The 230686-nt window shown below is 72.4% G+C and carries 190 protein-coding genes, 6 tRNA genes and 2 pseudogenes (2 of these 198 cut by a window edge); 116 read left to right on the top strand and 82 right to left on the bottom strand.

Annotated elements, in window-relative coordinates; genetic code table 11:
* Window positions 1–114 carry the final stretch of a disulfide bond formation protein B gene (locus IE248_RS19515; RefSeq protein WP_229895409.1) on the top strand. The gene continues 585 nt to the left of window position 1, outside the view, so 114 of the gene's 699 nt are visible here — the last part of the coding sequence; its start codon lies off the left edge, out of view; it ends in the stop codon at window positions 112–114.
* Window positions 115–185: 71 nt separating this feature from the next.
* Here the strand turns inward: IE248_RS19515 and IE248_RS19520 are convergent, their stop codons facing one another.
* The 4 genes from IE248_RS19520 to IE248_RS19535 are packed head-to-tail and all read right to left on the bottom strand — an operon-like array spanning window position 186 to window position 4708.
* On the bottom strand, window positions 186–1538 hold the full coding sequence (locus IE248_RS19520) for a GH1 family beta-glucosidase (protein ID WP_190031269.1): 1353 nt from the start codon (window positions 1536–1538) through the stop codon (window positions 186–188).
* Entirely contained in the window at window positions 1535–2359 is an 825-nt protein-coding gene (locus IE248_RS19525; RefSeq protein WP_037793331.1) for a carbohydrate ABC transporter permease, read from the bottom strand. The genes IE248_RS19520 and IE248_RS19525 overlap by 4 nt, the downstream gene beginning before the upstream one ends.
* Entirely contained in the window at window positions 2356–3339 is a 984-nt protein-coding gene (locus IE248_RS19530; RefSeq protein ID WP_008741569.1) for a carbohydrate ABC transporter permease, read from the bottom strand. The genes IE248_RS19525 and IE248_RS19530 overlap by 4 nt, the downstream gene beginning before the upstream one ends.
* Before the next feature lie 16 nt (window positions 3340–3355).
* Entirely contained in the window at window positions 3356–4708 is a 1353-nt protein-coding gene (locus IE248_RS19535; RefSeq protein ID WP_008741570.1) for an ABC transporter substrate-binding protein, read from the bottom strand.
* A 103-nt stretch (window positions 4709–4811) separates the two neighbouring features.
* On the opposite strand from IE248_RS19535, the gene IE248_RS19540 reads away from it, so the two are divergent.
* Window positions 4812–5837 (top strand): LacI family DNA-binding transcriptional regulator, encoded by a 1026-nt coding sequence (locus tag IE248_RS19540; protein ID WP_190031270.1) that lies wholly within the window; start codon window positions 4812–4814, stop codon window positions 5835–5837.
* 102 nt (window positions 5838–5939) lie between these two features.
* Here the strand turns inward: IE248_RS19540 and IE248_RS19545 are convergent.
* The 4 genes from IE248_RS19545 to IE248_RS19560 all read right to left on the bottom strand — a co-directional run bounded on the left by IE248_RS19545 (window position 5940) and on the right by IE248_RS19560 (window position 8864).
* Window positions 5940–6012, bottom strand: a tRNA-His gene (locus IE248_RS19545).
* Window positions 6013–6119: 107 nt separating this feature from the next.
* Window positions 6120–6722, bottom strand: coding sequence for an oligoribonuclease (orn, locus tag IE248_RS19550; protein WP_073799370.1), 603 nt, complete (start codon window positions 6720–6722; stop codon window positions 6120–6122).
* A 140-nt stretch (window positions 6723–6862) separates the two neighbouring features.
* Entirely contained in the window at window positions 6863–8032 is a 1170-nt protein-coding gene (locus tag IE248_RS19555) for a helix-turn-helix domain-containing protein (protein ID WP_008741574.1), read from the bottom strand.
* Between the two features lie 376 nt (window positions 8033–8408).
* On the bottom strand, window positions 8409–8864 hold the full coding sequence (locus IE248_RS19560; RefSeq protein WP_190031271.1) for a hypothetical protein: 456 nt from the start codon (window positions 8862–8864) through the stop codon (window positions 8409–8411).
* Between the two features lie 355 nt (window positions 8865–9219).
* Here IE248_RS19560 and IE248_RS19565 point away from each other — a divergent pair, with 355 nt between their 5' ends.
* Window positions 9220–9750 (top strand): universal stress protein, encoded by a 531-nt coding sequence (locus IE248_RS19565; protein WP_008741576.1) that lies wholly within the window; start codon window positions 9220–9222, stop codon window positions 9748–9750.
* A 99-nt stretch (window positions 9751–9849) separates the two neighbouring features.
* Window positions 9850–10419 (top strand): acetate uptake transporter, encoded by a 570-nt coding sequence (locus tag IE248_RS19570; protein ID WP_100582581.1) that lies wholly within the window; start codon window positions 9850–9852, stop codon window positions 10417–10419.
* A gap of 79 nt (window positions 10420–10498) precedes the next feature.
* Here the strand turns inward: IE248_RS19570 and glmS are convergent, their stop codons facing one another.
* From glmS to IE248_RS19585, 3 genes are all read right to left on the bottom strand, one after another.
* Complete coding sequence (glmS, locus tag IE248_RS19575) at window positions 10499–12316, bottom strand: glutamine--fructose-6-phosphate transaminase (isomerizing) (RefSeq protein ID WP_073799372.1); 1818 nt, start codon at window positions 12314–12316, stop codon at window positions 10499–10501.
* A gap of 99 nt (window positions 12317–12415) precedes the next feature.
* A complete protein-coding gene (locus IE248_RS19580) occupies window positions 12416–12691 on the bottom strand; it encodes a hypothetical protein (RefSeq protein ID WP_008741579.1) in 276 nt (91 codons plus the stop codon).
* Window positions 12692–12798: 107 nt separating this feature from the next.
* Window positions 12799–13683, bottom strand: coding sequence for a DUF4429 domain-containing protein (locus IE248_RS19585; RefSeq protein ID WP_037797611.1), 885 nt, complete (start codon window positions 13681–13683; stop codon window positions 12799–12801).
* 52 nt (window positions 13684–13735) lie between these two features.
* Between IE248_RS19585 and IE248_RS19590 the strand changes: the two genes are divergently transcribed.
* Window positions 13736–15328 carry a beta-N-acetylhexosaminidase gene (locus IE248_RS19590; RefSeq protein WP_190031272.1) on the top strand — a complete coding sequence of 531 codons (1593 nt, stop codon included), beginning with the start codon at window positions 13736–13738 and terminating at the stop codon, window positions 15326–15328.
* A 66-nt stretch (window positions 15329–15394) separates the two neighbouring features.
* On the opposite strand, the gene IE248_RS19595 is transcribed toward IE248_RS19590, so the two are convergent.
* The 10 genes from IE248_RS19595 to IE248_RS19640 form a co-directional block, all read right to left on the bottom strand.
* Window positions 15395–17176, bottom strand: a complete 1782-nt coding sequence (locus IE248_RS19595; RefSeq protein WP_190031273.1) for an IucA/IucC family protein — start codon at window positions 17174–17176, stop codon at window positions 15395–15397.
* On the bottom strand, window positions 17173–17757 hold the full coding sequence (locus IE248_RS19600; protein WP_100582577.1) for a GNAT family N-acetyltransferase: 585 nt from the start codon (window positions 17755–17757) through the stop codon (window positions 17173–17175). The genes IE248_RS19595 and IE248_RS19600 overlap by 4 nt, the downstream gene beginning before the upstream one ends.
* Window positions 17754–19055 (bottom strand): lysine N(6)-hydroxylase/L-ornithine N(5)-oxygenase family protein, encoded by a 1302-nt coding sequence (locus IE248_RS19605; protein ID WP_100582576.1) that lies wholly within the window; start codon window positions 19053–19055, stop codon window positions 17754–17756. The genes IE248_RS19600 and IE248_RS19605 overlap by 4 nt, the downstream gene beginning before the upstream one ends.
* Window positions 19039–20538: a pyridoxal phosphate-dependent decarboxylase family protein gene (locus tag IE248_RS19610; protein WP_190031274.1), complete on the bottom strand. Its 1500-nt coding sequence runs from the start codon at window positions 20536–20538 to the stop codon at window positions 19039–19041. The genes IE248_RS19605 and IE248_RS19610 overlap by 17 nt, the downstream gene beginning before the upstream one ends.
* Before the next feature lie 182 nt (window positions 20539–20720).
* Window positions 20721–21629, bottom strand: a complete 909-nt coding sequence (locus IE248_RS19615; RefSeq protein WP_100582575.1) for a siderophore-interacting protein — start codon at window positions 21627–21629, stop codon at window positions 20721–20723.
* 50 nt (window positions 21630–21679) lie between these two features.
* Window positions 21680–22729, bottom strand: a complete 1050-nt coding sequence (locus IE248_RS19620; RefSeq protein ID WP_073773580.1) for an ABC transporter substrate-binding protein — start codon at window positions 22727–22729, stop codon at window positions 21680–21682.
* A gap of 141 nt (window positions 22730–22870) precedes the next feature.
* A complete protein-coding gene (locus IE248_RS19625; protein ID WP_008741588.1) occupies window positions 22871–24031 on the bottom strand; it encodes an acyl-CoA dehydrogenase family protein in 1161 nt (386 codons plus the stop codon).
* Window positions 24032–24038: 7 nt separating this feature from the next.
* The gene (locus IE248_RS19630; protein ID WP_073799380.1) at window positions 24039–24959 is read right to left on the bottom strand and encodes a hydroxymethylglutaryl-CoA lyase; all 921 of its coding nucleotides are present in this window, start codon (window positions 24957–24959) and stop codon (window positions 24039–24041) included.
* Window positions 24960–24970: 11 nt separating this feature from the next.
* The gene (locus tag IE248_RS19635) at window positions 24971–27001 is read right to left on the bottom strand and encodes an acetyl-CoA carboxylase biotin carboxylase subunit (RefSeq protein ID WP_190031275.1); all 2031 of its coding nucleotides are present in this window, start codon (window positions 26999–27001) and stop codon (window positions 24971–24973) included.
* Between the two features lie 16 nt (window positions 27002–27017).
* Window positions 27018–28634 (bottom strand): carboxyl transferase domain-containing protein, encoded by a 1617-nt coding sequence (locus IE248_RS19640; RefSeq protein ID WP_008741591.1) that lies wholly within the window; start codon window positions 28632–28634, stop codon window positions 27018–27020.
* A gap of 99 nt (window positions 28635–28733) precedes the next feature.
* Between IE248_RS19640 and IE248_RS19645 the strand changes: the two genes are divergently transcribed.
* Window positions 28734–29312, top strand: a complete 579-nt coding sequence (locus IE248_RS19645; RefSeq protein ID WP_008741592.1) for an SACE_7040 family transcriptional regulator — start codon at window positions 28734–28736, stop codon at window positions 29310–29312.
* Window positions 29313–29368: 56 nt separating this feature from the next.
* The gene (locus IE248_RS19650) at window positions 29369–30175 is read left to right on the top strand and encodes a phosphatase (protein WP_100582573.1); all 807 of its coding nucleotides are present in this window, start codon (window positions 29369–29371) and stop codon (window positions 30173–30175) included.
* 43 nt (window positions 30176–30218) lie between these two features.
* Here the strand turns inward: IE248_RS19650 and IE248_RS19655 are convergent, their stop codons facing one another.
* A complete protein-coding gene (locus IE248_RS19655) occupies window positions 30219–31097 on the bottom strand; it encodes an SDR family NAD(P)-dependent oxidoreductase (protein WP_229895410.1) in 879 nt (292 codons plus the stop codon).
* Between the two features lie 43 nt (window positions 31098–31140).
* Between IE248_RS19655 and IE248_RS19660 the strand changes: the two genes are divergently transcribed.
* Both IE248_RS19660 and IE248_RS19665 read left to right on the top strand, forming a co-directional pair.
* Window positions 31141–31602, top strand: coding sequence for a MarR family winged helix-turn-helix transcriptional regulator (locus IE248_RS19660; protein ID WP_008741595.1), 462 nt, complete (start codon window positions 31141–31143; stop codon window positions 31600–31602).
* A 61-nt stretch (window positions 31603–31663) separates the two neighbouring features.
* Window positions 31664–32536, top strand: a complete 873-nt coding sequence (locus IE248_RS19665) for a DUF4253 domain-containing protein (protein WP_190031276.1) — start codon at window positions 31664–31666, stop codon at window positions 32534–32536.
* Window positions 32537–32563: 27 nt separating this feature from the next.
* On the opposite strand, the gene IE248_RS19670 is transcribed toward IE248_RS19665, so the two are convergent.
* The 3 genes from IE248_RS19670 to IE248_RS19680 all read right to left on the bottom strand — a co-directional run bounded on the left by IE248_RS19670 (window position 32564) and on the right by IE248_RS19680 (window position 36264).
* Window positions 32564–33442 (bottom strand): acyl-CoA thioesterase, encoded by an 879-nt coding sequence (locus tag IE248_RS19670; RefSeq protein ID WP_008741597.1) that lies wholly within the window; start codon window positions 33440–33442, stop codon window positions 32564–32566.
* Between the two features lie 50 nt (window positions 33443–33492).
* Window positions 33493–34650 (bottom strand): acyl-CoA dehydrogenase family protein, encoded by a 1158-nt coding sequence (locus tag IE248_RS19675; RefSeq protein ID WP_008741598.1) that lies wholly within the window; start codon window positions 34648–34650, stop codon window positions 33493–33495.
* 108 nt (window positions 34651–34758) lie between these two features.
* Window positions 34759–36264, bottom strand: a complete 1506-nt coding sequence (locus tag IE248_RS19680; protein WP_190031277.1) for a PucR family transcriptional regulator — start codon at window positions 36262–36264, stop codon at window positions 34759–34761.
* Between the two features lie 123 nt (window positions 36265–36387).
* Here IE248_RS19680 and speB point away from each other — a divergent pair, with 123 nt between their 5' ends.
* The 5 genes from speB to IE248_RS19705 all read left to right on the top strand — a co-directional run bounded on the left by speB (window position 36388) and on the right by IE248_RS19705 (window position 45135).
* Complete coding sequence (gene speB / locus IE248_RS19685) at window positions 36388–37356, top strand: agmatinase (RefSeq protein ID WP_008741599.1); 969 nt, start codon at window positions 36388–36390, stop codon at window positions 37354–37356.
* A gap of 5 nt (window positions 37357–37361) precedes the next feature.
* On the top strand, window positions 37362–39002 hold the full coding sequence (locus tag IE248_RS19690; protein ID WP_190031278.1) for a thiamine pyrophosphate-binding protein: 1641 nt from the start codon (window positions 37362–37364) through the stop codon (window positions 39000–39002).
* Between the two features lie 164 nt (window positions 39003–39166).
* On the top strand, window positions 39167–43003 hold the full coding sequence (locus tag IE248_RS19695; protein WP_190031279.1) for an ABC transporter ATP-binding protein: 3837 nt from the start codon (window positions 39167–39169) through the stop codon (window positions 43001–43003).
* A gap of 149 nt (window positions 43004–43152) precedes the next feature.
* Window positions 43153–43554 carry a hypothetical protein gene (locus tag IE248_RS19700; protein ID WP_008741603.1) on the top strand — a complete coding sequence of 134 codons (402 nt, stop codon included), beginning with the start codon at window positions 43153–43155 and terminating at the stop codon, window positions 43552–43554.
* A 147-nt stretch (window positions 43555–43701) separates the two neighbouring features.
* Window positions 43702–45135 (top strand): serine protease, encoded by a 1434-nt coding sequence (locus IE248_RS19705; protein WP_073799389.1) that lies wholly within the window; start codon window positions 43702–43704, stop codon window positions 45133–45135.
* A gap of 37 nt (window positions 45136–45172) precedes the next feature.
* On the opposite strand, the gene IE248_RS19710 is transcribed toward IE248_RS19705, so the two are convergent.
* The gene (locus IE248_RS19710; RefSeq protein ID WP_190031280.1) at window positions 45173–47014 is read right to left on the bottom strand and encodes a glycoside hydrolase family 3 protein; all 1842 of its coding nucleotides are present in this window, start codon (window positions 47012–47014) and stop codon (window positions 45173–45175) included.
* A gap of 10 nt (window positions 47015–47024) precedes the next feature.
* The gene (locus tag IE248_RS19715; RefSeq protein WP_190031281.1) at window positions 47025–47990 is read right to left on the bottom strand and encodes a LysR family transcriptional regulator; all 966 of its coding nucleotides are present in this window, start codon (window positions 47988–47990) and stop codon (window positions 47025–47027) included.
* A 112-nt stretch (window positions 47991–48102) separates the two neighbouring features.
* Here IE248_RS19715 and IE248_RS19720 point away from each other — a divergent pair, with 112 nt between their 5' ends.
* Window positions 48103–49026, top strand: a complete 924-nt coding sequence (locus IE248_RS19720) for an EamA family transporter (protein WP_008741608.1) — start codon at window positions 48103–48105, stop codon at window positions 49024–49026.
* Here IE248_RS19720 and IE248_RS19725 read toward each other — a convergent pair.
* Together IE248_RS19725 and IE248_RS19730 are read right to left on the bottom strand one after the other, a co-directional pair.
* Window positions 48977–49474, bottom strand: a pseudogene (locus tag IE248_RS19725) (GNAT family N-acetyltransferase); the annotation flags it as partial. The gene IE248_RS19720 and the pseudogene IE248_RS19725 sit on opposite strands and share 50 nt — an antisense overlap.
* 226 nt (window positions 49475–49700) lie before the next feature.
* Window positions 49701–50240: a DUF937 domain-containing protein gene (locus tag IE248_RS19730; RefSeq protein ID WP_073799391.1), complete on the bottom strand. Its 540-nt coding sequence runs from the start codon at window positions 50238–50240 to the stop codon at window positions 49701–49703.
* A gap of 280 nt (window positions 50241–50520) precedes the next feature.
* On the opposite strand from IE248_RS19730, the gene recD2 reads away from it, so the two are divergent.
* Window positions 50521–52767 (top strand): SF1B family DNA helicase RecD2, encoded by a 2247-nt coding sequence (recD2, locus tag IE248_RS19735; RefSeq protein WP_073799392.1) that lies wholly within the window; start codon window positions 50521–50523, stop codon window positions 52765–52767.
* Window positions 52768–52934: 167 nt separating this feature from the next.
* Complete coding sequence (locus tag IE248_RS19740) at window positions 52935–54224, top strand: citrate synthase (protein WP_008741613.1); 1290 nt, start codon at window positions 52935–52937, stop codon at window positions 54222–54224.
* A 460-nt stretch (window positions 54225–54684) separates the two neighbouring features.
* Here IE248_RS19740 and IE248_RS19745 read toward each other — a convergent pair whose 3' ends face one another.
* The 3 genes from IE248_RS19745 to IE248_RS19755 all read right to left on the bottom strand — a co-directional run bounded on the left by IE248_RS19745 (window position 54685) and on the right by IE248_RS19755 (window position 58311).
* Window positions 54685–57033 carry a heavy metal translocating P-type ATPase gene (locus tag IE248_RS19745; RefSeq protein WP_190031282.1) on the bottom strand — a complete coding sequence of 783 codons (2349 nt, stop codon included), beginning with the start codon at window positions 57031–57033 and terminating at the stop codon, window positions 54685–54687.
* Between the two features lie 152 nt (window positions 57034–57185).
* Window positions 57186–57491 (bottom strand): heavy-metal-associated domain-containing protein, encoded by a 306-nt coding sequence (locus IE248_RS19750; protein WP_190031283.1) that lies wholly within the window; start codon window positions 57489–57491, stop codon window positions 57186–57188.
* A 145-nt stretch (window positions 57492–57636) separates the two neighbouring features.
* Window positions 57637–58311, bottom strand: a complete 675-nt coding sequence (locus tag IE248_RS19755; protein WP_079196419.1) for a TetR/AcrR family transcriptional regulator — start codon at window positions 58309–58311, stop codon at window positions 57637–57639.
* Window positions 58312–58442: 131 nt separating this feature from the next.
* On the opposite strand from IE248_RS19755, the gene IE248_RS19760 reads away from it, so the two are divergent.
* Window positions 58443–60731 carry an MMPL family transporter gene (locus IE248_RS19760; protein WP_190031284.1) on the top strand — a complete coding sequence of 763 codons (2289 nt, stop codon included), beginning with the start codon at window positions 58443–58445 and terminating at the stop codon, window positions 60729–60731.
* 89 nt (window positions 60732–60820) lie between these two features.
* On the opposite strand, the gene IE248_RS19765 is transcribed toward IE248_RS19760, so the two are convergent.
* The 3 genes from IE248_RS19765 to IE248_RS19775 all read right to left on the bottom strand — a co-directional run bounded on the left by IE248_RS19765 (window position 60821) and on the right by IE248_RS19775 (window position 63184).
* On the bottom strand, window positions 60821–61021 hold the full coding sequence (locus tag IE248_RS19765) for a helix-turn-helix transcriptional regulator (protein ID WP_037793337.1): 201 nt from the start codon (window positions 61019–61021) through the stop codon (window positions 60821–60823).
* Window positions 61022–61230: 209 nt separating this feature from the next.
* Window positions 61231–62244 carry a Gfo/Idh/MocA family protein gene (locus IE248_RS19770; protein WP_008741619.1) on the bottom strand — a complete coding sequence of 338 codons (1014 nt, stop codon included), beginning with the start codon at window positions 62242–62244 and terminating at the stop codon, window positions 61231–61233.
* Between the two features lie 25 nt (window positions 62245–62269).
* A complete protein-coding gene (locus IE248_RS19775; RefSeq protein WP_008741620.1) occupies window positions 62270–63184 on the bottom strand; it encodes a sugar phosphate isomerase/epimerase family protein in 915 nt (304 codons plus the stop codon).
* Window positions 63185–63264: 80 nt separating this feature from the next.
* Here IE248_RS19775 and iolC point away from each other — a divergent pair, with 80 nt between their 5' ends.
* Genes iolC through IE248_RS19795 form a run of 4 tightly spaced genes read left to right on the top strand, consistent with a single transcriptional unit; the run spans window position 63265 to window position 68385 of the window.
* Entirely contained in the window at window positions 63265–64182 is a 918-nt protein-coding gene (gene iolC / locus IE248_RS19780; RefSeq protein WP_047961016.1) for a 5-dehydro-2-deoxygluconokinase, read from the top strand.
* Window positions 64183–64196: 14 nt separating this feature from the next.
* Complete coding sequence (iolB, locus tag IE248_RS19785) at window positions 64197–65009, top strand: 5-deoxy-glucuronate isomerase (protein WP_229895430.1); 813 nt, start codon at window positions 64197–64199, stop codon at window positions 65007–65009.
* Complete coding sequence (gene iolD, locus IE248_RS19790; protein ID WP_190031286.1) at window positions 65006–66874, top strand: 3D-(3,5/4)-trihydroxycyclohexane-1,2-dione acylhydrolase (decyclizing); 1869 nt, start codon at window positions 65006–65008, stop codon at window positions 66872–66874. The genes iolB and iolD overlap by 4 nt, the downstream gene beginning before the upstream one ends.
* Before the next feature lie 11 nt (window positions 66875–66885).
* A complete protein-coding gene (locus tag IE248_RS19795) occupies window positions 66886–68385 on the top strand; it encodes a CoA-acylating methylmalonate-semialdehyde dehydrogenase (RefSeq protein WP_190031287.1) in 1500 nt (499 codons plus the stop codon).
* Between the two features lie 114 nt (window positions 68386–68499).
* Here IE248_RS19795 and IE248_RS19800 read toward each other — a convergent pair whose 3' ends face one another.
* The 5 genes from IE248_RS19800 to IE248_RS19820 form a co-directional block, all read right to left on the bottom strand.
* Window positions 68500–69528: a WxL protein peptidoglycan domain-containing protein gene (locus IE248_RS19800; RefSeq protein WP_190031288.1), complete on the bottom strand. Its 1029-nt coding sequence runs from the start codon at window positions 69526–69528 to the stop codon at window positions 68500–68502.
* 99 nt (window positions 69529–69627) lie between these two features.
* Entirely contained in the window at window positions 69628–70920 is a 1293-nt protein-coding gene (locus IE248_RS19805; RefSeq protein ID WP_073773559.1) for a hypothetical protein, read from the bottom strand.
* A 196-nt stretch (window positions 70921–71116) separates the two neighbouring features.
* Complete coding sequence (locus IE248_RS19810; protein ID WP_229895411.1) at window positions 71117–72295, bottom strand: S8 family peptidase; 1179 nt, start codon at window positions 72293–72295, stop codon at window positions 71117–71119.
* Between the two features lie 78 nt (window positions 72296–72373).
* Window positions 72374–72817, bottom strand: coding sequence for a GNAT family N-acetyltransferase (locus IE248_RS19815; RefSeq protein WP_008741628.1), 444 nt, complete (start codon window positions 72815–72817; stop codon window positions 72374–72376).
* 136 nt (window positions 72818–72953) lie between these two features.
* Window positions 72954–73658, bottom strand: coding sequence for a 4'-phosphopantetheinyl transferase family protein (locus IE248_RS19820; protein WP_229895412.1), 705 nt, complete (start codon window positions 73656–73658; stop codon window positions 72954–72956).
* Window positions 73659–73746: 88 nt separating this feature from the next.
* On the opposite strand from IE248_RS19820, the gene IE248_RS19825 reads away from it, so the two are divergent.
* Entirely contained in the window at window positions 73747–74523 is a 777-nt protein-coding gene (locus tag IE248_RS19825) for an alpha/beta fold hydrolase (RefSeq protein WP_190031290.1), read from the top strand.
* Here the strand turns inward: IE248_RS19825 and IE248_RS19830 are convergent.
* Window positions 74520–75041, bottom strand: coding sequence for a hypothetical protein (locus IE248_RS19830; protein WP_037793342.1), 522 nt, complete (start codon window positions 75039–75041; stop codon window positions 74520–74522). The genes IE248_RS19825 and IE248_RS19830 overlap by 4 nt on opposite strands.
* A 332-nt stretch (window positions 75042–75373) precedes the next feature.
* On the opposite strand from IE248_RS19830, the gene IE248_RS19835 reads away from it, so the two are divergent.
* Entirely contained in the window at window positions 75374–75907 is a 534-nt protein-coding gene (locus IE248_RS19835) for a phospholipase (RefSeq protein ID WP_268254088.1), read from the top strand.
* Between the two features lie 129 nt (window positions 75908–76036).
* Here IE248_RS19835 and IE248_RS19840 read toward each other — a convergent pair.
* Window positions 76037–76109, bottom strand: a tRNA-Arg gene (locus tag IE248_RS19840).
* Window positions 76110–76441: 332 nt separating this feature from the next.
* On the opposite strand from IE248_RS19840, the gene IE248_RS19845 reads away from it, so the two are divergent.
* From IE248_RS19845 to IE248_RS19885, 9 genes are all read left to right on the top strand, one after another.
* A complete protein-coding gene (locus tag IE248_RS19845) occupies window positions 76442–78049 on the top strand; it encodes a dynamin family protein (protein ID WP_037797605.1) in 1608 nt (535 codons plus the stop codon).
* 4 nt (window positions 78050–78053) lie between these two features.
* On the top strand, window positions 78054–79886 hold the full coding sequence (locus IE248_RS19850; RefSeq protein WP_047960578.1) for a GTPase: 1833 nt from the start codon (window positions 78054–78056) through the stop codon (window positions 79884–79886).
* A 100-nt stretch (window positions 79887–79986) separates the two neighbouring features.
* A complete protein-coding gene (locus IE248_RS19855) occupies window positions 79987–80394 on the top strand; it encodes a single-stranded DNA-binding protein (protein WP_037797603.1) in 408 nt (135 codons plus the stop codon).
* Between the two features lie 170 nt (window positions 80395–80564).
* Window positions 80565–81839, top strand: a complete 1275-nt coding sequence (locus IE248_RS19860) for a thioester domain-containing protein (RefSeq protein ID WP_229895413.1) — start codon at window positions 80565–80567, stop codon at window positions 81837–81839.
* A 141-nt stretch (window positions 81840–81980) separates the two neighbouring features.
* On the top strand, window positions 81981–83462 hold the full coding sequence (locus IE248_RS19865) for a bifunctional phosphatase PAP2/diacylglycerol kinase family protein (RefSeq protein ID WP_037797601.1): 1482 nt from the start codon (window positions 81981–81983) through the stop codon (window positions 83460–83462).
* Window positions 83463–83579: 117 nt separating this feature from the next.
* The gene (locus IE248_RS19870) at window positions 83580–83726 is read left to right on the top strand and encodes a hypothetical protein (RefSeq protein WP_159032078.1); all 147 of its coding nucleotides are present in this window, start codon (window positions 83580–83582) and stop codon (window positions 83724–83726) included.
* Window positions 83727–83879: 153 nt separating this feature from the next.
* Window positions 83880–85544, top strand: coding sequence for an energy-dependent translational throttle protein EttA (gene ettA / locus IE248_RS19875; RefSeq protein WP_073773550.1), 1665 nt, complete (start codon window positions 83880–83882; stop codon window positions 85542–85544).
* An 18-nt stretch (window positions 85545–85562) separates the two neighbouring features.
* Window positions 85563–86033: an acyl-CoA thioesterase gene (locus IE248_RS19880; RefSeq protein ID WP_073799405.1), complete on the top strand. Its 471-nt coding sequence runs from the start codon at window positions 85563–85565 to the stop codon at window positions 86031–86033.
* Window positions 86030–86752 (top strand): DUF8010 domain-containing protein, encoded by a 723-nt coding sequence (locus tag IE248_RS19885; protein WP_190031291.1) that lies wholly within the window; start codon window positions 86030–86032, stop codon window positions 86750–86752. Before IE248_RS19880 ends, IE248_RS19885 begins: the two co-directional genes overlap by 4 nt.
* Window positions 86753–86825: 73 nt before the next feature.
* Here IE248_RS19885 and IE248_RS19890 read toward each other — a convergent pair whose 3' ends face one another.
* The gene (locus IE248_RS19890; protein ID WP_008741640.1) at window positions 86826–87230 is read right to left on the bottom strand and encodes a globin; all 405 of its coding nucleotides are present in this window, start codon (window positions 87228–87230) and stop codon (window positions 86826–86828) included.
* Between the two features lie 104 nt (window positions 87231–87334).
* Here IE248_RS19890 and IE248_RS19895 point away from each other — a divergent pair, with 104 nt between their 5' ends.
* Entirely contained in the window at window positions 87335–88312 is a 978-nt protein-coding gene (locus IE248_RS19895) for a methyltransferase domain-containing protein (protein ID WP_008741641.1), read from the top strand.
* Here the strand turns inward: IE248_RS19895 and IE248_RS19900 are convergent.
* From IE248_RS19900 to IE248_RS19965, 14 genes are all read right to left on the bottom strand, one after another.
* Window positions 88309–89490 carry an FHA domain-containing protein gene (locus tag IE248_RS19900; RefSeq protein WP_190031292.1) on the bottom strand — a complete coding sequence of 394 codons (1182 nt, stop codon included), beginning with the start codon at window positions 89488–89490 and terminating at the stop codon, window positions 88309–88311. The two genes, IE248_RS19895 and IE248_RS19900, sit on opposite strands and share 4 nt — an antisense overlap.
* Window positions 89491–89537: 47 nt before the next feature.
* A complete protein-coding gene (locus IE248_RS19905) occupies window positions 89538–90866 on the bottom strand; it encodes a vWA domain-containing protein (RefSeq protein ID WP_190031293.1) in 1329 nt (442 codons plus the stop codon).
* A gap of 35 nt (window positions 90867–90901) precedes the next feature.
* On the bottom strand, window positions 90902–92551 hold the full coding sequence (locus IE248_RS19910; protein WP_229895414.1) for a protein phosphatase 2C domain-containing protein: 1650 nt from the start codon (window positions 92549–92551) through the stop codon (window positions 90902–90904).
* 372 nt (window positions 92552–92923) lie between these two features.
* On the bottom strand, window positions 92924–95638 hold the full coding sequence (locus tag IE248_RS19915; RefSeq protein ID WP_190031294.1) for a tetratricopeptide repeat protein: 2715 nt from the start codon (window positions 95636–95638) through the stop codon (window positions 92924–92926).
* Window positions 95635–96894, bottom strand: coding sequence for a coiled-coil domain-containing protein (locus IE248_RS19920; RefSeq protein WP_037795460.1), 1260 nt, complete (start codon window positions 96892–96894; stop codon window positions 95635–95637). Before IE248_RS19920 ends, IE248_RS19915 begins: the two co-directional genes overlap by 4 nt.
* 56 nt (window positions 96895–96950) lie before the next feature.
* Window positions 96951–98003 carry a glutamate ABC transporter substrate-binding protein gene (locus tag IE248_RS19925; RefSeq protein WP_373301556.1) on the bottom strand — a complete coding sequence of 351 codons (1053 nt, stop codon included), beginning with the start codon at window positions 98001–98003 and terminating at the stop codon, window positions 96951–96953.
* A 5-nt stretch (window positions 98004–98008) separates the two neighbouring features.
* On the bottom strand, window positions 98009–99406 hold the full coding sequence (locus IE248_RS19930; RefSeq protein WP_373301557.1) for a GlnX family signal transduction membrane protein: 1398 nt from the start codon (window positions 99404–99406) through the stop codon (window positions 98009–98011).
* 179 nt (window positions 99407–99585) lie between these two features.
* Window positions 99586–100599, bottom strand: a complete 1014-nt coding sequence (locus IE248_RS19935) for an N-acetylglucosamine kinase (RefSeq protein WP_037795457.1) — start codon at window positions 100597–100599, stop codon at window positions 99586–99588.
* A complete protein-coding gene (locus IE248_RS19940; protein WP_008743949.1) occupies window positions 100590–101855 on the bottom strand; it encodes a 6-phospho-beta-glucosidase in 1266 nt (421 codons plus the stop codon). Before IE248_RS19940 ends, IE248_RS19935 begins: the two co-directional genes overlap by 10 nt.
* A 5-nt stretch (window positions 101856–101860) precedes the next feature.
* Window positions 101861–102730, bottom strand: coding sequence for a carbohydrate ABC transporter permease (locus IE248_RS19945; RefSeq protein WP_229895415.1), 870 nt, complete (start codon window positions 102728–102730; stop codon window positions 101861–101863).
* A 1-nt stretch (window position 102731) separates the two neighbouring features.
* Window positions 102732–103676, bottom strand: coding sequence for a carbohydrate ABC transporter permease (locus tag IE248_RS19950; protein ID WP_190031295.1), 945 nt, complete (start codon window positions 103674–103676; stop codon window positions 102732–102734).
* 5 nt (window positions 103677–103681) lie between these two features.
* Window positions 103682–105016 carry an ABC transporter substrate-binding protein gene (locus IE248_RS19955; protein WP_190031296.1) on the bottom strand — a complete coding sequence of 445 codons (1335 nt, stop codon included), beginning with the start codon at window positions 105014–105016 and terminating at the stop codon, window positions 103682–103684.
* Window positions 105017–105106: 90 nt separating this feature from the next.
* A complete protein-coding gene (locus tag IE248_RS19960) occupies window positions 105107–106336 on the bottom strand; it encodes an ROK family transcriptional regulator (RefSeq protein WP_190031297.1) in 1230 nt (409 codons plus the stop codon).
* Between the two features lie 139 nt (window positions 106337–106475).
* Complete coding sequence (locus IE248_RS19965) at window positions 106476–107549, bottom strand: mechanosensitive ion channel family protein (RefSeq protein WP_047960577.1); 1074 nt, start codon at window positions 107547–107549, stop codon at window positions 106476–106478.
* A gap of 272 nt (window positions 107550–107821) precedes the next feature.
* On the opposite strand from IE248_RS19965, the gene IE248_RS19970 reads away from it, so the two are divergent.
* Entirely contained in the window at window positions 107822–108358 is a 537-nt protein-coding gene (locus IE248_RS19970) for an HNH endonuclease (protein ID WP_008743943.1), read from the top strand.
* A 66-nt stretch (window positions 108359–108424) separates the two neighbouring features.
* Here IE248_RS19970 and IE248_RS19975 read toward each other — a convergent pair whose 3' ends face one another.
* Entirely contained in the window at window positions 108425–111475 is a 3051-nt protein-coding gene (locus IE248_RS19975; protein WP_073799417.1) for a glycoside hydrolase family 84 protein, read from the bottom strand.
* A 199-nt stretch (window positions 111476–111674) separates the two neighbouring features.
* Here IE248_RS19975 and IE248_RS19980 point away from each other — a divergent pair, with 199 nt between their 5' ends.
* The 3 genes from IE248_RS19980 (at window position 111675) to IE248_RS19990 (ending at window position 114239) form a co-directional block, all read left to right on the top strand.
* Window positions 111675–111911, top strand: a complete 237-nt coding sequence (locus IE248_RS19980; protein ID WP_073799418.1) for a hypothetical protein — start codon at window positions 111675–111677, stop codon at window positions 111909–111911.
* A gap of 67 nt (window positions 111912–111978) precedes the next feature.
* Window positions 111979–113979, top strand: coding sequence for a 4-alpha-glucanotransferase (locus IE248_RS19985; protein ID WP_073799419.1), 2001 nt, complete (start codon window positions 111979–111981; stop codon window positions 113977–113979).
* A 20-nt stretch (window positions 113980–113999) separates the two neighbouring features.
* Entirely contained in the window at window positions 114000–114239 is a 240-nt protein-coding gene (locus IE248_RS19990; protein ID WP_008739044.1) for a hypothetical protein, read from the top strand.
* A gap of 114 nt (window positions 114240–114353) precedes the next feature.
* On the opposite strand, the gene IE248_RS19995 is transcribed toward IE248_RS19990, so the two are convergent.
* Window positions 114354–114851: a MarR family winged helix-turn-helix transcriptional regulator gene (locus IE248_RS19995; RefSeq protein ID WP_073799420.1), complete on the bottom strand. Its 498-nt coding sequence runs from the start codon at window positions 114849–114851 to the stop codon at window positions 114354–114356.
* 105 nt (window positions 114852–114956) lie between these two features.
* On the opposite strand from IE248_RS19995, the gene IE248_RS20000 reads away from it, so the two are divergent.
* From IE248_RS20000 to IE248_RS20015, 4 genes are all read left to right on the top strand, one after another.
* Complete coding sequence (locus tag IE248_RS20000; RefSeq protein WP_190031298.1) at window positions 114957–116276, top strand: MFS transporter; 1320 nt, start codon at window positions 114957–114959, stop codon at window positions 116274–116276.
* A gap of 61 nt (window positions 116277–116337) precedes the next feature.
* Window positions 116338–117288, top strand: a complete 951-nt coding sequence (locus tag IE248_RS20005; RefSeq protein ID WP_190031299.1) for an EamA family transporter — start codon at window positions 116338–116340, stop codon at window positions 117286–117288.
* Between the two features lie 54 nt (window positions 117289–117342).
* The gene (locus tag IE248_RS20010; protein WP_373301558.1) at window positions 117343–118290 is read left to right on the top strand and encodes a DMT family transporter; all 948 of its coding nucleotides are present in this window, start codon (window positions 117343–117345) and stop codon (window positions 118288–118290) included.
* Between the two features lie 10 nt (window positions 118291–118300).
* Window positions 118301–119215, top strand: coding sequence for a LysR family transcriptional regulator (locus tag IE248_RS20015; protein ID WP_190031301.1), 915 nt, complete (start codon window positions 118301–118303; stop codon window positions 119213–119215).
* Window positions 119216–119337: 122 nt separating this feature from the next.
* On the opposite strand, the gene pepN (IE248_RS20020) is transcribed toward IE248_RS20015, so the two are convergent.
* Window positions 119338–121929: an aminopeptidase N gene (pepN, locus tag IE248_RS20020; protein ID WP_190031302.1), complete on the bottom strand. Its 2592-nt coding sequence runs from the start codon at window positions 121927–121929 to the stop codon at window positions 119338–119340.
* A gap of 152 nt (window positions 121930–122081) precedes the next feature.
* On the opposite strand from pepN (IE248_RS20020), the gene IE248_RS20025 reads away from it, so the two are divergent.
* Complete coding sequence (locus IE248_RS20025; RefSeq protein ID WP_037791674.1) at window positions 122082–122591, top strand: DUF1203 domain-containing protein; 510 nt, start codon at window positions 122082–122084, stop codon at window positions 122589–122591.
* Between the two features lie 69 nt (window positions 122592–122660).
* Here IE248_RS20025 and IE248_RS20030 read toward each other — a convergent pair whose 3' ends face one another.
* Window positions 122661–123689: an aspartate-semialdehyde dehydrogenase gene (locus tag IE248_RS20030; protein WP_008739034.1), complete on the bottom strand. Its 1029-nt coding sequence runs from the start codon at window positions 123687–123689 to the stop codon at window positions 122661–122663.
* A gap of 263 nt (window positions 123690–123952) precedes the next feature.
* Between IE248_RS20030 and IE248_RS20035 the strand changes: the two genes are divergently transcribed.
* Window positions 123953–125443 (top strand): M28 family metallopeptidase, encoded by a 1491-nt coding sequence (locus IE248_RS20035; protein WP_190031303.1) that lies wholly within the window; start codon window positions 123953–123955, stop codon window positions 125441–125443.
* A gap of 120 nt (window positions 125444–125563) precedes the next feature.
* On the opposite strand, the gene IE248_RS20040 is transcribed toward IE248_RS20035, so the two are convergent.
* Together IE248_RS20040 and IE248_RS20045 are read right to left on the bottom strand one after the other, a co-directional pair.
* Complete coding sequence (locus IE248_RS20040; protein ID WP_008739032.1) at window positions 125564–128887, bottom strand: S8 family serine peptidase; 3324 nt, start codon at window positions 128885–128887, stop codon at window positions 125564–125566.
* Between the two features lie 274 nt (window positions 128888–129161).
* Window positions 129162–129728 carry a CGNR zinc finger domain-containing protein gene (locus tag IE248_RS20045; protein ID WP_190031304.1) on the bottom strand — a complete coding sequence of 189 codons (567 nt, stop codon included), beginning with the start codon at window positions 129726–129728 and terminating at the stop codon, window positions 129162–129164.
* Window positions 129729–129862: 134 nt separating this feature from the next.
* Between IE248_RS20045 and IE248_RS20050 the strand changes: the two genes are divergently transcribed.
* Entirely contained in the window at window positions 129863–130768 is a 906-nt protein-coding gene (locus IE248_RS20050; protein WP_100582522.1) for a pyridoxamine 5'-phosphate oxidase family protein, read from the top strand.
* On the opposite strand, the gene IE248_RS20055 is transcribed toward IE248_RS20050, so the two are convergent.
* A complete protein-coding gene (locus IE248_RS20055; RefSeq protein WP_008739029.1) occupies window positions 130744–131706 on the bottom strand; it encodes a hypothetical protein in 963 nt (320 codons plus the stop codon). The two genes, IE248_RS20050 and IE248_RS20055, sit on opposite strands and share 25 nt — an antisense overlap.
* Window positions 131707–131881: 175 nt before the next feature.
* Window positions 131882–134467 (bottom strand): aminopeptidase N, encoded by a 2586-nt coding sequence (pepN, locus tag IE248_RS20060; RefSeq protein WP_100582520.1) that lies wholly within the window; start codon window positions 134465–134467, stop codon window positions 131882–131884.
* Window positions 134468–134594: 127 nt separating this feature from the next.
* Here pepN (IE248_RS20060) and IE248_RS20065 point away from each other — a divergent pair, with 127 nt between their 5' ends.
* Window positions 134595–135242, top strand: a complete 648-nt coding sequence (locus IE248_RS20065; protein WP_037791670.1) for a mycothiol-dependent nitroreductase Rv2466c family protein — start codon at window positions 134595–134597, stop codon at window positions 135240–135242.
* Between the two features lie 122 nt (window positions 135243–135364).
* Here IE248_RS20065 and IE248_RS20070 read toward each other — a convergent pair whose 3' ends face one another.
* The 3 genes from IE248_RS20070 to IE248_RS20080 all read right to left on the bottom strand — a co-directional run bounded on the left by IE248_RS20070 (window position 135365) and on the right by IE248_RS20080 (window position 139176).
* Complete coding sequence (locus tag IE248_RS20070) at window positions 135365–136021, bottom strand: superoxide dismutase (protein ID WP_008739026.1); 657 nt, start codon at window positions 136019–136021, stop codon at window positions 135365–135367.
* Between the two features lie 170 nt (window positions 136022–136191).
* Window positions 136192–137625: an amino acid permease gene (locus IE248_RS20075; RefSeq protein ID WP_190031305.1), complete on the bottom strand. Its 1434-nt coding sequence runs from the start codon at window positions 137623–137625 to the stop codon at window positions 136192–136194.
* A gap of 153 nt (window positions 137626–137778) precedes the next feature.
* Window positions 137779–139176: an amino acid permease gene (locus tag IE248_RS20080; RefSeq protein WP_008739024.1), complete on the bottom strand. Its 1398-nt coding sequence runs from the start codon at window positions 139174–139176 to the stop codon at window positions 137779–137781.
* A 298-nt stretch (window positions 139177–139474) separates the two neighbouring features.
* Between IE248_RS20080 and IE248_RS20085 the strand changes: the two genes are divergently transcribed.
* On the top strand, window positions 139475–140056 hold the full coding sequence (locus tag IE248_RS20085; RefSeq protein WP_008739023.1) for a biotin transporter BioY: 582 nt from the start codon (window positions 139475–139477) through the stop codon (window positions 140054–140056).
* Window positions 140057–140132: 76 nt separating this feature from the next.
* On the opposite strand, the gene IE248_RS20090 is transcribed toward IE248_RS20085, so the two are convergent.
* Window positions 140133–141587 carry an amino acid permease gene (locus IE248_RS20090; RefSeq protein ID WP_073799433.1) on the bottom strand — a complete coding sequence of 485 codons (1455 nt, stop codon included), beginning with the start codon at window positions 141585–141587 and terminating at the stop codon, window positions 140133–140135.
* 245 nt (window positions 141588–141832) lie between these two features.
* Between IE248_RS20090 and IE248_RS20095 the strand changes: the two genes are divergently transcribed.
* Window positions 141833–142318 carry a ribose-5-phosphate isomerase gene (locus tag IE248_RS20095; RefSeq protein ID WP_008739020.1) on the top strand — a complete coding sequence of 162 codons (486 nt, stop codon included), beginning with the start codon at window positions 141833–141835 and terminating at the stop codon, window positions 142316–142318.
* Between the two features lie 78 nt (window positions 142319–142396).
* Window positions 142397–143203 (top strand): Fpg/Nei family DNA glycosylase, encoded by an 807-nt coding sequence (locus IE248_RS20100; RefSeq protein ID WP_190031306.1) that lies wholly within the window; start codon window positions 142397–142399, stop codon window positions 143201–143203.
* A gap of 31 nt (window positions 143204–143234) precedes the next feature.
* Here IE248_RS20100 and IE248_RS20105 read toward each other — a convergent pair whose 3' ends face one another.
* On the bottom strand, window positions 143235–144470 hold the full coding sequence (locus IE248_RS20105) for a GNAT family N-acetyltransferase (protein ID WP_190031307.1): 1236 nt from the start codon (window positions 144468–144470) through the stop codon (window positions 143235–143237).
* 117 nt (window positions 144471–144587) lie between these two features.
* Here IE248_RS20105 and IE248_RS20110 point away from each other — a divergent pair, with 117 nt between their 5' ends.
* On the top strand, window positions 144588–145730 hold the full coding sequence (locus tag IE248_RS20110) for a PP2C family protein-serine/threonine phosphatase (RefSeq protein ID WP_008739017.1): 1143 nt from the start codon (window positions 144588–144590) through the stop codon (window positions 145728–145730).
* A 41-nt stretch (window positions 145731–145771) separates the two neighbouring features.
* On the opposite strand, the gene IE248_RS20115 is transcribed toward IE248_RS20110, so the two are convergent.
* Window positions 145772–146374: an AAA family ATPase gene (locus IE248_RS20115; protein WP_190031308.1), complete on the bottom strand. Its 603-nt coding sequence runs from the start codon at window positions 146372–146374 to the stop codon at window positions 145772–145774.
* Entirely contained in the window at window positions 146371–147018 is a 648-nt protein-coding gene (locus IE248_RS20120) for a DUF4232 domain-containing protein (protein ID WP_190031309.1), read from the bottom strand. Before IE248_RS20120 ends, IE248_RS20115 begins: the two co-directional genes overlap by 4 nt.
* Window positions 147019–147108: 90 nt before the next feature.
* Between IE248_RS20120 and IE248_RS20125 the strand changes: the two genes are divergently transcribed.
* The 3 genes from IE248_RS20125 (at window position 147109) to IE248_RS20135 (ending at window position 149336) form a co-directional block, all read left to right on the top strand.
* On the top strand, window positions 147109–148512 hold the full coding sequence (locus IE248_RS20125) for a pyridoxal phosphate-dependent decarboxylase family protein (protein ID WP_190031310.1): 1404 nt from the start codon (window positions 147109–147111) through the stop codon (window positions 148510–148512).
* On the top strand, window positions 148509–148964 hold the full coding sequence (locus IE248_RS20130; RefSeq protein WP_100582513.1) for an HD domain-containing protein: 456 nt from the start codon (window positions 148509–148511) through the stop codon (window positions 148962–148964). Before IE248_RS20125 ends, IE248_RS20130 begins: the two co-directional genes overlap by 4 nt.
* 177 nt (window positions 148965–149141) lie before the next feature.
* Window positions 149142–149336: a hypothetical protein gene (locus IE248_RS20135; RefSeq protein WP_008739008.1), complete on the top strand. Its 195-nt coding sequence runs from the start codon at window positions 149142–149144 to the stop codon at window positions 149334–149336.
* 194 nt (window positions 149337–149530) lie between these two features.
* On the opposite strand, the gene IE248_RS20140 is transcribed toward IE248_RS20135, so the two are convergent.
* Window positions 149531–149601: transfer RNA gene (locus tag IE248_RS20140), tRNA-Gly, on the bottom strand.
* A 203-nt stretch (window positions 149602–149804) separates the two neighbouring features.
* Between IE248_RS20140 and IE248_RS20145 the strand changes: the two genes are divergently transcribed.
* From IE248_RS20145 to IE248_RS20170, 6 genes are all read left to right on the top strand, one after another.
* Window positions 149805–149881, top strand: a tRNA-Pro gene (locus IE248_RS20145).
* 164 nt (window positions 149882–150045) lie between these two features.
* Window positions 150046–151395 carry a trigger factor gene (tig, locus tag IE248_RS20150; RefSeq protein WP_190031311.1) on the top strand — a complete coding sequence of 450 codons (1350 nt, stop codon included), beginning with the start codon at window positions 150046–150048 and terminating at the stop codon, window positions 151393–151395.
* A 276-nt stretch (window positions 151396–151671) separates the two neighbouring features.
* The gene (locus IE248_RS20155; protein WP_030026957.1) at window positions 151672–152289 is read left to right on the top strand and encodes an ATP-dependent Clp protease proteolytic subunit; all 618 of its coding nucleotides are present in this window, start codon (window positions 151672–151674) and stop codon (window positions 152287–152289) included.
* Between the two features lie 55 nt (window positions 152290–152344).
* A complete protein-coding gene (locus IE248_RS20160; protein ID WP_008739000.1) occupies window positions 152345–153019 on the top strand; it encodes an ATP-dependent Clp protease proteolytic subunit in 675 nt (224 codons plus the stop codon).
* Window positions 153020–153173: 154 nt separating this feature from the next.
* Entirely contained in the window at window positions 153174–154460 is a 1287-nt protein-coding gene (gene clpX, locus IE248_RS20165) for an ATP-dependent Clp protease ATP-binding subunit ClpX (RefSeq protein ID WP_008738998.1), read from the top strand.
* Between the two features lie 162 nt (window positions 154461–154622).
* Window positions 154623–154898 (top strand): hypothetical protein, encoded by a 276-nt coding sequence (locus IE248_RS20170; protein ID WP_190031312.1) that lies wholly within the window; start codon window positions 154623–154625, stop codon window positions 154896–154898.
* 58 nt (window positions 154899–154956) lie between these two features.
* On the opposite strand, the gene IE248_RS20175 is transcribed toward IE248_RS20170, so the two are convergent.
* Window positions 154957–155904, bottom strand: coding sequence for a hypothetical protein (locus tag IE248_RS20175; RefSeq protein WP_190031313.1), 948 nt, complete (start codon window positions 155902–155904; stop codon window positions 154957–154959).
* Between the two features lie 128 nt (window positions 155905–156032).
* On the opposite strand from IE248_RS20175, the gene IE248_RS20180 reads away from it, so the two are divergent.
* Together IE248_RS20180 and IE248_RS20185 are read left to right on the top strand one after the other, a co-directional pair.
* Window positions 156033–158654, top strand: coding sequence for a valine--tRNA ligase (locus IE248_RS20180; protein ID WP_100582508.1), 2622 nt, complete (start codon window positions 156033–156035; stop codon window positions 158652–158654).
* A 168-nt stretch (window positions 158655–158822) separates the two neighbouring features.
* Window positions 158823–159983, top strand: a complete 1161-nt coding sequence (locus IE248_RS20185; protein WP_190031314.1) for a sensor histidine kinase — start codon at window positions 158823–158825, stop codon at window positions 159981–159983.
* Here IE248_RS20185 and IE248_RS20190 read toward each other — a convergent pair.
* Window positions 159980–161044 (bottom strand): rod shape-determining protein, encoded by a 1065-nt coding sequence (locus tag IE248_RS20190; protein WP_073799445.1) that lies wholly within the window; start codon window positions 161042–161044, stop codon window positions 159980–159982. The genes IE248_RS20185 and IE248_RS20190 overlap by 4 nt on opposite strands.
* A gap of 117 nt (window positions 161045–161161) precedes the next feature.
* On the opposite strand from IE248_RS20190, the gene folC reads away from it, so the two are divergent.
* The 17 genes from folC (at window position 161162) to galE (ending at window position 184425) form a co-directional block, all read left to right on the top strand.
* The gene (gene folC, locus IE248_RS20195) at window positions 161162–162691 is read left to right on the top strand and encodes a bifunctional tetrahydrofolate synthase/dihydrofolate synthase (RefSeq protein WP_073773506.1); all 1530 of its coding nucleotides are present in this window, start codon (window positions 161162–161164) and stop codon (window positions 162689–162691) included.
* 3 nt (window positions 162692–162694) lie between these two features.
* Complete coding sequence (locus tag IE248_RS20200) at window positions 162695–163060, top strand: DUF4233 domain-containing protein (RefSeq protein ID WP_190031315.1); 366 nt, start codon at window positions 162695–162697, stop codon at window positions 163058–163060.
* Window positions 163061–163169: 109 nt separating this feature from the next.
* Window positions 163170–163583: a nucleoside-diphosphate kinase gene (gene ndk / locus IE248_RS20205; protein ID WP_190031316.1), complete on the top strand. Its 414-nt coding sequence runs from the start codon at window positions 163170–163172 to the stop codon at window positions 163581–163583.
* Between the two features lie 293 nt (window positions 163584–163876).
* Window positions 163877–164896 carry a rod shape-determining protein gene (locus IE248_RS20210; protein ID WP_008738981.1) on the top strand — a complete coding sequence of 340 codons (1020 nt, stop codon included), beginning with the start codon at window positions 163877–163879 and terminating at the stop codon, window positions 164894–164896.
* Window positions 164897–165070: 174 nt separating this feature from the next.
* Window positions 165071–166012 (top strand): rod shape-determining protein MreC, encoded by a 942-nt coding sequence (gene mreC, locus IE248_RS20215; protein WP_037791652.1) that lies wholly within the window; start codon window positions 165071–165073, stop codon window positions 166010–166012.
* A gap of 12 nt (window positions 166013–166024) precedes the next feature.
* Window positions 166025–166756 (top strand): rod shape-determining protein MreD, encoded by a 732-nt coding sequence (mreD, locus tag IE248_RS20220; protein ID WP_008738977.1) that lies wholly within the window; start codon window positions 166025–166027, stop codon window positions 166754–166756.
* 13 nt (window positions 166757–166769) lie between these two features.
* Window positions 166770–168947: a penicillin-binding protein 2 gene (gene mrdA, locus IE248_RS20225; protein ID WP_008738975.1), complete on the top strand. Its 2178-nt coding sequence runs from the start codon at window positions 166770–166772 to the stop codon at window positions 168945–168947.
* Window positions 168948–168954: 7 nt separating this feature from the next.
* A complete protein-coding gene (gene rodA / locus IE248_RS20230) occupies window positions 168955–170154 on the top strand; it encodes a rod shape-determining protein RodA (RefSeq protein ID WP_008738974.1) in 1200 nt (399 codons plus the stop codon).
* Between the two features lie 81 nt (window positions 170155–170235).
* Window positions 170236–171765 (top strand): CYTH and CHAD domain-containing protein, encoded by a 1530-nt coding sequence (locus IE248_RS20235; protein WP_190031317.1) that lies wholly within the window; start codon window positions 170236–170238, stop codon window positions 171763–171765.
* 80 nt (window positions 171766–171845) lie between these two features.
* The gene (locus IE248_RS20240; protein WP_190031318.1) at window positions 171846–173771 is read left to right on the top strand and encodes a TIGR03960 family B12-binding radical SAM protein; all 1926 of its coding nucleotides are present in this window, start codon (window positions 171846–171848) and stop codon (window positions 173769–173771) included.
* 368 nt (window positions 173772–174139) lie between these two features.
* Window positions 174140–174919, top strand: coding sequence for a TIGR03936 family radical SAM-associated protein (locus IE248_RS20245; RefSeq protein ID WP_008738967.1), 780 nt, complete (start codon window positions 174140–174142; stop codon window positions 174917–174919).
* A gap of 235 nt (window positions 174920–175154) precedes the next feature.
* Window positions 175155–179156 (top strand): Rne/Rng family ribonuclease, encoded by a 4002-nt coding sequence (locus IE248_RS20250; protein WP_190031319.1) that lies wholly within the window; start codon window positions 175155–175157, stop codon window positions 179154–179156.
* 252 nt (window positions 179157–179408) lie between these two features.
* Window positions 179409–179729, top strand: a complete 321-nt coding sequence (gene rplU, locus IE248_RS20255) for a 50S ribosomal protein L21 (RefSeq protein WP_008738952.1) — start codon at window positions 179409–179411, stop codon at window positions 179727–179729.
* A 13-nt stretch (window positions 179730–179742) separates the two neighbouring features.
* On the top strand, window positions 179743–179997 hold the full coding sequence (rpmA, locus tag IE248_RS20260; protein WP_008738950.1) for a 50S ribosomal protein L27: 255 nt from the start codon (window positions 179743–179745) through the stop codon (window positions 179995–179997).
* Between the two features lie 169 nt (window positions 179998–180166).
* Window positions 180167–181612 carry a GTPase ObgE gene (gene obgE / locus IE248_RS20265; RefSeq protein ID WP_008738949.1) on the top strand — a complete coding sequence of 482 codons (1446 nt, stop codon included), beginning with the start codon at window positions 180167–180169 and terminating at the stop codon, window positions 181610–181612.
* 67 nt (window positions 181613–181679) lie between these two features.
* Window positions 181680–183311 (top strand): glycosyltransferase family 2 protein, encoded by a 1632-nt coding sequence (locus IE248_RS20270; protein WP_229895417.1) that lies wholly within the window; start codon window positions 181680–181682, stop codon window positions 183309–183311.
* Window positions 183312–183423: 112 nt separating this feature from the next.
* Complete coding sequence (gene galE / locus IE248_RS20275) at window positions 183424–184425, top strand: UDP-glucose 4-epimerase GalE (RefSeq protein WP_190031321.1); 1002 nt, start codon at window positions 183424–183426, stop codon at window positions 184423–184425.
* Window positions 184426–184525: 100 nt separating this feature from the next.
* Here galE and IE248_RS20280 read toward each other — a convergent pair whose 3' ends face one another.
* Both IE248_RS20280 and IE248_RS20285 read right to left on the bottom strand, forming a co-directional pair.
* Complete coding sequence (locus IE248_RS20280; RefSeq protein WP_008738924.1) at window positions 184526–185701, bottom strand: glycosyltransferase; 1176 nt, start codon at window positions 185699–185701, stop codon at window positions 184526–184528.
* Window positions 185698–188568, bottom strand: coding sequence for a bifunctional glycosyltransferase/CDP-glycerol:glycerophosphate glycerophosphotransferase (locus IE248_RS20285; RefSeq protein ID WP_008738922.1), 2871 nt, complete (start codon window positions 188566–188568; stop codon window positions 185698–185700). The genes IE248_RS20280 and IE248_RS20285 overlap by 4 nt, the downstream gene beginning before the upstream one ends.
* A gap of 158 nt (window positions 188569–188726) precedes the next feature.
* Here IE248_RS20285 and IE248_RS20290 point away from each other — a divergent pair, with 158 nt between their 5' ends.
* The 7 genes from IE248_RS20290 (at window position 188727) to IE248_RS20320 (ending at window position 195171) form a co-directional block, all read left to right on the top strand.
* The gene (locus IE248_RS20290; protein ID WP_073799452.1) at window positions 188727–189737 is read left to right on the top strand and encodes a glycosyltransferase family 2 protein; all 1011 of its coding nucleotides are present in this window, start codon (window positions 188727–188729) and stop codon (window positions 189735–189737) included.
* Complete coding sequence (locus IE248_RS20295; protein WP_073799453.1) at window positions 189734–190186, top strand: GtrA family protein; 453 nt, start codon at window positions 189734–189736, stop codon at window positions 190184–190186. Before IE248_RS20290 ends, IE248_RS20295 begins: the two co-directional genes overlap by 4 nt.
* A gap of 80 nt (window positions 190187–190266) precedes the next feature.
* Window positions 190267–191394, top strand: a complete 1128-nt coding sequence (gene proB, locus IE248_RS20300) for a glutamate 5-kinase (RefSeq protein WP_008738919.1) — start codon at window positions 190267–190269, stop codon at window positions 191392–191394.
* 42 nt (window positions 191395–191436) lie between these two features.
* Window positions 191437–191889: a DUF8830 family protein gene (locus IE248_RS20305; RefSeq protein WP_008738918.1), complete on the top strand. Its 453-nt coding sequence runs from the start codon at window positions 191437–191439 to the stop codon at window positions 191887–191889.
* 170 nt (window positions 191890–192059) lie between these two features.
* Window positions 192060–193337 carry a glutamate-5-semialdehyde dehydrogenase gene (locus tag IE248_RS20310; RefSeq protein WP_008738917.1) on the top strand — a complete coding sequence of 426 codons (1278 nt, stop codon included), beginning with the start codon at window positions 192060–192062 and terminating at the stop codon, window positions 193335–193337.
* 76 nt (window positions 193338–193413) lie between these two features.
* On the top strand, window positions 193414–193956 hold the full coding sequence (locus IE248_RS20315; RefSeq protein ID WP_073799456.1) for an SCO2584 family spore wall biosynthesis protein: 543 nt from the start codon (window positions 193414–193416) through the stop codon (window positions 193954–193956).
* 69 nt (window positions 193957–194025) lie between these two features.
* The gene (locus IE248_RS20320; protein WP_190031322.1) at window positions 194026–195171 is read left to right on the top strand and encodes an SCO2583 family membrane protein; all 1146 of its coding nucleotides are present in this window, start codon (window positions 194026–194028) and stop codon (window positions 195169–195171) included.
* Here the strand turns inward: IE248_RS20320 and IE248_RS20325 are convergent.
* Window positions 195155–196237 (bottom strand): M48 family metallopeptidase, encoded by a 1083-nt coding sequence (locus IE248_RS20325; RefSeq protein WP_008738914.1) that lies wholly within the window; start codon window positions 196235–196237, stop codon window positions 195155–195157. The two genes, IE248_RS20320 and IE248_RS20325, sit on opposite strands and share 17 nt — an antisense overlap.
* A 140-nt stretch (window positions 196238–196377) precedes the next feature.
* Between IE248_RS20325 and IE248_RS20330 the strand changes: the two genes are divergently transcribed.
* From IE248_RS20330 to IE248_RS20395, 14 genes and pseudogenes are all read left to right on the top strand, one after another.
* Window positions 196378–196545: a hypothetical protein gene (locus IE248_RS20330; RefSeq protein ID WP_008738913.1), complete on the top strand. Its 168-nt coding sequence runs from the start codon at window positions 196378–196380 to the stop codon at window positions 196543–196545.
* Between the two features lie 65 nt (window positions 196546–196610).
* Window positions 196611–197228, top strand: coding sequence for a nicotinate-nucleotide adenylyltransferase (gene nadD, locus IE248_RS20335; protein ID WP_008738912.1), 618 nt, complete (start codon window positions 196611–196613; stop codon window positions 197226–197228).
* A 24-nt stretch (window positions 197229–197252) separates the two neighbouring features.
* Window positions 197253–198935 carry an LCP family protein gene (locus tag IE248_RS20340; protein WP_190031323.1) on the top strand — a complete coding sequence of 561 codons (1683 nt, stop codon included), beginning with the start codon at window positions 197253–197255 and terminating at the stop codon, window positions 198933–198935.
* A gap of 108 nt (window positions 198936–199043) precedes the next feature.
* Window positions 199044–199490 (top strand): ribosome silencing factor, encoded by a 447-nt coding sequence (gene rsfS, locus IE248_RS20345; RefSeq protein WP_008738910.1) that lies wholly within the window; start codon window positions 199044–199046, stop codon window positions 199488–199490.
* Window positions 199487–200170 carry a histidine phosphatase family protein gene (locus tag IE248_RS20350; protein WP_008738909.1) on the top strand — a complete coding sequence of 228 codons (684 nt, stop codon included), beginning with the start codon at window positions 199487–199489 and terminating at the stop codon, window positions 200168–200170. The genes rsfS and IE248_RS20350 overlap by 4 nt, the downstream gene beginning before the upstream one ends.
* Before the next feature lie 133 nt (window positions 200171–200303).
* Window positions 200304–200376 (top strand) — tRNA-Ala (locus IE248_RS20355).
* Between the two features lie 143 nt (window positions 200377–200519).
* Entirely contained in the window at window positions 200520–200753 is a 234-nt protein-coding gene (locus IE248_RS20360) for a hypothetical protein (RefSeq protein ID WP_008738908.1), read from the top strand.
* Between the two features lie 131 nt (window positions 200754–200884).
* Window positions 200885–200957 (top strand) — tRNA-Ala (locus tag IE248_RS20365).
* 301 nt (window positions 200958–201258) lie between these two features.
* Complete coding sequence (leuS, locus tag IE248_RS20370) at window positions 201259–204141, top strand: leucine--tRNA ligase (protein WP_190031324.1); 2883 nt, start codon at window positions 201259–201261, stop codon at window positions 204139–204141.
* Window positions 204142–204264: 123 nt separating this feature from the next.
* Complete coding sequence (locus tag IE248_RS20375) at window positions 204265–204993, top strand: hypothetical protein (protein WP_008738906.1); 729 nt, start codon at window positions 204265–204267, stop codon at window positions 204991–204993.
* 176 nt (window positions 204994–205169) lie between these two features.
* Window positions 205170–206015 (top strand): DegV family protein, encoded by an 846-nt coding sequence (locus IE248_RS20380; RefSeq protein WP_190031325.1) that lies wholly within the window; start codon window positions 205170–205172, stop codon window positions 206013–206015.
* 98 nt (window positions 206016–206113) lie between these two features.
* The gene (locus tag IE248_RS20385) at window positions 206114–207070 is read left to right on the top strand and encodes a ComEA family DNA-binding protein (RefSeq protein WP_190031326.1); all 957 of its coding nucleotides are present in this window, start codon (window positions 206114–206116) and stop codon (window positions 207068–207070) included.
* Window positions 207067–209460, top strand: a pseudogene (locus IE248_RS20390) (ComEC/Rec2 family competence protein); the annotation flags it as partial. The gene IE248_RS20385 and the pseudogene IE248_RS20390, both read left to right, overlap by 4 nt.
* A 136-nt stretch (window positions 209461–209596) precedes the next feature.
* The gene (locus IE248_RS20395) at window positions 209597–210478 is read left to right on the top strand and encodes a YceI family protein (protein WP_073799461.1); all 882 of its coding nucleotides are present in this window, start codon (window positions 209597–209599) and stop codon (window positions 210476–210478) included.
* A 17-nt stretch (window positions 210479–210495) separates the two neighbouring features.
* Here IE248_RS20395 and IE248_RS20400 read toward each other — a convergent pair whose 3' ends face one another.
* Window positions 210496–210738 carry a hypothetical protein gene (locus IE248_RS20400; RefSeq protein WP_073773427.1) on the bottom strand — a complete coding sequence of 81 codons (243 nt, stop codon included), beginning with the start codon at window positions 210736–210738 and terminating at the stop codon, window positions 210496–210498.
* A gap of 76 nt (window positions 210739–210814) precedes the next feature.
* Between IE248_RS20400 and holA the strand changes: the two genes are divergently transcribed.
* Window positions 210815–211807: a DNA polymerase III subunit delta gene (gene holA, locus IE248_RS20405; RefSeq protein WP_190031327.1), complete on the top strand. Its 993-nt coding sequence runs from the start codon at window positions 210815–210817 to the stop codon at window positions 211805–211807.
* Between the two features lie 445 nt (window positions 211808–212252).
* Here the strand turns inward: holA and rpsT are convergent, their stop codons facing one another.
* The gene (gene rpsT, locus IE248_RS20410; RefSeq protein WP_008738895.1) at window positions 212253–212519 is read right to left on the bottom strand and encodes a 30S ribosomal protein S20; all 267 of its coding nucleotides are present in this window, start codon (window positions 212517–212519) and stop codon (window positions 212253–212255) included.
* 246 nt (window positions 212520–212765) lie between these two features.
* Between rpsT and lepA the strand changes: the two genes are divergently transcribed.
* The 3 genes from lepA (at window position 212766) to hemW (ending at window position 217988) form a co-directional block, all read left to right on the top strand.
* A complete protein-coding gene (gene lepA / locus IE248_RS20415) occupies window positions 212766–214631 on the top strand; it encodes a translation elongation factor 4 (RefSeq protein WP_073799463.1) in 1866 nt (621 codons plus the stop codon).
* 202 nt (window positions 214632–214833) lie between these two features.
* Window positions 214834–216723 carry an AMP-dependent synthetase/ligase gene (locus tag IE248_RS20420; RefSeq protein WP_008738893.1) on the top strand — a complete coding sequence of 630 codons (1890 nt, stop codon included), beginning with the start codon at window positions 214834–214836 and terminating at the stop codon, window positions 216721–216723.
* 32 nt (window positions 216724–216755) lie between these two features.
* The gene (hemW, locus tag IE248_RS20425; RefSeq protein ID WP_073799464.1) at window positions 216756–217988 is read left to right on the top strand and encodes a radical SAM family heme chaperone HemW; all 1233 of its coding nucleotides are present in this window, start codon (window positions 216756–216758) and stop codon (window positions 217986–217988) included.
* Between the two features lie 37 nt (window positions 217989–218025).
* Here the strand turns inward: hemW and IE248_RS20430 are convergent, their stop codons facing one another.
* Both IE248_RS20430 and IE248_RS20435 read right to left on the bottom strand, forming a co-directional pair.
* Entirely contained in the window at window positions 218026–218823 is a 798-nt protein-coding gene (locus IE248_RS20430; RefSeq protein WP_073799465.1) for a DUF3097 domain-containing protein, read from the bottom strand.
* Between the two features lie 28 nt (window positions 218824–218851).
* A complete protein-coding gene (locus IE248_RS20435; RefSeq protein WP_190031328.1) occupies window positions 218852–219577 on the bottom strand; it encodes an MBL fold metallo-hydrolase in 726 nt (241 codons plus the stop codon).
* 167 nt (window positions 219578–219744) lie between these two features.
* Between IE248_RS20435 and hrcA the strand changes: the two genes are divergently transcribed.
* From hrcA to IE248_RS20500, 13 genes are all read left to right on the top strand, one after another.
* Window positions 219745–220761, top strand: a complete 1017-nt coding sequence (hrcA, locus tag IE248_RS20440) for a heat-inducible transcriptional repressor HrcA (RefSeq protein ID WP_008738889.1) — start codon at window positions 219745–219747, stop codon at window positions 220759–220761.
* A complete protein-coding gene (gene dnaJ, locus IE248_RS20445; protein WP_008738888.1) occupies window positions 220762–221901 on the top strand; it encodes a molecular chaperone DnaJ in 1140 nt (379 codons plus the stop codon).
* 167 nt (window positions 221902–222068) lie between these two features.
* A complete protein-coding gene (locus tag IE248_RS20450; RefSeq protein ID WP_190031329.1) occupies window positions 222069–223160 on the top strand; it encodes a nitronate monooxygenase in 1092 nt (363 codons plus the stop codon).
* Window positions 223157–223900, top strand: coding sequence for a 16S rRNA (uracil(1498)-N(3))-methyltransferase (locus IE248_RS20455; protein WP_073799467.1), 744 nt, complete (start codon window positions 223157–223159; stop codon window positions 223898–223900). The genes IE248_RS20450 and IE248_RS20455 overlap by 4 nt, the downstream gene beginning before the upstream one ends.
* A gap of 86 nt (window positions 223901–223986) precedes the next feature.
* Window positions 223987–224346, top strand: a complete 360-nt coding sequence (locus IE248_RS20460) for a histidine triad nucleotide-binding protein (RefSeq protein WP_073799468.1) — start codon at window positions 223987–223989, stop codon at window positions 224344–224346.
* Window positions 224347–224349: 3 nt separating this feature from the next.
* Window positions 224350–225255 (top strand): ribonuclease Z, encoded by a 906-nt coding sequence (locus IE248_RS20465; protein WP_190031330.1) that lies wholly within the window; start codon window positions 224350–224352, stop codon window positions 225253–225255.
* A 142-nt stretch (window positions 225256–225397) separates the two neighbouring features.
* Window positions 225398–226492 carry a carbohydrate kinase family protein gene (locus IE248_RS20470; RefSeq protein ID WP_037791626.1) on the top strand — a complete coding sequence of 365 codons (1095 nt, stop codon included), beginning with the start codon at window positions 225398–225400 and terminating at the stop codon, window positions 226490–226492.
* A gap of 141 nt (window positions 226493–226633) precedes the next feature.
* The gene (locus IE248_RS20475) at window positions 226634–227707 is read left to right on the top strand and encodes a PhoH family protein (RefSeq protein WP_073799470.1); all 1074 of its coding nucleotides are present in this window, start codon (window positions 226634–226636) and stop codon (window positions 227705–227707) included.
* A 13-nt stretch (window positions 227708–227720) separates the two neighbouring features.
* Complete coding sequence (ybeY, locus tag IE248_RS20480; RefSeq protein ID WP_008738873.1) at window positions 227721–228218, top strand: rRNA maturation RNase YbeY; 498 nt, start codon at window positions 227721–227723, stop codon at window positions 228216–228218.
* The gene (locus tag IE248_RS20485) at window positions 228215–229525 is read left to right on the top strand and encodes a hemolysin family protein (protein WP_008738871.1); all 1311 of its coding nucleotides are present in this window, start codon (window positions 228215–228217) and stop codon (window positions 229523–229525) included. The genes ybeY and IE248_RS20485 overlap by 4 nt, the downstream gene beginning before the upstream one ends.
* Window positions 229522–229875 carry an MmcQ/YjbR family DNA-binding protein gene (locus IE248_RS20490; RefSeq protein WP_073773414.1) on the top strand — a complete coding sequence of 118 codons (354 nt, stop codon included), beginning with the start codon at window positions 229522–229524 and terminating at the stop codon, window positions 229873–229875. The genes IE248_RS20485 and IE248_RS20490 overlap by 4 nt, the downstream gene beginning before the upstream one ends.
* A gap of 56 nt (window positions 229876–229931) precedes the next feature.
* A complete protein-coding gene (locus tag IE248_RS20495) occupies window positions 229932–230288 on the top strand; it encodes a cytidine deaminase-like protein (RefSeq protein ID WP_037791620.1) in 357 nt (118 codons plus the stop codon).
* Between the two features lie 83 nt (window positions 230289–230371).
* Window positions 230372–230686: the beginning of a maleylpyruvate isomerase N-terminal domain-containing protein gene (locus IE248_RS20500; protein ID WP_190031331.1), read on the top strand. 342 nt of this gene lie beyond the right edge of the window; only the first 315 of its 657 coding nucleotides appear in the window; it begins with the start codon at window positions 230372–230374; the stop codon falls past the right edge of the window.

Here is a 230686-nt window from a genome sequence, read left to right on the forward strand (position 1 = left end):
TTCCACTGGTTCCTGCCGGACGACCCGGGGCGCTACGAGTTCTTCCACGACCTCGGCGTCCTCGACCGGCCGGCGGCCTCCGGGGCGCCGACGCCCGGACCGGGGCGGAGCTGAGCTGAGCTGAGCCCCCGCGCCGGCCTCCGGGGCGAGCGGCCCCCCGCCCGGGGCGCGGCGCGGCCGGCGGCTCACATGGTGCCGCTCCGGGCCAGGGCCGCGTACCAGTGGGCGCTGGAGCGCGGGGTGCGGGCCTGGGTCTCGTAGTCGACGTGGATGATCCCGAAGCGCTTGCTGTAGCCGTAGGACCACTCGAAGTTGTCCATCAGCGACCAGAGGAAGTAGCCCTCGACCGGGGCGCCGTCGCCCATCGCCCGGTGGACCGCCGCCAGATGGGCCTCCAGGTAGCGGATGCGCAGCGGATCGTGCAGGTCCGGGCCGTACGCCGCCCCGTTCTCGGTGACGAGCAGCGGCAGCCCCGGCGCCTCGCGGGTGAAGCGCATCAGCAGGTCGTACAGCCCGGTCGGATCGATCGACCAGTTCATGTCGGTCCGTTCGCCCGGCGGCTGGTGGAAGGCGACGGATTCCGCGCCCGGCCAGGGCGAACGGCCGCCGGAGCCGTGGCCGTCGGCCCGGGGGCCGTCCGGGGACGCCGAGACGACCGCCGGGGCGTAGTAGTTCACCCCGAGGAACCCGAGCGGCCGGTGGATCAGCGCCGTGTCACCGGGCCGTACGAAGGACCAGTCGGTCAGCGCGGCGGTGTCCGCCAGCAGGTCCTCGGGGTACGCCCCGTGCAGCAGCGGCCCGGTGAAGATCCGGTTCGCCAGCGCGTCGATCCGGCGCCGCGCGTCCAGGTCGGCCGCCCGGCCCGTCAGCGCCCGTACCGCGCTCGGGTTGAGGGCGATCCCGGCCCGCGCCGAGGAGGGCAGCACCGAGGCGGCCAGGCCGTGCGCCAGGTTGAGGTGGTGCGCGGCGCGCAGGGAGTCGGCCGGGGAGGTCCGGCCCGGGGCGTGCACCCCGGAGGCGTAGCCGAGGAAGGCGCTGCACCAGGGCTCGTTGAGGGTGGTCCAGAGCGAGACCCGGTCGGCGAGCTTCCCGGCGACCGTCTCCGCGTACGCGGCGAAGGCGTACGCCGTCTCCCGCTCCGGCCAGCCGCCCCCCGCGCCCGAGCCGCCGGCCGGCCCGGTCTCCAGTTCCTGCGGGAGGTCCCAGTGGTAGAGGGTGACGCAGGGCTGGATCCCGTACGAGAGCAGCTCGTCCACGAGCGCGTCGTAGAAGCCGATCCCGCCGGCCAGCACCCTCGGCCAGGAGACCGAGAAGCGGTACGCGCCCAGCCCCAGCTCCGCCATCATCCGGACGTCCTGGCGCCACAGCCGGTGGTGGTCGGCGGCCACGTCACCGGTGTCCCCGCCGTGCACCTTGCCCGGCGTACGGCAGAAGGTGTCCCAGATGCAGGGCCCGCGGCCGGCCGCCGCGCCCTCGATCTGGAAGGCCGCCGTGGCCGTGCCCCAGAGGAACCCCTCCGGGAATGTCCTGTCCGTCATCCCTTGACCGCCCCCTGCATGATGCCGCCCACGATCTGGCGGCCGAAGAGAAGGAACACCAGCAGCAGCGGGAGCGTGCCCAGCAGCGCGCCCGCCATGATCACCGACTGGTCGGGGACGTAGCCCCGGCCCAGCCCCGTCAGGGCCACCTGCACCGTCGGGCTGCCGTTCTGGGTCAGCGCGACGATCGGCCAGAAGAAGTCGTTCCAGGCCATGACGAACGTCAGCATCCCGAGCACCGCCATCGCGGGCCGGGCCACCGGGAAGACGACGTGCCACACGATCCGCAGCGAACTCGCCCCGTCCGTCCGCGCCGCCTCCACCAGCTCCGCCGGCAGGGCCTGCGCCAGGTACTGCCGCATGAAGAACACCCCGAAGGCCGAGACCAGCGTCGGCAGGACCACCGCCTGGAGCCGGTCCGTCCACGACAGTTCGGCGATCAGCATGTACAGCGGGACCACGCTCAGCTGCGGGGGGATCAGCATCGTCCCCACCACCAGCGCCAGCAGCACCCGGCTGCCCCGGAACCGCAGCCGGGCGAACGCGAACCCGGCCAGCGTCGAGAACACCACCGTGCCGGCCGCGACGGTGCCCGCCACGATCACGGTGTTCAGCAGGGCCGTGCCCATGTTCGCGTCGGTCCAGGCGACCGACAGGTTGCGCCCCAGGTTCCCGCCGAACCAGAACGGCGGCGGCGTCCGGGCGAGCCGCGTGCTGTTCCGCGACGCCGCGATCGCCGTCCACACCAGCGGGAAGAGCGACCCGAGGGTGAACACCCCGAGGACCGCGTACGTCAGCCTCCCCGCGCGCAGCGCCCTCATCGCGCCTCCCCCCGCCCCCGCAGCAGCCGGGCGGCGCCCGCGATCAGCAGCAGGATCAGGAACATCGCCCAGGCGATCGCCGAGGCCCGCCCCAGGTGCAGGTTCACCCAGCCCTGCTCGTACAGGTACAGCCCGAGCGTCTGGAACTGGTGGTCGGAGCCGCCCGTCGCGGCCGCCCCGCCGTTGAACAGCAGCGGCTCGCCGAACAGCTGGGTCGCCCCGATCGTCGAGACCACACAGGTGAAGAAGATCGTCGGCCGGAGCGAGGGCACCGTCACGTGGAGGAACTGCCGCCACCGCGAGGCCCCGTCCAGCTCCGCGGACTCGTACAGCTCCGCGGGCACGGCCTGCATGGCCGCCAGGTAGATCAGCGCGTTGTAGCCGGTCCACCGCCACACCACGATCGTCGACACCGCCACCTGCGAGGCCAGCGGGCCGTTCTGCCAGTCCACCGGCCCGAACCCGAGCCCGGACAGCGCCCAGTTGACCATCCCGTAGTCCCGGCCGAAGAGCAGGACGAAGACGAGCGTGGCCGCCGCCACCGAGGTCGCGTACGGGGTGAGCACCGCGACCCGGAAGAAGGCGGAGCCCCGCAGCCGGTAGTTCAGCAGGTGCGCCAGCCCCAGCGCGATCAGCAGCTGCGGCACCGTGGACAGCAGCCCGATGGTGACGGTGTTCCGCAGTGCGTTCCAGAAGAACTCGTCGTCCCACAGCCGGGTGAAGTTCTTCAGCCCCACCCACGTCATCGAATCCGGATCGGTCAGCTCCACCTGGTGCAGCGCCGCCCAGCCCGTGTACAGCAGCGGGAACAGCCCGAAGGCGGCGAAGAACAGGAAGAAGGGCGCCACGAAGGCGTACGGACCGAAGCGCACGTCCCACCGGTAGCGGCGCGAGCGCCACACCTGGCGCCTGCCCTCCCCCTCGCCCTTCCGCGCCGTGCGGGCGGGCGAGGGGGACAGGACGGCCGTCTCGTCAGTCATCCGCGAGCACCGGCCCTCACTGGTCCAGGGCGTTGTCGATCGCCTTCACCGCGGCGTCCCAGCCCTCCTGCGGCGTCCGGCCCTTCTGGTCGACCTGGAGCATCCCGATGTCCGCCAGGTTCTGCGCGATCACCAGGTCCTTCGGGCCGAGCACCGTCACCGGCACGCCCTCGGCGGCCCGCGCGAAGATCTCCCCGATCGGGGCGCCGCCGAAGTAGTCGTGCCTGGCCCCCGAGACCGCCGGCAGCCGGTACGCCGCGCTCGCGCTCGGGAAGCTCCCGCGCTTCTCGAACAGCCTGGCCTGCTGCGCCGGGGCCGTCAGCCAGGCCGCCAGCTTCGCCGCCTCCTCGGCGTGCTTGCCCGCCTTGGGCACCACCAGGAAGGAGCCGCCCCAGTTGCCCGGCTTCGGCGCCCGCGCCACGTCCCACTTGTCCTTGCCCGCCGGGCCCGCCTTGTCCTGGATGTAGCCGAGCATCCAGGCCGGGCAGGAGACCGTCGCGAACGTCCCGTTGGCGAAGCCCTGGTCCCAGGCCGGGGTGAACTGCTGGAGCTTCGCGCTCAGGCCCTCGGTGGCGAAGGAGGCCGCCAGGTCGAAGGCGCCGCGCACCGCCGGGTTGGTCTTGTAGGCGACCTTGCCCTGCTCGTCGTAGAAGCGCTGTGCGCTGCTGCCGGTGACGGCCGCCATCACGCCCGAGGCGGAGTCCACGAAGGCCTTCCCCGCTCCGGCCTTCGCCTTGTAGGCCTTGCCCGCCTCCAGGTACTTGTTCCAGTCGTCCGCCCACAGCGCGCCGACCGCCGTCCGGTCCGTGGGCAGCCCGGCCGCCTCGAACAGGTCCTTGCGGTAGCAGATCCCCTGCGGGCCTATGTCGGTGCCGAGTCCGACCGTCGCGCCGCCCTTCGCCGCGCTCGCCGTGCCCTGGGCCCACTTCCACGGCAGGTACGCGGCCCGGTCCACGCCGGGGGCCTTGCCGAGGTCGACCAGCTTGTCCGCCTGGGTGGCGGTGATCTCCGCGATGTTGTTGACCTCGACGGCCTGGATGTCGGCGAGCCCGCTGCCGGTGCCCAGGTGGGTCAGGAGCTGCGGGTAGTAGTTCTCGTTCCGCTCGATGGAGGTCTGCTCGATGCGGATGCCGGGGTTCTGCGCCGTGTACTCGTCGTAGAGGCCGGCCTCCTGGAGGCCGAAGGCCCCGAAGACGCCGACGGTGAGGGTGGTGGTCCCGTCCTTGCCGCCGCTCCGGCCGCCCCGCTCGGAGGAGTCGGCCGGGTCCGACGAGCACCCGGTGAGCAGCAGGGCCGCCGCGGCCGCCGCGGCTCCCGCGCTGACGAGGGTTCTTCGGACGTTCGCCTGGACTCGGGCGCTGGCTCGCATGGGCATCCTCCCTGAAAGGACGGAACGTGCCGGGTGTCGTGTGACACAGTGTGGGAGCGCTCCCATTGGCGTCAAGAGGTAGATTCGCACCCGGGAGGAAGTCATGAACGGGCAAGGGCGCAGCGGGGGACGGCCGACCCTGGAGGAGGTGGCGGTCCGGGCGGGAGTCGGACGCGGCACCGTCTCCCGGGTGATCAACGGGTCGTCCAAGGTCAGCGAGCACACCAGGGCCGCCGTCGAGGCCGCCGTCGCCGAGCTCGGGTACGTGCCCAACCGCGCCGCCCGCGCCCTCGCGGCCAACCGCACCGACGCCATCGCCCTCGTCATCCCCGAGCCCGAGGCGCGCTTCTTCGCCGAGCCCTACTTCTCGGACGTGGTCCGGGGCGTCGGCGCCACCCTCGCCGAGACCGACGTCCAGCTCGTCCTCACCCTGGCGGGCAGCGACCGCGAGCGCCGCCGCCTCGCCCAGTACCTCTCCGGGCACCGCGTCGACGGCGTCCTGCTGGTCTCCGTACACGCCGGGGACCCGCTGCCGGAGCTGCTGGCCGAGCTCGGCATCCCCGCCGTGATCAGCGGCCGCCGCTCCGCCGACGAGGCGCTGCCCTGCGTGGACTCCGACAACCTGGCGGGCGCCGCCGAGGCCGTACACCACCTCCTGGGCCGGGGCCGGCGCGCCATCGCCACGATCACCGGCCCGCTGGACGTCTACGGGGCCCAGTGCCGCCTGGACGGCTACCGGCAGGCCCTCGCCGCCGCCGGGCAGCCCGTGGCCGAGGAGCTGATCGCCGTCGCGGACTTCACCGAGGAGGGCGGCCGGCGGGCCATGCGCGAGCTGCTGGAGCGCCGCCCCGGGATCGACGCGGTGTTCGCCGCCTCCGACGTGATGGCGGCGGGCGCCCGCCGCGAGCTGCGCGCGGCCGGCCGCCGGATACCGGACGACGTGGCGCTCGTCGGCTTCGACGACTCGGTGGTGGCCCGGCACATGGACCCGCCGCTGACCAGCGTCCGCCAGCCGATCGAGGAGATGGGCCGCACCATGGCCCGGGTGCTGCTGGAGCGGATCGCGGGGGAGTCCCCGGAGCACTCGATCGTGCTCCCGACCGAGCTGGTGGTCCGGGAGTCCTCGTAGGTCCACCCGGCCCGGTACGCGCGGGGCCCCCGGTACGCGCGGGAGGCCCGGGTACACGCAGAAGGCCCCGGTCCGCTTTCGCGGGCCGGGGCCTTCTCGCAGGGTGAGTGACGGGACTTGAACCCGCGGCCACCTGGACCACAACCAGGTGCTCTACCAACTGAGCTACACCCACCATGTCCGGTCGGAAAACCGACCGGCCGAAGAAAAGGGTACAGGGTCCGGGAGGGTGCTCGCTCCCCCCTTTCCCCGCGCCCCTCTCCGCGCTGTCGGAAGGGGGTCCTACTCGGCGGGCACCACGTGCTTCGCGGCGATGCTCCGCGCGGTGTCCGAGTCCGGACCGGGCTGCGGTACGAAGACGGCCTCCCGGTAGTAGCGCAGCTCGGCGATGGACTCCTTGATGTCCGCGAGCGCCCGGTGGTTGCCGTTCTTCGGCGGGCTGTTGAAGTACGCCCGCGGGTACCAGCGGCGGGCCAGCTCCTTGACCGAGGACACGTCCACGATCCGGTAGTGCAGGTACCCCTCCAGCGCCGCCATGTCGCGCAGCAGGAAGCCGCGGTCGGTGCCGACCGAGTTCCCGCACAGCGGGGCCTTGCCGGGCTCCTTCACGTGTTCCCGTACGTACGCCAGGACCTGCGCCTCGGCATCCGCGAGGGTGGTCCCGCCGGCCAGCTCGTCGAGCAGGCCGGAGGAGGTGTGCATCGCGCGCACCACGTCGGGCATGGTTTCCAGGGCCGTGTCCGGCGGGCGGATCACGATGTCCACGCCTTCGCCGAGCACGTTGAGCTCCGAGTCGGTGACCAGTGCGGCCACCTCGATAAGTGCGTCGTCCGTCAACGAGAGCCCGGTCATCTCGCAGTCGATCCACACCATGCGATCGTTCATGCGTCCCACCTTATGCGGTACCTCGCGGATCGTGGCGGGCCCGCGGCGCGATCAGGGGGGTCCGTCCCCGCACGCGAAGGTCCCCCCACCGGAGACGGCCGATGGGGGGACCTCGCGTCGGGCGGTGCCCGTGGCGGGCGTTACGCGTGCTCGCGCAGCACCCGGCCCGGGGCGTACAGCTCCGTCACCGTGGGACCGGCGGCGGCCAGGGCCGCCGCGGCCCGCTGGGGCTGCGGAGTGCGCTGGTGCGGAAGCGGACCCGACGAGATGTCCGAAACCTGCGCCGTGTCGGTCTGCGGCCGGCGCGCCCGGTAGGCGGAGCGGTAGGCGGCCGGGGAGGACCCCAGCTGCCGCCGGAAGTGCCCGCGCAGCGCGACCGGCGAGCGGAACCCGCAGCGTCCGGCGACCTCGTCGACCGAGTAGTCGGAGGTCTCCAGCAGCCGCTGTGCCTGGAGCACCCGCTGGGTGATCAGCCACTGGAGCGGCGCGCTGCCGGTCAGCGAGCGGAACCGCCGGTCGAAGGTGCGCCTGCTCATGTAGGCGCGGGCCGCCAGCGTCTCCACGTCGAACTGCTCGTGGAGGTGTTCCAGCGCCCAGGCGACGACCTCGGCCAGCGGGTCGGCGCCGATCTCCTCCGGCAGCGACCGGTCGAGGTAGCGCTCCTGGCCGCCCGTGCGGCGCGGCGGCACGACCAGCCGGCGGGCCAGGGCTCCGGCCGCCTCGCTGCCGTGGTCCGTGCGCACGATGTGCAGGCACAGGTCGATTCCGGCCGCGGTGCCCGCGGACGTCAGCACGTCGCCGTCGTCGACGAACAGCTCGCGCGGATCGACATGGACGGACGGGTACCGCTTGGCCAGCGTCGGCGCGTACATCCAGTGCGTCGTCGCGGGCCGCCCGTCCAGCAGACCGGCGGCGGCGAGCACGAAGGCCCCCGTGCACAGTCCGACGATCCGGGCCCCCTCCTCGTGCGCCTGGCGCAGCGCGTCGAGCGCCTCCGGCGGCGGCGGTGAGGTGATGGAGCGCCAGGCCGGAACGACGACGGTCCCTGCCCGGGCGATCGCCTCCAGCCCGTACGGCGCGGTCAGTTCGAGTCCGCCGGTGGTCCGCAGCGGACCGTCCTCCCCGGCGCACACGAGCAGTCGGTAGCGTGGAACTCCCGCGTCCTGCCGGTCAATGCCGAACACGGAGAGTGGAATGGAACTCTCGAAGATCGGTCCGCCGCTGAACAGCAGCACCGCGACGATCTCCCTGCGGCGACGCCCCGCGAGTTTCCGACCCGCGTCCACGACGACGGTGGAATCCTGGCTCATGGCGCTAAGCCCCCCTTGGGTGTCGCGACTCCTTGGTCTGGTCGCACCTGCACGTTTCCCCTCGGCCTCGCACGTGGATCCCCCGCCGTAAATACATGATCGAATCTACTGCGTCCCGTGGTGTCGGCGTGACAAGTTCAGCACGCAGCGCTATGTCGACTTGGCAACTTGGCGAAAAGCATTCGATCAGTAAGCGTTCCATTCCGCTACCGGGGTGGGAAGCGCGCCGCCCGGCCATGGCCAGTACCCATAGGGTCGCGAGCCTCCCGGGGCTCTGTCGTCCCTGGTGGTAGGGGGGTTGGGGGGACATTCCGGCAAGGGGGCCACCCTGTCCGGAAGTTGGCTGAAAACATGCGGGTGTGTGCGTGCGAACCGGTCAGTCCTGAGGGGGCGGGGTGCCGGGCACCACTCCCGGGATCCATTCGTAGGCGGCGCAGCCGCGGTGTGAACCGGCCCCGCCGCGCGAGTGCCGGCCGCGGTGCGTGGGCGCGGCCCTGCCGGGCTGCCGGCCCCGCGCGAACGCCCGGGCGGCGGTGGCCCGCTCCATCTTCTCCGAGTGCCGCAGCAGCACCCGGCAGGCGGCCGTGACGGCGGCGAGCCCCAGGGTCGCGCCCACCGTCCCGCCGAAGGAGGTCCCGTAGACGACGAGGACCACGGGGACGAGCAGGCAGCTGAACGCCGCCCAGCGCACCACGTCACCCGCGGGGTCGTCATGGGAGCGCCTCGCGGGCCGCACGGACGGGTGAAGGGCGGAGGGGGGAAAGGGGTGCGCGGCGCGGACGGAGCGCGCCGGCTGGGCGGGCTGGACGGGGTGAACCGGATATCCGGGCACGTCGTACTCCCTGCGGCTCTTCCTGGACGGTCGGACGCCTGTCCAACGCCCCGCGGCGGGGGTCGGTCACCGCGCACACGGGTGGCTCGTCACTGGCTGTAGGGGACAGTGGTCATTGCCAAGCCGCCGCCTCTCCGGCATGCTCCCTGGGACGCTCTCCAAGGGCGGCATGCCCTGTGCAGGACAGGAGTGTCGCCGTACCCTGGGGGTAAGGGCTTGGGAAGATGCTTCCCGGACAGAGCTCCGTCACGCTGTGTCGTTGAAAACCTGTGTCGTAGAAAACCTGCGCCGTCCAGAACCCGCGTCGCCGAAAACGCCCCTGTCGCTTCCCCAAGGACCCCTTCGCCGAGACATCATGGCCGGTCACGAATTCTCCGAACCCGCGGACCGCAAGCGCAAGCCAGTCGCCGACCACACGTCCAGCGACCTGCGCGCGGTGGAACAGGCACGCCATCCCTGCGACCCGGCCTTCCGGCACGGCGTCGTGGTGGGATTCGACGGCTCGACCTCCAGTGAGCGCGCCCTCGCGTACGCGATCGGGATGGCCCGGCGCTCCGGATCCGGTCTGATCATCGTCCATGTGGCCAACCGGCTGCCCACCACCGTGTGGGCCGGCTGTGAGCCGCCCGTCTTCGTGGACGTCCCGGACCACCGCACCGAGGTGCTGGGGCTGGAGCTGGCCTGCGCCGACTACCTGTCGGAAGTGCCGTGGATCCTGGTCGAGCGCGGTGGGGACATCTGCCACGAGCTGGAGGAGGTCGGCCGGGAGTATTCGGCCGACGCCATCGTCGTCGGATCCACCCACGGGATCGTCGGCCGGATCTTCGGCTCGGTGGCGGGGAGGCTGGCCAAGCGCGCGCAGCGACCGGTTGTTGTCATTCCGTGACCCTGTGTATGCCGATCGTGCGGTTGTGAACCCCCTTGTAAAGGGTAGATAAATGCTGCTGGGACGCAGCAAACAACTGCAGATCGAAGGGAGCCCGCCGTGGACAATGGTGTCTCTGCGGGAAGCACGGCCTCGACTTCGACCCTCGGGAACATCGCCCTGGGTCTCACCCTTCTCGCGTTCGGTATCGGCCACACCGGTGTCATCAACGGCGTGAGCGCGGCCGACTCCGTGTCGCTCGCGACCTACCTCGGCGGTCTCGCCCTCTTCGTCCTCGGAGTCCTCGAATTCCGCGCGGGCAACGGGTTCAACGGGACGGCTTTCGCGGGCCTCGGTGCCTTCTGGTTCACCTGGGCCAACGGAGCCGACGGAAAGGTTTCGGCAGATGCCGCCGGCCTCTTCCTCGTCCTCTTCGCCCTCCTCGGGCTGACCCTCACGACGGGGGCGCCCCGCGGGCCGTTCGGCCAGGGCGTGTACGCCCTGTTCACCCTCTCCCTGCTGCTCCTCGCGATAGGCGCCTTCGCGGACAGCGGCGCCCTGGGCAAGGCCGCGGGCTGGGTGGCCGTGGTCGGCGGGCTGCTCGCCTGGTACGGGGCGACGGCCGTCGTGGCCGGCTGGCCCGCGGCCTTCGGCAGGGGCTCGCGCCGGGCCGTGGTCACCGCGAGCTGACGCGAACGGGTACGGATGCGAGTACGGCCCCCCGAGAGGCTCGGGGGGCCGTACTCATGTCCGCGGTGTCCGGGAAGGACTACTCGACGGTGACGGACTTCGCCAGGTTGCGCGGCTTGTCGATGTCCCGGCCCAGGGCCAGGGCGGTGTGGTACGCCAGGAGCTGGAGCGGGATGCCCATCAGGATCGGGTCCAGCTCGTCCTCGTTCTTGGGAACGAGGATGGTGTGGTCGGCCTTCTCCTGCTCACGGTGGGCGACGGCCAGGATCCGGCCGCTGCGGGCCTTGATCTCCTCCAGCGCGGCGCGGTTCTTCTCCAGCAGGTCGTCGTCCGGGACGATCGCGACCGTCGGCATCGCCGGCTCGATGAGCGCGAGCGGGCCGTGCTTGAGCTCGGAGGCCGGGTAGGCCTCGGCGTGGATGTAGGAGATCTCCTTCAGCTTGAGGGAGGCCTCCAGGGCCACCGGGTAGCCGCGGACCCGGCCGATGAACATCATCGACTTGGCCTCGGCGTACTCGGCCGCCAGCTTCTTGATGTCCTCTTCGGTCTCCAGGATCTCCTGGATCTGCGCGGGCAGCTTGCGCAGGCCCTCGATGATCCGCTTGCCGTCGGTGACCGACAGGTCGCGGATGCGGCCGAGGTGCACGGCGAGCAGCGCGAAGGCCACGACCGTGTTGGTGAAGCACTTGGTGGAGACGACGCAGACCTCGGGGCCGGCGTGCACGTAGACGCCGCCGTCGGCCTCGCGGGCGATCGCGGAACCGACCACGTTGACCACGCCGAGGACGCGGGCGCCCTTGCGCTTGAGCTCCTGCACCGCCGCGAGCACGTCGTACGTCTCACCGGACTGGGAGACCGCGATGTAGAGGGTGTCGGGGTCCACGACCGGGTTGCGGTAGCGGAACTCGGAGGCCGGCTCGGCGTCGGCGGGGATGCGGGCCAGGCTCTCGATGAGGCCGGCGCCGATCATGCCGGCGTGGTACGAGGTGCCGCAGCCCAGGATCTTGACCCGGCGGATGCCGCGCGCCTCGCGCGGGTCCAGGTTCAGGCCGCCCAGGTGCACGGTGTTGAAGCGGTCGTCGATCCGGCCGCGCAGGACGCGGTCGACCGCGTCGGCCTGCTCGGAGATCTCCTTGTGCATGTAGGTGTCGTGACCGCCCATGTCGTAGGAGGCGGCCTCCCACTCCACGGTCTCCGGGGTGGCGGTGGTGGTGGCACCGCTGGTGGTGTAGGTGCGGAAGTCGTCGGCCTTCAGGGTGGCCATCTCGCCGTCGTTGAGGGTGACGATCTGGCGGGTGTGGGCGACCAGCGCGGCGACGTCCGAGGCGACGAACATCTCCTTCTCGCCGATGCCGAGGACGACCGGGGAGCCGTTGCGGGCGACGACGATGCGGTCGGGGAAGTCGGCGTGCATCACGGCGATGCCGTAGGTGCCCTCGATCACCTTGACCGCCTCGCGGACCTTCTCCTCCAGGGTGTCGGCCTGGGAGCGCGCGATCAGGTGGGTGATGACCTCGGTGTCGGTCTCCGAGATGAAGACGATGCCGTCGGCCACCAGCTTGGCGCGCAGCTCGTCGGCGTTGTCGACGATGCCGTTGTGGACGACGGCGACGTTGTTGTCGGCGTCCAGGTGCGGGTGGGAGTTGATGTCGCTCGGGGCGCCGTGGGTGGCCCAGCGGGTGTGGGCGATGCCGGTGGTGCCGGCGAAGCGCTTGGGGACCCGGGACTCCAGCTCACGGACGCGGCCCTTGGCCTTGACGACCTTCAGGGCCGGAGACTTCGGCGTGTTGACGACGATGCCCGCCGAGTCGTAGCCGCGGTACTCAAGGCGCTGGAGACCCTCCAGCAGCAGCGGTGCCACGTCACGCTTGCCGATGTAACCCACGATTCCGCACATACGGTGTTACCCCTCCTGTTTTTCGTTCGCTCGTGCCGTCTTCGCCTTCGCCGCCCTGTCGCGGCTCCGGCCCTTGCCCTGTCCGTCCTCCGGCCGCGCTCAGCCGTAGACGACGCGGCGCAGCTGCCGGAGCGAGAGCTCCGGTGGCGCCACGGCGCGGTGCGGCAGTTCCGCCGCGATCCGCTCGAAGATCTCCGCGTTGACCGCGCCACCGGACTGGAGCTCACGGTGGCGGCGGCGGACGAATTCCTCCGTCGTCTCGTCGAAGTACGCGAGCACGTCCAGCACCACCCGGGCGGCCTCACCGCGCTGGAGCGCGGTGCTGCGGACCAGGTGGTCGACGAGATCGTCGTGCGACGGGCGGCGGTCGAGCATCCGTAGATACTGACCGTCAGCGGGGCGGAATGCAAAAATTCTGCCCGATTCCGGGCAGGATCTTGCTGGTCTGTACCAACAGAATGGGATATTCCGGTTGAGTGGGGTCAGAAGCGGCGCAGGATCAGCGCCTTCGTCTCCGCGAACTCCTCGTCCGTGAGGATGCCCTTCGCGCGCAGATCGCCCAGCTCCTGGAGCCGGCGCAGCAGGGCGTCGTGGTCCTCGGCGGCAGCCTCGCCGGCGAGGGCCCCGGCGGCGGGCGCGGCCCGTTCCGGGAGGGCCGCGGGCGCGGCCGGGTGGGGCAGCCGAACCGCCACGGCGGCCGCCACGAGCGCGGTGACCAGCTCCTTCTTGCCGAAGCCGAAGAGCTCCACCGCGTGCGGGTCGTACTTGGGGGCGGCCGCCGCCGGGGCGCCCGCCAGGGAGAACCGGAGCCAGCCGTTCGTCAGCCCCTTCGCCGGGGACCAGTCCACCGCCCGGACGTCCGCCACCCGGAACCGGCTGGGACCGGCGGAGTGCTTGGCGTCCTCGGCCGTCCAGTTCCAGTCCAGGGACACCCGGTCCCCGTCGAAGGCCACCGCCGCGTCGCCCCCGCCCGCCGTGACCGGCACCGCCGGCCCGGGCAGCAGGTAGGCGTCCACCGGGCCCGGATCCACCTGCTCCAGCAGCAGGGCGTTGCGCACCTCGTCGACGAAGTACTCCGCCACTCCGGTGCGGTCCTGCTCGACCGTGAGCCGGTAGGGGTCGGAGCTCTCCGGCAGCCGCCCGCCCGTCACCTGGAGCAGCGGGTCGGCCCCGTCCCGCAGCCGCAGGCGCAACCGGCCCGACCTGCGGCCCGGTTCGTAGGAGACGCCCGCGATCGCGCGCAGGGGTACGGCCAGCTCGCCGAGCGTCTGGCGCAGCGGCCCGACCTCCTTGTCGCGGCCGGGGACGATACGCACCACGTCACCGTCGAAGGTCCAGGTGCCGTCCTTCTGGATGATTTCCGCCATCCTGGGATTCTCGCACCCGCGCGGGGCCGGGAGTTGGCCTATACCTGGGCACATGAGAGTCCTGCGACGCGCGCTCGGTACCCTCCTCGCCCTCGGTGCGGCCGTCTCCTGCACCGCGGCCCACGGCGACGACGCCAGACCCGGGGGCGACCGCCCCGCCGCCCTCACCCCCTACGAACGGCTCCTGCCGGCGCCCGCCTCCGCCCGCCCCGGCGGCCCCGGGTACCCCTTCGGCGCGGGCACCGTCATCCGTACCGGCCGCGCCGGCGGCGCCGCCGGCGCGGAGGTCCGCCGGGTCGGCGAACTCCTCGCCGGGCAGCTGCGCGGGCCCAGCGGGCTGCCGCTGCCCGTGGTCGACGGGGAGGCCGGCGACGGCGTCCGGCTGCGCCTGGACGGGCGGGCCGCCGGGCTGGGGCCCGAGGGGTACCGGCTGGAGGCCTCGGCCTCGGGGGTCACCCTGACCGCCCGCACCCCGGCGGGGCTCTTCCACGCGGGGCAGACGCTGCGCCAGCTGCTGCCCGTGAGCGGCCCGGGGACGGTGCCCGGCGGGACCGTCACCGACGCGCCGAGGTTCGCGTACCGCGGCGCGATGCTCGACGTCGCGCGCCACTTCTTCGGGATCGACCAGGTCAAGCGGTACGTCGACCAGCTCGCCCAGTACAAGGTCAACACGCTGCACCTGCACCTGACCGACGACCAGGGCTGGCGGATCGCCGTCGACGGCTGGCCGCGGCTCGCCGAGTACGGGGGCGCGGGCGAGGTCGGCGGCGGCCCCGGCGGGTACTGGACGAAGGACGAGTACCGGGAGCTGGTGGCCTACGCCCGCGAGCGGTACGTGGAGGTGGTCCCCGAGATCGACATGCCGGGGCACGTCAACGCGGCGCAGGCCTCGTACGCCGAGCTGAACTGCGACGGCAAGGCGCGGGAGCGGTACACGGGGACCAAGGTGGGCTTCAGCTCGCTGTGCGTCGGCAAGGAGCGGACGTACGAGTTCATCGACGACGTGCTCGGCGAGCTGGCGGAGCTGACCCCGGGCCGCTACCTCCACATCGGCGGCGACGAGGCGCACTCGACCCCCGCCGCGGACTACGCGGCGTTCATGGACCGGGCGCAGCAGGTGGTGGCGCGGCACGGCAAGACGGTGCTGGCCTGGCACCAGCTGGCGACGGCCCGTCCGGCGGCGGGCGCGGTCCTCCAGTACTGGGGCCACGACAAGACCCCGGCGGCCGAGAAGGCGGCGGTGGCCGCGGCGGCCCGGGCGGGCCACCCGGTGATCCTCTCGCCGGCGGACCGGCTGTACCTGGACATGAAGTACGACACGGCGACGAAGCCGGGCCTGGCCTGGGCCGGGTACGTCCCGGTGCGGCGGGCCTACGACTGGAACCCGGGGGCCTACCTGGAGGGGGTGGCGGAGTCCGCCGTCCTCGGGGTGGAGGCGCCGCTGTGGACGGAGACCATCTCGGCCCGGGCCGATCTGGAGTACATGGCCTTCCCGCGCGTGCTGGGCCTCGCGGAACTGGGCTGGTCCCCGGCCGGCGCCCTGGACTGGACGGCGTACCGCCAGCGTCTGGCGGCGCAGGCCCCGCGCCTGACGGCGCAGGGCATCGCCTTCCACCGCGCCCCGGACGTCCCCTGGGGGCGGTAGCCGCACGCGCAAAGGCGGGCCCCGCCGGACGAGGGACCGTATCGTCCGGCGGGGCCCGCTCGATGCCTACCGGCGCGCGAAGGGCGCGACGGGGTTCTTGAGGGTGCCGATCAGCTGGAGGGCCGCCGCCGGGTCGGCGAGGTCGACCATCTGCTTGTTGTTGCGCAGCTGGAGGCGGTTCAGGCAGGACAGCTGGAACTCCTCCGCGAAGTAGTCGTACCGCTCGAAGCGCTCCGCGAGCTGCGGCATCGACTCCTGGTAGGCGTGGCCGCAGTCGGCGACCGCCTTCCAGAAGGTGTCCTCCTCGCAGATGCCCTCCGAGACCAGGATCGAGCCCAGGAAGCGGAAGAAGCAGTCGAACACGTCCGTAAAGATGGACAGCAGCTTCATGTCCTCCGGGATGTCCGCCCGGACCCGCTCGACCGCGGGCGGCAGGACCGCGTCCGGGTCCATGACCACGATCTCCTCGGCGATGTCCTTGAAGATCGCCCGCTTCACCACGCCGCCCTCGATGACGAGGATGGTGTTCTCGCCGTGCGGCATGTACGCGAGGTCGTACTGGTAGAAGCAGTGCAGCAGCGGGACCAGGTACGCCTTGAGGTAGGAGCGCAGCCACTCCTCGGGCGTCAGGCCCGACTCCGCGATCAGGGCGCCGACGAAGGACTTGCCCTCGGAGTCCACGTGCAGGAGCGAGGCCATCGTCGCGAGCCGCTCGCCGCCCCGGAGGGAGGCGACCGGGGACTCGCGCCACAGCGCCGCCAGCATCTTGCGGTACGGCGAGTAGCGGTCGGTGGCGCGCTCGTACTGGCGGTGGTGGTAGCCGATCGCCGCGCGCTCGCGGATGATCGAGAAGTCCACCGACCGCAAGACCTCGTCGCCCTCGATGAGCTGGTGCAGCCAGTCGTTGATGGCCGGCGTGGCCTCCATGTACGCGGCCGACAGGCCCCGCATGAAGCCCATGTTGAGCACCGAGATCGCCGTCTTGACGTAGTGCTTCTCGGGGGCGCTGGTGTTGAAGAACGTACGGATCGACTGCTGGGCCAGGTACGCGTCCGAGCCCTCGCCGAGCAGCACCAGACGGCGGTTCGCGATCTCGGCCGCGAAGGTGACCGTGGTCTTGTTCCACCACTGCCAGGGGTGGACCGGCAGCAGGTGGTAGTCCGCCAGGTCCAGGCCGAGCTCCGCCATCCGCGCCGAGAAGGCCGCGATGGTCCCCTCGCCCAGCTCCTCGCGGACGAACGAGTCGTAGTCCATGCCCGCGCCCGCCGTGAAGGTGGAGACGTCCTTGCGGGCCGCCACCCACACCAGGTGCACGGGGTTCGCGGTCTCCGGGGCGTACGAGAGGTACTCGTGCACGCCGAAGCCCAGGCGGCCGTTGTTGGCCACGAAGCAGGGGTGGCCCTCGGTCATGCCGGTCTCGATGTCCTGGAAGGAGGACTTGGCGAGGACGGCGGAGGAGACCTGCGGCTTCGTGTACTTGTAGCCCGAGCCCGCCAGGGTGGAGGAGATCTCCTCCAGGTAGACCGGCAGCACCTCGGGGCTCAGGCCCAGGGCCTCGCGCAGCTCGATGTGGAAGTCGAGGGCGTCCAGCGGCAGCTCGGCGCCGTCGCGGTGGCGGGTGATGGAGGCCTCGTCCACGGCCCAGTGGTCCAGGGCGTGCAGCTGCGCCTCGAAGCGGTACTCCACGGTGCCGTCGTCGCTCCGCACGGAGTACGAGGAGCCGCCGAGCGGCTTCGGGGTCAGGAGTCGCTCGTGCGAGAACTCGGCCAGGCCCTTGCGGACCAGGGCGCGGTTCGCGCGGTCCCACAGCTCGGGGGAGAGGTGGGAGATGGCGTCGGTGAGGCTCATATGGACTCTCCCGTCAGGCCGGTGGCCGCTTCGAACTGGGCGCGGGTGCAGAAGCTCAGCAGGGCTTCCTTCTCCGGCTTCGTCACGGGGCGCTCGGCGACGAAGCCGACGGCCTCGTTGAGGGCGTGCACGGCCGTGTTGTTCACGTCCGGCTCGACGACGACGCGCTCGGCCGCCGGGTCCGCGAAGACGGCCGCCATCACGGTGGTGATGACCGCGCGGGTGAAGCCGTGCAGCGGCGTGTCGCTCGGGGCGACGAGGAAGTGCATGCCGACGTCGCCGGGCTGGGCGTCGTACAGGCCGACGAGCTCCAGCTCGCTCGGGTCGTACGTCTCCATCAGGAACGCCGGGCGGCCCTCGTGCAGGCCGATGAAGGCCTGGTGGTGCTCGTGCGCCGCGATCCGCATGTACTCGCGCTCGACGTCCGGCAGCGTGGCGTCCTGCATCATCCAGAACGAGGCCTTCGGGTGGGTGACCCAGCCGTGCAGCAGCTCCGCGTCGGCGAACGGGTCCAGCGGCCTCACGGAGAAGGTGCCCAGTTCCGCGTCGGTGCGGGCGTACAGGATTTCGGTGGTGCTCATGCGTGCATGCCTTCCGGGGCCGCGAACTGCTGGAACGCGATGGACTTCTCGACCTTGTAGTACTCGCGGCCGAGCAGCTCGCCGACGATGTACGCGTTGCGGTACGCGGCCATGCCGAGGTCGGGCGAGGTGATCGAGTGGTTGTGGGTCGTGCCGTTCTGGAGGTAGACCCCCTGGCCGGTGGTGTCCACGCTGTAGTTGCGGGCGGCGTCGAGGCGGCCGTGCCCGTCGAAGTTGAGGCGCGGACGGACCGGGTTCAGGAACTCGGGCACGACGTACTTGTAGCCGGTGGCCAGGACCAGGCCCTCGGTGGCGAGGGAGAAGTCCCGCTCCTGCTCCTCCTGGCGCAGCCCCAGGGCGTAGGTGCCCGTGGTGGTGTCGTACGCCGTGGTGTTCAGGGAGGTGTTGGTCAGCAGGGTGGTCGGGACGGGGCCCGGCATGCTGACCTTCTTCTGGTAGAGCAGGTCGAAGATCTCGTTGATCAGATCGCCGTCGATGCCCTTGAAGAGGTTCTTCTGCTGGGTCTCCAGCCGGTAGCGGGTCTCCTCGGGGAGGGCGTGGAAGTAGTCCACGTACTCCGGCGAGGTCATCTCCAGCGTCAGCTTCGTGTATTCGAGCGGGAAGAAGCGCGGCGAGCGGGTGACCCAGTTGAGCTGGTAGCCGTGGACGTCGATCTCGGCGAGCAGGTCGTAGTAGATCTCGGCCGCGCTCTGGCCGGAGCCGATCAGGGTGATCGACTTCTTCTTCTGCAGCTCCTCCTTGTTCTGCATGTAGGAGGAGTTGTGCAGGAAGTCCCCGCCGAGGTTCGCGCAGGCCTGCGGGACGTAGGGCGAGGTGCCGGTGCCCAGGACCAGGCGGCGGGCCAGGTGGGTCTCGCCCTTGTCCGTGCGGACCTCGTAGAGCCCGGCGGCCTCGTCGTAGGTGACCTCGCTGACGGAGGTGGACCACAGGACGTTGTCGAGGCGGTCGGCGGCCCAGCGGCAGTAGTCGTTGTACTCGGCCCGCAGCGGGTAGAAGTTCTCCCGGATGTAGAAGGAGTACAGCCGGTCCTGGTCCTTCAGGTAGTTCAGGAAGGAGAAGGGCGAGGTCGGGTCGGCCAGCGTGACCAGGTCCGACATGAACGGGGTCTGCAGGTGCGCGCCGTCCAGGAACATGCCGGCGTGCCACTCGAAGTGCGGCTTCGACTCGATGAAGAGACCGTCGAGTTCGTCGATCGGGTCGGTCAGGCAGGCGAGTCCCAGGTTGAAGGGACCGAGACCGATTCCGATGAAGTCGTGGGGCTTAACGGTGGACGGCAAGGGATTCTCCCAGGAACTGCGCGGCGTGTGCGGCGAGAAGGTCGAGGACGGCGGAGATGTCGGCCGTCGTGGTCTGAGGGTTGAGGAGGGTGAACTTCAGGTACTGCTTCCCGTCCACCTTGGTGCCGGCCACCACGGCCTCACCGGAGGCGAACAGGGCCTTGCGGGCGTGCAGCTGGGCCTCGTCCAGGAGCTCGGCGGGCAGGTCCGCGGAGTCCGGACCGGGCACGTAGCGGAAGACCAGGGTGGAGATCTGCGGCTTGACGACGACTTCGAAGCGGGGGTCGGCGTCGATGATGTCCCAGCCGGCCGCGGCCAGGTCGATGACCTCGTCGAAGAGGGAGCCGAGGCCGTCGGCGCCCATGGTGCGCAGGGTCATCCAGAGCTTGAGCGCGTCGAAGCGGCGCGTGGTCTGGATGGACTTGTCGACCTGGTTCGGGATCCGCTCCTCCGCCATGCGGCGGGGGTTGAGGTAGTCCGCGTGGTACGTGGCGTGCTTGAGGGTGTCCCGGTCGCGGACCAGTACCGCGCTGGAGCTGACGGGCTGGAAGAACGACTTGTGGTAGTCGACCGTGACGGAGTCGGCGTTCTCGATGCCGTCGAGGAGGTGCCGGCGCGTCGGGGAGATCAGCAGTCCGCAGCCGTAGGCGGCGTCCACGTGCATCCAGGCGGAGTGCTCGGAGGTCAGGCGGGCGATCTCGGGGAGCGGGTCGATGGATCCGAAGTCGGTGGTGCCGGCGGTCGCGACGACGGCCATCGGGAAGAGGCCGTCGCGGCGGCAGTTCTCCAGCTCCAGGGCGAGGATCGCGGTGTCCATGCGGCGGTTGCGGTCGACCGGGACGGAGATGACCGCTTCGTAGCCGAGGCCGAGCATCGCGGCCGACTTCTTGACGCTGAAGTGGCTGGCCTCGGAGGTGAAGATGCGCAGCTTGGGGAGGACCTCGGACTTCGGGAGTTCCCGGCCCTCGTTCAGTGCCTGCTTCATGACGATCCGGCAGGCCTCGTCGCGGGCCAGCAGGAGCGCGTGGAAGTTGGACTGGCTGCCGCCGGAGGTGAAGACGCCGTCCGCGCCCTCGCCGAGGCCGATGCGCTGGGCGGTCCAGTCGATGAGGCGGCGCTCGATGAGCGTGCCGCCGATGGACTGGTCCCAGGTGTCCAGCGAGGAGTTGACGGCCGAGAGGACCGCCTCGCCGAGTACGGCCGGTATCACGACGGGGCAGTTGAGGTGGCCGAGGTAGCGCGGGTGGTGGAAGTACACCGCGTCGCGCAGGTAGACGTCCTCCAGCTCGTCGAGGACGGCGGCCGGGTCTTCGAGCGGCCGGTCCAGGTCGATCCCGTTGATGACCGGGGCGAGTTCGTCCACGGATATGCCGGTGTGGGGCCGTTCGGTGGTCGCGAGTTTGGCGGCGACACGCGCGACGCCCTCGGTCACGGTGCGCCGGTAGATGTCCGCGGTCGTCTCATTCAGCAGATGCGAGCGCATCAACTTTCCTCCGGGCAGGCAGGGGGAGCGGGGGGTGGGGTGCTGGATTAGGTTAGCCTAACCTAACAGTCAAACCAAATAGGGATGGGCCCCGGTCGGAACCGGGGCCCATCCCTGAAGTCGTCCGAGGGCGGAACGAGTTGCCGCGAGGCGGCGATCGGCGAGGTGCGGGGTGTGCTCGGCTACAGCGCGGACGCCGGGTCCTCGCTGGCCGACTTGCCGGCGTACGCCTCGGCGAGGAGTTCCTCCTCGCTCGCGCCGAGCCGCCAGTAACCGGTGAAGCGCACCGCGCGCCGGTCGATGGAACGTTCCTGCACGATGTGCCGGCGGACCGCGCGGATGGTGCCCGCCTCGCCCGCGAGCCAGACGTACGGGGCCTCGGCCTCGGGCAGTTCGGCCACGCGCATCGCGTCGAGCACCCGCTGGACGCGCTCCTCGCGGCCCGCTCCGCCCTCGCGGACGATCCAGGTGATCTCCGCGTCGGCGAGGGTGGGCAGGGCGAGCCGGTCGTCCTCGTGCGGGACCTCGAACCAGGCCCGCACGCGGGTGCCGGAGGCGAGCCGGTCCAGGATCGCGGCGGCCGCGGGGAGCGCGGTCTCGTCCGCGTACATCAGCAGCGCGTCGGTGGCGGCCGGCGGCTGGAACCGTACGGACTTGTTCTCCGCGACGGCCGGGCCGATCGCCAGGATCCGGCGGCCGGCAACGGCCCCCGAGGCCCAGCGGGACGCCGGCGAGGCGTCCCCGTGGAGGACGAAGTCGATGTCCACCTCGTCCGCGCCCTCGGGCGTACGGCGCTGCTCGCGCACCGTGTACGAGCGCATCACCGGGCGGTCGGCGTCGGGCATCGCGCGCCACGCGCCGAACCAGGTGTCCTCGTCGGTGGACGGGAGCACCGTGTGCTCCTCGTGGGCGGGCGGCAGGAAGAGCGAGAGGCTCTGGTCACAGCCGCCCGAGCGGAAGTCCGCGAGGGACCCACCGCCGAACGTGACCCGCAGGAACGAGTGGCCGAGCCGGCGCGTGCGGAGCACTTCGAGTTCGAAGAACCGGAAGTGGGCGATGGCCGGGGCGGTGTCGGATGCGGTGACGGTCATGCGGTGGGTCCCCCTGGGAATTCGGGTGGCGCCGGGTCGGGCGCCCGGGTTCAGCTGACCTTCTTGGCGTTCTGGATGGCCTTGGCGAGGTCTTCCAGGATCTGCGCGCACTTCTCGTACGAGTAGATCGGCTCGGTCACGCGCGGGGCGACCTGGCCGGCCTTGACGGCGGGCATCTCGGCCCAGGTCGGCTTGGCCTTCAGCTCCTGCGACTGGAGGGTGCCGGTGCGGTTGTCGAGCAGGACCAGGTCGGCCTTGTACTTGCCGGCGTTCTCCCAGCTGAGGCTCTCGAAGAAGCCGCCCGCGTCCAGCTTGTCCTTGTCCGGGGTGATGAACTCGACGCCGAGGGTCTCGAAGTACTTGAGGTCGGCGGAGGTCTTCGGGGTGGAGACGTAGAACAGGTCGGCGGAGCCGGAGCCGACGAGCACCTTGATGCCCGGGTTGGCCTTGGTGGCCTCGCGCACCTTGGCGGCGGCGGCCTCGAAGCGGGCCTTCGCGTCGGCGGTCTTCTTGCTGTTCAGGTCGGCGCCCAGGGACTTGGCCAGGTCGGCCGTGCGCTCCAGGGACTTGTCGAGGGAGGCGTCGCCGCCCACGCCGATGGCGGCGGCCGGGGCCAGCTTCAGGATCTTGTCCTTGGAGGCCTCCGGGACGTACCAGTAGGTGCCGTCCCAGGTGTTGGTGACGAGCAGCTCCGGCTGGAGGGCCGCGTACTTCTCGACGTTGAACTCGTCGTAGACGTTGCCGAGGATCTCGACCTTGGAGATGTCCATCGAGCCGGCCTGGACGTCGGGCTTGCCGTCGGCGGTCTTGGTCGGGCCGAACACGCCCTTGACCTGGACGCCGTAGTCGTAGAGCGCGGCGGCGGTGCCGGTGTAGGCCACGATGTTCTTCGGGGCGGCCTTCAGGCTGATGTCCTTGCCGAGGTCGTCCTTGAAGGTCCAGGGACCCGAGGCGGCGGCGCCCTTGTCCTTGTCCTTGCCCGTCTCGCCCTTCGCGGAGTCGGTGCCGCCGCATGCGGAGAGCGCCGCGACGAGGCCGAGGGCGCCGCCGGCCGCGATGAGCCCGCGGCGGGAGAGGTAGGAGGTACGGGACTTGGGCATGTCGATGTCCGCTTTCGTGCGTGTCAGGCGGCCACTGGGCCGTTCGGAGGGAAGGTTAGCCTAACCTTGGCCGAAAACGGTAAGGGGGCCCTAAGTTTTTTCAGGGCCCCCTCGGTGTACGATCCGCCGCCGTCCTCCGCGCTAGGAGGAGAAGCCCAGCTCGCGGGCGATGAGCATGCGCTGCACCTCGCTGGTGCCCTCACCGATTTCGAGGATCTTCGAGTCCCGCCACATGCGCGCCACCGGGTACTCGTTCATGAAGCCGTAGCCGCCGTGGATCTGCGTGGCGTCCCGGGCGTTGTCCACCGCGACCGTGGAGGAGTACAGCTTGGCGATCGCCGCCTCCTTCTTGAACGGTTCCCCGGCCACCAGGCGGGAGGCCGCGTCGCGCCAGCCGATCCGGGCCATGTGGGCGCGCATCTCCATGTCGGCCAGCTTGAACTGGATGGCCTGGTTGTCGCCGATCGGACGGCCGAAGGCCTTGCGCTCCTTCGCGTACTTCACCGACTCGTCCACGCAGCCCTGGGCGAGGCCCGTCGCGAGCGCCGAGATGGCGATCCGGCCCTCGTCGAGGATGCGGAGGAACTGGGCGTAGCCGCGGCCCTCCGCACCGACCAGGTTGGCGAGGGGGACCCGTACGTCCTGGAAGGACAGCTCGCGGGTGTCCGAGGAGTTCCAGCCGACCTTGGAGTACGGGGCGGCCACCGTGAAGCCGGGGGTGCCGGACGGGACGATGATCGAGGAGATCTCCGGGCGGCCGTCCGCCTTGCGGCCGGTCACGGCGGTGACGGTGACCAGACCGGTGATGTCCGTACCGGAGTTGGTGATGAAGCACTTCGAGCCGTTGATGACCCACTCGTCGCCGTCCTTGACGGCGGTGGTGCGGGTGCCGCCGGCGTCGGAGCCGCCGTCCGGCTCGGTCAGGCCGAAGGCGCCGAGGATCTCGCCGGAGCACATCCTCGGCAGCCACTCCCGCTTCTGCTCCTCGGTGCCGAACAGGTGGAGGGGCATGGCGCCGAGGGAGACGCCCGCCTCCAGGGTGATCGCGACCGAGGAGTCGACGCGGGCCAGCTCCTCCAGGGCGATGCCGAGGGCGAGGTAGTCGCCGCCCATGCCGCCGTACTCCTCCGGGAAGGGCAGGCCAAACAGGCCCATGCGGCCCATCTCGCGGACGATCTCGTACGGGAACTCGTGCCGCTCGTACAGGTCGCCGATCTTGGGGGCGACGACGTCGTGCGCGAACTCCTCGACGGTGCGGCGGAGTTCCTCGTGCTCAGGGGTGAGCCGGTGGTCGAGGGACATGTTTTCGTTACTCCTTGTGGGAGAGGGCGCGGACGGTACGGGAGGGGCTGGGGCGGCCCAGCTGTTCGGCCATCCACACGCTCGTGGCGGTGAGGGCGGCCAGATCGACGCCGGTCTCGATGCCGAGGCCGTCGAGCATCCACACCAGGTCCTCGGTGGCGAGGTTGCCGGTGGCGCTCTTGGCGTACGGGCAGCCGCCGAGGCCGCCCGCCGAGGCGTCGACCGTGGTCACGCCGTGCTGGAGCGCGGCCAGGGTGTTGGACAGGGCCTGGCCGTAGGTGTCGTGGAAGTGCACGCCGATCAGGTCGGCGCCGACGCCCTCCTCGCCCAGCTCGCCGAGGAGCGCCCGGACGTGCCCCGGCGTGGCGACGCCGATGGTGTCGCCGAGGCTGAGCTCGTCGCAGCCGAGGTCGAGCAGGGCCTTGGCGACGCGGACCACCTGGCGGACCGGGACCGGCCCCTCCCAGGGGTCGCCGAAGCACATGGAGAGGTAGCCGCGGACGTGCGCCCCGCCCTCCTTGGCGCGGGCCACGACCGGCTCGAACATCGCGAGGGACTCGGCGACGGTCCGGTTGAGGTTGCGGGAGGCGAAGGTCTCGGTGGCCGAACCGAAGACGGCGATCCGGGTCGCCCCGAGGGCGAGCGCCCGGTCCAGCCCGCGCTCGTTGGGGACGAGCACCGGCAGGTGCACCCCGGGCAGGTCCGACAGCTGCGGGAACAGCTCCTCGGCGTCCGCCAGCTGGGGGACCCACTTGGGGTGCACGAAGCTGGTCGCCTCGATGGTGGTCAGCCCGGCGGCGGCCAGCCGGTGCACGAACTCGGCCTTCACCTGAGTGGGCACGGCCGACTTCTCGTTCTGCAGCCCGTCGCGGGCACCGACCTCGTGGATCCGCACGCGCGCCGGGAGTGCGGGGGCGGGGACGGTCATGGGAAGCCCGTTCACTTGCCCTCCTCCTCTTCTCCTCGCGGCTCGTCCGGCGTGACGACCGCGAGGACCTGGTCCATCGCGACGGTGGTGCCGGGGGAGACGTCGAGCTCGGCGACGGTGCCGGAGTGCGGGGCGGAGATGACGTGCTCCATCTTCATCGCCTCGACGACGAGCAGGCTCTGACCGGCCGTCACCTTGTCGCCGACGGCCACCTTGACGACGGTGACGGTGCCGGGCATCGGGGCGGCCAGCGTCTCCGCCCCGGCGTGGCCGCGACCGCTGAGGGCCGCGGTGACGGGGTCGTGGGCCTGGACGTGCCAGCTGTCGCCGTCCCGGCCGAGCCAGGTCCCTTCGGGGGAGCGGGCGTGGCTGAAGGTGTGCGTGACGCCGTCGAGTTCCACCGTGACGCGGTCCTCGCCCCGGCTGACGATCCGGCCCCGGGCCGGCGCGCCGGAGTCCTCGGCGAGTAGGAGCTCCGTCTCGGCGCCCGAGGGGCGGGAGCGGACCGACACCGGCTCCTGGCCCGGGAGGCGGAAGTGGTGGACCGTCCAGGCGGGGGTACCGCCCAGGCGCCAGCCGTCGCCGGCCCCGAAGGGGTCGACCCAGTTCCCGGAAGGGGAGGGGAGGGCGGGGCGGTGGGCGGCCAGCAGGGCCGCCGCCGCGAAGACCTCCGGCGGGACGCCCTCCGGGAGCAGCGTCGACAGGTCGCGCTCCACCAGACCGGTGTCCAGGTTGCCCGACACCACGTCCGGGTGCGCCAGGAGCCTGCGCAGGAAACCGGTGTTGGTCTGGACGCCCAGGATCACCGTGTCCGCCAGGGCCCCCCGCAGGATGCGCAGGGCGGTGGCCCGGTCGGGGCCGTACGCGATCACCTTCGACAGCATCGGGTCGTACGTCGAGCCGGTGTCCACCCCGGCCACCAGGCCGGAGTCCGTCCGCACGGACCCGCCCGACGGCTCGGACAGCGCCAGCACCGTCCCCCCGGAGGGCAGGAAGCCCCGCGCCGGGTCCTCCGCGCAGACGCGGGCCTCGACGGCGTGCCCGGTGAGGGTGACGTCGGCCTGGCCGAAGCCCAGCTCCGCGCCGGAGGCCACCCGCAGCTGCTGCTCCACCAGGTCCAGCCCGGTGATCAGCTCCGTCACCGGGTGCTCCACCTGGAGCCGGGTGTTCATCTCCATGAAGTAGTAGGAGGACGGGTCCCCGCCCGGGACGATGAACTCCACCGTCCCCGCGCCCACGTACCCGCACGAGCGCGCCGCCTCCACCGCCGCCGCGCCCATCGAGGCCCGCAGCTCCGGCGTCAGCAGGACCGACGGGGCCTCCTCGATCACCTTCTGGTGGCGGCGCTGGAGCGAGCACTCGCGCTCACCCAGGTGCACCACGTTCCCGTACGAGTCCGCCAGCACCTGGATCTCGATGTGCCGGGGCCGGTCCACCCAGCGCTCCACGAGCAGCGTGTCGTCGCCGAACGAGGACCTCGCCTCGCGCCGCGCCGCCGCGATCTCCTCCGCGAGCAGCCCGGCGTCCCGCACCAGCCGCATGCCCTTGCCGCCGCCGCCCGCCGAGGGCTTCAGCAGCACCGGCATGCCGATCTCCTCGGCCGCCGCGACGAGTTCGGCATCCGACAGACCGCTGCCGGACGAGCCGGGGACCACGGGCACGCCCGCCGCCTTCACCGTCTCCTTGGCCCGGATCTTGTCGCCCATCAGGGAGATCGCCTTGGCGGGCGGCCCGATGAAGGCCAGCCCCGCCTCCGCGCACGCCTGCGCGAAACCCGCGTTCTCCGCGAGGAAGCCGTACCCCGGGTGGATCGCCTCGGCCCCGCTGCGGCGGGCGGCGTCGAGCAGCCGCTCCACCGACAGGTAGCTCTCGGCGGCCGCAGCCGGGCCGATCCGGACGGCCGTGTCGGCCTCCCGTACGTGCCGGGCGTCGGCGTCCGCGTCGCTGAAGACGGCAACCGAGCGCACCCCGAGCTCCCGCAGCGTGCGGATGACCCGGACCGCGATCTCGCCCCGGTTGGCGACCAGAACAGTGCTGAACATCAGTGAGGTCCTCACGTCACATACGGAAGATGCCGAAGCCGCGATCGCCCAGCGGGGCGTTCGCGCACGCGGTCAGGGCCAGTCCCAGCACCTGCCGGGTCTCCATCGGGTCGATGACCCCGTCGTCCCACAGCCGCGCGGTGGCGTAGTAGGCGTTGCCCTGCTCCTCGTACTGCGCGCGGACCGGGGCCTTGAAGGCCTCCTCGTCGTCGGCCGGCCACTCCTGGCCCGCGCCCTCGATCTGGTCGCGCTTGACGGTGGCGAGCACCGAGGCCGCCTGCTCGCCGCCCATGACGGAGATCTTCGCGTTGGGCCACATCCACAGGAACCGCGGCGAGTACGCCCGCCCGCACATCGAGTAGTTGCCCGCGCCGTACGAGCCGCCGACCACCACCGTCAGCTTCGGGACCCGGGTGCAGGCCACGGCCGTGACCATCTTGGCGCCGTGCTTGGCGATGCCGCCGGCCTCGTAGTCGCGTCCGACCATGAAGCCGGAGATGTTCTGGAGGAAGAGGAGCGGGATCCCGCGCTGGTCGCACAGCTCGATGAAGTGCGCGCCCTTCTGGGCCGACTCGGAGAAGAGGATGCCGTTGTTGGCGACGATGCCGACCGGATGGCCGTGGATCCGGGCGAAGCCGGTGACCAGCGTCGTGCCGAACTCGGCCTTGAACTCCTGGAAGCGGGAACCGTCCACGAGGCGGGCGATGATCTCGCGGGCGTCGTACGGGGTGCGGGAGTCCACCGGGACCGCGCCGTACAGCCCGGCCGGGTCCACCTTCGGCTCCTCGGGGGCCTCCACCGACCAGGGCAGCTCCCCGCGCCCGGGCAGGGTGGCCACGATGTTCCGTACGATCCGCAGCGCGTGCGCGTCGTCCTCCGCGAGGTGGTCGGTGACGCCGGAGGTCCGGGAGTGGACCTCGCCGCCGCCCAGCTCCTCGGCCGTGACGACCTCGCCGGTGGCCGCCTTCACCAGCGGCGGGCCGCCGAGGAAGATCGTGCCCTGGCCGCGCACGATGACGGCCTCGTCGCTCATCGCCGGGACGTACGCGCCGCCCGCCGTGCAGGAGCCGAGGACGGCCGCGATCTGCGGGATGCCGGCGCCGGACATGCGCGCCTGGTTGTAGAAGATGCGGCCGAAGTGGTCCCGGTCGGGGAAGACCTCGTCCTGCATGGGGAGGAAGGCGCCGCCCGAGTCGACCAGGTAGAGGCAGGGGAGACGGTTCTCCAGGGCCACCTCCTGGGCGCGCAGGTGCTTCTTGACGGTCATCGGGTAGTACGTGCCGCCCTTGACGGTGGCGTCGTTGGCGACGATCACGCACTCGCGGCCGCTGACCCGGCCGATGCCCGCGATGACCCCGGCGGCCGGGGCCGCGCCCCCGTACATCCCCTCGGCGGCCAGCGGGGCCAGCTCCAGGAACGGGGATCCGGGGTCGAGGAGGGCGTCCACGCGGTCGCGGGGAAGCAGCTTCCCGCGGGCGGTGTGGCGGGCGCGGGCCTTGTCGCCGCCGCCGAGCCGGGCCGCGCCGAGCCGGGCGCGCAGGCCCTCGGTCAGCTCGCGGTGGGCGGCCTCGTTGGTCCGCCAGGCCTCGGACGCCGGGTCCGCGGCGCTCGTCAGCACTGGTGCCTGCTGCATCGGTCGAGCTCCCTTGCTCGGTGCACGCTGTTAATGAGCGTTAACGCATGTACCGCCTAGGTTAACGAGCGCTAACGGCCCTGTCTAGAATGGATTCCCATGAGCACCAGTGCCGCCGCCCCGACCCGTCGCGAGCAGATCCTCAGCGAGGCCGCCCGCCTCTTCGCCGAGCGCGGATTCCACGGCGTGGGCGTGGACGAGATAGGGGCCGCGGTGGGCATCAGCGGCCCCGGCCTGTACCGGCACTTCGCGGGCAAGGACGCCATGCTCGCCGAGCTGCTGGTCGGGATCAGCGAGCGGCTGCTGACCGGCGGGCGCCGCCGGGCGGAGGAAGCGGCCGGGGACCCCTCCCTGGTGCTGGCCTCGCTCATCGACGGGCACATCGACTTCGCGCTCGACGACCGGGCGCTGATCACCGTCCACGACCGGGAGCTCGACCGGCTGCGCGATGCCGACCGCAAGCTCGTGCGCCAGTTGCAGCGCCAGTACGTGGAGCTGTGGGTGGCCGTCGTGCGCGAGCTGCACCCCCGGGTGGGGGAGGCGGAGGTCCGGGTCTCCGTACACGCGGTGTTCGGCCTGCTCAACTCCACCCCGCACCTGGCGGCGCTGGGCCGGGAGGCGACCGAATCGCTGCTGCGCAGGCTCGCGCACGGATCGTTCGGGGCGCTCTCCGGGTGATCCGGCGCGTCCGCTGGGCGGGACGGACGGGACGCGTCCGCCCGGGCGGCGGCAGAATGGGCCGTATGCCGATGCCGATAGAGACGTCCGTACCCACCCGAGCCGAACTCATCGACCACCTGGTCCGCACCCGGATCGCCGGGGACGTCGCCACGCCACGCGAGAACAACCTCTCCCACTACCGCAAGCTCGCCAACGGCGATCGGCACTACTGGCTCGGCCTGGAACTGGGCGACCGCTGGGCCGACGAGCAGGACGTCCTCGCGGTGATGGCGGAGCGCTGCGGCGTCGTGGACGACCCGCAGCACCGCCAGGGCCAGGACACCATCGACCCGGAACTGACCGTCGCGGGCCTGGAGCGGCTGGCGGCCAGGCTGCGGAAGGCCGCGCTGGACCGGCAGAGCGTGCTGCTCGCCACCGGGCACCCGGGCGGCCTGCTGGACGTCCACCGGGCGACGGCGGTGGCGCTGCGCGCCGCCGGCTGCGAGATCGTGGTCATCCCGGCCGGTCTGACGGCCGACGAGGGCTCGGTCTGGCAGTTCGCGGACATCGCGGTCCTGGAGCGGGGCGCGACCCTGTGGCACACCCACTCGCCCGCGCCGATGGCGGCGATCCTGGACGGCCTGGCCGCCGCCGGGCGCCCGCAGCCGGACCTGGTCGTCGCCGACCACGGCTGGGCGGGCTGCGCCGCGCAGCGCGGCCTGGACGCGGTGGGCTACGCGGACTGCAACGACCCGGCCCTGTTCCTCGGCGAGGCCGAGGGCACCCTCCAGGTGGCGGTACCGCTGGACGACCACGTCCGTGACCCGAGGTACTACGACCCGATGGTGGCGTACCTGCTCGCGACGGCCGGTCTGCTGTAACCGGCGGACCCGGTGCGGCCCGGCCGTCGGGGGTGGCGCGGGGTCAGCGCAGCCAGCCGCCGGTGAGGTCCTGGACGGCGGAGCCGTCCAGGTCGGCGAGCTTGGTGGCGACGAACTCCCGCGCCCAGTCGGAGGTCTGGATCCGGAACGGCATCGTCTCGGCGGTCAGCGCCGCGATGATCGGCGCCGCCGCCTCCTGCGAGGTCTGGGCGTTGCCGAAGGACTGCATGGTGCGCTCGATGTAGGCCTTCAGCGCGGGGGCGTACGGACCGGCCTCGGCGAGCAGGGCCGGGACGTCGAGCCGTACGTTGGTGACGAACTCGCTGGCGACGGCGCCCGGTTCGACGACGGCCACCTGGACGCCGGTGGTGGCGGCGACCGGCGCCAGGGACTCCATGAAGCCCTCGACGGCGAACTTGGCCGCGCAGTACGACTCGTTGAACGGCTGGCCGATCATCCCGCCGACGCTCGTCACGGTGATGACCCGGCCGCCGGAGGCGCGCAGGTGGGGGAGCGCGGCCTTGGTGAGTTCGACGACGCCGAAGTAGTTGACCTCCATGGTGGACCGGACGCCCTCCATGCCGTGCTGCTCGATGGTGCCGACGAAGCCGGCGCCCGCGTTGTTCACGACGGCGTCGAGACCGCCGCGCTCGGCGACGACCTCCGCCACGCAGGAGGCGACGGATCCGGCGTCGGTCACGTCCAGCCGCTTGACCTGGACCAGGTCGGCGACGCCGGCTTCGGCGGCGGCCTCGCGCAGGGCGTCGGCCTTGGCGGTGTCGCGCATGGTGGCCACGGTGTGCCAGCCGGCCTGGGCGGCGGCCACGGCGGCGGCCAGGCCGATGCCGGAGGACGTGCCGGTGATGAGGACGGTCTTGGTGCTCATGGAGGTCTCCCTGGATTTGTGCGTGCACACACACATTATCTTTGTGTGCACGTGCACGCAACCCGGGTACTCTTTTCCCATGGCGCACAGCGAACTCAACCTGGACGGCCTCACCCCCCGCGACCACGCCTTCTACGGCCTGGTCTGGGCCGGCACCACCCTCACGGCCCGGGTCGACCAGGCCCTCACGCGCCACCACGACCTGCCGCTGTCGTGGTTCGAGGTGATGCTGTGGCTGAGCGTCCAGCACGAGCCGGTCGCCCCCTCCGAGCTGGGCGCCCGGACCCTGCTCAGCCGCAGCCAGGTCTCGCGCGTCGCCGATTCGCTCCGGGCCCGCGGCCTGGTCGAGCGGGTCCCGTCCCCGACGGACGCCCGGTCGGTGGGGATCGCCCTGACCGAGGCGGGCCGCCGTGCCTTCGCCGAGGCCGACGCCACCCGGCGCGAGGCCCTCGCCGAGGCCTTCGACGACCGCCTCGACGACATGGACATAGCCGCGCTGGAGGCGGTCTGGGCGAAGCTCAAGGCGCGGCCCGAGGCGTAGCGGATCCCTCCGCGCGGCCGGGCGGGCGGCGTTGTCAGTGCCGGCCGTTAGCGTCGCCACCGTGACGAACCCGCCGAGCGCCCGGGGCGCCCAGAACCCGCTGTCCGTACTCGTCGACGACCCGCAAGGCCGCTCCCTGGGGATGGAGTTGCCGCCGGGGACGCTGCACGACCGGCCCGGCCGCCGGAGCCGGCTGGGCGTCAGGGCGCGGCGCGAGCCGCTGCTGTGGGTCTCCGACGCGCCCGTGGGAGTGGAGGCGCTCGCCGCCTGCCGGGGCGCCGCCGTGGCCGAGGCCGGTCTGTGGGCGGTGCTGTTCCAGGAGCGGCGGGGCCTGGAGAGCTGGTGGACCCGCGACGAGCTGAACCCCGCCGCCATGTCCGACCCCGGCGACCACCACGTCGAGCCGGTGCTGCGGGAGTTCTGGAACGGGGTCGTCCCCGACCCCGAGGAGGGTGAGGGCCCCGACGGCGCCGGGCTGATCGCCCCCTTCGGCCGGGAGTGGCCTGGCCTCGCGGAATCCGGGGTGCAGCGGGAGGACCCGGAGGCGGCGGCCCTCGCGCTCGCGGCCGAGCTGGTCGGGACCGGCGTGCTGCCGAGCCCGCGCCTGGCGCTGATACCCGCCGGCCGGGGAGCCGACGTACCCACCGCGATGGGCTGGCGCGGCCCGGTGAACCACGAGGCGGACACGGCCCTGATCAGCACCGTCCTGCGGTCCTGGGAGGACCGCTTCGGCGCCCGCGTCCTAGCCCTCGGCTTCGACGAACTCCACCTGTCCGTGGCGGCCCCGCCCCTGACGACGGCCGCGTCGCTGCCGGTCGCCGCCGAGCACTTCGCCTTCTGCCCCGACAACGTCTGGCAGGGCTCCGGCAGCGTGCGCGCCTACGCGGACGAGGGCGTCACCGGCTCCGGCCACTGGGGCTTCTGGTGGGACTGACCCCGGGCGCGGCGGGGGTCGTAAGACCTAGGCGCGCGGGACGCGCACCACGCCCTCCTGGATGACGGTGACGGCCAGCCGGCCGTCCTGCGTCCAGATCCGGGCCTGCCCCAGGCCCCGCCCGGCGGAGGACGAGGGCGACTCCTGGTCGTACAGCAGCCACTCGTCCGCGCGGAACGGCCGGTGGAACCACATCGCGTGGTCGAGCGAGGCGCCCACCACGTCGCCGACGGCCCAGCCGCCCCGGCCGTGCGCGAGCAGCACCGAGTCCAGCAGGGTCATGTCCGAGACGTACGTGGCCAGGCAGGTGTGCAGCAGGGCGTCATCGCGCTCCAGCTTCCCGGCCGTGCGGAACCACACCTGCGTCCGCGGCTCCACCGGCTCGCCGACGCTGCCCCACGGCGGGGTCGTCGCGTACCGCAGGTCCACCGCGCCGCGCGCCTCGATCAGCCGCTCCACCGTGCCCGGGTCGCGGAAGATCTCCCGGTACGCGGGCAGCGACTCGGCGGCGGTCGGCAGGGTCTCCGGGTCGGGCGCGTCCGGCATCGCGCTCTGGTGCTCCAGGCCCTCCTCGTACGTCTGGAACGACGCGGAGAGGTGGAAGATCGGCTGCCCGTGCTGGACGGCGACGACCCGGCGCGTGGTGAAGGAGCGCCCGTCGCGGATCCGGTCCACCGCGTACACGATGGGCGCGCCCGGGTCCCCGGCGCGCAGGAAGTACGAGTGCAGCGAGTGCGCCGTCCGGTCCCCGGGCACGGTGCGGCCGGCCGCGACCAGCGCCTGCGCCGCTACCTGCCCGCCGAACACGCGCGGTACCAGCGCCGAACGGCTGGTACCGCGGAAGATGTCCTCCTCGATCTGCTCCAGGTCGAGCAGGTCGAGGAGGGTCGTCAGTGCCTCGTTCATGAGGGGAAGGGTAAGTGCGGGAGGGACGAGTCCCCTGGCCCGACGGTCCCTTACAGCCCCATCGACTTGGCGATGATGGACTTCATGACCTCGCTGGTGCCGCCGTAGATGCGGTTCACGCGGTTGTCGGCGTACAGGCGGGCGATCGGGTACTCGTTCATGTAGCCGTAGCCGCCGTGCAGCTGGAGGCACTTGTCGATGACGCGGTGCGCGACCTCGGTGCAGAACAGCTTCGCGGAGGCGGCCTCGGCGGCGGTCAGCTCACCGGCGTCCAGGGCCTCCAGGGCGCGGTCGGCGACGGCCTCGGCCGCGTCCACCTCGGCCTGGCAGGCGGCCAGCTCGAACTTGGTGTTCTGGAAGTGCGCGACCGGCTTGCCGAAGACGGTGCGCTCGGTCACGTACTGCTGCGCGAACCGGATGGCGGCCTTGGCCTGCGCGTACGCGCCGAAGGCGATGCCCCAGCGCTCGGAGGGCAGGTTGGCGCCGAGGTAGTAGAAGCCCTTGTTCTCCTCGCCCATCAGGTCCTCGACCGGGACCTTGACGTCGACGAAGGCCAGCTCGGCGGTGTCGGAGGTGCGCAGGCCCAGCTTGTCGAGCTTGCGGCCGATCGAGTAGCCCTCGGACTTGGTGTCCACGGCGAAGAGGGAGATGCCGAAGCGGCGGTCGTCCTCGCGCGGGGCGGAGGTGCGGGCGCAGACGATCACGCGGTCGGCGTGGACGCCACCGGTGATGAAGGTCTTGGAGCCGTTGAGGACGTAGTGCGTGCCGTCCTCGGAGAGCTTGGCGGTGGTCTTCATGCCCGCGACGTCGGAGCCGGTGCCCGGCTCGGTCATCGCCAGGGCCCACATCTCCTCACCGGAGACGAACTTCGGCAGGTAGCGCTTCTTCTGCTCGTCGTCGGCCAGCATCTTGATGTAGGGGAGGGCGAGCAGCACGTGCACGCCGGAGCCGCCGAAGTTGACGCCCGCGCGGGAGGTCTCCTCGTAGAGGACGGCCTCGAACTTGTGGGTGTCCAGGCCCGCGCCGCCGAACTCCTCGGGGACGTTGATCCCGAAGATGCCCAGCTCGCCGAGCTTGTAGTAGAAGTCGCGCGGCGCCTGGCCGGCGGCGAACCACTCGTCGTAGACGGGGACGACCTCGGCCTCGATGAAGTCGCGGATGGTCTCGCGGAACGCCTCGTGGTCCTCGCTGAAAACGGTACGGCGCACTGTGGCGGCCCTCCTCTTTGCGGCTAAACCGCCCGCCGCTCTCGCGGAGGTGGTTGCGCGCCGTCGTGGTCGCTCAGGCAACGGCGGATGTCTAAGCGCTTGCTCAATTTAAGTTACCGGCGAGTTGTCCTGCCTGTCCAGAGTCCGTAGCGCGAACCACAGTTCCATCCGGGTGTCCGGGTCGTCGAGGTCGCGCCCGAGCAGGGCGGTGCAGCGGGCGACGCGCTGGCGGACGGTGTTGCGGTGCACCCCGAGGGCGGCCGCCGTCCGGTCCCAGCTGCCGTGGTGGGCCAGCCAGGCCCGCAGGGTCCGCACCTGCTCCGGGGCCAGCGGGGCGAGCAGCTCCCGCGCATGGGTCAGCGCCTCCGCCGGATCGAGGAGCGCGTCCAGGCCCCCAGCGGTGTGCCGGGCCAGCGGCGCCCGGGCCGCCTCCGCGCGCCGCAGCGCCCGCCGGGCCTGGGCCTCGGCGCCGGCCAGCGCCCCGGGGTCCGCCGGCGCGCTCACCCCCAGGCGCCAGCCGGGCAGCGGGCCGGGCTCCCGCTCGGCCAGCAGGCGCACCTCCTCCCCGCGGGCGTCCACGAGTACGGTGCCCAGCGCCGCCGCGAGGGCCTGCGGATCCCCCGTGCCCCGGGCGTGCACCACGTGCCAGGGGCCGGGGCCGAGCGCCTCGGCGGGGGAGCCGCCGAGCAGCAGCCGGGTCAGCGCCCCGGCCTCCGTCCCGGCCGGCCGGTGCGTAGTGAGCAGCGTCAGCAGGACGGCGGCGATCGCGGTGATCGCGTGATCGCCCGGGGTGCGGTCCGGGACGGCGACCCCGAGCACCTGGCCCTCGCCGCCCAGGGGGTACGCCGTCAGCTGCCACCCCGCCGCGGCGTCGGTCGCGGTGGCCGGGCCGCCCGGGGCCCCGACCCGGGTGAGGAGCGCGGCCAGCGCCCCGGCGGCCTCGGGGGGCAGGTCCCGCCCGGCGTGCCGGGTCGCTGCCTGACCGGTGCCTTGGCCCGCGCTCTGTCCCGCGTCCTGCCCCGTGCCCTGGCCCGCGTCCCGCCCCGGGTCCTGTCCTCCCGCCGGGAGCAGGGTGGCGTGGCCGCCCAGGGTCGCCGCCAGCCGGCGCAGCAGCGCCGGTACCGGATCGGGCCGGGCGGCGGCCGCGGCCAGCGACTGCTGGGCCTCGGTCACCCGGCGCAGCTCCCGGGTCCGGGCCTCGGCCATCAGCCGCCACACGGTGCGGGCGACCGCGGTGAAGGGGGTGCGCGGCGGGACCTCCAGCAGCGGCAGCCCGTGCCGCGCGCAGGCGGCGGCCAGCTCCGGGGGCACCTCCTCGTACACCGGCGCCACGCCGAAGCCGAGCGCGGCCGCGCCCGCCGCGACGAGCCGGGCGACGTACGCGTCGGCGTCCGCCTCCAGCTGGGCGCCCGCGGTGAGCAGCAGCTCCCCGCCCAGCAGATAGGGGGAGGGGTCCGCCATCTCGGAGGCGTGGACGGCGTGCACCGCGACGGCCGGGGCCCGCTCGCCCGCGCCGGTCAGGGCGCGCAGCCCGAGTTCCCGGTCGGCGAGGAGGGCCGTGAGCTCGACCCCGGGCGTGGGCGGCGTGGCCGAGGCGGAGGAGGTGGCCGGCATGGATACTCCGTACACATCGAGGGTGGCCTGTGGATGAAACGTACACTTCGCGGCCCCCGGGAGGCGGCTTACGCTCGAAGGACCGCACACGTCAGTACAAAAACACACAAAGGGGCACCCCTCATGAGCACGCAGCCGCGCGGACCCGTCGACTCCTCCCGCATCCCGCGCTACGCGGGCCCCGCCACCTTCGCGCGCCTGCCCCGCCTCGACGAGGTCGGCTCCGCCGACGTCGCCGTCGTCGGCGTCCCGTTCGACTCCGGTGTCTCGTACCGCCCCGGCGCCCGCTTCGGCGGCAACGCGATCCGCGAGGCCTCCCGCCTGCTGCGCCCGTACAACCCCGCGCAGGACGCCTCCCCCTTCGCGCTGGCCCAGGTCGCCGACGCCGGTGACATCGCGGTGAACCCCTTCAACATCAACGAGGCCGTCGAGACGGTCGAGGCCGCCGCCGACGAGCTGCTCGGCGCCGGCTCCCGCCTGATGACCCTCGGCGGCGACCACACCATCGCCCTCCCGCTGCTCCGCTCGGTCGCCAAGAAGCACGGCCCCGTCGCCCTGCTCCACTTCGACGCCCACCTCGACACTTGGGACACGTACTTCGGCGCCGAGTACACGCACGGCACCCCGTTCCGCCGCGCGGTGGAGGAGGGCATCCTCGACACCGAGGCGCTCTCCCACGTCGGCACCCGCGGCCCGCTGTACGGCAAGCAGGACCTCGACGACGACGCCAAGATGGGCTTCGGCATCGTCACCTCGGCCGACGTCTACCGGCGCGGCGCCGACGAGGTCGCGGACCAGCTGCGCCAGCGCATCGGCGACCGTCCGCTGTACATCTCGATCGACATCGACGTGCTCGACCCGGCGCACGCGCCCGGCACCGGCACCCCGGAGGCCGGCGGCATGACCTCCCGCGAGCTGCTGGAGATCATCCGCGGCCTGTCGTCCTGCAACCTCGTTTCCGCCGACGTCGTCGAGGTCGCCCCGGCGTACGATCACGCCGAGATCACCTCGGTCGCGGCCTCGCACACCGCGTACGAGCTCACCACGATCATGAGCCGTCAGATCGCGGCGGCGAAGGCGAAGGGCAACTAAGCACCGTGACGCACGACCACGACCTGGTACTCCGTCCCACCGAGGTCCAGCGGGCGGCCGCCCTCGCGCCGCCGCCGGGCCGGACGGGCGGGGACCTGGTCGTGGAGACGCTGTGCTCCCTCGGCGCGAACACCGTCTTCGGCCTGCCGGGGCGGCGCGCGCTCGCCCTCTTCGACGCCGTGGGCCGCTCCGACCTGCGGTTCGTCGGTCTGCGTACGGAGAACAACGCGGGGTTCGCGGCGGACGCGTACGGCCGGATGACCGGCGAGGCGGTGCCGCTGCTCCTGTCCGCCGGCCCGGCCGCCCTGATGGCGCTGCCCGCCCTGGCGGAAGCCGCGGCGGCCTCCGCCCCGGTCGTGGCGATCTGCGCGCAGGTCCCGGTCGCGGGCCTCGGCGGCGGCCGCCGCGGCCACCTGGGCGAGCTGCGCGACCAGTCCGCCTCCTTCCGCGAGGTGGTCAAGTCGGTCCACAGCGCGCGCACCCCCTCCCAGATCCCCTCGGTGATCGCGGAGGCCTGGGAGTCGGCGCTGACGGCACCGCCCGGTCCGGTGTACGTCGAGATCCCGGAGGACGTCCTGCGCGACGAGACCGTGATCCCGCAGGTCACGGGTGTGGACGCGACCCCGCACGAGCTGGCGCCGCGACCCGAGCTGACCGCCGTGGCCGCGCACTGGCTGGAGAACGCCGCCCGCCCGGTGATCATCGCGGGCGGCGGGGTCATCCGCTCGGACGCGGCGGGCAAGCTGCGCCTGCTCGCGGAGCGGCTCAACGCGCCGGTGGTCACCACCTACGGCGGCAAGGGCGCCTTCCCCTGGACCCACCCGCTGTCCCTCCGGTCCTGGCTGGAGGACCGCCACACGACGGACTTCCTGGAGGACGCGGACGTCCTGCTGGTCGTGGGCTCCGGCCTCGGCGAGCTGTCCTCGAACCACCACACGTTCTTCCCGACGGGCCGGGTCGTCCAGATCGAGGCGGACCTCGGCAAGCTGGAGTCCAACCACGCGGCCCTCGGCATCCACGCGGACGCCCGGCTGGCGCTCCAGGCCCTGCTGGAAACGGTCGCCGGACGCGAGGACCCGACGGCGCCGGAACGCGTCCGCCTGCTCCTCGCGGACATCGCGGCCCGCACGACGCCCCAGGCGCAGGCTCCGGAACACCAACTCCTGGCCTCGATCCGAGCGGCCCTCCCCCCGCGCTCCCCGTCCTTCTGGGACATGACGGCCCTGTCCTGCCGGGCCTGGTCCGCGTTCGACCCGAAGCATCCCAACACCATGCACTCCGCCCAGGGCGCGGGCGGCCTCGGCTACGCCTTCCCGGCGGCCCTCGGCGCGGCCGTCGCGGAACCGGGCACCCCGGTCCTGGCCGTCTCCGGCGACGGCGGCGCCATGTACGCGATCGCCGAACTGGCCACGGCCGTCCAGCACGCCCTGGACGTCACCTGGCTGATCGTGGACGACGGCGACGACGAAGCCCCGCGCGAGACGGCCGCGGACCCGGCCCGCCCCGACTTCGCCGCCCTGGCGGCCTCCTTCGGAGTCCCGGCGACGACCACCACCCCGCAGTCCCTCCGCGCCGATCTCACCAAGGCCCTCAAAACCCCGGGCCCCTCCCTCGTACTCCTCCACCCCCGCGGGGCTCGGGCGTAGAGACGTCGCGGGGCATGGCGGCCGCGAACGGGTGAGGGGTCCCCCGGACGGGGGATGTGGGCATGCGGCGTCACGCACGGGAGTGCGATTGTTGCGGCGGGATGAAATCCGCCGGTCGGGGCGTTGGGGGAGGCGGCAGGACCGGACCAACGGGGAGGCATCACGTGGCGGCGGCAGAGACGGCGGCTCAGGGGAAACAGGGCTGGGGCAGGAGGCTCGCCGCCTACACCTGGCGGTACAAGGTCAATGTGCTGCTCGCGCTCGGGTCCTCGCTGGCCGGCATGGCCGTCTTGGCGTTCGTGCCGCTGGTCACCAGGGTGATCATCGACGACGTCATCGGTGACAAGACCAAGTCCATGGGCGTCTGGGCCGGGCTGCTCATAGCCGCCGCGGTCCTCGTCTACGTACTGACCTACATACGCCGGTACTACGGCGGACGGCTCGCGCTCGACGTGCAGCACGACCTGCGCACCGACATGTACGACACCATCGCCCGCCTCGACGGCCGGCGCCAGGACGAGCTGTCGACCGGCCAGGTCATCGGGCGGGCCACCAGCGACCTCCAGCTCATCCAGGGGCTGCTCTTCATGCTCCCGATGACCATCGGGAACTTCCTCCTCTTCGGGATATCCCTCGGCGTCATGCTGTGGCTGTCCCCGCTGCTGACCCTCGTCGCGCTGCTCATGGCCCCCGCCCTCTGGTTCATCGCCAAGCGCAGCCGCAAGCGGCTCTTCCCCGCCACCTGGTACGCCCAGGGCCAGGCCGCCGCCGTCGCGGGCGTCGTCGACGGCGCCGTGACCGGCGTCCGCGTCGTCAAGGGCTTCGGGCAGGAGGAGCAGGAGACCGGCAAGCTGCGCGCCGCCGGCCGCCTGCTGTTCGCCGGGCGGATGCGGACCATCCGCCTCAACTCGCGTTACACCCCCGCCCTCCAGGCCGTGCCCGCCCTCGCCCAGGTCGCCATGCTGGCCCTCGGCGGCTGGATGGCCGCCCGCGGCCAGGTGACCCTCGGCACCTTCGTCGCCTTCTCCACCTACCTCGCCCAGCTCGTCGGCCCCGTCCGCATGCTGGCCATGGTGCTCACCGTCGCCCAGCAGGCCCGCGCCGGCGTCGAGCGGGTCTGCGAGCTCATCGACACCGAGCCCTCGATCCGCGAAGGTGCGGCCGAACTGCCCGCCGACGCGCCCGCCACCGTCGAGTTCGAGGACGTGGCCTTCGGATACGACCCCGGGCGCCCCGTCCTCGACGGCTTCTCCCTCTCCCTCGCCGAAGGCGAGACCGTCGCCCTCGTCGGGGCCTCCGGTTCCGGGAAGTCCACCGTCTCCCTCCTCCTGCCGCGCTTCTACGACGCCGACCGCGGCACCGTCCGCGTCGCGGGGCGCGACGTCCGCGAGCTGACGTACGACTCGCTGCGCGCCGCCATCGGCCTGGTCCCGGAGGACTCCTTCCTCTTCTCCGACACCATCCGCGCCAACATCGCCTTCGGGCACCCCGCCGCCACCGACGCGCAGGTCGAGGCGGCCGCCCGCGCCGCCCAGGCCGAGGGGTTCATCCAGGCCCTGCCCGCCGGGTACGACACCAAGGTCGGCGAGCAGGGGCTCACCCTCTCCGGCGGCCAGCGCCAGCGCATCGCCCTCGCCCGGGCGATCCTCACCGACCCCCGGCTGCTGCTCCTCGACGACGCCACCTCCGCCGTCGACGCCCGCGTCGAGCACGAGATCCACGAGGCGCTGCGGACCGTCATGGCCGGCCGCACCACGCTGCTGATCGCCCACCGCCGCTCCACGCTCGCGCTGGCCGACCGGATCGCCGTCCTCGACCGCGGCCGGCTCGCCGACATCGGCACGCACGCCGAGCTGGAGCGCCGCTCGCCCCTCTACCGCCGGCTGCTCACCGACCCGGACGCGCTCGGCGCCGGCTCGCCGCGCACCCCCGAAGCGCCCGTGCTGAGCGAGTTCGAGCGGGAGATCGAGCGGGAGATCGAGCGCGATCTGGAAGGGGACATCGAGCGCGACATCGAGCTTGAGGCCGAGATCGACTCCGAGCCGGTGAACGCCAAGCGCCGGGTCGCCGACGGGGTGACCCCCGAGCTCTGGCGCCGCCAGGAGGAGAGCGAGGGCTCCGGCGCTCCCGCCCCCGGGGCCGCCATGGCCGGCATGCCGGCCACCCCCGAACTGCTCGCGCAGGTGGCCGCGCTGCCGCCCGCCGAGGACACCCCCGATGTGGACGAGACCCGCGCCGCGGCCGCCGAGGAGAGCTATGGTCTGCGCCGGCTGCTGCGCGGCTTCTGGGCGCCGCTCGCCATCAGCCTCGCCCTCGTCGCCCTCGACGCCGGCTCCGGGCTGCTCCTGCCGATCCTGATCCGGCACGGCATCGACAAGGGCGTCGAGGACGCCGTCCTCAGCGCCGTCTGGGCGGCCGCCGGCCTCGCCCTCGTCGTCGTCGTGGCGCAGTGGGCCGCGCAGTTCGCCGAGACCCGGATGACCGGCCGTACCGGCGAGCGCGTGCTGTACGCGCTCCGCGTCAAGATCTTCGCCCAGCTCCAGCGCCTCGGCCTCGACTACTACGAGCGCGAGCTGACCGGCAAGATCATGACCCGGATGACCACCGACGTGGACTCCCTCTCCAGCTTCCTGCAGACCGGGCTCGTCACCGCCGTCGTCTCCGTCTTCACCTTCTTCGGCATCCTGATCGCGCTGCTCGTCCTCGACGTCGAGCTCGCCCTGATCGTCTTCGTGACCCTGCCCGTGCTGGTCGTCGCCACCGTCGTGTTCCGCCGCAGGTCGGTCGCCGCCTACGAGCTCGCCCGCGACCGGGTCAGCCTGGTCAACGCCGACCTCCAGGAGTCCGTCTCCGGGCTGCGCATCGTCCAGGCCTTCCGCCGGCAGGGTTCCGGCGCCGCCCGGTTCGCCGAGCGGAGCGACTCGTACCGCGAGGCCCGGGTGCGCGGGCAGTGGCTGATATCGGTCTACTTCCCGTTCGTGCAGCTGCTGTCCTCGGGCGCCGCGGCCGCCGTGCTGATCGTCGGCGCGGGCCGGGTCGAGGCCGGCACCCTCACCACCGGCGCGCTGGTGGCGTACCTGCTCTACATCGACCTGTTCTTCGCCCCCGTGCAGCAGCTCTCCCAGGTCTTCGACGGGTACCAGCAGGCCACCGTCTCCCTCGGCCGGATCCAGGGCCTGCTGCGCGAGCCCACCAGCACCCCCCGCCCCGCCGCTCCGCGCGAGGTCGCGGGGCTGCGCGGCGAGATCGCCTTCGAGGACGTCCGCTTCGCCTACGGCACCGCCGAGGAGCGGGGGGAGAAGGGGGAGGCGCTGGCCGGAATCAGCCTGCGGATACCCGCCGGGCAGACCGTCGCCTTCGTCGGCGAGACCGGCGCCGGCAAGTCCACGCTGGTCAAGCTCGTGGCCCGGTTCTACGATCCGACCTCCGGCCGGGTCACCGCCGACGGCACCGATCTGCGGGAGCTCGACATGACCGCGTACCGCCACCGCCTCGGAGTGGTCCCGCAGGAGCCGTACCTCTTCCCGGGGACGGTCCGCGACGCCATCGCCTACGGGCGGCCCGGGGCGGGCGACGCCGAGGTGGAGGCGGCCGCCCGCGCGGTCGGCGCCCACGACATGATCGCCACCCTGGACGGCGGCTACCTGCACGCCGTCTCCGAGCGCGGCCGCAACCTCTCGGCCGGCCAGCGCCAGCTGATCGCGCTGGCCCGCGCCGAACTCGTCGACCCGGACGTGCTGCTGCTGGACGAGGCCACGGCCGCGCTCGACCTCGCCTCCGAGGCACAGGTCAACCGGGCCACCGAGCGGCTCGCGGGCAAGCGCACCACCCTGGTCGTGGCGCACCGGCTGACCACCGCCGCCCGCGCCGACCGGGTCGTGGTGATGGACCGGGGCCGGGTCGTGGAGGACGGCCCGCACGCCGAACTCCTGGCCCGCGGCGGCCGGTACGCCGAGCTGTGGCGGACCTTCGTCGGGGAGGACGAGCGGGCCGCCGCCTGAGCCCGCTGCCTGAGCCCTGACCTGGCGCTTCCCAGGAGTGCCCTTTCGGACCCCCCGGACGGCCGTTGCCGCGTGCAACCATCCGGGGGGTCCGCGCGTCGTACGTGCGTACGTACGGCGGTGTCGTGTGCGACCGATCGGGGGACAGCGTGAGTGACGGAGGCAAGAGGCCCGGCCGACGGGCCGTGCTCCTCGGGGTGTTGGGGTCGGCCCTGTGGTTCTGCGTCGGCGGGGTGCTGATGGCGCCCCCGGCGCAGGCGGCGAGCGGGGGCTGTCCGGGCCGGCTGGTCAGCTCGCTGCCCTTCTCCACGGGTGAGGTGCGCGTCTACAAGAGCCGCACCCAGGCGTGCGCCATGACCGTCGCGAACCACCCCGGCGAGCGCCGCGCGATGTCGGTGAGCATCCAGCCGCGTGGCGGAGTCCCGGTGGGCGATTCCGGGCGATTCACCCGCTACGCCGGGCCTGTCACCGTTGGTGCGATCAACCGATGTGTGTATGTAAAGGGAAGCGTGGGGGCCGGTTCGGTCGCTTCCGGCTGGATTCTGTGCTGATCAGCGCCTGAACCGCAGGTCGGCCGGGCCGGGCCGGGGCCGGACCTGGCCCGAAAGGCAGCTCTTGACGGCCCAACTAGGTCTGGTCATCCATGTGTTGATCCCGCTAGGTTCACGCGCACCGCAGTGAACTGAAGGGGAGGGTCAATGCGCAAGACGCTCGGATGGCTGCTGTCGCTCGTGGTGCTCATCGGCACCATGGGCGCGGCCGGATTCACGGCACAGGCGGCCACAGCCGCCGGTCCCGCCGCCGGCGCGGACATCAAGGACCAGATTCTCGCCGTCCCGGGGATGAGCCTGGTCGAGGAGAAGCCGTACCCGGGGTACCGCTTCTTCGTCCTGAACTACACGCAGCCGGTGGACCACAAGAACCCCTGGAAGGGCACCTTCCAGCAGCGCCTGACGCTGCTGCACAAGGACACGTCCCGGCCGACCGTGTTCTTCACCTCCGGCTACAACGTGAACACCTCGCCGCGGCGCAGTGAGCCGACGACGATCGTCGACGGCAACCAGGTGTCTCTGGAGTATCGATTCTTCACGCCCTCCCGGCCCGATCCGGCCAACTGGGCGAACCTGGACATCTGGCAGGCCGCCAGCGACCAGCACCGCATCTTCACCGCCCTGAAGAAGATCTACACCAAGAACTGGCTCGCCACGGGCGCCAGCAAGGGCGGTATGACGGCCACCTACTACGAGCGCTTCTACCCGCGTGACATGGACGGTGTCGTCGCGTACGTCGCGCCCAACGACGTGGTCAACAACGAGGACTCGGCCTACGACCGCTTCTTCACCAAGGTCGGCACCAAGGAGTGCCGCGACAAGCTGAACGCCGTACAGCGCGAGGCCCTCGTCCGCCGTGACGCGCTGGAGGTCAAGTACGCGGCCACCGCGGCCCAGAACGGCTGGACCTTCAACACCGTCGGCAACCTCGACAAGGCCTACGAGGCCGTCGTGCTCGACTACGTGTGGGCCTTCTGGCAGTACAGCCTGCTCTCCGACTGCGGGGGGATCCCGACGGCCGCCACCGCGACCGACCAGGAGATCTGGGACTCGATCGACACCATCTCCGGCTTCTCGGCCTACACCGACCAGGGCCTGGAGACGTACACGCCGTACTACTACCAGGCGGGTACGCAGCTTGGCGCGCCCACGATCAAGCTGCCGCACCTGGGCAGCCTGAGCCGCTACGGCTACCAGGGCCCGCGCAACTTCGTGCCCCGTGACATCCCGATGTCCTTCCAGCCGAAGGCCATGACGGACGTCGACAACTGGGTCCGCGAGAACGCCAACCAGATGCTGTTCGTGTACGGGCAGAACGACCCGTGGGGTGCCGAACCGTTCCACCTCGGCTACGGGGTGCGCGACAGCTACGTGATGATCGCGCCCGGCGCCAACCACGGCGCGAGCGTCTCCAAGCTCCTGGACGGCGAGCGGACGCTGGCCACCGCGAAGATCCTGCAGTGGGCCGGGGTGGCCCCGGCCGCCACGCTCGCCGACACGGGCCGCGCGACGCCGCTGGCAAAGCCGGACGCGCGGCTCGACCAGCGGGAGCTGGAGCGCGAGCCGCAGCTGCGCCCGTAGCTCCCGGGTAGCCCCAGGGCCACGGGAGGGCGGGGCGTCAGCCGTACGCCAGCCCGTGGCCCAGCGGGTAGCGGCCGGGCACCGGTACCGGGAGCCGGCCGGCCGGCCGGGCCGCCCCGGTGATCACCCGGGCCGCGGCCCGCAGCTCCACGTCCGTCCAGGAGTACGTCGCCAGCTCCGCCGCGCACCGCGGCAGCCGGGCCGGGTCGTACGGATTGCGGATCGCGACCACGACCACCGGCACGCCCGTGGCCAGCAGCTCCGTCACCAGCGTGCGCTGCGGACTCTCCCCGTCGGGCACGTTGTACGTGCACACCAGCACCGCGGCGTGGCCCGGGGCCGCCGCCACCGCCCGCGCCGGCGCCACCGCGCTCGCCCGGCAGCCCAGCGCGGTCAGCTCCCGGGCCAGTACCGAGGTGGGGGGTCCCGTCGTACCACTGGGGGAGGCCGGGTCGGTCCCGGTCACCAGCAGCCGGGGCGCGGCCCCCGCATCCAGCGGGAGCAGCTTGTCGGGATTGGCCAGCAGGGTCGTCGTACCGGCCGCGATCGCGTCGGCCGCCGCCAGATGGGCGGCCGTGCCCGTCGCCGCGTCCACCCGCTCGGCCGAGGTGTACGGGTCGTCGAACAGGCCCCGGCGGGCCTTCAGTTCCAGGATCCGCAGCACCGACTCCTCGATCCGGGCTTCGGACAGCTCGCCCGCCGCCACGGCCGCCAGCACGGAGCGCTGCGCCAGGGCCAGGTCCGGGGCGTTCAGCAGCTGGTCGCAGCCCGCCTTCAGGGCCAGGACCGGAACCCGGTCGTCCCCGTACTTCTGGCGGACCCCGGCCATGTCCAGCGCGTCCGTGACCACCACGCCCCGGAAGCCCAGCCGTTCGCGCAGGATCCCGGTCACGACGGGGTGCGAGAGCGTCGCCGGATCCTGCGAGGGATCGAGCGCGGGAAAGACGATGTGCGCCGTCATCACGGCGTCCACGCCCGCCGCCACGGCCGCCCGGAACGGGGGCTCGTCCAGCTCCTCCCACTGCGCGCGGGTGTGCCGCATCACCGGCAGCCCCACGTGACTGTCGGTCTCGGTGTCGCCGTGGCCCGGGAAGTGCTTGGCGGTGGCCGCCACTCCCGCGCCCTGGTAGCCCCGGACCTGCGCCGCGACCAGCCCCGCCACCGCCCGCGGGTCCGAGCCGAAGGACCGTACGCCGATCACCGGGTTGGCCGGGTTCACGTTCACGTCGGCCACCGGCGCGTAGTCCTGCCGGATCCCCATCGAGGCCAGTTCGGTGCCCGCGATGCGCCCGGCCCGGCGGGCGGCGTCGGTGGAACGCCCGGCGCCCAGCGCCATCGCCCCCGGCAGCAGGGTCGCGGGCTTGCCGATCCGGGCGATGATCCCGTGCTCCTGGTCGGTGGAGAGCAGCAGCGGGACGCCGGCGCCGGTCGCGGCGGCCGCCCGCTGGAGGCCGTTGGACAGCTCGGCGATCTGGTGCGGGGTGCGGGTGTTCTGGGCCCAGGCGAAGTAGATGACCCCGCCCAGGTGGTAGCGGGAAACCAGCTCGGCGGCCGTGCGGACCCCGAACTGGGCCAGGTTCTTCTCGGCGTCCGCCGGGTCGGGATCGGTCGCCGAATGCCCGTACGCCCGCGATACGAAGAGCTGCCCGACCTTCTCCTCCAGGCTCATCCGGCCCAGCAGCCGGGCGGCCTGCTCCGGTCCGGGCGCCCGGTCCCCGGGCCGCGGGTCGTCGGGCGCCGGCCGCGGGTCGTCGGGCACGGGCCGCGGCCGGTCGGGCGTCGGCCGGGAGCCCCTGGCGGCGGAGGCGGCCCCGCCGGCCGTGACGGCGGCGAGGGCGGCCGCGGCGAGCAGGGTCCGGCGTGAGGCGTGGTACGACACGCGCCGGACCCTACTGCGGGGCCGCGCCCGCCGGCCGGGGGACACTCGCCGCGTCCCCCGGAAGGGGCGCCTCCTGGGCCACCCGGGGCCAGTGCTCCCGGAGCGTCCGGACCGCCTCCGTGATCGCCGGGCGGCGCGCGGCCCCGGTCCGCCACAGGGCGTACAACCGGCGTACGGGCGCGGGTTCGAGCGGTACGGCCACCGCCCCGGCGGGCAGCCGGCCGGTACCGAGGCGGGGGACGACGGCCACCCCGAGCCCGGCCGCGACCAGCGCCACGACGGTGTGGTTCTCCTCGGCGACGTGCGCGACGTCCGGCTCGAACCCGGCCGTCCGCAGGGTCCGCATCAGCCAGTCGTGGCAGACCCGGCCGGGCGGCTGGCAGACCCAGCGCTGGCCGCCGAGATCCGCCCGCCGGATCACCCTCCGGGTGGTGAAGGGGTGGCCCTCGGGTACGACGAGTTCACAGCGGTCGTCCCCGATCACCGCCTGCTCGACGCCCTCGGGCGCCGGCAGCGGGGCGATGTCCCAGTCGTGCGCCACCGCCAGATCGGTGACGCCCCGGGCCACCAGGTCCACCGAGAGGTGCGGGTCCACCTCGGTGAGCCGGACGTCCAGCGCCGGGTGCCGGCCGGCCAGGTCGGCCAGCACCCCCGGCAGCAGCCCGCGCGCGGCCGAGGCGAAGGCGGCCACCCGCAGCAGCCCGCTCGGCAGCCCGCGCCGCTCCTCCAGGGTGGTCTCGGCCCGCTCGACGATCGCCAGCAACTCCTGCGCGGTGTCGGCCAGGTGCCGGGCCTCGTCGGTGAGCGCGACGCCGCGCCCGCGCCGCTCCAGCAGCGTGGTCCGGGTCTCGCGCTCCAGCTTGGCGATCTGCTGGGAGACGGCCGAGGGGGTGTAGCCGAGGGCGGCCGCGGCGCCCGCGACCGAGCCGTGGACGGAGACGGCGTGCAGGGCGCGGAGCCGGGAGAGGTCGAGCATGCGGCCCATCGTAGGCAGCCCCGCGCCCGCCCGGGATCCGTAAGCGATGCTTCATCCATTCCGGAAGAGATCCGCGCTGGTGCTACATGGTCCGGGCGCCGATGCTCGGATCATGCGTCCCGTACACACCGCACTCGCCGTCCTCGTCGCCGCCGTCTGGGGCTTCAACTTCGTCGTCATCCAGATCGGGCTCGGCCACTTCCCGCCGCTGCTCCTGTCCGCCCTGCGCTTCCTCGTCGCCGCCGTGCCCGCCGTGTTCTTCGTCGGGCGGCCCAAGGTCGCCTGGAAGTGGATCCTGGGGGTCGGCGCGTTCCTCGGGATCGCCAAGTTCGGCCTGCTCTTCACGGGGATGGACGCCGGGATGCCGGCCGGGCTGTCCTCGCTCGTGCTCCAGATCCAGAGCGTCTTCACCGCCGTCCTCGCCGCCGTCGTCCTGCGCGAGCGGCCCGGCCGGGTGCGGGTGTTCGGCATGGGCGTCGCGCTCGCCGGGATCGCCGTCGCAGCCGTGGACGGCGGAACCTCCGGGCCCGTGCTCGGCTTCACGCTGGTCGTGGCGGCCGCCGCCTGCTGGGGCGTGTCCAACGTACTGACCCGCAAGGCGGCCCCGCCCGACGCGATGAACTTCATGGTGTGGGTGTGCACCGTCCCGGTGCTGCCGCTGTTCGCGCTCTCGCTCCTGTTCGAGGGGCCCGCGCGGGACCTGGCCGCGCTGCGCGGCCTGGACTGGTCCGGGGCGGCCGTCATCGCGTACGTGGCGTGGGTGTCCACCGTGTTCGGCTTCGGCGCGTGGAGCTACCTGATGCGGCGCTACCCGGCCTCCTCGGTGGCGCCGTTCTCGCTGCTGGTGCCGGTGTTCGGGATGTCCTCGGCGGCGCTGGTGCTGGGCGAGGAGATCTCGGCACTGCGCTGGGTGGCGGCGCTGCTGCTGGTCGGCGGGGTGGCCGCGACCTCGCTGGCCCCGGCGCGTACGGGGGTCCGGGCCGCCGTCAGCGCGGGGAGCCCTCCCGCAGCGGCAGCCGCCAGTCCTGCCCGGTGAGGGCCACGCCGTAGGAGCGGTGCGGGTGCTCGGCGACGAGGGTGAAGCCGGCGCGCTCGTACAGGGAACGGGCCGAGGTCAGCACGTCGTTGGTCCAGAGCACCAGCTCGCGGTAGCCGACCGAACGGGCGAACGCGACGACGGCGTCGAGGAGCAGGCCTCCGATGCCGTGGCCGCGGCCGGCCGGCTCCACCAGCAGCAGCCGCAGCCGGGCGGTCCCGGGCGCGCCGTCCTCCCGTACGCACATCACCGAGCCGACGGGGGCCCCGTCGAGCTCGGCGATCCAGACGCGCTCCAGATGGGGGTCGTGGTCCTCGGCGAAGTCCGCGACGATCCGGGCGACCAGGCCCTCGAACTCCTGGTTCCAGCCGAACTCGGCGGCGTAGAGCGCGCCGTGCCGCTGCACGATCCAGCCCAGCTCGCCGGGCTCCGGATCCCGCAGGCGGACCCACGCGGGAGGGGTGTCAGCAGGGGGCTCCATGGCCCCCGAGGATAGCGCGCCCGCTCCCGGCCGCCACGGGGTCAGGACCGCCGCCCGGCTCCTGCCCGCCGCGGGGTCTTGCCCGCCACGGGGTCCCGCCCGCCGCCCCGCTCCTGTCCGCCGCCGCTCCCGCCCGCCGCGGGGTCCCGCCCGCCGCCGGTGCCTGCGCGCCTCCGTTCCTGCCCGCCGCCGGCTACTTCTTGCCGCCGCCCAGGATCTGGCCCAGCAGGTCGCCGAGGCCGCCGCCGGATGCGGGGGCCGCCCCGGGGGTCGTCCCGGAGGCGGTGCTGCCCGGGGCGCCCGTGCCGCCCGGGTTGCCCGTGTCCGCCGCGCGCTTGGCGAAGACGGCCAGCAGGACGGGGATCAGCAGCTCGATGACCCGGGCGACGGTCGGCGCGGGAATGCCCGTCTTCTTGGAGACGGCCGCCGCCACCGGCTTGCTCACCTTGGCGAGGACCCCGGCCATCAGGCCGCCGCCGAGCAGCCCGCCGCCGAGCGTCGCCACGCCTTGCAGCGGGGGTTCGGCCACCTCGGCGAAGGCCTGGCGGACCTCGTTGCCGTCGTCGCCGCCGGCGGCGGCCTGCTGCTGGAGGCCGCCGGTCATGGCGCCGACCGTGGTCGCGACGGTCTCCTTGGCGCCGTTCTCGTCGGTGCCGAGCAGGGAGGCGATCTCGGTCAGCCGGTCGGGGCCGAGCTCACCGAGCACGTCGTCCTGGATTGAAGATTCGCTCATGCCGGAAACGCTACTTCCGTCCCGTTTTTCCGGCACCTCGGGTCGACGAAAAATAAAACTCCGGTTCCGCGTGCAACCGTCCGGGGGAATCGAGGGTCATATGGTGCGTCGGTACTTCCGGGAGGGGATCTGGGGGGATCGGGAAGTCCGACGAGGGAGGGGTAACCGTGAGGGGGTCCGGCCGCGAGGCCGGACCCCCTTCTGGGTTCTCCGGCCTCGCCCCGACCGGAGTTGTCCACAGGCCCGGCCGGCTGTCGGCGGCTGCCGGTAGCGTCGTGGCATGACAACCAACGGGGTGGTGCAACAGGCGGTGGTCGAGGGGGTGCTGGAGCGCATCACCTACGCCAACGAGGAGAGCGGGTACACCGTCGCCCGGGTCGACACCGGCCGGGGCTCGGGGGACCTGCTCACCGTCGTCGGCGCCCTCCTCGGGGCGCAGCCGGGCGAATCGCTGCGCATGGAGGGCCGCTGGGGCTCCCACCCGCAGTACGGCCGTCAGTTCACGGTCGAGAACTACTCCACCCTGCTGCCCGCGACCATCCAGGGCATCCGCCGCTACCTCGGCTCCGGCCTGATCAAGGGCATTGGCCCGAAGATCGCCGACCGGATCGTGGAGCACTTCGGCCTCGACACCCTGGAGGTCATCGAGAGCGAGCCGAAGCGGCTCATCGAGGTGCCCGGCCTCGGCCCCAAACGGACCAGGATGATCGGCGCCGCCTGGGAGGAGCAGAAGGCCATCAAAGAGGTCATGGTCTTCCTCCAGGGCGTCGGAGTCTCCACCTCCATCGCGGTCCGCATCTACAAGAAGTACGGGGACGCCTCCATCTCGGTGGTCCGCAACCAGCCCTACCGGCTCGCCGCCGACGTGTGGGGCATCGGCTTCCTCACCGCTGACCGGATCGCCCAGGCCGTCGGCATCCCGCACGACAGCCCCGAGCGGGTCAAGGCCGGGCTCCAGTACGCCCTGTCCCAGTCCACCGACCAGGGGCACTGCTTCCTGCCCGAGGAGCGGCTGATCGCCGACGGGGTGAAGCTGCTCCAGGTGGACACCGGGCTGGTCATCGACTGCCTGTCCGAGCTCGCCGCCGACCCGGAAGGGGTCGTACGGGAATCCGTGCCGGATCCGCAGGGCGGGCCGGATCCGCTGACCGCCGTGTACCTGGTGCCGTTCCACCGGGCAGAGCTCTCGCTGGTCGGGCAGGTGCGCCGGCTGCTGAACGCCGAGGAGGACCGGATGCCGGGCTTCCAGGACGTGGACTGGGCCAAGGCCCTGGAGTGGCTGGCGGGGCGCACCGGGGCCAAGCTGGCGCCCGAACAGCGGGATGCGGTCCGGCTGGCGCTGACCCGCCGGGTCGCGGTCCTCACCGGCGGCCCGGGCTGCGGAAAGTCCTTCACGGTGCGCTCGATCGTGGAGCTGGCGCGGGCGAAGAAGGCCAAGGTGGTGCTCGCCGCGCCGACCGGCCGGGCCGCGAAACGGCTCGCGGAGCTCACCGGGGCGGAGGCCTCCACCGTGCACCGGCTGCTGGAACTCAAACCCGGCGGGGACGCGGCGTACGACCGGGAACGGCCCCTGGACGCGGACCTGGTCGTGGTCGACGAGGCCTCGATGCTGGATCTGCTGCTCGCGAACAAGCTGGTCAAGGCGGTGGCGCCGGGTGCGCACCTGCTGCTGGTGGGGGATGTGGACCAGCTGCCCTCGGTCGGCGCGGGCGAGGTGCTGAGGGACCTGCTGGCGCAGGACGGCCCGGTGCCCGCGGTGCGGCTGACCCGGATCTTCCGGCAGGCCCAGCAGTCGGGCGTGGTCACCAACGCCCATCGGATCAACACCGGCCTGCCGCCCATCACCGACGGGCTGCCGGACTTCTTCCTCTTCCCCGTGGAGGACACCGAGGAGGCCGGGCGGCTCACCGTGGATGTCGCGGCCCGCCGCATTCCGGCCAGGTTCGGCCTCGACCCGCGCCGTGACATCCAGGTGCTGGCGCCCATGCACCGGGGCCCGGCCGGCGCCGGAACCCTCAACGGGCTGCTCCAGCAGGCGATCACACCGGCCCGGCCGGATCTGACCGAGAAGCGCTTCGGCGGCCGCGTCTTCCGGGTCGGCGACAAGGTGACCCAGATCCGGAACAACTACGAGAAGGGGGCCAACGGTGTGTTCAACGGCACCGTCGGCGTGGTCACCGGCCTCGACCTGGACGAACAGCGCCTGACCGTCCGGACGGAGGAGGACGAGGAAGTGGCGTACGAGTTCTCGGAGCTCGATGAGCTGGCGCACGCCTACGCCGTCACCATCCACCGGTCCCAGGGGAGTGAATACCCGGCGGTCGTGATCCCGGTCACCACCGGGGCTTGGATGATGCTCCAGCGGAACCTGCTCTACACGGCGGTGACCAGGGCGAAGAAACTGGTCGTTCTCGTCGGGTCCCGCAAGGCCCTCGGCCAGGCGGTGCGTACGGTTTCCGCAGGCAGGAGGTACACGGCGGTTGCTCCTAGGCTGTCCGGCCGCATACCGGTGGGAATCTTCCCCTAGGGTTTCCGCATTTGGCGCGGAGGGGGCAGGATGAGCAGGTTGAAGGCACTCAGTGCCGTCAAAAAGACCAAAGGCCGACCCCGAGTGCACTCTCCTGCGCCAAATGGGGGAAGGTAGAGGCAGTCAGGGCACCTCGAAGAAGAGGCACTACGTCGGTGAGGGATGACGTGAGCGACAACTCTGTAGTACTCCGGTACGCGGACGGTGAATACACCTACCCGGTGGTCGAGAGCACCGTCGGTGACCAGGGCTTCGACATCTCGAAGCTTCGGGCCCAGACCGGGCTCGTCACTCTGGACAGTGGCTACGGAAACACCGCCGCCTACAAGTCCGCGATTACCTACCTCGACGGCGAGCAGGGAATCCTGCGCTACCGCGGTTATCCGATCGAGCAGCTGGCGGAGCGTTCGACCTTCATCGAGGTCGCGTACCTGCTGATCAACGGTGAGCTGCCGACCGTCGACCAGCTCGCGTCGTTCCGCAACGAGATCACCCAGCACACGCTGCTGCACGAGGACGTCAAGCGTTTCTACGACGGCTTCCCGCGTGACGCGCACCCGATGGCGATGCTGTCCTCCGTGGTCAGCGCGCTGTCGACGTTCTACCAGGACAGCCACAACCCGTTCGACGAGAAGCAGCGGCACCTCTCGACGATCCGGCTGCTGGCCAAGCTCCCGACGATCGCGGCGTACGCGTACAAGAAGTCGGTCGGCCACCCGGTGGTCTACCCGCGCAACGACCTCAGCTACGTCGAGAACTTCCTGCGCATGACCTTCTCCGTGCCGGCCCAGGAGTACGACCTGGACCCGGTCGTGGTCTCGGCGCTCGACAAGCTGCTGATCCTGCACGCGGACCACGAGCAGAACTGTTCGACCTCCACCGTGCGTCTGGTCGGCTCCTCGCAGGCGAACATGTTCGCCTCGATCTCCGCCGGCATCTCCGCCCTGTGGGGCCCGCTGCACGGTGGCGCCAACCAGTCCGTTCTGGAGATGCTCGAAGGCATCAAGAACGACGGCGGCGACGTCGACGCCTTCATCCGCAAGGTGAAGAACAAGGAAGACGGCGTCCGCCTGATGGGCTTCGGGCACCGCGTCTACAAGAGCTTCGACCCCCGGGCGAAGATCATCAAGGCCGCGGCCCACGATGTCCTCTCGGCGCTCGGCAAGAGCGACGAGCTGCTCGACATCGCGCTCAAGCTGGAAGAGCACGCGCTGGCCGACGACTACTTCGTCGAGCGCAACCTCTACCCGAACGTGGACTTCTACACCGGTCTGATCTACCGGGCCATGGGCTTCCCGACCGAGATGTTCACCGTGCTCTTCGCGCTCGGCCGCCTTCCCGGCTGGATCGCCCAGTGGCACGAGATGATCAAGGAGCCGGGTTCCCGCATCGGCCGTCCGCGCCAGATCTACACCGGCGAGGTCCTGCGCGACTTCGTCCCGGTCGAGGCCCGCTGAGGCCCCACCGCAAGCAGGCCGAGGACGGCACCGCGGGTTGAGCCCTCAACGCGGTCGGCGCCCTTGACGCACGCGGCGGCCTTGGAACAAGGCAGCGAAAAGCGCCCCGCCGTCGATCCCCCCACGGGTCGATGGTCGGGGCGCTTTCCATTTCCCCGGAACGGATTCCCCCCACGGGACCCGAGCCGGGGCGTCGGCGAGGAGCGTGCGCCGAGGCGCGCTCCAATGGGGTTTCTGCCGGGACCCGCACAGGTCGGGAGGGCCGCTCAAAGCTTCCCAGTGGGCACGTGTCCCGGCCGGCTGATGCCTCGGGCGTCCCCCAAGACCCCCGCGAACGTCCCCCAAGACGTTCTTGGCACCGCCCCATTAGACCCACGCGACCGCCGGATGGTTACGTTCTCATCACTGTGATTTGCGTCTCTTGTGAAGGAATGGTGGCGGAGCGGGGGAGGAGATCCACCTATCGGAAGGATCGCAAGCGAAGGCTGTTGCTCACCACGAAAACGGAGGAGAACGCCATCGCTGCCCCTGCAATCATCGGGTTGAGCAGGCCGGCGGCCGCGAGTGGGAGCGCCGCCACGTTGTAGCCGAAGGCCCAGAACAGGTTGCCCTTGATGATCGCGAGGGTCCTGCGCGAGAGCCGGATCGCGTCCGCCGCGACCCGCAGGTCGCCCCGTACGAGGGTCAGGTCGCCCGCCTCGATCGCGGCGTCGGTCCCGGTGCCCATGGCCAGACCCAGATCGGCCTGGGCGAGGGCGGCCGCGTCGTTGACACCATCGCCCACCATGGCGACCGTACGGCCCCGCGCCTGGAGCCCGCGTACGACCTCCACCTTGTCCTGCGGGAGCACCTCGGCGATCACCTCGTCGATGCCCACCTCGCGGGCCACCGCCTCGGCCACGGCCCGATTGTCGCCGGTCAGCAGGACCGGGGTGAGGCCCAGGGCCCGCAGCCGGGTGACCGCCTCGGCGCTGGTCTCCTTGACCGCGTCCGCGACCGTCAGCACCCCGCGCGCCGCACCGTCCCAGGCCACCAGTACGGCGGTGCCCCCGGCCCGCTCAGCCGCCTCCTTGGCCTCGGCCAGCCCGGCCGGCAGGGTGATCTCCCAGGCGGCCAGCAGCTTCTCCCGGCCCACCAGCACGGCGTGCCCGTCGACCACGCCCTGGACGCCGAGCCCGGCCACGTTCTCGAAGCCGTCCACCGCCGCGAAGGGCGAAGGGGAGGCGGAGCCCCCGGGCGCCGGTGGGGCGCCCGCCCGGTCGGCCGCGCCGGCCGCGACGGCCCGGGCGATCGGGTGCTCCGAGGCGTGCTCCAGGGCCCCCGCGAGGCGGAGCAGCTGCTCCTCGTCGACGCCCTCGGCCGGGTGCACGCCGGTCAGGGTCATCCGGCCGGTGGTGACGGTTCCGGTCTTGTCCAGGACGACGGTGTCCACGCGGCGGGTGGACTCCAGCACCTCGGGCCCCTTGATCAGGATGCCGAGCTGCGCGCCGCGGCCCGTGCCGACCATCAGCGCGGTCGGGGTGGCCAGGCCCAGGGCGCACGGGCAGGCGATGATCAGGACGGCCACGGCGGCGGTGAAGGCGGCCGTCGGGTTGTCGGTGATCAGCAGCCAGGTCACCCAGGTGCCGAGCGCCAGCAGCAGGACGACCGGTACGAAGACCCCGGAGATCCGGTCGGCCAGGCGCTGCACCTCGGCCTTGCCGTTCTGCGCGTCCTCGACCAGCCGCGCCATCCGGGCGAGCTGGGTGTCCGCGCCGACCCGGGTGGCCTCGACGACGAGACGGCCGGAGGCATTGACGGTGGCGCCGGTGACGCTGTCGCCGACCGCGACCTCGACCGGGACGGATTCGCCGGTCAGCATCGAGGCGTCCACGGCGGAGCTGCCCTCGACGACCGTGCCGTCGGTGGCGATCTTCTCGCCCGGGCGGACCACGAACCGGTCGCCGGCCGCGAGCCGCGCCACCGGGATCCGTACCTCCCGGCCGTCGCGCAGGACGGTCACGTCCTTGGCTCCGAGCTCCAGCAGGGCCTTGAGGGCGGCGCCGGCCTTCCGCTTCGAGCGGGCCTCCAGGTAGCGGCCGAGCAGGATGAAGCTGACGACCCCGGCCGCGACCTCCAGGTAGATGGCGGAGGAGCCGTCCGTACGGCTGATGGTGAAGTCGAATCCGTGCCGCATGCCGGGCATGCCGGCGTGGCCGAAGAACAGGGCCCACAGGGACCAGGCGAAGGCGGCGAGGGTGCCGACCGAGACCAGGGTGTCCATGGTGGCGGCGCCGTGCCGGGCGTTGGTCCAGGCGGCCCGGTGGAAGGGGAAGGCGCCCCAGACGACCACGGGGGCGGCCAGGGTCAGCGAGAGCCACTGCCAGTTGTCGAACTGGAGGGCCGGGACCATCGCCAGCAGCACCACGGGGAGGGCGAGCGCCGAGGAGATCAGCAGCCGCTGGCGCAGTGCGGCCAGCTCCGGGTCACGGGGAGTCCCGGCCGCACCGGCGGTCTCGGCCCGCGTCTCGCGTTCCCCGTCGGGTTCCTCTTCGGGTTCCGGGGCCGGTGGCGGCGGGGGTTCCGTGGCGGTGTAGCCGGTCTTCACGACGGTCGCGATCAGGTCGGCGACCCCCACGTCGCCCGCGTACGAGACCCGGGCCTTCTCGGTGGCGTAGTTCACCGTGGCGGTGACCCCGTCCATCCGGTTCAGCTTCTTCTCGATGCGGGCCGCGCAGGACGCGCAGGTCATACCGCCGATGGTCAGCTCGACCTCGGCGGTGCCGTCCTGCGCCGCTATGGGTCCGTCGTGCACTGTGCTGCTGCTCATGTCCGGCTCCAGGGGGATGGCCGGGCCGTACGGAACCAGTATGAGCTGGCCGGTACGGCCCGGCGGGGTACTGCGTGACGCGTACGGTCGGCTCGCGCCTGGTCGGCTCGCGCCTAGGCGGGTAAGGCCTGGGCGGGTCGCGCCTAGGCGGGTCAGGCCTGGCCGGCGAGTTCGTACCCGGCCTCGTCCACGGCGGCGCGGACGTCGTCCTCGGCGAGCGGGGCGGCGGAGACCACGGTGACCTCGCCGGTCGCGGCGACGGCCTTGACGGAGCTGACCCCCGGCAGGGCGGTGAGCTCGGCGGTCACGGCGCCCTCGCAGTGGCCGCAGGTCATGCCGGTCACCCGGTAGACGGTGGTGACGGCGCCGATCTGGACGTCGGCCGCGGCGTCGTGGCAGGAGCCTGCGGGGGAGCAGCAGGAACCGGTCGACTGCTGGATTTCCGTCTCGGCGGTCATGTCGTTCTCCTCTTCGGGGGCTTGCGTGTCCGGTGCCGGAAGGGGCGATGGATGCGCCCACCGTCTCCCCGGCACTGTCGAGACTATACCCCTAGGGGGTATCAAGCGAGCATCCCCCGAGGATCTTTTCGCGCGTGGCGGCGAGTCAGAGGGGGTGGGGTTCGGTGATCATCGGCTCCAGGTAGCGCAGCAGTACGGCCTTGAGCTCGGCGACGTACGCGGCCCGCTCGGCGCCCTCGGTCGCCAGGATCAGGTCGAGCGAGGCCTTGAAGATGCCCAGGATCATGTTGGAGACGAGGTCGAGCTCGGCCGGCGTGCTGTCCGGGCAGAAGCTGCGCAGGACGTCCTCGACCCGGGTCAGCAGGCTGGTGTGCAGCTCCTCGTGCTCCTGCTGGATGCCGGGAACCCCGGAGCCGTGCATGAGCGCCCAGAAGGCCGGGTTCTCGCAGTTGAAGGCGATCACCGGGTCGAGGACGGCGTCGAGCAGCTCGGGCAGCGGCTTGTGCAGGTTCTCCGGCAGGAAGGCCTGGCCGTGCATCTCGTGCGCGTCGTGCAGCAGCCGGCCCCCGAGCTCGACGGCGATGGCCTCCTTGTTCGGGAAGAACTGGTACAGCGTGCCCGGTGAGACGCCGGCCTCGCGGGCGATGGCGTTGGTGCTGGCGGCGGCGTAGCCGGTACGGCAGAACACGCCGGCGGCGGCTTGGAGGAGCTGGGCGATCCGGCGTTCCCCGCGGGCCTGGCGGCGGCGCGGGGCGGTCGCCGCTTCTGTGGTCTTTTCTCCCTTTTCGTCCGTCGGCTGGGTCTGGCGGCTCTCCGGCATGTCCAATCCCTTGCTTCCCGTGGGCGATTGACAAACACGAGAGGACGCTCGCATTCTTGGGAAACGCGAGCGACTGCTCGTGTTTGCCAGTCTATTTGGCCTGGCAATCATGGTGAAGGGGACACCGAGTCATGTCCGAAGTCAAAAACCCGCCGCCGCCCGGGGAGAGCGGCCGGTGGACCCGGTTCGTCACCGCCCGGCCGCGGCTCTCGCTGCTGCTCGCCCTCGTGGTCACGGCGCTGGCCGTGTTCGCGGGCAGTGGCGTCGCCGACCGGATGGGCAGCGGCGGCTGGGAGGACCCGGGCGCCCGGTCCACCTACGCCACCAAGGCCCTGGAGCGCGAGTTCCCGGCCTCCCAGCCCAATCTGCTGCTGCTCGTGGACGCCGGGCCCCGGTCCGGGGCCGGGGCGGGGGCCGGGGTGGACGACCCGGCCGTCGCCGCCGAGGCCGAGCGGCTGACCGGGCTCCTCGCCGCCGAGCCGGGGGTGACGGGCGTCGGCTCCTACTGGCGGACCCCGATGCCCGCCCTGCGCTCCGAGGACGGCAGACAGGCGCTGATCGCCGCCCGCGTGCTCGGGGACGAGAAGACCACCACCCGGGTGCTGGAGCGCATCGCCCCGCGCTACCAGGGGGACCACGGGCCGCTGCGCGTCTCCCTCGGCGGACCGGCCGCCGTCCAGCGGGAGGTGACCACCACCATCCAGGAGGATCTGCTCCGCGCCGAGCTGATCGCCCTCCCGGTGACGCTCGTGCTGCTGATCCTCGTCTTCGGCAGCGCCGTCGCGGCCATGCTGCCGCTCGGCGTCGGCATCGTCGCCATCCTCGGTACCAACGCCGTGCTGCGCGGGCTCACCGAGTTCACCGAGGTCTCCGTCTTCGCCCAGAACCTCACCACCGCGCTCGGCCTCGGCCTCGCCATCGACTACGCCCTGTTCATCGTGCGCAGGTTCCGAGAGGAGCTCGCGGCCGGGCGGGACCCGGTGGCCGCCGTGGGGGCCACCTTGCGCACCGCGGGGCGGACGGTGCTGTTCTCGGCCCTGACGGTCGCGGTCGCGCTCTCCGCGATGCTGTTCTTCCCCATGTACTTCCTGCGTTCCTTCGCCTACGCCGGGGTCGCGGTGGTCCTCCTCGCGGCGGCGGCCGCCCTGATCCTGCTTCCGGCGGCGCTGGTGCTGCTCGGCGAGCGGGTCAACTCCCTGGACCTGCGGCGCCTGTGGCGGCGGGGCCGGGGCGCGGCGGCGGCCGGTACCGGGGCCGCGGGCGGGGAGGGGCGGGGCTGGGCGCGGATGACCGCGCTGGTGATGCGCCGGGCCCCGGTCTTCGCCCTCGTCAGCACGGCCGGCCTGCTGCTCCTCGGAGTGCCCTTCCTCGGGATCAAGTTCGGCACCGTGGACGACCGGCAGCTGCCGACGACGGCCGCCTCGCATGTGGTGCAGCAGCAGATCCGGGACGGCTTCCCGGGCAGCCCCGGCGGCGGGCTGATCGTCCTGGCCGAGGGCGCCGCCGGCGCCGGTGACCTCGACGCCTACCGCGAGCGGGTGGCAGGCCTGGAAGGGGTGGCCCGGGTGGACGGGCCGGTCAGCTCCGGACCGGGCGCGCGGTACGCCTACTTCTCGGTGGTCACCGAGGGCGAGGCCGTGGGGCAGCGGGCCCAGGAACTGGTCGGCGAGGTGCGGGAGGTCCAGGCCCCCTTCGAGACCTCGGTGGCCGGGCAGGCGGCGGTGCTCGTCGATGCCCAGAAGGCCATAGCCGGGAAGCTGCCCGCCGCGCTGGCGCTGGTGGTGCTGGCCACGCTGCTGCTCGTCTTCCTGCTCACCGGAAGCGTACTGATACCCCTTCAGGCGGTGCTGCTCAACGCACTGAGCCTGACGGCGATGTTCGGGGCGGTGGTGTGGGTGTTCCAGGAGGGCCACCTCTCCGGCTTCCTCGCCTTCACCTCCACCGGGGACATCGAGACCACCCTGCCGGTGCTGATGTTCTGCATCGCCTTCGGACTCTCCATGGACTACGGGGTGTTCCTCATCTCCCGGATCAAGGAGGAGTACGACCGCACCGGGGACCACGAGGGGGCGGTGCGCACCGGGCTGGCCCGCACGGGCGGGCTGATCACCGCGGCGGCCGTGATCCTGGCGGTGGTGATGGTGGCCATCGGCACCTCCCGGGTCACCAACACCAAGATGCTGGGCCTCGGGATCGCGCTGGCCGTGCTGATGGACGCGATGGTCGTCCGGAGCCTGCTGGTCCCGGCGGTCATGAAGCTGACCGGGAGGGCCACCTGGTGGGCGCCGGGCCCGCTGCGCAGGCTCCATGCGCGGTTCGGGCTGAGCGAGGGGGAGTCCGCGCCGGCCGTGGTCCCGGCCGGCCCGCCCCCGGAGGCCGGGGAGCGGGAGCGGGAGAAGATACCCGCCGCCCGGAGCTAGCCGGGGCGGACTGGGCCCACCCCAGGCCGTGTGGCCGGGGCGGACGGGGCGCTCGGGGTGGGCTCCGTCCGTGGCCCCGGCCTCACCGGTCAGTCCTCGCGGCGGCTCCGGTTGCCGGGGCGGAGGGTCACCCAGGTGCGGATGGTGTCGGCGTACCAGTACGGCTTGCCGCTCTCCACGTGGTCGGGCGAGGGGAGCAGCCCGTGCTTGCGGTAGGAGCGCACGGTGTCAGGCCGGACCTGAATGTGGGCGGCGATCTCCTTGTACGACCACAGCTGTCGGTCGCTCATCAACGACACCTCCTGGTCCACGCCGCGGGGCCGGCCGGGAGGCCGTCGGGGAGCCGGCGCGTGGACAGTGACGATCACTCGGGTAGTGCCCGGAGAACGACGCACGGTGAAGGCAGGGGAGTGGCTGTCGCCCGGCTGTGACTCAAGACCCGCGTAATGCGGACATCCGTGACACAAGGGTGACGGCTGTGACAGAAGCGGTACGTAATTCAGCGGTACAAAGGCGGCCGCTCGGTCAGTTCGACGGCGGTGCGGACGCCGGTGCGCGCGGCGGTCAGCCCCGCCTCGCAGACGGCGGCCGCGGCGTAGCCGTCCCAGGCCGTCGGGCCTTCGGCCCGGCCCCGGGCGGCCTGGGCCACCCAGCGCCGCAGCTGGCGGTCGTAGGCGTCGGCGAACCGTACGGTGAAGTCCTGGGCGATCTCCCCGCCCCACCGGCCGGCGGACTGGACGACCATCGCGTGGCCGTCGCCGATCCGGGCGCTGCCCGCCTCGCCGACCGCCTCGCACTGCACCTGGTAGCCGAAACCGCAGTTGACGAAGATCTCCACGTCCACGATCGCCCCGCCGGAGGTCTCCAGCAGCACCAGCCGGGGATCGCGCAGCCCCTCGGGGGCCGCCGAGGAGGGCGTCGGGGAGAGCACGGAGACGGCCGTGATCTCCTGGTCCAGCAGCCAGCGGGCGGCGTCCACCTCGTGCACCACCGAGTCGCTGATCAGCATGTCGCTGGTGAACCACGAGGGCGAGAGAGCATTGCGGTGCCGGCAGTGCAGGAACAGCGGCCGCCCGAGGCCGCCCGCGTCCAGCAGCTCCTTCAGCCGCTCGTACTCGGCGTCGTAGCGCCGCATGAAGCCGACCTGGACGAGTCTTCGGCCCAGGCGCTGCTCCGCCTCCATGACGCGCAGCGCCCCCGCCGGCTCCGGCGTCAGCGGCTTCTCGCACAGCACCGGCAGCTCCCGCTCCAGGGCCAGCAGGATCGCTTCCTCATGGGCGGGCCCCGGCGAGGCGATCAGTACGGCCTCCACCCCGGGAGCCGCGACGGCCGCCGCCGCGTCGGTGTACGCGCAGGCCCCCTCCAGGCCCCGGACGACCTCCTTGGCCCGGTCCCCGTCCGGGTCGGCCACCGCCACCACCCGGGCTCCGCCGACGGTGCGGCCGATCCGGCGGGCGTGGTCGGCGCCCATCCTCCCGGCGCCGATGACGGCGATGCCGAGCGTGCTGCTCATGTGCGAAGTCCTTCCGGTGCGGTGGTCAGCGTGCGCCGCAGGAGCGCAGGTAGGAGCGGGTGCGGCGGGCGATCGGCAGCGGCTTCTCCGGCGGGCAGGGGTACATGTCCTGTTCCACGATGGCGAAGAGGTCCACCCCGAGCCGCTGCGCGGCGGCCAGTACGGGCTCCAGCGCGGGCACCCCCGACGGCGGCTCGCACATCACCCCCCGGGCCACGGCCGGGCCGAACGGCACCTGCCCGGACACCACTTCGGCGAGGACCGCCGGGTCCACCTGCTTGAGGTGGAGGTAACCGATCCGCTCGCCGAAGGCCTCGATGGCCTGGACGCTGTCGCCCCCGCAGTACGCGTAGTGCCCGGTGTCCAGACAGAGCGAGACCAGCTCCGGATCGGTGGCGTCCAGGAAGCGCGCCACGTTCTGCGGGGTGTCGATGTGGGTGTCGGCGTGCGGGTGGACGACGATCCGCAGCCCGTAGCGGTCCGCGACCTCCCGGCCCAGCCGCTCGGTCTGCGAGGCCAGTTCGCGCCACTGCCCGGGGGTGAGGACGCGGTCCTCCAGCACCTCGCCCGTCTTGTCGTCCCGCCAGAACGACGGGATCACGACGAGGTGCGCCGCGCCCATGGCCTGGGTGAGCGCCGCGATCCGCGACACGTGCTCCCAGGTGTCCTCCCATACGGCGGGCCCGTGATGAAGTCCGGTGAAGACGGTCCCGGCCGAGACGCGGAGCCCGCGCTTGGCGGTCTCGTCGGCGAGTCGGGCGGGATCGGTGGGGAGGTAGCCGTACGGGCCGAGCTCGATCCACTCGTAGCCGGCGTCGGCCACCTCGTCGAGGAAACGCTCCCAAGGCGTCTGCCGGGGGTCGTCGGGAAACCAGACACCCCAGGAGTCCGGAGCCGAACCGACGCGGATACGCGTCAACGGGGGTGGGGAGGAGGTCATGACGGCCACCTTAGAGTGCGAGACGAGTGGGAGGACTGCCGGTGACGACCGGGGACGACAACGCTTTCGACCTGATCACGATGGGGCGGATCGGGGTGGATCTCTACCCGCTGAGAACGGGCGTACCGCTCGCGGAGGCGGACACCTTCGGGAAGTTCCTCGGCGGATCGCCGACGAACGTCGCGGTCGCGGCGGCCCGGCTGGGACGCCGGGTGGCGGTGATCACCCGGACCGGGGCGGATCCCTTCGGGGCGTATCTGCGCGCCGAGCTGCGGGGGTTCGGGGTCGATGACCGGTGGGTGACGGAGGTGGCGGCGTACCCCACGCCGGTGACGTTCTGCGAGATCTTCCCGCCGGACCACTTCCCGCTGTACTTCTACCGCTCGCCCAAGGCCCCCGACCTGGAGATCGAGCCGGGGGAGGTGGACACCGGGGCGGTCCGGGCCGCGAAGGTGTTCTGGATGACGGGAACCGGCCTGAGCCAGGAGCCCAGCCGCGCCGCGACGCTGGCCGCGCTGGAGGCCCGGGCCAAGTCCGGGACCACCGTCTTCGACCTGGACTGGCGGCCGATGCTGTGGTCCGGGGATCCGGAGCCCTGGTACGAGCGGGCGCTGGGGCTGGCGACCGTAGCGGTGGGCAACACGCAGGAGTGCGCGATCGCGACGGGCGAGAAGGAGCCGTACGCGGCGGCGCGGGCGCTGCTGGCCGCCGGGGTGGAGCTGGCCGTGGTCAAACAGGGCCCCGAGGGCGTGCTCGCGGTGCACCGCGACGGCACGGTGGTCGAGGTCCCGCCCGTCCCGGTCGAGGTGGTCAACGGCCTCGGGGCGGGCGACGCGTTCGGCGGCGCGCTGTGCCACGGACTGCTCGCCGGGTGGGACGTGGAGCGGATGATGCGGTACGCGAACGCGGCCGGGGCGATCGTGGCCTCGCGGCTGGCGTGCTCGACGGCGATGCCGTTCCCCGCCGAGGTGGAGGAGGTGCTGGAGTCGTGCCGGTGACCGCGTCGCACGAGATGGGGCACACCGCGCTGCGGGTGCTGACGCTGGAGGCGGGCCGGACGTACGCGCACGCGTGCGGTGAGCGGGAGTGGATCGTCCTCCCGCTGGCCGGCGCGTGCGAGGTCCGCTGCGCGGAGCCGTCCGAGGTCTTCGAACTGCGCGGGCGGGAGAGCGTGTTCAGCGGCGTCAGCGACTTCGCCTACCTGCCCCGGGACGCGGAAGCCGAGATCGCCTCCGCCGGAGGAGGGCGGTTCGCGCTGGTCGGAGCCCGGTGCGAGCGGCGGCTGACCGCCCGGTACGGGGCGGCGGCGGACGTGTCCGTGGAGCTGCGCGGGGCCGGCCGGTGCTCGCGCCAGGTCAACAACTTCGCGGCCGCCGACGCCTTCGACTGCGACCGCCTCATCGCCGTCGAAGTGCTCACCCCCGGCGGCAACTGGTCCTCGTACCCGCCCCACAAGCACGACGAGGACCACCCCGGCGTGGAGTCCCGGCTGGAGGAGATCTACTACTTCGAGATCGCCCCCCACGGGGACACCCCCGGCCTGGGCTACCAGCGTGTCACCCCCTCCCCGGCGGGGAAGACAGACATCCTCGCGGAGGTGAGGAGCGGGGACGCGGTGCTGATCCCGGACGGCTGGCACGGGCCGTCCATCGCCGCGCCCGGGCACGACATGTACTACCTCAATGTGATGGCCGGGCCGCCGGGCCCGCCCCGGGAGTGGCTGATCCGCGATCACCCCGACCACGGCTGGATCCGGGACACCTGGGCCGCTCAGGACGTCGACCCCCGGCTCCCCTTCTACCGGGCGGAGGACCAGAACCGATGAGGCTCACCGTCGCGCAGGCCCTCGTCCGCTTTCTCGCGCGCCAGTACACGGAGCGGGACGGCCGACGCCACCGGCTCATCGCCGCCACCTGGGGAATCTTCGGCCACGGCAACGTCGCCGGCATCGGCCAGGCGCTCCTGGAGACCGGCCACGAGGAGATGCCCTTCCTCCAGGGCCGCAACGAGCAGGCCATGGTGCACGCCGCCGTCGGCTTCGCCCGCCAGAGCGGCCGGCTGTCCGCGCACGCCGTCACCACCTCCATCGGCCCCGGGGCGACGAACCTCGTGACCGGGGCGGCCCTCGCCACCATCAACCGGATCCCGGTGCTCCTGCTGCCCGGGGACAGCTTCGCCACACGGCCCGCCGATCCGGTGCTCCAGCAGCTGGAGGTCCCCTACGCGGGCGACATCTCCGTCAACGACACCCTGCGGCCCGTCTCCCGCTTCTTCGACCGCGTCATGCGGCCCGAGGCCCTGATCCCGGCCGCCCTCCAGGCCGTGCGGGTGCTCACCGACCCGGTGCAGACCGGCGCCGTCACGCTCGCGCTGCCGCAGGACGTGCAGGCCGAGGCGTGGGAGTGGCCCGAGGAGTTCTTCCGCGAGCGGGTGTGGGGCGTACGCAGGCCCCGGCCCGACGCGGCCGAGCTCGCCGACGCCGCCGAGGCGGTACGGGGCTCCGCGCGGCCCCTGCTGATCGCGGGCGGCGGGATCCGGCACAGCGGGGCACAGGCCGCCCTGGCGGAGTTCGCCGAGGCCACCGGGATCCCCGTGGCCACCACCCAGGCCGGCAAGGGGGCCCTCCCGTACGACCATCCCGCCGAGGTGGGCGGGGTCGGGCACACGGGGACCGGGACCGCCGACGGGCTGGCGCGGGAGGCCGACCTGGTGATCGCCGCCGGGACCCGGCTGACGGACTTCACCACCGCCTCCGCGACGCTGTTCCAGAACCCGGCCGTCCGGTTCCTCGGGCTGAACCTCGACCCGTTCGACGCCCACAAACTCGCCGCCCGGCCCCTCGTGAGCGACGCGCGCGAAGGACTGGAGGAGCTCCGCCGGGCGGTTGCCGGGTACCACGTGGACACCGCGTACGAGTCGACGTACAAAGAAAGGAAACGGCTCTGGGAGGAGCGCGTCGACCGTGCCTACGCCGCCTCCGGCGAGGACGACGCCCCGACCCAGGCCCAGGTCCTCGGGCTGCTCGACGCACTCGTCGACGACGGCGACATCCTGATCAACGCCGCCGGATCCCTCCCCGGCGACCTGCACAAGCTCTGGCGGGCCCGGTCCGCCGACCAGTACCACGTGGAGTACGGGTACTCCTGCATGGGCTACGAGATCCCCGCCGCCATCGGGGTGGCGCTGGCCGCGCCCGGGCGCCCGGTGTGGGCCCTGGTCGGCGACGGGACGTACCTGATGAACCCGACCGAGATCGTCACCGCCGTGCAGGAGGGCATCGCGGTCAAACTGGTCATCCTCGACAACCACGGCTACGCCTCGATCGGGGGCCTCTCCGGGGCGGTGGGCGGCGAGGGCTTCGGGACGGCGTACCGCTTCCGGGCGGTGGACGGTGTGTACAGCGGGGCGCCGCTGCCCGTGGACCTCGCGGCCAACGCCGCCTCCCTCGGGATGGCCGTCATCCGCACCCGCACCATCGGTGACCTGCGCAAAGCCCTCGCCGAGGCGCGAGCTGCGGACCGTCCCACATGTGTCTACGCACAGACCCGAACACCCGACACTGTGTCGGGCCCACCTCCGGCACAGGCGTGGTGGGATGTTCCCGTGGCCGAGACCGCGACCCGTGCGGCGGCGGCCCTGGCCCGCGAAGAGTACGACCGGCAAGCCGCGCAGCGACGTCGCCATCTGTGAAGGAGCAAGGCATGAAGACCGTCAACCACTGGATCGGTGGCAAGACCGTCGAGGGCGCGTCGGGCAACTACGGCCCGGTCACCGACCCCGCGACCGGCGAGGTCACCACGCAGGTCGCCCTGGCCTCGGCCGCCGAGGTCGACGCGGCGGTACAGGTGGCGAAGGAGGCCTTCCAGACCTGGGGCCAGTCCTCGCTCGCCGCCCGCACCAAGGTGCTGTTCGCCTACCGCGCCCTGCTGGACGCCAACCGCGACGCGATCGCCGAGCTGATCACCGCCGAGCACGGCAAGGTGCACTCGGACGCGCTGGGCGAGGTCGCGCGCGGCCTGGAGATCGTCGAGCTGGCCTGTGGGATCACCACGCAGCTCAAGGGCGAGCTCTCCACGTCCGTGTCGAGCCGCGTGGACGTCTCCTCGATCCGCCAGCCGCTCGGCGTGGTCGCGGGCATCACCCCGTTCAACTTCCCGGCGATGGTCCCGATGTGGATGTTCCCGCTGGCCGTGGCCTGCGGAAACACCTTCATCCTCAAGCCGAGCGAGAAGGACCCCTCCGCCTCCAACAAGCTGGCCGAGCTGATGAGCGAGGCCGGCCTGCCCGACGGCGTGCTGAACGTGGTGCACGGCGACAAGGAGGCCGTCGACGCGCTGCTCGCGCACCCCGGCATCGCGGCCGTGTCCTTCGTCGGCTCCACCCCGATCGCCCGCCACATCCACACCACCGCCTCCGCCAACGGCAAGCGCGTCCAGGCACTGGGCGGCGCCAAGAACCACATGCTGGTCCTGCCGGACGCCGACCTGGACGCGGCCGCCGACGCGGCGGTCTCGGCCGCCTACGGCTCGGCCGGTGAGCGCTGCATGGCGATCTCCGCCGTCGTCGCCGTCGGCTCGATCGGTGACGCGCTGGTCGAGAAGATCCGCGAGCGCGCCGAGAAGATCAAGATCGGCCCCGGCAACGACCCGGCCTCCGAGATGGGCCCGCTGATCACCGCCGCCCACCGCGACAAGGTCGCCTCGTACGTCACGGGCGCGGCCGCCCAGGGCGCCGACGTCGTCCTCGACGGCACCGGCTACACGGTCGAGGGCAACGAGAACGGCCACTGGATCGGCCTGTCGCTGCTGGACAACGTCAAGACCGACTCCGACGCCTACCGCGACGAGATCTTCGGCCCGGTGCTGTGCGTGCTGCGCGCCGAGACCTACGAGGAGGGCGTGGCGCTCATCAACGCCTCGCCGTTCGGCAACGGCACCGCGATCTTCACGCGGGACGGCGGCGCGGCCCGCCGCTTCCAGCTGGAGATCGAGGCGGGCATGGTCGGCGTCAACGTGCCGATCCCGGTGCCGGTGGGCTACCACTCCTTCGGTGGCTGGAAGGACTCGCTCTTCGGCGACCACCACATCTACGGCAACGACGGCATCCACTTCTACACCCGGGGCAAGGTCGTCACGACCCGCTGGCCGGACCCGTCGGACGCCCCGGCGGGCGTGGACCTCGGGTTCCCGCGCAACCACTGACGGATCGGCCGGTTCCGGCCCCCCGCCCGGGCTCCTCTTCCCGGGCCCCTCTTCCCTGGCTCCTCGCCCTCCGCGTCCCGCACGCGGGGGGCGAGTCCCGTTGGCCCCCGCCGGTCAGCGGACGCCGGACAAGTCCGCTGCCGGTTCCGCCCGTTCCCCGGGGACGCGGCGCCGCCGCCGCAGCACCAGGAAGCCGATCCCGGCGCCCGCCAGCAGCAGCACGGTGCCCGCGGCCGGCCACGGCACCGCGGTGAAGGTGGTCCCCGATTCCGCGGCCAGATCCGGATAGGCCGCCGCCCCCGCAGCGACCTTGACGCTCACCCGGTCCAACTGCGGCGCGTCCGGCCAGGGTTCCGTCAGCTCGATGCGCTGGCCGGGCAGCAGCACCAGCTTCAGCTCCCGCGCAGGCCGCGCCAGTACCTCGCGCCCGAACAGCCCCTCGGCGGACACCGCCACCTTCGGCTCGACCACCACATTGCCCAGGTTGACCAGGGTGTACGAGACGGTGGCCCGGGCGTCCTTGACCCACGGCACCACCGGCGCGCTCCGGCTGACCCGGACGTTCTCCACGCTCAGCCCGGGCGTCAGCGGCCCCGGCACCCGGAAGTACAGCCGGGCGCCGACCTGGCGCCTGACCCCGACCTGGACCTTGCCGTCCTTCTGGACGCCCTCCACCGCGGTGTTCACGGCGACGATCCCGCCGACGTGGTCGCCCGGGGTCGCGTCCTCGGGGACCTTCACCGTGAAGGGGATGTCCTTGCGACCCTTGGGCGGCACCGTGACCGTGGTCGCGGCCTGGGGGGCCAGCGCGATCCAGGTGCCGACGTCCCTGGGCTTCGTCTCGACGGGGAACAGCGCGAACGCGCCGCCCGCCCGGGTGTTCGTGGCATCGGTCGCGAAGACCTGGAACGTCATCTCCCGGTCGGAGGAGTTCAGGATCGTCGCGCTGTCGCCGACGGTGGTCCCGGCGGCGCCCTGGTGGAAGAAGTACGCGCGGTCCGTCATCGCCGCCCCGGCCGGGGGCGTCGGGAAGACCCCCCAGGTGCCGTTGTCCGCCGCCGTCGCGGGGGTGGCCTGGAGCAGCCCCGAACCCAGGAGGAAGAAGCCGAGGAGCAGACCGTACAGGGAGGTGCGGGTGCGCATGGGCGGGGTCTCCAGACGGGACGGGCAGGTGCCGGGCGGAAAGCGGGAGGTGGTGCGGCGCCCGGGGCGCCGCACCACCTTGGAGCCGTGCCGGACCGGTCAGGCGATCGAGAAGGTGACGACCGTCTGGTAGGTGTCGGCGAACATGAACGGCGGGAGCTGGATCATCCCCGCGCCGCCGACGGCGAACTCACCACCGGTCAGCTCGTCCCCGCCGGCCGCCTGGGAGGCCACCTTCATCGGGGTGTCGGAGATCGCGCCGGGCGTGCCCGCGGTGCAGGTGCTCGGGCTGTCCGGGTTGGTCACCGTGCAGGACGGCTGGATGCCGATCTGCGCCCTCGCCATCGAGTGGCCGGTCGTCTGGTTCAGGAACGGCGTCCGCGTCGCCGTCACGTCCCAGCCCAGCGAACCGCCGCGGAAGTCCTGGACGGTCGCGGCGTTGAACACGCCGACCACCGACTGCGCCTTGCCGTTGATGGTGACCGAGCCGAAACTGACGGCCGGCTGGCCGTCCTTGGGGCCGAGCGCCAGCGGTCCGGGCAGGACCTCGACGTCGACCGGGTTCTTCACGCCCGCCTGGTCCTCCAGGAACACGAAGGACTTGTACGGGGTGACCGAGCCGTCGATCTTGATCGCGTCGGCCTTCTTGGTCACCGTGACGGTGCAGGTGGCGGCGCCGGAGGCGTCCGCCGAGCCCGTGCCGGTGTCACCGGTGGCCACACCGGCGAGCAGTGCGGAACAGGTGACCGCGCCGGCGGGGAAGTTGGCGCCGGTGGCGACGACGGAGGTGCCCGCCTTGCCGCTGTTGGGCGTCAGCCGGGTGGTGACCGGGTCCTTGGGCAGGGCCTCGACCGCGATCGAGCCGAGCGCGGCGCTGGGGCGCGGCTTCGGCGTGCAGACGGTGCTGAAGACCGTGCCGCCGAGGTCCGCGTCCGTCACGATCTGGTCGAGCTTGACGTCGATCGTCAGGCCCTCGGTGCCGTCCGGGATCTTGATGGTGCCGGTGACCGGGCCCGGGTCGAGCGGCACGCCCGGGGTGACGGTGACCGTCTCGGGGGCTCCAGTGACCGTCTGCGCGGCGCCGCCCACGAGCAGGGCGACCTTGGTGGTGTTCTTGGTGGTCACCGCGAACTGGGGGATCAGCGGGCTGGCGCCCGGGTCGATCGTGATCGGGACGACGTCCCCGGCCTTCGCGCCGTCCGGCAGGGTCACCGTGAAGTTCTGATTGCCCGAACCGTCGGGCTGCGGCGCCGGCGCGTCGCACTCCACGAACACCGCTGTGGTCTTGGTCGCGGCCTGCGCCGTCCCCGTCAAGCCCACGACGCCACCCGTCAGGGCCAGGGACAATGCGCCCGCCCCGGCCAGAATTCTTCGTCGGAACGTTGTACTCACTGGGTCGCGACTCCTTCGTCAGACGAACCCCTCCCCCCACCCGCTGTGTGGGGGAGGTCGAGCCGGTGCGGTGGCCGACATTGACGCGTCGCCGTGATGAGAAGTCAATGACTTGTTTTCGGGTGAAGGGCACAGAAATTGATGTGCCATCAGACCAGGTCTGATGGCACATCGGATACCGACCGGTTGGTGAGCCCTACGCGGGGGCGCCGCCGGGCACGTGCAGCAGCAGGTTCGGGGTACCGGCCGGGAGGCCGCTGACATGACCCGTCAAGGCGGAGCGCAGCAGGACCTCGGCCACCTGCGCCGGGGTCTTCGCCGCGCCGCTCGCGAGGATCAGCGCGGCGACGCCCGTCACGTGCGGGGCCGCCATGGACGTCCCCGTCGCGCGGGCGAGGGCGGTGGGGGAGCCCTTCCAGGCCGAGGTCACCGCCACACCGGGCGCCGAGAGGTCCACACAGGGGCCGTAGTCGGAGAACGGGGCCCGCCGGTCCGCGGCGTCGGTCGCGCCCACCGTGAGGGCCTGCGGGACGCGGGCCGGCGACCCGGCGCAGGCGTTGGAGCCGTCGTTCCCGGCGGCCACCGTGAAGGTGATCCCGGCGCGCACCGCCCGCCTCACCGCCGAGTCCAGGGCGAAGCTGGGGGTCCCGCCCATGCTCATGTTCGCCACGGCCGGGGTGCCGGGAGCCCTGGCGGCGTCCTTCACCATCCATTCGAGGCCCTTCAGGATCCCCGACAGGCGCCCGGAGCCCCGGCAGTCGGCCACCTTCACCGAGACCAGGGAGACCCCCTTCGCCACCCCGTACGTGACGCCGCCGACGGTCCCCGCGACGTGCGTGCCGTGGCCGCTGCAGTCGGCGGAGCCTTCGAGGAACACCGCGTTGTAGCCGGCCCGGGCGCGCCCGCCGAACTCCTGGTGGAGGGTGTTGATCCCGGAGTCCACGATGTACGCGGTGACCCCCTGCGCCTTCGTCGCGTACGCGTAGGCGCCGTCGAGCGGGAGTTCGCGCTGGTCGATCCGGTCCAGTGGCCAGGGCGCGGACGTCTGGGTCTGGATGTCGCTCGTACGGAACTCCGCGTCCGGCTCCACCGAGGCCACCCGGGGGTCCGCCGCGAGGGCGGCGGCGCGGGCGGCCGTGGTGCGCACGGCGAACCCGTCGAGGACGGTGTCGTAGACGGCCCCGACCTGATCGCCCGTCTCCGCGGCCTCGTCGACGAGCGCCCGGAGCGGGGCCCGGGGGCCGGCCTCCTTGAGGACGACGACGTACGGGGCGACGGCGGCGCCGGAGTCGGCTGCGGCGGTGGCGGGCGGCGGCAGGACGGCGGCCGCCGTGAGCAGGGCGGCGGCCGGGAGCAGCGCGGTGAATGCGGTCATGCGGCCGATGCTCGGCGAGGCACGGCGCGGGCGCGCGGAGGGTGCGCCGAGTGGGCGCACGACACGCCGACGGGCGAGTTACCTCGGGTTCGGCGGCTGACCGGGCCGCTCCGGGGTGACGACCCAGCCGCGCATGGCGAAGACGCCCTCGTCCTCGGCGCCGGAGGAGGCGTAGGTGGCGAGGGCGGCCTCGTTGTCGGTGTCCACGCCGACCCACATGCCGTAACAGCCGCGCGCCCGGGCCTCGTCGGCGAGGGCCAGGGTCAGGGCGCGGCCGATGCCCCGGCGGCGGTAGCCCTCGTCCACGGAGAGCTCGTACAGGCACATCTCCGTGCCCTTGTCGGGGTGGGTCATCTCGACCCCGGAGACCATCCCGGCGGGGATGTCGTCGACGTAGGCGATGAGCATCAGGTGTCCCGGCGTGGCCAGGAAGCGCTCGGACCAGTCCAGCCGGGCGGGGCCGTCGAAGAGCCCCTCGGCGGCCTGGAATTCGGCGACGGTACGGGCGGGGCGGATGTCCATGGCCGTCACGATAATGGCCGGGCGACGAGCCGCGACCGTGATTCCACCCGGCGTGGCGAGCCGGCCGCGCCACCCACCCCGCCCCCGGCGGGCGCTGGGGACGCCGCCCCGGGGCCGGCCGGCGGCGGGGGCCGGCTCAGTGCCGGACGGCGAGGGCGAGGGCGGCGCCGTATCCCGGCGGGGCCGCGAGATCCCGCAGCAGCCACCCCGGCACCTGCGCCGGCTCCGGGCCCGCCCCGATGTACGGGTCGGCCAGCCCGAGGGCCAGGCCGGCGCCCGTCCCCTTGAGGTACGCCTCCTTGCGCGACCACACCCGCGCCAGCGCAACCCGCCGCTCCTCCCCGGGCAGGGCGGCCAGCTCCGCCGTCTCCGCCGGGTGCAGCGAGGTCATCACATCCGCCACCGCCGCCGCGCCGGGGACGGCCTCGACATCGATCCCGACCGTGACCGCCGCGAACGCGAAGTACGCCAGGTCGCCGCTGTGCGACAGCGAGAAGTGGAGCCCGCCCCCGGCGACCGCCGGACGGCCGTGCGGAGCACCGCAGCAGGGGCAGTCCTCCCGCGTCAGCGCGACCTCCTGCGGCGCCAGCCCCAGGTAGCCCCCGAGCAGCACCCGCAGCCCGAGGTGCGAGGCGAGGTAGCGCTGCCGGTCGCCGGGCCGCACCAGCCGCCCGGCCCGCTCCCGCTCGGCCGCGTCCAGCACCGGCAGCGCGTCGTCGAGCCGGAACCCGCCGACCTCGGCCAGCGTGGTGTCCAGGGACCACACCGCCGCCTCCGCGCCGGCGGGAGGCGCGCCGATCAGGGGTGTGCCGCCGCTGAGTTGGTTCACGTACTCGGTCACCCGACGAGGGTAGACGAGGCGGTTGACGTGCGGGTTACCGTTGATCCTTTCTGCTTTCCACCGCACGCGACCAGGGGGGACGACCATCGTGCGCAGTGCCGCCGTGACATCCGGAGGCGACCGGATCCGCTGGGCCGAACTGCCCGGGGCGGAGCCCGCCCGCGTGTACCTGCACGGGCTGGGCTCGACCTCGCCCGCCTACTTCGCGGCGAGCGCCACGCACCCGCTGCTGGCGGGCCGGCGTTCGCTGCTGGTCGACCTGCTGGGGCACGGGCACAGCGACCGGCCCGAGGAGTTCTCGTACACCCTGGAGGCGCACGCGGACGCCCTCGCGCAGGCGCTCGACGCCGCCGGCGCGGGCGGTACCGACGGCGCCGAGGTCATCGCCCACAGCATGGGCGGCGCGGTGGCCATCGTGCTGGCCGCCCGGCACCCCCGGCTCGTCTCCCGCCTGGTGCTGGTGGACGCCAACCTGGACCCGGCGCCCCCCGTCCCCACCGCCGGCAGCAGCAGGATCGCCTCCTACACCGAGGAGGAGTTCCTCGCCGGCGGCTGGGCCGAGGTCCGCGACCGGGTCGGCGCGCACTGGTGGTCGACCATGCGGCTGGCCGGCCGCACCGCCCTGCACCGCACCGCGGTCCACCTCGCCGCAGGCACCACGCCCACCATGCGGGAGCTGCTGCTGGAGCTGAAGATCCCGCGCACGTACCTGGTGCCGGCGGAGGACGGGCCGCTCGCCGGGGCCGAGGAGCTGGAGGCCGCCGGGGTCGCCGTCGTCTCCGTCCCGGACTGCGGGCACAACATCATGCTGGACAACCCCGAGGCCTTCGCCCGGGCCGCGGCGGCCGCCCTGACCCCGGCCTAACGGGGCGCGGCGGCGGAGGCCGTGGTCCGGGCGGGTATCCGGGAGCCGGGCGAGGGAGTTCCATCGGTCCAGGCGTAGACGTGCTTGCCGCGCACCGCGACCTGGTACTGGTGGACGTCCCGGCACTCGGGCAGCTCCTCGGCCCGGGTGTCCCGCGGCCACCACTTCGCCGCGAGTTCCGTCCCGCCGAGCCGCTTCGGGTTCCCGGCGGCGCACTGCGGGCCGTCCAGCGGGGTCTTGCCCAGGGTGAACCGGATCAGCCGGGCCTCTCCGCTGGTGCGCGCCCGTATCCGTACGTCGGTGGCGTCCTTCGGTATCCACGACGGCAGCGCGAACGCGGTCCCGCCGCGCGACGGTGCCTCGGCGGCGGTGGCGAACCGCTTCTGCCGCTCCTTGAAAACACGGTCGTTGACGGCGTCGGTGACCGGATTGGACGGGAGGTTGGGCAGGGCGAAGGCCGCGGTGGCGAGGGCTCCCACGGTGGCTGCGGCGACGACGAGCGGGCGACGGCGGTTCATGGGACAAGTGTTCGCGGTGGACCGCCGGTCGCGCGTCCCTCCGCAGGACGAACCGAAGCTCTGCCGGAGGTAGCACACGACGTCATACCTGAGTCCAGGGTCGTCCTACCTGAGTACCGGTTGACCGCGGGCCGTACTCCGTTCCGGCGGTGAAGCCGGGAAAACACCCCGGCCGCGGCGGCCGCCGGTATCCCTTCTCCGAGAGTGATCCCCCCACCGCCGCCCGGGAGTCCGGGCGGCGGACCGTCAACTCCCGGAGGACTCCCGTGAGCCGCAGCCCCGCACCCGGCCTGTCCGCATCCGCACGCCCCGCACCCCCACGCCCCGCATCCGTGCTGTCCGCATCCGCGTTGCTCGCTTCCGCCCTGGCCGCCGTCCTGGCCGTGGCCGTCCCCGCCTCCGCCGCCGTCCCCGCCGACAAGCCCCAGGTGCTCGGCCGCTGGACGCAGACCAGCGCGGCGAGCCACAACGCGTGGCTGGCGGCGCGCGGCAACCAAGGCCATTGGGTCACGTACGGGTTCGACTGGTCGACCGACTACTGCACCACGTCCCCGGACAACCCGCTCGGTTTCCCCTTCCGGGCCTCCTGCGCCCGCCACGACTTCGGCTACCGCAACTACAAGGCCGCCGGCTCCTTCTCCGCCAACAAGTCCCGTCTGGACGACGCCTTCTACGCGGACCTCAAGCGGGTGTGCGCCCGGTACGCGGGCGCGAGGCGGACCTCCTGCGCGGGCACCGCCTGGACCTACTACCAGGCGGTCAAGAAGCTGGGCATCGGAACCAAGGGCACCCCGGGAAAAGCCCCGAAGGAAGTTCCCGGGAACGCCCCCGGGAACGCTCCGAACAGTGCCCCGGCACCCGCCTGACCGAAGAGCGGGCACCCCCGCCCCCAGCGCTTACGCCGCCGCTACCAGCCGCTCGCTAGGGTGCCGCTGGCCTGCGCGGAAGCACGAAAGCCCTCCGCTGAGGGAGGGCTTCGGTCGATGGAGAAAATGTGCCCCCGGCAGGACTCGAACCTGCGGCCAAGTGCTTAGAAGGCACCTGCTCTATCCACTGAGCTACGGGGGCCGGTAGGTGGCCGTGGTGGCCTGGAGCCCCGGGTGGGGATGGGGCTGTGGTCCGTGCCGGGTCAAGGATAGGGCTCCGGCCGCCTTGTCCCGGTTGCTTCACCCGCGTGCCACGATGTGGAGGTTCGGTGAAGCGGTCCCGATAATCGCAGGCAGGTGCGATTCTCGCATCGCTTTTGCGCCGCGGCGCCCCGGGTGTTGTGCACTCGTTATGCCTGCGCCCCACTCGTCCTCTGTGTCCATCATGTCCTGCCTGGAGTCGCGCCCGGCGCGCAGGGGGCGTATAAGCTTCAAAAATGGTCCCAAATTGGGCATTCTTCGCATGTGGTGACCTTGGATGTTCGGCCTCAGCTGCTCGATGCCCTGTCCGCCCTGCGCGACCGGGTCGCGTCCGTGCGTCTGCCGCTGCCCCTGCCCGGCGCTCCGCGCGCCCGCCAGACCAGAGCCGAGCTGCTCGCGCAGCTCGACGACTACCTCGTACCCCGGCTCAAGGCGCCCGAGGCGCCGCTGCTCGCCGTAGTCGGCGGGTCGACCGGGGCCGGCAAATCAACCCTCGTCAACTCCCTCGTCGGACGGCAGGTCAGCGAGGCGGGGGTGCTGCGCCCGACCACGCGCACCCCGGTGCTCGTCTGCCATCCGGATGATCATCACTGGTTCGCGGGGATGCGCGTCCTGCCCGACCTGATGCGGGTCTGGGCTCCGCCGGAGGAGGACGATCCCCTTCCACCCCCACAGCGCCACACCCCCCACGGGAACACGCACGCCACCCGCGAGCTGCGGATCGAGACCGTCTCGACCCTGCCCCGCGGGCTCGCCGTCCTCGACGCCCCCGACATCGACTCCCTCGTCGTCGAGAACCGGACCCTCGCCGCCGAACTCCTCTGCGCCGCCGACGTCTGGGTCATGGTCACCACCGCCTCCCGCTACGCCGATGCCATCCCCTGGCACCTGCTGCGCACCGCGAAGCAGTACAAGGCCGCCCTCGTCATCGTCCTCGACCGGGTCCCGCACCAGGTGCTCGCCGAGGTCTCGCGCCAGTACGGAGCGCTGCTCAACCGGGCCGGGCTGGGAGAGGTACCGCGGTTCACGGTGCCCGAACTGCCCGAATCGGCCGGCGGCGGCGGGCTGCTGCCGGCCAGCGCCGTCGCACCGCTGTCCGCCTGGCTCACCCACCACGCGAAGGACCCGGCGGCCCGTCAGTACGCCGTCGGGCGCACCGCCCTGGGCGCGCTGGACTCCCTCAAGCGGCGGATGCCGGAGCTCGCCTCCGCCGTCGCCGCCCAGCACGCCGCCGCCGTACGGCTGACCTCGGCCGTCGAGGACGCGTACAAGAGGGAGGGCAAGCGGGTCCGCAGCCGGCTCGACAACGGCGCCGTCCTCGCCGGGGACGCGCTGACCCGGTGGCGCGGCTACCCGCTCGACACCACCGCCGACGAACTGCTCGACTCCCTCGCGGAATCCCTCTCCGCGCTCCTCCAGTGCGCCGTGGCCGCCGCCGACGAGCGCATCGCCGAGGCCTGGCGGCGCGAACCGGCCTCCGCCGCGGTGCCCCTGCCCGGCCCCGACCGCGAAGCGGGGGAACGCATCGGCATGGCCGTACGGCGCTGGCGGCGCGTCCTGGAGGAACTCGCCGAGGAGGAGGTCTCGAAGCTCGACAGACAGCCCGCGCCCGACCCCGACGCGGTCGCCGCCCTCCTCGTCGCCGCCCTCCTCGGCGGCAAGCGCGCCCGGCCCGCCGGGGAGAAGCTCGCCGAGCGGATCGGCGTACAGGCCGCCGTACGGCTGCGCGACCGGGGCGGGGAACTCGTCGGAGACCACCTCGACCAGGTGCTGCGCGCCGAACGGGACCGCCGTCTGGCCCCCCTGGAAGCCCTCGAAGTGACTCCGGAACCACAGGCCGAGCTGATCGCCGCGCTGTCCGTACTGCAGAAGGAGAGGTGACGCCGTGACCGCCCTGACCGACCGCACCGACGACCGCTGGGACGACGGACTCATCGCGCGCTCGCGCCCCGAGACCCTCGGCCTCGACGGCGAGCACGCCGGCGACGAGAACGACGAGGCGCTCGTACGGGCCGTCTCCGGCACCGTCTCCGGCGCGGGCAGCGACGGCGGCAAGGCGACCGCGCCCCCGCTCAGCCCCGAAGGGCAGGCCCTGCGGCTGCGTCTCGACGCGCTGCGCCAGCTCGTCGGGCTGTCCCGGACCCGGCTCGACGGCAAGACCCTCGCCGAGGCCGGCCGGGTGCTCGACGAGGCGGCGGCGCGCCGCGGGCTGTCACCGCAGCACACGGTCGTCGCGATCGCCGGAGCCACCGGAAGCGGCAAGTCCACGCTCTTCAATTCACTCGCCGGTGTGCAGATCTCCGAGACCGGACTGCGCCGTCCGACCACCGCGGCGCCCATCGCGTGCAGCTGGTCGGACGGGGCCGCCGGGCTGCTGGACCGGCTGGAGATCCCCGGACGGCTGCGCCGCCGGCCCCGCGAGAGCACGGAGGCGGAGGTGCTGCGCGGAATGGTCCTCGTGGACCTGCCGGACCTCGACTCGGCGGTCGGCGCGCACCGCGACCACGTGGACCGGGTGCTGGGCCTGGTCGACGCGGTGGTGTGGGTGGTGGACCCGGAGAAGTACGCGGACGCGGTGCTGCACGAGCGGTACCTGCGGCCGCTGGCCGGGCACGCCGAGGTGACGTTCGTCGTGCTCAACCAGGTGGACCGGCTGCCCGGCGAGTCCGCCGACCTCGTCCTGGACGACCTGCGGCGGCTGCTGGACGACGACGGCATCGCGCTCGGCGAGCACGGCGAGCCGGGAGCCACCGTCCTCGGGGTCTCCGCCCTGACGGGTGAGGGCGTCGGGGAACTGCGCGAACTCCTCGGACAGTTCACCCAGGAGAAGGGCGCCGCGACCCGGCGGATCTCGGCGGACGTGGACCGGGCCGCCGTGCGCCTCCACCCCCTGTACGTGGCCGACGGGCACCCGGGGCCCGAGATCGGCGAGGTCACGCGCGCCGAGTTCGAGGACCGGCTCGCGGAGGCGGTCGGGGCGTACGCGGCGGGCCTCGCCGCCGAGCGCGCCTGGCGCCGCAACGCCGGGAGGGCGTGCGGGACGCCGTGGCTGCGGCTGTGGCGCTGGTACGAGAGCAGGCGCGCCCCGCGCTCACTGGCCGGGCTCGCCTCCCTCGCGGCCATGGGGCGCACCTCCGCGCCCTTCGAGGCACCGGCCGAGGAGGAGGTGACCGCGCGCCAGCGCGTCGAGCAGGCGGTACGGACCGTCGCCGAGGAAGCGGCGACCGGGCTGCCCGACCCCTGGGCGCAGGCGGTGCGGGAGACCGCGGTGCGGGGCGGCGAACGGCTCCCGGAGGCGCTGGACGAGATCGCGGTGACGCTGGGCGCGGCCGTCGCGGTGCCGGGCGCGAAGCCCCCGCGGCCCACGTGGTGGCCGGCGGCGGTGCTGGCACAGGCGGCCATGACCCTGCTCCAGGTCTACGGGGGGCTGTGGCTGGTCGGCCAGATCGCCGGGGTCCTGGAACCGCGCCTGCTGCCGCCGGTGCTGCTGATGGTCGCGGGCATCGTCGGCGGGCCGCTGGTCGAGTGGGCCTGCTCCCTCGCGGCCCGGGGCCCGGCGCGGCGCTACGGCCAGGACGCGGAGCGGCGACTGCGGCAGGCCGCGGCCGGCTGCGGCCGGGCCCGGGTGCTGGAGCCGGTGGCGGCGGAGCTGCTGCGCTACCGGGAGGTGCGCGAGCAGTACGCGACGGTGGCGAAGTTGTCCACAACCCGCCAGTAGTCCACAGGCCGGAGCGCGGACCGGGGGGCCGGGCCACGATGGGCGTACCCCGTGCGGATGGACCGTACGGGTGCGGGACGCAAGGGGAGGGGTGGCCGGTATGCACGACACCCGGGTGACGCTGGTGGGCCATGTGGCCACGCAGATCGACTTCAAGGAGACGCCGAGCGGTCCGTCGGCGAGGTTCCGGTTCGCGGTGACACCGCGGTACTTCGACCGCAAGAGCCAGGCCTGGGCGGACGCGCCCACCAGCTTCTACACGGTGTGGGCCCACCGCACGCTGGCGGTGAACCTGGCCGGATCCGTATCGGTCGGCGAACCGCTCGTGGTGCACGGCAGGCTGCGGGTCCGGGAGGGCCCGCCCGACGCGGAGGGCAACCGCTGGTTCTCGGCCGACATCGACGCGATCGCCATCGGACACGACCTCAGCCGTGGTACGGCGGCCTTCCGCCGGGTCGTCCGGACGGACACCCCGCTGATGGCCACTCAGAAGGCGGCGGTGGTCTGAGTGTTCGAGGCGGTTAGGATTCCCCGGTACTCACGGGCACCTGGGTCTTTGGCCCGAAGGGGAAGACTGTGTCGATTGCCGTTCCCGCATCCTCCGTACCCTCCGCATCCGCCGCGTGCCGCGCGCCCTCAACCGACGCGTCTGGCAAGGCTGTTCCGGATACTCCTGTCGTGTCTGCTCCCGTCGGGGCCCTGGGCGCGGCTTCCGCTTCCGCTCCCGGGCCGGTCCGGGGCTCCGCGCGGCGTCCGCTGGCGGTGGCGCTGCTCACCGCCGCCCTCGCCGCCGCTCCGGCGGCCCAGGCCGTCGCGGACGCCGCTCCGGCGGGCCGGGCGCCGGAGGGTGCGAGAGCCGTGCTGGACGGGCTGAAGACGTACGGCCAGGCCGTCGTGCGCACCAAGGACGGGGCCGTGAGACAGATCCCGGCCGGGCTGTACGAGATGCGGGTCGACGGCGGGGGCATGCTCCAGACGTACGGGGTCGGCGCCGCGGGATACGCGCAGCCCCAGGCCCGCTACACGGAGAGCGGGTGGGGTTCGAGCCCGCTCGCGGAGAACGGCGACGCCGGCCGGATCCGCTGGGTCCTGGAGCACTCCTACCCGCAGCTGAACGACCTGGCGGGCCTCGCTAAAGCCGCCGGAGCCGGGGCGCTCACCGCGGAGAGCGCGGCCGCCGGAACGCAGGTGGCCATCTGGCGGCTCGCGGAAGGGGCCCAGGTCGAGGCCTCGGACCCGGCGGCGGAGAAGCTGGCCGACTACCTCCAGCACGCCGCCGGGCGGCTGCCGGAGCCGCCGGCCTCACTGGGGCTGGAGCCGGGCGAGGTCTCGGGCGAGGTGTCGGGACCGGTCGGCAGCAGACTCGGCCCGGTCACGGTGCGGACGGGCGCGCAGAGCGTGAGCGTCACCCCGGACGCGGCGGCCACCGCCATGGGGGTGCGCGTGGTCGACGCCGAGGGGCGGCCGCTGACCACCGCCGGGAACGGCACCCGGCTGTACTTCGAGGTCCCGGTGGGCACGCCCGACGGCTCCGCCTCCGTCACCGTCCAGGGCTCCACCAAGGTGCCCGTCGGCCGGGTCTTCACCAGCGGGATCCCCGCCCAGGCGCAGATCGTGGCCGGCTCCAGCGAGTCGGCGACGACCGTCACCGCGAAGGCGATGTGGCCGAAGCAGCGGACCGCCGGCCCGGCCGGGGGGACCGGCGGGGAGACCGCGACGATGGGCGAGCTGTCCGCGCCCGTGCCGGTGGCGCCCGCCGCGGCCGGCGCGGGGGTGACGGCCGGGGCGGCCGCGGAGGAGACCCCGGACGGGGAGCGGCTCGCCGTCAGCGGCAGCTCCGCGGCCACGCCGGTCATCGCCTCGCTCGCCGTGGGGCTGGTCGTGCTGGGCGGGATGGTCGTCCTGCTGCTGCGCAAGCGGCCGCTGGAGGACGAGGAGGGCGGAGAGGCCTGACCCGGGCCGGGCTGAACCGGGCCGACCTGAACCGGGCGGCTTGACCTGGGTCGACGTGACCCGGGCCGGGCTGATCCGGCCGGGCTGACCCGATCGGCAGCGTGCTGATTCTGCGCCCGCCTCTGCGGGTAGGCGCTGGGAATGGCTGATCAAGAGCTGAATTGGCAGGGCGCGTTCGCGCGGTGGGACCGGGAGCTGTTCGACGCGGTGGCGCGGCGGCACTGGCCCGGCGCCGACCGGGTGCTGCCGCGCCTCGGGCGCGCCGCGAACCACGGGGTGCTGTGGGGCGGGGCCGCCGCGGCGATCTCCGTCTTCGGCTCGGCCCGGGCGCGCAAGGCCGCCCTGAGCGGGGCCGCCTCGCTGGCGCTCGCCTCGGCGACCGTCAACACCCTCGGGAAGTGGTCCGTCCGCAGGCGGCGGCCGCTGCTGGCCGGGGTCCCGGCGGTGCGGCAGCTGAGGACCCAGCCGCAGACCACCTCGTTCCCGTCGGGGCACTCGGCGTCCGCCTTCGCCTTCGCCGCCGGGCTGGCGCTGCGCTCCCCGGGCTGGGGGGCCGTCGTGGCGCCGGTTGCGGCCTCGGTGGCGTTCTCCCGCGTGTACACCGGTGTGCACTACCCCTCGGACGTGCTCGCGGGAGCTGCCCTCGGCGTGACGGCGGGGCTCGTCGTCAACCGGCTCGTGCGGGACGCCGAGGAGGCCCGGGTCGTGCCCGGTGACGAGCGGCGGGCCACCGCGGCGCCGGCCCTGCCCGACGGGGCCGGGCTGACGGTGGTGGTCAACACCGGGTCGGGCACGGCGAACGACGCGGGACTCGGCGCCCTGCGCGAGCGGCTGCCCAAGGCGGAGCTGATCGAGTGCGAGGGCCCCGACCTGGCGCGGACGCTGGCCTCGGCGGCCTCCCGGGCCACGGTCCTCGGGATCTGCGGCGGCGACGGCACCGTCAACGCGGCCGCCACCGCCGCGCTGCGGGCCGGGGTGCCGCTGGCGGTGTTCCCCGGAGGCACCCTCAACCACTTCGCCCTCGACCTCGGCCTCGCGTCCACGGAGGACACCTGCCGCGCCCTCGCCGCCGGGGAGGCCGTCCACGTCGGCGTGGGCCGCTTCACCCCCGCCCCGGGGGAGGGGGAGCCCGGCTACTTCCTGAACACCTTCAGCATCGGCGCGTACCCCGAGCTGCTCCGGCACCGGCTGCGGTGGGCGCCGCGCATCGGGGGCGGGCCCGCGGCGCTGCTCGCGGCGTGGCGCGTGATGCGGGCCGAGCATCCCGTACGGCTGACGCTGGCGGGGCGGCCCCGCTCCGTCTGGCTGCTGTTCGCCGGCAACGGCACGTACCACGGCACCGGCCCCACGCCCCGCCGTCGCGACGGCCTCGGCGAGGGGCTGCTCGACGTACGCCTCGTCCACGGCGGCGGCCGTCCCGCCCCGCGGCTGCTCGCCGCCGCCTTCACCGGCCCGCTCTCCCGCTCCCCGGTCCACGCCGCCACCCGGCTGCGCAGCCTGCGGGTGGGCGACATCCCGCCCGGTACGCCCCTCGCCTACGACGGGGAGTACGCGCAGGCGCCGACCTCCTTCGTGCTGGACAGCCTGCCGGAGTCGCTCGTCGTGTACCGGCCCGAGCACTAGATCAAGACAGAACGTGACGAAGTCGCGTTCTGCGGTCGACCCGGACCCCCGGGCGTCCCTAGAGTGAGGGAGGGTAAATGATCATGAAGCTTGTGAAGAGTTAGCTGGGTGCTGTCTGTGAACACGTCCCGGGCCGCCGTAGCGGTCACCGCGTCCCCCGCGACCCCGTCCGCCGCCGACAGCGGCTGGAACCTCACGGGCGCAGACACCGGCGCAGGCGCGGGCGGCGACAGCGGCTGGAACCTCGCCGCCCACCACTGCTGACCCGCCCGTTCCCCGTTCCCCGGGGCCCCGGCCCGGGTCCCTCCGGCCGGTGCCCTGGTCAGGGGCCCGGGATCATACGGGTTTCCCCCGAGGGATGGACGTCAGGCAAGATGGGGTGTATCTGCCCACCATCGATCTGCCGGACGGTTTCTCTTGGCTGAGTTCATCTACACCATGCGCAAGACGCGCAAGGCGCACGGCGACAAGGTGATTCTTGATGACGTCACCCTGAACTTCCTGCCCGGCGCGAAGATCGGTGTGGTCGGCCCGAACGGTGCCGGTAAGTCCACCGTTCTGAAGATCATGGCGGGCCTGGAGCAGCCGTCCAACGGTGACGCGTTCCTGTCGCCCGGCTTCACCGTCGGCATCCTCATGCAGGAGCCCAAGCTCGACGAGTCGAAGACCGTCCTGGAGAACGTCCAGGACGGCGCCGCCGAGATCATGGGCAAGCTGAAGCGCTTCAACGAGGTCGCCGAGGAAATGGCGACCGACTACACCGACGCGCTCATGGACGAGATGGGCAAGCTCCAGGAAGTCCTGGACCACGCCAACGCCTGGGACCTCGACGCCCAGCTGGAGCAGGCCATGGACGCCCTGGGCTGCCCGCCCGGCGACTGGCCCGTCACCAACCTCTCCGGTGGCGAGAAGCGCCGCGTCGCGCTCTGCAAGCTGCTGATCGAGGCCCCGGACCTGCTCCTCCTCGACGAGCCCACCAACCACCTCGACGCCGAGTCCGTGAACTGGCTGGAGCAGCACCTCTCCCAGTACAAGGGCGCCGTCGTGGCCGTCACCCACGACCGGTACTTCCTGAACAACGTCGCCGAGTGGATCCTCGAACTCGACCGCGGCCGCGCGCACCCCTACGAGGGCAACTACTCCACCTACCTGGAGAAGAAGGCCACCCGCCTCAAGGTCGAGGGCCGCAAGGACGAGAAGCGCCAGAAGCGCCTCAAGGAAGAGCTGGAGTGGGTCCGCTCCAACGCCAAGGGCCGCCAGACCAAGTCGAAGGCCCGACTCGCCCGCTACGAGGAGATGGCGGCCGAGGCGGACAAGATGCGGAAGCTGGACTTCGAGGAGATCCAGATCCCGCCGGGCCCGCGTCTGGGCTCGATCGTGGTCGAGGTCAACAACCTCTCGAAGGCGTTCGGCGACAAGGTCCTGGTCGACGACCTGTCCTTCACGCTGCCGCGCAACGGCATCGTCGGCATCATCGGCCCGAACGGCGCCGGCAAGACCACGCTCTTCAAGATGATCCAGGGTCTGGAGGCGCCGGACTCCGGCTCCGTCAAGATCGGCGAGACCGTCAAGATCTCGTACGTCGACCAGAGCCGCGCCAACATCGACCCCAAGAAGACCCTCTGGGCCGTCGTGTCGGACGAGCTGGACTACATCAACGTCGGCCAGGTCGAGATGCCCTCCCGCGCGTACGTCAGCGCGTTCGGCTTCAAGGGCCCGGACCAGCAGAAGCCGGCCGGCGTCCTGTCCGGTGGTGAGCGCAACCGCCTCAACCTGGCGCTGACGCTCAAGGAGGGCGGCAACCTGCTGCTCCTCGACGAGCCCACCAACGACCTCGACGTCGAGACCCTGTCCTCGCTGGAGAACGCGCTCCTGGAGTTCCCCGGCGCGGCCGTGGTCATCTCCCACGACCGCTGGTTCCTCGACCGGGTCGCCACGCACATCCTGGCGTACGAGGGCGACTCCAAGTGGTACTGGTTCGAGGGCAACTTCGAGTCGTACGAGAAGAACAAGGTCGAGCGCCTCGGCGCGGACGCCACCCGTCCGCACCGCGCCACGTACAAGAAGCTCACCCGAGGCTGAGGGCTGAGGTCACAGACCATGGCCAGACACCACTACCGGTGCCCCCTTCGCTGGGCGGACATGGATGCCTTCGGGCACGTCAACAACGTCGTCTTCCTCCGCTATCTGGAGGAGGCGCGGATCGACTTCATGTTCCGCCTGGCGCCGGGGGAGGGCAGTGAGTCCTTCACGGGCGGTTCCGTCGTGGCCCGCCACGAGATCGACTACAAGCTGCCCCTCGTGCACCGCCACGAGCCGGTGCTCATCGAGTCCTGGGTGACCCGGATAGGCGCCGCGTCCCTGACCATCCGCTACGAGGTCAAGGACGAGGCGACCGAGGACAGGCCGGAGACGGTCTACGTGCGCGCCGAGACCGTCGTCGTGCCGTACAACCTCGCCGAGGGGCGGCCCCGCCGCATCACGGCCGAGGAGCGGCTCTTCCTGCAGGAGTACCTCGACACGCCGCAGACGCAGAGCTCCAAGGGCTCGGAAGGGCGCCTCGCGGCATGACCGAGCAGCTGCACTTCGCCGACTCCGGGGAGGCGGCCGACCTGGCCGCCTTCCTGGGCCGGCTGGTGCACTACGACCGCGCCGCCGCGGTCCGCCTCCAGGCGGGCGGCGGCGCGCTCGCCGTCTTCGGGCGGCCGCCGTCGTTCGACGTGCTGGCCATCCGCACGGTGCGGCTCGCCGCGCCCGTGGGCATGCCGCTGGACCTGACCGTGTCCGCCGGTGAGCTGCTGGAGTCCGTGGACGAGGCCGGCGCGAGCGCCGTCGTGCCCGGGCCGGTCACCGGCCCGCCCTGGGCCGGGGTGCTGCCGCCGCGCGGCGGCTGGAGCCAGGTGCCGGGGCTGCCCGGTGCCGAGGCCGTCCGCGGCGCCGTGGCCGCCGCCGTCGCCGAATTCCGGGCCCGTGACGAGGCCCTTCCCCCGCAGCACCGGACCCGGTCCGAGCGCGACCGCATCGGCCGCGAGATCTGGTCCCGCACGCTGGGGGACACCGAGCTGCCGCTGCGCGCCGTGCACGCCGCGCAGTCCCTGGGCTTCCTGCGGCCGGTCCGCACCCCCGTCGCCTCCGCGTCTGCCGAGGCGCCGACGGCCGGGGGCCCCGAGCCGCTGGCGCTGCTCGCCTCCGGGGGCTGGCTGCGGCTGCGCACCCCGTACGGCTCCATCGCCACCCGCCGCCCGGGCCGGGTCGGCGGCCTGGGCGCCCTCCAGGTCCGGCCGGTCTAGGTCAGGACCCGGGATTCCGTTTGGGCTTCCGTGTCCGGGGCGGCGCGGGTCCTCGTACGGGTTCGGGTGCCCCTCAGCCGGCCGTGTTGATCATCGAGGCGGCCGCGTACGTGAGGTAGCGCCACAGCTTCGCCTCGTGCTCCGGCGCCAGCGCCAGCTCGTCCACCGCGACCCGCATGTGCTTCAGCCACGCGTCGTGCGCGGCCGCGTCCACCTGGAACGGCGCGTGCCGCATCCGCAGGCGCGGGTGGCCCCGGTTCTCGCTGTACGTGGTCGGGCCGCCCCAGTACTGCATCAGGAACAGCGCGAACCGCTCCTCGGCGGGGCCGAGGTCCTCCTCCGGGTACATGGGCCGCAGCAGCGGGTCCTCCGCGACACCCTGGTAGAAGCGGTGGACCAGACGGCGGAAGGTGTCCTCGCCGCCCACCAGCTCGTAGAAGGTCTGCTCCTGAACCGTGCTCCGCGGAATGTCATTCACCTGACCATCGTCTCAGACGCCCGGACGGAGGACCCCGGTCCTAGGACTCCCGCCCGAAGCCGCGCGCGTTCGCACCCCGGGGCCCGGCGCAGGACAGTGGATGCATGGGCGCACACCCCGAGGTACGCGACGTACGGGAAACCGCGCACGCCGCCCAGGTACGGGAGCTGGACGCCGCCGGGGTCCTGGTCGATCCGGCCTGGCGGGCGGCCTTCGAGGGGGTGCCCCGGCACGCCTTCGTGCCGTACTTCTGGACGGGCCGCGGCGCCGGACACGAGCGGCTGTGGGGCGAGGACCCGGATCCGGAGCAGCGGGCCCGCTGGCTGCGCGGCGTGTACACGGACACCCCGCTCGCGACCCGGCTCCGCGACGGCGAGCTGGTCTCCTCCAGCAGCCAGCCCTCCCTGATGGCGAAGATGCTCAACGCCCTGGACGTGCGCGACGGGCACCGCGTGCTGGAGATCGGCACCGGCACCGGCTACAACGCCGCGCTCCTGTGCCACCGGCTCGGCGACGACCTCGTCACCACCGTGGACCTGGAGGAGGAGATCACCGAGTCCGCGCGGACGCACCTGGCCGCGCTCGGCTACCGGCCCACCGTGGTCACGGGGGACGGGGCGCGCGGCTGCCCCTCCCGCGCCCCCTTCGACCGCATCCTGGTGACCTGCACGCTGCCCCGGATCCCGCCCGCCTGGCTCGGCCAGTGCCGGCCCGGGGCGCGGGTCCTGGCCCCGCTGTCGACCGGGCTGATCGCGCTCACCGTCCGGGACGCGGAACTCGCCGAGGGCCGCTTCCTGCACACCTCGGCCTATTTCGTCCCGCTGCGCGGGGCCACGGCGGCGCCGCCGCCCGCCGAGCCCTCGTACGGGCTGCCGTACGAGCTGGTGGAGAACGAGCGCTTCCAGTTCATGCTGGTGCTGACCGCCGGGGCGCTGCACGCCCGCGAAGCCCTGGACCTCTGGCGCGGCGAGGGCCGCCCGGCGCGCGAGCGCTTCGGTGTGACGGTCACCCCGGAGGGCCAGTGGTCGTGGCTCGACGATCCCCAGGGGCCCTACGTGTGGCCCCTGGGGGAGACGGGTTAGCCGCGGCGGACGGTGATGGTGGTCCAGGCGCCGACGTGCACGCGGTCACCGTCGGTGAGCGGGACCGGCACGTAGGGCTGGATCGGCTCCTCGCCGCCGTTGATGGTGGTGCCGTTGGTGGAGTTCTGGTCCACCACGGCCCAGCTGCCGTCGGGCTGCTGGACCAGCACCGCGTGCTGGTGCGAGACGCCCGGGTCCTCCGGCGGCACCGACAGGTCGACGTCCGGGGACTCGCCCGTGGAGGCGCGGCGGCGGCCGATGGTGATCTGGCTGCCGGCGAGCGGAAGGTGCAGCTCCGGGGAGTACGCGGGCATGTTGAGCCCCGCCGCGTCCGGGCCGCTGCGCTGCATCATCGCCATGAAGTACGAGCGGTCCGGTCCGATCGTCGCACTCCAGGAGCCGCCGCCCTGGGACGGGAAGGGCTGGTGCTGCTGCTGAGGCTGCTGGTACTCCTGCTGCGGCGCGGGCGGCGCGTACGACTGGTGCTGCTGGGGCTGGGGCTGGGACTGGGGCTGGGGCTGCTGGTACTCCTGCACCGGCGCCTGCTGCTGGTACGCCTGGACCTGGGGCGGCGGCGGGGGCTGCTGCTGGTACTGGGGCTGCTGGTGCTGCTCGTGCGCCGGGGGCGGGAGCAGCCAGTCGTCCTCGCGCTGCAACGGCTCGGCCGGCCGGTTGACCCGGGACGGGCGGGAGCCCTGGTACTCGAAGTGGTCCTGGGAGTAGACGGGCGGAGCCGGCGGTGCCACCGGCGGCGCGGGCGGCGCCGGAGGCGGGGGCGGCGGGGCGATCCCGGCGCCCGGGCCCGGGCCCGCGCCCTGATCCGAGCTCTGGCCCAGCCCCTGGCCCTGGCTCAGCCCCTGACCCGGGCCGCTGCCGGCCCCGGCCCCGGGCATGGGTTCCGGGGCGAGCGGGGTGTACGAGGTCGCCGTACGCGTCAGGAAGTTGTACCGGCACTCCTCGCAGAACGGGGCCATGGCCTCGCGCGGGGTCCGGCACTGCGGGCACAGCTCGGCCTGGGCGGTCGGCTCACCCGCGGTGGGAGGGTAGCCGTACCCGTACGACGGAGCCGCGGGAGCACCCGTGGAGGAGGGGGCGGGAGAGGGGGCAGCCATGCGGTGGCCGCAGACCTCGCACCAGTCATCGGAACCCGAGTGGTGCCCGTTCGGGCAGGTCGGCATGTCGGCCCTTCCCCCTTCACCCTGCGTCATCGCGTCAGGTCTTCTTCTCAGGTCTTCTTCACTCGGACGGTCTGGGTCGAACGCGTTTCCAGAGTCATCTCGTCGGCATCGGCGACCTTCGCTTTCAGCCGCACAGTACCCGCCGCCGCATCGACGACGTCCACCACCTTCGCCAGCAACTTGGCCGTGTCCGCGTTCCCCGACGCGGACGCGAGCTGCACGGCACGGCCGAGCTTGGCCGTGGCGCCGTCGACATCACCCAGTTTGCGGGCTTCCAGGCCCTGTTGGATAGCCTGCGCGAGCTCCGCCTGTCCGGTGTAGTGCGCGACCTGCGCGTTGATGGCGGTGGAAGCCGCGAGATCGGTCGTCCACACCGCCCGGACGAGCCCCTGGGCGAGGACGGACGGCGGCTCGCCCGGCGCGCCGGGGAGCATGAGCGTGGCCCGGGCGGCCAGCATCTCCTGGCCGACGGCCGCACCCGGCACCCGTACGCACACGTGGTACTCGCGGGACTCGTCGCCCCACGAGCCGGTCGGGTAGTCACCGGCGCGCGGGCCCGCCGGGGTACGGCGGTCGGTCAGGTCCCGGACGGCGGGCGCGACCTGCTTGACGTACTGGATCTCCACGCCGACCGGGGTCCACAGGCGCAGTGCGACGTCCGCGACCTCCTTGCCCATGGCGTTGCCCATCATCCGGGTGAAGTCCTCGGCGAGATGGGCCGGGTCGGCGACGATGTCGGCGGTGCCGAGCAGCGTGCTCGCGATGCCGGTGACCTCCTTGACCTCCCAGTCGGTGCCCACGCCGCGGGCATCGCAGGTGAAGCGGCCCGCGCAGGCGTCGAGGGTGGCGCGCAGCACGGCCGGGTCCTCGTGCTCGTTGCGGCCGTCGGTGAGCAGGATGCCGTGCCGGATGGCGGCGGGGGACTGCCGGAACAGGCCGTCGGCGAGGCGCAGCCAGGTGCCGATGGCGGTGCCGCCGCCCGCGCTGAGGCCGCGCAGGGCCTCCTTGGCCTGGGCGCGGGTCTCCGGGCCGGCGGTGGCGAGACGGCCCTGGCCGGGGTAGACCTCCTTCGCCACGTGCGTACCGGCGACGACGGCGAACGCGGTGCCGTCGCGCAGGGTGTCGATCGCCGCCGCCGTGGCCTCGCGGGCGCCGCGCATCTTGTCCGGCGGGTACTCCATCGAGCCCGAGCAGTCGACCATGATCACGACGGCCGCCCCGCCCTGGGCGGGGACGGCGGCACGCGTCGCGGTCGCCCCGCCGGTGGAGGTGACCGTCACGATGGCGTGGACGTCACGGCCGCCCTCGGGGAGGAACTCGTTCTGGTACACCTCCACGCTGAAGCGCGGGGCGCTCGGCTTGGCGAAGTTCGCCATCGGTTGGACTCCTCGGGAGCGGGCGGGGCTGGGGGTCAGGCCTGGGTGCGGGGGTCCGCTTCCGCTTGCGGTTCCGCTTGTGCGTCCGCGCCGGGGTTCCGGGCCGGGTCCGCCGGGTTCGGGCCCGAGCCCGAGCCGGGGTCCGAGTCCGGGTTCGGGGGCGCGGTGAAGGGGACGACGGCCACGGTGACGTTGTCGTGGCCGCCCCCGTCGAGGGCGTGCCCCACCAGCACCTGCGCGCTGTGCAGCGGGCGGGCCGCGGCGTCCTCCGGGAGCACCTGGGCCATGTCGCGGGCGGACTCGGCGTAGTTCCACAGGCCGTCGGTGCAGACGACCACCACGCCGTCGTGATCCGGCTTGAAGCTGGCCGTGTGCGGTTCGAGTTCGTACGCGTCCGCCCCGAGCCAGCCGGTGATGGCGTGCGCGCGGACGTCGGCGTAGGCCTCGGCCTCGCCCATCAGACCGGCCGCGACCATCTGGGCCGCCCAGGAGTCGTCCTCGGTGAGGCGGCGGGGGAGCGCGGCGCGGTCGTCGGGGATCCAGTACGCGCGGCTGTCGCCGACCCAGCCGATGGTCAGCAGGCCGCCGCTGACGACGGCGCCGACGAGGGTGCAGGCGGGGGCGTTCTGCGCGCCGGACACCTCCGGCGCGAGGGCGTTGACGGCGGCCGCGGCGGCGAGGATCGCCTCGTGCATGGCCTCCTGGGGGTGCGCGCCTCGGGGCAGGGCTTCGAGCAGCGCCTCGTTGGCGGCGGCGGCCGCGGCGGCGGAGGCGTCGTCGGGGCGGCTGGCGGAGGAGACGCCGTCGCAGACGATGGCGACGGTGGCGGCGGAGCCGTCGGAGAGGGCGGTGGCCGCGACGGCGAAGGAGTCCTCGTTGCGGTGGTGGCGCAGACCGCGGTCGCTGACGGCGGCGACGCTGCCGAGTTCCTCTTCGAGGTGGTCGCGCTCGCGGGGCTGGGCGTGGCCGCAGTGCTCGCAGTAGCCGTCGGTGTCGACCCGGCCGGCGCGGCAGGCGACGCAGGTCTTCGCGCCGTCGCCCTGCGGGGCGGGAGGGTCGTACCGGCCGGCGGCGGCGGCCTGCGGGGGCTGCGGGGGCGGCGCGGCGCCGGGGTCCGGGACGGGGTCGCCGTCGGCGGACCAGCCGGCCGAGTCCTCGACCAGCGTCGGCGCGGCGGCGGCCGTGCTGCCCCATCCGGGCGCGGCGGCGACCCCGTACCCGGAAGCGCCGCCCGGCTGCGGGACCACGGCCGGGCGGTCGCGGTCCTCCCCGTCGGCGTGCTCCCGGCCACCCGCGTCGCCCGCGTTGCCCGCGTGGGCGCCGGGGTGCTCGCTCGCGGAGGCCGCGAAGCTCCGGCCGCCCCGTGCGGCGCCCGCCTCGGCGTAGCCGCCGGAGCCGCCGGGTTCGCCCGTCTCCGGGTCCGGCCGGTACGGGGCGCCGACGGCGGTCGCGCGCGGCCGCCCGCCCGCCGGTTCGGCCACCCCGGGGTGGCCGGCCGAGCTCGCGCCGGATCCGGGATGCCCGGCAGCGCCGGGGTAACCGCCCGCGGTCGCGGCCGCGTTGGGTACGGGCTCGGGGTGGTCGCTCGCGGAGTGCGCGGCGGCCCGACCGACCGGCGGCGCGGGCGCGGCGACCTGAGGCGCGGCGACCGGTGGCGCCGGTGCGGCACCCGGCGGCGCGGGCACGGCAGATGCGGGCGCGGCAGCCGGTGGCGCCGGCGCGGCAACCGGTTTTGCGGGCGCGGTAGCTGGGGGCACGGCGGCCTGAGGCGCGCCAACCGGGGCCGCGGGCATGGCCGCTGGAGGCGCGGCGACTGGTGGCGCCGGCGCGGCAACCGGTGTTGTGGGCCCGGCAGCTGGGGGCGCGGCGGCCGGGGGCGCCGGTGCGGCGGCCGGGGGCGCGGCAGTTGGGGGGCCCTGGGGGAGGGGGAGGGTGGGGTGGTCCCCGGATGGGGGCGGGGCGGAGAGGGCGTAGCCGCACACGCCGCAGAAGCGGTCACCCTCCTCCAAGGGTTCCGCGCAGCTCGGGCATCCCGACAGCCGATGCATCGACATCACTCACACCCACGTCCGGGGACGGAAACGGTTTGCCCGCTCCACCAGTTCGATCCTCTCCTCGCCCCGCTGCGCCAGCCGGGCGAGGACGCGGTACGAGCGCTCCAGGCCGAAGCGCAGCCCCCGCTCGTCCAGTTGACTGCCGAGCAGCAAGGGCCGGCCGGGGTCGGCACCCCGGCTACCCGACAGTACCCAGTCCAGGGCCGAGCCCAGAACCTCCGTCGACAGCCGCTGGTGCCGCTCCGCGTCCAGGCCGAACCGCTCCAGCGCCTCCACCTGCGCGGCAGCCGCCGTCAGGTCAGGCAGCAGGGCCTCTTCGGGAGCCCGGTCGCGCAGGCGTGCCCGTACCGCCGCCACCCGTGCGGCGGTGTAGTGGATCGACGCCTCCGGTACGGACTCCAGCGTGGCCACCGCCCCGGCCCGGTCGCCCGCGGCCAGCTGCACCCGCGACAGACCGAACGCCGCGCTCACGAAACCGGGGTCGGTGATCCACACCAGCCGGTAGTACTCGGCCGCGTTGTCCAACTGCCCCAGGACTTCCGCGCACAGGCCCAGGGCCAGCTTCGGAGCGGGCTCGCCCGGGAAGGCGTCGTAGATCGCGTCGAAGGACAGGGCCGCCGTCTCGTCGTCCCCGGTGGCCAGGGAGACGATCCCGCGCGCCCACACCACCCGCCAGTCGTCCGGGTGCCGGGCCTCCAGCCGCGCCAGCGGCCCCTCGGGCCCGGCGACGTCCGGCTCGCCCAGCTCCAGGCGCACCCGCAGCTCCCGCAGCCGCAGCTCCGCCGAGTCGGCGGCCGCCGGGCCGAGCGCACCGAGGGCGCCGAGCAGGTCGGCCGGCGCGGAGGCCAGCAGGCCCGCCAGGAAACCGGCGTGGGGGTCGGTGGGGTCCACCAGCGGCACCGGCAGGGCCAGCGCCGCCGCCCGCGCGTCCAGCGGGGCGAGCCCGGTGCGCGGGAGCGCCGGCTCCGCTCCCGGATCCGCCGCCGGGTCCGGCGGCGCCACCGTCACGGCCTGCCGGGGCGCGGGCACGCCCGCCGCCCGGCCCGCCGACTTGTGCGTCGCCGTCGCCCCCAGCCGCGCGGCCGGAGCCTGCGAAGCGGCCGTCACCGGAATCGGACCCGCCGCCCCCGACGCGGGCGGCGGCCCGGCCACCGCGGCCGCCGGCCGTCCCTTGCGGGAGGAGGCCCGCGCGCCCAGCCGGGACACCTGTGCCCCCGCCGTGTCGGCGAACAGCCGGGTGTCCGGAACCCGCAGCTCCGGCCCGAACAGGGTGGAGACCTGCGGCCGCGGCCGGCCCGTCTGGAGCGCGACCACCTCCCGCAGGACGCCCGTCAGCTGGTCCGCCATCTCCTGCGCGGACGCGAACCGCCGCCCCGGGTCCGGGTCGGTGGCCCGTACCAGCAGCCGGTAGAACGACTCGTAGCGGCCGAAGACCTCGATGTGCTCCGGATCCGGCAGCGAATCCACGAACACGTTCGTGTAGCCCTGGAAGTCGAAGGTCAGTACCGCCAGGGTGCGGGCCACCGTGTACAGGTCGGAGGCGACCGACGGGCCCGACTCCGCGACCTCGGGGGCCTGGTAGCCCACGGTGCCGTAGATGGCCGACTCCTCGTCGTCCATCCGCCGGACCGCGCCCATGTCGATCAGCTTCAGCTGGTCCTGCTGCTGGATCGCGTTGTCGACCTTGAAGTCGCAGTACAGAAGGTTTCTGCTGTGCAGGTGGCCGAGCGCCTCCAGCGCCTCGATGCCGTACGCGCAGGCCTGCTCCACCGGCAGCGGGTCGCGCCGGCCGTCCGGCCGCCGCCGGTCGTTGGCGATCTCCTTGAGGGACTTGCCGCCGACGTACTCCATGACGATGTACCCGTCGAGCGAACCGGTCCGCTGGTCCAGGTGCTCGACGAAGTTGTAGATCCGCACGATGTTGGAGTGCTCGATCTCCGCGAGGAAGCGCCGCTCGGAGATCGCCGCCTCCATCGCGTCCTGGTCCCCGGTGTCCAGCAGGCCCTTGAGCACCACCCACCGGTCCGAGACCGCCCGGTCCACCGCCAGGTACACCCAGCCGAGGCCGCCGTGCGCCAGGCAGCCCGCCACCTCGTACTGGCCGTGCACCACGTCGCCCGCGCGCAGCTTGGGCACGAAGGAGTACGGGTGCCCGCACTTGGTGCAGAACCCTTCCGTCCGGCCCGGCCGGTCACCCCGAGCCCGGCCCACCGGAGCCCCGCAGTCCGAGCGCGAGCAGAACCGCTTGCGCTCCGGCACCTCCGGGTTCTCCAGCACCGCCGCCGAAGGATCCGGCCGCGGCACCTCCGGTACGTTGACCAGCCCCGCCCCGAGCCGGCTGCGCCCCGAGGCCGAGGCCCCGGAGGACGAACTGCGCACCGACACCGAGCGGGTGGACGCGGCGCCCGACAGCGCGCGCGAGAGCCGCCCCGACACCGAGCGGCGGGACGAGGACGAACGCGAGGAGCGCGCCGAGGCCGAAGAGCGCGCCGACCCGTGCGACCCCTGGGACCCCCGGGAGCCGTGGGAGGCGTACGAGTCGCCGCGGCGCGCCGCGCTCGTCATCCCCGTCGGCGGCGAGAGGAGTTCCTCCGCGCCCGCCGCGACGGAGCCGACCGGCGCCAGCCCGCAGGTGTCGCAGTACAGCTCGCCGCCGCCCATGTCCTCGTACGTCCCCGGGCATCCGGGGCGGACGCACGCGGTTCCGGCCACACTCATGCGTCCTCCTCCCCCGGCCCCTCGGGCCGGTGCTGCCGGGGCGCCAGCGCCTCGGCCGCCGCCTGCTGGTACCTCAGGACGGCCTGCTCGGCGGCCCGCAGGTCGCAGGGCGCGCTCCACAGCATCCGCCGGGCCGTGTCGTACCGCTCGATCAGCAGTGGATCCTCCGCCATGCCGTGCCGGGCCATCTTCGCCTTGTACGCGTCGAGCCGCCCGCGCAGCTCGGCCCGTACGGCCAGCGGCGCCGTCACGGCGGTCAACGATTCCCGGGCCCTGCGGAGTTCCTCCCCGGCCCGCTCCTCCAACGACTCCAGCAGCGGCGACAGCCGGTGCCACTGCGCCTGGCGGCGGTACTCCGCGGCCGTCGCGAGCTGCTCCTGCAACGCCGTCGGAGGGCCGCTGACCGCCGGGACCTCCGATGCCGCGATCTTCGCCAGCACCTCGCCGCGCGCCGTCCGCGCCTCCGCCAGGGTCCGGTCGGCCCGCGAGAGCACGTCCCGCACGCTGATCAGCCGCGCCTCGGCGTCCTGCCGTACGTCCAGCACCGCCTCGACCTCACGGCGTACGTCCTCCAGCGCGAGCGCCGCACGGTCGTAGCGGCCCGTGTCCGGGCGGCCGCCGCCGGGAGCGGAACTCCCCGCCACCGGCAGCCAGAACGCCAGCGGGTCCGCGATCACCCGCTCCCGCAGCTCGGCCAGCTCGGCGGTGATGTCCTCCAGGTCGTCACCCGAGGGGTGTTCGCCCGGGCGCACCCCCACCGAGTGGGCCAGCGAACGGGTGCGGTGCAGCTCGGCGGCGAGCAGGTCGATGCGGGCGGGCAGCGCCGACCACACCGCGTCGGCGGCCACCACCACGTCCAGCGAGCTCGCGTACAGCTCGTTCATCCGGGTGACCAGCGCGGCGAGCGAGAAGCGCTCCGCCAGCGCGGCGCCCTCGACCCCGGCCCCGGCGATGGTCACCCCGGGCCCGCGCAGCCGGTCGGTCAGCTCGATCAGGTCGTCACGGCTGGGCCAGCGGCGCCGGTCGCGGATCCGGCGGGCGGCGGCCAGCGCCCCGCTGTAGGCGTCGAAGTACGTCCACAGCCGGGTGATCGACGCGTCGGCGGCGGCCCAGCGCTCCTTGGTGACGCCGGTCAGCCCGGCGCCCTCCAGCAGCCGCCGCCCGGCGTGGTCCTGGAGCGCGAGCAGGGAGGTCTCGACGGCCTCGTGCTCCGCGCCCAGCCGGGTCAGCGCGCGGTCGACCTCGTCCCGGTCCATCAGGGCCGGTCCCGTTTCCGGGCGCCTCACATAGGGCTCCGATCCCGCCACAGGCCTCAGCCGTCCCGGTACTTGGGCTCGGGCGGTGCGACCGCCTTGGGCAGCACGCCTTCGAAGTGGGCCCGGTAGGCGACCATCCACGGGCTGTCGTTCCCACCGGCGCGGTAGTTCTCCAGCACCTTGTTGACGCGGCGCACCAGATCGGTGGCGTCCTTGTTCATGGCGACGCCGTAGAACTCCTTGGTGAAGGGGGAGCCGACGAGCTGCACCGACGGGTCCTGCGCGGCCTGCCCGGCCGCGAGGGCGTTGTCCGTGATGATGCCGTCCACCTCGCCCAGCTGGAGCCGCACCAGGCAGTCCAGCTGGTTGGGCACGGTGACCGGGACCGATCCGTAGGACCGGGACGTCAGCGCGGCCTCCGCCGTGGAACCGGCGGCGAAGCAGATCTTCCGGCCCTTCAGGGAGGCGTCGTACCCCGTGATCGTCGAGCCCTTGGGCACGAGCACCTGCTGCCCGGCCTCGAAGTAGGCCGTCGAGAAGGCGACGTCCTCCAGCCGCTTGCAGTTGATCGTCATCGTCCGCACGACGACGTCGACCCGGCCCGCCTGGAGGGCCGGGATGCGCTGGCTGGTGGGGATGGCCCGGTAGATCACCTTGGACTCGTCGCCCAGGATGTCCTTGGCTATGGCCTTGACCAGCGCGATGTCGAAGCCGTCGAGATGGCCGTCCGGATTGCGGTAGCCCCACTTGAAGCTGTTCTGGTCCACGCCCGCGACGAGCTTGCCGGCGCTGCGGATCCGCTCGATCGTCGGGCCGTCCACCGTGGACGGACGCAGGCTGGCCTCCGGGTTCTCGCAGGTGTCCCCGGGACCCCAGAGGGCGTCCGGCGCGACCTGCACCGAGGCCGGCGGGCGGACCGCCGGCGGGCCGCCGGTCTCCGGCGCGGCCTGGGCCAGCGGCAGCAGCACGGCCGCCGCCGTCAGCGCGCAGGCCGCCGCCATCGCCGTGACCCCGCCCCAGCCGCGCAGCCGGGCCGCCAGCCGGCGCACCCCGGACGGCCCGGGGCCGTCGCCCTCGCCCGTACCGCGCCGCCCTCGTACCGTCCGCATCGCTCTCACCTGTACTCCGAAAGCCTGCGCCCGATACCGAGCAGCGCCGCCGCCGCGCCGACGACCGCAAGGGCCGCCGCGCCCGTCACCAATCCGCCCAGCGCGCCGAGCCCGCCCCGGGCCGCCCGGGTGAACTCCTTCTGCTCATGGGCCACAGCCTGTTCCAGCGAGGCGTCCACCGTGTCGAACGAGGCGCCGCTGCTCTCCTTGTGGTCGGCGTCCCCGATGACCTGGGGCAGGGCGCCTTCGTAGTCGCCCTTCAGGTCGCTCTCCCGGGCCGCCGCGTGCCGCTGCTTCCACTGCGCCACCCCGCCCGCGGCGCGGGCGACCGGGGAGCGGCCGCTGTCGTCGTCGGCGAGTCTCAGCGCTCTCGCCAGCCCGTCGTCCAGCTGCTTCATGTTCGTGGTGAAGTCCACGTCGTACTTGTCGGACTTCTTGTCCTCGGCGAGCACGGCGCCGCGCGCGATCAGGGTGAGGTTCTCGTTGGCCCGGGCCTGGAGCGAGGCGATCCGGGCGTCGTTGAGCACCTTCAGCGACTCCTGGCCATCCGTCCGGGCCTCGTTCAGATCGGCCCGGGCGAAGCTCTGGCCCACCGCCAGCCACAGCAGCACCACCAGGGCGGCGCCCGTCGCGGCCACCAGCCCGTGGTTGAAGACCCGGTTCGTCCGGTGGTAGTTGCGCCGCTGCGCCCAGCCCAGGGCCGCCAGCGCCAGCACCCCCGCGGCGAGCGCGGCCAGCGGCCAGGACCGGGCGTCGTCGTAGTCCGTGTACAGCCGGCCCGTCTCCGCCTCGTACAGCCGCTGGGCCGCCGGCAGCAGTACGGTGCTCATCTGCTCATTGGCGTACCTGAGGTACGCGCCGCCCAGCGGCAGGCCCTGCCGGTTGGTGGCCCGGGCCTGCTCGATCAGTCCGGTGTACCGGGGCAGCTGCTCACCGAGGAGGGTGATCTCCTTGCGGGAGCTGTCGCCCGCCGCGGCGTTGGCGGCCGCGCTCACCAGCAGCCGGGACGCGTTGGCGATGTCCTTCTCGTACCGCTGGCGGACCTCGCGCGGCTCCTGCGCGCCGGCGAGGAACCCGCTGGAGGAGGCCGTGTCCGCATCGGCCAGGGAGCGGTAGATGCTCGCCGCGTCCGCGCTCAGCGGCTGGCTGCGGCTCACCACGTCATCCGCGGCGGCGACCCGGCCGGAGATCTCCCACACCGTCACCACGCCGAACAGCAGCACCGCCGCGGCCAGAGCGGCGCCGATGATGCGCAGCCTGCCGGGCTCCGTCACCGCCGCCCGGCGCAGCTGGTCCACGCCCTCGGCCCAGGCGGAAACCCGCCTCGGCGCGGCCGCCGGCGACCCGGCGGGAGGCGCGGCGGGGCCGCCCCCGGGCGCGGGCGCGCGTGATGTGACGACCACCGTGACCTCCCCCTCGGTCCCTCTTGCTCCGCAGCAGTATGGCCGTAGTGACGGTCAACCACAGCACCCAGTGCCGGATCATGGGCGAACCACCCCTGCGGGCGCCCCCGTCACCCCTTCACCGTGAATACGTCCACACGCCCGCCACGGTTCCAGACCGCGGCGGCATCGGGGCGGGTTCACCCGAAATGGGCACGGAGTTTTCCATGGGCCCCGGGCGGGGACCCGAGCGCGTCCAGTCCCAGCAGGCCCGCGCCCAGCACCGGCGGGGCCGACACCACCGACACCCGGGCGCGCGGCGCCCGCTGCGCCAGGCCCGCCACGATCCGCCCGTTCAGCTGCGGGTGCCCGGCCGTCAGCACGCTCCCGCCCAGCAGCACGGGCACCTCCTCGGCCAGCAGGCCGAGCCGGCCGAGCGCCACCGAGGCCAGCGCCACCACCTCGTCGGCCTGCCGCTCCACGATCGCCGACGCCACCGGATCGCCCGCCGCGGCCACCGCGAACAGCACCGGCACCAGCTCGTGCAGCCGCCGCCGGCCCAGCGAGCCCAGGTGCAGCGCCTCGATCAGCTCCCCCATGGAACCGAGCCCGAACCGAGCCGGCAGCGCCGCCGCGAGCTCCGTCGGGCCGCCGCGGCCGTCCTCGGCCCGCGCCGCCCACCACAGGGCCTCCTCCGCGAGACCGCCGCCGCCGCCCCAGTCGCCGGAGATCGTTCCGACCGCCGGGAACCGCGCGGTGCGCCCGTCGGGCAGCATCCCCACGCAGTTGATCCCGGCCCCGCACACCACCGCGACCCCGCGCGGGGCCGCCGCACCGGGCAGTCCGGCCCGCAGGATCGCGAAGGTGTCGTTGCGCACCAGCGTGGCCGCGCCCCAGCCGCGCGCGCCGATGGCGTCCGCGAGCCGGCGCTCCTCCACCGGGAAGTCGGCGTTGGACAGGCACGCCGCGACCTGGCCGGCGTACGGGGACCCCGGTCGCAGCGGCGGCAGCCCGGCCGCCTCGGCGGCTTCCGCGACGGCCCGCCCCAGTACGTCCACGGCCGCCTCGACACCGTCGCGCGGCGGCTGGAAGCCCCCGGAGCGCCCGGCGGCGAGCACGGCCCCGTCCGCCGCGATCAGCGCGACGTCCGTCTTGCTGTTGCCCGCGTCGACGGCCAGGACGGCCGCCGGGGCGGCGGGCCGGTTCACGCCCATGGCAGATGCTCCTTGTTGTGCGCCAGGAGCCGGTCCGTCAGCCCCTCCGCGAGGTCGAACTGCCCGACGAGGGGGTGGGCCAGCAGGGCCTTGAAGACCCGCTCGCGCCCGCCGCGCAGGGCCGCGTCCAGCGCGAGGTCCTCGTACGCGCTCACGTGCGAGACCAGCCCGGCGAACAGCGGGTCGAGGGCCGGCACGGCCAGCGGAGCCGCCCCGGAGCCGTCCACCCGGGCCTGCACCTCGATGACCGCGTCGTCCGGCAGGAACGGCAGGGTCCCCCCGTTGTACGTGTTCACCACCTGCACGGCCGGGCCGCCGCCGGCCAGCAGCGCCGCCGCCAGGTCCACGGCCGCCTCCGAGTAGAAGGCGCCGCCCCGCTTCGCCAGCAGCGCCGGCTTCTCGTCGAGCGCGGGATCCGCGTACAGGGCGAGCAGCTCCCGCTCCATCGCGGCGACCTCGGCGGCCCGGGACGGCTTCTCGCCGAGCTCCCGCACCACCGCGTCGTGCGCGTAGAAGTAGCGCAGGTAGTACGAGGGCACCACGCCGAGCCGGTCCAGCACCGCCCGGGGCAGCCGCAGGTCGGCGGCGACCGCGTCCCCGTGCCCGGCCAGCAGCTCCGGCAGGACGTCCCGGCCCCCCGGGCCGCCGACCCGTACGCCCAGCTCCCAGGTCAGGTGGTTGAGGCCCACGTGGTCGAGGTGGACCTCGGCGGGCGCCACGTCCAGCAGCGCCGCGAACTTCCGCTGGAAGCCGATGGCGACGTTGCACAGCCCGACCGCCTTGTGCCCGGCCCGGAGCAGGGCCCGGGTGACGATCCCGACCGGGTTGGTGAAGTCGATGATCCAGGCGTCCGGGCTGGCCCGCCGCACCCGCTCGGCGATGTCGAGGACCACCGGCACGGTGCGCAGCGCCTTCGCGAGCCCGCCCGCGCCGGTGGTCTCCTGGCCGACGCAGCCGCATTCCAGCGGCCAGGTCTCGTCCTGGAGCCGGGCGGCCTGCCCGCCGATGCGCAGCTGGAGCAGGACCGCGTCGGCGCCGGCCACCCCCGCGTCGAGGTCGGAGGTGGTGGTGATCAGGCCCGGATGGTCCTGCCGGGCGAAGATCCGCCGGGCGAGGGCCCCGATCAGCTCCAGGCGTTCGGCGGCGGGGTCGATCAGGACCAGCTCGCTGACCGGCAGGGTGTCGCGCAGCCGCGCGAAGCCGTCGATCAGCTCGGGGGTGTAGGTGGAACCCCCACCCACCACGGCGAGTTTCATGGGCTTCAGCCTTTCACTCCGGTCAGGGTGACGCCTTCGACGAACGCCTTCTGGGCGAAGAAGAAGAGGACGATCACAGGTGCCATGACCAGGACGGTCGCGGCCATGGTCAGATTCCAGTTCGTGTGGTGAGCGCCCTTGAAGGACTCCAGACCGTAACTGAGGGTCCAGGCGGCCGGGTTGTCGGAGGCGTAGATCTGCGGGCCGAAGTAGTCGTTCCAGGCGCTGAAGAATTGGAACAGCGCCACGGCAGCGATGCCCGGCCTGGCCATCGGCACGACGACGCGCAGCAGCGTGCGCACTTCGCCGCAGCCGTCGACCCGGGCCGCGTCGAGGTACTCGTCGGGGATGGTCAGCAGGAACTGGCGCAGCAGGAAGACGGAGAAGGCGTCGCCGAACGCCATCGGGACGATCAGCGGCCACAGCGTTCCGGACAGGTCCAGCTGCCTGGCCCAGAACAGGTACATCGGGATGACGACGACCTGGGGCGGCAGCATCATCATCGCGATCACCAGCAGCAGCGACAGCCGCCGCCCGCGGAAGCGGAACTTGGCGAGCGCGTACGCGACGGGCACCGAGGAGAGCACGGTCAGCAGCGTCCCGAGCCCGGCGTACAGCAGGGTGTTGCGCCACCAGGTCAGGAAGCCGGGGGTGTGCCACACCTTCGCGTAGTTGCCCCACTCCCAGGTGTCCGGGCTCAGATCGCGGGTCAGCGCCTGCTGGTCGCTCATCACGGACGTGAGGAAGAGGAAGACGAAGGGGAGGACGAAGAACAGGGCGGCGGCGACCCCGAGGGAGTGCACGCCGACCCACCGGAGCACGGCCCCGCGGCGCTCGGCCTTCTCGCGCCGCACGGTCTTGTGATCGAGGGCCACTTCAGTCACCTGCTCCGATCAGTCCGCCACGGCGGCGCATCAGGAGCGCGGTGAAGGCCATGGAGAGGGCGAAGAGCACCAGCGCGACGACGCAGGCGGCGCCGTAGTCGAAGCGCTGGAAGCCGGCGTTGTAGATGATCTGGGGCAGCGTCAGCGTGGACTTGTCCGGGTAGCCGGGCTCGAACTGCTGGCCCGAGCCGCCGATGACGCCGGCCGACACCTTCCCCGCCACCAGCGGCTGCGTGTAGTACTGCATGGCCTGGATGACCCCCGTGACCACCGTGAACAGGATGATCGGGGAGATGTTCGGCAGGGTGATGTGCCGCAGCCGCGCCCAGGCCCCGGCCCCGTCCAGCTCGGCGGCCTCGTACTGCTCCCTGGGTACGTCGAGCAGCGCGGCCATGAAGATCACCATCAGGTCGCCCACCCCCCACAGGGCGAGCGCGGTGAGCGCGGGCTTGGACCAGTCGGCGTCGGTGAACCAGCCGGGCGCGGGCAGCCCGGCCCAGTCCAGCAGGACGTTCACCGGGCCGGTGCCGGGGTTGAGGAGGAAGACGAAGGCCAGGGTGGCGGCCACGGGCGGGGCCAGGTAGGGCAGGTAGAACAGGGTCCGGAAGAGCCCGGCACCGGTCTTGATCTTCGTGATGAGCAGGCCGACGCCGAGCCCGAACAGGACCCGGCAGCTCACCATCACCACGACCAGCCACAGGGTGTTCCACATGGCGGGCCAGAACAGCGGATAGTCGGTGAAGACGTACGTCCAGTTGTCCGCGCCGTTGAAGACCGGGGGCCGGAAGCCGTCGTACTTGGTGAAGGAGAAGTACACGGTGGACAGCAGCGGGTAGGCGAAGAAGAGCGAGAACCCGATCAGCCAGGGCGACATGAAGGCCGCGGTGCGCAGCGCGGCCCGCCGCCGCTTCGCCCGCAGGGGGTGGGTGCCGGTCATCGGGGTTACTTCGCCTTCGCGATGTCCGTGTCGATCTGCTGGTCGACCCGGGCGAGCCCGGCGGGCAGGTCGCTCACGTCGCCCTTCTCGACGGCGTACGCGAAGTCCTGGAAGGTCAGCTGGTAGGTGCCGCCGTCGGCCTGGGCCGGGGTGGTGTTCGACTTCGGGTGCCGGGCGATGTCGAGGAAGGTCTTGAACTCCGGGCTCACCCGGAGGTCCGGGGACTCCAGGGCCTCCAGGGTGGAGGGCACGTTGTGGATGGAGTTGGCGAAGGCCACGACCGCCGCCGTGTCGGTGGTCATGTACTTGACCAGCTCCCAGGCCGCGTTCTGCTTCCTGCTCCCGGCGGCGATGCCCATGACCGTGCCGGAGAGGTAGCCCTTGCCGTAGTCCTCCGCTTGGTCGTCCGGGACGGGCAGCGGCGCCGTGCCGATCTCGAAGGAGGCCCCGCCCTCCTTCGCCATGGCGGCCCGCCACTCACCGTCGATCTGCATGGCGACCAGACCCTTGTGGAAGGGGTGGTCGGTGCTCCACTCGTCGCCGAAGGTGCTGCGGAACTTCTCCAGCTTCTGGTAGCCGCCGAGCTCGGCCACCAGGGCCTTCTGGGCGGTCAGCATCTTCGCGAAGGCCGGGTCCTTGGCCAGGTTGGACTTGCCGTCGGCGGTGAAGTACGCCGGGCTCCACTGCGCGGCGAGGCGCATGGGGGTGGTCTCGTAGCCGTGGAAGGTGGGCATGACGCCCAGCTGCTCGTACGAGTCGCCGCTGGTCCTGGTCAGTTTCCGCGCCGCCTCGGAGAACTGGCTCCAGGTTCTGGGCGGTTCGGTGATGCCGGCCGCCTTGAAGGCGTCCTTGTTGTAGACGAGGCCGTACGCGTCGTTCAGCAGCGGCAGCGTGCACTGGTTGCCGTTGAACTGGGTGTACTCCAGCAGCGTCTTGGGGAAGACCTTCGTCTTGTCGATCCCGGACTTCCGGAGGAAGGGGTTCAGGTCGGCGAAGGCGCGGGAGTTGCAGAACTTGCCGACGCTGTCGGTGGTGAAGGAGGAGACCACGTCGGGGGCCTTCTCGCCGCCCGCCCGGAGCGCCTGGTTGATCTTGTCGTCGGTCATGTTGTCGGTGACCTTGACCTTGATGTTCGGGTGGGCCTTCTCGAACCGGGCGATGTTCTCCTCGATGGCCTTGACCTCGCTCGGCGCGGACCAGCCGTGCCAGAAGTTGAGGGTGACGTCGGCCTTCGGGTCGTCCGCGGCCTCGGCGCCGCTCTGGCCCGTGCAGGCGGTGACGAGGACGGATATCGCGGCCAGGAGGGTGGCCGCGGGGGTCAGACGTCCGATTCCGGGCATGGCGGTGCTCGCTCTCTGCGGGAGGAACTTCCGGGGAGGGTGCCGGTGCGGGGTGCGGTGCCAGTGCGGGGTGGGGCGGCTACGGGTGGTTCAGCGGGAGGTGTCGAAGACTTCCTCGCGGGTGGCGGCGAGGGCGCTCTCCAGCGCGCCGCGCAGCACCGGCCGCTCGCGCACCTGACCCGCGACCAGGCGAGGCCGGGCGGGCGCCAGTTCGCCGAGCTCGGCCTCCAGCAGCGCGCGCAGCGGATCGCCGCCCGCGGTGATCACGGCCCCGGACAGGACCACGACCTCCGGGTCCAGTACGGCGACCAGCGAGGCCAGACCGGTCGCGAGGACCGTGGCGTACGACTGGAGGAAGCGCAGGTACGGCCCTTCGGGCTCGGCGGCGGCCCGCCGCAGCAGTGCGACGGCCTCGGCGACCAGCGGCCCGTGCGGCGCGTGCGGCGCGTCGGGCGGCGTCCCGCCGGGCGTGGCCTCGATGCCCAGTTCGGCGGCGAGCCGCGGCAGTACCTGTACGCCGGCCAGCTCCTGGTAGCCGCCCGTGTTGGCCCGGGTGACCTGCCGGACCAGGGGGTGGCCCGGCACCGGCAGGAATCCCACCTCGCCCGCGCCGCCGGTCCAGCCGCGGTGCAGCCGGCCGCCGAGCACCAGGGCGGCCCCGAGGCCCTCCTCGTTCCAGAGCAGGACGAAGTCCTCGTGGCCGCGGGCCGCGCCGAGCCGCTGCTCGGCGATCGCGGCGAGGTTCACGTCGTTCTCGTACTCCACCGGCATCGGCAGCGCCGCCGCCAGTTCGTCGAGGAGGGTGGGGGAGTGCCAGCCGGGGAGGTGGCTCGCGTAGCGCAGCCGGCCGGTCTGCGGGTCGAAGGCGCCCGGGGTGGCGATCACCAGGCGGTGCAGGTCGGAGCGCTGTAGTCCGGCGGCCTTGACGGCCTCGCCGAGCGCCTCGGTGACCTGCTCCACGGCCCCGGCGCCCTCCTTGTACGGGAGCTCGAAGCTGCCGACCACCGCGCCGGTGAGGTCGGCTACGGCGGCGAGGACCCGCTCGGGGGTGACGTCGAGACCGCCGACGTGGGCGGCGCGCGGGTTGAGCGCGTACAGCTGGGCGCTCGGTCCGGGCCGGCCGCCGTCGGTCCCGGTGGCCACGACCAGTCCGGCGTCCTCCAGGCGGGCCAGCAGCTGGGAGGCGGTGGGCTTCGACAGCCCGGTCAGGTGCCCGATCCTGGTCCGGGACAGCGGGCCGTGGGCGAGCAGGAGCTCCAGCGCGGCCCGGTCGTTCATGGCGCGCAGCAGGCTGGGCGTTCCGGGTGTGGCTGCGGGCATGACGCTTCTCTCCCTCACCGAGGTCAACTGTTAGGTAAGTTTCCTATCGCCGTTCGGGCCCTGTCAATGGAACCGCCCCGCAGGAATGACCTGCGGGGCAGTGGATCCCGCGCACCGGGCGCGGGCGGGGCGGGCGGGGCTACTTGGTGATGCGGGGGGTGCTCGGGGCCGGGATCGGGGCGGTCGCCAGGGACTGCGGGGACGTCGGGTTCGCCAGCGCGGACGGGGCGGCGACGGCCGCCGAGGGGTCCGCCGGGGCCTCGCCCTCCTCGTCGGCCGGGGCCACGCCTCCGATGATCCGGATGCCGGCGGCGTCGAAGGCCTCCTTGATCCGCCAGCGCAGCTCGCGCTCCACGGCGAACTGCTGCCCCGGCATCGTCTTCGCCGACACCTTCACCGTCATCGAGGCCAGCAGCACCTCGTCCAGGCCCAGCACCTCGACCGGGCCCCACAGGCGCTCGTCCCACGGGCTGTCCTTCGCCAGGCCTTCGGCGACCCGCTGGACGACCTCGCGGATGTGGGCCAGGTTCTCCGTGGGCTTGACCTGCACGTCCACGCCCGCCGTGGCCCAGCCCTGGCTGAGGTTGCCGATCCGCTTGATCTCGCCGTTGCGGACGTACCAGATCTCGCCGTTGTCGCCGCGCAGCTTGGTCACGCGCAGACCGACCTCGATGACCTCGCCGGAGGCCACACCCGCGTCGATCTTGTCGCCGACGCCGTACTGGTCCTCCATGATCATGAAGACGCCGGACAGGAAGTCCGTCACCAGGTTCCGGGCGCCGAAACCGATCGCGACACCGGCCACACCCGCGCTCGCGAGCAGCGGGGCCAGGTCGATCTTGAGGGCGCCGAGGACCATCAGGGCGGCCGTGCCGAGGATCAGGAAGGACGCCACCGACCGCAGGACCGAGCCGATCGCCTCCGAGCGCTGGCGGCGGCGTTCCGCGTTGACCAGCAGCCCGCCGAGCGCGGTGCCCTCGACGGCCTCCGCGCTGCTGTTCATCCGGGTTATCAGCCTGGTCAGCGCCTTGCGGACCACCGAGCGGAGCGCGGCCGCGATCACGATGATCAGGAGGATCTTCAGACCGATGCTCAGCCAGGTGGCCCAGTTCTCCTCGATGAAGCTCGCGGCGTTGGTGACGCTCTGCTGGGCTTCGGCGGCGTCCGGGATCTCGGAGGCGAGCGGGAGCAGGGGGGCGGCGGGCCAGGGCACGACGGGTACCTCCAGGTATAGCGGTCTGCCGACGGAACGGGGGTGCGGGCAGAACATCCACACTAACGGGGCATCCGCCTGACTCCGGTGCCTGGCGTTCCGCTTGTTCGGGGGAGAGACGGGATTCACCTGGGGATGAAGTGGGGTGTGGTTGAAAACACCTCCGACCCGTTACGGGCGCGTGGTGGCGCTTCGACCAGCCGTAAGGAGAGACTGGAGAGCAGATCGTCCCGGCGCGAGCCACGCGCCGCCGGCGTACAAGGAGGCAGTCCGTGCCGCACGTCCTGGTCCTCAATGCGTCGTACGAGCCTCTCGGCGTCGTACCGCTCCGCCGCGCGCTCGTCCTCGTCCTGGAGAACAAAGCGGTCTCCCTGGAGGAATCCGGCGCCTTTCTGCACAGCGCGACCAGAGCCGTCCCCGCGCCCAGCGTGGTCCGGCTCAAGCGCTTCGTGCGGGTCCCCTACCGGGGGCCCGTTCCGCTCACCAGGCGCGCGCTGTTCGCGCGGGACGGCGGCCGCTGCATGTACTGCGGCGGGGTCGCCACCAGCGTCGACCACGTGATCCCGCGCAGCCGGGGTGGGCAGCACGCGTGGGACAACGTCGTCGCGGCGTGCCGGCGGTGCAACCACGTCAAGGCCGACCGGCACCTGCTGGAACTGGGGTGGCGCCTGCGGCACCAGCCGGCCCCGCCGTCGGGGCTGGCGTGGCGGATCATCGGCACGGGGCACCGGGACCCGCGCTGGATGCCTTACCTCCAGCCGTACGGGGCGGAGGACGCGCTGGACCGCATCGGCGTCGCCGCCTCGTAGCTCCGCCGGTGTTCCGTGACGCCGCCGCGGGCGCCGGCGGGGCTGGAACCGCCCCGCCGGGCCGGGTTACGGGGTGACCGCCTGCGCCGTCGCGGACCAGAGGCTGCAGCCGAAGCGGGTGGCGCGGGTGGTGCAGGTGACGCGGAGGAAGCGGGTGTCCGGGGCGTCCATGCGGAGGGATTCCTTCCCGCCGCGGGAGGCCGAGACGGTGACCGCCGGGCGCCAGGTGACACCGTCCGAGGACGTCTCCACGCGGTAGGCGGACGGGTACGCGTCCTGCCAGTGCAGGGTCAGCAGCCCCACCCGGGCCGGCGCAGCCAGCTCGGCCTGCCACCAGGCGCCGTCCACCGCGCGGGAGGACCAGCGGGTGCTGTCGGAGCCGTCCACCACCGCCGAGGCCGGGAACTGCGCGGCCTCGTCGCCCGAGGACGTGGCCCGCGCCGTGCGCAGCAGGTCCGGCCCGCCCGTCTTCGGCACCGCGTGGACCGTGAGCATCCGGGACTCCCCGGCGAACGTCACCGGGACCGAGTACACCCCCGCCGGCGTCGACGCCGGGATCGTGACCTCCACCGGGACCGAGACCCGGGTGCCGCGCGGAGCCGTCGCCTCCGACGGCAGCCGCACCTCGACCCCCTTCGGCGGCGCCGCCGCCAGCGGGCCGCGGACCTCGCCGGCCCGCAGCCCCGACAGCTCGGCCGTCAGCCGCTTCGGGGCCCCGCCGATCTCCGCGTCCACGCGGCCCCCGTCGGACAGCTCGAACCGCGCCTGCGGCCCGTCCGCGAACCACGGCACGACGCCCCGTACCTCCGGCGCCGGACCCGACCACGCCAGCCGGACCGCGTCCGCCCGTACCCCCGCGGCGTCCGCCTGGGTCCACCCGGACGCCGAGGCGTCGCCGATCTTCCGCCAGCCCTCGCCCGGAACCCGCGCTTCCACGATCGCGCCCCGGGTCCCCGCCGGCAGCGGGTCCGTCATGACGGTCACGGCCGACAGCGGCCGCGCCGTGTCCAGCTCGACCGCCCAGACGCCGGGCAGCTTCACGACCGTGCCGACCCGCGCGGACGCGCCCGTCCAGGCGTCCGCCTCGGCCACCGCCTTCTGAAGGAACGGATCCAGCACCGCCGTGTCCACCCGGGCGTCGCCCGGCTCCGACAGCGCGGCGCGCGCCTCGGCCAGGGCCCGCGAGGACTTCCAGGCCGCCGCCCCGTCGCCGCGGGACTGCGACTGCAGGACGTCGACGGCCAGTTCGCCCGCCGTCCCGTACCGGGCCAGCCGGTCCAGCCACGGGCCCGCCTCGCCGTTCTCGCCCGCCAGGTACGCCAGCCGCTGCGGGGCCTCCCGCAGGACGGTGAAGGCCCCGCGCAGCCGCTCCGCGGCCGCCTTCGCCGCGTCGCCGGTGCCCCGGGTCCGCCAGAACTCCTCCATCAGCGGCTTCAGGTACGCCGACTCCTCCTGCTTCAGGCCCGAGGACGCCGTGTTCCCGGCCAGCGCGCCCAGCGCCTCCCGGGCCTTGGCGTCCGGCCCCGCCAGTTCCGCGACCGCCGCCGCCCAGGACTCCGCGGGCCGGTAGCCGCGCGGGTTCCAGGAGTAGTCCGCCGCCGTGAACAGCGGGATCCGCGACAGCGTGCCCTGCTGCATGGCGTTGGCGAGCATCCCCGCCGAACCGCCCGCCACCGCCGGATCCCGCCCGATGTACGGGCCGAGGAAGATCCGGCCCGGCTCCCAGTCGTTCACCGGGTAGTTGTCCATGGTGACCATCGGATGCCCGAACGCCGCCCGCGCCCCGGCCAGTTCCTTGCCAGTGATGGTGCGCGGCACCACGCCCACGCCCGTCCAGGCCACCTCCACCCGCCCGTCCAGCCGGCTCGCGAGGGCCGTCCGGTAGGCGGTGGCGCCGTCCTGGTAGTACTCGGTGGGCAGCAGCGACAGCGGGGCCGCGCCCGGGTGCCGCTCCGCCAGGCGGGCCGCCAGCTCGCCCGCGACCTCCGCGTGCGCCTTCGCGGCCGCCTGCGGGCCCGTCCCGTACCGCACCCGGTCCGCGCGGCAGCCCCACTCCGTGTAGCTGACGTCCTGGAACTGCAGCTGGAACGCCCGGAAGCCCAGGTCCCACATGGCGTCCACCTTGCGGGCGAGCGCCTCCCGGTCGGAGGCCGAGGCCAGGCACATCGACTGCCCGGGGGACACCGCCCAGCCGAGCACCACCTTGTTGGCGCGGGCCCGTTCGGCCAGCGCCCGGAACTCGTCCTGCCGCTCCTGCGGGTACTCCTCGCGCCAGCCCGTCGTCCGGTACGTGTCGTCCCCCGGTGCGAGCAGCATCCGGTTCTGCTTGGTGCGGCCCATGAAATCCAGCTGCGCGAGCCGCTGTTCCCGGGTCCACTGCTGCCCGTAGAAACCCTCGGTGATCCCGCGCACCGGGGCGATCGCCCAGTCCCGCACCAGCACCCCGGGGATCTTCCCCTTGCCGCCGGCCAGCACCTGACGCAGCGTCTGCGCCGCGTGGAACGGCCCGTCCTCGCCCACGCCCGCCAGCGCGACGGTGTCCCGGCCGCCGGTGCGGCCCACGGCCAGCCGGTAGCCCCCGGCCGGCAGGTCGCCCGCCTCGGCCGCGCCCAGCTCCCGCAGGGCCCGCTCCGCGTCGGGGCCCTGGAGGCGTACGACGGTGCCCCGTTCGGGCAGCGCCGCCCCCGGCCGCACCTCGCGCAGGGTCCGTACGCCCGCCTCGCGCAGGGCCGTCCGTACCACCTGGGCGGCGTCCGGGTCGGCGTCGGCGGGCAGCACCAGCACGGCCTCGCTGCCCAGCGGCACCGCGCGCTTGGGATCGGCGGCCATCGACTGCGGCCGCGGCCACACGGGAGGGGAGCCGTCGGCGGCCTGGGGTATGGGGGCGCCCGGCGACATGCCCGTGGGGGCGAGCGCCGAGGAGGCTCCGGAGGTCCCCGCGGCGGCGCCGGGCGCGCTCCCGGCGGCCGGCGCGGCGGCCGGGTCCTTCGCCGGCGGCACCGGCGCCGTCGGCCATCCGAATGACTCCGGATGTGCCGCGATCGCCCCGCCGCCGAGCAGCGTGCCGATGACGGCCACGGCCACGGCCGTGGTCCGTTTCCTGCCCCTGAGCTGCACCGAGCCTCCCCGTCGCGAGTCGTCACCCGCTCGTACTGATGAGCCCGAGCCCACCACCCGTGCGGCTGGAGTGTCAATGCGAGAGGGTGATCTGACCGGTATACGCCAGGAATGCACGCCCCTTGACTGGGTATGGCTGCGGTATTCATCCGGGGTGTTGCATGGGCACGTCCGACGATCCGCACGAAGGAGTGCCGTCATGAACGCCCGCAGGAACGCCGCCCTGGTGACCGCCCGCGCCCGCCTCGCGCGGGGTCCCGCCCCGCTCGCCCACCTGCCCGTTCAGGAGGAGTCCCCGGACGGGCCGCTCACGAGCGAACCCCCGCTCGCCGGCTCCGGGCACGCGCCGTTGACCAGCGAGCCGCCGCTCGCCGACGCGGCCCCGCTGACGAGCGAGCCGACCACCTCCGCCGCGGCGGCCGCCGCGGGGGACTGACCAGCCCGAAGCCAGAGCGCCGTACGGGCCGGGGGCCTGACGGCCCGACAGTCAGATACGGAGAGGGATGCAGATGGACGACCTGGCCCGGCTCGCGGCCCTGCACGGCGTGGCCACCGCCTTCCAGCCCGCCGCGGACGTCACCGTCCCGGTGCCGGAGGCCACCGTCAAGGCGGTCCTCGGGCTGCTGGGGGTCATCACCGACGACGCGGAGAGCGTCCGGGCGCAGGCCGCCGACGCCGTACGGGAGGCGGCCGGGCGGCTGCTGCCGCGGACGGTGGTGCTCTGGCAGGGGGAACCCGTGCCGCCCGAGCCGGCCGGACTGCCGCCGGGCACCCGGGTGCGGGTCGCCGCGGAGGAGACGGGCGAGGAACTCGCGTGGGGTCCCGCACTGCCCCTCGGGGTCCACCGGCTCACCGCCGAGGCCCCCGACGGGCGGACCGGGCGGGCCGCCCTGATCGTGGCCCCGCCGCGGGCCCCGGCCGCGCCCGCGCGGGCCCACGGGCTGCTCGTCCAGCTGTACTCCCTGCTGTCCGAACGCTCCTGGGGCATGGGCGACCTCGGTGACCTCGCGGACCTCGCCGACTGGGCCGGCCGCACCCACGGCGCCGGGTTCATCCAGGTCAACCCGCTGCACGCGGCCGTGCCCGGCAGCCCGACCGACCCCTCCCCGTACCGGCCGTCCTCGCGGCGCTTCCCGGACCCGGTGTACCTGCGGATCGAGGACGTCCCCGAGTACGCCGACTGCCCCGGCCGCCGGGCCCTCGACGGGCTCGCCGCCCGGGGCGGGGAACTGCGCCGCCAGGTCCTGGAGAAGGGCGCGCTGATCGACCGGGACGCCGTCTGGGAGCTCAAGCGGCAGGCCCTGGAACTGCTGTACGCCGTCCCGCGCACCCCCGAACGGGAGGCCGCCTACGCGGCGTTCCGCGCGGAGCAGGGCGGTCCGCTGGACGTGCACGCCGCCTGGTGCGCCGCGCACGCCGGGGAGGACCCCGAGGAGCGGCGGGACTTCCACCGCTGGCTGGTCTGGCTGACGGAAGCCCAGCTCGCCGCCGCCCAGCGGGCCGCGCGGGAGGCCGGCATGACGGTCGGCATCGTGCACGACCTGGCCGTCGGGGTGCACCCGCAGGGCTCCGACGCCTCCGGCACGCCGCACTACGCCGGGGACGCCTCGGTCGGCGCCCCGCCGGACGCCTTCAACGCGCGCGGCCAGGACTGGGGGCTGCCGCCCTGGCGGCCCGACCGGCTGGAGGAGGCGGCGTACGAGCCCTTCCGGGCCCTGCTGCGCGGGGTGTTCCGGTACGCGGGCGCGCTGCGCATCGACCACGTCATGGGCCTGTTCCGGCTCTGGTGGATCCCCCGGGAGGCGCTGCCCGCCGAGGGCACGTACGTCTCCTACGACGGGGAGGCGATGCTCGCGGTGCTGGTGCTGGAGGCCCACCGGGCCGGGGCGCTGGTCATCGGCGAGGACCTCGGGACCGTGGAGCCGCGGGTGCGCGAGGCGCTGGCGCGGCGCGGGGTGCTCGGCACCTCGGTGCTGTGGTTCGAGCGGGACTGGTCCGGCTCCGGCGGACCGCTGGACCCCGGGGCCTGGCGGGCGGACTGCCTGGCCACCGTCACCACCCACGATCTGCCGCCGACGGCCGCCAAGCTGGCCGGGGGGCACGTGGAACTGCGCGACCGGCTGGGCCTGCTGACCCGCCCGGCGGAGGCGGAGCGGGCCGAGGACGCCGCCGACACCGCCGAGTGGCTGGAGGTGCTGGACGGCCTCGGCCTGGACACGAAGGGCGAGGAGGCCGCCGTACGGGCCCTGTACGGGTTCCTGCTGCGCACTCCGGCGCGGCTGGTCGGGGTGTGGCTGCCGGACGCCGTGGGCGACCGGCGGCCGCAGAACCTGCCGGGGACCTGGGACCAATACCCCAACTGGCGGCTGCCGGTCGCCGATGACGGGGGCCGGCCGCTGACACTGGAGGCACTGACGGCCTCGCCCCGCGCGAACGCCCTGCTGAGCGCGGTACGGGAGGGCGTGCACACTCGTACGGCACCCCCGGGCGCGCGCCCGGTTTAGGTGTTCGCTACGTTTGCACCGTGGACAAGAAGAACGCTCTGCGCGCCGGCGCCGTCACGGCCGGATCGACGCTGATGATGCTGCTGATGACGTCTCCCGCCCTGGCGCTGACCCGCGACGACGGTGACGACCCGGGCACGGGCCTGAGCATCGCCGAAACGGTGGGCCTGTTCGTGTGCCTGCCGATCGTGCTGTTCCTGATCATCGCGGGCCTGGTGATGGTCGGCGACAAGTCGCACAAGCAGCAGACCGCCAAGTGACGACCGAGCTGACCTGACCTGGTCATCTCTTAAGACTTCCGGGGCGCCGGAGGTCCGCGGGCCGATGTTAATCGGCTCTCTCGCGGACCTCCGGCGCCTTGTTGCGTCCGCGTGCTACGGCATGCCGGACAGCAGTTTGCGCAGCAGGCCGGTGAGCGTCTCGACCTCGTCCTCGGCCAGTCCGGCGAGCGCGTCCCGCTGGGTCACCAGCCCGGCCGTGACGGCCTCGTCGATGAGGGCCAGCCCGCGCTCGGTGATCGTCACCTGGAGCCCGCGCCGGTCGTGCGGATCGGGCTTGCGGCAGAGCAGCCCGGCCTTCTCCAGCTTGTCCAGGCGCCCCGTCATCCCGCCCGTCGTGAGCATCAGCGTGGCGGAGAGCTGGCGGGGCGAGAGGGTGTAGGGCGCGCCGGAGCGGCGCAGGGTGGCGACGACGTCGAACTCGCCCCGGGAGATCCCGAAGCGCCCGTACGTCTCATCCATCGCGTCGCCGATGGCCTTGGCGATCCGGTAGATCCGGCCGAACACCGCCATCGGGTCGGTGTTCAGGTCGGGGCGCACCGCGTGCCACTGGGCGGTGATCGCGTCGACTGCGTCCTTGCTGGCGTCGGTCATGGGCAGAGTATCCGGTTCCGTTCGGTCGTTCGCAAGAAAGTTGCTTGACGGAAAGTAGCTTAGCGGTAAGCTACTTCCAAGCGACCTACTCGGGGGGAGAAACGGATGCCGGCGACGAGAGAATCCAGGACCAAGGCGCGGGAGACGAGGGTGGCGGGGGAGCGCTCCCTGCTCCTCGGCGCAGGGATCAGCGCGGTCGGGATCGGTATGTACGTCCCCTTCTCGCTCGTCTTCTTCCACCACGTCACGGGCCTCTCCTTCGCCCTCGTCGGCGTGGTCCTGACCGTGACCGGCCTCATCGGGCTGGCGTTCATGCCGCTCGCCGGCTCGGCCGTCGACCGGTTCGGCGCCAAGAAGGCCAACCTGGCGCTGTACGCGGTCCGCGCGGCCGGCTTCGCCCTCTACCCCTTCGCCGGCTCGCTGCCCGCCTTCGCCGCCGTCGCCCTGATCACCGCGCTCGCCGACCGGTCCTTCCCGATCGTGCAGCAGGCCCTGATCGGCGAGGTGGCCCGCGGCGCCGCCCGCGACCGGCTCCAGGCCTCGCTCCGCGCCCTGCAGAACGCCGGCATGGGCGCCGGGGCCCTGCTCGTCTCCGGTGTCCTCGCCCTCTGGGGGACCGGCGCGTTCACCCACACCGCCTGGGGCAACGCGCTCGCCTTCGCCGTCGCCGGACTGCTCGTCAGCCGGGTCCGGCCGGTGCGCGAGGCCGGGACGCCTTCGGTCCGGCGACCGGCCGCCGGCTACCGGATGGTGCTGCGCGACCGGCCCTTCCTCGGCCTGACCGCCGCCAACTTCCTGACCGCACTGGGCTACGCCGCCCTCTCGGTGCTCTTCCCGCTCTACATCGCCACCTGGCTGCACGGCCCCGACTCCCTCACGGGAGCCGCCTTCACCGTCAACACCGCGCTGTGCGCCGGGATCGGGGTCCTGGTCGCGGGCCGGGTGCGCCGCTCCGGAGCCCGCCGGACCCGCTCCGCGGCCCTCGGCTCGCTGCTGTTCGCCGGCGCCTTCGTCGCCCAGATCGTGCTCGGGACGCTGCGCCCCGGGCAGACCGTGACCCTGGTCGCCCTGCTGGCCATCGTGGTCGTCTACACCCTCGGCGAGCTGGTGCACAGCCCTTCCGGAGGCGCACTGTCGGTCTCCGCAGCCCCGGAGGCGGTGCGCGGCCGCTACCTCGCCACCTACCAGCTGTCCTACTCGCTGGCCACCGCGCTCGCGCCGTCCCTCTTCACGGGACTGCTCGCGCTGGACGGGCGGCTGCCCTGGGCCGTCCTCGCCGTCGCCGCCACCGGCGCCGCCGCCGCGCTGCTCCGGCTGGAGCGGCACCTGCCGGCCGAGGCCGTGTACGCGGAGCCGCCCGCGGCGGTCGTCGCAGGCTCGGCCCCGCGCGGGGCCGAGCCGACCGCCGCCACCACCACTGCCTGAGCCCGCGCTCCCCTTCGGCCACACCGCCCGGTGCCGCCCTCACCCTTTACGAGGAGTTGCCGTGAACCGCTCCGCCACCGTCGCCCTGACCGCCCTCGCCCCGATCTCCTGGGGTTCGACGTACGCCGTCGCCAGCGAGCTGCTGCCGCCCGACCGCCCGCTGTTCACCGGGGTGATGCGGGCCCTGCCCGCCGGGCTGCTGCTGGTCGCCCTCTCCCGCACGCTGCCCAAGGGCGCCTGGTGGTGGAAGTCCGCGGTCCTGGGCGCCCTGAACATCGGGGCCTTCTTCCCGCTGCTGTTCCTGTCCGCGTACCGGCTGCCGGGCGGCGTCGCCGCCGTCCTGGGCAGCGCCGGACCGCTGTTCGTCGTGGGGCTGGCGGCGCTGGTCCTGGGGGAGCGGGCGCGCCTGAGGACCGTGCTCGCCGCCGTCACCGGGGCGTTCGGCGTCAGCATGGTGGTGCTCACCGCCGACGCCGAGCTCGATCTGGTCGGTCTCGTCGCCGGCGTAATCTCCTCCGCCTCCATGGCCGCCGGCACCGTGATGACCAAGCGCTGGGGCCGCCCCGAGGGCGTCGGACCGCTGGCCATGACCGGCTGGCAGCTCACCGCCGGCGGGCTGATCATCATCCCGGTCGCCGCGCTCGTCGAGGGGGCGCCGCCCGCCCTCGACGGCAGGGCTCTCCTCGGCTACGGCTACATGATGCTGATCAACACCGGGATCGCGTACTGGCTCTGGTTCCGCGGCATCGGAGCGCTCACCGCCACCTCGGTCACCCTGCTCGGACCGCTCTCCCCGCTGACCGCGGCCGTCATCGGCTGGGCGGCGCTCGGTCAGACGCTGTCGCCCGTCCAGTTGGCCGGGATGGCGATCGCCTTCGGGGCCACCGTCGCGGGCCAGCTGTTCGCCGGCCGGGCCCCGGTGGCGCGGGAGGTGGCCCGATCGTTCAGTCCTGCTGAACAGAAGGATCGAAACATTTCGATGGACCTCAGTGCTTCGCCGGTGCGACGGTAGCCCCGCGAACCGATCAGCACACCGGACCCGAGGGGGAGAGGCACCGTGGCCGTCATGGACCGCGCCGGCACCGGCACGCAGCAGACGCAGCAGACCCAGGCCCGGACCCGGACCCGGACCCGGCTTGCTCCGGGGAAGAGGGCGGCCGGGGTCGGCGTCCTCCTCGCCCTCCTCGCCACGGTGGTCTGGTCCGGCAGCTTCGTCGCGACCCGCGGCATGGCCGACTCCGTCCCGCCCGTCCAGGCCGTCTTCTGGCGCTGGGTCATCGCCGCCGTCGCCGTCTCCCCCTTCGCCGCCCGCCAGGCCTGGCGGCAGCGGGCCCTGATCCGCCGCCACCTCGGCTACACCGCCCTCGCCACCCTGTTCGGCGTCGCCCTCTACAACACGCTGGTGCACCAGGCCGGACTGACCACCTCCGCCTCTAACATGGGCATGATCATGGCCGCCTCCCCGGTCGTCATGGCGCTCTACTCCCGTGTCGGCGGCGAACGCCTCGGCGCCCGGCGGACCTTCGGGATGCTGCTCGCCGCCCTCGGGGTGCTGCTGCTGGTCGGACACGGCTCGCCGGTTCCCGACTTCGCCGCCGGCGACCTGTGGATGTTCGCCGCCGCCCTGTCGTTCGCCACGTACAGCGCACTGCTGAGGCGCAAGCCCGCCGAACTCGGCGGCCTGGCCTTCCTGCTCACCACCTTCGTGCTCGGCACGCTGATGCTGGCCCCCGCCTACGCCGTCTCGGTCACCCTCCAGGGCGGCTTCGCCCTCACCCCGGGCACCGGCGGCATGCTCCTCTACGTCGGCGTCATGTCCTCCGCCGTCGCCTTCTTCGCCTGGAACAAGGCCGTCTCCGTCATCGGCGCCGCCCGCGCCGGCGTCGTCTACTACCTCCAGCCGGTCTGCGTCGCCGGCCTCGGCCTCCTGCTCCTCGGCGAGCGCACCGGCCCGGCCGAACTCGGCTGCATGGCGCTCATCCTCGCCGGCGTGAGCCTTGGTGCCCGCCGGTAGGTTCGGTCCCATGACCGAGTGGGACATCAAGAAGCTGCGGATCCTGCGGACCCTGGCCGAACAGGGCACCGTGACCGCGACGGCCGAGGCGCTGCACCTGACGCCCTCGGCCGTTTCGCAGCAGCTGACCAACCTGGCCCGGCAGCTGGGCGTCCCGCTGCTGGAGGCCCAGGGCCGCCGGGTCCGCCTCACCGACGCCGCGCACCTCGTCCTGCGGCACGCGGAAGCGGTGTTCGCGCAGCTGGAGCGGGCCGACGCCGAGATCGCCGGCTATCTGGCGGGCGAGGCCGGCGAGGTCCGGGTCGGCGCCTTCTCCACGGCCGTCCCGGCGCTGGTGGTCCCGGCGGCGGCCGCCCTGCGGCTGACCCACCCCGGCGTGGAGATCCGCGTACGGGAGACCGAGGCCGCCGAGTCGTACGAACTGCTCTCCGCCGGGGCCGTGGACCTGGCGCTCTCCCTCGCGGCGCACGCCCCGTCCGCCCGCGACCCCCGCTTCACCCGCGTCCCGCTGCTGGCGGACCCCCTGGACGTGGCCCTGCCCCCGGAGCACCCGCTCGCCCGGTCGCCCCGGCTGCGCCTCGCGGACCTGTCCGGCGAGCCCTGGATCTACGGCGGCTCCGGCCCCTGGTCGCAGATCACCCTCAGCGCCTGTGAGGCGGCCGGGTTCGTCCCGGAGCAGGCCCACTCCGCCGCCGGCTGGTCGGCGATCCTGGCGCTGGTCGAGGCCGGCATGGGCGTCGCCCTGATCCCCCGCATGGCCGCCGGCCGCGCCACCGGGGTCACCGTCCGGGACCTCGGCCGGGACCGTCCCGTCCGCCACGTCATCGCCGCCACCCGGCGCGGCGCGGACGCCGCCCCGGCGGTGGCGCGGGTGCTCGACGCGCTGCGCGAGGCGGCCCGGCTCCGGACGGCCGGCGCCCCGTAGGCGCGCGGGGAACGCAGGCGCGCGGGAACGTAGGCGCGCGGGAACGTACGCGCGCGGGAACGCCGGTGCCCCGGCCCGCCGAAGCGGACCGGGGCACCGGTGGTGTCAGCCGTGCGGCCGGGTCAGGAAGCGGCGGCCGCGTCCGCCGCCTGGGCCTTCAGGGCGCGCTCGATGCCCGCCCGGCACTCCGAGACCAGCCGGCGCAGGGACGGGTTCGGCTCGGCCGAGGCCAGCCAGGCGTCCGTCGCCTCCAGGGTCGCCGGCGAGATCTGCAGCGCCGGGTACAGGCCCACCGCGATCTGCTGGGCGATCTCGTGGCTGCGGGTGTCCCAGACCTCCTTGACCACCGCGAAGTACTTCTCGGTGTAGGGGGCCAGCAGCTCGCGCTGGTCGGTCTGCACGAAGCCGCCGATCACCGCCTCCTGCACGGCGTTGGGCAGCCCGCCGACCTCCACCATCGAGGACCACGCCGCGGCCTTGGCCGCGGCCGTCGGGAACGCCGCCCGGGCGGTGGCCGCGTGGCGCTCGCCCGCCGCCGTGGGGTCCCGCTCCAGCTCGGCCGCGATGACCGGCTCGTCCGCGACCCCGGTCGCCGCCAGGCGCTCCAGGAAGGCCCAGCGCAGCTCGGTGTCGACGACCAGGCCCTCGATCACGACCGAGCCGTCCAGCAGCCCCGACAGGTACGCCAGCTGCTCCTCGGTGCGGGCCGTCGCCGCGAAGGCGCGGGCCCACGCCAGCTGGTGGTCGCTGCCCGGCTCCGCCGCGCGCAGGTGCTCCAGGGTGGCCCCGGTCCAGGTGTCCAGACCCCGCTCGCGCCACTGCGGGTCCCCGTACAGCTCGATCGCCAGCTTCACCTGGCGGTGCAGGGACTGGACCACGCCGATGTCGGACTCCTTGCCGATGCCGGACAGCACCAGCGCGAGGTAGTCGCGGGTCGCGAGCTCGCCGTCGCGGGTCATGTCCCAGGCCGAGGCCCAGCACAGCGCGCGCGGCAGCGAGGCCTCGAAGTCGCCGAGGTGCCCGGTGACGAAGGCCAGGGACTCCTCGTCGAGGCGGACCTTCGCGTACGAGAGGTCGTCGTCGTTCAGCAGCACCACGTCCGGGCGGCGCAGGCCGGCCAGCTCGGGCACGTCCGTCAGCTCGGCGGCCGCGACGTCGAGCTCCACCCGCTGCTCGCGCACCAGCTTGCCGGTCGCCCCGTCCAGGGAGTAGAAGCCCACCGCGATGCGGTGCGGGCGCAGGACCGCCTCGCCCTTGGCGCCGGCCGGCAGGGCCGGGGCCTCCTGGCGGACGCCGAAGGAGGTGATGACCCCGTTCGCGTCGGTCTCGATCCGCGGCCGCAGGACGTTGATGCCGGCGGTCTCCAGCCACGCCTTCGACCAGGTGGTCAGATCGCGGCCGGAGGTCTCCTCCAGGGCGCCGAGCAGGTCGGACAGCCGGGTGTTCCCGAACGCGTGCGCCTTGAAGTACGCCTGTACGCCCTTGAAGAAGGCGTCCGTGCCGACGTAGGCGACGAGCTGCTTGAGCACCGAGGCGCCCTTGGCGTAGGTGATCCCGTCGAAGTTGACCATGACGTCTTCGAGGTCACCGATGTCCGCCATGATCGGGTGCGTGGACGGCAGCTGGTCCTGCCGGTACGCCCAGGTCTTGAGGGAGTTGGCGAACGTGGTCCACGCGTGCGGCCACTGCGAGCCGTCGGCGTGCGCCATGCACGCGATCGAGGTGTAGGTCGCGAACGACTCGTTCAGCCACAGGTCGTTCCACCACTCCATGGTGACGAGGTCGCCGAACCACATGTGGGCGAGCTCGTGGAGGATGGTCTCGGCGCGCGTCTCGTACGCCGCGTCCGTCACCTTCGAGCGGAAGACGTACTGGTCGCGGAAGGTGACCGCGCCCGCGTTCTCCATCGCGCCCGCGTTGAACTCCGGGACGAAGAGCTGGTCGTACTTGGCGAACGGGTAGGCGTAGGCGAACTGCTCCTGGAACCAGTCGAAGCCCTGCCGGGTCACGTCGAAGATCGCGTCCGCGTCGAGGAACTCGGCGAGCGAGGGCCGGCAGTAGATGCCGAGCGGCACGGACTGCCCGTCCGGGCCCTCGTACGAGCTGTGCACCTCGTGGTACGGGCCGACGATCAGCGCGGTGATGTACGTGGAGATGCGCGGGGTCGGCTCGAAGCGCCAGACGTTGTCCTTGACGTCCTCGGGCTTCGGGGTCGGGGAGTTCGAGATCACCTTCCAGCCCTCGGGGGCCGTCACGGTGAACTGGAACGTCGCCTTCAGGTCGGGCTGCTCGAAGCTGGCGAAGACCCGCCGCGCGTCCGGCACCTCGAACTGGGTGTACAGGTAGGCCTGCTCGTCGACCGGGTCGACGAAGCGGTGCAGGCCCTCACCGCTGTTGGTGTACGCGCAGTCCGCGACGACCCGGAGCTCGTTGGCCCCGGCCGCGAGGTGGTCCAGCGCGATCCGGGAGTCCCGGAAGACGGCGGCCACGTCCAGGGACGCGCCGTTCAGGACGACCTCGTGGACGGCCGGCGCGACCAGGTCGATGAAGGTCCCGGCACCCGCCTCGGCCGACTGGAAGCGCACGGTGGTGACAGAGGGGAACGTTCCGCCCTCCTGCGCCGCGCTGAGATCGAGTTCGACCTCGTACGAGTCGACGGTGAGCAGCTTCGCCCGCTGCTGAGCCTCTTCACGGGTGAGATTCGTGCCAGGCACGCGGTCATCTCCTTCGATGGTGACGTTGCCCCGCCATCCTTCCACGCGGGCCCCGCCACCGCGCCGGGGTAATCCACGAGCGAACGCGGGCCCCGTACGCGACGTCCGATTTCCGCCAGCTTCGCCCACCGCAGGCGCGCACCCTGGTGTGCATGACCACGCTGAAGCCCCACACGGCGCTCCCGATCGCCCCGTCCGTCCTCGCGCACCTGCGCGTCCGTGACGACGCCGGGCGGCCCGCCCGCCCGTACGAGGACCCCGAGGGCGACGCCCCGCTGCGCTGCTGCCTGCGAGGCAGCCTGCCCGGCGAGCGCATCGCCCTCGTCTCCTACGCCCCGCTGCGCCGCTGGGCCGCGGCGACGGGCGCGGACCCCGGCGCGTACGACGAACAGGGCCCCGTCTTCATCCACGCCGCCGAGTGCGCGGGCCCCGCGGCGGGGACCGGGTACCCCTTCGCCCATCCCGGCGCCCTGCGCACGGCCCGCCGCTACGACGCGGCGGGGCACATCCTCGGGGGCCGGGTCCTGACCCTGGCCGCCGACCCCGGGGCGCAGATCGAGGAGGCGCTCACCGAGGCCTTCGCCGATCCGGCCGTCGCCCTCGTCCACCTCCGCGCGGTCGAGTTCGGCTGCTTCCTCTTCGAGGTCCGAAGGGCGCCCTGACCCGGCCGCGCCCGGGTACGAGGAAGGGGCGGCGCCCGTACGGCGCCGCCCCTTCGCCCGTGACCGGGATCAGCCGCGCAGCTCCTCGGCGACGAGCTCGGCGATCTGGACCGCGTTCAGGGCGGCGCCCTTGCGCAGGTTGTCGTTCGACACGAACAGCGCGAGGCCGTTCTCCACCGTCTCGTCCACGCGGATGCGGCCCACGTACGAGGCGTCCTGACCGGCGGCCTGGAGCGGGGTCGGGATCTCCGAGAGCTCCACGCCCGGAGCCTGCGCCAGCAGCTCGTACGCGCGCGCCACGCTGACCGGGCGCGCGAAGCGGGCGTTGACCTGGAGGGAGTGGCCGGAGAAGACCGGCACGCGCACGCAGGTGCCCGAGACCTTCAGCTCCGGGATCTCCAGGATCTTGCGGGACTCGTTGCGGAGCTTCTGCTCCTCGTCGGTCTCGAAGGAGCCGTCGTCGACCAGGTTGCCCGCGAGCGGGATCACGTTGTAGGCGATCGGGCGCTTGTAGACCTGGGGCTCGGGGAACTCCACGGCTCCGCCGTCGAAGGTCAGCCGGTCGGCGTTGTCGGCGACCGCGCCGGCCTGGCCCTTGAGCTCGGCCACACCGGCCAGGCCCGAGCCGGACACGGCCTGGTAGGTGGTGGCGATCAGCGCGGTCAGACCGGCCTCGTCGTGCAGCGGGCGCAGCACCGGCATCGCGGCCATCGTGGTGCAGTTCGGGTTCGCGATGATGCCCTTGGGGCGGTTCTTGATCGCGTGCGGGTTGACCTCGGAGACCACCAGCGGCACCTCGGGGTCGCCGCGCCAGGCCGAGGAGTTGTCGATCACGACGGCGCCCTGCGAGGCGACCTTCTCCGCGAGGGCGCGCGAGGTGGCGCCGCCCGCCGAGAACAGCACGATGTCCAGGCCGGAGTAGTCGGCGGCGGAGGCGTCCTCGATGGTGATCTCGCGGCCTTCCCACTCCAGGGTCGAGCCCGCGGAACGGGCCGAGGCGAACAGCCGCAGCTCGTCCACCGGGAACTTCCGCTCGGCGAGGATGCCGCGCATGACTCCGCCGACCTGTCCGGTGGCTCCGACGATTCCGACCCTCACGGTGACTCCTTTTGGTACGTACGACGCGGGCGCGCGTGGAGCCATCATGCGTTCGACCCCACGAGGCTTGTCCAATCCATTGTCCGAGGTACGGACGGTGTCCCGGCCGTGAACCCGTGTGACGAGTCCGTGGCGGGCGTGTTGCACCTCCCCCGAACGCCCGTTTTGCCAGGTCGCGGCCGGTTACCGTCCGGTCTGTCGTGTCCGTTGCCCGGACGCGGCAGACCGAATAGCGAACGAACCACAACCTCGGGGAGAACCACGTGCGCGCCATCCGCCACCGCCGCCGGTCCATACCGGCGCTCGCCGCCCTCGCGGCCGCCGCCGTCGCCGCACCCGTCCTGCTGACCGCCGCCCCGGCGGCCGCCCACGCGCACGACCAGCGGGACGGCAAGCTGGCCAGGGAGCTGGTGGAGGAGGTCACCGCCCGCGGGGCCTACCGCCACCTGGCGAGGTTCCAGCGGATCGCCGACGCCAACGGCGGCAACCGGGCCGCCGGTACGCCCGGCCACCTGGCCTCCGCCGCGTACGTCCACGACACGCTGAAGAAGGCCGGCTACGAGGTCTCGTACCAGGACTTCGACATCTACGAGGCGCACACGAAGACGGAGAAGACCACCGTCCTCGGCGCGGAGCCGCGCGAGCTGGCCACCGCCGCCTTCACCTTCACCCCGTCCACCCCGGCGGCCGGGCTGACCGCGCCGCTCGCGCTCGCCCGGGTCGACGAGACCCCCGGCTGCACCGCCGACGACTACCCGGCCGGCGCCTTCACCGGCAAGATCGCCCTGGTCAAGCGCGGGTCCTGCACCTTCGTGGAGAAGCAGAACGCCGCCGCGGCGGCCGGGGCGGCCGGTGTGATCGTCTACAACCACAGCGGCACCACCCCGGTCCGCGGCGGCTTCTCCTCGCCGGCCGAGGGCCTGATCCCCAGCGCCGGGATCACCCTGGCGGAGGGCGAGGCGCTGGCCGCGGCCGCCGCCGGGGGCGAGGTGAGGGTCCGCCTGGACCTGGAGCAGGAACACGTCAGGAAGACCACGCGCAATGTGATCGCGCAAACGAAGGGCGGCCGCGCCGACCGGGTCGTCACGGCCGGCGCCCACCTGGACTCGGTTCCCGAGGGCCCGGGCATCAACGACAACGGCTCGGGCTCGGCCGGCCTGCTGGAGGTGGCCCTGAAGCTCGCGGACGAGGGCGCGAACAAGAAGGGCAAGGGGCCCGCCAACAAGGTGCGGTTCGCGTGGTGGTCCGCGGAGGAGCTGGGCCTGCTGGGCTCCGAGCACTACGTGGCGCAGCTGTCGGCGCGGCAGAAGAAGGACATCGCCCTCTACCTGAACTTCGACATGATCGCCTCGCCGAACCCGGTCCAGTTCGTCTACGACGGCGACGACTCCGACAAGACCGGCGAGGGCGCGGGCCCGGCCGGCTCCGCGCAGATCGAGGCCCTGATCAACGGGTTCCTCGACAAGAAGGGCAAGCCGCACGAGGGCAGCGACTTCGACGGCCGCTCCGACTACGGCCCGTTCATCGCGAACGGCATCCCGGCCGGCGGCACCTTCACCGGCGCCGAGGGCATCAAGACCGCCGAGCAGGCCAAGCGGTACGGGGGCACGGCCGGCGCCGCGTACGACCCGAACTACCACGGCGCGGGCGACGACCTGAAGAACCTCGACCTCAAGGCCTTCGACACCAACCTGGACGTCATCGCCCACGCGGTCGGCACCTACGCCCAGGACCTGCGGTCGCTGGGCAAGTAGTCCTGTAGCGCCCCGGGCCCGAGGGGAAAGGGCCGGGGGGCTTTCCGAGGGGGAAAGGCGAAGGGGCGGGCGCCCGATCCGGGCGCCCGCCCCTCCGTCATGCGATCAGCCGGTCACCCGTTACGGGAGGACCTTCTCGATCTGGACGCTGCCGGTGCCGGCGGCGGTGCCGCGGCCGTTGAGCAGCTTGACCTCGCCGAAGAACTGACGGCCCTCGGGCGCCGGGGCGGCGGCCAGGACCTTCGCCGAGACGGACGCGGTGGCGCCGCCCGCGAGGTTCACCGCGGCGGCCTCGTCGACCTGGAGGGAGCCCAGGGCGGACGAGAAGTACACGTCGCGGTAGTTGAAGGTGGTGCTGCCGGACGGAACCGCGTAGCCCGCGACCTCGATGGTGTAGGTGCCGGCGGCCGGGTTGACCAGGCTGACGGCCTCCTCGGAGTCGCCGTCGGCGGACGAGCCGACCTTCACGCCGTCCTTGAGGACGGTGAGGTCGAGGTCGGCACCGGTGTCGGAGACCCCGCCGATGGCCACGTCGAGGCGGGAGACGCCCGCGCCGATGGTGACGGTGCTGGTCTGGGTCTCACCGGCCGCGATGGTCGGCTTGGCGACCTTCGCGGAACCGAGCGCGCCGCCCTGGAGCTTGCCGCCGGAGATGGCCGCGCCGTCGTTCTTGACGGTCCACTGGACCGGCGCCGCGGTGCCCTGCTTGACCTCGGGGAGGACCTTGACCGCCGGGTCGAAGGCCGCACCGAGGACGCTGACGTCCAGCTTGAACGGGTTGTCGAGCAGCGGCGACGTACGGCGCGACTCGACCTCGATCTCCCAGACGCCCGGGGTGGGCTCGGGGTACGAGCGCAGGTCGGGGCGGCAGGTGTTGGCCGGGTTGTTGTAGTTCGGGTAGCACTGGGTCGTCGCGCTGTCCTCGACGCCCACACCGTACGGGTGGATCGAGATGAAGCGCGTCTGGCTGCCCGCCGCCAGGCCGCCGAGGGCGACCTCAAGGGTCTTGGCGCCCTGCGGGACGGTCACGAAGTACGACTTGTGGCTGTTGCGCTGCACCGAGGAGGTGTCCGACATCGTGAACGACGGCTTCGCCAGCGGGGTGGCGGCGACGACCGTGGTCAGGATCTGCTTGTCGATGCCCTCGGTGGTCTCGTCGTCCAGCTGCAGGATGCCGCTGTGCACGCCGGCCGACGTGGCCTTGGCTTCGACCTTGATCGTGACGGGCTTGTTCAGGGGCAGCGTGACGTAGTCGTAGCCGCCGACGACCTTGAACGTGCCGTCGTTGTTGCGCCAGGTCAGGTCGTGGCGGGTGCCGTACTTGACGCCGGTGGTGCGGGTGACGACGACGTCGTAGACCTTCTTCTGGCCGACCTTGAGGCCGCCCTCACGGTCGTAGACGCCGGTGCCGAAGCCCGGGGTCTTCAGGAACTGGTCGATCGCGGTGTCGACCGGCGCCTTGACGGTGAACTCGTTGGCCTTCGCGTCGCGCTGGATGGACTCCCACGCGTCGACGATGTTGATCAGACCGGAGCCCTGGGCGTGCGCCGGGACGTCGGCGATCTGCTTCGCGGTGCTGGTCAGCGCCACGCGCAGGCCGGCCGGCTTGAGCGCGATGTTGTGCTGCTTCGCGGCCGAGATCAGCAGGGCGCTGGCGCCCGCCGCCTGCGGGGAGGACATCGAGGTGCCCTGGAGCATGCCGTAACCGGCCGGCAGGGTGTAACCCGCCTCGGCCACGGGCGCGCCGGGCAGCCAGGTCTGGATGGTGTTGATGGCCGCACCGGGGGCGGTGATGGTGGGCGTGAAGCCACCGTCCTCACGCGGACCGCGCGAGGAGAAGGGGAACATGTTGTACTTCTTGGTCACGCCGGAGCCGTAGTTGGCGGCCCAGGTCTCCTTGGAGACCGCGGCGCCCACCGAGATGACCTTGTCGGCGAGGCCGGGGTCACCGATGGTGTTGAGGCCCGGGCCCTCGTTGCCCGCCGAGATGACGAGCTGGACACCGTAGGTGTCGATGAGGTTCTTGTAGAGCTCGGAGCGGGCGTTGTTGCCGTCGTTCAGCGCCGGCAGGCCACCGATGGACATGTTGACGATGTCCACGCCGCGGTTGACGACGAGGTCGATCATGCCCTCGGTCAGCGCGATGTTGGTGCAGCCGCCGGACCAGGAGCAGGCGCGCGAGGAGACGATCTTGGCGCCGGGCGCCTCGCCGTTCATCTTGCCGCCGAAGAGGCTGTTGGCGGCGGTGATGCCGGCGACGTGCGTGCCGTGCTCCGACTCGATGATGCCGATGTTGACGAAGTCGGCCTTCTTGCCGACCCAGTCGCCCCCGAAGGGGTCCATCGGGACGTCCTTGCGGATCTGGATCACGAACGGGATGCGCTCGGCGACGTCGGTCGCCGGGTTGTCCGTGCCGAAGTAGCCGACCTGGTAGCCGTCCTTGTACGGCTTCATCGGCTCGTTGTTGGTGAAGTCGCCGTCCTGGTCGGTGTCGACGCGGACGGTGCCGGCGGCGGCGTCGTAGAGCATGCCGAACCGGTCGGTGGTGTCGCCGTCCCGGTTGACGTCGCCCTTCATGTCACCGGTGGCGGTGATCGACTCGCTGAAGCGGCTCCACTGGAAGGTGCCCTCGGGGGCCTTCCAGCTCTGGCCGCCGGCGGTGAAGGCACCGCCGGTGGAGGTGACCGGGGTGATCTGCGGGCGCCAGGTCGCGTCGTTGTCCGCGATCGGGTCGGTCGCCGTGACCCAGTCGACGATCTTGCGCTCGCCGGTGGTGGTCTTCTGGAGCGCCGGGTGGCTGATGTCGACGCCCGAGTCCAGGATGCCGATGGTCACGCCGCGGCCGTCGGCCTGCGGGTTGTCCTTGACGAAGTCCACCGCGCCGGTCTCGAAGGACGGGTTGTACGGGTTCTTCGCCGGGGTGTTCTTGTCCGGGCCCGGGTAGGTCTCGGCAGCGGTCTTCTTGACCGTGCCGGTCTCGCGGTCCGAGGACGGCCGCGGGTCCGGGAGCTGGATCTCGTGCCGCAGGTCGATGCCGTGCACGGAGGACAGCTTGGCGGCCGCCTTCAGCGCGGTCTCGGCCTTGTCGGTCGGCAGGGTGGCGCGTACGTAACCGAGCTTGTCGTACGTCTGGCCCACCGAGGCGCCCTGGACGTCGGCGATCTGCTGGGCGACCTGCTTGGTCTCGCCGGGGGCGGTCGCGACCATCACGGTGACGGTCTTGTCACCCTTGGTCTTGGCCTCCTGCAGCAGCTCGACGTCGGCGGAACCGAGCTTCTGCTCCGCGGACTTGACCGGAGTGGGGCTCCCCGGGGCGGGGGTGGTGCCGGCGGCGAAGGCCGGCATGGCTCCGGCCGTGCAGAGCGCGGCCACGAGGCCCGCGGCTGCCGCGACACGGGCCGCACGTCTGGCCCCGGATATGGAGCTGGGGGATTCGAGGGTCATCAGCATCCCTGGCTAAGTGAAAGATACGGTCCGGATTTCGGTGCCGGATGACCGGTCAGCTTTGCGCAAGTGACAGCTCTTTGGGGAGGGTTGTCATTGACCGAGACCTGACATGGCGGGAACCCGCCAGCGCGGGGAACATGCCAGTGGCCCCGTAACGGGGCAGAGCAGCACCAAACACCGCTGCCGTTCGGTCTATTTGTCGACTTGGCGGCCATGCGTCAGGCCTCCGGCGGCGTTCCGCCGGAGGCCGGGTGTGACAACTTTCGCCGCTTCAGCGCTCGCGCGTGCGCGCGTAATGACGGGAGGCCTTCGCGCGGTTGCCGCAGACGGCCATGGAGCACCAGCGCCGTGTGCCGTTGCGCGAGGTGTCGTGGAAGCGCAGGACGCAGGTGGGCGAGGCGCAGGTGCGGATCCGGTCGGGTGCCGATGCCAGCAGGCCGAGGTAGTCGCGGGCGGCCAGCCAGGCCGGGCCCCAGGCGGGGTCGGCGAACTCGGCGCGCTCGCCCGGGCCTTCGGCGCTCAGGGTGGCGCGGATCCGTCCGTGTTCGAGGACGGCGTCGACCAGTTCGCGGGCGCCGGCGTCGGAGGGGTCGGCCACCGCGCGGGCCAGCGACTCGCGGGCGGTCAGCAGGTGGACGAGGGTCGCGGCGTCGGCGCGGAAGCGGCCGGCCAGCCCCACGCCCTCCAGCCAGAGCGCGAGGCCCTCGACCCGGGTCAGCCCGGCGGCGCCGGCGAACAGGTCCAGCGGCTCGCCGTCCGCGGTCCAGCGCGTGTTCAGGAGGTCCAGCGAGACCGGCTCCCCGGTCAGTGGGCGCGGATCCGCCGTCTGTGCCGCCATGTCCCCGCCCGCCTCCCGCGTCTGCCAGCTAACCCTTCAAGAGTACGTGACCGGTTGACTCCCGGCGCCCTAACCGTTAATTTTGATTTAGAAGGTTAGTAAATCGGGGTGGGGTGAGCGGAGGGAGCGGCGTCATGGCGTACCACTGGGGCTCGCTGGCCGTACAGGACCGGGTCGGGGTGCGGGAGCTCGCCGAACACGTCGGCCGGTCGATCGGGCCGGACGTCCGGGGCGCCGCGGCGCTCTTCCTCGCCCGGCAGCCCCACCTGGTCGTCGGCGCCGCCGACGGTACGGGGCGGCTCTGGGCCTCCCTGCTCACCGCGGCCCCCGGCTTCGTGCGGGCCACGGGGCCGGACCGGATCCGGGTCGAAGGCGGACTACCGCAGGGGGACCCGCTCGCCGGGGCGCTGGCCACGGTGGGCACCCGGGTCGGGACGATCTCCCTCGACCCCCGCACCCGGCGCCGGCTGCGGCTGAACGGGACGCTCGACGCAGTGACGCCGGGCGGGTTCGCCGTGGCTGCGGAGCGCGTCTTCGGAAACTGTCCCAAATACCTGCAGAAGCGGGAGCCGCTGGAGCTCGTCGCGGAGGGAGCCGGTGTCGTGGGGCGCGGGAACGCGCTCACCCCCGGCCAGGAGCGGGCCGTCCGCGCCGCCGACACCTTCTTCGTCACCACGACCGCCGAGGGCGCGGTGGAGGCGAGCCACCGGGGCGGGCTGCCGGGGTTCGTGGAGGTGCACGGGCCGGGCGAGCTGTCCTGGCCGGACTATCCCGGCAACGCGATGTTCCTGACCCTGGGGAACCTGGCCGCCGACGAGCGGGCCGGGCTGCTGTTCCCCGACTGGGAGACCGGGGCGGTGCTCCAGCTCAGCGGGCGGGCCGGGACCGAGTTCGGGGCGGGCGGCGACGGGGAGCGCCGGGTGCGGTTCCATGTCGAGTCGGTGGTGGAGGGCCTGCATCCGGGGCGGCTGCTGTGGAGCACCCCGGAGTACTCGCCGGCCAGTCCGCCGCTCCCTCAACGGGGCAGTACGACGAGGTAGGCGGCCGGCTCGCGGTCGACGGAGGCCGTCAGCGCGGTCCGGACCACCGCGGCCTGCTGTTCGGGCCAGTCGCGCAGCTTGCGCGGGGTGACGTGGATGACGGTCACTCCGAGCCGCTCCAGGCTCTCCCGCTTGCGGACGCACTCGGACCACTGCTCGTCCTCGCCCTGGCGCGGGGCCCGGGTGTCGATCTCGACGGCGACCGCCTGCTCGGGCCAGTACGCGTCGACCCCGCCGAGGTGCGGGCCGCCGGGCAGCCGCAGGTCCACGTTCCAGACCGGCTCGGGAAGTTCGTACCCGCGCACGAGCTGGTAGAGCCGGTCCTCGGCGATGGCCCGGCCCTCCGCCAGGAGGGACTCGACGGCGTCGACGACGTGGGGCCGGTTCAGCAGCCGGGCCACCGTCAGCTCCCGCACCACGGCGGCCGGTTCGCAGTGCCCGCCGCGCACCGCCTCGCTGAGCAGGCGCCGTACCGTCGTCGCGTCGGAGAGCCCGGCGACGGCGTCGGCGACGGCGCGGGCCACGGGGGCGACGGGAAGGCCGGTCACCTCGACGGGCCGGGGCGGGGTGTGGGCGCGGACGACCCGGACGTCCCCGGCGGAGCGCAGGCGGCGGGTGTTCGGGACGAGCACGTCGATGTGGGGGAGCGCGAGGAGCGCGGGGGCGGAGCCGAACCGGTAGAGGGCGAGGGCCGCCAGCCCGGTGATCATGGCCTCGTCGTTGCCGCGCCGGCCGGCGTACAGCAGGGCCGCGTGCAGCCGCTCCTCGCTGGTCGCGGGGCCGGAGTGGAGCAGGAACACCCCGGGCAGGATCTGCTGCCAGGGCCGGCCGGCGGCGTCGGAGGCGGTGACTCCGTGCTCGCGGAGCTGGGCGAGGCTCAGGACGCGGGGCCGGCTGCCGGTGAGGTGGGCGAGGGGGAGGGGCGCGTTGTGGTTCATGTCGCGGAGTCTCCCGCTGCCCGGGGCCGCGCTAACCCCTGTTACATTTTCGTCGGCAAACCGGGACAAGCCCGCACTAAAGTACGGGCGTTCGACTGCCGACACTGCGCAGCGGTCGGGGCGGCCGCGCCGGGCGGGACGGGCGCCTGACCGGCCCCGCCCCGCCCGCCGGACATCAGCCCGCGGCCGCCGCGTCGCAGGCCTGCGCGCGCAGGGCGCGGGCCAGGTCGTCACGGGCCTCCAGGACCAGCCGCCGCAGCGCCGGGGCCGCCTGCGCGTGGGAGGCGAGCCAGGCGTCCGTCGCCGCCAGCGTCGCCGCGTCGTCCTGCAGCGCCGGGTACAGCCCCCGCACCACGTCCATGCCGATCTGGATCGAGCGCTCGGCCCAGACCCGCTCGATGACCTCGAAGTACGGCTGCGCGTACCCGGCCAGCAGGGCCCGCTGGGAAGGCTGCTGCATGCCCGCGATGGTGGCCTCCACCAGCGCGTTCGACAGCGCGTCCGACTCCACCACCGCCGCCCACGCCTGGTCCTTCACGGCCGCCGACGGCCGCGCCGCCAGGCACCGCACCTGGTGCCGCTTGCCCGACGCGGTGTCGTCGCGCGCGAGTTCGGCGTGCAGGACGCCCTCGTCCACGGCGCCGTGCGCGGCCAGCGGGAGCAGGAAGTCCCAGCGCAGCTCCTGGTCCACCTCCAGCCCGTCGATCCGCGCCGAGCCCTCCAGCAGACCCCGCAGCAGCTGGAAGTCGCCCTCCGTCGTCGCGCCCGCCGCGAAGAAGCGGGCCCAGGTCAGCTGGTGTTCCGAGCCCGGCTCGGCGAAGCGCAGCTCTTGCAGCGCGCACGCCGCCAGCACCCGCCCGCCCTGCTCGCGCCACTCGGGCGCCGCGTAGTGGGTGATCGCGCCGAGCGCCTGCCCGTGCAGCATCTGGAGGACGCCGACGTCGCTCTCGCGGCCCGCGTGGGCCAGCACCAGCGAGATGAAGTCCCGCGCGGGCATCAGCGCGTCGCGCGTCATGTTCCACAGCGCCGACCAGCACAGCGCCCGCGCCAGCGGGTCCGTGACACTGCCCAGGTGCGACCGCAGCGTCGCCAGCGAACCCTCGTCGAAGCGCATCTTGCAGTACGTCAGGTCGTCGTCGTTGACGAGGACCAGGTCGGGCCGCTCCTGGCCCGTCAGCTCGGCGACCACGCTGCGGGCGCCGGCCACATCGGCCTCAGCCCGCGCGTACCGCACCAGGCTCCCGTCGGTGTCCAGCCGGTACAGGCCCACCGCGACCCGGTGCGGGCGGGCCGCCTCCGCTCCCGGCTGACCGGGCAGCGCCTCGCCCTCCTGCACCACGGCGAGCTCGGTGATGCGGCCGCCCGCGTCGCAGGTCACCACCGGGGTCAGCGTGTTCACGCCCGCCGTCTGGAGCCAGGCCCGCGACCACTGCGCCATGTCCCGCCCGGACACCTCGCCGAGCACCGACAGCAGGTCGTCCAGCGTGGTGTTCCCGTACGCGTTCGCCTTGAAGTAGCGGCGCGCGCCCTCCAGGAACGCCTCCCGCCCGACGTAGGCGACGAGCTGCTTGAGGACCGCCGCGCCCTTGGCGTAGGTGATCCCGTCGAAGTTCAGCTTCGCGTCCTCCAGGTCACGGATGTCGGCCGTGACCGGGTGCGTGGACGGCAGCTGGTCGGCCCGGTAGGCCCACGCCTTGCGGTTGTTGGCGAAGGTGACCCACGCCTGGTCGAAGCGGGTCGCCTCCACCTGCGAGAAGGAGCCCATGAAGTCCGCGAAGGACTCCTTCAGCCACAGGTCGTCCCACCACTTCATGGTGACCAGGTCGCCGAACCACATGTGCGCCATCTCGTGCAGGATCGTGTTGCACCGGCGCTCGTAGGAGGCCCGGGTCACCTTGCCGCGGAAGATGTACTCCTCGCGGAACGTCACCATCCCCGGGTTCTCCATCGCGCCCAGGTTGTACTCCGGCACGAACGCCTGGTCGTACTTCCCGAAGGGGTACGGGTAGTCGAAGTGCTCGTGGAAGAAGTCGAAGCCCTGCTTGGTGACGAGGAAGACGTCATCCGCGTCGAAGTGCTTCGCCAGCCCCTTGCGGCACATCGCGCCCAGCGGGATCGTCAGGTCACCGCGCGTGTAGGTGTCCGTCACGTAGTGGTACGGGCCCGCGACCACACAGGTGATGTAGGTGGAGATCGGCGCGGTCTCGGCGAAGCGCCGGGTCAGCCCCTCGCGGGACTCCTCCGCGCCGTTGCTCCACACCTGCCAGCCCTCGGGCGCGGTCACCTCGAAGCGGTACGGCGCCTTCAGGTCCGGCTGCTCGAAGTTCGCGTACACCCGGCGGGCGTCGGCCGGCTCGTACTGGGTGTAGAGGTAGACCTCGCCGTCCTCCGGGTCGACGAAGCGGTGCATGCCCTCGCCGGTCCGGCTGAACGCGCAGTTCGCGTCCACCACCAGGACGTTCTCGCTCTCCAGCCCGTCGAGGGCGATCCGCGCCCCGTCGAAGACGGCGGAGGGGTCCAGCGCGCGCCCGTTCAGGGTCACGGTGTTCACGGAGGGGGCGATCAGGTCCGCGAACGTGGCCGTGCCGGGGGCCGCGGCCCGGAAGCGGACGGTCGTCACCGAGCGGAAGGTCCGGGGGCCCTCGGCCGGCTCGGCCTCCTCCACCGCGGACCTCAGATCGAGGACCACCTCGTACCCGTCGACGGACAGCAGCTCGGCCCGCTCGCGGGCCTCGTCACGGGACAGATTCTCTCCGGGCACGTGCACTCCTTCGTGCGTGGTCGCGTTCCTTCGAGCGCATCCTCCCATGGGGGGAATGCGTGCGAACGCGTGCTGGTTGGCCAGGGGGAACGCGAAGACGGTTGCACTGAACCACCCGAGGAGAGACATGTCCGACACCCAGGTGCGCGAGAAGACCCCGGTCGACTTCTGGTTCGACCCGCTCTGCCCCTGGGCCTGGATGACGTCCCGCTGGATGCTGGAGGTCGAGAAGGTCCGCGACGTCGAGGTCCGCTGGCACGTGATGAGCCTCGCCGTCCTGAACGAGAACAAGCTCGACGAGCTGCCCGAGCGCTACCGCGAGCTGCTCGGCCCCAAGGGCTGGGCGCCGGTGCGCGTCGTCGTCGCCGCGCAGCAGAAGTTCGGCGACGAGATCACCGGCAAGCTGTACACCGAGCTCGGCACCCGCATCCACAACGAGGGCCAGGGCGCGACCCGCGAGGTGATCGCGCAGGCGCTGGCCGCCCTCGACCTGCCGGCCGAGCTGCTCTCGTACGCCGACTCCGACGAGTACGACGAGGTGCTGCGCGCCTCCCACAACGACGGCATCGACCGGGTCGGCCAGGAGGTCGGCACCCCGGTCATCTCGGTGCCCGGCGCCGACGGCGAGGACGTGGCCTTCTTCGGCCCGGTCGTCACCCCGGCCCCGCGCGGCGAGGCCGCCGCCCGGCTGTGGGACGGCACCCTGATGGTCGCCTCCATCCCCGGCTTCTACGAGATCAAGCGGACCCGCACCCAGGGCCCCAACTTCGCGTAGCCGGCCGGCGGCGGACACGAAAGACCCCCGTGAGTCACGTCCTCACGGGGGTCTTCCGCTGTACACGCCCGCACGCGAAGGCTGAGAAGACGATCACGAGGCGGGCGGGCCGGTGGCGCCGATCAGCCCTTGGCGGGGATCAGCAGAGGGGTGTTCGCCTTGGCGTCGGCGTAGCGCTTGGCCACGTCCTGCCAGTTGACGACGTTCCACATGGCCTCGATGAAGTCCACCTTCTGGTTCTTGTACTGAAGGTAGAAGGCGTGCTCCCAGGCGTCGAAGACCAGGACCGGCACGGAGGCCTGGCCCACGTTGCCCTGGTGGTCGTAGATCTGCTCGACGATCAGGCGGCCGCTGACGGGCTCGTACGCGAGCACGCCCCAGCCGGAGCCCTGCGTGGCCGAGGACGCGAAGGTCAGCTGCTTCTTGAACTTCGCGAAGGAGCCGAAGGACTCGGTGATGGCGTCCGCGAGCTCGCCCAGGCCGTCGGCGGCGGTGGGCTCGCCGCCGCCCTCGCCGGTCTTCGGGCTGGCCATGTTGTGCCAGTAGATGCTGTGCAGGATGTGGCCGGAGAGGTGGAACGCGAGGTTCTTCTCCAGCCCGTTCAGCGCGCCCCAGTTCTCCTTGTCGCGCGCCTCCTCCAGCTGTTCCAGCGTGGAGTTGGCACCGGCGACGTAGGCCGCGTGGTGCTTGTCGTGGTGGAGCTCGATGATCTGCGGGTTGATCACCGGCTCCAGCGCCGCGTAGTCGTAAGGAAGCTCAGGAAGCGTGTAGATGGCCATGCGTAATCCGGTCCCCTCAGCGTGCCAACTTCTTATTGCAACTAATGCGCAACTGCACGCTAGCAGTATCTATTCCTGCTCTCATGTAAGGGTTACCTGCCTAAACGCCGGTGGGCCCCCGCGCTTTCGCGCGGGGGCCCACCGGGAGATCTGGGGGAACGTCAGGAACCTCAGGCCTCGGCGGCCTCGGCGGCTCCGGGGGCGGCGGTCGCCGCGGCGCGGCGCTGCATCACGTAGCCGGTGACCGCGAGGGCGACCGTCAGACCGCCGGTGAAGATCACCTGGACCCGCGTGTCCCCGTCCATCGCCATCAGTACGAGCACCCCGGCCACCCCGGCCAGCGCCACCCACGTCAGGTAGGGGAAGCCCCACATCTTCACGGTCAGCTTCTGCGGCGCCTCCCGCTCCAGCCGCCGGCGCAGCACGAACTGGGAGACGGCGATGAAGCCCCAGACGACGAGGATGACCCCGCCGACCATGTTCAGCAGCCAGGCGAACAGGGTGTCCGGGTACCAGTACGAGAGCAGCACGGTGACGAAACCGAAGCCCGAGGAGGCCAGCACCGCGCGCCGCGGCACCCGGCCGCTGACCTTGCCCAGCGCCTTCGGGCCCTGACCGCGGGAGACCAGGGAGTAGGCCATGCGCGAGGAGCCGTAGATGTTGGCGTTCATCGCGGACAGCAGGGCCACCAGGATCACCACGTTCATGATCTGGCCGGCGCCGGGGATGCCCAGCCGGTCCAGGGTGGCGGCGTACGGGCCGTCCTCGACCACCGCCGGGTCGTTCCACGGCAGCAGGGTGACGATGAGCAGCATCGAGCCGACGTAGACGATCGCGATCCGCCACATGGTGGTCTTCACGGCCTTCGCCACGCCCTTGACCGGGTCCTGCGACTCGGCGGCCGCGATGGTCACCGTCTCCAGCCCGCCGTACGCGACGACCGAGGCGAGCAGCCCGACCAGCAGGCCGTCCACCCCGTTGGGCAGGAAGCCGCCGTCGTGGACCAGGTTGGCGGCGCCGGGGGAGGAGGCGCCGGGCAGCACGCCCAGGACGGCCAGCACGCCCAGGCCCAGGAACAGCGCGATCGCGCCGATCTTGAGGGCGGCGAACCAGAACTCGAACTCTCCGAAGTTGGAGACGGCGGCCAGGTTGGAGCCGCAGAACAGCGCCATGAAGGCGAGCACCCACACCCAGGAGGGGGTGCCCGGGAACCAGCCCGTCATGATGTGCGCCGCGCCGATCGCCTCGATCGCCACCCCGACGCACAGCAGCGTCCAGAACATCCAGCCGGCCGTGAACCCGGCCCACGGGCCGATGGCCCGGTCGGCGTGGACCGAGAAGGAGCCGGAGGCGGGGTTCGCGGCCGACATCTCGCCGAGCATCCGCATCACGAACATCACGAGCAGACCGGACACGGCGTACGCGATCACGATCGACGGTCCGGCCGCGGCGATGCCGGCGCCGGAACCGACGAAGAGCCCGGCGCCGATGACCCCGCCGAGGGCGATCATCGAAAGGTGGCGCTGCTTGAGGCCGTTGCCGAGGGGGGACCCGGAGCCGGGTGCCGCCTGCCGCTCAGGGGGTGCGATGGTGCTCTGACTCATGGGGCCCAGTCTGCCGACCGTCCGCTTATCGGACGTTTGCTGTCCAGCATCCGGACGCGGGTTTCACGTCGCGTGATGACGTCCGCACACGGGAAAGGGCGCGGCCCCGGGACCGTGGTCCCGGGGCCGCGCCCCACCGCTTCACCGCGGACGTCAAGAACGCCGGGCCCGCAGCTCCCGCACCCAGGCCACCACCAGCACGGCGCCCGCCGCACCCGTGGACCACAGCAGCTGCGGCCGCGCCGCGTCGTCGAACAGCATCAGCACCAGCACCGCCGCCATCCCGGCCAGCGCCGCCCACGTCAGGTACGGGAAGCACCACATCCGCAGCGTCAGCCGCTCCGGCATCTCCCGCTCCAGCATCCGCCGCAGCCTCAGCTCCGACACCGCGATCAGCGCCCACACGAACAGCAGCACCGCGCCGACCGCGTTGAGCATGTAGAGGAACACCGTGTCCGGCCACAGCAGGTTCAGCACCACCGACACGAACCCGAAGGCCACCGAGGCGAACACGGCCCGGCGCGGCACCCCGCCGCCCGACACCTTCAGCAGCGCCTGCGGCGCCTCGCCCCGCTCGGCCAGCGAGAACACGATGCGCGAGGACCCGTACAGATTGGCGTTCAGCGCCGACAGCAGCGCCACGAACACCACGATGTTCATGATCTGGCCCGCCGCCGGGATGCCGATGGAGTCCAGTACGGCGACGTACGGGCTCTGCCCCGGCTCCAGCGAGTCCCACGGCAGCAGGGTCACGATGACCAGCATCGAGCCGACGTAGAAGAAGAGGATGCGCCACACGGCGCTGCGCACCGCGCGGGCCACGGACTTGGCCGGGTCGTCGGACTCGGCCGCCGCGATGGTGACGACCTCCAGGCCGCCGAAGGCGAAGATGACGGCGAGCATGCCGGCGACCACGCCGCCGAAGCCCTCGGGGAAGAACCCGCCGTGCCCGGTCAGATTGGCCGTTCCGATGGGATCCGTGTCGGGCAGGAACCCGAAGATCGCCAGGGTGCCGAGGATCAGGAACAGCACGATCGCGCCGACCTTGAGGGCCGCGAACCAGAACTCGAACTCGCCGAAGTTCTTCACGGCGGCCAGGTTGCTCACGGTGAAGACCACCATGAAGACCAGCACCCAGACCCACTGGTCCACCGCGGGCAGCCAGCCGTTCGCGATCTTCGCGGCGCCGGTCGCCTCCACGGCCAGCACCACGACCAGCAGGAACCAGTACAGCCAGCCCGCCGAGAAACCGGCCCAGCGCCCCAGCGCCTTCTCCGCGTACACGGAGAACGAGCCGGAGGCGGGCATCGCCGCCGACATCTCGCCGAGCGCCCGCATCACCAGCATGGCGAGGGTGCCCGCCAGCAGGTACGAGCAGATGATCGCCGGACCGGCGATGCCGATGCCGGCGCCGGAGCCGACGAAGAGCCCGGCGCCGATCACGCCGCCGAGGCCCAGCATGGTCAGGTGGCGCTGCTTGAGGCTGTGACTGAGGGGTTCCGCGGGCAGCTCGCCCGGGTCGGAAGGTGCTTCGGGCAGGGGGTCGCGCATGAGGGGTGCTCGTACTCTCGTGCTCGGCAGCGGCGGTGGGTGATCCACATCGGATTGGCGGGACCCTACAGTCTCACCGGATGCGGCCCATCCGTGCAAAACGGACGTGTGGTCTGAACTGACTCGTGACGCGGATCACTGTGACGCGGGTCCGGCCCGGTCTGATCCGGCTTATTTGTGAACTCCCCACCAAAGCGGTGAGCAGGGCTTTGTTCCGGTCGACTGTGGGGCGAGACCCGCTCCAGGACTAGCGTCGATCATCGTCCCGTCACGCACCCCTCACTCCGCGGAGCCCTTGATGAGCACTGCTTCCGTCTCCTTCCGCCCCGGCGCCGTCCTCGCCGACCTGCTGCCCGCGAGCCGCGTCCGCGACATCGCGCTCGTCGCCGGCGGAGCCGCGCTCACCGGCCTGGCCGCGCAGATCGCCGTACCCGTCCCCGGCTCCCCGGTCCCGGTCACCGGCCAGACCTTCGCGGCCCTGCTGGTCGGCACCGCCTTCGGCGCCCGCCGCGGCTTCCTCTCGCTCGCCCTCTACGCCCTGGTCGGCATGGCGGGCGTGCCGTGGTTCGCGAACGGCACCTCGGGCGCGGGCGGCGCCTCCTTCGGCTACGTCCTCGGCATGCTGCTCGCCGCCACCGTCGTCGGCGCCCTCGCCCGGCGCGGCGCCGACCGCTCGGTGCTCCGTACGGCCGGCGCGATGGTCCTCGGCTCCGCGCTGATCTACGCGGTGGGCGTGCCGTACCTGGCGCTGTCCACGGGCATGTCCTTCGGCGCGGCCGTCGCGGCGGGCCTGACCCCGTTCCTGATAGGCGACGCCCTCAAGGCCGCGCTCGCCATGGGTCTGCTGCCCGCCACCTGGAAGCTGCTCGGCCGCGCGTAGCACCCCGTACACCGCAGCCCCGGACCGCGATCGGCGGTCCGGGGCTGTGTGCTGTGCGGGCGGGGTGCCGGGGCGGTTACGCCTCGACGGAGGCGGCGGCGGAGGCGGCGGCGGCCTTGCGGCGCCTGTCGCGCACCACGCCGATGACCAGGACCACGGCCGCGACGAGCAGCGACAGCGTCACCGTCTCGCGGTTGTCCTTGTCGTAGACCATGTAGGCCAGGACGAAGGTGATCATCGCGGCGGTGGCGTACGTCAGGTACGGGAACAGCCACATCTTGACCGTCAGCTTGTCCGGCGCCTCGCGGACCAGGATCTTGCGCATCCGCAGCTGGGTCAGGCAGATGACCAGCCACACGAAGAGCGCGATCGCACCCGAGGAGTTCAGCAGGAAGTTGAAGACGGTGTCCTTGAACGCGTAGTTGAAGTACACGGCGACGAAGCCGAAGACCACGGAGCCCAGGATGGCGGCCGTCGGCACGCCCTTCTTGTTGACCTTGGCGAAGGCCTTCGGGGCGTCACCGCGCTCGCCCAGCGAGAACGCCATGCGGGAAGCGGTGTACAGGCCCGAGTTCAGGCAGGACAGCACGGCTGTCAGGACGATCACGTTCATGATCTGACCGGCGTGCGCGATGCCGATCGAGTCCAGGGCGGCGACGTACGAGCCCTTCTTGACGATCGACTCGTCGTTCCACGGCAGCAGGGTCAGGACGATGAAGATCGAGCCCAGGTAGAAGACGCCGATGCGCCAGATCACCGAGTTGGTGGCCTTGGTGACCGCGCGCCGCGGGTTCTCGGACTCGCCGGCGGCCAGCGTGACGATCTCGCTGCCCATGAAGGAGAAGACGACCATCAGCACACCGGTGAGGATCGAGCCCCAGCCGTTGGGCATGAACCCGCCCGCGTCGGTCAGGTGCGCGAAGCCCGCGCCCGGGTTGTCCGAGCCCGGCAGCACGCCGAAGACGGCCAGCATGCCGATGATCACGAACGCGCCGATGGCGACGACCTTGATGCCCGCGAACCAGAACTCGAACTCGCCGTAGGAGGCGACCGAGCCGAGGTTGGTGATGGTCAGGACCGCCATCACGATCAGTGCCCAGGCCCACTGCGGGACGGCCGGGACCCAGCCTTCGAGGATGACGGCGCCGGCGGTGGCCTCGACGGCCAGCACGACGACCCAGAAGAACCAGTACAGCCAGCCGATGGAGAAGCCGGCCCAGCGGCCGAGCGCACGGTCGGCGTACGCGGAGAAGGAGCCCGAGTTCGGGCTGGCGGCGGCCATCTCGCCGAGCATCCGCATGACGAAGACGACCATCGCGCCGACGAGTGCGTACGACACGAGGATGGCGGGGCCGGCCTTGGCGATGCCGCCGCCGGAGCCGACGAAGAGTCCGGCGCCGATGACGCCGCCAATGGCGATCATGGACAGGTGGCGGTTCTTGAGACCGGCCTTCAGACCGTCGGAGGGCTGGGCGTCGCCGGGAGTGCCGGAGGGGTCGCCTGCCTTCTGAAGGGTCGTCGTGGAGCTCATGGACGATTCCTTAGGGTTCTCGGGTTGCGAGCCCCGGCATTCAAACCTGACATCGAGGCAAGGCGGAAGACCCCATTTCGATGGTTGCCTCGGGCTATGACCCGTCGATCATGGTCCTGGCGCGCCCCGTCTGGGTTCTTTGGGTTTACTTGAGGTTTAGAAGTGATTTACGCGACACTTCCCCAGCCTTCGTCGGAACACCCCCAACGGCGGGCCGCCGGGCTCCGCCGTGCCACACTCGTCCCATGCGCGTGTACCTCGGATCCGACCATGCCGGCTTTGAGCTCAAGAACCACCTGGTGGACTGGCTCAAGAACAACGGCCACGAGCCCGTCGACTGCGGGCCCCACATCTACGACGCGGTGGACGACTACCCGCCGTTCTGCCTGCGCGCCGCGGAGAAGACCGCCGCGGACGCCGACAGCCTCGGCATCGTGATTGGTGGCTCCGGCAACGGCGAGCAGATCGCCGCGAACAAGGTCAAGGGCGTCCGCGCCATCCTCGCCTGGAGCGTGGAGACCGCGAAGCTCGGCCGCGAGCACAACAACGCCAACGTCATCTCGGTCGGCGGCCGGATGCACACGCAGGACGAAGCCGTCTCCTTCATCGAGGCCTTCCTGGCGACCCCGTACTCCGGCGAGGAGCGCCACACCCGCCGCATCGAGATGCTCTCCGCCTACGAGCGGACCGGCGAACTGCCCCCCATCCCGGCGCACCACCCCCAGGGCTGACCCACACCTCCGCCGTGCCACCGGGACCCCCGGCGGCACGGCGGTTTCGTCCCCCGACGACCGCCGAGGAGCGCCGCCGTGCCCGAGGGGCATACGATCCACCGCCTCGCCCAGGACCACATCGAGCGCTTCGCCGCGCGCCCCGTCCGGGTCAGCAGCCCGCAGGGCCGCTTCGCCGACAGCGCGGCCCTGCTCGACGGCCGCGAACTGGAGAGCGCCGAGGCGCACGGCAAACACCTCTTCCTGGAACTCGGCGACGCCTGGATCCACATCCACCTCGGCCTGTTCGGCAAGCTCGGCTTCGGCCCCGCCCCGGCGCCCCCGGCCACCGACACCGTCCGGCTGCGCCTGCTCAACGCCGACCACTACGCCGACCTGCGCGGCCCGACCGCCTGCGCCCTGATCGGCGAGGGCGAGAAGAAGGCGATACACGACCGGCTCGGCCCGGACCCGCTGCGCCCGGGCGACGACCCCGACCGGGCCTGGCGGCGCGTCTCCCGCTCTCGCACCACCGTCGCCGCGCTGCTCATGGACCAGAAGGTGATCGCCGGCGTCGGCAACGTCTACCGCGCCGAGGTCCTCTTCCGGCACGGCATCGACCCGTACCGGCTCGGCAGGGACCTCACGCGCGCCGAATGGGACGCGCTCTGGGCCGACCTCGTCCTGCTGATGCGCGAGGGCGTGCGGAACAACCGCATCGACACCGTCCGCGAAGAGCACCTGCCCGAGGCGATGGGCCGCCCGCCCCGCGTCGACGACCACGGGGGCGAGGTGTACGTCTACCGCCGGGCGAACATGCCCTGCCACATCTGCGGGGACGAGATCCGCACCGCCGGTCTCGCCGCCCGCAACCTCTTCTGGTGCCCGGGCTGCCAGCGGCGCTAGACCCTGCCGGGGCCGCGAGCACCCGGACCGCCTAGAACCCGTGCGGCAGCCAGGGGGCCACGTCCCCGGCGAAGGCCCGGGAGGCCTCCGTCAGCGCGCCCGCGCGCAGCTCCCGCACCCGCCCCGCGGCGGCGAGCGAGGTGAGGGTGATGCCGCCCAGGTAGGCGGAGCCCAGCTCCCGTACGGACAGCTCCAGATCGGCCGGGTCCGCGGTCCGGACGCAGCGGGCCTCCCCCTTCGCGTCGGCGCTCAGCCGCCACCTGCCCTCGTTCCACGGGCAGAACGTGTCCTCGACCTCCACGACCACGTCCAGCGGCGCCCCGTACGTCCGCGCCTCCAGCGCCGCCGGCAGGTCCACGAGCCGGACGTGCAGTGAGTCGCGCGTCATCGGCCGGGCCCGCCGGACGTCGCTGATCAGGTGCAGGACCGGATCGTCCACCGGCCGCTTGGTCGCCCGTACCGACCAGGTCAGGTCGATCTCGAACAGGTAGCGCCACAGCGCCGCCTCGGCCGCGGGATCCAGGGCGTCCAGGTCGCTCAGCAGGACCTTGCCCTCCGAACCGGTCAGGTCCCAGTCCGCCTTGACCCGGTAGCGGGCGTACCCCACCACCGCGCCGTCCTCCCGCTCCGCGACCACGCACTTCAGCGGGGAGCCGCCCGCGCGCATCGAGGGCGGATCCAGCAGTGCCAGCCGCTCCCAGAGCGGCTGCCGGGCGGTCATCCCGGGCCGCCGGGACACCAGCTCCGCGTACACCCGCTCGCACTCGGGCAGGGCCTTCTCCGGGTCCACCAGCCGCAGCCGGACCTCGTCCGTCCCCGGAGGCACGGACAGCCGTACGCGGGTGGTGTCGATGTCCACCGCCAGGGAGTACGTACCGGTGCCGTAGCCGAACCGGCCGTAGATCGCGGGCTCCGATGCCGTCAGCACGGCGAGCGGTTCACCACCCGCCCGGAAGTCGTCCATCTGGCGGCGCATCAGCGAGGTCAGCACCCCGCGGCGGCGGTGCGTCGGCGCGACGCCGACCATCGTCACTCCGGCCGCGGGCACCAGCGCGCCGCCCGGAACGCAGAGGCGGAAGCTGAACGCACCCGCCGAACCGACACAGGTGTCCCCGTCCCAGACGGCCAGGGAACGTTCGTGTTCGGTCAGAGACTTGTAAAGGTCGCGTTCCTCGGAGGACTCGGGCACACCACCGAAGGCCAGTTCCAGGTGGTCGTACCAGACATCCCACTCGTCAGCCTGCAATACGCGCGTTTCAAGGGCCATACGGCCATCCCTATCAGGGCATTCCGTCCCAGTCGAAGTGTTTTCGAGCGGCGGAGGGACCCCGGTCCGGGGGTACCCCTGCACACGCACAGCCAGGATCGATAGGGTCCCGGTGCAATGGCCGGAGCACGCGTGGAGACGCTCATGGCCCGGACACGCATGCTGTGGCACCGGGCACGCAGCTCCCTGCGCAAATCCGCCGTCGACTACTTCCGCGGCGACGCCTCCGACTGGCTCGCCTTCGCCGGGCTGCTGCTGACCGTACCCGCCATCGCCTGCGGCACCCTGATGCTGCCGGTCTGGTTCTCGCCCTCCGCCCTCGTCCTGCCCATCGTGGCGGGCGGCCTGCTGCTGCGGCCCGCCAGCCTGCTCGGCCTGTACGCCGCCTCCGCGGCCGCCCTGATCGTCGAGGCCCTCGTCCTCGGGCCTTATACCCAGGGGCCGGCCCGGGTCACCCCCGGCACGGTCCTGGTCGTGGCCGCCTGCGGGTTCTTCGGCCTGGTCATCGCCCAGTTCCGCAGCCGCGTCGGGGTGCCCTGGAGACGCGGCGGCACCATGCTCTTCGACCTCCGCGAACGCATCCGGGTCCAGAGCAAGCTGCCCGGCCTGCCGCGCGGCTGGCACCGCGAGATGGCGCTGCGCCCGGCCGGCGGGCAGTCCTTCTCCGGCGACTTCGTCGTCGCGGCCCGGACGGGCGGCGGCCGGACCCTGGAGGTCGTCCTCACCGACGTCTCCGGCAAGGGCATGGAAGCCGGCTCCCGCGCCCTCCTGCTGTCCGGGGCGTTCGGCGGACTGCTCGGCGCGCTGCCCCCGCACGGCTTCCTGCCCGCCGCCAACGGCTACCTGCTCCGCCAGGACTGGGACGAGGGCTTCGCCACCTCCATCCACCTCGTCCTGGACCTGGAGACCGGCGACTACGAACTCCTCTCCGCCGGACACCTCCCCGCCCTCCAGCTCTCGGCGGGCACCGGACGCTGGCAGGAGAAGACCGGCGAGGGCCCGCTGCTCGGCGTCTACGACGGCGCCGAATTCCGGCCCGCGCGCGGAAACCTCCGCCCCGGCGACGTCCTGATGCTGTTCACCGACGGCCTCGTCGAGACCGCCGACCGCGACATCAGCGAGGGCATCGACCGCCTCACCGGCGAAGCCGACCGCTACGTCGCCGCCGGCTGGGAGGGCGCGGCCTGGCACCTGATCGAGAAGGTGGCCAAGGACGTCAACGACGACCGCGCGCTCCTCCTCATCCGCCGCTCGCCCTGAGGCCCTGACACCGCCCCGCCGGACGGGTCGTACTGGTCGAACTAGTCGAACCGGATGTGCCGGACGCCGACCAGCGCGCGCCGGATCCGGCCCCGCAGCGGGGAGTCCGTGTCCGGGGCCAGCTCCAGCCCGGCGCCGGCCGCGACCTGGTCGGCCACCTGCGACACGGTCAGCCCGTCCGTGGCCAGCCGCTCCGCGAACTCCGGCGCGCGCAGCGCCTCCAGACACCCGTCGAGCCGGGACACCGCGAAGCCCTCCCGCTTCAGCCCCCGGCCGAGCCCGCGCTCGCTCAGCCGCCGCAGCACCGTCTCCCGCCGCGCCAGCAGTGCGAAATGCCGTACGTCGTGACCGCGCTCGCGCAGCCGCCCCACGGTCTGCGCGAAATAGGCCGGCTCCGTGACCGTCATCGGCACCAGCACCACGCCCGGATGGCTCCGCGCGGCCAGCTCCAGCACCTCGAACACTCCCTGGCGCCAGGCCGGGAGGTCCTGGAAGTCGCCGCGCAGCGCGGGCGGCGTCATCCGGTGCAGCCCGAACCCGACGTGCTCCGGGTCGCACACCACGCTCCCCGGCAGCCGCCTGAGCAGCTCGTGGGCGGTCTGCGTCTTGCCGCCCCCGAACGGCCCGTTGAGCCAGACGATCACCGCGTCTCCCGCTCGATCCAGGGCCCGTACCCGAGCCTGCCGGTGTTCCCGAGGTCGACCGGCTGCGTCAGCCGCAGCCGCACCCTCGGCGCGCCCGGGCGGGGGACGACCTCGATCTCCCAGCCCTCCACCGCCGGGACCGTCACGTCCGTGACCGTGTTCCGCCACACCATGGAGAACGTCGCCTCGGCCCCGGGCCGGAGCGTCATCTTCCGCGGGGCCGCCTCCACGCCCGTCACCGAGGTGGTGACCCCGTTCGTCCCGGTGGCCGCCGAGACCTCGACGGGCGCGCCCTGCCGGTCCAGCACGCGCAGCTCCGGGTAGCCGTCCAGTACGTACGGTTCCGTACCGCAGTTGACCAGCGCGAGCGAGGCCAGCCGGAGCCCCATCGCGGCGTCCCCGCCGGCCTCGCGCAGCCGCACGCCGCCTTCCGGGCACGGCTGCGCCTCGGGCTGCGAGGGCCGCTCGGGCTGCGACGGCCGGGCGGGCTGCGGCGGCCGGGCCGGCCGGGAGGCCGACGGCGCCCGGACCGGAGCCGTCGGCCCCGGCGCCGCCTCCGGCGGGGGCGGCACCTCGCACCCCGCCAACGCCCCCACGGCGATCACGCCCCCGACCAGTCCCCGCACCCACCGCTTCGCGATCATCCGTAGACCCTACGACCGGCCCCGCCACCGCGGGCCACTCACCCCGGATTGGCCCGCCCGCCGCCCCGGCCCGGGCCCTACCGTGCCCCCATGGACCGCACGCTCGCCGCCGACCTCGCCCGGCTCCCCGAACTCCTCGAAGCCACCCGCCGCGCCGCCGCCGACGCCCTCGCGACGCTGGACACCCGGCCCGTCCTCGCGGCGGACGGCGCCGCACCGCACGGCCCCGCGCCGCTGCCCGAGCCGCTCCCCGAGGACGGCTCCGGCGCGGACGCCGCCCTCGCCGCCTTCCGCGACCGCTGGGAGCCCCGCCTGTCGGCCTCCGCCGGACCCCGCTACCTCGGCTTCGTCACCGGCGGAGCCACCCCCGCCGCCCTCGCCGGGGACTGGCTCACCGCCGCCCACGACCAGAACTCCAACTCCGCCCTGGACGGCGCCGGCCAAGACCTCGAACGCGAGACCGTCGGCTGGCTCCGGGAGCTCTTCGGGCTCTCCGACGCCCACACCGGCACCTTCGTCAGCGGCGCCACCATGTCCAACACCACCGGCCTCGCCATCGCCCGCGAATGGCTCGGCGAGCGCCTTGGAGTCTCCCCCGGCGAGGACGGCGCGGCCGCGCTCGGCCCCGTCCGGGTCCTCTCCGGCGCACCCCACTCCTCCATCGCCAAGGCCCTCTCCGTCCTCGGCCTCGGCCGCAGCTCCCTCGTCCCCGTCCCCACCCTCCCCGGCCGCGAGGCCGTCGACCCCGCCGCCCTCGACCGGGCCCTCGCCGACAGCCCCGGCCCGGCCGTCGTCGTCGCCAACGCCGGCACCGTCAACACCGTCGACTTCGACGACCTCCGCGCCGTCGCCGCGCTCAAGGAGCGCCACGACTTCTGGCTGCACACCGACGCCGCCTTCGGCGCCTTCGCCGCGCTCTCCCCGGAGCACGCCCACCTCACCGCCGGACTCGACGCCGCCGACTCCCTCTGCGTCGACCTGCACAAGTGGCTCAACGTCCCGTACGACAGCGCCGTCCAGTTCACCCGCCGCCAGGACCTCCAGGCCCGCGTCTTCCAGAACTCCGCCGCCTACCTGGGCCCCCTCGGCAGCCACCCCGACCTGGTCCACCTCACCCCCGAGAACTCCCACCGGCTGCGCGCCCTCGCCGCCTGGTTCACGCTCCGCGCGTACGGCCGCCGGGGCCACCGGGAGATCGTCGAGCGCGACATCGCCTGCGCCCGGGCGCTCGGCGCGGAACTGGCCGGGGACCCGGCCTTCCGCCTCCTCGCCCCGGTCCGGCTGAACGTCGTCTGCTTCACCCTCGCCGACGACCCCGCCCCGGCCCGGCTCGCGGCGCTGCGGGAGGCCGCCGCCGCGGAGGTGTTCGTGACCCCGACCGTCCTGGCGGGAACCCCGGCCCTGCGCGCGGCGTTCTCCAACTGGCGCACCACGCACGAGGATGTGCGCCGGGCCGCGCAGGCCCTTCGAACGGCGGCGAGGGAGATCGCATGACGAGCAGCCACCTGACCCTCATGGAGGTCGAAGCCCTCGCCCGCTCGGCGCACGAGGGGCAGACCGACAAGGCCGGCCGGCCCTACGCCGAGCACCTCGCGGCCGTCGCCGAGGGCGTCCGCGTCCGCGGCGGCAGCGCCGAACAGCAGGCGGCGGCCTGGCTCCACGACGCCATCGAGGACGACGCGCTCACCCCGGCCTGGCTCGCCGGCGCCGCCCTCCCGCAGCCCGTCAAGGAGATGGTGCTGGCGCTCACCAAGCGCCCGGGCGAGCCCGTCGAGCAGTACACGGCCCGCATCCTCGCCACCCCGGGCGCCCGCCTGGTCAAGGAGGCCGACCTCGCGCACAACGCCGACCCGGCGCGGCTGTCCGTGCTCGACGGCCCGACGCGGGAGCGGCTGTCCGCGAAGTACGCGTATGTCCGCTCCCTCCTCGGCCTCACCGCGCCGTGACGGCCGCCACCGGGCCCGAAACATGCCCGGTGCGGATGCCGCTGGCGCAAACGTGACGATGCCGATTCGTCACGGGGCGGATACCCAGGGCTCGTTGGTGGGAGGATGGTCCATGTGGGGGCGTACGTGGCCGTACGCCCCGGGCCGACCAGGGGACGACCGAAGGTGTGATCAGTAGTGGCCATTTCGCTGTCAGTGGTGGTTCTGTTGGCGGTCATCCTGGTGGTGCTGATCCGCGGCAAACACCTCAAGGCCGGCCCCGCGATCATCGCGGTCCTCTTCGGCTTCTTCCTCGCGTCCAGCTCCATCGCCCCGGACGTCAACCGCTTCCTGAACTCCCTCGCGGACACCATCGCGGGCATCAAGCTCTAAGCCCAGCGCCGTCAAGCGGCTCACGCGTTCGCGGCACACCACGGCGCGCCCCGGAGCGCGGGAGAGTCGTCGAGCCCGAAGTGCTCCGTGGTCCGGAGGGCGTTGGGCCGGGCGCCGTGCTCGTCTTCGCTTGCTGGGAATGACGAAGGGCCAGGTAGAGGAGATGTCCTCTGACCTGGCCCTTTGTGCTTCAGAGCGGGTGACGGGAATCGAACCCGCGTAGCTAGTTTGGAAGACTAGTGCTCTACCATTGAGCTACACCCGCAACGCGCGCGCCGCAGGTCAAGGACCGCGGCACAGGCAGCATCCTAACTGGTCACGCGGGGAAAGTGCACACCACGTCCACCGGGCCGGAGCGCGGAGCCGCGTACGCGCCCGCGCGGGCGCCCACGCGCGGTCCCGGGGAATCCGCGCGCGCCCACGGCATGTCGGAGGGCGTTCGGGCATGTACCCTACGTGTCGCACCGACGGGGTGTGGCGCAGCTTGGTAGCGCGTCCGCTTTGGGAGCGGAAGGTCGTCGGTTCGAATCCGGCCACCCCGACCACCAGCACGCTCATCACGAAGATCGCGTTGTGGGCTGATTGCCGCTTGCGGTTACTATGCAAGCTGCGTGCCCGTGTGTCTGATGTACCGGGCCCGATCCGCTGAACCGCTGAATCGCAGCGTGACGGCAGAACCCCCAGCAGTCAGCCACAAGGAGACCGAACCGTGAAGAGCGCCGTGGAGACCCTGAACCCGACTCGGGTTCGGCTCACTGTTGAGGTGCCCTTCGAGGAGCTCAAGGACAGCCTCGACGCGGCGTACAAGAAGATCAACCAGCAGGTCACGGTGAAGGGCTTCCGCAAGGGCAAGATCCCTGCCCGCGTCATCGACCAGCGCTTCGGCCGCGGTGCGGTGCTGGAGGAGGCCGTCAACGACGCCCTCCCGAAGTTCTACACCGAGGCGGTCAACGAGGCCGACCTGAACCCGCTGGGCCAGCCCGAGGTGGACATCACGGAGCTGAAGGACGGCGAACTGCTGGCCTTCACCGCCGAGGTCGACGTCCGCCCCGAGATCGAGATCCCGGACTACTCCGGCATCGAGGTCGAGGTCGACGCCATCGAGGTCTCCGAGGAGGACGTCGAGAAGTCGGTCGAGCAGCTGCGCGGTCGCTTCGCGTCCACCAAGGACGTCGAGCGCGCCGCCACCGAGGGTGACGTCGTCACCCTCGACCTGGAGGCCAAGGTCGACGGCGAGGTGCTGCCCGACGGCGTCGCCTCCGACGTCTCGTACACCATTGGCTCGGGCGAGCTCCTCGACGGCATCGACGAGGCCGTCAAGGGCCTGGAGGCCGGTGGCGAGGCCACCTTCACCTCCCAGCTGAAGGGCGGCTCCGCCGAGGGCAAGGACGCCGAGGTCACCGTCAAGGTCACCAAGGTCTCCGCCCGTGAGCTGCCGGAGCTGGACGACGAGTTCGCGCAGATGGCGAGCGAGTTCGACACCCTCGAGGAGCTCAAGGCCGACAGCCGTACCCGCCTCGAGAACATGAAGCAGTACGACCAGGCCACGCAGGCCCAGGAGCGCGTCCTGGAGAAGCTGCTGGAGCTCGTCGAGGTCCCGATCCCCGAGAAGCTCCTCGCGGACGAGGTCCAGACCCGCAAGCACAACCTGGAGCACCACCAGCTCGGCCAGATGGGCCTGACCATCGAGAAGTACCTGGAGTTCCAGGGCAAGACGGTCGAGGAGTTCGACGCCGAGACCTCCGAGCAGGCGATCAAGGGCATCAAGACCCAGTTCGTCCTCGACGCGCTGGTCAACAAGGAGAAGCTGGGCGTCAACCAGGAGGAGCTCACCGAGCACCTCATGCGCCGTGCCCAGTCCTCCGGCATGTCCCCCGACCAGTTCGCCCAGGCCGTCGTCGAGGGCGGCCAGGTCCCGATGCTGGTCGGCGAGGTCGCGCGCGGCAAGGCCCTCGCGGTCGTCGTGGAGGCCGCCAAGGTCACCGACACCAACGGTGAGGTCGTCGACCTCTCCGACGACGAGGACGAGGCCGAGGTCAAGGGCGACGAGGCCAAGTAACACCCCGGGCGAGAGCCCACCCAGCAGTGCCCCGAGGGGCCCGTACGCAGCCGCGTCCGGGCCCTTCGGCATTGGTGCGCGAAGGGCTCCGGAGCTTGCGCTCCGAGCGAACAGTTCGGGAAGCGGGATGGCGTTGTCCGACCTGCGCGTTAGGGTCCATGAATACGAGGGCACGGGAGTATCCGAAGCCGGCGGACATCGTCCGCACGGTTGGTCCGCGCCCCAGAACGAGACGCTGAGACGGCATGTGGCCGTCGGAGACGAGCAGGTGGATACGTGACGAATCTGAAGCCTTACGCCGCGGGTGAGCCGTCCATCGGTGGCGGCCTCGGCGACCATGTCTACAACCGGCTGCTCGGCGAGCGGATCATCTTCCTCGGCCAGCAGGTCGACGACGACATCGCGAACAAGATCACCGCCCAGCTCCTGCTCCTGGCCGCCGAGCCGGAGAAGGACATCTACCTGTACATCAACAGCCCCGGTGGTTCGGTGACGGCGGGCATGGCGGTCTACGACACCATGCAGTACATCCCGAACGACGTCGTCACCATCGGCATGGGCATGGCCGCCTCCATGGGTCAGTTCCTGCTCACCGGTGGCGCCAAGGGCAAGCGCTTCGCCCTGCCGAACACCGACATCCTGATGCACCAGGGTTCCGCGGGTATCGGCGGTACCGCCTCGGACATCAAGATCCAGGCCCAGTACCTGCTGCGCACCAAGCAGCGCATGGCCGAGATCACCGCGTTCCACTCGGGCCAGACCGTCGAGGCGATCATCCGCGACGGTGACCGCGACCGCTGGTTCACCTCCGAGGAGGCCAAGGACTACGGCCTCATCGACGAGATCATCTCGGCCGCGTCCAACGTTCCGGGCGGCGGCGGCACCGGGGCCTGATCCCCGGACCCACCGTCAGTACCCCGCAGCCGACAGCCCGCAGAACGCCACCAGGATGGTGAACACCCAGATGCACATGAACAACCTCTCTCCCGCGAGCGGCCTCTACACCGGCCCTCAGGTGGACAACCGCTACGTGATCCCGCGCTTCGTCGAGCGCACCTCGCAGGGCGTGCGCGAGTACGACCCGTACGCGAAGCTCTTCGAGGAGCGCATCATCTTCCTCGGCGTGCAGATCGACGACGCCTCGGCGAACGACGTCATGGCGCAGCTGCTGTGCCTGGAGTCGATGGACCCGGACCGCGACATCTCGATCTACATCAACAGCCCCGGTGGCTCGTTCACCGCGCTGACGGCGATCTACGACACGATGCAGTTCGTGAAGCCGGACATCTCGACGGTCTGCATGGGCCAGGCGGCCTCCGCCGCCGCCGTCCTGCTCGCCGCCGGCACCCCCGGCAAGCGTCTGGCCCTGCCGAACGCCCGCGTGCTGATCCACCAGCCGTCCGGCGGCACCGGCCGTGAGCAGCTCTCCGACCTGGAGATCGCGGCCAACGAGATCCTGCGCATGCGCGACCAGCTGGAGACCATGCTGGCCAAGCACTCGACGACGCCGATCGAGAAGATCCGCGACGACATCGAGCGCGACAAGATCCTCACTGCCGAGGACGCGCTCGCGTACGGCCTGGTCGACCAGGTCGTGTCCACCCGAAAGATGAACGCGGCCTGATCCTTGCCGCCAGTTGACGTGGGTCCGCCGCCGGATTCGGCGATGTGAACCACGTCAAGGGGGCCCCGCACGGGGCCCCCGGCAAGGTACCGTCGGATATGAGGCACCAGGAGTCGCTGAACCAGGCGGCTCCCAGGCGAAGGGGAAGCACCTCGTGGCACGCATCGGTGACGGCGGCGACCTGCTCAAGTGCTCGTTCTGCGGAAAGAGCCAGAAGCAGGTGAAGAAGCTCATCGCAGGACCCGGTGTGTACATCTGCGACGAGTGCATCGACCTCTGCAACGAGATCATCGAGGAGGAGCTCGCCGAGACCTCCGAGGTCCGGTGGGAGGAACTCCCCAAGCCTCGTGAGATCTACGAGTTCCTGGAGAGCTACGTCGTCGGCCAGGAGCCGGCGAAGAAGGCGCTCTCGGTAGCGGTGTACAACCACTACAAGCGGGTCCAGGCCGGCGAGAACGGCGGCGCGCAGGGCCGGGACGACGCGATCGAGCTCGCGAAGTCCAACATCCTGCTGCTGGGTCCGACGGGCTCCGGCAAGACCCTGCTGGCGCAGACGCTCGCGCGCATGCTCAACGTCCCGTTCGCCATCGCCGACGCGACGGCGCTGACGGAGGCGGGGTACGTCGGCGAGGACGTCGAGAACATCCTGCTGAAGCTGATCCAGGCCGCTGACTACGACGTCAAGAAGGCCGAGACCGGCATCATCTACATCGACGAGATCGACAAGGTCGCCCGCAAGAGCGAGAACCCGTCGATCACGCGCGACGTCAGCGGCGAGGGCGTGCAGCAGGCCCTGCTGAAGATCCTGGAAGGCACGACGGCCTCGGTCCCCCCGCAGGGCGGACGCAAGCACCCGCACCAGGAGTTCATCCAGATCGACACGACGAACGTGCTCTTCATCGTGGGCGGCGCCTTCGCCGGCCTGGAGAAGATCATCGAGTCGCGCGCGGGCGCCAAGGGGATCGGTTTCGCGGCGACGATCCGCTCCAAGCGCGAGATCGAGGCGAGCAACCAGTTCCAGGAGGTCATGCCGGAGGACCTGGTGAAGTTCGGGATGATCCCCGAGTTCATCGGCCGTCTTCCCGTCATCACCTCGGTGCACAACCTGGACCGCGAGGCCCTGCTCCAGATCCTGATCGAGCCGCGCAACGCGCTGGTGAAGCAGTACCAGCGCCTCTTCGAACTCGACGGCGTCGAGCTGGACTTCGAGCGCGAGGCCCTCGAAGCGATCGCGGACCAGGCGATCCTCCGCCAGACGGGCGCGCGCGGTCTGCGCGCCATCATGGAAGAGGTCCTGATGTCGGTGATGTACGAGGTCCCGTCCCGCAAGGACGTGGCCCGCGTGGTCATCACCGCCGATGTGGTCCGCTCCAACGTCAACCCGACGCTGGTGCCCCGCATCGTCCCGAAGGACCAGGGCCCGCAGGAGAAGTCGGCGTAGCCAGCAGGCAGTACGCGAAAGGGGCGCCCCCTCCGGGGCGCCCCTTTCGCGTTTCGGACGACTTCGACCTTCAATCGGCCAAAGGTTCGATTTACCTGGCGGGGTGGCCGCTAGCCGATCAGTTTTGTCTCGACACCAATCGCTAAATGGAGGGGACGAGACATGAAGCTGAAGCGTGCCGTGGGAGCCCTCACGGTGGCTTTCGCCGCCATCGCGCTGCCGCTCGTGGTTGCTTCACCTGCGTCGGCCGATCAGGGTGATTGCCAGTTCTATTTGATCGACAGGGGCTACAGGGTTGGCCCGAAGGTGGTGTCTGCCTGTAAGGAGGGTGCCGAGGCCTGGGGTCCCACACGCTGGCCCCTTTGCTACTACGGCTTGGTCAATATCGGGGTGAGGCAGGAAGACGCGGCAGGGGCGTGCACCGCTGCAGGATGGTAGTGGTCTGACTGCGGCCGGCCTGCACGGAGACGAACGTCCGTGCAGGCCGCTGGCGATATCAGGCCTTGACGCGGGCGGTGCTGTAGAGCTTGGCGTTCAGGTCGGCCGCGTCCGTCAGGGTGTAGCCCTTGCCGCCACCGGTCAGCATCTTGGCCACATCGACGGCCGTGACCATGCCCATGGTGCTGTAGTCGGTCCAGATGCACATCGGCATCGTGATCTCCTTCGGCGCCAGCGGGTTCGTGGAGGCCTTCTTCGGAGTCAGCTTCACCTCCTGGCACTTCATCAGTGCGCCCTTGAACCCGGAGGGCTTGAAGGTCTCGGGGCTGCCGATGAACTGGACTTCGTTGTCCTTGCCGGACTTCAGGGCGGAGGCCTTCATGAGGTTGAAGGAGGCGTCCAGAGTCTTCGCCGGATCGGCGATCTCGCCGTAGAAGCCCGAGAAACTGAGGGCCTTGCCCTCCAGGGGCTTCGCCTTGTCGCTGATCTCGTACCCCTGGGTGAGCTTCTGGGGGTTCTTGATGCCGATGGCCTCGGTCTCCTTCTTCTCCTCCGCATCCATGGTCGTCTCAGCGGGCTTGGTGCTCTTCTTGAAGTCGTTCACCGTCTCCGGCGCGACCAGCTTGTAGCCCTTGGTGTCCGCGGAGACGCTGCCGCCCGCGCCGCCGCCCTTGGTGAAGTACCAGCCGGCGCCCGCGACCACGGCCACCGCCACGACGACCCCGATGACGACGCCGGCCTTCGACTTCTTCGGGGGCTGCTGGCCCGGCATGCCGTACGGGGGCTGCTGCTGTTGCTGCGGGAAGCCGTAGCCCGGCTGCGGGGGCTGCTGGGGGTAGCCCGGCTGGGGAGGCTGCTGGGGGTAGCCCTGCGGGGGCTGCTGCGGGTACCCGTAGCCGGGCTGCGGCGCCTGCGGCGGCTGCCCGTACGGTCCGGGCTGGCCTCCGTAGGGCCCCGGCTGCTGCGGCTGCTGGCCTCCGTACGGTCCCGGCTGGTTGTAGCTCATGCCCGCGTCCCCCTTCAGGAATCCTTATGCGTTTCAGACATCCTGACTGAAGCCGGAGCGGGAGAGGCCGCCGGGCCCCCTGATTACCGGTTTCATGACTGGACTGTTACGGCCCTAAACTGTGCTCCGTGACCGAGAACGCGCAGACACCCAGTGCCCCCAACTCCGAACTGCCGACCCAGTACGCGCCGGCCGAGGTAGAGGGGAAGCTCTACGAGCGTTGGGTAGAGCGTGGCTACTTCGAGGCGGACGAGAAGAGCGACAAGGCTCCGTACACCATCGTCATCCCGCCGCCGAACGTCACGGGAAGCCTCCACCTGGGGCACGCCTTCGAGCACACGCTGATCGACGCCCTCACCCGCCGCAAGCGCATGCAGGGCTTCGAGACGCTGTGGCAGCCGGGCATGGACCACGCCGGCATCGCCACGCAGAACGTCGTCGAGCGCGAGCTCGCCAAGGAGGGCAAGTCCCGCCACGACCTGGGCCGTGAGGCGTTCGTCGAGCGCGTCTGGCAGTGGAAGGGCGAGTCCGGCGGCCAGATCTCCGGGCAGATGCGCCGCCTCGGCGACGGAGTCGACTGGTCGCGCGAGCGCTTCACCATGGACGAGGGCCTGTCCGAGGCCGTCCAGACCATCTTCAAGAAGCTCTACGACGACGAGCTGATCTACCGCGCCGAGCGCATCATCAACTGGTGCCCGCGCTGCCTGACCGCGATCTCCGACATCGAGGTCGAGTACCAGGACGACGACGGCGAGCTCGTCTCCATCCGCTACGGGGAGGGGGACGCGTCCATCGTCGTCGCGACGACCCGCGCCGAGACGATGCTGGGTGACACGGCCGTCGCTGTCCACCCCGAGGACGAGCGCTACCGGCACCTCGTCGGCACCGAGATCGAGCTGCCGCTCACCGGCCGCCGCATCCCGGTCGTCGCCGACGAGCACGTCGACCCCGAGTTCGGCACCGGCGCCGTCAAGGTGACCCCGGCGCACGACCCGAACGACTTCGAGATCGGCCAGCGCCACGGCCTGCCGAGCCTCGCCGTCATGGACGAGCACGCCGTCATCACCGTCCACGGCCCCTTCCAGGGCCTGGACCGGCTGGAGGCCCGCTCCGCCATCGTCGCCGCGCTGCGCGCCGAGGGCCGGATCGTCGCCGAGAAGCGTCCGTACTCGCACTCCGTCGGCCACTGCTCGCGCTGCAAGACCACCGTCGAGCCGCGGCTGTCCATGCAGTGGTGGGTCAAGGTCGGCCCGCTCGCCGAGGCCGCCGGTGACGCGGTCCGCGACGGCCGGGTCAAGATCCACCCGCAGGAGATGGAGAAGCGCTACTTCGACTGGGTCGACAACCTCCACGACTGGTGCATCTCGCGCCAGCTGTGGTGGGGCCACCGCATCCCGGTCTGGTACGGCCCGAACGGCGAGATCGTCTGCGTCGGACCCGACGAGCAGCCGCCGACGGGCGAGGGCTGGCACCAGGACACGGACGTCCTGGACACCTGGTTCTCCTCCGGCCTCTGGCCGTTCTCCACGCTCGGCTGGCCGCGGCAGACCGAGAGCCTCGCGAAGTTCTACCCGAACTCCGTCCTGGTCACCGGCTACGACATCCTCTTCTTCTGGGTCGCCCGGATGATGATGTTCGGCCTGTACGCGATGGACGGCACCCCGCCGTTCCACACCATCGCCCTGCACGGCATGGTCCGCGACGAGCGCGGCAAGAAGATGTCGAAGTCCTTCGGCAACGCCGTCAACCCGATCGACTGGATGGACAAGTACGGCTCCGACGCCGTCCGCTTCACCCTGGCCCGCGGCGCCAACCCGGGCATCGACGTCCCGATCGGCGAGGACTGGGTCCAGGCCTCCAGCAAGTTCGCCAACAAGATCTGGAACGCCACGCGCTTCGCGCTGATGAACGGCGCCACGATCGAGGGCGACCTGCCGCCGGTCGAGCAGCTGTCGGCGACCGACCGCTGGATCCTCTCGCGCCTGAACAAGACCGTGGCCGAGGTCGACGCGTACTACGACGACTACCAGTTCTCGAAGCTGTCGGACTCCCTCTACCACTTCGCGTGGGACGAGGTCTTCGACTGGTACGTCGAGCTGTCGAAGACGACCTTCTTCGCGGGCGGCGAGCCGGCCAGGGCCTCCGCCCGGGTCCTCGGCGAGGTCCTGGACGTCATGCTGCGCCTGCTGCACCCGGTGGTCCCCTTCGTCACCGAGACGCTGTGGACCACGCTGACCGGCGGCGAGTCCCTCGTGATCGCCGACTGGCCGAAGGACAGCGGCTTCCGCGACGCGGCCGCCGAGGCCGAGATCGAGGGCGTCCAGACCCTGGTCCGTGAGGTCCGCCGGTTCCGCAAGGAGCAGGACCTCGACGACAAGCAGAAGGTCCCGGCCCGCCTGGACCTCTCCGCGACCACGCTCGGCGCGCACGAGGCCGCCATCCGTCAGGTGCTGCGCCTGCAGCCGGAGGGCGACGAGTTCAGCGCCACCGCCACGCTCCCGTTCGGCGGCGCCACCGTCTCGCTCGACCTGTCGGGCACCATCGACATCCCGGCGGAGCGCAAGCGGCTGGGCAAGGACCTGGCTGCCGCCGAGAAGGAGAAGCAGCAGGCCGAGGCGAAGCTGGCGAACGAGGCGTTCATCGCCAAGGCGCCCGACAACGTCGTGGACAAGATCAAGGGCCGGCTGGCCAAGGCCGAAGCGGACATCGCCCGTCTGACGGCCCAGCTGGACGCGCTGCCCGCCGCCTAGCGCGCAGCGCCCCGTATGCCGTCGGCCCCCGAGCGAACCGCTCGGGGGCCGACGGCGTTCCAGCGCGGCCGGCCCCGTACCCGCGAGGCAAGCGGAGTGCGGTATGTCACTTTTTATCCGTCCGTCGGCCCGGGCGCTCACGGGGGTCGAGCACGGATGATGGAGGGCATGCACGTCAAGCCCGCCGCCTCGGCGCTCCACCGTGTCTCGGCGGCCGGCCGCCGCCTCGGTGAGAGCTGGTCCGGGTCGCCACGGGCGCTTGACGTCCTCACGGCGCTGAGCTGCCTCGCGCTGATGGCGCTCGACCTGCCCGGCCTCGCCGCCGCCGACAACTCCCTCAACGGTCCGAGCGCCGCCGCCGTACTCGCCGTGGGCTGTACGAGCCTGCTGGCGCGGCGCCGGAGGCCGTGGATCGCGTACGCCGTGTCCCTGCTCTTCATCGGGTGGCTGCACGAGCTGACGCTGATCCAGTTCGCCCTGTACTCGGTCGGCCGCTTCCGGGGGCGCCGGGCCGGCGTCCTCGCCACCGTCGGTTACGTGGCCTTCGCGCTGGCCATGTTCAGCGTGCCGGGCTGGCCCGAGCCCGCGGGCGCGAGCCTCAGCTCCTTCCTCAGCCTGGTCGTGCCCATCGGGGTGCTCGCCTCCGCCGTCGGCATCGCCGCGTACCGGCACGACCTGGTGCGCGAACTCGACGTCCGGCGTGCCGAGTCCGCCGTGCTCCAGGCCGTCCAGCAGGAGCGCACCTCGGTCGCGCGGGACGTCCACGACTTCGTCGGGCGGGAGCTGACCCTGCTCACGGTGCGCTCCGAGGTGCTGTCGGTGCGCTCGCGGGAGACGGCGCATGCGAAGGACTTCGAGGAGCTCGCCGACACCGCGCGGCGGGCGCACCTGGTGCTGAACGAGATCATCGTGCAGCGCGGGGAGCGGACCTCGACCCCCGGCGTGGACGGGCTGGCGGCGCTCGCGGAGGAGAGCGGACGGGCCGGCTCGCCGGTCCGGCTGGTGATGGCCCCCGAGGCGCGCGGGCTGTCGCCGCTGCGGCAGGCGGCGGTCTACCGGGTGGTCCAGGAGTGCCTCACCAACGCGGCCAAGCACGCCCACGGGGAGACCATCGAGGTGACCATCGCCGCGGACGGGCCCCGGCTGCGGATCACCGTCAGCAACGGCCTCGCCGCCCGCGTCCCGGGCCGGGTCCCCGGCCGCGCCCCCGTCTCGGCAGGCTCGGGCACGGCGAGCATGGCCGAACGCGTCCGCAGTCTGGGCGGCACCCTGACGACCACGCGCACGCCGGACTCGTACTCCGTGGTGGCGGTGCTGCCGCGCGGCTAGGCCTTCGCCGGCGCCAGCAGGCTGCCGAGGGTGTCCAGGTCCTCCACGCACCGGCCCGAGCCCAGCGCCACGCAGTCCAGCGGGGAGTCCGCCACGAAGACCGGGATGCGCGTCGCCGAGGCCATCCGCAGGTCCAGGCCCGGGAGCAGCGCGCCGCCGCCCGTCAGGACGATGCCGTGTTCCATCACGTCGCCGGACAGCTCCGGCGGGCACTCCTCCAGCGTGGCGCGCACCGCCGCGATGATCGCCTCGACCTGCTCGTCGAGCGCGGCCCGGACGTCCGCCGTGGTCAGCTGGAGCGTCTTCGGCATGCCGCCGACCCGCTCGCGGCCGCGCACGGTGAACGTCCGCGTCTCCAGCTCCGGCCGGTCCGGCACCGGCCAGGCCGAGCCGATCCCGATCTTGACGTCCTCGGCGGTGCGCTCGCCGATGAGCAGGCCGTGTTCCTTGCGCACGTAGTCCGTGATCGCGGAGTCCAGCCGGTCTCCGCCGACCCGCAGGGAGCGCGAGGTGACGATGCCGCCCAGCGAGATGACGGCGACCTCGGAGGTGCCGCCGCCGATGTCCACGACCATGGAGCCGCGCGGTTCGGCCACCGGCAGTCCGGCGCCGATCGCGGCCGCCATCGGTTCCTCGATCAGGTGCACGCTCTTCGCCCCGGCCCGGGTGGAGGCGTGGACGATGGCCCGCCGCTCCACCGGGGTCACCCCGGACGGCACGCAGATCACCATCCGGGTACGGGTCCGCCGTCCCGGGACGGCCTTGCGCACGAAGTGCCGGATCATCTCCTCGGCGGCCTCGTAGTCGCAGATCACCCCGTCCTTGAGCGGGCGGATCGCGGTGATGGAGCCGGGGGTGCGGCCGATGGTCTCCTTGGCCTCGGCGCCCACGGCCAGCGCCGTGGTGGTCCCCGCCCTGACGGCCACCACGGACGGCTCGTTGAGGACGATCCCGTGGCCCCGGGCGTAGACGAGGGTGTTGGCGGTCCCCAGGTCGATGCCTATGTCGCGGCTTGAAGCCGCCTTGTCGGGCCGTGTCTTTTCCCTGCGCGCCTGCGCCATTTGTTCCCCAATCTCCTGCCCGCAAGGCTTGCATAACGATCTGGTCGACCTCTGCGCCGAAGGTCCCGAAACGCCCGGGCCGAAAGTCCCGCCGGGCTTCGTCCGTAGACTGGCCCTGTGAGTGAGCAGCAGCCCGAGAGCAACGGCCCCGACGACCTCGGCGAGAGCCCCGACGCGTTCGACCGGATCGTGGCGGAAGAATCCGACCGAGACCCCGACCTGGCGGTGATCGAGGCCGGCAGCCGCACCCTGCGCGCACACGGCGGAGCCCCGCAGACCGACCAGGTGCCCGCCCGCCCCGCCGACCCGGAGGTGGACAAGGCCCTGCGCGAGGTGGAGGAGGAGCTCGCCTCCCGCTGGGGCGAGACCAAGCTGGAGCCGTCCGTCTCCCGCATCGCCGCCCTGATGGACGTACTGGGGGAGCCGCAGCGCGCGTACCCCTCCATCCACATCACCGGCACCAACGGCAAGACCAGCACCGCCCGCATGATCGAGGCGCTGCTGAACGCCTTCGAGCTGCGCACCGGCCGCTACACCAGCCCGCACGTGCAGTCGGTCACCGAGCGGATCAGCCTCGACGGGGCGCCGATCAGCGCCGAGCGGTTCGTCGAGACCTACCACGACGTCAAGCCGTACGTGGAGATGGTCGACGCGGCCGAGGAGTACCGGCTGTCCTTCTTCGAGGTCCTCACCGGGATGGCGTACGCGGCCTTCGCGGACGCCCCGGTCGACGTGGCCGTCGTCGAGGTCGGCATGGGCGGGTCCTGGGACGCGACCAACGTGATCGACGGGACGGTCGCGGTGATCACCCCGATCAGCCTGGACCACACGGACCGGCTCGGCTCCACGCCCGGCGAGATCGCACAGGAGAAGGGCGGCGTCATCAAGCAGGACGCCACCGTGATCCTCGCGCAGCAGCCGGTGGACGCGGCGCAGGTGCTGCTGAAGAAGGCCGTCGAGGTCGACGCGACCGTGGCCCGCGAGGGCATGGAGTTCGGCGTGGTCTCCCGCGAGGTGGCGGTCGGCGGGCAGATGCTGACCCTGCGCGGCGTCGGCGGCGAGTACGACGGCATCTTCCTGCCGCTGTACGGCGCCCACATGGCGCGCAACGCGGCCGTGGCCCTGGCGGCCGTCGAGGCCTTCTTCGGCATCGGCGGGCAGCAGGCCCGGGTCCTGGACGCGGACACCGTGCGGCGGGCCTTCGCCTCGGCGACCTCGCCGGGCCGCATGGAGGTCGTCCGGCGCAGCCCCACCGTGGTGCTGGACGCCGCGCACAACCCGGCCGGGGCGCAGGTCACCGCGGAGGCGGTGACCGAGGCGTTCGGGTTCAGCCGGCTGATCGGGGTCGTGGCCGCGAGCGACGGCAAGGACGTCAAGGGCGTCTTCGAGGCGTTCGAGCCGATCCTCGCGGAGGTCGTCGTCACGGAGAACACCAGCCACCGGGCGATGAGCGCGGACGAGCTGGCCGCGATCGCGGTCGAGGTCTTCGGCCCGGACCGGGTCCAGGTGGAGCCGCGGCTGGACGACGCCCTGGAGGCGGCGATCACCCTGGCGGAGGAAGAGGCCGAGTACGGAGGGGCCGGGGTCCTGGTGACCGGCTCCGTGATCACGGTGGGCGAGGCCCGCCTGCTGCTGAAGAGGGGCTGAGGGATGCGCACGCTGTGTGCTTCGACGCTGATCGGCGAGTTCTTCGTGATCGGCTTCGCGGGGCTGGTCGCGATGAAGAACCCGGACCTGACCCAGGCGACGGTCTGGACGGTGTGCGGGATCGCGATGCTGCTGTCGGTGCTGCTGTGCGGGATGCTGTCGCGGCCGGGAGCGGTGCAGATCGGCTGGGCGCTCCAGATCGGGCTGATCATCAGCGGACTGGTCGTTCCGATGATGTTCGTCCTCGGCGCGGTCTTCGCCGGCCTGTGGTGGTGCTCGGTGCACTACGGCCGCCGCATCGACACGATCAAGGCCCGCTGGGCGGCGCAGAGCGAGGTGCAGGCCCCGGCCGAGGCCCGGCAGGCCTGAGGAGGGGCGGTACGGGGCGCTCCCGCCGGCCCGCGGGCTGCGGACGGTGGCGCCCCGGGGCCCCTGTAGATTCGTGGGACCGCACCCGTTTGCCGCAAGGAGCCGAAACATGACCCAGCGCACCCTCGTCATCCTCAAGCCGGACGCCGTCCGTCGCGGCCTGATCGGCGAGATCATCGGCCGGATCGAGCGCAAGGCCGGCTGGACTGTTCCCGCGATGGAGCTGCGTACGCTGGACCAGGAGACCCTGGAGACCCACTACGGCGAGCACAAGGGCAAGCCCTTCTACGAGCCCCTCATGGGCTTCATGGCGAGCGGTCCGGTCGTGGTCCTGGTCGTCGAAGGGGAACGCGTGATCGAGGGTGTCCGCCAGCTGGCCGGCCCCACCGACCCGATCGCCGCGGCGCCCGGCTCCATCCGGGGTGACTTCGGTTCCATCACCCGGGAGAACCTGATCCACGCCTCGGATTCCGAGGAGTCCGCCGAGCGCGAGCTGAAGCTGTTCTTCCCCACCCTCGGATGAGTCCTTCCTGACGAGACATCAGCCGAATAGCGCTCATGACCTGGGGCGACCGAAGTAATTTCGGTCGCCCTTCGGTATTCGGGCCCGCTTGCGGGAACGCATCGACAGGGCACGACGTCACCACTATGGGGGCGGGTATCCATTCCGGCGGGATTGCCGGAGTCCCGTCGCGCGCCGGCAGCACATGCGGCACTACGATGGGGCCTCCACCCACACACCCACCTCGCCGACCTGACAGCAGCCGCTATCAACTGGAAGGCCAGACGCTCCTCATGGGGAACAAGGGGAACAAAATGTCGTTCATCGGCCGTGACATGGCGATCGACCTCGGGACCGCCAACACGCTGGTGTACGTGAGGGGCCGGGGGATCGTCCTGAACGAGCCGTCCGTGGTCGCCATCAACACGAACACCGGTGGCATCCTGGCGGTCGGCTCGGAGGCGAAGAAGATGATCGGGCGCACGCCCGGCAACATCGTCGCCGTACGGCCCCTCAAGGACGGCGTGATCGCCGACTTCGAGATCACCGAGCGCATGCTCCGGTACTTCATCCTCAAGATCCACAAGCGCCGCTACCTGGCCCGCCCGCGCGTCGTGGTCTGCGTGCCCTCCGGCATCACGGGAGTGGAGCGACGCGCCGTGATCGAGGCGTCCACGCAGGCCGGCGCCCGCCAGGTGCACATCATCGAAGAGCCCATGGCCGCCGCCATCGGCTCGGGCCTGCCCGTCCACGAGGCCACCGGCAACATGGTCGTGGACATCGGCGGCGGCACCACCGAGGTCGCCGTCATCTCCCTCGGCGGAATCGTCACCGCGCAGTCCATCCGGGTCGCCGGCGACGAGCTGGACAACGCGATCATCCAGCACATCAAGAAGGAGTACTCGCTCCTCCTCGGCGAGCGCACCGCCGAGCAGATCAAGATCACGATCGGGTCGGCGTACGACCTCGACAAGGACGAGCACACCGAGATCCGCGGCCGCGACCTGGTCTCCGGGCTGCCCAAGACGGTCGTCATCTCGGCCGCCGAGGTGCGCAAGGCCATCGAGGAGCCGGTCAACGCCATCGTCGACGCGGTCAAGACCACCCTCGACAAGTGCCCGCCGGAGCTCTCCGGCGACATCATGGACCGCGGCATCGTCCTCACCGGCGGCGGAGCCCTGCTGCGCGGCCTGGACGAGCGGCTGCGCCGCGAGACCGGCATGCCGATCCACATCGCCGAGGATCCCCTCGACTCCGTGGCCCTCGGCTCCGGCAAGTGCGTGGAGGAGTTCGAGGCGCTCCAGCAGGTCCTGGACGCCCAGCCCCGGCGGTGATAGACCCCCCGTTCGGGGGGCATGCGGAACACAAGGATCCGCCGTACGGGTGCTACCGGGCCCGTGCGGCGGATCGTTGATATACAGGCACAGTCCGGTGGGGATCACGGCTCCACGGTCCACCGGAGCGGCTTCGCCGCACGGGTATCTACGAGGAAGGCACGGCCGCCGCACGTGAGGGACACACGAGAAAGCCGGCTGCTCCTGGTTCTTCTGATCGCCATCGCGTTCGCGCTGATCACGGTGGACATCAGAACGGGCGAGGATTCTCCGGTCGACGGTGCCCGGCAGGCCGCCGCGGCGGTCTTCGGCCCGGTCGAGGAGGGCGTCGCGACCGCGGTCGACCCGGTCGCCAACGCCATAGGGGCGGTACGGGACTCCGGTGAGCGCCACAACCGCATCGCCACGCTGACCCGCGAGAACGCGGCCCTGAAGGCCAAACTCGGCAGCGAGGACCAGACACGCAGCCGGATCCACGAGCTCGACGAGATGCTCAAGCGCGCCGGCGCCGGCCAGTACGGCATCAAGGGCGCCGAGGTCATCGCCATAGGAGCGGCCCAGGGCTTCTCCTGGACCGTGACCATCGACGCCGGCAGCAAGGACGGCATCGAGCGCGACATGACCGTCCTCAACGGCGACGGGCTCGTCGGCCGCGTCGCCACCGTCGGCCCGGACACCGCCACCGTGGTCCTCGCCAACGACCCCGACTTCACCGTCGGCACCCGCCTGGAGAAGACCGGCGAGCTGGGCTTCGCCACCGGCCAGGGCGACCGCGCCCTCTCCGTCCAGATGCTCAACGGCAAGGCGAAGATCAACCCCGGCGACCGGCTGCTCACCTTCGGGTCGCGCGGCAACAAGCCCTTCGTCCCCGGTGTCCCCATCGGCGAGGTGGTCAAGGTCGACCCCTCGCGCGGCGACCTGACCCGCACCGTCTGGGTCCGCCCGTTCGTCGGGTTCTCCCGCCTCGACATCGTCGGCGTCGTGGTCATGCCCCCGCGCGAGGACCCGCGCGACGCCGTGCTGCCCCCCAAGCCCGCACCGCCCAAGCCGACCCCGACGGTCACCGTCACGGTCACCCCGTCCGCGAGCGTGCCCGCCAAGCCGGCCGACGAGTAGGAGCTGACCGCCATGCGCTTCAACCGGATCCTGCTCTCGGCCACGCTGGTCGTGGTCGCCCTCGTCATCCAGGTCTCCGTCCTGGGCCGCCTCCAGCTGCCCGGCGCCGTACCCGACCTGGTGCTGCTGACCGTCGTCGCCCTCGCGCTGGTGTACGGGCACGTCAGCGGCGCCCTCATCGGCTTCGGCGCCGGTCTCCTCGCGGACCTGGCCCCGCCCGCCGACCACGCCGCCGGGCGCTACGCGCTCGTCCTGTGCCTCATCGGCTACCTCGTCGGCCTGGCCCGCCCCGACAGCGGGCGGTTCCGCTCCGCCTGGGGCCCGATGCTGACCGTCGTCGCCGCCGCGATCGGCTCCACCCTGCTGTACGCGGGAGTCGGCGCCCTCGTCGGCGACACCGCCGCCCGGCACGTGGGCCTGACCGGGCTGCTGTTCACGGCGACCCTGTACGACCTGCTGCTCGCCCCGTTCACGGTGCCGTTCATCATGGCCCTGGCGCGCCGCGCCGAGAACGACCCGATGGCCGTCGAGGCCAACGGCGGAGCACCGCAGGGCAAGGACGTGGCCTCCGGCTGGCTGGCCGGCGGCACCGGGCTGCGGATCGGCAGCCAGCGCGGCGGCCTGCGGATGCGTACCGCGCGCGGCCGCGCCAACCGGGCCGTACGCATAAAGGGTGTGAAGGGCGTCAAGAGTGTCAAGGGCGTCAAAGGCATCAAAGGCGTGAAGAGCGTCAAGAAGCCGTGACGGGGGAGCAGGCGTGACCAACATTCCGGAGACCGGCCGCACCCCTCGGGTGCAGATCCGGCTCGTCATCATCCAGGTGCTCGTCTTCTCGCTGCTGTTCACCCTCGGGGGGCGGCTCTGGTACCTCCAGATCCGCAACGGCGCCGAGTACTCCGACGAGGCCAAGAACAACCACGTCCAGCAGGTCGTCCAGCCCGCCGTGCGCGGCTCGATCCTGGACGCGCGCGGCGTGCCGCTCGCCGACAACGAGACCCGCCTGGTCGTCTCCGCCAGCCGCACCGAGCTGATGAAGATAAAGGACAAGGGCAAAGGCGTCCTGACCCGGCTCGCCGGGGTGCTCGACATGAAGCCGCAGGACGTCATGGACAAGGTCCGGCTCTGCGACTCCAAGACCCCCCAGCCCTGCTGGAACGGCTCCCCGTACCAGCCCATCCCGGTCACCGACGAGGCGACCACCCAGCAGGCCCTCCAGATCCGCGAGCGCCCCGAGGACTTCCCCGGCATCACCGCCGAGCCCACCGCTGTACGCCGCTACCCGGCCCCCGGCGGCGCCAACACCGGCCAGGTGCTCGGCTACCTCTCGCCGGTCACCGACGACGAGATCGTCAAGGCCAAGAACACCAACTCGCCGTTCCTGCGCTCCGACCAGGTGGGCCGCTTCGGACTGGAGCGCACGTATGACAAGGCGCTGCGCGGCAAGTCCGGTGTGACCCGCTACGAGGTGGACAACCTCGGCCGGGTCATCGGCGAGGCCGCCAACGACCCGGCGATCCCCGGGGCGAACCTCGTGACCAGCATCGACGCCCGCGTCCAGGGCGTCGCCGAGTTCGAGCTGAACGCGGCCATGATCGAGGCCCGCAAGCAGATCGACCGCAACACCGGCGTCCCCTACAAGGCCGACGCCGGCGCCATCGTGGTGCTGGAGTCCAAGACCGGCCGCGTCGTCGCGATGGCCTCCAACCCGACGTACGACCCGAACGTCTGGGTCGGCGGGATCTCCGGCAAGGACTACGCCAAGCTCACCGCCAAGTCCTCCAACGTCCCGCTGATGAACCGGGCGATCCAGGGCCAGGCGGCCCCGGGCTCGATCTTCAAGGTCATCCCCACCACGGCCGCCGTCAACGCCGGGTACAAGTTCGACGGCGACTACCCCTGCCCCAGCTCGTACTCCATCGGCGGCCAGGTCTTCAAGAACTTCGAGTCCCAGGGCCACGGCTCCATCACCCTGGGCCAGGCCCTGGAGGTGTCCTGCGACACCGTCTTCTACGCCCTCGCCCACCAGCAGTGGCAGAAGGACGGCGCCCTGAAGCCGGTGAAGAACCCGGCGGACATCTTCTACAAGACGGCCCACCAGTTCGGCCTCGGCGCCGAGACCGGCGTGGACCTGCCGGGCGAGGAGAAGGGCCGCGTCCCGGACCGCCAGTGGAAGCAGCGGTTCTGGGAGGCCAACAAGGACCAGTGGTGCAAGACCGGCAAGAAGGGCGGCACCTACATCGAGCTGCTGTCCTACGAGAACTGCCTCGAAGGCAACCTCATGCGCGCCGGTGACTCCGTCAACTACTCCATCGGCCAGGGCGACACGCTCGTCACCCCGATCCAGATGGCCACCATCTACGCGGCCATCTCCAACGGCGGCACCATGTGGAACCCGACCATCGGCAAGGCCGTCATCAGCGCCGACGGCAAGAACGTCGAGGAGATCAAGCCGCAGGCCCACGGCAAGCTGCCGATGACCTCGAAGACCCGCGACCAGATCGACGAGGCGCTCGAAGGCGTCGCCACCCGCGGTACCGCCGCCTGGCGCTTCGGCGGCTGGCCGCAGAAGCAGATCCCGATGCACGCCAAGACCGGTACCGCCGAGGTCTACGGCAAGCAGACGACCTCCTGGTTCGCCACGTACACCGAGGACTACACGATCGTGATGACGATCTCCCAGGGTGGTACCGGCTCCGGTGCCTCCGGTCCGGCCGTGCGCAACGTCTACAACGCCATCTACGGCCTCGACATGGCCGGCAAGCAGGACCCGAAGAAGGCCCTGCTGCTCAAGCCCGAGGCGAAGCTGCCCACCATCCAGCCCGACGGCTCCATCGACGCGCCCGAGGTCAAGCCGTACGTGCCCCCGTCCCCGGAGGACTCGGCGCCGCCCGCGCTCGCCGGACCGCCCGCCCCGCCCACCGCGCGGCAGGACTGAGGCCCCGATGCAGACCGCCAACAAGTTCTCCGTCTCCCGGTACGCGCCCCAGCGCGGGCCGGTGGCCAAGCTGACCTCCCGCGACTCGGTGCTGCGCCGGCTCGACTGGCCGATACTGCTGTCCGCGCTCGCGCTGTCCTTCATCGGCTCGATGCTCGTGTGGTCGGCGACCCGCAACCGGACCAGCCTCAACCAGGGCGACCCGTACTACTTCCTGCTGCGGCACGCCCTGAACACCGGCATCGGCCTGGTGCTGATGATCGGCACGGTCTGGCTCGGCCACCGCACGCTGCGCGGCGCCGTGCCGATCCTCTACGGGCTCTCGCTGTTGCTGATCCTCGCCGTGCTCACCCCGCTCGGCGCCACCATCAACGGCGCCCACGCCTGGATCGTCATCGGCGGCGGCTTCTCGCTCCAGCCCTCCGAGTTCGTGAAGATCACGATCATCCTGGGCATGGCGATGCTGCTGGCGGCCCGGGTCGACGCCGGTGACCTGTCCCATCCCGACCACCGGACCGTGGTCAAGGCGCTCTGCCTGGCCGCCGCCCCGATGGGCATCGTCATGCTGATGCCCGACCTCGGCTCGGTCATGGTCATGGTGATCATCGTGCTCGGCGTGCTGCTGGCCTCCGGCGCCTCCAACCGCTGGGTGCTCGGGCTGCTCGGCTCGGGCGCCACCGGCGCCATCCTGATCTGGCAGCTCGGCGTCCTCGACGAGTACCAGATCAACCGCTTCGCGGCCTTCGCCAACCCCGAGCTCGACCCCGCCGGCGTCGGCTACAACACCAACCAGGCGCGCATCGCGATCGGCTCCGGCGGTCTCACCGGCTCCGGGCTGTTCAAGGGCTCCCAGACCACCGGCCAGTTCGTCCCCGAGCAGCAGACCGACTTCGTCTTCACCGTGGCGGGGGAGGAGCTGGGCTTCCTCGGGGCCGGGCTGATCCTCGTCCTGCTCGGCGTGGTGCTGTGGCGGGCCTGCCTGATCGCCCGGGAGACCACCGAGCTCTACGGGACGATCGTGGCGGCCGGGATCATCGCCTGGTTCGCCTTCCAGGCCTTCGAGAACATCGGGATGACCCTCGGCATCATGCCGGTGGCGGGGCTGCCCCTGCCGTTCGTGTCCTACGGAGGATCGTCGATGTTCGCCGTCTGGGTGGCGGTCGGACTGTTGCAGTCGATCAGGGTGCAACGTCCGATGTCGGCCTAGTCGTGGCCGATCCGCCGCCGAAACGGCCCCGATTCCCCGTTCACCCCGCCGTCGTGATCCGGTGAGGACTAAATTCGGTTCATGGCGGACACCAAGCGCGAGATCGAGCGGAAATTCGAGTTCTCCGAGAAGGCGTCGAAAGCCGCCCGGCGGGCGCTGCCGGACCTGACCGGCACGGCCGCCGTCGCGGCCGTCCGTGACGAGGGCACCGTCGACCTCGACGCCGTCTACTACGACACCCCCGACCAGCGGCTCGCCGCCGACGGCCTGACCCTGCGGCGCAGGACCGGCGGCGGCGACGCCGGCTGGCACCTCAAGATCCCCGTCTCACCCGGGGTCCGCGACGAGGTCGCGGCGCCGCTCGGCGACACGGTGCCACCCGCCCTCGCCGCCCTGGTCCGCTCCCGGGTCCGCGGCGGCGCCCTGGAGCCCCAGGTCCGGCTGCGCTCCTCGCGCCGGGTCAGCCACCTCCTCGACGCCGACGGGGCCCTGCTCGCCGAACTGTCCACCGACACCGTCCGGGCCGAGCGCGGCGAGACCACCGCCGGCTGGACCGAGGTCGAGGTGGAACTCGCCGACGACGTCGACCCGGCGCTGCTCGACGCCGTCGAGAAGAAGTTCCGCAAGGCCGGACTCCGCGTCAGCGACGCCCCCTCGAAGCTGGCCCGCGCCCTCGCCGAGACCGGCGCCGAACCGCCCGCCCGGCCCGGGGCCGGTCCCGCCGACGGGGCTGCGGGCGCGTACGTCCTCTCGTACCTGCGCGAACAGCTCGACGCCGTGATCGCGCACGACCCCGCCGTACGCAGGAACCTGCCCGACTCCGTCCATCAGCTGCGCGTGGCCACCCGGCGGATGCGCAGCGCCTTCAAGACCTACCGCAAGGTGCTCGACCGGGAGGTCACCGACCCCCTCGGCGACGAGCTGCGCTGGCTCGCCGCCGAACTCGGCGTCGACCGCGACCAGGAGGTCCTGCTCGACCGGCTCCAGACCCGGCTCGGCGAACTCCCGCGCACCCTGCTGCTCGGCCCGGTGCGCGGCCGGCTCCGGGTGTGGAACAACGCCCGCCGCTCCGGCTCCCGGCGGCGCGCCCTCGCCGCCCTGGACAGCAAGCGGTACGTGGCCCTCCTGGACGCCCTCGACGCCCTGCTCGCCGACCCGCCGCTGCTGGAGGGCGCCGACGAGCCCGCCGACAGCGTCCTGCCCAAGGCCGTGCTGCACGACCACCGGCGGCTCGCGAAGCGGATCGCCACCGCCCTGGACCTGGAACCGGGCCACGAGCGCGACCTGGCCCTGCACGAGGCCCGCAAGGCCGCCAAACGCTCCCGCTACGCGGCGGAAGCGGCCGTACCGGCCCTCGGCAAGCCCGCGAAACGCCTGGCCGAGGCCGTGAAGAAGGTGCAGACCCTGCTCGGCGACCACCAGGACAGCGTCGTCGCCCGCGAGGCCCTGCTCGGCCTCGGCGTCCAGGCCACCGCGGCGGGGGAGTCCGCCTTCACCTGGGGCGTCGTCCACGCCCGCGAGGAGGCCCTGGCCGAGCGGCGCGAACGGGAACTCGCCGAGGTCTGGGCGGCGGCCCGCGACCCCGAGCTGCGGTCAGCCCCGCGGGGCTGACCGGTGATCGACGCGGCGGGGGCCGCCCGGGCAGCGGGGTACGCTTGAGAGCTGCCCCCTGCCCGCTTCACGAAAGTCGCGTGATGTCCGAGTCGGTCTTCCCACAGCTCGAAGCTCTGCTCCCGCATGTGCAGAAGCCCATCCAGTACGTCGGTGGTGAGCTCAACTCCACCGTGAAGCCGTGGGAGAGCGCGGACGTCCGCTGGGCGCTCATGTACCCGGACGCGTACGAGGTGGGCCTGCCCAACCAGGGCGTCATGATCCTGTACGAGGTGCTCAACGAACGCGAGGGCGTCCTCGCCGAGCGCACCTACAGCGTGTGGCCGGACCTGGAAGAGCTCATGCGTGAGCACAAGGTCCCGCAGTTCACCGTCGACAGCCACCGCCCGGTCGGCGACTTCGACGTGTTCGGGCTCTCCTTCTCCACCGAGCTCGGCTACACCAACATGCTCACGGCGCTCGACCTCGCGGGCATCCCGCTGGAGGCCCGCAACCGTACGGTGGACCACCCGATCGTCCTCGCGGGAGGCCATGCGGCCTTCAACCCCGAGCCGATCGCCGAGTTCATCGACTGCGCCGTCATCGGCGACGGCGAGCAGGCCGTCCTCGACATGACCGAGATCATCCGCGCCTGGAAGGCCGAGGGCCGCCCGGGCGGGCGCGAGGAGGTCCTGCTGCGCCTCGCGAAGACCGGCGGCGTCTACGTCCCGGGCTTCTACGACGTCGAGTACCTGCCGGACGGCCGCATCGGCCGCGTCGTCCCGAACCGCTCCGGCGTGCCGTGGCGCGTGTCCAAGCACACCGTCATGGACCTCGACGAGTGGCCGTACCCCAAGCAGCCCCTGGTCCCGCTCGCCGAGACCGTCCACGAGCGCATGTCCGTGGAGATCTTCCGCGGCTGCACCCGCGGCTGCCGTTTCTGCCAGGCCGGCATGATCACGCGCCCCGTGCGGGAGCGAAGCATCACCGGCATCGGCGAAATGGTCGAGAAGGGCCTCAAGGCGACCGGCTTCGAGGAGGTCGGCCTGCTCTCGCTGTCCTCCGCGGACCACACCGAGATCGCCGACATCGCCAAGGGCCTCGCGGACCGCTACTCGGACGACAAGGTGGGCCTGTCCCTCCCGTCGACCCGTGTGGACGCCTTCAACGTGGACCTGGCCAACGAGCTGACCCGCAACGGACGCCGCTCGGGCCTCACCTTCGCCCCCGAGGGCGGCTCCGAGCGCATGCGCAAGGTCATCAACAAGATGGTCTCGGAAGAGGACCTCATCCGCACCGTCGCCACGGCCTACGGCAACGGCTGGCGCCAGGTGAAGCTGTACTTCATGTGCGGCCTGCCCACCGAGACCGACGAGGACGTCCTCCAGATCGGCGACATGGCGGTCAACGTCATCGCCAAGGGCCGCGAGGTCTCCGGGCAGAACGACATCCGCTGCACCGTGTCCATCGGCGGGTTCGTCCCGAAGCCGCACACCCCGTTCCAGTGGGCGCCGCAGCTGTCGGCCGAGGAGACGGACGCGCGCCTGACCAAGCTGCGCGACAAGATCCGCGGCGACAAGAAGTACGGCCGCTCCATCGGCTTCCGCTACCACGACGGCAAGCCCGGCATCGTCGAGGGCCTGCTCTCGCGCGGCGACCGCCGCATCGGCGACGTCATCCGCGCCGTGTACGAGTCGGGCGGCCGCTTCGACGGCTGGCGCGAGCACTTCTCGTACGACCGCTGGATGCAGGCCGCCGAGAAGGCCCTGCCCGCGTACGGGGTGGACGTGGCCTGGTACACCACCCGCGAGCGCACCTACGAGGAGGTCCTGCCCTGGGACCACCTGGACTCCGGTCTCGACAAGGACTGGCTCTGGGAGGACTGGCAGGACGCCCTCGACGAGACCGAGGTCGACGACTGCCGCTGGACCCCCTGCTTCGACTGCGGCGTCTGCCCGCAGATGGACACGCAGATCCAGATCGGCCCGACCGGCAAGAAGCTGCTGCCGCTGTCGGTCGTGAAGTAACCCCCGCGCGACGAGAGGCCCCCACCCGCACAGGGTGGGGGCCTCCCGCGTTTCCCGCCCGCCCGTGCCGCGCACGGCCGGCCGGTCCGGGGCCTCCTCGTCGCCCCTCGACGTCAAGCGCGCGCCGTTCGGTACTCCCGGCGGGGAACCGACGAGGTCACGGGCGCGTACTCTGGGTAGTACGACACCCGTAGGCGACACGCCCGCCCCCGAGAGCCCCCCGCGTACACGGCGGGGGAGAGCCGGGAGCAGGGCATGGCCTGCCGGGTCCACAGACGCTCAGGGCGACGCGCGAGCCGCGGAGCCCCGCACAAGGAGAAGAACCACTGGGCAAGCGACAGCCCGAAGGCCCGCCTCCCGCACCGGTGGTGCAGCGCATTCGACTGCGCTACACCAAGCGCGGCCGCCTCCGGTTCACCAGCCACCGAGACTTCCAGCGTGCCTTCGAGCGGGCCCTGCGCCGCTCCGAGGTGCCCATGGCGTACTCGGCCGGCTTCACCCCGCACCCCCGGGTCTCGTACGCGAACGCCGCGCCCACCGGCACCGGCAGCGAAGCCGAGTACCTGGAGATCGCGCTCGCCGCGCCCCGCGACCCGCACAGGCTCCGTGAGCTCCTGGACGAGTCGATGCCGGTCGGGCTCGACATCATCGACGCCGTCGAGGCCCGTACCTCCGGGCTCGCCGAGCGCCTGACCGCCTCCGTCTGGGAGCTGCGCCTGGAAGGCGTGGAGCCCGCTGACGCCGAGCGGGCCGTGGCCGCGTTCCTGGCGGCCGAGACCGTGGAGGTCCAGCGCCGCACCAAGAACGGCATCCGGACCTTCGACACCCGCGCGGCCGTGGTCAGCCTGGAAGCGCTTCCCGCGCAGGCTGATAGGCCGCTGGACAATGCTTGTGCGATACTGCGGCTGGTTGTTCGGCATTTGACACCTGCCGTGCGACCCGACGACGTCCTGTCCGGTCTCCATGTCGTGGCCGACCTGGCGCCGCCGGTCCCCGCAGCGGTGACCAGGCTGGCGCAGGGGCTCTTCGACGAAGAGTCCGGCACGGTGACCGACCCGCTCGCGCCCGACCGCGAGGCTGTCACGGCCGCCCCACCCACGGCCGCCGTAGCAGCCGACGCGAAGGCGCCGGAAGGTCCCGCCGCGTAAGGAACGTCGTTGCCGCGCCGCCCTGGCACTCGGGAGCCACCTGGGTCGGGCAGCGCAACTGACCTGAAGACTTCCGCCAGGCCGTACGGACAAGACGTACGGAACCGGCGGCCATGGACTACAGCTCCCGTGTGGCGAACGCGCCCCGGAGGCCGGTTCCGCGCTCATTACGCGAAGCCGCGCCGGACCGGATGTCAGCCGCGGCGCCCGGGAGCGTGACGGGAGAACCGCCCGCATGCTCAACAACGAGAACACCACCCCCGCCGCCGGCAACGCCGACGGCGACAGCCCCAGCGACAACCTGCCCCCGCGCAGGCGTCGCCGCGCGGCTTCCCGGCCCGCCGGCCCGCCCGGCGCGACGGCTGCCGCCGCCACCGCTTCCGACGAGGCCGCTCCGGCCGCCGCCGCTGCCGCTCCGGTCGTGGAGGAGCCCGCCGCTGCTCCGGCGCCGCGTGCCCGTCGTCGTGCCACCCGTGCCGTCGCCGCTCCGGAGACCGCCGCCGCTGATGCGGTCGAGGCCGCCCCGGCCGCCGCTGCCGCTCCGGCTGTGGAGGAGCCCGCCGCTGCTCCGGCGCCGCGTGCCCGCCGCCGTGCCACCCGCGCCGTCGCCGCTCCGGAGGCCCCGGCCGCCGATGTCGTCGAGGCCGCTCCTGCTGCGGAGGAGCCGGCTGCTGCCGCCCCCGCGCCGCGTGCCCGTCGTCGTGCGACCCGTGCCGTCGCCGCTCCGGAGACCGCCGCCGCTGACGTGGTGGTCGAGGCCGCTCCGGCTGCCGCCGCTGCCGCTCCGGCTGTGGAGGAGCCCGCCGCTGCTCCGGCGCCGCGTGCCCGTCGTCGTGCCACCCGTGCCGTCGCCGCTCCGGAGACCGCCGCCGCCGATGTGGTGGTCGAGGCCGCTCCGGCCGCCGCCGCTGCCGCTCCGGTCGTGGAGGAGCCCGCCGCCGCTCCGGCGCCGCGTGCCCGCCGCCGTGCCACCCGCGCCGTCGCCGCCCCGGCCGCCGAGGCCGCCGCGGAGACGCAGGCCGTCGTCGAGGAGCCCGCCGCCGCCAAGGCCACCGTCACGGTCGCCGACGCCGTGGACTCCCCGAAGCGCGGCGGCCGCCGCCGCGCCACCCGCTCCGCCGCTCCGGCCGCCCCCGTACAGCAGGCGCCCGCGCCCGCCGCCGAGGCCGAGGCGCCCGCCGGTCCGGCCCGTGGCCGTCGCGCCGCGCGGCCCGCCGTGGCCGTGTTCCAGGCCCCGGTCTTCGCCGAGCCGATGTTCCAGACCCCGGAGACGGCCGCCATGGCCGCCGCGGCCGCTGCCGCCGCCACCCGCGCCGAAGAGGCCGAGGAGGAAGAGGAGGAGGCCGAGGTCGAGGCCGAGGTCGTCCAGGCCCCCGCCGCGCAGCCCGCCGGCCGTCGCCGCCGCCGTGGCCGCGGCGCCGCCGCCGAGCCCGCCGCTCCGGCCGCCGAGTCCGGTCCGCTGACCGTGGCCGACGTGGAGCAGGCCGAGATCGAGGAGCCGGAGGCCGAGGCCGCCGACCTCGACGAGGACGAGACCGACGGCGAGCGCCCGTCGCGCCGCCGCCGTCGCGGTGGCCGTCGCCGTCGCCGCGGTGAGTCCGCCGACCTCGACGACTCCGCCGAGGAAGAGGGCGAGACCGAGGCCGCCGAGCAGGAGGCCGACGGGGACGAGGACTCCGCCGAGGACGACGACGAGGACAACGGGGCCTCCGGCTCCAGCTCCAGCCGTCGTCGCCGGCGCCGTCGCCGCCGCAGCGGTGACTCCGCCGCGGACGCCGAGGCGGGCGAGGAGGACGGCGTACGCACCGTCGTCAAGGTCCGCGAGCCGCGCCCGGCCCGCGAGAAGGCCGAGCCGTCCGACGAGGTGCAGTCCATCAAGGGCTCGACCCGTCTGGAGGCGAAGAAGCAGCGCCGCCGCGAGGGCCGCGAGCAGGGCCGCCGCCGCGTCCCGATCATCACCGAGGCCGAGTTCCTGGCCCGCCGCGAGGCCGTCGAGCGCGTGATGGTCGTCCGCCAGGCCGGAGAGCGCACCCAGATCGGCGTCCTTGAGGACAACGTGCTCGTCGAGCACTACGTCAACAAGGAAGAGGCCACCTCGTACGTCGGCAACGTCTACCTGGGCAAGGTCCAGAACGTGCTGCCGTCCATGGAGGCCGCCTTCATCGACATCGGCAAGGGCCGCAACGCGGTCCTGTACGCCGGTGAGGTCAACTTCGAGGCGCTCGGCATGGCCAACGGGCCGCGCCGCATCGAGTCCGCCCTCAAGTCCGGCCAGTCGGTCCTGGTGCAGGTCACCAAGGACCCGATCGGCCACAAGGGCGCCCGCCTGACCAGCCAGGTCTCGCTGCCCGGCCGCTACCTGGTCTACGTGCCCGAGGGCTCGATGACCGGTATCAGCCGCAAGCTGCCCGACACCGAGCGCGCGCGTCTGAAGACCATCCTCAAGAAGATCGTCCCCGAGGACGCGGGCGTCATCGTGCGCACCGCCGCCGAGGGCGCGAGCGAGGACGAGCTGCGCCGCGACGTCGAGCGCCTTCAGGCCCAGTGGGAGGACATCCAGAAGAAGTCGAAGCAGATCTCGACCTCTTCGCCGAGCCTCCTGTACGGCGAGCCGGACATGACCGTCCGCGTCGTGCGCGACATCTTCAACGAGGACTTCTCGAAGGTCATCGTCAGCGGTGACGGCGCCTGGGAGACCATCCACGGCTACGTGAACCACGTGGCCCCGGACCTGGCCGACCGGCTGTCCCGCTGGACCTCCGAGGTCGACGTCTTCGCGACGTACCGGATCGACGAGCAGCTCGCCAAGGCGCTCGACCGCAAGGTGTGGCTGCCCTCGGGCGGCTCCCTCGTGATCGACAAGACCGAGGCGATGATCGTCATCGACGTCAACACCGGCAAGTTCACCGGTCAGGGCGGCAACCTCGAAGAGACCGTCACCAGGAACAACCTGGAGGCGGCCGAGGAGATCGTGCGCCAGCTGCGGCTGCGCGACCTGGGCGGCATCGTCGTCATCGACTTCATCGACATGGTCCTGGAGTCCAACCGCGACCTGGTGCTGCGGCGCATGCTGGAGTGCCTGGGCCGCGACCGCACCAAGCACCAGGTGGCCGAGGTCACCTCGCTGGGCCTGGTCCAGATGACCCGCAAGCGGGTGGGCCAGGGTCTGCTGGAGTCCTTCTCCGAGACCTGCGTCCACTGCAACGGGCGCGGTGTGATCGTGCACATGGAGACGCCGACCGTGGTCGGCGGCGGTGGCAACGGCAAGCGCGCCAAGCGCCGCGGCGGCAAGTCCGAGTCCGACCAGCACGAGCACGAGCACGTGACCGGGACGGTCGAGGCGGATTCCTTCGAGGCCGAGACCGAAGCGGAGGTGGCCGCCGAGGCCGCCGCGCCGGTCGCGCTGCCGGAGCCGGAGTTCGTCGCGGACGAGGAGCTGTACAGCAACCCGGCCGAGGCGGAGGCCGCCGTGAGCGGTCGCCGCAACCGGCGCCGTGCCACCCGTAAGGCGACCGCAGCCGCGGGCGCCCCGCGGACCGCGGCGGCTCCGGCCCCCGTGGTGGAGGCCGAGCCGGTGACCGCGCCCGCCGACACCGTCCTGGAGCCGGCCGCCGAGGCCGTCACCGAGGCCGCCCCGGCGCCGGAGGCCGTCGCCGAGGCCGTGGCCGACGAGGCCGCGCCGAAGGGCCGTACCCGCCGCCGCGCCACCCGCAAGGCCACGGCGCCGGCCCCGGTCGCCGAGGCCGAGCCGGTCGTCGTGGCGGAGCCCGAGCCCGAGCCGGTCGTGGAGGCCGAGCCCGAGCCCGAGCCGGTCGTCGTCGAGACCCCGGCCGAGCCCGTCGCCGACGCGGCCCCGGCCCGTCCGCGCCGCCGTGCCACCCGTAAGGCCACCGCCCCCGCCGGTTCCCCGGCGGGCGCGGCCGAGGCGGCCGTCGTGGTCGTCGAGGCGGCCCCGGTGGCGGAGCCGGAGCCCGTGGCGGCCGAGCCCGCCGCGGAGGCCGAGGCCGAGCCCGAGGCGGCGCCGGTCAAGAAGGCCGCCCGCAAGGCCCCGGCCAAGAAGGCGACCACCACGGCGAAGAAGGCCCCGGCCAAGAAGGCGGCCGCGGCCAAGACGACCGCCAAGAAGACCGTCGCCAAGAAGACGACGGTCAAGAAGACCGCTGCGAAGCGGACGACGAAGAAGACCGCCGCGGCGGAGCAGACGGCCCCGTCCGTCTCCGCTCCGACCGAGGACTGACCAGCCCATGACCGTGGGCCCCGCCGTGCGGCGGGGCCCACGGCGTGTGTGCGGGACCCCCGGTTTGACCCCCCGGCGACCGGCCCCGTAACCTAGACCGTCGGCGTGTCGTGTGTACGCGCCGCGCTCCTGAGCACCTTCCTCCAGGCTCTGCCCGGAGAGGCCGCTCGTCCATTCCGGATCAGTTCGGGCTCCGGCCCGCCTGAGCGGCTGGCTTCAGGAGCACCCGTCCCGAGTGAGAGAGAGATCCGCGTGTACGCCATCGTGCGCAGCGGTGGTCGCCAGCACAAGGTTGCTGTTGGTGACATCGTTGAGGTTGACAAGATTTCCACTGCCAAGGTTGGCGACACGGTCGAGCTCTCGACCCTGCTCGTTGTCGACGGCGACGCCGTGACCAGCGACCCGTGGGTGCTGGCCGGGATCAAGGTCCAGGCCGAGATCGTGGACCACCACAAGGGCGCCAAGATCGACATCCTGCGCTACAAGAACAAGACCGGCTACCGCCGTCGCCAGGGTCACCGCCAGCAGTACACGGCGATCAAGGTCACCGGTATCCCCGCGGCTGCGAAGTAAGAGGGACTGAGACATGGCACACAAGAAGGGCGCATCGTCCACTCGGAACGGGCGCGACTCCAATGCCCAGCGGCTCGGCGTGAAGCGCTTCGGCGGTCAGGTCGTTTCCGCTGGTGAGATCCTCGTCCGCCAGCGCGGCACGCACTTCCACCCGGGCGCGGGCGTCGGCCGTGGCGGCGACGACACGCTGTTCGCGCTGCAGGCCGGTGCCGTGCAGTTCGGCACGCACCGTGGCCGCAAGGTCGTCAACATCGTTCCGGCCGCCTGATCCAGCTTCGGCTGATCGAGCGTTCGTAACTTCCCGAGGGCGGATCTCAGCTCTTTCCGGCGCAAGCCGGGAAGAGAGGTCCGCCCTCGGCGCGTTGGTACGTACAGACGTTTTTTATGGACAGCAAGGCCTGTCCGGGACATTCCCGCATGTAACTGGAGGAACAACCATGACCACCTTCGTGGACCGCGTCGAGCTGCACGTCGCCGCGGGTAACGGGGGCCACGGCTGCGCCTCCGTTCACCGGGAGAAGTTCAAGCCGCTCGGCGGCCCCGACGGCGGCAACGGCGGCCGTGGCGGCGACGTGATCCTGGTGGTGGAGCAGGCGATCACCACCCTGCTGGACTACCACCACAGCCCGCACCGCAAGGCCACCAACGGCAAGCCCGGCGAGGGCGGCAACCGCTCCGGCAAGGACGGCCAGGACATGGTCCTGCCCGTGCCGGACGGCACCGTCGTCCTCGACAAGGAGGGCAACGTCCTCGCCGACCTCGTCGGTCAGGGCACCACGTACGTCGCCGCCGAGGGCGGCCGCGGCGGCCTCGGCAACGCCGCGCTGTCCTCCGCCCGCCGCAAGGCGCCCGGCTTCGCGCTGCTCGGTGTCCCCGGTACCACCGGTGACATCGTCCTGGAGCTCAAGACCGTCGCCGACGTGGCGCTGGTCGGCTTCCCGAGCGCCGGCAAGTCCTCGCTGATCTCGGTGCTCTCCTCGGCCAAGCCGAAGATCGCGGACTACCCCTTCACCACCCTCGTCCCGAACCTGGGCGTCGTCACCGCCGGCTCGACCGTCTACACGATCGCCGACGTCCCGGGCCTGATCCCCGGCGCCAGCCAGGGCAAGGGCCTCGGCCTGGAGTTCCTGCGCCACGTCGAGCGCTGCTCGGTGCTCGTGCACGTCCTGGACACCGCCACGCTGGAGTCCGACCGCGACCCGATCGCCGACCTCGACGTGATCGAGGAGGAGCTCAAGCTCTACGGCGGCGGCCTGGAGAAGCGTCCGCGCCTCGTCGTCCTCAACAAGGTCGACATCCCGGACGGCCAGGAGCTCGCCGACATGGTCCGCCCGGACCTGGAGGCGCGCGGCTACAAGGTCTTCGAGGTCTCCGCCGTCGCCCGTACGGGCCTCAAGGAGCTCTCCTACTTCCTCGCCGAGGGCATCGCCAAGGCCCGCGCCCGCAAGCCGAAGGAGGAGGCGACCCGTATCGTCATCCGCCCGAAGGCCGTGGACGACGCCGGCTTCACCGTCACCTACGACGAGGTCGAGGACGTCTACACCGTGCGCGGCGAGAAGCCGGAGCGCTGGGTCCGCCAGACCGACTTCAACAACGACGAGGCCGTCGGCTACCTCGCCGACCGCCTCAACCGCCTCGGTGTCGAGGAGGCGCTCAAGAAGGCGGGTGCCCGTGCGGGCGACGGCGTCGCCATCGGCTCCGACGAGAACGCGGTCGTCTTCGACTGGGAGCCGACCATGATGGCCGGCGCCGAGATGCTGGGCCGTCGCGGTGAGGACCACCGTCTGGAGGCCCCGCGCCCGGCGACCACCCGCCGCAAGGAGAAGGAAGCCAAGCGTGGAGACTCGGCCCAGCAGGAGTACGACGAGTTCCGTCCGTTCTAATCCTGTCCATGTCAGCGCCCTGTTCACCTTGATTTAGGTCCCTGCCAGGTCGGCTATGGTCCGCCGGGTGAACAGCTGCCCCTCCTCCACGGTCACCGTTGTGGTGATCGCGTTCAACGACGCCGGGCTCGTGGGCGAGGCCGTTTCCTCGGCCCTCGCCCAGGGCCCGGTGGTCCGCGAGGTCGTCGCGGTGAACGATGCCTCGACGGACGGCACCGGGCGGGTCCTGGACGCTCTGGCCGCCGCCCACCCGCGCCTGAAGGTGGTGCACAGGGCGCAGAACAGCGGGGGCTGCGGGACCCCCCGCAACGACGGGATGGCGGCCGCGACCGCCCCGTACGTCATGTTCCTGGACAGCGACGACGTCCTGCCGCCCGGCGCGGCGCAGGCCCTGGTGACGGCCGCCGAGCAGTACCGGGCGCCCGTCGCGGTCGGCGCCTGCGTGCGGCGCGAACTGCCGCAGGGCCGTGACGTGCCGTGGGTCCCCGGCCTCTACACGGCGGGCGAGGTCATCGAACAGCCCGTCGACCGGCCCGCACTGGTCCGCGACACCCTCTGTGTCAACAAGCTGTACGACCGGTACTTCCTGGACAAGCATGCGATCCGCTTTCCGGACGGCCGGTACATTTACGAGGATTTCGTTTTCACCGCGCGGGTCCTGGCCGCCGCCCCCCGCATCGCCGTCGTCGGGGACCTCGTCTACGTCTGGCACGTGCGCCGCGCCGCCGCCCGGGTGTCGATCTCCCTGGACCGGGGGGACGTCGGCAACTGGCACTCCCGCGTGGAGGCCCACCACGAGGCCGCCCGCATCCTCGGCGAGGCCGCGCCCGAACTCGGCCGGGCCAGCAAGGTCAAGTTCCTCGAATACGACCTTCCGATATACCTCCGCGAACTCGACCCCGACCCGGGATACCGGGCCGCCTGGTGGACCCTGACCCGCGCCGGCCTGCGCTGCCTCACGGAGGGCGACATCGCGGCCGCCGGTGCGCAGGGCCGCTGGATCGCCCGGCTGCTGCGCGCCGGCGAGACCCCGCCCGCCGACATGGACCGGCTGGCCCGCTTCGCCTCGGCCCCGCCGAGCCTGCTGCCGCCCTACGCGACCGGCGCCGACGGGGCGGCGGTGTGGAGCGAGGAGCTGCCGGTCGAGCTCGACGGGATGGCCACGATGCCGGTCGCCGAGCTGCCCGTCGCCGTCGAGGTGGAACCGGCGGGCCGCTCCTCGGTCCGGATCCGCGTCCACGACCTGTACGGGCGCCTCGGCGCGGCCGGCGCGGACACCGCCCGGCTGAGCTTCCTGCCCCGCGACGGCGGCGAACCGGCCCTGGGGCACCCGGTCGCGCTGGCGGCCACGCCGGCCGGCGGCGGCTGGACCGCCGAGCTGCCGCTGCGTCTGGGCGGGCTGGCCGTCACCGGACGCCGCCGGGGGCTGCGCGGGATGCAGGCCTGGGACGTCCGGGTCGTGGTGCGCTGCGCCGACGGGAGCTCGGTGCAGGCCGCCCCGCGCCCCCGCGGCGATCTGCTGGGCCGCCGGATCCTGCCGAGCAGCCGGTACGGAGTGCTGCTGGCGCAGCCCTACCGGACGGCGTCCGGCTCGCTGGCGCTGCGGCTCGCGCCGGGCGCGGAGGGCGCGCTGGCCCTCGTACGCAACCGCTTCGGCCGGGCCCGCGCGGGCCGCAGGCCGGGTCCCCGGCCAGGCTGACACACGTCCTACGGCTGCCGCCGTACGATGACCGCCTTCCGGACATGCCCGTCACAGAGATAAATCGGACCTTCCCCCGGACGCCGTCCGGGGGGACCTCAGGGAGATACGCATGACGTTTCTGATCACCGGTGGCGCTGGCTACATCGGCGCGCACGTCGTCCGCGCGATGCTGATCGCGGGTGAGAAGGTGGTCGTCCTGGACGACCTGTCCACGGGCAACGAGGACCGGGTGCCGGAGGACGTCCCGCTCGTGATCGGGTCGGTCCTGGACCGCCTGGTCGTGGAGAAGACCCTCCGGGAACACAAGATCACCGGCGTGGTGCACCTCGCGGGCAAGAAGCAGGTCGGCGAGTCCGTCGAGAGGCCGACGTACTACTACCACGAGAACGTGGAGGGCCTTCAGGTCCTGCTCGGCGAGGTCGCGGCCGCGGGGATCCGCAACTTCCTCTTCTCCTCCTCGGCCTCCGTCTACGGCATGCCCGACGTGGACTCGGTCACCGAGACGACCCCCTGCGCGCCGCTCAGCCCGTACGGCGAGACCAAGCTGGCCGGCGAGTGGCTGGTCCGCGCCGCCGGCAAGGCGCACGGCATCTCCACCGCCTGCCTGCGCTACTTCAACGTGGCGGGCGCCGCGACCCCCGAGCTCGCCGACACCGGCGTGTTCAACCTGGTCCCGATGGTCTTCGAGCGCTACGACGCGGGCCAGGGCGCCCGGATCTTCGGCGACGACTACCCGACCCCGGACGGCACCTGCATCCGCGACTACATCCACGTCGAGGACCTCGCCGACGCCCACGTGGTCGCGGCCCGCAAGCTCGCCGAGTGGGGCGCGCAGGGCGAGTACAAGGACCTCACCGTGAACATCGGCCGCGGCGAGGGCGTCTCCGTCAAGGAGATGGTCGAGCTCCTGGGCGCCCACACCGGGCACACCCACGCCCCGGTGATCACCCCGCGCCGCCCCGGTGACCCGGCGAAGGTGGTGGCCTCGGCCGACAAGATCGCCGCCGAGCTGGGCTGGAAGGCCCGGCACGACGTCGCCGAGATGATCACCTCGGCCTGGGCCGGCTGGGAGGCCAACCGCAAGGGCGTCCTCCAGCACGCCGAGCGCTGAGCACCGGGCGGGCCGGCACGGCTTCCGCGCCCGTACGAGAGCGCCCGCCCCGGAAGGTGATCCGGGGCGGGCGCTCTCGCGTTGCCGTACGGCTACGGCGTCAGCGCTCCAGGAACGCCATCAGGGCTTCCCAGCGGTCGGTGATCTCCGCGCTGGAGTAGCGCCGCACCCGGCGGAACCCGGTGTCGCCGAGCCGGTCGCGCAGCCCGCGGTCCGACATCAGCGCGTCCAGGTGCGCGGCCAGCTCCATCGTGTTGCCGAGCCGGGCCAGCAGCCCGTCCTCCCCGTGCGTGACGATCTCCCGCACGCCGGGCGCGCAGTCGAACGCGGCCACGGCGAGGCCCGCGGCCATCGCCTCCAGCAGCGTGATCGGGAACCCCTCGGCCCGCGAGGCCTGCGCGAACACCGAGGCCTCGCGCAGCGCGCCCAGCACGTCGTCCGTACTGCCCCTCCACTCCACCGAGTCGCTCAGCCCGAGCGAGGCGCAGTGCGCCCGCAGCACCGGCTCCTCCGCGCCCGCCCCGTAGATCCGCAGGACCCAGTCCGGGTGCCGGGGAGCGACGTCCGCCCAGGCGTCGAGCAGCAGGTCCAGCCCCTTCTCGAAGGACAGCCGGCCGATGCTCGCCACCACCTTCCCGGTGCGCGGGGCGGGGGAGTCCGGCATGAACGGCAGCGGGTTCGGCATGCTGGCGACGTTCTCCATGCCGGCCCGGATCCACAGGTCCGCGTCCTCCTCCGTCAGCACCAGCAGCCGGTCCACCTCCCGGTAGTGGCGCCGGACCCGCGCCGCGCGCGAGGACTTGTGGCTGGCCTCGTACGACTCGTGGCTCATCCCGATGACGGTGAGCCCCTTGGTGTCGGCGAGCGCCACCCACTCCATCGCCCACACCTGCGTGACGATCACGACCGCCCCCGGCCGGGCCGCCCGGAACAGTTCGCTCAGCTTCTCCGCCCGCGCGCGCATCCCGGCGCGCCGCGATGCCTGGCGGCGGCGCTCGGGCGCGTTGAGCCGGCCCTTGATCCCGTGCAGCGCGCGGGCCTGCGGCGGGTGGGCGTCGTACAGGGTCGTCGTCCCGTACGGCAGCTCCTGCGGCAGCCGCTGCCGCAGCTCCTCGGCCACCGGCGTGATCCCGATGACCTGCACCCGGTGCCCGCGCTCGCTGAACAGCCGCGCCATCTGGTGCGACCAGGTGGTCACGCCGCCGAGTTCGTCCACGCTGTTCGAGACGAGGAAGATGTCACGGCCGCCGGGCGCGCCGCCGCTCTGCTGGCTCACTTGCCGCTCCTGGTGAAGAACTTCGCGACGATCTGGCGGGCCGCGTCCCCGCGGTCGTACTCGCCGAACTCGGTCAGGAAACGCTGCCGCGCCTCCGCGTACTTCGCGTCCGCCTCGTCGAAGGCGGCGAGCGCCTGGAGGAGTTCGTCCGCCGTGGCCACCACCGGGCCGGGCGCCTTCTCCTTCAGGTCGAAGTAGGTGCCTCGGATGTCGGTCGCGTACCTCTCGTAGTCGTACGCGAAGAACAGCATCGGCCGGTCCAGCACCGCGTAGTCGAACATCACGGACGAGTAGTCGGTGATCAGGGCGTCGGCGAGCGCCAGCAGCGGGGTGATGTCGTGGTAGCGCGACACGTCGATCACCCGGCCCGCGACCGACGGCGGCAGCGACACGCTGTTGAGGTAGTGGGTGCGCACCAGCAGCGTGAAGCGGTCGCCGAGCCGGTCGGCGAACTCCTCCACGTCGAAGGGGAACTCGAAGCCCTCCACCGCCCCGTCCGCGCCGGCCCGGAACGTCGGCGCGTACAGCAGCACCCTCTTGTCCGGATCGATGTCCAGCTCGGTGGCGAGCGGCCCGCGCACCCGCTCCCCGCTCTGCGCCTCCTCCCGCTGCGCCGCGACCAGGGCGTCGTTGCGCGGGTAGCCGGTGCGCAGCAGCACCTCGTCCCGCAGCCGGAACGCCTTGGCGAGGGTGCGTGCGTCGTGCTCGGAGCGGATCAGGAAGTGGTCGAAGCGGTCCACGGCCGCCTGGAAGCGGGCCTGGCCCTCCTTGCCCTGGGCCTTGGTGCGGGGCTCGTGGAAGCCCATCCGCTTGAGCGCGGAGCCGTGCCAGGTCTGGATGTACGTGGTTCCCGGGCGCTTGGCGAGGGCGAGCGGGAAGCCCTGGTTGTCGACCCAGTACTCGGCCCGGGCCAGCGCCCGCAGGTAAGGCCAGCTCCAGCGCTTGACGAGGGTGGCCTCCGGGGGGAAGCCGGTGGGCCGGGCGCCGGCGTACGACCAGATCGCCTCGAACGGGGCGCCCTGGCGGACCAGTTCCTCGTAGATGGCCTTCGGGCTGTCGCTGTACTGCTTGCCCATGTGGCTCTCGAAGACGACCGTGCCCTTGCGGACGGGCAATTTCGAGAAGACCTCGTGGTAGACCTTCACCTTCTGTTCACCCGAGCCGAGGTTCCTGCGGGCCTTCAGCGCCCGGCGCAGGCTCCGCTTGACGACGCCCGCGGTCCTGCCGTGCATCGCGCTGTCGATCAGCGTCCGGGTGCGGACGGCGGCGGCGCCCTGGGCCGTCAGGACGTACGAGAGGTTGCCCTTGCGGGTCATCTCCGGCGCGAAGCGGTCGGAGACCAGCCGGGTCAGCCGGGGGCGCACGCGCAGGCGGGCCGCGTTCTCCAGGTCGACCCCGCCGACCGAGACGCGGGTGGTGATCCGGTCGCGGCCGGCCGTCAACTTCAGGCGGACGTCCCAGACGGCGTCGATGATGCCGAGGGGGCGCACGGTGCTCCCGATGTCGGCCGTCGCAGTCCACTCGATCGAGTCACCCGCGTGGCGCACGGTTGCCACCGGGAAGCTGAAGGAACGGACGCCGATCTGCCGGCGGGCCCGGAATTCCAGCGAGGCCTTGAGACCCGCCCCCGGCGCGATGCGCCCGAGCGGGTTCACGACGGCGCCGCTGAGGGTGATCGTGCCGCGCCCGTCGTCCGCGTAGGAGGTGAGGCGGTTGCCGAGCCGGAGCGCGGAGACCGGGGTGGTGTGGAACCCCTGGTCGGTGACGTCCAGTATCCGGCGGCCCTCGGCGTCGTCGAGGTGCTCGGCGCACCAGTAGACGCGGCCGTCGCGCTCGGCGAGCGGCGAGGACAGGCGGCCCTTGTTGGCCATGGCGTCGGCGGCGGGGAGCAGGTTGTCCCAGTCCTCCTTGCCCAGCAGGTAGGCGCAGATCGCCTGGAGGTGGTTGACGTTCTCGTAGGCGGCCGGGTCGATGCCGGCCAGGTAGCCGTTCGCCAGCCGGGCGAACTCGCGGCGGTAGGCGTCGCTGAGGAGGGGCAGGTCACGCAGGTGCAGCACCAGGTCGTGCTTGAGGAACTTGGTGTCCTTGGCCGTCTTGAGGGCGGTGTGGCCGTTGGCGGCCAGCAGTTCGTCGACGCGCCGGTGGATCTCCATCCGGTGGACGAAGTTCGCGATCTCGTGGCGCCGATTGCTGATCGACTTCGACGAGGCCTTCTCGACCACGTTCCAGAAGTAGACGTGGTTCGGGATCAGCGTGATCCGGCGGGCGGCGACATACGCCTGCGCCGAGAACAGCAGGTCCTCGTAGTGGATACCGACCGGGAATTCGAGCCCCTGTTCCAACAGGAATGCGCGCCGATAGCACTTATTCGTCGAAAGGGTGTCGTAAACCAGCAGGTCGGGGTACTCGGTGATGGATTCGAGCGTACGCGTGCGCGAATAGATCCAGGGGTACCACTCGGTGGTCCTGTGCCACCGGTCGTCGAGGTGCACGCGCACGCACATGCCCGAGACGAGATCGGAGCCGGTCCGCTCCGCCGCGGCCAGCATGTTCCGGCAGGCGTTGCGCTCCAGTACGTCGTCACTGTCCAGGAACATGACGTACGTGCCGGTCGCCTGCCGGATGCCGTGATTGCGCGGGGCGCCGCAGCCGCCGCTGTTCTCCGGGAGCCGGAACGCGCGCACCCGCCCGGGGTGCGCGGCCTCCAGCCCCTGGGCGACCGCGTACGACCCGTCCTGGCTGTAGTCGTCGACGATCACCACCTCGACGCCGCGCAGGGTCTGGTCCAAAACCGACTGGACGGCTGCCGTCAGGCGCTCTGCGTCGTTGTAGACGATGACGACCACGGAGACGTCAGGCACGTGCACCTCGAATCCCTTTGTTTCATTCCTCTTAACCCGTCAAAGCTACCGTGCGCCGCAGACGACCCGGGAAGCCCGAACCTCGCCGTGCCTACTTCCAATGAAGGGGTGAGTTCCGGGTCTGGTCGCCGACAATCACCCGTTCGGACCCAGCAGGATGTGTCATGACGAAGCTGTCTGTAGTCGTCCCTTGCTACAACGAAGAAGCCGTCATTGAAAGTTTCGATGTCGAGATTCGAAAGGTTCTGGACGCGCTCCCGGTCGACTACGAGGTCTGCTACGTCGACGACGGCAGCCGCGACGGAACCCTGGAGAAGCTCCGCAGGATCGCTGCGGAGTACCGGGACCAGACCCGGTACGTCTCCTTCAGCCGCAACTTCGGCAAGGAGGCGGGCATGCTCGCCGGCCTGCGCGAGGCCACCGGCGACGCCGTAGTGATCATGGACGCGGACCTCCAGCACCCGCCGGAGCTCATCGCCACCATGCTGGAGTACTACCGGCAGGGCCACGACCAGATCATCGCCCGGCGCACCCGCGAGGGTGACAAGAAACTCCGCACCGCGCTCAGCCGGCTCTACTACCGGGGCATCAACCGCTGGGTCGACGTGGAGCTGACCGACGGCGTGGGGGACTTCCGGCTGCTGTCCCGGCCCGCCGTGGACGCCCTGCTGTCGCTGCCCGAGTACAACCGCTTCTCCAAGGGCCTGTTCTCCTGGATCGGCTTCGACACCGTCCACTTCGACTACCGCAACGCCCAGCGCGGCGCGGGCGAGACGAAGTGGAAGTTCGGCTCCCTGCTCAACTACGGCATGGACGGCCTGATCTCCTTCAACAACAGACCCCTGCGCATCGCCATCTGGCTCGGCGTGTCGCTGGTCGGGCTGACCGGGCTGTACGCGCTGTGGATCACCGTCATGGCGATGACCAACGGGGTCGACTCGCCGGGATATGTCACGCTCGTGGCCATCATCACCGGCCTCGGAGGCGTCCAAATGATCATGCTGGGCCTGATCGGCGAGTACATCGGACGCATCTACTACGAGACCAAGCGCCGCCCCCACTTCCTCGTCAAGGAAGCCCACGGCGCGAACCCGGCCCCCGGCGGGTCCGGGGCGGCGGCACTCCCGGCGGAGGCCGCCACCGACCCGATGATCGCGGAGCGCTTCCGCCGATGACGAAGGACCGCAAGGACCACAAGGACCGCAGGGACCAGCTCGGCCAGGTCCTGCGCTTCGCCCTCGTCGGCGGGGTGAACACCGGCACGTTCTTCGGCATCTACCTGCTCCTGCACCCGTGGATGCCGTACTTCGCCGCGTACACCCTCGCCTTCCTGCTGTCGATGGTCGGCTCGTTCTTCATGAACACGTACTTCACCTACCGCACCCGGCCGACCTGGAAGAAGTTCCTGCTCTTCCCGCTGACGAACATCACCAACTACGTGATCCAGTCGGTCGGCCTCTACGCCCTGGTGACCTGGGCCGGGATGGACACCCGGATCGCGCCGCTCGTCGCGGCCGTCGTGGCCATCCCGTTCACCTTCCTGCTGTCCCGGAAGATCCTCGTCCCCGGCGCCCGCGCCCGGAACGGGGAACCGGAGCAGGCCCCCACGTCGTCCACGGTCTGAAACCGCAGGGCGCCGCCGGCGAGCCACCCCGTAGATTGGGCGGGCAGCAATCGGCGCAGGCGAGGGGCAAGGGGACAGACGTGTCAGCGGCTAGGCAAGGTGTCGTGGACGCCCGCAGGATCGTGGTCAAGGTCGGCTCCTCATCCCTGACCACGGCGGCCGGCGGGCTCGACGCGGACCGGGTGGACGCTCTGGTCGACGTACTGGCCAAGGCCCGCAGCGGCGGCGAGAAGGAGATCGTCCTGGTCTCCAGCGGAGCCATCGCCGCGGGCCTCTCCCCGCTCGGCCTGCGCCGCCGCCCCACGGACCTCGCCCGGCAGCAGGCCGCCGCCAGCGTCGGACAGGGCCTGCTCGTCGCCCGCTACACCGCCTCCTTCGCCCGCTACGGGGTCCGCGTCGGCCAGGTGCTGCTCACCACCGACGACACCAGCCGCCGCGCGCACTACCGCAACGCCTACCGGACCCTGGACCAGCTGCTGGCGATGGGCGCGCTGCCCGTCGTCAACGAGAACGACACCGTCGCCACGGACGAGATCCGCTTCGGCGACAACGACCGGCTGGCGGCGCTGGTGGCCCACCTCGTCCGCGCCGACCTGCTCGTCCTGCTGTCGGATGTGGACGGCCTCTACGACGGCGACCCGTCCCAGCCCGGCACCACCCGCATCGACGAGGTGCACGGCCCCGAGGACATCGCCCACGTCTCCATCGGCAGCGCCGGCAAGGCGGGCGTCGGCACCGGCGGCATGGTCACCAAGGTCGAGGCGGCGCGGATCGCGGCGGCCGCCGGCATCCCGGTGGTCCTCACCTCCGCCAGCCAGGCCGCCGACGCCCTGGCCGGGCGGGCGACGGGCACGCTGTTCCACGCCACCGGGCGCCGCTCGGCGGACCGGCTGCTGTGGCTCCAGCACGCGTCCACCCCCCAGGGGCACCTCGTACTCGACGACGGCGCCGTCCGCGCCGTCACCGAGCGCGGCAGCTCGCTGCTGGCCGCCGGCATCGCGGCGGTCGAGGGCGACTTCGTCGCCGGCGACCCGGTCGAACTGCGCTCCGCCGCCGGCCACGCCGTCGCCCGGGGCCTGGTCAACTTCGACGCCAAGGAGCTCCCGCAGCTGCTGGGCCGCTCCACCCGCGACCTCGCGCGGGAACTCGGACCCGCGTACGAGCGGGAGGTCGTCCACCGTGACGATCTGGTCCTGCTGCAGGGCTGAGGTTCGGCAAAACCGCCGCGCGGTGGCCGTGGGACTGGTCAACTGTGTGGGGCGGACACGCGTAGCGCAGACAGGAGGCGGCTGGTGGGACGAGCGCTGACCAGCGTCGGCACCGGGGACGGTGACGGCGGCGGAGGCGGGGAAGAGCACGACGCCACCCGCCTCTGGCACGTCACCCTGAGCGTCTCCGGCAAGCCGGCGCCGCTGTCCGAGGTGCGGCGCGGGCTGGAGCAGCTCGCGTACGACCACCCCTTCCTGCTGACCAGTCGCTACGCGGACGACCACGCGGAGATCCGGTACTGGGAGGAGGCCCGCGACCTGCACGACGCGGCCGCCGTCGCCCTGCGCCTGTGGGGCGAGCACCGCTCGTCGGCGAAGCTCCCGCCGTGGGAGATCGTCGGCCTGGAGGTCATCGACCGCGCCACCTACCACCAACGCGTGGCCGAGGGCTACGGCCCGCCCCCGGCGCACCCGGTGGGCGTGCACCCGTACTAGCCCCGCCGGGCCATGTAGGCCCGTCCGGCGCCTGAGGACCGGGTCCGGGCGGAGCCCGGGATACCGAGAAGGGGCGGGGCGGGAAGAGAAGCCCGCGCGGCGGCGGGCGGAGCCGTCTCGCGGGGTGGAAGGCCATCGGCGGGGGCCGGGCCGGGGCTTACCCTGGCCGCATGACCTCGCTCGATGCCACGACCTCGCCCGTCCTCGCCACCGCACACCGCGCCCGCACGGCCGCCGCCGCCATCGCCCCACTCCCGCGGTCCGCCAAGGACACGGCGCTGCTGGCCATCGCGGACGCCCTGGAGGCCCGTACGGCCGAGATCGTCGCCGCCAACGCCGTCGACACCGACAAGGCCCGCGCGGCCGGCACCAGCGAGACCGTCATCGACCGCCTCACCCTCACCCCCGAGCGCGTCGCGGCCATCGCCTCCGACGTCCGCGACGTCGTCGCCCTCCCCGACCCCGTCGGCGAGGTCGTCCGCGGCTCGACCCTCCCCAACGGCATCGACCTCCGCCAGATCCGCGTCCCGCTCGGCGTCGTCGGCATCATCTACGAGGCCCGCCCCAACGTCACCGTCGACGCCGCCGCCCTCTGCCTCAAGTCCGGCAACGCGGTCCTGCTGCGCGGCAGCTCCTCCGCCTACGCCTCCAACGCGGCGCTCGTCGAGATCCTCCGCGACGCCATCGAATCCGCCGGCATCCCCGCCGACGCGATCCAGCTCGTCCCCGGCGAGTCCCGCGACTCCGTCCGAGAGCTGATGCGCGCCCGCGGCCTCGTCGACGTCCTGATCCCGCGCGGCGGCGCCTCCCTCATCAAGACCGTCGTCGAGGAGTCCACCGTTCCGGTCATCGAGACCGGTACCGGAAACTGCCACGTCTACGTGGACGCACAGGCCGACCTCGACATGGCCGTGGACATCCTCGTCAACTCCAAGGCCCAGCGGCCCTCCGTCTGCAACTCCGCCGAGACGCTCCTCGTCCACCGCGACATCGCCGACGCTTTCCTGCCGCGCGCCCTCGACGCCCTCGCCGACGCCGGCGTCACCGTCCACGGCGACGCCCGCGTCCTCGCGGCCGCCGAGCACACCAAGGCCACCGCGCTGCCCGCCACCGACGAGGACTGGGCCGCCGAGTACCTCTCGTACGACATCGCCGCCGCCGTCGTGGACTCCCTCGACGACGCCGTCACCCACATCCGGCGCTGGACCTCCGGCCACACCGAGGCGATCGTCACCACCTCGCAGGCCGCGGCGCGCCGGTTCACCCAACTGGTCGACTCGACCACGGTCGCCGTGAACGCCTCCACCCGGTTCACCGACGGTGGCCAGTTCGGCTTCGGCGCCGAGATCGGAATCTCCACGCAGAAGCTGCACGCCCGCGGCCCGATGGGCCTTCCGGAGCTCACCTCCACCAAGTACATCGTCACCGGCGACGGTCACATCCGGTAGCCGGAACCCGAACAACGTGTGGCCGGATTCGGCCCACACCCTGCCCAAAGCAGCCCCCCAGGTCTAGGCTGGCCCTGTGCCGGACGACGTGGGGGGCAAGCCGTTCCCGGACGACGGGGAGCCCAACGACGACCGCGGAGGCGCGGAAGAGGACTTCGCCTCCGTGGTGTTCGACGAGGACTTCGTCCGGAACGCCGAGATCCATGAACCGAGCGCCGCAGAGCGCCAGCGGGCCGCCGACCGGGCGCGCGCGGAAGCGGAAGCCGCCCGCGCCGTCGCCGGAGGCTGGCCGGGAGACGAGGACCACGACCCCTACGGGTACGGGTACGGCCTCGACGACCGCGGCTGGGACCAGGAACCGGGCCACCTCGGCCCCGACGGCCCGTACGGGGCCTACGGCGGCAGCCTGCGCCCCTACCGGGGCCGCTCCCCGTGGCTGCGCCCCGTCGCCTGGGTGCTCGCCTGCGTGATGGGCCTCGGCATGGTCGCGCTCGCCTTCAGCGCCGTCTACCGCAGCGCCTCGGGGTCCGCGGAACCCGCACCGGCGCCCGCCAGTACTCCGCTCGGGGAAGTCACCGGGGCAGGAGCGTTTACCTACCCCGCAGTCCGCCAACCCTGAAGGTAACGACCCCACTCGCATACGCCGGAGCCGGGGGCTTCTCTGAAGCGGGGACAGCGGGGAGAAGCGATGGCCGTTCCAGGAGACCCACCCAACGGCACCCCCGAGAACATCGGAGGGGGTGACGACGAATTCCGCCCGGACGAGTACCGGTCGATCGTGTTCGACGAGGACTTCGTCCGCGCTGCCCGGATCCAGGAGTACTCCGCCCAGGAACGCATGGGCGAGCACGCCCGGGCCGTACGCAGCCGCTCGATCTGGTCGGGCGCGGGCTCCGGCGGCTCCCGCTCGGCAAGCCCCGGGCGGGGCGCCCGCCAGGGCATGCTGCTCGTACTGCTCATCGCCACCGCCTTCGCCGTGGCCGTCTACATGGGCCTGCGCAACCCGTACGTGCCCGTGCCCGGAGGCGGCGCCGAACCGCTCGCCAGCACCGTCGTCCCGCTCGCGCCGGCCGCCGTCGTACCCGGCGGGAAGCCCGCCGAGCTGTACGCGAAGAGCCCCGCCGCCCAGTACCGCGTCGGGGCGGCCGGGATCACCATGCCCGCGGTGCGCCGCACCCAGCACTTCACCGACGGGCAGGTCGGCGCCGCGCTGTCCATCGCCAAGGACTACCTGGTGCAGTCCTCGCTCGACCCGGACGTGCTGTCCGGCGCCGCCACCCGGCCGGTGCGGGTACTGCTCGACCCCGACCAGCTGGCCCAGTTCGACCGCAGCATGACCTCGCCCTCGGGCGACGGGCGGTACGCCGCGACGGGCTGGCTCGTCCGCTTCGACCCCGCGACCACCGTCCTGGCCGACTCCCGCGTCCGGGTGAGCGGCACCCTGGGCTACGAGGAAGTGGCCCCCGACGTCCTCCAGGTGACCAGCGACCACACCTTCGTGTACGCGGTCCGGCCCGCCTCCGTGACCGGAGTCGCCGCCGACGGCGCCTCGCTCTTCACCGTCCGCCGCGAGCTGCGGCTGCGCTTCGACCGGGAGGACCTCACGGCCCGCCGCGCGGAGCTGGCCTCGGCCTATGTGATGGCCGGGCCGCAGGACTGCTCCGCCGACCCGGCGGCCGGCTTCCGCCCGCTCACCGCGGGCACCGGCCCCACCACCGTCGGCCCGGCCGCGAGCGACCCGTACGCCAGCGGCCACCCCCGGCGCGCGGCCGGTCTGTGCGGAGTCCTCGCGACGCCGCCGCCCGAGACCGAGCCCGTCAGCCCTGCCCCGTAGCGGCTCCGCCCTTGCCCTCGGCGCCGCCGGCGCCCCCGGACCCGGCGGCCCCGGTGAACTTGTCGCGGAGCTTGCCGCCCACGTCCGCCGCGCCGCCCGCGATGTCGCCGACCAGCTTGAACAGCGGGTCCTTGCTGCTGCGCACCGCGTCCGCGTAGTGCGAGGCCGACTCCCGGAAGGAGTCCGACACCGAGGCGTCCTTGTCGTCCTCGCGCCGCGGGTAGTGGCCGTCCATGATCCGCTGGTAGTCCCGGCTCTGCGACCACTTGTTCAGCTCGGCCGCCCGGACCGTGGTGAAGGGGTGCGTACGCGGCAGCACATTGAGGATCTTCAGCACGGAATCGCGCAGGTCACCGCTCTTCTCGTACTCGTCGGCCTGGGCCAGGAAGGCGTCCACGTTCATCTCGTGGAGGTGGTTGCCGCCCGCCATCTTCATCAGCCCCCGCATCGAGGCCGTCACGTCCTGCCCCACCAGCAGCCCGGCCCGGTCCGCGGACAGCTCCGACTTGCGGAACCACTCCCGCAGCGCGGTGACGATCGCGGTGATCGCCACATTGCCCAGCGGGATCCACGCCACCCGCAGCGCGAGGTTCGTCAGGAACAGCAGGACCGTGCGGTACACGGAGTGCCCCGACAGCGCGTGGCCCACCTCGTGGCCCACGACCGCCCGCATCTCCTCCTCGTCGAGCAGCTCGACCAGGCCCGTCGTCACCACGATGATCGGCTCGTCCAGCCCGATGCACATGGCGTTCGGCTTCGGGTCCTGCTGGACGTACATCTGCGGGACCTTCTCCAGGTCCAGGATGTAACAGGCGTCCCGCAGCATCGTGTGCAGGTGCGCGAACTGGGTCTCGCCCACCCGCACCGAGTCCGACAGGAACAGTAGCCGCAGGCTCCGCTCCGGCAGCAGCCCGCTCAGGGCCTTGAACACCGTGTCGAACCCGCTCAGCTTGCGCAGCGCCACCAGCGCCGAGCGGTCCGCCGGATGCTCGTACGCCCGCGAGGAGATACCGGGGAACCTCCTGCGATCCCGCGCCGGTGCCTTCTCGAATCCCGTGTCCGTCATTGCGCCCTCCCCCTAGATCAGCCTGCTTCGCGTGCGTCTATCCTCTCCAACGCCTGAGTCGGCGTGAGCGTGCCCCGGGCCCCCGCATACGATGTGAGCGAAGTCTCCGCCCGCTCCCCGACTCGATAGGTATCAGCCTGATGAGCCTCTCCTCCACCGCCCACAACCTGGTCGTCCTCGCCTCGGAGGGGGCCGAGCAGCACGGCGGCAACCACGACAGCCTCAGCCCGTACCTGACCGGCGGCGGCGCGTTCTTCATCCTGATCTTCATGCTGTGGGTGACCACGCGCCTGAACCGCGACCGCTAGAGCGCGTCGCGCACGCTCGATCCGAGGGTCCGGGCCGCCCCGCCGGGCCAGTAGGCTCTGCGCTCATGGGAGAGCAGGAAGTGCCTACCGGCCCGGTCAAGCGCCGGCTCGGAGTGATGGGCGGGACGTTCGATCCGATCCACCACGGACACCTGGTGGCCGCCAGTGAGGTGGCCGCCCTTTTCCACCTCGACGAGGTGGTGTTCGTACCGACCGGCGAGCCGTGGCAGAAGTCCCAGGGGGCCGTGTCGCCCGCCGAGGACCGCTACCTCATGACGGTCATCGCCACGGCCTCGAACCCCCAGTTCTCGGTGAGCCGCATCGACATCGACCGCGGCGGCCCGACGTACACGATCGACACCCTGCGGGACCTGAGCGCCCTCAACGCAGACGCCGACCTGTTCTTCATCACCGGCGCCGATGCCCTCGCTCAGATCCTGACCTGGCGAAACGCCGACGAGCTCTTCTCGCTCGCCCACTTCATCGGCGTCACCCGCCCCGGCCACCTGCTCACCGACGACGGACTGCCCGAGGGCGGCGTCTCGCTGGTCGAGGTGCCCGCGCTGGCGATCTCGTCGACGGACTGCCGCGAGCGGGTGGCCAACGCGGACCCCGTCTGGTATCTGGTGCCGGACGGCGTCGTGCGTTACATCGACAAGCGTGAGCTGTACCGGGGAGCCTGAGCTTCCGGAGAGAGGGGTCCCGCGGTGAACGACCGACAGCAGCCGTACGACCCGTACGCCGCCCAGGAGCAGCAGCTCATCGGCTACGACGCGTACGGGCGACCGGTGTACGGCCAGGTGCCCGCGCAGTCCGCCGCCCAGGCCCAGGCCCCGCAGCAGTACGAGCAGACGTACGAACAGCAGTACGGGTACGACTACCAGGGCTACGACCAGCAGCAGCCGGCCGCCCAGGACTACCCCCAGCCGGCCGCCGACCCGGGCTACGGATACGGCTACGAGGGCCAGCAGGCCCCGCAGACCCAGCAGGCACAGCAGTGGATCCCGCAGCAGATGGCCCCCGAGCCCCAGGCGGCCGAACCGGCCCCGGCCCCGGAACCGGCACCGGCGCCCCGGCAGGCCGCACAGGTCCCGGAACCGCGCCGGGCCGCCGACGCCGGGCCGGACGGCGACTACCGCACCGAGCAGTTCGCGTTCATCGACCAGCCCGACGAGGAATCCGAAGACGTCATCGACTGGCTCGCCTTCACCGAGAGCCGGACCGAACGCCGTGAGGAGGCCCGCCGCCGCGGCCGCAACCGCGTGGTGGCGCTGATCGTCGTCCTCGCCCTGTTCGTCGTCGGCGGCGCCGGCTACCTCTGGTACGCGGGCAAGCTGCCGTTCCTCGACGGCCCGGGCAGCAAGAAGGGCGCCGCGGCCGCCGGCGGGGCGCAGAAGCGCGACATGATCGTCGTCCACCTGCACAACACCAAGAAGGGCGGCACCTCCACGGCGCTGCTCGTCGACAACGTCACCACGAAGCAGGGCGCCACCGTCCTGCTCCCGAACACCCTCACCGTCCCGCGGCAGGACGGCACCGGCCTGGCCCTCGGCAAGGCGGTCGAGGAGGGCGGCATCGGCACCAGCGAGTCCCTCGACACCGTGCTCGGCACCGACATCGGCGGCACCTGGCGGCTGGACACCCCCTTCCTGGAGCGCCTCGTCGAGCTGGTCGGCGGCATCGACGTCGACACCGACGCCGCGGTCCCGGCCGACGACAAGGCCAAGACCCCGGCCGTGGCCCAGGGCAAGAAGCAGCACCTCAGCGGGGCGATGGCCGTCGCGTACGCCACGTACCGCGCCCAGGGCGAGCCGGAGGCCAAGCAGCTCCAGCGAACGGGCGGCGTGCTGTACGCGGTCCTGCGCAAGATCCCCGGCGACCCCAAGGCGGCGGCCGTGACCGTCGAGAGCATGGGCCAGATCCTGGACCCCGCGCTGAATGCCCAGACCCTCGGCGCCATGCTGTCCAGGATCGGCGAGCACGCGAAGGTCGGCGACTACCGCACCGAGCTGCTCGCCGTGAAGGCGGACGGCTCCCTCACCGACGAGGCCAACAAGACGGTCGTCAAGGAGATCCTCGGCGGCAACTTCACGGCCGCGCAGAGCGCCGCGTCCCCCCGGGTCGGGCTCAGGGACGCCACCGGCGACGACAAGACGCAGGTCACGGCGAAGGCGGCGCTGCTGAACGGCGGCTACACCTTCGTGGACGGCGGCAAGGCCGACAAGACCCAGGCCGCCTCGCAGATCACCTACCAGGACGACGCGCAGCGGGAGCGGGCGGTCGAGGTCGCCAAGACGCTCGGGCTGGCCGAGACGGCCGTGAAGAAGGGCGAGAACGCCGTGAACGCGGACGTCGTGGTGACCCTGGGCAAGGACTACAAACCGTCCTGACCAGGCATAGGGCTGGATCGCCGCCCGCGCGGGACCTTCCGCGCGGGCGGCGATGGCGGTACATGAGACCCTTGTAAGGATCTGCCCGCCAACCCGAAAGCATGGCCAGTGACCGCCACGGACCGCTCCATCGAGCTCATCACCGCCGCCGCCCAGGCCGCGGCCGACCGGCTCGCGCACGACATCATCGCGTACGACGTCAGCGACGTGCTGTCGATCACCGACGCCTTCCTGCTCGCCTCGGCCCCCAACGACCGCCAGGTCAAGTCGATCGTGGACGAGATCGAGGAGCGCCTGCTCAAGGAGCTCGGCGCCAAGCCGGTGCGCCGCGAGGGCGACCGCGACGCCCGCTGGATCCTCCTCGACTACATCGACATCGTCGTGCACGTGCAGCACAGCGAGGAGCGGGTCTTCTACGCGCTGGAGCGCCTGTGGAAGGACTGCCCCGAGATCGACCTGCCCGAGGACGCCAAGCTCACCAAGGGCAAGGCCGAGGAGCACGCCAAGCTGCGTGAGGCACAGGGCGACGACGAACTGGACGGTGATCTGTTCTGAGCGCGCCGAGCACCGGCACGACCGCCGGGACCGAGGGGGACGGCCGGACCGGCCGGAAGATCGTCCTTTGGCGGCACGGCCAGACCTCGTGGAACCTGGAGCGCCGCTTCCAGGGCTCCACGGACATCGAGCTGACCGAGACGGGTGTGGCGCAGGCGCGCCGCGCCGCCCGGCTGCTCGCCTCGCTGAAGCCGGACGCCATCGTGGCCTCCGACCTCCAGCGGGCCGCCGCGACGGCCGCCGAGCTGGCCGCGGTCACGGGCCTGCCCGTGGAGCACGACGAGGCGCTGCGCGAGACGTACGCCGGTGAGTGGCAGGGCCTCACGCACGACGAGATCCTCGGGAAGTACGGCGAGCAGTACGCGGCGTGGAAGCGCGGCGAGCCCGTGCGCCGCGGCGGCGGCGAGCTGGAGACCGAAGTCGCCGACCGGGCCGCGCCGGTGGTGCTGGCGCACGCCGACCGGCTGCCGGCCGGCGGGACGCTCGTCGTGGTCAGCCACGGCGGCACCATCCGTACGACCATCGGCAGGCTGCTCGGACTGGAGTCCTCCTACTGGGAGGGCCTGGGCGGGCTCTCCAACTGCTGCTGGTCCGTCCTCGGCGAGGGCGCGCGCGGCTGGCGCCTGATGGAGCACAACGCCGGCACGCTGCCGGAGCCCGTCCTCGGCGACGACGACTGAGGCCTCTCGCGAGGCCTCCGGCGGCGCCGGGCCGGGGCTCCCACCCGGATTTCACTTTCCGGCTGGTCGCAGGCTAGAGTTCTTCTTGTTCGCAGCGCAGAACACCGGAAACGGGGGGAGCGCGGCGGAGAGCGGGGCTATAGCTCAGTTGGTAGAGCGCCTGCATGGCATGCAGGAGGTCAGGAGTTCAATTCTCCTTAGCTCCACAATCAGGATCCCGTCCCCAACAGGGGGCGGGATCCTTGCGTTTGTTCCTTTTGTGCTGGCTGACCCGCCCCGTAACGTCATGGCAGAATCGGACGGCCGGAGGGGGACACGACGGCCCGACGCGGGAGGGAGTCGCTGACGGATGGGTGCACACCGGCGGCGGTGCGACTGGTGCAACAACGGCACGCCGATCGTGCGGGACATGGACCCGGTCAACCCCGACTACCAGTACTGGTGCGAGGAATGCGCGCGGGCGCTGATCATAAAAGGCGACCCGATCGAGACGTACCGTGAGCTGGAAGGGGAGCCGATCTATGGGCGGCTGCTCGACGAGCACTGCACGCTCAAGCGGTTCTATCAGTTCGCGAGAGCGTGACAACTTGTCTCAAATCGGACATGGTCTCTGGTCGGCGGAAACCGATTTTTGGACCAGGGCCATGACCGTGTAATGTTTGGGATGTCGCCAAGGGGAACCGGCAAGGGAAACCGAAGCGGCAAGCACAACAAGGGGCTATAGCTCAGTTGGTAGAGCGCCTGCATGGCATGCAGGAGGTCAGGAGTTCAATTCTCCTTAGCTCCACAGTGAAGAAGCGGGCCACCCGGATCGGATGGCCCGCTTCTCGTTGTGTCCCGCTTCCGCCGTGTCCTGCTTCCGCTTCCGCTGTGTCCCGTGTCGACGGGTGGAACGGCCGAGCGTCGGAAGGGGCCGCTGCGGTACCCTGACGCCATGCGTGCCGTACGCCTTCTGCTTACCGAGCCGCGCTGATCAGCGCCGACCCTTCGAGACGGTCGGCACCGGCGCGGCGCCCCCTCCTGTGCGAGGGGTTTTTTCGTTTGGGCAGGCAGAGACGGCAGAGACGATCGATGGAGCTTCAGAAATCATGAGCGAGACGAACACCCCGGCCCCCGAGGCGGCCGAGGCGCACCGCTACACGGCTGCCATGGCCGCCGACATCGAGGCACGCTGGCAGGACGTATGGGACGCGCGGGGCACGTACGAGGCGCCGAACCCGACCGGTGACCTGGCCGGGGACCCCGAGGCCGTCGCGCGGCCCAAGAAGTTCATCATGGACATGTTCCCGTACCCCTCCGGTGCGGGCCTGCACGTCGGCCACCCGCTCGGGTACATCGCCACCGACGTCTACGCCCGCCACCAGCGGATGACCGGCCACAACGTCCTGCACACCCTGGGCTTCGACGCCTTCGGCCTGCCGGCCGAGCAGTACGCCGTGCAGACCGGCACGCACCCGCGCGTGTCGACCGAGGCGAACATCGAGAACATGAAGGTCCAGCTGCGCCGCCTGGGCCTGGGCCACGACAAGCGCCGGTCGTTCGCGACGATCGACCCGGACTACTACAAGTGGACCCAGTGGATCTTCCTGCAGATCTACAACTCCTGGTACGACGCGGACGCGAAGAAGGCCCGGCCGATCGCCGAGCTGATCGCCGCCTTCGAGGACGGCTCCCGTGAGGTCCCGGCCGGCGTCGCGGGCGGCCGCGCCTGGGCGGACCTGACCGCCGGCGAGCGGGCCGACGTACTGAACGAGTACCGGCTGGCGTACGCCTCCGACGCGCCCGTCAACTGGTGCCCGGGCCTGGGCACCGTCCTGGCCAACGAGGAGGTCACCGCGGACGGCCGGTCCGAGCGCGGCAACTTCCCCGTCTTCAAGGCCAAGCTGAGCCAGTGGAACATGCGGATCACCGCCTACGCGGACCGCCTGCTGGACGACCTGGACGCGCTGGACTGGCCCGAGGCCATCAAGCTGCAGCAGCGCAACTGGATCGGCCGCAGCGAGGGCGCGCGCGTCGACTTCGCGCTGGGCGAGGACGCGATCACCGTCTTCACCACCCGCCCCGACACCCTGTTCGGCGCCACCTACATGGTGCTGGCCCCCGAGCACCCGCTGGTCGACAAGTTCATCCCGGCCGCCTGGCCCGAGGGCACCCACGACGTGTGGACCGGCGGGCACGCCACCCCGGCGGAGGCCGTCGCGGCGTACCGCAAGCAGGCCGCCTCGAAGTCCGACGTCGAGCGGCAGGCCGAGGCCAAGGACAAGACCGGCGTCTTCACCGGCGAGTACGCCCTCAACCCGGTCAGCGGCGCGAAGGTCCCGGTCTTCATCGCCGACTACGTGCTGATGGGCTACGGCACCGGCGCGATCATGGCCGTCCCCGCGCACGACAGCCGCGACTTCGAGTTCGCGCGCGCGTTCGAGCTGCCGATGCGCTGCGTCGTCCAGCCGACCGACGGCCGCGGGACCGACCCGGCCGAATGGGACGCGGCGTTCGTCTCCTACGACGCGGAGCTGGTCAACTCGGCCGGCGAGGGCATCTCCCTGGACGGCCTGGGCGTCGCCGAGGCCAAGGCCGCCATCACCGACTGGCTGGCCGAGCGCGGCATCGGCGAGGGCACCGTCAACTTCCGTCTGCGCGACTGGCTGTTCAGCCGCCAGCGGTACTGGGGCGAGCCTTTCCCGATCGTCTACGACGAGGACGGCGTCGCGCACTCGCTGCCCGAGTCGATGCTGCCGCTGGAGCTGCCCGAGGTCGAGGACTACTCGCCGCGCACCTTCGAGCCGGACGACGCGCTGTCGCAGCCGGAGACCCCGCTGTCGCGCAAGGCCGACTGGGTCAACGTGGAGCTGGACCTGGGCGACGGGCGCGGCGTGCGCTCGTACCGCCGCGAGACCAACACCATGCCGAACTGGGCCGGCTCCTGCTGGTACGAGCTGCGCTACCTGGACCCGAACAACGCGTCGGCCCTGGTGGACCCGGAGATCGAGCAGTACTGGATGGGTCCCCGCGAGGGTCAGCCGCACGGCGGCGTCGACCTGTACGTGGGCGGCGCCGAGCACGCGGTGCTGCACCTGCTGTACGCGCGCTTCTGGTCCAAGGTGCTGTTCGACCTGGGCCACGTCTCCTCGGTCGAGCCGTTCCACAAGCTGTTCAACCAGGGCATGATCCAGGCGTACGTCTACCGCGACGAGCGCGGGTTCCCGGTCACGGCCACCGAGGTCGAGGAGCGCGACGGCAAGTTCTTCTTCGAGGGCGAGCCGGTCAAGCGCGAGCTGGGCAAGATGGGCAAGTCCCTGAAGAACGCCGTCACGCCCGACGAGATCTGCGAGGAGTACGGCGCCGACACGCTGCGCCTGTACGAGATGGCCATGGGCCCGCTGGACGTCTCGCGTCCGTGGGACACCCGGGCCGTGGTGGGCCAGTACCGGCTGCTGCAGCGCCTGTGGCGCAACATCGTGGACGAGGAGACGGGCGCGGTGACGGTCGTCGACGCCGAGCCCGCCGAGGACACGCTGCGCGCGCTGCACAAGGCGATCGACGGGGCCGGCGCGGACCTGGCGGCGCTGCGGTTCAACACCGCCATCGCGAAGATCACCGAGCTGAACAACGCGCTGACGAAGGCGGGCCGGCCGCTGGAGCGGTCCGTGGCGGAGCGGCTGGTGCTGCTGATCGCGCCGCTGGCCCCGCACATCGCGGAGGAGCTGTGGCAGCGGCTGGGGCACGGCGATTCGGTGGTGCACCAGGACTTCCCGGTCGCGGACCCGGCGTACGTCGTGGACGAGACCGTGACCTGCGTGGTGCAGATCAAGGGCAAGGTCAAGGCACGGCTGGAGGTGCCGCCGACGATCTCCGAGGGCGACCTGGAGAAGCTGGCGCTGGGCGACGAGGCGGTCGTGGCGGCGCTGGGCGGTGCGGAGATCCGCAAGGTGATCGTACGCGCGCCCAAGCTGGTGAACATCGTCGTGTGACCGCTTTAGGGGCCCTCTGAGGGTGATCCCGTACGGGCAGGTTGGGGGTTCGATGGGAACCCCCAACCTGCCCGTGGCGTTTACGGTGGAGGGGACGGAAAAAGGCAGGGGAAGGGGAGCCTCATGGAGGCCGGAGCGTTGGTCATCATCTTTGCCCTCTTGATGCTGTTCGCCTTCCTGGGTCTGGGGGCATGGGCCACGACGAAGGCGGTCGGCGCGGCGAAGCGCGGCGTGGACCGGACGATCACGCAGGCCCGCCGGACCGTCGAGGACACCACCCTGAAGGCCAAGAGCCTCGGCCAGATCGGGGTCACGGCGTCGCTGGCACAGCTGCGCCTGGACCTGCGGACGTCGATGCGGGCCACGCAGCAGGCCCTGCAGGACGGGGTGCGCTCCGACCCCTCGCTGAAGGAGTCCATTGGGCTGTTCGAGCGGCTGAGCGCGCACGGCCGCGAGCTGGATGACGAGCTGCGGCGCCTGGAACAGGAACCGGACCGCAAGCGGACCGCCGAGATGCTCCCCGAGCTGCGGGAACGTGCCGCCAAGATCAAGCAGTCGGCGGATTCGCTGCGCTGGGCCGCGCGGGAGCGGGCGCGCCGCTTCTCCGCGGATGAGCTGTCGTCGCTGTCCGATCAGATCGAGGTCGAGTCGGGGGCGCTGCGGGACTGGTCGCGGGAGCCGGCGGACGACCTGGCGGCCGCCGCGGCCGCCTGGGACGCGGCGCAGACCCCGCCGGGGGCTGCTCCGGGCCGGGGCGCGCAGGCGGAGCCGGGCCCGGCGGCGCTGAAACCGTCCGCCCCGGCGCCCTCGTACCCGTGGCAGAAGACGCCGCGCCCCGAGGCCACGACCTGAGGCGGCGGTCCGGGCGCTGACCGGGCCGGGGCCGGGGCCGGGGCCGAGCCGGGTGCCCGGCGACCGATTTCGCTCGGACGCGGGTTCGGGTTGCCCCGGGGGCGCGTGAGGCGTGTGTGCCGGTTCGGGTGGGCCCGGGCTGCCGTCGGACCGCCACGGGCGGTAACCTCCGGCTCATGTCCCGCCATGTCGCGATCGTCACCGATTCCACGGCCTACCTGCCCCACCCGGCGATGGCGCGGCACGGGATCACCTCCGTCCCCCTCACCGTGGTGCTCGGCGACGAGGCCTTGGAGGAGGGCACCGAGATCTCGGCCCGCAGCCTCGCCGTGGCCCTGCAGAAGCGCAGGTCCGTCACCACCTCGCGCCCCAGTCCGGAGATGTTCGTACGCGCCTACCGGGCGGCCGCCGACGGGGGGGCCACGGGCATCGTGAGCCTGCACCTGTCCGCCGAGTTCTCCGGCACCTACGACGCCGCCGTGGTCGCCGCCAAGACGGCCTCCGTACCGGTGCGCGTCGTCGACACCGGCATGGTCGCGATGGCCCTCGGCTTCTGCGCGCTCGCCGCCGCCGAGGCGGCCGAGGCCGGCGGTTCCGTCGACGAGGCCGTGGCCGCCGCCGAGAAGCGCGCCGCCGACATGTCCGCGTACTTCTACGTCGACACCCTCGACTACCTCCGCCGCGGCGGCCGGATCGGCGCCGCGCAGGCCCTGCTCGGCTCGGCCCTCGCGGTGAAGCCGCTGCTGACGCTGGACGGCGGGCGGATCGAGATGCTGGAGAAGGTGCGCACGGCCTCGAAGGCCATCGCCCGCCTGGAGGAACTCGCCGTCGAGCGGGCGGGCACGGCCAGCGTGGACGTCGCCGTGCACCACCTGGCGGCCCCGGAGCGGGCCGAGAAGCTGGCGCAGCGGCTGCGCGAGCGCATCCCCGGCCTGGTCGAGCTGCACGTCAGCGAGGTCGGCGCGGTGATCGGCGCGCACACCGGGCCGGGCCTGCTCGCGGCGGTCGTGTCCCCCCGCTGATCACCGGAACGGGTGGCCGGGATATCCACAACGCGGTGGTCATCCACCGGAATTGAGGGGTCCGAACGGGGATCGGGAGCGGCCCCTACCGTCGTGGCATGACGACTCGAACGCGTACTCCCCGACCGGCCGGCGCCACCAGTGGCCCCGGCCGCCGCCCCCTCTCCGACGGCCGACTGCGGCATCGCGGCGGTGCCCGCCGGGGTGCGGATCCGCACCCCGATCCCGTCGCGATGCGGCGCCGGGCCGAGGCCCTGCTGGGCGGCGGTGAGCCCGCCCCGCCGCGTCCCGCCCCGCCGCCTCCGGAGCCCGTGGAGCCTGTGGCCGAGCCCGCTCTCTTACGCGCCGCTGCCGCTGCCGCGCCGCCCGTGGCACCGCCTCCGGAGCCGGCGGAGCAGCCCGCGCCGGCCGCCCGGGTGCCCCGGAGCCTTGCCGTGCGGGAGCGGCTGCCGATGTGGCTGCAGGCCCGGTGCGGGGTGGAGCCGCGGGCGGTGGCCGCCGTGGGGGTGGTGCTCGTCGCCGCCGTCGGGTTCGCCGCGCAGCAGTACTGGTCGGGCCGCCCGCAGCCGGTGACCGCGCCGGCCGTGGTCGCCCCGGTGTCGGCGCCGGTGTCGGCGCCGACACCGGCCCCCGGGGCCGGGGGCAGCCGGATCGTGGTGGACGTCAGCGGCAAGGTCCGGGACCCCGGGATCCGCCGGCTGCCCGCCGGGTCCCGCGTGGAGGACGCGCTGGCCGCCGCCGGGGGAGTGCGCCCGGGTACGGACACCGGCGGGCTGAACCGGGCCCGGGTGCTGGTGGACGGCGAGCAGGTACTCGTCGGCGCCCCCGCGCCGCCGGTCCCGGGCGCTTCCGGGCCGGGGGCCGGGCCGCTGAGCCTCGGCAGTGCCACCGTCGATCAACTGGACGGCCTGCCCGGCGTGGGCCCCGTGCTCGCGCAGCACATCGTGGACTTCCGCACCGCGCGCGGGGGCTTCCGGTCGGTGGAGGACCTCCGCCAGGTGAACGGCATCGGCGAGCGCCGCTTCGCCGACCTCCGCAAGCTGGTGCGGCCGTGAACGGCCCGGGGGCGCGGGGGCCGGGCCCGGAGAGCGCCCCGGCGGACCTGCGGCTCGTGGCGCCGGCCGTGGCCGCCTGGGTGGCGGCGGCCCTCGCGCTCGACGCGCCGGCCGGCTGGACCGCTGCCGGGGTGGGGCTGGGCGTGACCGGCGCGGGACTGCTGATGCTGGCCGGCTGCCGTCGAAGCCCGCGGTCCCCGTGGCGGCCCGCCACGGCCGCCGCCGCGGCCCTGCTGTGCGCCGCCGCGGCGGCCGGGGTGGCGGGACTCCAGCGGGCCGAGGCACGGGCCGGGCCGGTGGAGGCGCTGGCCCGGGAGCACGCCCGGGTGTCCCTGGAGCTCACCGTCGCCTCCGACCCGCGCACCGTCGGCGGCGGGCAGGGGCCGCCGCTGCTGATGCTGGACGCGGTGGTGACCCGGGTGACCGAGCCCGACGGGTCGCGGACCCGGGTCGAGACCCCGGTACGCGTCCTGGCCGGGCATCCCGACTGGGCCCGGCTACAGCCCTCGACGCGGGTGGCGGTCGTCGCCCGGCTGGCCCCGGCCCGGGGCGGGGAGCGGGCCGTCGCGCTGGTCCGGCCGCCGGGCGGCACCCCGCCCGGGGTGAGAGGCGGCCCCGACGCCGCGCAGCGCGTCGCGGGGAGCCTGCGGGCCGGGCTGCGCACCGCCACCGAGGGGCTCCCGGCGGATGCCAGGGCCCTGCTGCCCGGGCTGGTGGTCGGGGACACCTCACGGGTCCCGCCCGACCTGCACGAGGCGTTTCGGGCGACCGACCTGCTGCACCTGCTGGCTGTGTCGGGCTCCAACCTGACCGTGGTCCTGTTCCTGCTCATCGGGCCCCCGGCCACCGCCCAGCACGCGGAGCGGCGTGGGCTGGCACCCCGGCTCGGGCTCTCCCTGCGGGCGACGGCCCTGAGCGGCGCGGCCCTGACGCTGGCGTTCGTGGTGGTGTGCCGGCCGGAGCCGAGCGTGCTGCGGGCCGCCGCCTGCGGGGCGGTCACCCTGCTGGCCCTCGCGACCGGGCGGCGCAGGTCCCTGATCCCCGCGCTGGCCGCCGCCGTGCTGTGCCTCGTGCTGTACGAGCCCTGGCTGGCCCGGAGCTACGGCTTCCTGCTCTCCGTCCTGGCCACCGGGGCCCTCTTGACCCTCGGGCCCCGGTGGAGCGAGGCCCTCCGGCGGCGCGGGGTGCGGCCCCGCCTCGCCGAGGCACTGGGGGCCGCCGCGGCCGCCCAGGCGGTGTGCGCGCCGGTCGTCGCGATGATCTCCGCCCGGGTGAGCCTCGTGGCGGTGCCGTGCAACCTGCTGGCGGAGCTCGCGGCGGGTCCGGCGACCGTGCTCGGCTTCGCGACCCTCGCGACGGCGCCGCTCTGCATGTCGGCGGCGCGGCTGCTCGCCTGGTGCGCGGGGGTGCCGGCCGGGTGGATCGCCGCCGTGGCGCGCGCCGGGGCGGGGTTTCGGGGCGCGGAGCTGGCCTGGCCCGGCGGGGTCACCGGAGGCCTGTTGCTGGCCGCCGCCACGCTGGCCGTGGTGGGCCTCGGGGGCTGGTTCGGCCGCCGGAAGTGGGCCTGCGCCGCGGTGGCCCTGCTGCTGCTCCTCGCCGTGCTGCGGCCGCCGCAGCTCACCCGTGGCCTCACCGGCTGGCCGCCGCCCGACTGGAGCTACGTCCAGTGCGCCGTGGGCCAGGGTGATGCCGCGGTGCTCGCCGTCGGCCCGGGCACGGCCCTGGTGGTCGACGCGGGCCCGGAACCGGGACCGGTGGACGACTGCCTGCGCATCCTGGGGGTGCGCCGGGTGCCGCTGCTCCTGCTGACGCACTTTCACGCGGATCACGTGGGCGGCCTCTCCGGGGTGCTGCGGGGCCGGGCCGTGGGTGTGATTCAGACCACCGCCCTGGCGGAGCCGCCCGGGCAGGCGGAGTCCGTCCGGCGGACCGCGGCGGCCGCCGGTGTGCCGGTGGTCACGGCGTCGGCGGGGGAGCGGCGGCGGGCCGGGCCGCTGGAGTGGGAGGTGCTCTGGCCGCCGCCCGAGGGCCCGCCGCCGGACGGCCCGAACGACGCGAGCGTGGCCCTGCTGGTCCGCGCTCCGGGGCTGACGCTGCTGCTGCTCGGCGATCTCGAACCACCCGCCCAGCAGGCCCTGCTGAAGGCCCGTCCGGAGCTGGGCCCGGTGGATGTGCTCAAGGTCGCCCACCACGGTTCCGCGCACCAGGACCCGGCCCTGCAGGCCCGGGTCAGGCCCCGGATCGCGATCGTTCCCGTCGGCGCGGGGAATCGCTACGGGCACCCCGCACCGGATACGCTCGCGCGGCTGCGGGCCTTGGGGGCGACAGTCCTGCGCACCGATACGGACGGCTCCGTGGCCATCTCCGGAAGCGGCGCGGGGATGAGGGCCTTTCCGGCCGGACGGCGCCGGATGCGGCGCGGGCATACCGGGCCGCACCGCTCTGTTTGCCCACAACCCGACAGCATGATCGAATGCGTTTTCGCCAGAGCGGTCCACGTTCATACAGCACGGGGGTGCATCAACCATGTTCGGACGTCGACGGGGGATGGAGACGGCCGGAAGTGCCAGCTCACACACATCCGCGACCTTGTCATTGCCGCCCACGGCGGGGCTCTTGAGCTGCCGGGTGCTGGACACCGTCCATCAGCCCATCCGGCAGGCCAAGTTCGAGGTGACCGACCCGATCGGGAGACGGATCGTCAGCGGCGAGACCGACCCGTTCGGCGGGCTCACCGCCGCCCTGCCGGAGGGCGAGTACCGGCTCTCCGTCACGGCCGAGGGCTACGCGCCGTTCCACGGGGCGACGCTCGTCGGGGACCCGGCGCAGCCGGGCACGGGGGAGATCATCCTCGACGCGGTGGAGCCTCCGCTGCTGCCCGCGCCGGGGCACTGGGAACTCGACCCGGCGCACTCCTCGATCGCCTTCACGGCGCGGCACATCGGCTTCGCCCGGATCCACGGCCGGTTCAACACCTTCGCGGGCGCGGTCCGGATAGCCGATCACATGGAGGACTCCTCCATGCACGTCATCATCGACGCGGCGAGCATCGACACCAGGCTGCGGATGCGGGACGACCACCTGCGGTCCGCGGACTTCCTGGACTCGGCCCGGTACCCGACGGTGGAGTTCTACAGCGAGCGCTTCATCCACCGGGGCGGCAGCCGCTGGGCCGTCGCGGGCGCCCTGACGCTCCACGGCGTGAGCCGCTCGGTGACCCTGGACACCCAGTACCTCGGCCTCGGCACGGGGCTGGAGGGCGAGCCCCGCGCGGCCTGCCGGGCCACGGCCGAACTGGACCGCGAGGACTTCACCCTGAACTGGCAGTCGGTGCTGGCCCAGGGGATCGCCGCGGTCGGCGGGCAGGTGGAAGTGGAGCTGGACGTCCAGATCGTCCACAAGGCGTAGGGCCCGGGCGCGGGCTCCTAGGGAGCCTCCAGCCAGCCCTCGTACTCGGAGGCGAGGGCGTCCAGGGCGGTCGGGTCGAGCCCTTCCCGCGGGTCCTCGACGACCACCAGCCACTGGGCGTCCTCCGCGTCGTCCTCGCCGGCCAGGGCGTCGCGGACCAGTCGCGGATCCTCGGACAGCCCGAAGCGGTCGACGACCTCCTGCGCCACCTCCTCGGCGGCGTCGCGGTCGGGCAGCACCAGTACATGTCGCAGGTTCACCCGACCATTCTCGGGCACGAGTCGGGCGGCGCCGGGGCGGGGGAGGCTGTCAGTGCGGCATGGGATGCTGGAGCCGATGGCCACCAGGAAGAACTCCACCGACGATCCGCTCGCTCCGCTCACCCTCGCGGTGGGGCAGGAGGACCTGCTCCTCGACCGTGCCGTGCGGGAGGTGGTGGCGGCCGCCCGGGCCGTCGACCCCGACACGGACGTCCGGGACCTCATGCCCGAGCAGCTCCAGCCCGGCACGCTGGCCGAGCTGACGAGCCCCTCGCTCTTCTCCGAGCGCAAGGTCCTGACCGTGCGCAACGCGCAGGACCTGTCCGCCGACACCGTGAAGGAAGTCAAGGCGTACCTCGCGGCGCCGTACGAGGAGATCACCCTCGTCCTCCTCCACGCCGGCGGAGTCAAGGGCAAGGGCCTGCTGGATGCGGCGCGGAAGGCGGGTGCCCGGGAGGTCGCCTGCCCGAAGATGACCAAGGCGGCGGACCGGCTCTCGTTCGTACGGGGCGAGTTCCGGACGCTGGGGCGGTCTGCGACCCCCGAGGCGTGCCAGACGCTGGTCGACGCGATCGGCAGCGACCTGCGGGAGCTGGCGAGCGCGGCGGCGCAGCTGTGCGCGGACGTCGAGGGCACCATCGACGAGGCCGTGGTGGGCCGCTACTACACGGGCCGGGCGGAGGCCTCCAGCTTCACGGTCGCCGACCGCGCGGTCGAGGGGCGGGCAGCCGAGGCCCTCGAAGCCCTGCGCTGGTCCCTGTCCACGGGGGTGGCGCCGGTACTGATCACCAGCGCGCTGGCCCAGGCGGTGCGGGCCATCGGCAAGCTCGCCTCGGCCCCGCGCGGGGCCCGCCCGGGCGACCTGGCGCGGGACCTGGGAATGCCGCCGTGGAAGATCGACCGGGTCCGGCAGCAGATGCGGGGCTGGTCGGCGGACGGAGTCGCGGACGCGTTGCGCGCCGTGGCCGCGGCGGATGCCGGGGTCAAGGGCGGCGGCGACGATCCCGAGTACGCCCTGGAAAAGGCGGTCGTGGCCGTGGCCCGTGCGGCGCGGCCGCAGCGGCGGTAGCCCTTCCGCCGGGGCGGCGCGGTCGCCTCGTCACGGGGGAGCCCCGTCGCCCGACCGGCCCCGGTCGACCGTCTGCCGTACGCCTGCTGCCGGGTGCTGGTGCGTGGTGGGGGCGCCGCGCGGGTTCACCCTCCCCGGCCTTCGCACGCCTCTCGTCTGCTGCGCCGTTGTCGGGGGCGCTGCCCCCGAACCCCCGCGCCTCAAACGCCGGCGGGGCTGGGTGGTGCGGCGGGGCCGGAGGGTGCGGTCGGGCTGGGTGGTGCGGCGGGGGGAAAGGCGAAGGCCCCGGCTGTCCCCCTGGGGAAGGAGGGCGGCCGGGGCCTTCGGTTACTGCTTGTGTTGCGCCGCACCCGCGTGGCGAACGCTTCGTGTGCGGCGCGGGGTGCCGGTCAGGAGTGGGAGAGAGGGCCCACTGGATCCCTACCCGGCTTTCGCATCAGGGAGCTCAGCCCTGCAGGGTGGCGACCTTGGAGGCCAGCGCCGACTTCTTGTTGGCGGCGGCGTTCTTGTGGATGACACCCTTCGAGACAGCCTTGTCGAGCGCACGCGCGGCGTCACGGGAAGCCACGGTGGCCTTCTCGACATCACCGGCGAGGACGGCCTCGCGGGCCTTGCGGATCGCGGTCTTGAGCGAGGACTTGACGGCCTTGTTGCGCAGGCGCGCCTTCTCGTTCGTCTTGTTCCGCTTGATCTGGGACTTGATGTTCGCCACGAAAGAGCCTTTGCAGGTTCAGAGATTTGATCTTCGGATTGTGTCCCGACAGCTGAGAGGGCATACGAGACACAGCTGCCCAGGCTACCAGGCAGGCTCCGACCGGCCCAAACCGAGCGCACTGCCCCGTCCATGGGACCATGGGAGCCTGCGTACAGATCCGACATCGCGCGCCGACGAGGGCGACGAGATTCGAACCTTCGCTCAGACTTCGTTCCGACCGCGACCCGAGAATCAGGACACTGCGTGCCCGCCATCCCCAGCCACGTGCCCGAGCCGAGCCGTACCGACCCGGCGCTGATCCGCAACTTCTGCATCATCGCGCACATCGACCACGGCAAGTCGACCCTCGCCGACCGGATGCTTCAGCTCACCGGCGTCGTCGACCAGCGGCAGATGCGCGCCCAGTACCTCGACCGCATGGACATCGAGCGTGAGCGCGGCATCACGATCAAGTCGCAGGCGGTCCGTCTGCCCTGGGCGCCCACCGAGGGTGAGGGCAAGGGCAAGGCGCACGTCCTGAACATGATCGACACCCCCGGGCACGTCGACTTCACCTACGAGGTCTCGCGCTCGCTGGCCGCCTGCGAGGGCACGGTCCTCCTGGTGGACGCCGCCCAGGGCATCGAGGCGCAGACCCTCGCCAACCTGTACCTGGCGATGGAGAAGGACCTCGCGATCGTGCCGGTCCTGAACAAGATCGACCTGCCGGCCGCCCAGCCGGAGAAGTTCGCCGAGGAGCTCGCGAACCTGGTCGGCTGCCAGCCCGAGGACGTGCTGCGCGTCTCCGCGAAGACCGGTGTCGGCGTGGACGCCCTGCTCGACAGGATCGTCGCCACCGTCCCGGCGCCGGTCGGCGTCAAGGACGCCCCGGCGCGCGCGATGATCTTCGACTCGGTCTACGACTCGTACCGCGGTGTCGTCACGTACGTCCGTGTGGTCGACGGCCAGCTCAACAAGCGCGAGCGCATCCGGATGATGTCCACCGGCGCCACGCACGAGCTGCTGGAGATCGGTGTCTCCTCCCCGGAGATGACCCCGTCCGACGGCATCGGCGTCGGCGAGGTCGGCTACATCATCACCGGCGTGAAGGACGTCCGTCAGTCCAAGGTCGGTGACACCATCACCAGCCTGCACAACGGCGCGACCGAGGCCCTCGGCGGCTACAAGGACCCGCGCCCGATGGTCTTCTCGGGTCTGTACCCGCTCGACGGCTCGGACTACCCGGACCTGCGCGAGGCCCTGGACAAGCTGCAGCTCAACGACGCCGCGCTCGTCTACGAGCCGGAGACCTCGGCGGCGCTCGGCTTCGGCTTCCGCGTCGGCTTCCTCGGCCTGCTGCACCTGGACGTGGTCCGCGAGCGCCTGGAGCGCGAGTTCGGCCTCGACCTGATCGCCACCGCACCCAACGTGGTGTACCGGGTGGTCATGGAGGACGGCAAGGAAGTCACCGTCACCAACCCGAGCGAGTTCCCCGAGGGCAAGATCTCGGACGTGTTCGAGCCGGTCGTACGGGCCACCCTGCTCGCGCCCTCCGAGTTCATCGGCGCGATCATGGAGCTGTGCCAGCAGCGCCGCGGCACCCTCCTCGGCATGGACTACCTCTCCGAGGACCGCGTCGAGATCCGCTACACCCTTCCGCTCGCCGAGATCGTCTTCGACTTCTTCGACCAGCTGAAGTCCAAGACGCGCGGCTACGCCTCGCTCGACTACGAGCCCACCGGCGAGCAGGCCTCCGGCCTGGTCAAGGTCGACATCCTGCTGCACGGCGACAAGGTCGACGCCTTCTCCGCCGTCACGCACAAGGACGCGGCCTACGCCTACGGCGTGCGCCTGGTCGCCAAGCTGCGCGAGCTCATCCCGCGGCAGGCCTTCGAGATCCCGATCCAGGCCGCGATCGGCTCCCGCGTCATCGCCCGCGAGACCATCCGCGCCATCCGCAAGGACGTCCTCGCCAAGTGCTACGGCGGTGACATCTCCCGTAAGCGGAAGCTGCTGGAGAAGCAGAAGGAAGGCAAGAAGCGGATGAAGATGGTCGGCTCCGTGGAGGTCCCGCAGGAGGCCTTCATCGCGGTGCTGTCCAGCGACGACTCCGGCGGCAAGAAGAAGTAGCGCCGTATGCGAAACAGGCCCCCGTGCGGACGCGCGGGGGCCTGTTTCGTTATGAATCGGCCGCCCGCTGGCCCTTACGCGCCAGGCGGAGGGCCCCTAGTCTGATCTCTGGTTACTCGCCGGTTACCAAAGCATCGAGTCACTGTTCAGCCCAGAGTCACTTGCCCAATGCAGGCCCTGCCGCGTGGTCCGGAGGACGTCCGTGAGCGACACACAGACCTTGATCGAGAACCGCCCGCCCACCGTGGCGGCCCTGTTCCTTGAGCGTGTCGCCGCCACGCCGGACGCGGAGGCCTACCGGTTCCCGGTCCCCGCGGCCGGCGGCGAGGGCCCCGACGAATGGAAGTCGCTCAGCTGGGGGCAGGCCGCCGAGCGCGTCTTCGCCATCGCGGCCGGTCTGGTCGACCTCGGGCTCGCGTCCGAGCAGCGGGTCGCCCTCGCCTCCGGCACCCGGGTCGAGTGGATCCTCGCCGACCTCGGGGTGATGTGCGCGGGCGGCGCGGTCACCACCATCTACCCCAGCACCAACGCCGAGGAGTCGGCCTACATCCTCGCCGACTCGGACAGCCACGTACTGATCGCCGAGGACGCCTCGCAGCTCGCCAAGGCCCGCGAGCGCCGCGCCGACCTGCCCGCGCTGTCGCACGTGGTGGTCATGGAGAGCGCCGACGCGATCGCGGCCGAGGGCGATCCGGAAGGCTGGGTGCTCTCCCTCGCCGACCTGGAGGCGCGCGGCAGGGAGTACCTCGCCAAGAACCCCGAGGCGGTCAAGGAGCGGATCGGGGCGATCACCGCCGACCAGCTCGCCACCCTGATCTACACCTCGGGCACCACCGGCCGCCCCAAGGGCGTACGGCTGCCGCACGACAACTGGTCGTACATGGCCAAGGCCACCGTCGCGACCGGGATGATCACCAGCGAGGACGTCCAGTACCTGTGGCTGCCGCTGGCGCACGTCTTCGGCAAGGTGCTCACCTCCGGCCAGATCGAGGTCGGGCACGTCACCGCCGTGGACGGCCGGATCGACAAGATCATCGAGAACCTGCCGGTGGTCCAGCCGACCTACATGGCCGCCGTCCCGCGCATCTTCGAGAAGGTCTACAACGGGGTCGCGGCCAAGGCCCGGGCCGGCGGCGGCGCCAAGTACAAGATCTTCCAGTGGTCGGTCGGCGTCGCCCGCGAGTACGCCAAGGTCACCCAGGACAACTACCGGCGCACCGGCAACGCCACCGCCCCGTTCGGCCTCACCACCAAGCACAAGATCGCCGACGCGCTGGTCTACTCCAAGCTCCGCGAGGCCTTCGGCGGCCGGCTGCGCGCCGCCGTCTCCGGCGCCTCCGCCCTGGCCCCCGAGATCGGCTACTTCTTCTCCGGCGCGGGCATCAACATCCTGGAGGGCTACGGACTGACCGAGTCCAGCGCCGCCTCCTTCGTCAACCCGGGCGAGGCCTACCGCACCGGCACCGTCGGCAAGCCGCTACCCGGCACCGAGGTCCGCATCGCCGACGACGGCGAGATCCTGCTGCGCGGCCCCGGCATCATGCAGGGCTACCACGGCCAGCCCGAGAAGACCGCCGAGGTGCTGGAGCCGGACGGCTGGCTGCACACCGGTGACATCGGCGAGCTGTCGCCCGACGGCTATCTGCGGATCACCGACCGCAAGAAGGACCTGATCAAGACCTCGGGCGGCAAGTACGTCGCCCCGGCGGAGATCGAGGGCCAGTTCAAGGCGATCTGCCCGTACGTCTCCAGCATCGTGGTGCACGGCGCGGACCGGAACTTCTGCTCGGCGCTGATCGCCCTCGACGGGCCGTCGATCCTGGTCTGGGCCGCCGAGAACGGCCTGGAGGGCAAGACGTACGCCGAGATCGTGGCCGCGCCGGAGACGAACCGGATGGTCGAGACGTACGTACAGACCCTGAACGCGGGCCTCCAGCGCTGGCAGACCGTGAAGCAGTTCCGGCTGCTGCCGCGCGACCTGGACGTCGAGCACGGCGACCTCACGCCCAGCCTCAAGCTGAAGCGGCCGGTCGTCGAGCGCGAGTTCAAGCACCTGATCGAGGAGATGTACGCCGGGACGCGCGAGGCGTAAACGACCTTCGGGCGGTGCGGGACAATGGGCGCATGCCTTCCGCACTGCCCGACGGTGAACCCATGCCCGAAGACGGCTCGCTGCCGTCGCACGCCCTGGCGGGTGCCGGGGACCGGCCGCTCGGGTTCTACCTGCACGTCCCGTACTGCGCCACGCGGTGCGGGTACTGCGACTTCAACACGTACACCGCGACCGAGCTGCGGGGCAGCGGTGGCGTGCTCGCCTCCCGCGAGAACTACGCCGACACCCTGATCGACGAGGTGCGCCTCGCGCGGAAGGTGCTGGGCGACGACCCGCGCCCCGTACGGACCGTCTTCGTGGGCGGCGGCACGCCGACGCTGCTGCCGGCCGGGGACCTCGTACGGATGCTCGCGGCGATCCGCGACGAGTTCGGGCTGGCCGAGGACGCCGAGGTCACCACGGAGGCGAATCCGGAGTCGGTCGACCCGCGGTACCTGGAGGAGCTGCGGGCCGGGGGCTTCAACCGGGTCTCCTTCGGCATGCAGAGCGCCAGGCAGCACGTCCTGAAGGTGCTGGACCGCACGCACACGCCGGGGCGGCCCGAGGCGTGTGTCGCGGAGGCGCGGGCGGCGGGGTTCGAGCACGTGAACCTGGACCTGATCTACGGCACCCCGGGCGAGTCCGACGACGACTGGCGGGCCTCTCTGGAGGCCGCGCTCGGTGCGGGGCCGGACCACGTGTCGGCGTACGCGCTGATCGTGGAGGAAGGCACCCAGCTGGCGCGGCGGATCCGGCGGGGCGAGGTCCCGATGACGGACGACGACGTGCACGCGGACCGGTACCTGATCGCGGACTCGGTGATGGCCGAGGCGGGGTACTCCTGGTACGAGGTGTCGAACTGGGCCACCTCGGAGGCGGGGCGCTGCCTGCACAACGAGCTGTACTGGCGCGGGGCCGACTGGTGGGGCGCGGGTCCCGGGGCGCACTCGCACGTGGGCGGGGTGCGGTGGTGGAACGTGAAGCACCCCGGCGCGTACGCGGCGGCCCTGGCCGGGGGGCGGTCCCCGGGGGCGGGGCGGGAGCTGCTGTCCGCGGAGGACCGGCGGGTGGAGCGGATCCTGCTGGAGCTGCGGCTGGTGGACGGCTGCCCGCTGGCGCTGCTGGCCCCCGCCGGGCTGGCCGCGGCCGGGCGGGCGCTGGCGGACGGCCTGCTGGAGCCCGGCCCCTACGCGGCGGGCCGCGCCGTCCTGACCCTCCGCGGCCGTCTCCTGGCCGACGCGGTCGTCCGCGACCTGGTCGACTGACCCCTCGCGGGCCCCGGCCGGGGCCCGCGAGGGCGGGTCAGCTCGTGACGTGGTCGATGAGGTGTTCCACAGCGCCGAGGAGGGTGGGCTCCAGGTCCTTGTACGACGTCACGCGGGACAGGATGTGCTGCCAGGCCGCCCCGGTGTTCTCCGGCCAGCCCAGCGCCCGGCAGATGCCCGTCTTCCAGTCCTGGCCCGGCGGGATCACCGGCCACGCCGCGATGCCCAGGGCCGACGGCTTCACCGCCTGCCAGACGTCCACGTACGGGTGGCCCACGATCAGGACGTGCGGGGAGGTCACCGACGCCGCGATGCGGGACTCCTTCGAGCCCGGGACCAGGTGGTCGACCAGGACGCCGAGACGGGCGTCCGCGGCCGGGGCGAAATCGGCGACGACGGCGGGAAGGTCGTCGATGCCCTCCAGGTACTCCACCACCACGCCCTCGATCCGCAGGTCGTCGCCCCAGACCCGCTCCACCAGCTCCGCGTCGTGCCGCCCCTCGACGTAGATCCGGCCCGCCCGCGCCACCCGCGCCCGCGCCCCGGGCACGGCCACCGAGCCCGACGCCGTACGGGCCGGGGCGGCCGGCCCCCGCGCCGGGCGCGTCAGGGTGACCACCGCCCCCTCCAGCAGGAACCCGCGCGGCTCCAGCGGGAACACCCGCCGCTTGCCGAAGCGGTCCTCCAGCGTCACCGTGCCCGCCTCGCAGGCCACCACCGCGCCGCAGAAGTCCGTACCGGCCACCTCCACCACCAGGCCCGGGTCCGCCGCCACCTCCGGCACGGCTCGGGCACGCTTCCACTGCGGGGTCAGGTCGGGGGAGTACTCGCGCATCCGGCCGACGGTACGAGAGAGCCCGTGCTCACGCCTCCGACACGCCGAACCGCGCCCGCAGTGTGTCCCGTTGGGCACGCACGAAGGCCGCGCCGACCACCGCTCCGTGACCCGGCACGTACAGCGCGTCGTCACCGCCCAGCGACAGCAGCCGGTCCAGCGCCGCGGGCCACTGCCGGGGCACGGCGTCCGGGCCGGCCGACGGATCGCCCGACTCCTCCACGAGGTCCCCGCAGAACACCACCTCCCGCACACCCGGCACGAAGACCGCCAGGTCGTGCCGGGTGTGCCCGGGGCCGACGTTCGCCAGCAGCACCTGGACCCCGCCCAGGTCCAGCGTCCACTCGCCCGACACCAGGTGCTTCGGCGCCGCCAGCAGGTCCGCCGCCTCGGCGGCCTCCGCCTCCGCCAGACCGTGCCGCACCGCGTCCCCACGCAGCTCGTCGCGCCCCACCGTCAGCAGCGCGTCCAGCCCGACCGCCCCGAAGAACTCGGCCCCGGAGAACGCGGCCCCGCCCAGTACGTGATCGAAATGGCCGTGCGTGAATGCGATATGGGTCACGCGGCGGCCGGTCAGCCGCTCCGCCTCGGCTCGTACTTCCGCGCCTTCCCGCACGCACGATCCGGGATCGACGAGGAGGACCGAATCGTCCCCCACCACCAGTCCCACCGTGCAGTCCCACACCGGAAGCCGCCGCCGGCCGGCCCGCCCGGTCAACCGCTCCCAGCCCGCCTCTTCCCATCGGACGTCCATGCCGTGACGCTACCCTGGCGACCCCCCGAGCGACCGCCCTTGCCTCCGGCGTACTACCCGGCCGTACACTGACCGGGGGTTCTCTGGCACTCGTATGCCCCGAGTGCCAAACGGGCCGGTACCAAGACCGAGACCACGACCACGCATCACAGCTGGAGGTGTGCGCGATGCTCAGCGAACGCAGACTCGAAGTGCTGCGCGCCATCGTCCAGGACTACGTCGGGACGGAGGAGCCGGTCGGCTCCAAGGCGCTCACCGAGCGGCACCGGCTCGGCGTCTCGCCCGCCACCGTGCGCAACGACATGGCCGTGCTGGAGGAGGAGGGGTACATCGCCCAGCCCCACACCAGCGCCGGCCGGATCCCCACGGACAAGGGCTACCGGCTGTTCGTCGACCGGCTGGCGGGCGTCAAGCCGCTGTCGACGCCCGAGCGCCGGGCCATCCAGAACTTCCTCGACGGCGCCGTGGACCTCGACGACGTCGTCGGCCGTACGGTGCGGCTGCTCGCGCAGCTCACCCGGCAGGTCGCCGTCGTCCAGTACCCGTCGCTGACCCGCTCCACCGTCCGGCACGTCGAGCTGCTGTCGCTGGCCCCGGCCCGGCTGATGCTCGTACTGATCACGGACACCGGGCGGGTCGAGCAGCGGCTCGTCGACTGCCAGACCCCCTTCGGCGAGGCCTCCCTCGCCGATCTGCGGGCGCGGCTCAACAGCCGCGTCGTCGGCCGTCGGTTCACCGACGTGCCGCAGCTGGTGCAGGACCTCCCCGAATCCTTCGAGGCGGAGGACCGGGCCACGGTCTCGACCGTGCTCGCCACCCTCCTCGAAACCCTGGTCGAGGAGGCCGAGGAGCGGCTGATGATCGGCGGCACCGCCAATCTCACCCGCTTCGGACACGATTTCCCCCTGACGATCAGGCCGGTGCTCGAAGCGCTGGAGGAGCAGGTCGTGCTCCTCAAGCTGCTGGGCGAGGCCAACGAGTCGGGGATGGCCGTGAAGATCGGGCATGAGAATGCCTACGAGGGACTGAACTCCACGTCCGTCGTCTCGGTCGGCTACGGTTCGGGCGGCGAGAGTGTCGCCAAACTCGGCGTGGTCGGACCGACCCGCATGGACTACCCCGGAACGATGGGAGCGGTACGCGCAGTGGCACGTTACGTCGGACAGATCCTGGCGGAGTCGTAAGTGGCCACGGACTATTACGCGGTCCTCGGCGTACGCCGCGACGCATCGCAGGACGAGATCAAGAAGGCCTTCCGCCGCCTCGCGCGTGAGCTCCACCCGGATGTGAATCCGGACCCGAAGACGCAAGAGCGTTTCAAGGAGATCAACGCGGCGTACGAGGTTCTCTCGGATCCGCAGAAGAAGCAGGTCTACGACCTGGGCGGCGACCCGCTGTCCTCCTCGGGCGGCGGCGGTGGCGCGGGCGGATTCGGTGCGGGTGGCTTCGGCAACTTCTCCGACATCATGGACGCGTTCTTCGGCCAGTCCTCGCAGCGCGGCCCGCGCTCGCGGACCCGGCGCGGCCAGGACGCGATGATCCGCCTGGACCTGGAACTGGACGAGGCGGCCTTCGGGACGACCAAGGACATCCAGGTCGACACGGCGGTCGTCTGCAACACCTGCTCCGGCGAAGGCGCCGCCCCCGGCACCTCGGCGCAGACATGTGACATGTGCCGCGGTCGCGGTGAGGTCTCGCAGGTCACCCGGTCCTTCCTGGGCCAGGTCATGACCTCGCGCCCCTGCCCGCAGTGCCAGGGCTTCGGCACCGTGGTCCCGACCCCGTGCCCCGAGTGCGCGGGCGACGGCCGGGTCCGCTCCCGCCGCAGCCTCACGGTCAAGATCCCGGCCGGCGTCGAGAACGGCACCCGGATCCAGCTCGCGGGCGAGGGCGAGGTCGGCCCCGGCGGCGGCCCCGCCGGCGACCTGTACGTGGAGATCCACGAACTGCCGCACCCGACCTTCCAGCGGCGCGGGGACGACCTGCACTGCACCGTGACCATCCCCATGACGGCGGCGGCCCTGGGCACCAAGTGCCCGCTGGAGACGCTGGACGGCATGGAGGAGATCGACATCCGGCCCGGCACCGGATCCGGCCAGTCGATCCCGCTGCACGGGCGCGGCGTGACGCACCTGCGCGGCGGCGGCCGGGGCGACCTGATCGTCCACGTCGAGGTCACCACGCCGGGCAAGCTGGACGCCCAGCAGGAGGACCTGCTGCGCCAGCTGGCCAAGCTGCGCGGCGAGGAGCGGCCGATGGGCCAGTTCGCGCCGGGCCAGCAGGGTCTGTTCAGCCGCCTGAAGGACGCGTTCAACGGCCGCTGACGCCGAGCGCGGTCACCGTCGTACGAACCCGGTCCGGGGCGTCCCGGACCGGGTTCGGCGCTTTCGCGCCGGGCGCCCGGCGCGAAAGCGCCAGGCCGCCGAAGCGGACTATGCCAGGCGAATGCCGTGATTCGGTGCGGTGAGCGGGACATGGCACGATGCAGTCCATGTCCTCCGCACCGAACGGTCTCTACCGGTTCCCGATCGTGCAGGCTCCCATGGCGGGCGGCGCCTCCTGTCCCGCCCTCGCCGCGGCCGTGTGCGAAGCGGGCGGGCTGGGCTTCCTGGCCGGCGGCTACAAGACCGCCGACGGCATGTACCAGGAGATCAAGCAGACCCGGGGGCTGACCCGGCGGCCCTTCGGCGTGAACCTCTTCATGCCGCAGACCGGCTACGTCGACCCGGCCGCCGTCGAGGCCTACCGAGGACAGCTCGCGGGCGAGGCCAGCTGGTACGAGGTCTCCCTCGCCGCCGAGGACATCGTCGGCACCTGCGACGACGGCTACGACGCCAAGCTCGCCATCCTCCTCGAAGACCCGGTCCCGGTCGTCTCGTTCACCTTCGGCTGCCCCGCGCCCGAGGCCCTCGCCCGGCTGCGCGAGGCCGGTACGCACACCGTCGTCACCGTCACCTCGGTCGAGGAGGCCCGCGCCGCCCAGGAGGCGGGCGCCGACGCCGTCTGCGTCCAGGGCGTCGAGGCCGGCGGCCACCAGGGCACCCACCGCGACGACCCGCAGGCCGACGGCACCGCCGGCGTCGGGCTGCTCGCGCTGGTCGCGCAGGTACGGGAAGCGGTGGCCCTCCCGATCATCGCGGCGGGCGGCCTGATGCGCGGCTCGCAGATCGCGGCCGTGCTCGCGGCCGGAGCGGAGGCGGCGCAGCTCGGCACCGCGTTCCTGGCGTGCCCGGAGTCGGGGGCCCACCCGCTCCACAAGGCGGCGCTGACGGACCCGCTGTTCGTCCGCACCGAGCTGACCCGGGCGTTCTCCGGGCGGCCCGCGCGGGGTCTGGTGAACCGGTTCATGCGCGAGCACGGGCCGTACGCCCCGGCCGCGTACCCGCAGGTCCACCACCTCACCTCGGGGCTGCGCAAGGCGGCCGCGGCGGCCGGGGACCCGCAGGGCATGGCGCTGTGGGCGGGCCAGGGACACCGGCTGGCCCGGACCGTCCCGGCGGGCGATCTGGTGGAGGTGCTCGCGGCGGAACTGGCCGAGGCGCAGGGCGTGCTGAAGGAAACGCAGACGAGGAGAGTGTCATGACGGCCCCCGTGTTCGTGGTCGAAGAGGTCCCCGCGGGGCCGGAGTTCGTGCTGGACGGCCCCGAGGGCCGGCACGCGGTCTCGGTGAAGCGGCTGAACCCGGGCGAGGCGGTGGTCCTCACGGACGGCCGCGGCGGCTGGGCCGAGGCGGTCGTCAAGGCGGCGGAGGGCAAGGACCGGCTGGTCGTCGCGGTGTCCGGGGTCTTCACGGAAGCGGAGCCCGCCGTACGCATCACCGTCGTTCAGGCCCTGCCCAAGGGCGACCGGGGCGAGGTGGCGGTCGAGACGATGACCGAGACCGGCGTGGACGCGATCGTGCCGTGGCAGGCCTCGCGGTGCATCACCCAGTGGCGCGGCGACCGGGGCGCGAAGTCCCTGGCGAAGTGGCGGGGCACGGCCCGCGAGGCGGGCAAGCAGTCCCGCCGGGTCAGCTTCCCGGAGGTCGCCGAGGCCATGTCCACGAAGCAGGTCGCGGCGCTGCTCGCGGACGCCGACCTGGCGATGGTGCTGCACGAGGACCGGGACGCGCCCTCGCAGGCGCTGGCGACGGCCGAGCTGCCCGCCGCCGGGTCGATCGTGCTGGTGGTCGGCCCGGAGGGCGGCGTCTCCCCGGAGGAGCTGGCCGCCTTCGCCGCCGTCGGCGCCCACCCCTACCGGCTGGGCCGCCCGGTCCTGCGCACCTCCACCGCCGGCACCGCGGCGACGGCGGTCCTGCTCGCCCGGACGGGCCGCTGGTCCTGACCTCCCGGGGGGTGGTGGGCCCCCGGACCGGGAGGGGTGGTGGATACGATGCCCCGACCGATCCAACGTCACGGGAGGCGAACGCAATGGCCGGGGAACCGCAGGCCGACTGCCTGTTCTGCAAGATCGTCGCAGGGTCCATCCCGGCGACCGTGGTAGGGGAGACCGAGACCACCCTCGCCTTCCGGGACATCAACCCGCAGGCGCCCACGCACGTGCTCGTGATCCCGCGCGTCCACTACCCCGACGCCGCCTCCCTCGCGGCCGCCGAACCCGCCGTCGCCGCCGACGTGCTGGCCGAGGCGGGCCGGATCGCCGCCGAGGAGAAGATCGACGGCCACGGCTACCGGATCGTCTTCAACACCGGCGCCGGCGCGGGCCAGACCGTCTTCCACGCCCACGCCCACCTCATCGGGGGCCGCGGCCTCCAGTGGCCCCCCGGATAGCCCGTGTCCGTACGAGAGTTCGTGGTGCTGGGCACCGCCAGCCAGGTGCCCACCCGCCACCGCAACCACAACGGCTACCTGCTGCGCTGGGACGGCGAGGGCATCCTCTTCGACCCGGGCGAGGGCACGCAGCGCCAGATGCTGCGCGCCGGGGTCGCCGCGCACGACATCAACCGGATCTGTGTCACCCACTTCCACGGCGACCACAGCCTCGGCCTCGCCGGGGTGATCCAGCGGATCAACCTCGACCAGGTCCCGCACCCCGTCACCGCGCACTACCCCGCCTCGGGGCAGAAGTTCTTCGACCGGCTGCGGTACGCGACCGCCTACCGGGAGACCGTACGGCTGCGCGAGGAGCCGGTGGCCGGGGACGGGGCGCTGGCGCGCGGGCCCTCGTACACCCTGGAGGCCCGCAGGCTGTCGCATCCGGTCGAGTCCTTCGGCTACCGGATCAGCGAGCCCGACGGCCGCCGCATGGTGCCCGAACTGCTCGCACGGCACGGGATCAAGGGGCCGGACGTGGGCCGGATCCAGCGCGAGGGCCGGCTGGGCGGCGTGGGCCTCGACGAGGTCAGCGAGCACAGGCCCGGACAGAGCTTCGCCTTCGTCATGGACACCCGGCTCTGCCCCGGCGTGGACGAACTCGCCCGGGGCTGCGACATGCTGGTCATCGAGTCGACGTTCCTCGACGAGGACGAGCGCCTCGCCACCGACCACGGGCACCTCACCGCCGGCCAGGCGGCCCGCACGGCGCGCGACGCGGGCGTACGGCACCTGGTGCTGACGCACTTCTCGCAGCGCTACTCCGATCCCGGCGCGTTCGAACGGCAGGCCCGCGCGGCCGGGTTCGAGGGGGAGCTGACGATCGCCGAGGACCTCGTACGGGTTCCCCTGCCGAAGCGGGGCTGAGGCCGGGGAGCGGCCCGGGGGTGATCTGGGCCACACTTGGGTTTGGGTTGCTTCCGGGCGGGGAGGGCTCGGAGCTTTCCGTGGGAACCCATCCCGCAGAAACGACCCTTCGGCCGCACGCGCATCATCCGGGGAGTACACCGTGACCAGTCGGGACAGCCGCACCAGCCGCAGCGCCGCCGTGGACCCGCTCGGTCCGCTCCGCGACCCCCACGAACCCGGCTGCGACGTCTTCCTCACCGGCACGGTCTTCCTCGACATCATCTTCACCGGCCTCGACTCGGCCCCGGTGCGCGGTACGGAGTCCTGGGCGCGCGGCATGGGCTCCAGCCCCGGCGGCGTGGCCAACATGGCCACCGCGCTGGCCCGCCTCGGGCTGCGCACCTCGCTCGCCGCGGCGTTCGGAGACGACCACTACGGCGAGTACTGCTGGGACGCGCTCGAACAGGGCGAGGGCATCGACCTGACCATGTCGCGCACCGTCCCCGGCTGGCACAGCCCCGTCACGGTCTCGATGGCCTACGAGGGCGAGCGCACGATGGTCTCGCACGGCCACGAGGCCCCGCCGCCCGCCGACCCCGGGCTCCCGCGCTGCCCGCCCCGCGCCCGCGCGGCCGTGGCCTCCCTGGGGCCCGGGCGGGGGGAGGAGTGGATCGCGACGGCGGCCCGGCAGGGGGCCCGGGTCTTCGCCGACGTGGGCTGGGACGAGAGCGGGCGCTGGGACCTGGGGGCGCTGGCCGACCTGGAGCACTGCGAGGCGTTCCTGCCCAACGCGGGGGAGGCCATGCGCTACACGCGGACCGACTGCCCCCGGGCGGCGGCCCGCAAGCTCGCGGAGAAGGTCCCGATCGCCGTGGTGACGATGGGCCCGGAGGGCTCCTGCGCGGTGGACGGCCGGACCGGGGAGACCGCCGAGGTCCCCGGCATCGCGGTGGACGCGCTCGACCCCACGGGCGCCGGAGACGTGTACGTGGCGGGTTTCGTCACCGGCACCCTGGCGGGGTGGCCGCTGGCGGACCGGCTGGCCTTCGCGGGCCTGACGGCGGCGCTGTCGGTCCAGGAGTTCGGCGGCTCGCTGTCGGCCCCGGGGTGGGCGGAGGTGGCGCACTGGTGGGCCGCCGCCCCGGACGCCCTGCGCGGGCCGTACGGCTTCCTGGACGCCCTGCTCCCGCCGCCGGCGGCCCCCGCGCCGAGGCGCCGGGCGGTCCCGACGATCGGATTCCGCCCGGGCGCGTAGCCGGGCGCGGGGCGGCGGGCCGTGACGGCGCCGGAAAAGGCCTCGGGGATGCGGCGGCGGAGTCGTACGCTTGGTATTCCGGAGGTCGTCGATCGGCACGGCCCCTCAGCGGGAGGTATGCGCAGGCCACAGTGCCGGCCCATGACTCAGACACCGACAGCCCAGACCCCCGCGCCCGGGCAGGCGCGAGCCCACTTCACCGTCCCGGCCACCCATCCGATGGTGACCGTGCTCGGATCCGGCGACGCCCTGCTGCGCGTGATCGAGAAGGCCTTCCCGAGGGCCGACATCCATGTTCGGGGCAATCAGGTCAGCGCGATCGGCGAGGCGGCCGAAGTCGCCCTGATCCAGCGCCTGTTCGACGAGATGATGCTGGTGCTCCGCACCGGGCAGCCGATGACGGAGGACGCAGTGGAACGCTCGATCGCCATGCTCAAGGCGAGCGGCAACGGCAAGGGCGAGGGCCCGGAGGAGACCCCCGCGGAGGTCCTCACCCAGAACATCCTCTCCAGCCGCGGCCGCACCATCCGTCCCAAGACCCTCAACCAGAAGCGGTACGTCGACGCGATCGACAAGAACACGATCGTCTTCGGCATCGGCCCCGCCGGTACCGGAAAGACCTACCTGGCCATGGCCAAGGCGGTCCAGGCCCTGCAGTCCAAGCAGGTCAGCCGGATCATCCTGACCCGCCCCGCCGTCGAGGCCGGCGAGCGGCTCGGCTTCCTGCCGGGCACGCTCTTCGACAAGATCGACCCGTACCTGCGGCCGCTCTACGACGCGCTGCACGACATGATCGACCCGGATTCGATCCCGCGGCTCATGGCGGCGGGCACGATCGAGGTCGCCCCGCTGGCCTACATGCGCGGCCGCACCCTCAACGAGGCGTTCGTCGTCCTCGACGAGGCGCAGAACACGAGCCCGGAACAGATGAAGATGTTCCTGACCCGGCTCGGCTTCGACTCGAAGATCGTCATCACCGGTGACGTCACCCAGGTCGACCTGCCGGGCGGCACCAAGAGCGGGCTGCGCCAGGTCCAGGAGATCCTCGAAGGGGTGCCCGACATCCACTTCTCGCGGCTCACGTCCGAGGATGTCGTCCGGCACAAGCTCGTCGGCCGTATCGTCGATGCGTACGAGAAGTACGACGACAGCCAGAGCGGCCAGTCGGGCCCCAGCGGCCCGGGCGGCGGCCGCAGCGGCCGAAACGGGAAGTAGAACTCAGCGCACCATGTCGATCGACGTCAACAACGAGTCCGGGATCGAGGTCGACGAGCAGGCGATCCTCGACATCGCCCGCTACGCGCTCACCCGGATGCGGATCCACCCGCTCTCCGAGCTCTCCGTCATCGTCGTGGACGAGGGGGCGATGGAGCAGCTCCACATCCAGTGGATGGACCTGCCCGGACCCACCGACGTCATGTCCTTCCCGATGGACGAACTCCGTCCGCCGGCGAAGGACGACGAGGAGCCCCCGCAGGGGCTCCTCGGCGACATCGTGCTCTGCCCCGAGGTGGCCAAGAAGCAGGGCGAGGACGCCCCGACGCAGCACTCCATGGACGAGGAGCTCCAGCTCCTGACGGTCCACGGGGTGCTGCACCTGCTCGGCTACGACCACGAGGAGCCCGACGAGAAGGCCGAGATGTTCGGCCTCCAGGCGGCGATCGTCGACGGCTGGCGCGGTGAGCGCGGCATCACCGGCCCGTCCCCGGCCCCGACCGTCTCGTGACCGGCGCCCCCCAGCTCATCACCGGGGCGGTCCTGCTGGTCGTGGTGGCCTGGTTCGCGGCGTGCGCGGAGTCCGCGATCGCCCGGGTCTCCAGCTTCCGCGCGGAACAGGCCGTACGGGAGGGGCGGCGCGGCAGCGCGAAGCTCGCGCAGGTCGCCGCCGACCCCACCCGCTACGTGAACGTGGCCCTGCTGGTCCGGGTCACCTGCGAGATGGCGGCGGGCGTCCTCGTCACGTACGTCTGCCTCGACGAGTTCGGCGAGAACTGGACCGCGCTGCTCGTGGCGATCGCCGTGATGGTGCTCGTCTCCTTCGTCGCGGTCGGCGTGTCCCCCCGTACGATCGGCCGCCAGCACCCGCTGAACACGGCGACGGCGGCCGCGTACGTCCTGGTGCCGCTGGCCCGGGTGATGGGGCCGATCCCGCAGCTGCTGATCCTCCTCGGCAACGCGCTCACGCCCGGGAAGGGCTTCCGCAAGGGGCCGTTCGCCTCCGAGGCCGAGCTGCGCGCGATGGTGGACCTGGCGGAGCGGGAATCGCTGATCGAGGACGACGAGCGCCGGATGGTGCACCAGGTCTTCGAACTCGGCGACACGCTCGTGCGCGAGGTGATGGTGCCGAGGACGGACCTGATCTGCATCGAGCGGTACAAGACGATCCGTCAGGCGACCACGCTCGCACTGCGGTCGGGGTTCTCGCGCATACCGGTGACCGGGGAGAACGAGGACGACATCGTCGGGGTCGTGTACCTGAAGGACCTGGTCCGCAAGACGCACATCAGCCGGGACGCCGAATCGGACCTGGTCTCCACGGCGATGCGCCCCGCGGTGTTCGTGCCCGACACCAAGAACGCGGGCGATCTGCTGCGCGAGATGCAGCAGGTCCGCAACCACGTGGCCGTCGTCATCGACGAGTACGGCGGCACCGCGGGCATCGTCACCATCGAGGACATCCTCGAAGAGATCGTCGGCGAGATCACCGACGAGTACGACCGCGAGCTCGCGCCCGTCGAGGACCTCGGGGAGGACCGCTACCGGGTGACGGCGCGCCTCGACATCACCGACCTCGGCGAGCTGTTCAAGGTCGAGGACTACGACGACGAGGACGTGGAGACGGTCGGCGGGCTGCTGGCCAAGGCGCTGGGCCGGGTGCCGATCGCGGGCGCCTCGGCGGTCGTGGAGCTCCCGGACGGGCGGCCGCTGCGGCTGACGGCCGAGTCCCCGGCGGGGCGCAGGAACAAGATCGTGACGGTGCTCGTGGAGCCGGTGGTGCCGGCGGCGGGCGAGGGCGAGGAGGGGCTGGAGTGACCCCGGAACAGCTGCGGGCGTTCTGCCTCGGCTTCAACGCGGCGGTGGAGGAGTTCCCCTTCACCCCGCAGACCTCGGTGTTCAAGGTGATGGGGAAGGTGTTCGCGCTCTCCGCGCTGGATGCGGAGCCGCTGAAGGTCAACCTCAAGTGCGAACCGGAGCTGGCGGTCCGGCTGCGGGAGGAGCACGCGGCGATCGTGCCCGGCTATCACATGAACAAGCGGCACTGGAACACGGTGACGGTCTCCGGGCTCCCCGACGCGCTGGTGCGGGAGCTGGTCGAGGACTCGTACGACCTGGTGGTCGCGGGTCTGCCCCGGGCGGAGCGGCTCCGGCTGGACCGGCCGTGACCGCCGCGGCGGGGTGGTCGCGCGGCCGCGCCGAGGCCCTCCCTATGCTTTCGCCCATGACGGAGAGCACCGGGATCGACCCCGAGGACAGCAAGATCATCACGCTGGCGCGCAGCGCCCGGGCCCGCAACGCGGTGCCGGAGGGCGCGGCGGTGCGGGACGAGACGGGCCGGACGTACGTCGCCGGGACGGTGGAGCTGGACTCCCTGAAGCTGAGCGCGCTCCGGACCGCGGTGGCGATGGCGGTGGCGAGCGGCGCCCGCTCCCTGGAGGCCGCGGCCGTGGTCAGCGCGGCGGAGTCGGTTCCCGACGCCGACCGGGCCGCCGTCCGCGACCTCGGCGGTGCCGCCACCCCGGTGCTGCTGGCCGCCCCGGACGGCACCCTGCGCTCCACCACCCCGGCCGGAGCCTGACCCGCCGCCGTCGCTCCACCGCCCCCGCCACCCGGCCGCCCGCCGGGTGGCGGGGCCGTTCGCGGGAGGGCTACCTTGCCGGGGTGGACCTCTTCCCGCGCTCCTGGACGGCGTTGCGCACGGCGGTCGCCGACCTCTGCGACCAGGACTTCGAGCAGCCCTCCGGCTGCGCCGGCTGGCTCGTCCGCGACCTGGTGTGCCACCTGGTCATCGACGCGCAGGACGTCCTGATCACCCTCGCCACGCCCGTCGAGGCGGAACCCACCGTCGACGCGGTGACGTACTGGAACGTCGACGACCGGCCCCCGACCGGGCAGGATCCGCTCGACGCGCTGACCGTCCGGCTGGCCGCCGCCTACGAGGACCCGCACCTGCTCAGGTTCCACCTCGACGACGTC

It is taken from the genome of Streptomyces goshikiensis (genome assembly GCF_014650555.1).
Taxonomy (GTDB): Bacteria; Actinomycetota; Actinomycetes; order Streptomycetales; family Streptomycetaceae; genus Streptomyces; species Streptomyces goshikiensis.

Excerpts from the sequence above, each read along its gene's own strand:
- IE248_RS19650 (WP_100582573.1), top strand. The coding sequence starts at position 29,369 with ATGGGCCGTATGCCGATGCCGATAGAGACGTCCGTACCCACCCGAGCC.
- IE248_RS19795 (WP_190031287.1), top strand. The coding sequence starts at position 66,886 with ATGAAGACCGTCAACCACTGGATCGGTGGCAAGACCGTCGAGGGCGCG.
- IE248_RS19640 (WP_008741591.1), bottom strand. The coding sequence starts at position 28,634 with ATGCAGCAGGCACCAGTGCTGACGAGCGCCGCGGACCCGGCGTCCGAG.
- IE248_RS20160 (WP_008739000.1), top strand. The coding sequence starts at position 152,345 with ATGGTGAACACCCAGATGCACATGAACAACCTCTCTCCCGCGAGCGGC.
- IE248_RS20120 (WP_190031309.1), bottom strand. The coding sequence starts at position 147,018 with ATGATCGCGAAGCGGTGGGTGCGGGGACTGGTCGGGGGCGTGATCGCC.
- IE248_RS19615 (WP_100582575.1), bottom strand. The coding sequence starts at position 21,629 with ATGACCGTCACCGCATCCGACACCGCCCCGGCCATCGCCCACTTCCGG.
- IE248_RS19645 (WP_008741592.1), top strand. The coding sequence starts at position 28,734 with ATGAGCACCAGTGCCGCCGCCCCGACCCGTCGCGAGCAGATCCTCAGC.
- IE248_RS19855 (WP_037797603.1), top strand. The coding sequence starts at position 79,987 with ATGCACGACACCCGGGTGACGCTGGTGGGCCATGTGGCCACGCAGATC.
- IE248_RS19980 (WP_073799418.1), top strand. The coding sequence starts at position 111,675 with ATGAACGCCCGCAGGAACGCCGCCCTGGTGACCGCCCGCGCCCGCCTC.
- IE248_RS20375 (WP_008738906.1), top strand. The coding sequence starts at position 204,265 with ATGGAGGCCGGAGCGTTGGTCATCATCTTTGCCCTCTTGATGCTGTTC.
- hrcA (WP_008738889.1), top strand. The coding sequence starts at position 219,745 with ATGCTCAGCGAACGCAGACTCGAAGTGCTGCGCGCCATCGTCCAGGAC.
- IE248_RS19595 (WP_190031273.1), bottom strand. The coding sequence starts at position 17,176 with ATGAGCCTCACCGACGCCATCTCCCACCTCTCCCCCGAGCTGTGGGAC.
- IE248_RS19535 (WP_008741570.1), bottom strand. The coding sequence starts at position 4,708 with ATGCGAGCCAGCGCCCGAGTCCAGGCGAACGTCCGAAGAACCCTCGTC.
- IE248_RS20385 (WP_190031326.1), top strand. The coding sequence starts at position 206,114 with ATGACGACTCGAACGCGTACTCCCCGACCGGCCGGCGCCACCAGTGGC.
- IE248_RS20380 (WP_190031325.1), top strand. The coding sequence starts at position 205,170 with ATGTCCCGCCATGTCGCGATCGTCACCGATTCCACGGCCTACCTGCCC.
- IE248_RS19880 (WP_073799405.1), top strand. The coding sequence starts at position 85,563 with ATGGCCAGACACCACTACCGGTGCCCCCTTCGCTGGGCGGACATGGAT.
- IE248_RS19625 (WP_008741588.1), bottom strand. The coding sequence starts at position 24,031 with ATGTCCCTCGACCACCGGCTCACCCCTGAGCACGAGGAACTCCGCCGC.
- IE248_RS20025 (WP_037791674.1), top strand. The coding sequence starts at position 122,082 with ATGACCACGCTGAAGCCCCACACGGCGCTCCCGATCGCCCCGTCCGTC.
- IE248_RS20325 (WP_008738914.1), bottom strand. The coding sequence starts at position 196,237 with ATGACGGACACGGGATTCGAGAAGGCACCGGCGCGGGATCGCAGGAGG.
- speB (WP_008741599.1), top strand. The coding sequence starts at position 36,388 with ATGAGCACGCAGCCGCGCGGACCCGTCGACTCCTCCCGCATCCCGCGC.
- IE248_RS20015 (WP_190031301.1), top strand. The coding sequence starts at position 118,301 with ATGACCGAGTGGGACATCAAGAAGCTGCGGATCCTGCGGACCCTGGCC.
- IE248_RS19885 (WP_190031291.1), top strand. The coding sequence starts at position 86,030 with ATGACCGAGCAGCTGCACTTCGCCGACTCCGGGGAGGCGGCCGACCTG.
- IE248_RS20475 (WP_073799470.1), top strand. The coding sequence starts at position 226,634 with ATGACTCAGACACCGACAGCCCAGACCCCCGCGCCCGGGCAGGCGCGA.
- IE248_RS20210 (WP_008738981.1), top strand. The coding sequence starts at position 163,877 with ATGTCGTTCATCGGCCGTGACATGGCGATCGACCTCGGGACCGCCAAC.
- IE248_RS20320 (WP_190031322.1), top strand. The coding sequence starts at position 194,026 with ATGGCCGTTCCAGGAGACCCACCCAACGGCACCCCCGAGAACATCGGA.
- IE248_RS20460 (WP_073799468.1), top strand. The coding sequence starts at position 223,987 with ATGGCCGGGGAACCGCAGGCCGACTGCCTGTTCTGCAAGATCGTCGCA.
- IE248_RS19540 (WP_190031270.1), top strand. The coding sequence starts at position 4,812 with ATGAACGGGCAAGGGCGCAGCGGGGGACGGCCGACCCTGGAGGAGGTG.
- IE248_RS19620 (WP_073773580.1), bottom strand. The coding sequence starts at position 22,729 with ATGCCCAAGTCCCGTACCTCCTACCTCTCCCGCCGCGGGCTCATCGCG.
- IE248_RS20055 (WP_008739029.1), bottom strand. The coding sequence starts at position 131,706 with ATGAACCACAACGCGCCCCTCCCCCTCGCCCACCTCACCGGCAGCCGG.
- galE (WP_190031321.1), top strand. The coding sequence starts at position 183,424 with ATGACGTTTCTGATCACCGGTGGCGCTGGCTACATCGGCGCGCACGTC.
- IE248_RS20050 (WP_100582522.1), top strand. The coding sequence starts at position 129,863 with ATGGCGTACCACTGGGGCTCGCTGGCCGTACAGGACCGGGTCGGGGTG.
- IE248_RS20175 (WP_190031313.1), bottom strand. The coding sequence starts at position 155,904 with ATGAGCTACAACCAGCCGGGACCGTACGGAGGCCAGCAGCCGCAGCAG.
- IE248_RS20185 (WP_190031314.1), top strand. The coding sequence starts at position 158,823 with ATGCACGTCAAGCCCGCCGCCTCGGCGCTCCACCGTGTCTCGGCGGCC.
- IE248_RS19765 (WP_037793337.1), bottom strand. The coding sequence starts at position 61,021 with ATGAGCGACCGACAGCTGTGGTCGTACAAGGAGATCGCCGCCCACATT.
- IE248_RS19630 (WP_073799380.1), bottom strand. The coding sequence starts at position 24,959 with ATGACCGTCCCCGCCCCCGCACTCCCGGCGCGCGTGCGGATCCACGAG.
- rodA (WP_008738974.1), top strand. The coding sequence starts at position 168,955 with ATGCAGACCGCCAACAAGTTCTCCGTCTCCCGGTACGCGCCCCAGCGC.
- IE248_RS19800 (WP_190031288.1), bottom strand. The coding sequence starts at position 69,528 with ATGCGCACCCGCACCTCCCTGTACGGTCTGCTCCTCGGCTTCTTCCTC.
- IE248_RS19530 (WP_008741569.1), bottom strand. The coding sequence starts at position 3,339 with ATGACTGACGAGACGGCCGTCCTGTCCCCCTCGCCCGCCCGCACGGCG.
- IE248_RS20085 (WP_008739023.1), top strand. The coding sequence starts at position 139,475 with ATGAGCACTGCTTCCGTCTCCTTCCGCCCCGGCGCCGTCCTCGCCGAC.
- IE248_RS20455 (WP_073799467.1), top strand. The coding sequence starts at position 223,157 with ATGACGGCCCCCGTGTTCGTGGTCGAAGAGGTCCCCGCGGGGCCGGAG.
- IE248_RS19830 (WP_037793342.1), bottom strand. The coding sequence starts at position 75,041 with ATGAACCGCCGTCGCCCGCTCGTCGTCGCCGCAGCCACCGTGGGAGCC.
- IE248_RS19600 (WP_100582577.1), bottom strand. The coding sequence starts at position 17,757 with ATGAGCACCACCGAAATCCTGTACGCCCGCACCGACGCGGAACTGGGC.
- ndk (WP_190031316.1), top strand. The coding sequence starts at position 163,170 with ATGACCCAGCGCACCCTCGTCATCCTCAAGCCGGACGCCGTCCGTCGC.
- IE248_RS19905 (WP_190031293.1), bottom strand. The coding sequence starts at position 90,866 with ATGGCGAACTTCGCCAAGCCGAGCGCCCCGCGCTTCAGCGTGGAGGTG.
- IE248_RS19680 (WP_190031277.1), bottom strand. The coding sequence starts at position 36,264 with ATGCCGGCCACCTCCTCCGCCTCGGCCACGCCGCCCACGCCCGGGGTC.
- IE248_RS19705 (WP_073799389.1), top strand. The coding sequence starts at position 43,702 with ATGCGCAAGACGCTCGGATGGCTGCTGTCGCTCGTGGTGCTCATCGGC.
- IE248_RS19895 (WP_008741641.1), top strand. The coding sequence starts at position 87,335 with ATGGGCGCACACCCCGAGGTACGCGACGTACGGGAAACCGCGCACGCC.
- IE248_RS19775 (WP_008741620.1), bottom strand. The coding sequence starts at position 63,184 with ATGACCTCCTCCCCACCCCCGTTGACGCGTATCCGCGTCGGTTCGGCT.
- iolD (WP_190031286.1), top strand. The coding sequence starts at position 65,006 with ATGAGGCTCACCGTCGCGCAGGCCCTCGTCCGCTTTCTCGCGCGCCAG.
- IE248_RS20330 (WP_008738913.1), top strand. The coding sequence starts at position 196,378 with ATGAGCCTCTCCTCCACCGCCCACAACCTGGTCGTCCTCGCCTCGGAG.
- orn (WP_073799370.1), bottom strand. The coding sequence starts at position 6,722 with ATGAACGATCGCATGGTGTGGATCGACTGCGAGATGACCGGGCTCTCG.
- IE248_RS19925 (WP_373301556.1), bottom strand. The coding sequence starts at position 98,003 with ATGCGGACGGTACGAGGGCGGCGCGGTACGGGCGAGGGCGACGGCCCC.
- IE248_RS19720 (WP_008741608.1), top strand. The coding sequence starts at position 48,103 with ATGCGTCCCGTACACACCGCACTCGCCGTCCTCGTCGCCGCCGTCTGG.
- IE248_RS19590 (WP_190031272.1), top strand. The coding sequence starts at position 13,736 with ATGAGAGTCCTGCGACGCGCGCTCGGTACCCTCCTCGCCCTCGGTGCG.
- IE248_RS20090 (WP_073799433.1), bottom strand. The coding sequence starts at position 141,587 with ATGAGCTCCACGACGACCCTTCAGAAGGCAGGCGACCCCTCCGGCACT.
- IE248_RS20360 (WP_008738908.1), top strand. The coding sequence starts at position 200,520 with ATGGGTGCACACCGGCGGCGGTGCGACTGGTGCAACAACGGCACGCCG.
- holA (WP_190031327.1), top strand. The coding sequence starts at position 210,815 with ATGGCCACCAGGAAGAACTCCACCGACGATCCGCTCGCTCCGCTCACC.
- IE248_RS20310 (WP_008738917.1), top strand. The coding sequence starts at position 192,060 with ATGACCTCGCTCGATGCCACGACCTCGCCCGTCCTCGCCACCGCACAC.
- IE248_RS19555 (WP_008741574.1), bottom strand. The coding sequence starts at position 8,032 with ATGAGCCAGGATTCCACCGTCGTCGTGGACGCGGGTCGGAAACTCGCG.
- IE248_RS19760 (WP_190031284.1), top strand. The coding sequence starts at position 58,443 with ATGTCCGAAGTCAAAAACCCGCCGCCGCCCGGGGAGAGCGGCCGGTGG.
- IE248_RS19955 (WP_190031296.1), bottom strand. The coding sequence starts at position 105,016 with ATGCCCGGAATCGGACGTCTGACCCCCGCGGCCACCCTCCTGGCCGCG.
- IE248_RS20170 (WP_190031312.1), top strand. The coding sequence starts at position 154,623 with ATGAAGCTGAAGCGTGCCGTGGGAGCCCTCACGGTGGCTTTCGCCGCC.
- IE248_RS19670 (WP_008741597.1), bottom strand. The coding sequence starts at position 33,442 with ATGAACGAGGCACTGACGACCCTCCTCGACCTGCTCGACCTGGAGCAG.
- IE248_RS20430 (WP_073799465.1), bottom strand. The coding sequence starts at position 218,823 with ATGCGCGAGTACTCCCCCGACCTGACCCCGCAGTGGAAGCGTGCCCGA.
- IE248_RS19960 (WP_190031297.1), bottom strand. The coding sequence starts at position 106,336 with ATGCCCGCAGCCACACCCGGAACGCCCAGCCTGCTGCGCGCCATGAAC.
- IE248_RS19745 (WP_190031282.1), bottom strand. The coding sequence starts at position 57,033 with ATGAGCAGCAGCACAGTGCACGACGGACCCATAGCGGCGCAGGACGGC.
- IE248_RS20235 (WP_190031317.1), top strand. The coding sequence starts at position 170,236 with ATGGCGGACACCAAGCGCGAGATCGAGCGGAAATTCGAGTTCTCCGAG.
- IE248_RS20190 (WP_073799445.1), bottom strand. The coding sequence starts at position 161,044 with ATGGCGCAGGCGCGCAGGGAAAAGACACGGCCCGACAAGGCGGCTTCA.
- IE248_RS19655 (WP_229895410.1), bottom strand. The coding sequence starts at position 31,097 with ATGTGTGTGTGCACGCACAAATCCAGGGAGACCTCCATGAGCACCAAG.
- iolC (WP_047961016.1), top strand. The coding sequence starts at position 63,265 with ATGGGGCGGATCGGGGTGGATCTCTACCCGCTGAGAACGGGCGTACCG.
- IE248_RS19585 (WP_037797611.1), bottom strand. The coding sequence starts at position 13,683 with ATGGCGGAAATCATCCAGAAGGACGGCACCTGGACCTTCGACGGTGAC.
- IE248_RS19985 (WP_073799419.1), top strand. The coding sequence starts at position 111,979 with ATGCAGATGGACGACCTGGCCCGGCTCGCGGCCCTGCACGGCGTGGCC.
- IE248_RS19940 (WP_008743949.1), bottom strand. The coding sequence starts at position 101,855 with ATGAAACTCGCCGTGGTGGGTGGGGGTTCCACCTACACCCCCGAGCTG.
- IE248_RS19750 (WP_190031283.1), bottom strand. The coding sequence starts at position 57,491 with ATGACCGCCGAGACGGAAATCCAGCAGTCGACCGGTTCCTGCTGCTCC.
- IE248_RS19730 (WP_073799391.1), bottom strand. The coding sequence starts at position 50,240 with ATGAGCGAATCTTCAATCCAGGACGACGTGCTCGGTGAGCTCGGCCCC.
- IE248_RS20450 (WP_190031329.1), top strand. The coding sequence starts at position 222,069 with ATGTCCTCCGCACCGAACGGTCTCTACCGGTTCCCGATCGTGCAGGCT.
- IE248_RS19525 (WP_037793331.1), bottom strand. The coding sequence starts at position 2,359 with ATGAGGGCGCTGCGCGCGGGGAGGCTGACGTACGCGGTCCTCGGGGTG.
- leuS (WP_190031324.1), top strand. The coding sequence starts at position 201,259 with ATGAGCGAGACGAACACCCCGGCCCCCGAGGCGGCCGAGGCGCACCGC.
- glmS (WP_073799372.1), bottom strand. The coding sequence starts at position 12,316 with ATGTGCGGAATCGTGGGTTACATCGGCAAGCGTGACGTGGCACCGCTG.
- IE248_RS20010 (WP_373301558.1), top strand. The coding sequence starts at position 117,343 with ATGGACCGCGCCGGCACCGGCACGCAGCAGACGCAGCAGACCCAGGCC.
- IE248_RS19900 (WP_190031292.1), bottom strand. The coding sequence starts at position 89,490 with ATGCCGACCTGCCCGAACGGGCACCACTCGGGTTCCGATGACTGGTGC.
- obgE (WP_008738949.1), top strand. The coding sequence starts at position 180,167 with ATGACCACCTTCGTGGACCGCGTCGAGCTGCACGTCGCCGCGGGTAAC.
- IE248_RS19755 (WP_079196419.1), bottom strand. The coding sequence starts at position 58,311 with ATGCCGGAGAGCCGCCAGACCCAGCCGACGGACGAAAAGGGAGAAAAG.
- IE248_RS19810 (WP_229895411.1), bottom strand. The coding sequence starts at position 72,295 with ATGACCGCATTCACCGCGCTGCTCCCGGCCGCCGCCCTGCTCACGGCG.
- IE248_RS19520 (WP_190031269.1), bottom strand. The coding sequence starts at position 1,538 with ATGACGGACAGGACATTCCCGGAGGGGTTCCTCTGGGGCACGGCCACG.
- IE248_RS19565 (WP_008741576.1), top strand. The coding sequence starts at position 9,220 with ATGGCCGGTCACGAATTCTCCGAACCCGCGGACCGCAAGCGCAAGCCA.
- IE248_RS20290 (WP_073799452.1), top strand. The coding sequence starts at position 188,727 with ATGACGAAGCTGTCTGTAGTCGTCCCTTGCTACAACGAAGAAGCCGTC.
- IE248_RS20105 (WP_190031307.1), bottom strand. The coding sequence starts at position 144,470 with ATGGCCCTTGAAACGCGCGTATTGCAGGCTGACGAGTGGGATGTCTGG.
- IE248_RS19610 (WP_190031274.1), bottom strand. The coding sequence starts at position 20,538 with ATGCGCTCGCATCTGCTGAATGAGACGACCGCGGACATCTACCGGCGC.
- IE248_RS20080 (WP_008739024.1), bottom strand. The coding sequence starts at position 139,176 with ATGCGCGACCCCCTGCCCGAAGCACCTTCCGACCCGGGCGAGCTGCCC.
- IE248_RS20070 (WP_008739026.1), bottom strand. The coding sequence starts at position 136,021 with ATGGCCATCTACACGCTTCCTGAGCTTCCTTACGACTACGCGGCGCTG.
- IE248_RS20495 (WP_037791620.1), top strand. The coding sequence starts at position 229,932 with ATGACGGAGAGCACCGGGATCGACCCCGAGGACAGCAAGATCATCACG.
- hemW (WP_073799464.1), top strand. The coding sequence starts at position 216,756 with ATGCCTTCCGCACTGCCCGACGGTGAACCCATGCCCGAAGACGGCTCG.
- IE248_RS20125 (WP_190031310.1), top strand. The coding sequence starts at position 147,109 with ATGGACCGCACGCTCGCCGCCGACCTCGCCCGGCTCCCCGAACTCCTC.
- iolB (WP_229895430.1), top strand. The coding sequence starts at position 64,197 with ATGGGGCACACCGCGCTGCGGGTGCTGACGCTGGAGGCGGGCCGGACG.
- IE248_RS20130 (WP_100582513.1), top strand. The coding sequence starts at position 148,509 with ATGACGAGCAGCCACCTGACCCTCATGGAGGTCGAAGCCCTCGCCCGC.
- IE248_RS20045 (WP_190031304.1), bottom strand. The coding sequence starts at position 129,728 with ATGGCGGCACAGACGGCGGATCCGCGCCCACTGACCGGGGAGCCGGTC.
- IE248_RS20075 (WP_190031305.1), bottom strand. The coding sequence starts at position 137,625 with ATGAGTCAGAGCACCATCGCACCCCCTGAGCGGCAGGCGGCACCCGGC.
- mreD (WP_008738977.1), top strand. The coding sequence starts at position 166,025 with ATGCGCTTCAACCGGATCCTGCTCTCGGCCACGCTGGTCGTGGTCGCC.
- IE248_RS20000 (WP_190031298.1), top strand. The coding sequence starts at position 114,957 with ATGCCGGCGACGAGAGAATCCAGGACCAAGGCGCGGGAGACGAGGGTG.
- IE248_RS19920 (WP_037795460.1), bottom strand. The coding sequence starts at position 96,894 with ATGGACCGGGACGAGGTCGACCGCGCGCTGACCCGGCTGGGCGCGGAG.
- IE248_RS19715 (WP_190031281.1), bottom strand. The coding sequence starts at position 47,990 with ATGCTCGACCTCTCCCGGCTCCGCGCCCTGCACGCCGTCTCCGTCCAC.
- IE248_RS20250 (WP_190031319.1), top strand. The coding sequence starts at position 175,155 with ATGCTCAACAACGAGAACACCACCCCCGCCGCCGGCAACGCCGACGGC.
- IE248_RS19915 (WP_190031294.1), bottom strand. The coding sequence starts at position 95,638 with ATGAGTGTGGCCGGAACCGCGTGCGTCCGCCCCGGATGCCCGGGGACG.
- IE248_RS19815 (WP_008741628.1), bottom strand. The coding sequence starts at position 72,817 with ATGGACATCCGCCCCGCCCGTACCGTCGCCGAATTCCAGGCCGCCGAG.
- IE248_RS20110 (WP_008739017.1), top strand. The coding sequence starts at position 144,588 with ATGGCCGGAGCACGCGTGGAGACGCTCATGGCCCGGACACGCATGCTG.
- IE248_RS19660 (WP_008741595.1), top strand. The coding sequence starts at position 31,141 with ATGGCGCACAGCGAACTCAACCTGGACGGCCTCACCCCCCGCGACCAC.
- IE248_RS19770 (WP_008741619.1), bottom strand. The coding sequence starts at position 62,244 with ATGAGCAGCACGCTCGGCATCGCCGTCATCGGCGCCGGGAGGATGGGC.
- IE248_RS20295 (WP_073799453.1), top strand. The coding sequence starts at position 189,734 with ATGACGAAGGACCGCAAGGACCACAAGGACCGCAGGGACCAGCTCGGC.
- ybeY (WP_008738873.1), top strand. The coding sequence starts at position 227,721 with ATGTCGATCGACGTCAACAACGAGTCCGGGATCGAGGTCGACGAGCAG.
- IE248_RS20040 (WP_008739032.1), bottom strand. The coding sequence starts at position 128,887 with ATGACCCTCGAATCCCCCAGCTCCATATCCGGGGCCAGACGTGCGGCC.
- IE248_RS20200 (WP_190031315.1), top strand. The coding sequence starts at position 162,695 with ATGCGCACGCTGTGTGCTTCGACGCTGATCGGCGAGTTCTTCGTGATC.
- IE248_RS20095 (WP_008739020.1), top strand. The coding sequence starts at position 141,833 with ATGCGCGTGTACCTCGGATCCGACCATGCCGGCTTTGAGCTCAAGAAC.
- rpmA (WP_008738950.1), top strand. The coding sequence starts at position 179,743 with ATGGCACACAAGAAGGGCGCATCGTCCACTCGGAACGGGCGCGACTCC.
- IE248_RS20435 (WP_190031328.1), bottom strand. The coding sequence starts at position 219,577 with ATGGACGTCCGATGGGAAGAGGCGGGCTGGGAGCGGTTGACCGGGCGG.
- IE248_RS19580 (WP_008741579.1), bottom strand. The coding sequence starts at position 12,691 with ATGCTCGACCGCCGCCCGTCGCACGACGATCTCGTCGACCACCTGGTC.
- IE248_RS20065 (WP_037791670.1), top strand. The coding sequence starts at position 134,595 with ATGTCCGACACCCAGGTGCGCGAGAAGACCCCGGTCGACTTCTGGTTC.
- IE248_RS19865 (WP_037797601.1), top strand. The coding sequence starts at position 81,981 with ATGGCTGATCAAGAGCTGAATTGGCAGGGCGCGTTCGCGCGGTGGGAC.
- IE248_RS19950 (WP_190031295.1), bottom strand. The coding sequence starts at position 103,676 with ATGACCGGCACCCACCCCCTGCGGGCGAAGCGGCGGCGGGCCGCGCTG.
- IE248_RS20395 (WP_073799461.1), top strand. The coding sequence starts at position 209,597 with ATGTTCGGACGTCGACGGGGGATGGAGACGGCCGGAAGTGCCAGCTCA.
- IE248_RS19935 (WP_037795457.1), bottom strand. The coding sequence starts at position 100,599 with ATGGGCGTGAACCGGCCCGCCGCCCCGGCGGCCGTCCTGGCCGTCGAC.
- IE248_RS19995 (WP_073799420.1), bottom strand. The coding sequence starts at position 114,851 with ATGACCGACGCCAGCAAGGACGCAGTCGACGCGATCACCGCCCAGTGG.
- recD2 (WP_073799392.1), top strand. The coding sequence starts at position 50,521 with ATGACAACCAACGGGGTGGTGCAACAGGCGGTGGTCGAGGGGGTGCTG.
- nadD (WP_008738912.1), top strand. The coding sequence starts at position 196,611 with ATGGGAGAGCAGGAAGTGCCTACCGGCCCGGTCAAGCGCCGGCTCGGA.
- IE248_RS19635 (WP_190031275.1), bottom strand. The coding sequence starts at position 27,001 with ATGTTCAGCACTGTTCTGGTCGCCAACCGGGGCGAGATCGCGGTCCGG.